We start from the raw sequence: 228,083 nt of genomic DNA on the forward strand, positions 1-228,083 counted from the left end.
ACGTGGAGACCCTGGTCAATGTGTTGCCGATTCTGATCGAGGGCGCGCCGGCGTACGCCCGTACCGGCACCGGCACCTCGACCGGCACCAAGCTGTTCTGCGTCTCCGGCACGGTCGCCCGGCCCGGCGTCTACGAGCTGCCGTTCGGGGCGACGCTGCGGGAGCTGCTGGAGCTCGCGGGGCCGCCCGAGGCCCTGCGCGCGGTGCTGCTCGGCGGCGCGGCGGGCGGTTTCGTACGCCCCGACGAACTGGACGTCCCGCTCACCTTCGAGGGCACGCGCGCCGCGGGCACCACGCTCGGCTCGGGGGTCGTGCTGGTGCTGGACGAGGGCGTCGAGCTGCCCCGCATCCTGCTGCGCATCGCGGAGTTCTTCCGCGACGAGTCCTGCGGCCAGTGCGTCCCCTGCCGGGTCGGCACCGTACGGCAGGAGGAGGCGCTGCACCGGCTCAAGGACCGTACGGGCGCCGCCGCGGCCGGGGACATCGCGCTGCTGCGCGAGGTCGGCCAGGCCATGCGGGACGCCTCGATCTGCGGTCTGGGCCAGACCGCCTGGAACGCCGTGGAGTCCGCCATCGACCGCCTGGGAGCCTTCAAGTGACCGCGATACCGCTGCGACCCCCGCGCCGACTGGTCGACCTCACCCTGGACGGCGAGCCGGTCCGCGCCCCGGAGGGCAGCACCCTGCTGGACGCGTGCCGCGCCGCGGGCAAGGACGTCCCGACCCTGTGTCAGGGCGACACGCTCACCCCGAAGAACGCCTGCCGGGTGTGCGTGGTGGAGGTGGAAGGCGCCCGCACCCTCGCCCCCGCCTGCTCCCGCCGGGTGGAGCAGGGCATGGAGGTGCGCACGGACACCGAGCGGGCCCGGCACAGCCGTAAGGTCGTCCTGGAGCTGCTGGCCTCCTCCACCGACATGTCCACGACCCCGCGCGCCGCCGAGTGGATCGAGGAGTACGGGGCCGAGCCGGAACGCTTCGGCGCGGACGCCGCCCGGGTGGACGAGGAGCCGAAGGTCGACAACGACCTGTACGTCCGCGACTACGACAAATGCATCCTCTGCTACAAGTGCGTGGACGCCTGCGGTGAGCAGTGGCAGAACACCTTCGCCATCGCGGTCGCGGGCCGCGGCTTCGACGCCCGGATCTCCACCGAGCACGACGTGCCCCTCACCGACTCCGCGTGCGTCTACTGCGGCAACTGCATCGAGGTCTGCCCGACCGGCGCCCTGAGCTTCAAGACGGAGTTCGACATGCGGGAGGCCGGGACGTGGGACGAGGCGGCCCAGACGGAGACGACCACGGTGTGCGCCTACTGTGGTGTGGGCTGCAACCTCACCCTCCATGTGCAGGAGAATGAGATCGTGAAGGTCACCTCGCCGCACGACAATCCCGTCACCCACGGGAACCTGTGCATCAAGGGCCGTTTCGGGTACCAGCACGTACAGAACCACGCACAGAACCGGGACTGATCGACATGGGACGGGTCACCGAGCGACGCCGCGTCATCCGCATCCGGGACGGGGCGGTCAGCACCCGGCCGGACACCCTCGTGGCGGAGGAGCCGCTGGAGATCCGGCTGAACGGCAAACCACTGGCCATCACCATGCGCACTCCGGGCGACGACTTCGCCCTCGCCGCCGGATTCCTGGTGAGCGAGGGCGTCCTCGGGCGCGCGGACGAGCTGGCGAACATCGTCTACTGCGCGGGCGCCACCCAGGACGGTTCCAACACCTACAACGTGGTGGACGTGACGCTGGCCCCGGGCGTACCGGTCCCGGACATCACGCTGGAGCGCAATGTCTACACGACCTCGTCCTGCGGTCTGTGCGGCAAGGCCAGCCTGGACGCGGTCCGGACGACCGCGCGCTGGCCGCTGGCGGACGGCCTCGAGGACGCCGGGGGCTCCGCCGTCCGGCTCGACCCGGAGACGCTCTCCGTACTCCCTGACCGGCTCCGCGCGGCGCAGCGCGTCTTCGACCGGACCGGCGGTCTGCACGCGGCGGCGCTGTTCAGCCCGGACGGCGAGCTGCTGGACCTGCGGGAGGACGTGGGGCGGCACAACGCGGTGGACAAGCTGGTGGGACGGGCACTCCAGCAGGGCCTGCTGCCGCTGTCGGGATCGGTGCTGATGGTCTCGGGGCGCGCCTCCTTCGAACTGGCACAGAAGGCCGTGATGGCGGGGATCCCGGTGCTGGCGGCGGTGTCGGCGCCCTCCTCGCTGGCCGTGGATCTGGCGGCGGAGACGGGGCTGACCCTGGTCGGCTTCCTCCGCGGCACCTCGATGAACGTGTACGCGGGAGAGCAGCGGCTCGCCCTGCGGACAGCGGTCGGCGGGGCCTGAGGAGCGGTCCGCCCGCTGCACGGGTTGGCGGGCCGGCCGACGGGGAGCGCCCCCTGCGTCGGCCGGCCCCTACCGGGCCCGGTGGCTCCGTTGCCTTCACTCGAAAGTGTTCTTGACCGCTCGTTCTGGTTAGGTGCTACGGTTGGGTCATGGCCAGAACGAAGGAATTCGATCCGGAGGCCGCCCTGCAGTCGGCTCTCGAGCTGTTCTGGCAGCGCGGCTATGAAGCGACCTCGATGGCGGACCTCGTCGACTATCTCGGCATCGGCCGCGCCAGTATCTACGCGACCTTCGGCAGCAAGCACGAGCTGTACCTGAAGGCTATGGACCGCTATGCGGAGACGCGCGACCCGCCCCTGCTGGCCGAGCTGTCCCAGCCCGGCCCGGCGCTGCCCGCGGTGCGGGCGGTGGTGCGCCGTTTCGCCGAGGAGGCCGCCTCCCCGGAGATGCGGCTGGCCGGCTGCCTGGTGACCAACACGGCGGCCGAGCTGGCGCCGCACGACCCGGCGGCGGCCCGCCGGGTGGAGCTCAGCTGGGACCGCGTGGAGACCCCGCTGTACTCCGCACTGATACGGGCCCAGGCCCAGGGGGAGCTCCCCGAGGACCGCGATCCCCGCGCGCTGGCACGGATGCTGTTCGTGCTGCTGCAGGGGCTGCGGGTGGTCGGCAAGGCGTCGGACGACCCGGCCCGGGTGCGGGACGCGGCGGAGCAGGCGCTGGCACTGCTGGACTGATCTCTCACGATCACGGGAGTCACACAGAGCCCATTCGCATGCCCTCATATTAAAACGATCGGTCAAATATTGGGGGAGAGATGACCGTCACCGGCACCCCGTGCGACACCGATACCGACACCAACACAGACACAGCCACAGACGCAGCCACAGACCCCGCCATCACGACCCACCGTCGCCGGGCCTTCGCCCTGCTCGGCTCCGTCCAGATCACCCTGATCTTCACGCTCGCGGCGATCGCCGTGCCGCTGCCCGAGATCGGCCGGGCCTTCGGCCTGGAGCGGGCCGATCTGATTCTGCTCAGCGCCGCCTATGGGCTGACCTTCGCCGGACTGCTGCTCTTCGGCGGGCGCCTCTCCGACCGCTACGGCGGGCGGCGGACCCTCACCGCCGGGCTCATCCTCTTCGCCGCCGCCTCGGCCGCCGTCCCGTTCGCCCCCGGTATCGGGGCCCTGCTCGCGGCCCGGTTCGCCCAGGGCGCGGGGGCGGCCCTCATAGCGCCCGCCGCCATGACCGTGCTGCGCGCCGTCTTCCCCGCTCCCGCCGCCTACGGCAAGGCGATGGCGACCTGGGGCGGGCTCTCCGTGCTCGGCGCGACCGCGGGCAATCTGCTCTCCGGCGTCATAGCCGAGCTGCTGTCCTGGCGCTGGAGCTTCGCCGTACCGCCGGCGGTGGCCCTGGCCGCGCTCGTCCTCGCACCCCGGCTGCTGCCGGACACCCCGCCGGGACGGGGCCGGGCGCTCGATCTGCCGGGCGCGCTGCTGGCCACGGCCGGAATCACGCTCGCCAGCTACGGGCTCGTGGCCACAGACGCCCTGCCCTGGTCGTCGGCCGGGGTGCTGGCGCCCCTGCTCATCGGGGCCGCGCTGCTCATCGCGTTCTGGTACGCGGAGCGCCGGGCGGGCGATCCGCTGCTGCCGCCCCGCTTCCTGCTGGACCGGCGGCGGGCGCTCGCCCTCGCGGCCATCGCGTTCAGCGCCTGCGCGACCGCGACGACCTTTGTGACCCTCTCGCTCCATCTCCAGCAGGACCGTGACTGGTCGCCGCTGCGGACCTCGGCCGCCTTTGTGCCGTTCGCCATCGCCCTGCTCACCTCGGGCCGGGCGGCCGGGCCGCTGATAGCCCGCTTCGGCCCCCGCGTCGTCACCGCCGCCGGGCTGGCCACGGCCGGGGCCGGGCTGGTGCTGCTCGCCCTCACCGGACTCGACCCGCACACCCCGTACGCCTCCGCGCTGCTGCCGGGGCTGGTGCTCTTGCCGGCCGGTGCCGCCGCCTCCTTCGCCGGGGCCGCCGTGCTCACCACCCACGGGGTGCCGCATGAGCGCACCGGCCTCGCGGGCGGGGTGCTGAACACCGCGATGGAGCTCGGCCCGACCGTGGTCTTCGCCATCGTGCTCACCTTCGGCAGCGATGCCGTCTCCCTCGCCGCGACGGGGGCCGCGCTCGCCGTCGTCGCCGCCCTGAACCTCCACGTCCAGCGGAGCCGTCCGTCCCGCCCATCACGTCCCTCCTCTCTTACTCAAGGAGCCACGCAGTGAACCGCTTCACCGGAAAGACCGCCCTCGTCACCGGAGCGGGCACCGGTCTCGGCCGTGCCATCGCGCTCGCCTTCGCCGCGGAAGGCGCCTCCGTGGTGGCCGCGGGCCGCACCGAATCCACCCTGGCCGAGACGGTCCGCCTCGTCGAGGCCGCCCATGGCCGGGCCACCGCCGTGACCGCCGATGTGACCGACTCCGGGCAGCTTCGGGAGCTGGTGCACAACGCCGTCGCCCGCTTCGGCGGACTGGACATCGCCGTCAACAACGCCGGGATACTGCGCGGCAAGGGGCCCGTCGGCGAGGTCAGCGAGGAGGACTGGGAGGCGGTGCTGCGCACCAATGTCACCGGTGTCTGGCTGGCCATGAAGCACCAGATCGCGCACATGAAGGAGCACGGCGGCGGGGCCATCGTCAATGTCTCCTCCAACCTCGGCGCCCATCTGCGGGTATCGGGCCTCGGCACCTACAGCACCTCCAAGGCGGCGGTCGCCACGCTGACCCGGATCGCCGCGCTCGACCACATCCATCAGGGCGTCCGGATCAACGCGGTCAGCCCCGGCGCCTCCGACGGCCCCATGTCACTGCTGCCGGGTGAGACCGAGGCCGACCGCGCCGAGCGGGCGAAGAGCGAGACTCCGCTGGGCCGGGTCGCGGAGGCGGACGAGATCGCGGCGGCCGTGCTCTACCTCGCCTCACCGGCGGCGGGCGCCGTGGTCGGCACGGACCTCGTGGTGGACAGCGGCTCGTCGGCCTGACCGCCCCCGAGCGCCCGGCCGGACCCCGACCGGACCCCGACAGGAGCCCGGTCGGAGCCCGACACGAGCCCGGCCATGGGGCTGCCCCCACCCCAACCCCGGGGGCCTGCCGCATGGCCGGGGCCACCACCACACCCGGAAGCTGGTGAGACATGAACGCACCCACGAAGCGCCCTCGCTTACGCCTCGTCACGGCCGCCGCCGTCACCGCCGCCCTGCTCGGCGGTGCGGCCGCGGTCCCGGCCGCCGCCACCTCGTCCGCCACCGGCTCCGCCAACTCCGCCAACTCCGCCACCTCCGCCGACTCCACCCGACAGCGGCTCACCGAGGCCGAGTTGCGGCGCGCGGTGGCCCGGACGCTGGAGGAGGCCGGATTCATCGGCATCACCGTGGAGGTGCGCGACGGCCACCGCCGGATCCACGCCCGCGCGGGCGAGGCGGAGCGCGACACCGGCCGCCCCATGCCGTACGGGGCGCACTACCGGGCCGCGAGCGTCACCAAGTCCTTCGTGGCCACCGTCGTCCTCCAACTCGTCGCCGAGGGGCGGCTCTCGCTGAGCGACCCGGTGGACAAGTGGCTGCCGGGCGTGGTGAGCGGCAATGGCAACGACGGCCGCCGGATCACCGTCAGGAATCTGCTCCAGCACACCAGCGGCATCCACAACTACGCCTACAGCGACGACACCGGCGACTCGGCGGCGGACTTCGAGCGGACCCGGTTCGACCATGTCTCCCCCGAGCGGGTGGTCGCCGGGGCGATGAAGCACCGGCCCGACTTCCCGCCCGCCCCGGCCGACGACCCCGAGCCCGACTGGAACTACTCCAACCCCGGCTATGTCCTCGCCGGAATGATCGTCCAGAAGGTCACCGGACACGCGTGGCCGGAGGAGGTCCGCGACCGCATCATCCGCCCGCTGGGCCTGACCGGCACCTATGAGCCCGGGGACGAACCACGGATCAAGGCCCCGTACGCCCATACGTATCAGCGCTTCCCCGGCTCCGACGGCTGGACGGACACCACACTGCGGAACGTCTCCTGGGGCGGTGCGGCCGGTTCCCTCATCAGCACCGACCGCGATCTGGACCGGTTCTACACCGCCCTGCTGAGCGGCCGTCTGCTGCCCCCGGCGCAGCTGGCCGAGATGCGCCGGACCGTCCCCGTCGGGCCGGACTTCGAGGTGGCCTTCCCGCACGCCCAGTACGGGTTCGGGATGATACGCCAGCCGCTCAGCTGCGGCGGCTACCGCTGGGGCCACGGCGGCGACCTCGAAGGGGCCACGGTGCGCACCGGCTTCGCCGAGGGCGGGCGGCGCTCGGTGACCATCAGCTCCAGTGGCAAGACCGCCGATGACGAGCAGCTGCTCCGGGCCGAGAGGGCCATGCAGGGCCTCATCGACCGCGCTCTGTGCGAGGGGATCGGAGGCCGTAAGCTTTGACATCCATTGTCTGACACCCATTGGAGGGTTCGGAGAGTCACCGCCGCGAGGAGGGGGTCCATGCGGATCGGCGAGCTGTCCCGCCGCACCGGGGTGAGCGAACGGCTGCTGCGCTACTACGAACAGCAGGGCCTCCTCCGGCCCGAGCGGCTGCCCAGCGGCTATCGCGCGTACCGCGCGTCCGATGTGGCGGTGGTGCGGCGCATCCGCGCACTGCTGGCGGCCGGGCTGTCGACGGCGACCATCTCCCAGGTCCTGCCCTGTCTCCGCGACGACGGTGAGCACCTCGTGCCCACCTGCCCGGATCTGCTGGGCGAACTGCGCGCCGAGCGGGACCGGATGACCTCCGCCATCGAGGAGCTCGAGCTGTCCCGGTCGCTGCTGGACCGGGTCATCACGGCGGGTCAGACGGCCATGGGCTGACCGGGGCGGGGCGCCGTCCGGGGGCGGGCGCCGCCCCCCTCGCGCCCCGCCCTCACCTCAACTGGCGCAGTGTCACGAGGATATGACGCACGGTCCTTGTCCCGGGCGACCGCAGAACGAGACACTTTCAGCCGCAGTCATGTGTGAGACATGGGATGTCTTGATGTCCTGACGGCATGATGCCTCATGGTGTGATGCCCGAGGGCCTCGATGTCCAGATGCCGATGCCTCAACGAGGCAGTCTGAAGGGCAGGCCGTGACCATGGCGTCAGTTCTCCGCACACGTCCCCGCACCAGACCACCCCGCTCCCGCACCAGACCGTGGCGGCGCCGCGCCTCCGTGCTCCTCACCGCCGCGGCGCTGGCCCTGATCCCGCTTCCGGTACGGGCCGCGGACACGGATTCCTCCGCGTCCGCGGCCCGCGCCGACTCCGGCTTCGAACAACAGGTCCTCTTCAAATCCGCCCAGGAACAGGGCTACTCCTGCTTCCGGATCCCGGCGGTCGTCAAGGCCAAGGACGGCACCCTGCTCGCCTTCGCCGAGGGCCGGATCGACAACTGCGGCGACGCCGGGGACATCGATCTGGTCCTCAAGCGCTCCACCGACGGCGGCCGCACCTGGGGCCCGCTCCAGGTGGTCAATGACGGCGCCGGTGACACCCACGGCAACCCCGCGCCCATCGTGGACCAGCGCACCGGCCGCATCGTCCTCGCCAGCACCTACAACACCGGCCGCGACGACGCACAGAGCTGCGACATCCCCTGTGACCGCTCCCCGCACCTCCAGTACAGCGACGACAACGGCGCCACCTGGTCGGCCCCGCGCGATCTGAGCTCCTCGCTGATGCCGGCCCAGTGGAACTCCTGGTACGCCACCGGCCCCGTCCACGGCATCCAGCTCCAGCGCGGACACCACAAGGGCCGGCTGGTCTTCACCCTCAACACCGAGACCTTCAGCGGCGGCCGCATCACCGACAACCACGCCGCGCTCGCCTACAGCGACGACGGCGGCGACCGCTGGCGCATCGGCGCGGTGGACAGCTACCCGCTCGCCGAGGACGGCACCTTCCGCCAGAAACCGTCCGAGATGACTCTGGTGGAGCGAGCCGACGGCTCGATCTACGTCAACGGCCGGGAGCAGGACGGCACCGATCTCGGCCACCGCGACTACGCCATCAGCCGGGACGGCGGCCAGAGCTTCACCGCGCCCTTCCGCACCATCCCCGATCTGCCCACCCCCCAGGTGCAGGGCTCGGTCCTGCGGCTGCGCGACCCGGCCCGCGACGGCTACAGCCGACTGCTCTTCGCCGCCCCCGCCGACCCCGACCGCCGCCGCACCATGATGGTCCGCTCCTCCTGGGACGAGGCCCGCACCTGGGACGGCGTGGACCGCGGCAAGGTCGTCACCACCGACTGGTCCGGCTACTCCGACATGGTCGCGATCTCCCGGGACACGGTGGGGCTGTTGTACGAGGGCGGTGCGGTGGACGCCCGTGACGAGATCCGCTTCGCCCGCTTCACCGAGGACTGGCTGGGTTCCCGCCGGCCGCCCTCCCCCACCACCGACGACCGTGCGCCCGGCGCCCGGTCCGCGACCGTGCTCGGCGGCGCGGCGGGGCGCGACGACGGCCGCTTCGGCGACGCGCTGTCCTTCGACGGCACGGACGACGCCGTACGGGTCCCGTACCGGAACGCTCTGCCGCTGGGCACTCGCGACTTCACCGTGAGCCTGTGGTTCCGCTACTCGGCCGCCTCCGGGCAGCATCCGTTCCTGTGGATGGGCGGCATCGGCAACAAACAGCCGCAGGTCTGGCTGCGGGGTGAACCCGGGAGCAACCGGATCCGGGCGCTGATGACCACGGTCAACGGCTTCGCCACCTTCACCAGCGCCTCGGTGTCCACCGACGCCGCGTACAACGACGGGCAGTGGCACCACCTCGCCCTGGTCCGCGGCGGCGGACGGCTCTCCCTCACCGTGGACGGCGGCACCGCGGTCACCGCTCCCGACGCCCCGGGCACGGTGAGCCGCACCGCGCCCTTCGGCCTCCATCTCGGCCAGGCCGTGGACAGCCGCTCCTATATGACGGGCGATCTCGATGAGTTCCGGCTGTACGCCCGTGCGCTGTCCGACACCGAACTGCGCCGTGTCCGCGAGTTCAACGCGCCGCTCGACGGCCCCCACTCCGGCGCCCTGGTCCGCCTCCCCCTCGACCGCGTGCGGTCATCCGACAACTAGTCACCCCACCACTAGTCCGCCCACAACTAGGCGACACAGAACTCATTGCCCTCCGGGTCCTGGAGCACCACCGCGTAGTACTCCATCTCCGGCTCGTCCATGATCCGCAGAACCGTGGCTCCGGCCTCCTTCAGCCGGTCCACGGTCGCGGTGACGCGCTCGGTGCGGACCGCGAGGGGCACATCCCGCCCGCCGCCCACCTTCAGATCGAGATGCAGCCGGTTCTTGGTGACCTTGGACTCCGGAACCTGCTGGAACCACACCCTCGGACCCTGCCCCTCCGGATCCACGATGGACTCCGGGGTCTCCCCGGCCCCGGGGGGCAGCTCCTCCGCGGGCACCCCCATGTCCACCCAGTACTCCCGCCAGGTGGCCTGGCCGCCCGGCGGGGGCTCGGGCACATAGCCCAGGGCCTCGGACCAGAAGGCCACCATCCGGCCTGGCTCGGCACAGTCGATGGTCAGCTGAATCGTGAGCGTCGTCATGCCCGAAGCGTCCCAGAGGGGTCTGACAACGGGGCCCGGCGCGAGTGGTGTCGCCTGCGGCGGGCTGTTCCCCTCCCCGCCCCTTCCCACAACTGGGGCTCCGCCCCAGACCCCGGATGCCACGGGAAGGAACCACCGGCGTCCGACGGGCCTCGACACCTGGCGGCAGGCCACTCCGCTCCCTGACCCGGTCCCCCGGGGTCCAGGGGCGACGAAGCCCCTGCCACCCGGCAGAGCCCCCCAGGGGCCACCGACGGGCCTCGACGCCTGGTGGCGGGCCGCTCCGCCCCCCTGGCCCAGTCCCCCCCCTGGCCCAGTCCCCAGGGCCCAGGAGCGAAGCCCCTCCCACACGGCGGAGCCGCCCAGGGGCGCCCAACGGGCCTTGACGCCTGGCGGCGGGCTGCTCCGCTCCCTGGCCCAGACACCCGGGGTCCGGGGGCGGAGTCCTTGACAGCGGGGAGGGGCGGGGAGGGGACAGCATCGATATGCGGCTCCGCCGCGTGGTCCGCGGTGTGCGCCGCTAGGGTGTACGGCCGTGACCGAAGCCGACTTCCTCGACTCCACTCGGGCGTCCTACGACGCCATGGCCCTCGACTACGACGAGCGTTTCCGCGATGAACTGGCGGCCCAGACGCTGGAACGGGCGGTGTTCGCCGGGTTCGCCGAGCTGGTACGGGATGCCGGGGGCGGACCGGTGGCCGATGTGGGCAGCGGACCGGGCCGGGTGACCGCGCATCTCCACGGTCTGGGGCTGTCCGTGTACGGGATAGACCTGTCGCCGCGGATGGTGGAGCTGGCCCGGCGGGAGCATCCCGGGCTGCGGTTCGAGGAGGGGTCGATGCTGGCCCTGGACATACCGGACGGCACCCTCGCCGCCGTGGTGGCGTGGTACTCCACGATCCACATTCCGCAGGAGCGGCTGCCGGATGTGTTCGCCGAGTTCCACCGGGTGCTGGCGCCGGGTGGATACGCGCTGGTGGGCTTCCAGGTGGGTGATGAGCAACGGGTCTATACGGAGGCGTTCGGCCATGAGGTGTCGCTGACCTTCCGCCGCTGGCAGCCGGACCGGATCGCCGAGTTGCTGGCCGGAGCCGGACTGCCCGTACGCGCCCGGACCTTCCGGGAACCGGAGCGCTGGGAGCCCACCCCGCAGGCGTCCCTCATCGCCCGCAAGCCGCTGCCGCCTGCCGACGACCAGCCCGCGGGGAATCAGCCCGCCGGGAACCCGGCCGTCGGGAACCCGGGCGCCGCAAGCTGACGTCAGACGCGGGTCAGCGCGGCGTCGTCCGCGCTGTCCGCCTCGGCCCGGCCCACGGACCGGGTCTCGGCTCCCGTCACCGCCGCCTCCGGCGCCCGCGCCGCGAAGCGGCGGGCCAGCACCGCGCAGACCATCAGTTGCATCTGGTGGAAGAGCATCAACGGCAGCACAGCCAGGCTCGCCTGGGCGCCGAAGAGCACGCTCGCCATCGGCAGCCCGGCGGCCAGGCTCTTCTTCGACCCCGCGAACACGATCGTGATCCGGTCCTCGCGGACGAAGCCCAGCTTCCGCGAGCCGTACGAGGTGAGCGTGAGCATCACCGTGAGCAGGACCGCCTCGACGCCGAGCAGGATCGCCAGCCGCGCCGGGGTCACCTGGTGCCAGATGCCCCGGACCATGCCCTCGCTGAACGCCGCATAGACCACGAGCAGCACCGAGCCCCGGTCGACCAGCCGCAGCACCGCCCGGTGGCGCGAGATGAAGCCGCCGATCCAGCGGCGCAGCAGCTGCCCGGCGAGGAAGGGGGCCAGCAACTGAAGGCCGATCTTGATCATCGAGTCGGCCGAGAAGCCGCCTCCGCTGCCGCTGCCGCCCAGCAACAGCGCGACCAGCACCGGGGTGACCACCACGCCGAGCAGGCTGGAGAAGGAGCCCGCGCAGATCGCGGCGGCCACATTGCCCCGGGCGATCGAGGTGAAGGCGATGGAGGACTGGACCGTGGAGGGCACCAGGCACAGGAAGAGCAGCCCGGTGTAGAGGGGATGCGTCAGCACGTACGGCACCAGCCCGCGCGCGGCCAGGCCGAGGGCCGGGAAGATCACGAAGGTGCACACCAGCACGGTCAGATGGAGCCGCCAGTGGCGCACTCCGTCCAGCGCCTCACGGGTGGAGAGCCGGGCGCCGTAGAGGAAGAAGAGGAAGGCGACCGCGACCGTCGTGGCCCCGTCGGTGACGGTGGCGGCCCGGCCGCTGACCGGGAGCAGCACGGCGAGCGCCACGGTGCCGATGAGTCCGAGGATGAAACCGTCCAGGGGGAGCCAGGAGGGCAGGGCGGGAAGTGCGATCTTGCGGACGTGCGGGCGGTGCGGCATTCGTTCTCTTTCTCGCCTGGCGTGGACACGGGCGGGGCCCGTTCCATAGTGCTCCCGATCAAGGCCATCAGGAATCCCGTATACCGCTCTGACTGTCATCGCCTTCCGTGATGGCCTCGGCGTACAGTGGCCGCCATGTACGACCCCGCCCAGCTCAGGACGTTTCTCGCGGTGTCCCAGACCCTCAGCTTCACCCAGGCCGCCGACCGCCTCGGGGTGCGCCAGTCCACCGTGAGCCAGCAGGTGCGCAAGCTGGAGGCGGCCGTGGGGCGGCAGCTGTTCTCCCGTGACACCCACGGGGTGGAGCTGACCGAGGACGGCGAGGCGATGCTGGGGTTCGCCCGCTCCATCCTGGAGGCGAACGAGCGGGCGGCGAGCTGGTTCCGGGGGACCCGGCTGCGCGGCCGGCTGCGCTTCGGCGCCTCGGAGGACTTCGTGGTGACGCGGCTGCCGGAGATCCTGGAGGGGTTCCGCCGCGATCATCCCGAGGTGGATCTGGAGCTCACCGTCGAGCTGTCGGGCACGCTGCACGAGCGGCTGGAGGCGGGCAGGCTGGATCTGGTGCTGGCCAAGCGGTCCGAGGACCGACCGGGCGGGCAGTTGGTGTGGCGGGACCGGCTGGTGTGGATCGGCGCCGAGCGGCTGCGGCTGGATCCGGACCGTCCGCTCCCCCTGATCGTCTTCCCGCCGCCGGGGCTGACCCGGGCCCGCGCGCTGGATGTGCTGGAGCGACACGGCAGGTCATGGCGGATCGTGTGCACCAGTGGCAGTCTCAACGGCCTGGTCGCGGCGGCCCGCGCCGGGCTCGGGGTGATGGCCCACACCCATGGCCTGATCCCGCCGGGCCTGGCGCCGGTCCCCGAACGGGCGGGGCTGCCGGACCTCGGCCCGGTGGATTTCGTACTGTTGTACGGAAAGCATCGGCAGGAGGGCGCCTCGCACGCCGCCGCGGAGCGACTCGCCGCCGCGATCCTGGCGGGGCCTGTGCCACGATCGGAGAGATTTCGTGCAGAAGACCGTTACATATAAGCCACACACGCGGCGCATAGGGCCAGACTCCACGCAATCCGCCCTCGTCGGCGCCTGATTGATACCCTTTCACCTCACTGTCCGCCCGGCATTCCGTACGTTCCGGGCACAAAACACCTCTCCCGCATCGGGGGCCGGATCGGGTACGGTCGCGGCGCTGTGCCCAGCGGCTTCAAGGAGCAGGTATTGCGCGAGTTCACCGTCCCCCCGTTGGCGACGCCGCCTCAGGCCGGAGGACTGGCGGACGCCGTCTTCGACCATGCGGACTCCGACCCCCTCCGGGTTGCACTGGCGCGCAAAACGGCGGACGGCGGCTGGCAGAACGTGTCCGCGGGCCAGTTCCGGGACGAGGTGATGGCTCTCGCCAAGGGCCTGCTGGCCCGTGGTGTCCGGTTCGGCGACCGCGTCGCCATCATGTGCCCCACCCGCTATGAGTGGACGCTCTTCGACTTCGCGCTGTGGACCGTCGGCGCCCAGAGCGTCCCGCTGTACCCCACCTCCTCCGCCGAGCAGGTCTGCTGGATGCTGCATGACGCGGGGGTCTCCGCGTGCGTCGTGGAGCATGAGGACCATGCGATGACGGTCGGCTCGGTGGTCGGCCGGCTGCCGCATCTGAGGCAGCTGTGGCAGCTGGACGCGGGGGCGCTGGAGGAGTTGCTGGCGGCCGGGGAGTCCGTCGAGGACGATCTGGTGGAACGGCACCGGCTGGCCGTGACCCCCGAGCAGCCCGCGACCATCATCTACACCTCCGGCACCACCGGCCGCCCCAAGGGCTGTGTGATCACCCACGCCAATCTGATGGCGGAGTGCGACAACATCGTCGAGCGGTACGAGGAGGCCTTCCACTCCAAGCGGGGCGACGAGGCCGCCACCCTGCTCTTCCTCCCGCTCGCCCATGTCTTCGGCCGGATGGTGGAGGTCGCCTCCATCCGCGGCAAGGTCAAGCTCGGTCACCAGCCCAAGCTCTCGGCCGCCGCGCTGCTGCCCGATCTGAAGACGTTCCGGCCGACCTTCATCCTCGCGGTGCCGTACATCTTCGAGAAGGTGTTCGCGGCGGCGCGCCGCAAGGCCGAGGCGGACGGCAAGCTGGGGGTGTTCGAGAAGGCCGTGGACGTGGCGGTGCGGTACGCGGAGGCGCAGGAGGCCAAGGCGTTCGGCACCGGGCCGGGTCCGGGCGCCGCGCTGCGGGTGCAGCACCAGTTCTTCGAGAAGGCCGTCTACGGCAAGGTGCGCGCGGCGATGGGCGGCCGGGTGCGGCACGCGATGTCGGGCGGTTCCGGCATGGAGCGGCGGCTCGGCCTGTTCTTCGCGGGCGCGGGCGTCATCATCTACGAGGGTTACGGCCTCACCGAGTCCACCGCCGCCGCCACCGCCAACCCGCCCGAGCAGACCCGCTTCGGCACGGTCGGCGTGCCGATCCCCGGCACCACGGTGCACCTCGCCGACGACGGCGAGGTGTGGGTGCGCGGCGGCCAGATCTTCGAGGGCTACCTCGGCGATCCCAAGGCGACCGACGCGGTGCTGCGCGACGGCTGGCTCGCCACCGGCGACCTGGGCACGCTGGACGACGACGGCTATCTCACCATCACCGGGCGGAAGAAGGAGATCCTGGTGACCTCCAGCGGCAAGTCGGTCTCCCCGGCGGGCCTGGAGGAGCGGGTGCGGGCGCATCCGCTGGTGGCCCAGTGCATCGTGGTGGGCAATGACCGCCCGTATGTCGCGGCGCTGGTCACCCTCGACCCGGAGGCGGTCGCGCACTGGCTGACGATGCGCGGCAAACCGGAGCTGCCGCCGGGCGAGCTGGTCCGGGACCCCGATCTGGAGACCGAGATCCGGCGTGCGGTGGTCGCGGCGAACACCACCGTTTCCCAGGCGGAGTCGATTCGTACCTTCCGGATACTTGCCGCGCAGTTCTCCGAGGAGCATGGTCTGCTGACGCCGTCGCTGAAATTGAAGCGAAAGGCCATCGAACAGGCGTACGCCGTCGAGGTCGAGGCGCTGTACAACACCTGAGCCGCGAAGGGGGCACGAAATGATCGATGTCATTCTCCCCGAACTGCCCGAACGCGAACTGGCCCTGCGGTCCGAGGAGACACCCCAGCCCAGCGGCCCGAGGCTGGCCGGGCGAGTGGTCCTGGGCGGGCCGGTGGCCTTACCGGTCACGGCCGACCTCGTCGGACCGGATCCGGAGCTGCTGGACTTCCTCCGTACCGAGGCGGACAACGCCGTCTACCACCTGGTGCATCTGTCGGTGACCTGCGCCCGGGACGCGCCGGACCCCGCCCTGCACTCGGTCAATCTCGATATCGGCCTCACGGCGGAACCGGTGCGGCGGGGCACCGCGGTCTTCCAGCCGGTGGCCTGGTCCATGACCCCGCGCCAGCTCACCGCCGAGGTGACGTCATCGGCGCCGGCGGCCCACCTCGGCCCGCGGCTCGGATTCCAGGACGGTGGCGACACCGCCTTCGGCGAGCGGGTCTGCCTGGAGGCGCGGCGGGAGCTGCGCTCCGATCCGGGCTGGGAGATCCGGCACACCTCCGCGGTGCGCATCGGGGGCACGTACCGGCTGGCCATGGTGGTGCGGGCGCCGCGCGGGGCGGTGAGCCGGGCGGCGGTCGCGGTGGGAGCCACGGTGCGCGAGGGGCACACCCTGCACCGCTTCCGGGAGGAGCTCGAGGAACCGCTGCGGCTGGCCGCGCTTCAGTAGGGACGGAACGCAGGGACGGAACGCAGGGACGGAAGCGGGGGGGCACAGAGCGGTACGAGCACAGGCGAGGAGCGACGGAACACGGTGGACGGCCAGGACGGGGACGGGCATCCGGCGCTGACGACCGAGGAAACCGAGGAGTTGGCGCGGGTCTTCCCGCCCGGCCCGTCCGCCGTGGCGCTGCTGCGCAGGGCGGGCTTCCCCGCCGAGCACATACCGGCGGCCGCCACGACGGCCGGGGAGTTCTGGTCCGCGGTGGCCGGGGCGGTCGCCGCGGACCGGGTCGCGGACGGCAGGCTGCGCGTCCTGGCCGCCGCCTGCGTCTCCTATCCGCACAACGAGGTGTTCCGCGCCGCCTTACGGGCGCGGCCGGGCGGGGGCGGGGTCCGGCGGGTGCTGGTGACCGGCGCCGCCCCGGGCGGACAGGAATTAGCCGCGGTCCAGCGGGCGGCCCGTGGCGTCCTGACGGTGGACCGGTGCCCCGCCGCGGCCGCCACCGATCTGCGGCGGATCCTCACCGTACGCCCGGATGTGCTGCATCTGGTCTGCCGCCGTGCGGGGCGCACGCTGGTCTTCGAGGACGGCGACGGGCGGGCGCATCACACACCGGCCGCACACCTGGCCGAGCTGCTGACCGTCTACCGCCGGCTGACCGGCGCCCCGCTGCCCGGTGTGGTGCTGGACTGCCCCGAGGGCGCGCCGCTGGCCGCGCTCTTCGACGGGGCGGCCGAGGTGGTGGTCGCCCACCGCGGACCGCTGGACGGCGCGGCGTCCGCGGCCTTCGCGGGCGGGCTCTACGGTCTGCTGGGCGAGGCGCCCACGCTGGAGCGGGCGGCGCGGCGGGCGGCGGAGCGCCTCGGGCGGGACGGGGACGGCGTGGTGATCCTGCGCGGGCGCCCCTGGTGAACGGGAATGACGGGAGGCCGTTGATCGTTGGATCAGTTGGAAGGACGTAATCCACATCCGACGTAAGGATCGACTGCTCGTGAGCAAGGTCCCCTTCATCACGCTCAACAACGGCGTACGGATGCCGCAGCTCGGCTTCGGTGTCTGGCAGATCCCGGACGACGAGGCGCAGGTCGCGGTGCGCAACGCGCTGGACGCCGGGTACCGCAGTATCGACACGGCCGCGATATACGGGAACGAGGAGGGCACGGGGAAGGGACTCGCCGCGTCGGGCATCGCGCGCGAGGAGCTGTTCGTCACCACCAAGCTCCAGAACGCCGACCAGGGGTACGACTCGACCCTGCGCGCCTTCGACACCTCGCTGACCAAGCTGGGTCTGGAGTATGTGGATCTCTACCTGATCCACTGGCCGTTGCCCGGGGTCGACAAGTACGTGGACACCTGGAAGGCGTTCGAGAAGATCTACGCCGAGGGCCGCGCCAAGGCCATCGGCCTGTCCAACTTCCACTCCGCCCACACCCAGCGGCTGCTCTCCGGGACCTCGATCGTCCCGGTGATCGACCAGATCGAGCTGCACCCGCAGCTGCCGCAGGCTGAGCTGCGCGCCTTCAACGCCCGCCATGACATCGCCACCGAGGCGTGGTCCCCGCTCGGCCAGGGCAAGGGCCTGCTGGCGGACCCGAAGCTGGCGGCGATCGCCGAGAAGCACGGGAAGACCCCGGCCCAGGTGGTGCTGCGCTGGCATCTGGACCTCGGCAATGTGGTGATTCCCAAGTCCGTGACCCCGTCGCGGATCAAGGAGAACATCGACGTCTTCGACTTCCAGCTGGACTCCGAGGACCTGTCGGCGATCGACTCCCTCGACACCGGCAACCGTCTGGGCTTCGACCCCGAGACCTTCAACGGCTGAGACCAAGCGCTCCACCGGCTCCACCGTCCGCCCCGTCGCGCCCCTCGCGGCGGGGCGGACCCGTATCCACGGTGGAGCCATCCGTACCCACCGTCGCCCACCGAGCGAGGCACGTCCCCGGCAATTACGCTTGGCGCCCAGATGGGCACACAGCGTGACCACTTCCCTAGCCGAGGAGACCGAAGATGTCCCGCAGACGCCGTCACGGCCTTGAGCTGGCCGCCGGTTGCACCGTCGCGATAGCCGCCCTCTTCCTGGGGAGCGGCATACCCGCGGTGGCCGACCCCGGTGAACCCTCCCCCCGCCCCCGGAGGGAGGTGCCCCCCGAGATGCTGGCCTCGATGCAGCGCGATCTGGGCCTGACGGCCGATGAGGCGCGGATGCGGATATCCAACGAGTACCGGGCCGGAGAGGCAGAACCGGGGCTGCGCAAGAGCCTGGGCAGCTCCTACGGCGGCGCATGGGTGTCCGGCAACACCGCCGAACTCACCGTGGCCACCACCGACGAGGAGCAGAGCGCCACCATCACGGCCGGCGGCGCCAAGGCCGCCGTCGTCAAGCACAGCCTCAAGGCCCTCGTCGACGCCAAGCAGGCCCTGGACCGCGCCGCCTCCGAGCGCCCCCCGGCCGCCGATGTCGCCTCCGCCTGGTACGTGGACGTCAAGACCAACGGCGTCGTGGTGCAGTCGGCCGAGCCCACCGAGGCGGCCGCCTTCGTCGCCGCGAGCGGCGCGGACCGCGAGGTGGTACGGGTCGTGGAGTCGGCCGAGCGGCCGAGCCCGCTGTACGACCTGCGCGGCGGCGAGGCGTTCTACATCAACGACGCCGCCCGCTGCTCGATCGGCTTCTCGGTTACCAAGGCCGAGCAGAACGGCTTCGTCACCGCCGGCCACTGCGGCAGCCAGGGCGACACCACCGCCGGCTTCAACCGGGTGGCGCAGGGCACCTTCCAGGGCTCCAGCTTCCCCGGCAACGACTACGCATGGGTGGCCACCAACGCCGACTGGGCCCCGCAGCCGTGGGTGATCGGCCCCCAGGGCACCAACGTCACCGTCACCGGCTCCCAGGAAGCGCCGGTGGGCTCGTCCGTCTGCCGCTCCGGCTCGACGACCGGCTGGCACTGCGGCACCATCCAGCAGCACGACACCAGCGTGCAGTACCCCCAGGGCACGATCCGGGGGGTCACCCGCACCAATGTCTGCGCCGAGCCGGGCGACTCCGGCGGCTCGTTCATCTCGGGCAGCGAGGCGCAGGGCGTCACCTCCGGCGGCTCCGGCAACTGCACCGTCGGCGGCACGACGTACTACCAGCCGGTGAACCCGATCCTGACGACCTACGGGCTCACCCTCACCACCGGCTGACGCCGGGCGCCGGGGCCGCCGCGGTCGAGCGGACCGCGGCGGCCTCACGCGTGTCCGGCACACCTTGATGTGTTCGGAGCACCTTGACCAATCCGCACCCGTCCGGGCGACGAATGAGGTACGACACCTCCGTGTGCGCCGCATCGTTCCCGGAAGGACGGCCCGTGAGAGAACCCGTGTACATCGGCGGCCCCGCCGCGCGCGGACCGGACCTCGAAGAGTTGCTCCAGATGGTGGCCCGGGGGGACCAGAACGCGTTCGGCGCCCTCTACGACGCCGTCAGCGGGCCGGTCCTGGGGCTGACGCGCAGTCTGCTGCGCGACCCGGCCCAGGCCGAGGAGGTCACACAGGAGGTCCTGGTCGAGGTGTGGCGGTCCGCGGCGCGGTTCGAACCGGGCCGGGGCAGCGCCATGTCGTGGATCATGACGGTGGCGCACCGGCGCGCCGTGGACCGGGTGCGCTCGGCGCAGGCCGCCTCCGACCGCGAGGAGCGCGCCGCGCTGCTGTCCCGCACCCCGGCGTTCGACGAGGTGACCGAGCAGGTGGAGGCCAGGCTGGAGCGCGAGCAGGTGCGCCGGTGCATGCGGACGCTGACCGAGTTGCAGCGGCAGTCGGTGACGCTCGCCTACTACCGGGGCCGCTCCTACCGTGAGGTGGCGGAGTTGCTGTCGCTGCCGCTCGGGACCGTGAAGACCAGACTCCGGGACGGGCTCATCCGGCTCCGGGACTGCATGGGGGTCGGCGCATGACCAGAGCGGATCTGCACACCTTGACCGGGGCGTACGCGGTGAACGCCCTGTCGGGGCGGGAGTTGACCGATTTCGAGCGGCATCTGGCGGTCTGCGACGCCTGCCGTCAGGAGGTACGGGAGCTGCGGGAGACCGCCGCCAAGCTGGCGGTGGCCACGTCCCTGACCCCGCCCCCGACGATGAAGGACGATGTGCTGCGGCGGATCGCCACGGTCCGCCAGGAGCCGCCCCGGGTGGCGGCGCGGGAGGCCCGGGAGTCCCACGCGGGCCCCCGGCGGCGCACCGGGCGGCGGGCGACGAACTTCGCGCTGGCGGCCTGTGTGGCGGCGGCCGCCGTATGCGGCGGGGCCGCGGTGTGGCAGTACCGGCAGGCGTCCGACGCGCGTGACACGGCCCGCCGCTCCGAGCAGCGGGTGGCCCGGGCGGAGGAGCTGACCCAGGTGCTGGCCGCGCCCGACGCGCACAGCCGCAGCGGCCGGATGACGGACGGCTCGACCGGCACGGTGGTGGTCTCGCGCGGGCTGAACAAGGCGGTGTTCCTCGCCTCGGGGCTGCCCGAGCCGCCCGCCGGGCGGATCTACCAGCTGTGGTTCAGCGACGGCGGCACGATGCGCCCGGCCGGTCTGATGGACTCCTCGGGCCGGAGCACGGCGGCGGTCATGAGCGGCGCGGTCGGGAAGGCGTCGGCCATGGGGGTGACGGTCGAGCCCGCCGGAGGGTCGAAGGCCCCGACGAGCGATCCGCTGGTCCTGCTGACGTTCCCCTCGGCCTGAGCGGGCGGCATCGGACGCATCGGGTGACATCGAGCGGCATCGGGTGACACGGGGCGGGAAGCCGCCGGCCCGCGGGCCCGGGTGGGGTAAGGGAGAGGAATGAGCACGTCCCTCTCCGTCTTCACCTCCGATCTGCGGCTGTCCGACAACCCCGTGCTGCGCGGCGCGCTGTGCTCCGCCGAGCGGATCGTGCCGCTGTTCGTCGTGGACCGTGGCCTGGCCGGGACGGGGTTCGCGGTCCCCAACCGGGTGGCGTTCCTCGCGGACGCGCTGACCGATCTCGACGCGGGGCTGCGCGAGCGCGGCGGGCGGCTGGTGGTCCGCCGGGGGGAGGCGGTGGCGGAGATCCTGCGGGCGGCGCGGCAGGCGGACGCGGACGAGGTGCACATCGCGGGCGGGGTGAGCGGCTACGCCGCCCGCCGCGAGCGGCGGCTGCGCGGGGCGCTGGAGGCGGACGGGCGGCGGCTGCGGGTGCACGGCGCGGTGGTGACGGCGGTGGAGCCGGGCGAGGTGGCCCCGGCGGGCAAGGACCACTTCGCGGTCTTCACCCCGTACTTCCGCGCCTGGCGGCGGGCCGGGCAGCCGAAGCCGCTCACCGCGCCGCGCACGGTGGGCGTGGAGTCCGGGCTGCGCTCGGAGCCGGTGGCGGCGGTCACCTCGCTCGCCCCGGGCAGCCCCTCCCCCGGACTGCCCGAGGGCGGGGAGACGGCGGGCCGCCGCCGGATGCGCTCCTGGTGGCGGTCGGGCTTGGGGAGTTACGCCGACCGGCAGGACGATCTGGCGGGCGACGCCACCTCCCGGCTCTCCCCGTATCTGCACTTCGGCTGTCTGTCCCCGGTGGAGCTGGTGCACCGGGCGCGGGAGGCGGGCGGCGCGGGCGCCGACGCCTTCGTACGGCAGCTGGCCTGGCGGGACTTCCACCACCAGGTGCTGGCCGCCCGGCCGGACGCCTCGTACGCCGACTACCGCCCGCGGGGCGACCGGTGGCGCGAGGACGCGGCGGAGGTCGCGGCCTGGAAGGCGGGGCGCACCGGCTATCCGCTGGTGGACGCGGGGATGCGACAGCTGCGCCACGAGGGCTGGATGCACAACCGGGCGCGGCTGCTGGTGGCGAGCTTCCTCACCAAGACGCTCTACCAGGACTGGCGGATCGGCGCCCGGCACTTCCTGGAGCTGCTGGTGGACGGGGATGTGGCCAACAACCAGCTGAACTGGCAGTGGGCGGCGGGCACCGGCACCGACACCCGCCCCAACCGGGTCCTCAATCCGCTGGCGCAGGCCCGGCGGTTCGACCCGGACGGCGCGTATGTGCGGCGCTGGGTGCCGGAGCTGGCCGGGGTGACCGGCTCCGGCGTCCATACGCCCTGGCGGCTGCCGGAGGCCGAGCGGGACCGGCTGGACTACCCGGACCCGATCGTGGACCTCCAGGAGGGGCTGGCCCGCTTCCGGCGCGCCCGGGGATGACCTCGGGACCGTCGGCCGGTCTACGGCGTGTCCGACGGACCACGCGGCGGAGCCGCATATCGACGCTTTCCCCTCCCCGCCCCTTCCCGACACCTGCCGATATGCGGCTCCGCCGCGTGGGGGGCTCCGCCCCAGACCCCGGGGTCCAAGATCCGCCGGACGCCCCCCTAGTCGGCGCGGGCGCCGTGCTGCGGGGCGATCTCCTCGATCCGCCCGGCGAGCTCGAAGTCGAGCGCGGTCACCTTGCCGCCGACGCTGTGGGTGTTCACGGTGACGCCCACCTTGTTGTAGCCGAGGGTGAGGTCGGAGTGGTGGTCGAGCTCCTCTTGGATGGTGGCGATCTCCGCCACCAGCCCGGCCGCCTGCGGATGGCCCTTGAAGACATACGTCCGCGAGAGTTGGTCGTCCGCGAACGACCAGCCGGGAAGCTGCTCCAGACGTCCCTGGATCTCCTGGTCGGTGAGCGGCTCGACTGCCATGACACATCCCTTCGTCGCGGGTGACCGGTGGCCCTTCCACCCTGCCATGGGCACCGTCCGGTGTCGGCTACCTTCGGGTCATGACGACTGCCGCGCCGCCCCGGGTGGGCACACTGCTGCGCGAGTGGCGGGACCGCCGCCGGATCAGCCAGCTGGAGCTCGCGCTGCGCGCCGACTCCTCGGCCCGCCACATCAGCTTCATCGAGACCGGCCGGTCGCGGCCCAGCCAGGAGATGGTGCTCCGGCTCGCCGACCACCTCGACGTCCCCGTCCGTGAGCGCAACGCCCTGCTGATCGCCGCCGGCTACGCCCCGCACTATCCGGAGCGGTCGGTGGACGACCCGTCGATGAGCGCCCTGCGCGACTCCCTGGAGCGGCTGCTGACCGGCTATGAGCCGTATCCGGCGCTGGTGGTGGACGGCACCTATGAGGTGCTGGCGGCCAACCGGGGCATCGCGGCGCTCCTGGAGGGGGTGGCGGAGCATCTGCTGCGGCCCCCGCTGAACGCGATGCGCCTCACCCTCCACCCCGAGGGGCTCGCCCCGCGCATCCGCAACCTCCGCGAATGGCGTGGCCATCTGCTGGACCAGATGGACCGGCAGCTGGCGCTGATGCGCTCCTCGCCGCTGCGTGCGCTGTACGACGAGGTGGCGGCCTATCCGCTGTCCGAGACCGGCGGCCGGGAGACCGCGACCGCCGGTGACACCCCGCCCTTCGCGCTGCCGATGATGATCGAGCACGGCGGGCGGGTGCTGTCGTTCATCTCGACGATCGCGACCTTCAACACCCCCATGGACGTCACGGTCTCCGAGCTGGCCATCGAGACCTTCCTCCCGGCCGACCCGGAGACCGCCGCCGCCCTGGGCCGGTTCGGCCGGCCGTAGGGACGCGGTTCAGCCGGTCGTGGGGACCCGGTCCAGGAAGCCGAGGACGGAGCGGATCCGGCCGTCCTCGGCCAGGGTGATCACATCGGTCGCGGCGACCGGGGCGGAGCCGTCGGCCGTGGAGACCAGCTCCCAGGTGAAGCGGGCCATGTCGTGGTGGCCGTCCACGGCGCCGGTGAGCCGGAACTCATGGCCGGGGAACTGCTCCCGGGCCCCGGCGATGACGGCGGCCAGCTGCTCATGGCCGCGCACCTCCGCCAGCGGGTCGGTGTAGCCGCCGTCCTCGGTCCAGGCGGCGGCCACGGCCTTGGCGATGGCCTCGGGGCCGGTGGCGTTCCACGCCTCGAAGTAGCGGGCGACGGCGGTGTCGTACTGCGTCATCTGGTCACTCCTCCATGAAATCCCCTGGTGGGAACGGATCCCGGACCGGAGGGCGCCGGCCCGGAACCCGACGCCTCAACCCTGCCGCCGCCGTGCGCGGGGGTCGATTACCGCCGAGGTAATGGAGGCCGGGGTGGTTCAGGACCGCTGGGACTCCACGAGCGCGATGGCCTCCTCCTTGGTGGCCACCGCGGGCGGCGAGCCCTCCAGCGGCTTGCGCGCCGTCTCCTTCATCACGGCGGCGGCGATGATGCCGACGACCGCCGCGAGCATCGTGTAGTAGGCGGGCATCAGATCGTCCCCGGTGCCGCTGATCAGGCCCTCGGTCACCAGCGGCGTGGTGCCGCCGAAGAGCGAGACGGAGATGTTGAAGGCGATGGAGAGCGAGCCGTAGCGCACGTTCGTCGGGAAGAGCGCGGGGAGCGAGGCGGACATCACGCTCACATACGGCAGCAGACACAGCCCCAGGAGCAGCAGCCCGGCGAAGACCGGGACGATCCCGCCCTGCTTGATGAGCAGGAAGGAGGGCACGGCGAGCACCAGGAAGCCGACCGAACCGGCCATCAGCACGGGCTTGCGGCCGACGCGGTCGGAGAACCGGCCGACGAAGGTGATGGCCGCCATCAGCACCAGCATCACGATGATGATCGAGACCAGGGCGCTGGTGCTGCTGTAGTGGAGGGTGTCCGACAGATACGTCGGCATGTAGGACAGCAGCATGTAGTCGGTGATGTTGTACGCGGCGACCAACGCGATGCACAGCGCCATCGCACGCCACTGGGTGCGGAACACCTGCCAGAACGGCAGGCTTTCGCGCTCGGACGCGTTGGTGGAGCCCTCGTCCGCCAGCTTCTGGAACGCGGGGGTGTCATCCAGCTTCAGCCGCAGGTACAGACCGACCAGCCCGATCGGCGCGGCGACCAGGAACGGAATGCGCCAGCCCCAGGAATCCATCGAGGAGTCGGCGAGCGTCACGGTCAGGATGGTCACCAGTCCGGCCGCCGAGGTGTAGCCGATCAGCGTGCCGAACTCCAGAAAGCTGCCGTAGTAGCCACGGCGCTTGTCGGGCGCGTATTCGGCGATGAAGGTCGAGGCACCGCCGTATTCCCCGCCGGTGGAGAAACCCTGGAGCATACGGAACAGGATGAGCAGCGCGGGCGACCAGAAGCCGATGGCGGCATAGCCGGGGATGAGTCCGATGGCGAGCGTGCTGGACGCCATCATGATCATGGTGAAGGACAGCACCTTCTTACGGCCGATCCGGTCACCCAGCGGCCCGAAGAACAAACCTCCCACCGGACGGACCAGAAAGGCCACCGCGAAAGTCGCCAGGGAGGAGAGCACCTGGGCCGTGCCATTGCCGGACGGGAAGAAAACTTTGCCGATGGTGACCGCGAGATAGCTGTAGATCCCGAAGTCGAACCATTCCATGGCGTTTCCCAGCGCGGCGGCCTTCACCGCTTTCCGGACGGTCCTCTCCTCGGTGACCGTGATGTCGCTCCGACGCAGCGGAGGGTTCTTGCGTCGCTGGACGGCACGCCAGAGCAGGCGGTGCCGGGAGGGCGCGGACGCGGAGGCTTCGACATCGGATTGGACAGGCACAAGCAACTCTTTTCAGTGGACAGGCTTGTTGCGCATACCCGACGATCGCCGTGGCATGCCCGGCGTGTCGCAGACCACCCATGACGAGGCCCCGCAGCGCTCAAGGAACGTTCGACCCCGGCCCGAGCAGGGCCGGGCATCTTCAGGGAACCCGGCGGTTGCTTTACCGATTCTTGGCCTTCGCCAGACCTATCCGCGCAATCGCACAACCCGTCACACAGCGCCGAAAGGCGCCGAACTCAAGGGGACATCATGCTCTACGGCAATGCCCTCCGAAAGTCCGTCAGTTCCTCCCCCACCACTCCCCTCATCGGCATCTACGACATGTACTCGGCGTCCATCGCCGCACAGCACTACAACGGCTTCTTCGTATCCGGATTCGGGTTCGCCGCCTCGCATTACGGGCTTCCCGATATCGGCTTCATCGCCTGGCCCGACATGCTCGCCTTCGTGGAGCGGCTGCGGCTGGCCTTCCCCGCACACCATCTGCTCGTGGACATCGACGACGGCTATGTGGACCCCGAGGTCGCCTGCCATGTGGTGCAGCGGCTGGAGCGCACCGGGGCCTCCGGGGTGATCCTGGAGGACCAGCGGCGCCCGCGCCGCTGCGGCCACGCCGACGGCAAGCTGATCCTGCCGCTCGAGGAGTACCTCGAGAAGCTCCAGCTGGTGCTGAGCAGCAGGACGGACCTGGTGGTGGTGGCGCGTACGGACGCCACCGAGGAGTCCGAGATCCTGCGGCGGGCGGCCGCGCTGGCGGAGACCGACGCGGATGTCGTCCTCGTCGACGGGGTGCGCAGTGTGGAGTGGATCCGCAAGGTCCGTAAGGTCATCGGCGACAAGCCCCTGCTGTTCAATCAGATCGCGGGCGGGAAGTCGCCGCGGCTCTCGCTGTCCGAGCTGTCCGAACTCGGGGTGGATGTCGCCATCTACAGCACTCCGTGCCTGTTCGCCGCCCACGGCGCGATCGACGGGGCGCTGAGCGACCTCAAGACGGCGGACGGGCGGCTGCCGGACACCCGGGAGACCGGGGCCATCGGGGTCAAGGGCGCCACCGAGCTACTGGAGCGGAACATCAGCAGGCACCACGGGGACCGTCAGCCCGCCAGGGTCGGATGACGAGGGTCACGCACATGCCCTCGGCCTTCCTCGGCCCCGGCCCCGGCCGGCGCCGTAAGCCCCGCAAGGACATCCTCGCGATCCGTCCGTCCGCGGCGATGCTCCTCCTCGCGGCCACCGCGAGCGTGCTGTGCGCGGGCCCCGCGGCCCCCGCCAAGGCGACACCGCCGCCCGTGGGCACCCCGCACGACGAGGACAGCGAACCGGAGGAGGCCGCACCCTCCTCCGACCAGCACAACGGCCTCGTGGTCATCGACAACTCCGGCGCCGACTCCTGGCTGGAGGTCGACCGCACCCTCAACGCCCTGTTGCTGAGCCGTGGCACGGCGGGCAGCGACCACGACGGGGGCGGCGGCGCCATCGATGTCGTGGCACGCGGCATCCCCGGTGCGGATCGGGTGCTGCCGCAGATCGGCCACCCGCCGTGGCAGGCCGGAGGCGGTGATTGATATGAGGTGGAGGTCCTGGCCGCTGTCGTGGCCGGGCCGGCTCGGGAGGGCGGTGGACCCCTATGTCGCCGCCCTCCTCGGGACGGTCGCGCTGGCGGCGCTGCTGCCCGCGAGCGGGGCGGCGGCCACGGCCGTCGGCGATGCCGCGGACATCGCGATCGGGCTGCTCTTCTTCCTCTACGGTTCGCGGCTCTCCACCCGCGAGGCGCTGAACGGGCTGCGGCAGTGGCGGCTGCACCTGGTGGTGGGCGCGAGCACCTTCGTGCTCTTCCCGCTGCTGGGGCTGGCCGCGCGCGGCCTCGCCCCGTTCCTCCTCACCGACCAGCTCTACACCGGTCTGCTCTTCCTGTGTGTGGTGCCCTCGACCGTCCAGTCCTCGGTCGCCCTCACCTCCACCGCCCGGGGCAACGTCCCGGCCGCGATCTGCGCGGGGACGTACTCCAGCCTGCTCGGCATGATCGTCACCCCGCTGCTCGCGGCGTGGCTGATCGGCTCGGACGTCCGCTTCTCGGCCGATGGGCTGCTGGCCATCGCCACCCAGCTGCTGCTCCCCTTCCTCGCCGGGCAGGCGCTGCGCCGCTGGACCGCGCCGTTCATCGGGCGTCACAAGAAGGTGCTCGCCCTGCTGGACCGGGGCTCGATCCTGCTCGTGGTCTACACGGCGTTCAGCCGGGGCATGACGGAGGGCGTCTGGAACCAGATCACCCCGGCCCGGCTGTTCGCGCTGCTGGGTCTGGCCGCGGCCGTGCTGGGGCTGGCCCTCAGCACGACGTCGTTCGCCGCGCGGCGGCTGGGCTTCCGCCGGGAGGACCGCGTCACCATCGTCTTCTGCGGCTCCAACAAGTCCCTGGCCACGGGGTTGCCCATGGCCGCGGTGCTGTTCGGGGACGCGGCCGGGCCGGTGATCCTGCCGCTGATGCTCTTCCACCAGTTGCAGCTGATGGTGTGCGCGATCATCGCGGGCCGGTGGTCCCGGCGGGCGCCGGAGACCGTCTCGGCCCAGGGGGAGCGTGTCCAGATCTCGGAGGTGAGGGGGTAGACCGGAAGAGGGCGGCGGCTCAGGCGCAGCGGGCGATCACCACGATGGCGGCGTCGTCGTTGACGACCCCGCCGGTGTGCCGGAGCAGATCGGCGTGGAGATGGTCCACCAGCGACTGCGGGTCGCCGCCCCTCCAGACCGCGAGCCGTTCCCGGAGCGGATAGAAGGCGCCGCTCTCGTTCCGGGCCTCGACGACGCCGTCGGTGTGCAGCACCAGAAGGTCGCCGTGCTGGAAGCGGAACGTCTCGACCTGGTAGTCCCGTTCCTTCGGCACCTCCAGGCCCAGCGGCACCGCGGGCTCGCCCACGTCCAGCGTCGCGATCTCGCCCCTGTGCAGCAGCAGTGGTGGGGGGTGACCGCAGTTCACCATCCCGGCCACCGGGCCGTCGTCGTGGACGTCCAGCACCACGGCGGTCACAAAGGACTCCAGGTAATTCCGCTCGTCATCGGCGATATGGTGCCAGTTCCAGCACATGGCGCTGCCCATGTGGACGGCGATGCCCGGCAGTGAGAGATTGCGGTAGGCGGAGCCCCGGAAGGCCCCGATCAGCACGGCGGCGTCACCGATCGCGGCCAGCCCTTTTCCCCGTACGTCCCCGATGACCAGCCGGGTCGCCCTCTCGGTGCGGACGGCCGCGTACAGGTCACCGCCGATCTGTGCCTCCTCATCGGCCGCGAGATACAGCGAGGCGATCCTCAGCTCCCCGATTCGTTCGGGCAGCGGCCGCAGCAGGACCTCCTGCGCGGCCACGGCCACTGAGCGCACCTGACTCAGCCGGCGCCGGTGCCGGTCAGTGGCGTAGCGGAAGCTCGTCACCAGCCCCGAGATCACGATCAGGGCGATGATCTGCGCCTGGTGGTTGGCGGTCATCAGACCGCCGTGGAACGCACCGATGATGATCTGAGCCCCCACGGCGAGGGCTCCGACGACAGCGGTTCCGCCCGCGCCCGCGAAGGACGCGGTGATCGCGGGTGCCGCGATCAGGAAGGGGCCGAGGTGGACGGTGGGCGGCGTAGTGAGATCGGTCAGCGTGACCGCCAGGATGATCGCGAGCGGGACGACGAACAGCGCCCTGCTCGACCGCGTTTCCCCACCGATGCGGGTGAGGTCGGGCGAAACGCGCATACTTCCTGCTTACACCCGATACGGGCGCGGTGCGTTCACACGGTGCTGTCGGCTGTGACGGCGGGGGCGCCGTCACACCGGGAATCCCGCACGGTGCGCGCGGCATCGGGCGCCGTGGTCGGCTGCGGCTCGACGGGCGCCTCGGCCTCCGCCGGGGCCTGCGCCGCCGACGCCTCCGGGGCGGCCGGGGCCTCCGCCGCCGCGACCTCCACAGGGGCGGTCGCCGCCTCCTCCTCCGGCACCTGGGGCCCGTCCGCCTCCTCCAGCCAGCGCCGCAGCACCTGGTGCACCCGCTCGGCCCCGACCAGTTCCTCCCCCGCCGCCACCGGCGGGGTCAGCCCGGCCGGCCACAGCAGAAAGGGGTGCCCCTGCTCCCCGCCGAGCCCGCCGTGCGAGCCGATCTGCTCCTCGAAGGCGTGCACCGTGCCGCGCACCGGGTCGTAGGCGGAGTTGACCATGATGTCGGGGGTGTTCCGGAAGTGCGCGGTGCGCCGTACGGCGCTCTCGGCGCCGGGCCCGAAGACCGTGAGCGGGCTCGTCCCGAAGACCTCCCCGGTGTCCAGCCGGTGCTCGGCCCCGTCCGCACCCAGCACCACCGCGCCGTGCGCCTCGGACCGTACGAGCACGAAGCCCACGCCTGGGTGGTCGGCGAGCGTGCGCAGCAGCGCGGGGTGGCGGGCCTCGATCTGCTCACGGCTCGTCCGCCCCGGTACGTCGGGGAAGGAGATCAGGCCGAGATTCCCGGAGGCGAGCACGATGGGATCGGAGACGGCGGTGTCATGAGCACTGACGACACCGGCGGGGGCCTCCGGCCCGCCGCACCATCCGTCCCCGTCCACCCCGGGCTTCTCCGGCCGGCGCAGCGCCGCCCGCCCCGCCTCGCGCGCCTCCGCCCCGCTCGGGGTCCGCCCGGCCCGCCGCGAGACGGGCAGACCGCAACCGGCCCGCACCAGGTCCTCCAGCCTCAGCCCGTACGCCCCCGCGAAGGTCTCGCCGGGGCTCTGCCCGTGGTCGGACAGCAGCACGATGCGGTAGTCGCGCGGGGCGTGCTCGGCGACCTTGGCGATCAGCGCGATGGAGCGGTCGAGCCGGGCGAGCACCTGCCGGGCGTCCCGGCTGCGCGGCCCCGAGTGGTGGGCCACCTCGTCGTACGCCACGAGGTCGGCGTAGATCGCGGTACGGCCGGAGAGGATGTCCCCCATCACCGCCGTCACCACGACGTCCCGCTCCACGACGGTGGCGAACGCCCGGATGAACGGATACAGCCCGCCCCGCTTCACCCGGGGCGCCTCGCGGCGCAGCTTGGCGCGGGTGGACTGGCAGATCTCCCGGACCACCTCGGCGAGGAACGACCCGGCGGTGCGGGTGGCGTTGGCGGGGTCGGCGAAGTACGCGAAGTAGCCGGAGCGGGAGCGGTTGTGCTTACCGCGCCGCGCCGCGACCGAGAGGACCAGGGCCAGCTGATCGGCGCCGCCGGTGAAGAGGTTGCCCCGGCTGGCCCCGTCCACCGTGAGGAGTCCGTCGTGTCTCGCCCGGGCGGCGGCGCGGCGCTGGAGCACCGCCGCGCTGGTCGGCCGGTTGCTCACCATCACCTCCCCGGTCTTCTTCTCGTACCAGCGGAAGGCGGGCACGTCCTCGTTGGAGCCGTGCAGGATACCGAGTTGGCTGGCGCCGGTCTGGCTGGACCAGTCGGTGCGCCAGGGGGTGACCTTGTGGGTGCTCTGGAGCCAGCCCGCGACGGTGGGCATCACCGGTGGCCGGTTCTCGCGCTCCCGCAGCGCCTCCCGGAGCACCGCGTGCCCCACCCCGTCGAGTTGCAGGAACACCGTCCCCGGGGGCTCGTCGCTCCCCCCGTCCTCGCCGAGCCGCCGCCTGCGCCGCACGGCCAGCCGCGCCAGCCGCCGCCGGTAGGCGCCGTCGTCCCGCACGGTCAGGAAGGTGCTCGTGGCCGACGACGCGGCGGACATCACGGCCGCCACCACGACGGCGGTCTCCGGCTCGGCGGCGCCGCGCCCGTCCGGGTTCACGCTGAGGGCGATCAGCAGCATCGAGCCGTTGAGCACGAACACCAGGAGCCCCAGCACCAGCGCCGGCATCAGCAGCAACGCCCGTACGAGCAGCGGCCACACCAGCGCGCTGAGCACACCGAAGGCCCCGGCGCCACTGGCGGCCGTGACGGCGATCTGCGTCGCGCTGTCACCGTCACCTGACTTCAGGCGAAAGTCGGGGAGGATCCCGGCGAGCGCCAGCATCGTGAGCGTGGACACCGCCCACACCGCCGCCACCCGCAGCAGGGTTCCCCCCACGGTCTTCCATCGGGGCTTCTGCACGCCGCGCCCTCACTTCGCATCACCGGCCCGCACCATGCGCGCGAACCGGCCTCAAGCGTGGCACAGCGCCCCCGCGACCCGGCGGACGGCGGGTTACCGGGACGGATCGATTCCGCTTACGGCAGCCCATCAGCCCGCCAGGAGCGCGAAGCGCTCGGCGCTACGGGGGCCGGGAACCGGCCGGGCTACGGGGACCAGGAGTCGGCCGGATCGTCCAGCCAAACCCGCTGTCCGGCGGGGCCGGGCCCGACCGTCAGGCCGAAGCGGGTGTGGTCCGGCCTGCCATGGCCGACCCACCACCCGTACGCGGCCTCGACCTCGTCCCACAGCCGACGCACCCCCGCCTGCCAGACCCGCGCCTCCGCCTTCCCCTCGCGGAACACGACGCACGCCCAGGAAAGGTCGGTCAGCCCGTAGAGCCACACGGGCCGGGTGCCCTCGTGCGGGGCGGCCACGACCTGGACGCAATGCCGTACCCGGAGCCCCAGCGCGAAGGGGAGGGCGGAGTACGGCGGGGCGAGGAACTCCCCCTCGGGGACCCCGGTGGTGGACGCATCGGCGCCACCGCCCTCGTCCGTGACGTAACGGTCGTGCGGCGGCAGTGACAGCCGCTGGGCGCGCAGCTTCATGAACTCCACGGGCCCGGTGAAACGCCCCGACGCCGTCCCGTCCCGGCGCACCACCAGCCGGGCCACGGCGTCCGCGTGGGTGTAATGCGTGCCCCAGGGGACGACGATCAGGCCCCCGGGCCGCGTCTGCTCGATCCACGCCCCGGGGATCTCCCGGAGCCCGACGGTGGCCAGGACCCGGTCATACGGCGCGTTGCCCGCGCAGCCCTTCGCACCGTCACCGAGCACGACGTGCGGGTGCAGCCCGGCCGTGTCCAGCCGTGCGCCCGCGTGGCGCGAGACGGAAGGATCCACCTCAACCGTGGTGACCTTACGGCCGCCACAGCGATGCGCCAGCGCCCCGGCGGTCTCACCCGTGCCGGTGCCCACGTCGAGCACGGCCATGCCCTCGTCCACGGCCAGGTCCCGCAGCAAGGCGTAGACGACGGAGGGCATGGAGGAGGAACTGGTCGGCACCCGCCCCGGCCCGGGGCCGGTGTGCTCGCCGTCGTCCCACTGCGTCACGATGGGCGCATCGCTGTCGGCGGCGGCGAACCAGGCGTCCGCGTCCTCGGCCCTGTCGACGGCGACGGCCTCCTGTGCCCGCGTGTCGAACGGCCACATCAGCTCCGGCAGAAACGCGGCCCGGTCAACAGCGGCGAAGGTCGGCGCCCAGTCCTCCGCCATCACCCCCGCGCCGAGAAGCACCCGCCCCAACGCGGCCCGGCCGGGCCGGGCGATGCCCTCGAACGTCATGCGACCTTGGGCGGGTTCGGCACCCCGGGCCCACCGTCGGGCGTCGGCGGCGGATGCGGCCCGGGGTAGGGCTGACCAGGCAGCTTGTCACCGTTCCCGCCATCGTTTCGGACCCGGATGATCCTCGGCATCGACGCTCTCCCCTCCGCCAGCCGAGCGGCCCCACTCCGCTCGGGCCCCGCCTCCATCAGCATAGGGCGAGCCACTGGAAAGGCGCTTGAGCCCAGCCTCGGACCCACGGCCCCGTGAGAGACTCGGGCGATGATTATCGAACGTGCGTACGCACACATTGGCCCGGGGTCGCGTGAGGAGAAGGGGTGGCCCTGGTCCGTGCCGTGTGTGCGGGGGTTGCTGGCGGACGGGCTGCGGTTCACCGCACCCGTGACGTTTCTCGTCGGGGAGAACGGGTCGGGCAAGTCGACGCTGGTCGAGGGCCTCGCGGAGGGGTTCGGGCTGGACTCGTACGGCGGCTCGCACGATTGGCGTTACGCCAGCCACCGGCCCAAGTCGGCGCTGGGTGAGCGGATCCGCTTCGACGCGGCGCCGCGCGGGCGGCGGATGCTGGGCAGTTGGGCGGCGCGCAAGGGGTTCTTCCTGCGCGCCGAGACCGCGTTGGACGCGCTGGACCGGGAGGGTTTCGCCCCGCATTCGGTCAGCCACGGCGAGGGGTTTCTCGCGGCGTTCCGGGACAAGTTCCTCCAGCCCGGGCTGTACGTCATGGACGAGCCCGAGGCGGCGCTCTCCTTCGCCTCCTGCCTTGAACTCGTCGGCCATTTGGATGAGTTGGTGAAGAACGGCGGGCAGGTCATCTGCGCTACGCATTCGCCCCTGCTGACCGCGCTGCCCGGTGCGGACATCGTCGAGGTCGGCGAGCACGGGATGCGGCGGGTGGCCTGGAGCGAGTTGGCCCTGGTCGACCACTGGCGCCGGTATCTCGCGGATCCGCGGAGCTATCTGCGGCATGTCCTGGAGTGAGCGTCGGGGCCCTTTGTCGCTTGTCGTTGGTTGTCTGCGGCGCCGTTTCGCGCCTTCGGCGCATTTGAGCATGGGGGCGGCCGGTGGGGGGCGCGGGCCGCGTCGCCGGCCGCCGGGCCGGTGGGAGGTCGGGCCCGGTGGCGGCTTCCGCGGTCGGGAGCTCGGGCCGACGCCGGACAACCCCGCCGGGGGTGGGTACCCCTCTCGAGATTGCTTGACCTATTAGTTGCGCCAGATCAAACATTTTTGAGAGGGATACCCGGAGGGGCCACGCCCGCAGTCCGGATCGACCCCGACCCGCGAGCCCGGATGCCGCCACTCGCCCCACCCCCACCGGCCCGGCGGCCGGCGACGCGGCCCCCGCCCCGGCGCCCCCGACCCATGCTCAAATTGCGCCGAAGGCGCGAGACGGCGCCGCACCCAACCAAGCACCGCTAGAGGCGGATCCGGGCCCAGACCGTCTTGCCGACGACGCGTTCCCGGACGCCCCACGCCTCGGCGAGCGCGTCCACGATCGCCAGGCCGCGTCCGGACTCGTCGTCCGGTGTCGGCTCCGCCAGGGCGGGGAGCCCCTCGCGGGGGTCGGACACCTCGACCCCGACCATTTTCTCTGCGTCATATGCGATACGCACCTCGAAGTACCGCCCCGGCACGCGTCCATGACGCACGGCGTTGGTCGCCAGCTCGGAGACGACGAGCAGAACCAGGGCCGCCGCGCTCCGATCCAGGCCCCAGGCGCGGAGAGCGGCGTCGGCGGCGCGGCGGACGTGGGGGATCGACAGGGGGACGGGCGTAAACCTCTGCTTCCAGCCATGGAGCGGGTTTACGTCGTGACTTTCCGCGTTCATCCTCCCACTGTCAGTGCAGGCGGCTACCTTCACCAGTAACAGAGCGTCGACTGCGGCGACCGACAACTCTGGTCGAACGCAGGTTGATTGGCGTTGACCGATGTTGAGGGGGGTGGCCCGCGTGGCCCAGTCGAAGAAGAAGGACTCCGCTCCGCCGACCGTGCAGTACTTCGCCGCTGTCCTGCGGCTTCTGCGGGAACGGGCGGGGCTCACCCAGGACGAGTTGGGCGCGCTGATGAACTACACCGGGTCGGCGGTGAGCGCCGTGGAGACATGCGCCAAGCCGCCGACGGACGAGTTCATCGACGCGGCCGAGAAGGCACTGGACGCGGGCGGGTTGCTGCGTTCTGCGATCAAGTACTTGCGCCTTGAGCGGTATCCCGCTCACTTTCAGGGCTTCGTGCAGCTGGAGCAGGCCGCGCTCAGTGTCTCGTCGTACTGCACACAGCTGATCCATGGGCTTCTGCAAACTGAGGGCTACGCACGGGAGGTGCTCCTCTGTGCGTTCCCTCCACTCGATGCGGACGAGGTCGAGCAGCTAACCGAAGCGCGCATGGAGCGCAAGTCGTTGCTCGAGCGCAAGCCAATGGCGGTGATCAACGTCGTCCTTGAGGAGGCGGCACTGCGTCGGCAGATCGGCGGGGCGGAGGCCATGCACGCCCAGTACACGCACCTCGTCGAGTGCGCGAGCCGACCCAACGTTGTCATCCAGCTTATGCCGACGAGCCGGGCCGGGCATGCTGGCCTGCAAGGGCCAATGACTGTCATCGAGATGCCAGACGAGACCCCCGTGGCCTACTTGGAGGGCCACGGGAAGAGCATCCTGATGTCGAAGCCCGACGAGGTGGGCGTCTTGGCCCGGCGCTATGCCATGATCAGGTCCCAGGCCCTCGGGCCCGAGGAAACCGTAGGCATCATCGAGCAGTTGATGGGTGATCTATGAGCAGCCTTGTGTGGTTCAAAAGCAGCTACAGCGACTCCAGCGGCGGCGAGTGCATCGAGGTCGCCTACGACTGGCACAAGTCGAGCTACAGCGACAACACCGGCGGCCAGTGCGTCGAGGTCGCCACCACCCCCACCACCGTCCACATACGGGACTCCAAGAACCCCGACGGCCCCCACCTCCGCATACCCGCCACCGCCTGGGCGGACTTCCTGGCCTTCGCCGCCCGCTGAGCCGGATCGCCGAACCCGGCCGCCGTGGGTGTGGCTCTCCCACAAGCCCGGCACCAGGTAGCCGCCCCGCGCGTCGAGCACGGGACCGTCGCCGACCGGCGGCCGTGCGTCCGACGACGACCGGATGGCGCTGAACCGCCCGTCGGTCACCCGTCGGTGGATCGAGGCTAAGCCCGGCCGTGGGCCCTCTGTGCGCGGCGGGAGAGGGAGTCGATCACGACGGCCAGCAGCAGCACACCGCCGGTGATCATGAACTGGACGGCGGTCTGGATGTCCATGAGGGCCACTCCCGAGGCGATCGACTGGATGACCAGCACGCCCAGCAGGGCGGACCAGGTGTTGCCGCGGCCGCCGAAGAGACTGGTGCCGCCGATGACGGCCGCGGCGATGGCGTTCATCAGCAGGTCGGTGGAGACCGAGGTCTGGCTGACCGAATTGATCCGGGAGGCCAGGAAGAGGCCGCCGATGGCGGCCATCGTGCTCGACATCATGAACGCGGAGGTGCGCACCCAGGCCACGTTGATCCCGGCGCGGCGGGCCGCCTCGACGCCGCCGCCCAGGGCGAAGATCATCCGGCCGTAGGCCGTGCGGCGCAGGACGTGGTCGAGGATGACGAGGACGACCAAGAAGATCAGGAGCGCGAGCGGCAGGCCCTGGAACTGGTTGAGGACATACGCGGCGGCGAAGGCGAGCACCGCGAGCACGCCCGTGCGGATGGCGATCCAGACCGGGGCGCGGGTGGGCACTCCGGCGGCGCGGCGCCGCTTGACGTCGCGCCAGGCGATGAGGAAGTACCCGGCGGTGCCTGCCGCCGCCAGGGCGTAGGCGGCGGCCACGTCGGAGAAGTAGTAGTTGGTCAGCTGGGCGACCAGGCCCTGATCGTCGAGGTTGATGGTGCCGTAGGCGCCCATGATGGAGAGCATCAGGCCGTACCACCCCAGCAGTCCGGCGAGGGTGACCACGAACGCGGGGACGCCCACCACGGCCGTGAAGAAGCCGTGGACGAAGCCGACCGCCGTACCGCAGAGGGCGCCCAGGACGATGGCGGGTGGTTCGGGCATGCCGAAGTCGACGTTCAACACGGCGTACAGGGCGGAGGCCAGGCCGCTCACCGAGCCCACCGACAGATCGATCTCGCCGATCAGCAGCACGAAGATCACGCCGACCGCGATCATGCCGGTGCCGACGATGTCCACGCTGAGGTTGGAGAGGTTGCGCGGGGAGAGGAAGTGCGGGTTGAGGATCTGAAAGGTGATCCAGATCGCGAGCAGCCCGAGCAGGACCGGGACGGCGCCGAACGTACCGCCGCCCACTCGGCGCCCGAACACGTCGGTGAAGCGTTCCGCACCGTGGGCGCTGGAACCGCCGGGGATGCTCACAGCTCCCCCTCCCGCGCCACGCGCCGGGTGACCGCGTTGTCGGACGCGCCGGTGATGGAGGAGACGATCTGCTCCTGGGAGGTGGTGGTGACGTCGAAGAACCCGTTGTTGCGGCCCAGGCGCAGCACCGCGACCCAGTCCGCGACCGCCTTGACGTCGCCCAGGTTGTGGCTGATCAGCAGCACTCCGAGCCCGCGTTCACGGAGCCGTTCCACCAGGTCGAGGACCTGCGCGGTCTGCTCGATACCGAGGGCGGCGGTGGGCTCGTCCAGCATCACCAGGCTCGGCGCGCCGAGCAGCGCCCGGGAGATGGCGACGGTCTGCCGCTGGCCGCCGGAGAGGGACGCGACGGGCCTGCGGACGTCGGGGATGCGGATGGAGAGGGTGGCCAGCAGATCGCGGGTGCGGCGCTCCATCTCCACCTCGTCCAGGACGCCGATCCGGGTGATCTCGCGGCCGAGGAAGAGATTGCCGACCACGTCGAGGTTGTCGCAGAGCGCGAGGTCCTGGTAGACGGTGGCGATCCCCAGGTGCTGGGCGTCGTGCGGGCGGCCGATGTGGATGGGGCGGCCCTGCCATTCGAGGGTGCCGGTGTCGGCTGGTTCGACGCCCGCGATCACCTTGACCAGGGTGGACTTCCCCGCGCCGTTGTCGCCCACCAGGGCGATGACCTCACCGGCGTGGATCTCCAGCTCGACGTCCGTGAGCGCCCGCACCGCGCCGAAGCGCTTGAAGACGCCACTCAGCGACAGCAGGGGCGGGGCCGACGGTCGGGCCATCCGCGCCTCCCTTCATTCCGCGTCGTGCGGTGACCCGTCCGGGTCGATGAGCCCGGCCTTGCGGCAGTCATCCGCGTACTTCTTGCTGCATATCTGATCGACGCGATACAGACCGTCCTTGATGACGGTGCTCTTGATGTTGTGCACGGTCACGGCCACCGGCTCGAGCAGCACCGCGGGGATGCCACGGGTGGTGGAGTTGTTGACCCGGTGTGTCGCGATCCCGTCGAGCGATCTGCCGTGTCCCACCGCGATGGCCATCTCGGCGGCGGTGTAGGCCTCGGGCTTGAACGGCTTGTAGACGGTCATGTACTGCTCGCCCGCGAGGATCCGCTGAATGCCCGCGACCTCGGCGTCCTGACCGGTGACCGGGGGGATCGGATGGATCCGGGCCGCCTTGAGGGCGGTGATGACGCCCGAGGCCAGGCCGTCGTTGGCCGCGAGAACGCCGTCGATGCCATAGGGGCCCAGGGCGGCGATGGCGGCGGACATGTTGCGGTTGGCGTTCTCCGGGCGCCAGCCGACGGTCTCGTAGGACTTGGCGATCTTGACCTTGCCGCGGAGGACGGACCGCGCGCCCCGCTCGAACCAGCCCGCGTTGGGGTCGGTCGACGAGCCGTTCATCATGACGATCCGGCTGCTCCTGGCCTTCGGGCCGAGTGCCCTCAGCAGCGCCTCGCCCTGGAGCCTGCCGACGCTTCCGCCGTCGAAGGAGACATAGCCGGAGATGGGCCCCTCCGCGATGCGGTCGTAGGCGATGACCGGGACGTGGGCGCGGTGGGCCTGGACCACGGAGTGGCGGACGGCCTTGCCGTCCACCGCGTCCAGGATGAGCACATCGATGCCGTTGCTGATCATGGCTTCGATCTGGAAGCGCTGGGCGGCCGGATCGTGCTGGGCGCTGGAGTAGCTCACCGTGCAGCGCGGGCACAGCTGCTTGACCCGCTGCTGGATCAGGGGCCTGTCGAAGCGCTCGAAGCGGACGATCTCGTTCTCCGGGAGCAGCAGGCCGATCCGCAGCGGCCCGTGGTGGTGGGTCCCGGCCACGCTCATCCTCTCGCCGATCTGGGCCGCCTTGCCGCAGGCGGCGAGGGACACGGCCAGGACGAGGCCCACCGCGACGGCGACGGCCGCGCGGAGGCGGTCGCGCGTGCGGGAACGGCTCAACACCCGGCTCGGACGGGAACGGCTCATCGCCCGGCGCATGCGGGAACGGCTCATCGCCTCGCCCTCCTCCTTCTCGGCCCCCTCCTCCCCGTGGCCCCCTCGGCCTCGTCCCCCTCCGTCCGTTCCTCAGGTCCCGCATCGCTCGGGCCCTCCGGCAGCTCCGCCGGGGGCGAGGGCCCTTCCGGCGGTCCGCCCCCGGGCTCCTTCCGCGGCTCCTCCCGCGGGGCCGACAAGTTGATCTCGCCCCAGACCTGCTTGCCCCCGCTCAGCGGCACCGAGCCCCAGGTCTGCGACATCGCCTCGATCAGCAGCAGCCCCCGTCCGCCGGTGGCCTCCCAGTCCACGGTCCTCGGTTTGACGGGGGTACGCGGCGAGAGGTCGTTCACCGCGATCCGCAGCCGGTCCGCGGTCAGCGTCAGATTCAGCCGCACCTCGCCGCGGGTGTGCACCAGGGCGTTGGTGACCAGTTCGGAGGTGACCAGCAGGGCCACGTCCAGCTCGGCCTCCAGCCCCCAGTTGCGCAGGGTGCGCGCGGTGAAGCGGCGGGCGTGCATCACCGCGTCGGGCAGCCGCCACACCGTCCAGCTCGCCCGGGTGGGCCGCACCCGCATCCCGTCGTAGCGCAGCAACAGCAGCGCCACGTCGTCGTCCCGGCGGCTGTCCCCGCCGAGCAGCGCGTCCGCGACCCCGCCGGGGTCGGACGGATCGGCGCGGGCCAGCGCTTGGCGGGCCCGGCGCACCCCGTCTTCCAGGTCGAGCCGGGCGGACTCGACCAGACCATCCGTGACCAGCGCGATCAGAGTGCCGGAGGTCAGCCCGGCCGCGGTCATCGGGAACTCGGCGTCCGCGACCACGCCCAGCGGCGGGCCGCCCTCGACGTCGAGCTCCACGGTGGTGCCGTCCGGGTGGCGCAGCAGCGGCTGGATGTGTCCGGCCCGGACGAACCACGCCTCGCCCTCCTCCATGTCGAGGTCGGCGTAGCAGCAGGTCGCGAAGAGATCGGTCTCCATGCCGACGAGGAGGCGGTTGGCGTGCGCCACGACCACGTCGGGCGGGTGGCCCTCCACCGCGTAGGCCCGGATGGCGGTGCGCATCTGGCCCATGATCGTGGCGGCCGCGGCGCTGTGGCCCTGCACATCCCCGATGACCAGCGCCACATGGCCGTCCGGCAGCGGGATGACGTCGTACCAGTCGCCGCCCACCTCCAGCCCCATCGTCGCGGGCAGATAGCGGGTGACGGCCACCCCGCCGGGCAGCTCCGGCAGCTTCCGGGGCAGCAGGCTGCGCTGGAGCATGGTGGCCAGTTCGTGTTCGGCGTCCAGGGCGTGGGCGCGCACCAGGGCCTGCCCCACCAGACCGGCGGTCGCGGTCAGCAGCGAGCGCTCCTCCGGGCCGAACTCATGCCGCTCCTCCCAGCCGATCAGGCATACGCCGACGATCCGGCCGTCCGCCGGGAGCGGGAGGACGGCGAGGCCGCCGGGGCCGATACCGGCGAGCCCGGGTTCCAGATCGGCGCCCTCGGGCCAGAGGCTGACCTGCCCCTCCCGCAGCGCCTCCGCCAGCGTGGGCAGGGCATGGCTGGGCGGCTCGGGCCATTCGGAGCGCCAGGCGGCCCGCCACACCTCGGGCCAGGCGGCGGGTTCGGCGGGGGCGAGGACGCCGACCACCAGCTGATCGGCCTGGAGCTCGGCGACCGCGAGCCGCCCCGCCCCCAGCGGATCGCGCAGCGCGCCGACCACGGCCCGGCCCACATCCCGTACGGTGGTGGCCCCGGCCAGGGCGGCGGACAGCCGCTGCGCCAGGGACACCTCGTCGGCGGTGGGCCGCAGGTACGAGGTCTCCGCGATCACGCCGAGCATGCGCCGGGGCGTGCCGTCCGCCGCCGTCTCGACCCGGGCGCGCAGGCCCAGCCAGCGCAGTTCCCCGTTCGGCCGGCGGATCCGGAACTCCAGCTGTGCGGTGCCGGAGGTCAGCAGGTCGGGCTCCAGGACCGACATCAGGGCGGGGATGTCGTCCGGCACGGCGACCGCCAGCAGGGTCTCCACCCGCCCGTCGAAGTCCTCCCCGGGGATGCCGAAGAGGTCGAGCACCTGGGTGTCGGCGGTCATCCGCCCGCTGTCGAGGTGCAGCACGAACGAACCGACCCGCAGCCGGTCCAGGGTGAGGCCGGGCAGCTCGGGTCTCCGCTGGGTGAGCGCCCGCGGCCCGGCCGCCTCCACCCCGGCGGCCACGTGGTGGGCGTAGAGCTCGATGAAGCCGCGGCGGTCGGCGTCGATCCCGCCGGGCGCCTCGTCCACCACCACCAGACACCCCAGCCCCTTGCCGTCCCCGCCGAGCGGCAGCGCCCCCAGCGAGACGCCGGGCGTGGTGGGGGTCTCGGGCGTGGTGGGCCCGATGGGGCCGTAGGCGGCGAGTTCGGTGGGGGTCAGCCACAGGGGGCGCCCGGCGCGGAAGGCGTCGGCGACGGGCGAGCGCCCGGACACGGGGTAGCGAGCCGGCAGCGCGTACGACCGTCCGGCGCCGCGCACCGTCTCGGCCAACCGCAGCTCGGCACCCTCCGCGTCCAGCACATAGACAGCCACCAACGCGGTCCCCGTGAACGTCAGCACATGCCCGGTCACAGCCCGCCTGCACCGCCTCCGTGCGTGGACCGCCGGTCTCGTGGGCGTACCCGGACCCTTGATCGGCCTCCGCGCGGCGACCGGTCACGACCACCGGCGGGGCCTTCGCTGCCGCGCCCCCTCGAAAGGGATGGCGCCTCTCCTCAAATCATGGCACAGCGGGGTGAACCCGGCCATCTCCCTCCGGGGCGACGGTGCTCGGCCGCACTGGGTGTCCGGCGGGTCTTTCCCCTCCCCGCCCCTTCCCGCAGCGTCCATTTGCGGTTCCGCCGTGGGAAGGGGGGCGAAGCCCCGGGCCGGGGGTCTGGGGCAGAGCCCGGCCCGGGGACTGGGCGGCCCGGCGGTGCGGGAGACTGGGCGGCATGGTGCGGCTGCGAGTGGTCACGACGGACGACTGGCCGCTGTGGCGGGACGTCCGCCGGACCGCGCTGGCCGAGGCGCCGGACGCCTTCAAGTCCCGGCTCGCCGACTGGCACCGCGGCGGCGAGGAGCGGTGGCGCGCCCGGCTGGAGATGCCGGACGCCCATCACGTCGTGGCCCTGCTGGACGGCCGTGCGGTCGGGATGGCGGGCGGCATGCCCGGGGACGGGGACGGGCGGCCGCCGGAGCTGAGGTCGGTCTGGGTCAGCCCCGGGGCGCGCGGTCACGGCGTCGGCGGCCGGCTGATCGCGGCGGTCGAGACCTGGGCCCTGCGGACGGGCGCCACGGCGCTGCGGCTGGCGGTGATCCCGGGCAACGCACCGGCGATCGCCCTCTACGAGCGTCACGGTTTCGCCGCCACCCGGGAGCCGGGGGATCTGCTGGCCGACGGCGTGACCAGGGAACTGGTCATGGTGAAGGCGCTGCGGCGGAGTTGACCCGCCCAGCACGCCCCGCCACCACAGTCGTGAATTCCGTTCATTAATATGGACACGCCATCGAGTCTGCCCTACCTTGACTCTTGGTCTAGACCATGATCCAACAAGGGAACGGAACAGACCGGAGGTGGGTTGATATGCCCGCATTACGCATCAGACGCTTCCCCCGCGCCAGGGCCGCCCTGGCCGTTGCCGCGCTCCTCGGGGTCCTGTCGGCGGGGGTCGCGTCCGGGGGGACGGCCACGGCGAAGGAGGCCGCGGCGTCACCGACCGATGGATGGACGCAGACGTCGTTCACATACTCGATGCACAAGCCGTGGAACCTCGACCTGAGCGAGCGCTACAGCTACGACTCGAGCACGAAGACCCACACCATGTGGGTCAACTCCACCGATGAGCCGTTCGAAGAGGGCAGCGGCACCGATCCGCGCACCGAAATGCGGTGGAAGCAGGAGTACACCTCGGGACAGCGCATGTGGGACGCCGATGTGTATGTGCCGTCCGGGACCAACGGCGCCGACATCATGCAGATCCTGCGCGTCAAGCACCCCAGCGGAACCCCGGCCACCGACATCATGTTCCGGGTGTCCAGTGAGAACGGGGGAACGCTCAAGCGCTATACGGACACGGTCATCAAGTCCGGTATCTACAACAAGTGGTGGAACCTGAAGGTCGCCCACAACGCGAGCACCGGAAAGATCCAGGTCTACGCCGACGACAAGCTCGTGCTGACGGTCGACGACCGGGGACCGGCGACCCGCCACTTCAAGAACGGCGTCTACCACCACGGCAGCGGCCGGGCCGAGGCGCGGTTCCGCAACATCCACTATTGGGTCAAGTAGAGGAGTGGGACCGTGCCCAGGAAACACCGTGTGATCGCCGGGATGTCCGCCGCCTGCGGACTGCTGCTGGCGGCGTCGGGCGTCGCGCGCGCCGAGGTCGAACCGGGCGGCTGGTCGTCCGAGTCCCCGGGGTTCAAGGTGCAGGAGCGGGGATGCGGAGAGGTCGACAACCTCACCTTCGAGCTCACCTGCTCCACCGCGAGCGGGGACCAGCGGGCCGAGCGGCGCTATGACACCTACACCGGCGGGACCCACCAGTTCGAGGGCTACTTCCGGGTCACCAGCATGGGCGGCACCCGGATCAGCCTGAAGCAGACGTTCAACGACACCGAAGGCGACGCCGGTCCGTACTTCATGCTCGCGGTCGAGCGCGGCGGGCGGCTGTACGCCGTGCACGGCGGGGACACCCTGTCCAACGCGGGGACGGTCGGGGCCACGGTGCGCGTCAACACGGTGCACCAGGTGGGCAAGGAGCACCGTACGTACATCAACGGCTCGCTCAAGCACACCGTGGACAGCCCCGGCGGCAGCTTCTACGACAAGTTCGGGGCGTACCGCACCAGCAGCGGCAACGGCCCGGCCACCGTGGTCTGGAGCAATGTGAAGTTCTGGCGCAAGTGAACGGCTCGGTACGCGCCCTGGCGGCGGCGGTCCTCGTCGCCGCCGGGCTTTCCGGAATCAGCGGGTGCGCGGCGTCCACGGAACCGCCGGACGCCCCGGACACCCCCGGGGGAGCCCGGACCGGGACCGTGCTCAGCGTCACCCGGGTCTCCCCCGTCGACGCCGAGCTGAGCTGGCACGGAACGGCGCCGGGCGCCGCGGGGCGGATCGTGGAGTTCGCGACCGAACCCCGGGGGCCCTGGACGATCCTCGCCTACGCCCCGCTCGGTCAGACCACCTACCGGCACCCGGATCTGCTCCCGGAGACCCACTTCTACTACCGGGTGCGGCCGTACTTCGGACCCGCGTCCCGGCCGGTCGACGTCGCCCTGCCCAAGGGGGCGTTCACCAAGGCGGAGCAGCGCCAGGAGCACACCTGGGCGCCGCCGCGCACCATCCGGCGGGCAGGGGTGCGCACCAGCCCCGTCCGGCGGCCGTCGGCCACCCCGACCGATCTGCGCGCGACCGTCATGCACGCCAACGGCATCCAGTTCACCTGGACCGACCACGCCGAGGGCGAACGGGGCTATCTGCTGGAGGACCGCCCCCGGGGCGGCGGCTCCTTCCGTCCCGTCGCCGTGCTCGACCCGGACATCAACTCCTTCGGGCTGATCACCCTGCCGAACGAGAAGCGGGCCTCCTACCGGGTCCGCCCCTTCACCTACGGCGAACGGTCCAACATCGCCCGGATGACCACCGGCGCGCGGCCCGCCGGGCGCGGCTGAACGCCACCGCCTCAGTCCCCGGCGCTCCCGGCGCCCCGGGTGTCCACCGGGGACGGGGCGAGCACCTCCGGCAGCGGGGTGTGCCGGGCCCCGGCGATGAGGACGTCGAAGCCCCAGGCCAGCCGGTCCTGGGGGGACCCGGACAGCAGCCGTGTGCCGAGCGCGGCGATATGCGGATGGGTCCGCGGTGAGACGTCCCGCACCACCGTGGCGAGCGCCTGCCAGTCCGCCTCGCTCTGCGGGGTGTGGCCGGGGGCCCGGTGGGCGTGCTCGGCCGCGGTCGCGGTGGCGAACTGCAGCAGCAGATCGAGCAGCCACGCGGCCCGGTCGGGCTCGAGGCCGCCCTCGTCCAGCAGCGCCAGCAGCGCCTCCACCAGCTTCAGATAGTGCTTGCCGAAGGGGCGCGCCACCAGGGCGGACTGGGCGAGTCCTGGGTACTCGAACAGCACCGAGGTGTACGAGGTGAGGACGCGCACCAGCCGGTCGCTCCAGTCGCCGTCCGCCTTCGCCGGGCTCAGGTCGACGCCGCCGAGGAGCTCGTCCAGGACGGCCGCGTGCAGCTCGGCCATGTTGCGGACGTAGACGTAGAGCGACGCCGGCCCGGTGTCCAGCTCCTTGGCCAGGCGGCGCATCGTCACCCGCTCCAGGCCCTCGGCACGCATGAGGTCGACCGTGGTGGCGATGATGCCTTCCCGGGTCAGGGCCGGTTTCGCCGGACGTTCCCGGCGGCTCCGCGGGGCGGTGGGGTGCGCTGTCATGGCGCCATCGTACCGGGCTGACGAACGAATTCGTCACGAACGCGTTCGTCGCGAGCAGGTTCGTCACGAACGCGTTTGCCACGAACGCGTTCGTAGACCTACGCTCCTCCCATCCACGGCGCATCGGCGCCGAGCCAGGAGGCCCAGGGAGGCATCCATCGCCATGTCCACACAACGCCGTCAACGCGCTCAACGCCGTGTCGCCATCGTCGGAGCAGGGCCGGGAGGGCTGACGCTGGCGCGCGTCCTGCACGTCCACGGCATCCCCTCGACCGTCTACGAACTGGACGCGTCCGCGACCGCACGCGACCAGGGCGGCACGCTGGACCTGGACGAGGAGTCCGGCCAGCGGGCGCTGCTGCACGCCGGGCTGCTCGAGGAGTTCCGGCCGCTGAGCCGCCCCGAGGGCGGGGAGCTGCGCCTGCTCGGCAAGGACGCCGACCTCGGCTTCCACATCCCCCCGCCGCGGGACGGTGACGGCAACGACCGCCCCGAGATCGACCGCAGGGTGCTGAAGGAACTGCTGCTGGGGTCGCTGCCGGAGGGAACCGTCCGCTGGGGCCGGAAGGTTCGGGCGGTCGCCATCGGCGCGGCCGGACGGCCCACGCTCACCCTGGCCGACGGCACGACCGTCGCGGCGGATGTGCTGGTCGGCGCGGACGGGGCGTGGTCCAGGGTCCGGCCCCTGCTGTCCGACGCCGATCCGGTCTACACCGGCGTGTCATTCGTCGACGGCCTCCTGAACGACGTGGACACCCGGCACCCGGCCGTCGCCGAACTCGTGGGCCGGGGCTCGATGTTCGCCCTCGCGGACGAGAAGGGGCTGTTCGCCCAGCGCAACGGCGGTGGCCGGATCCGCGTCTACATCGCGGTCAAGGCGCCGGAGGAGTGGAGCCGTTCGGGCCTCGTCGACCAGGCGGACCCGGCGGCGACCAGGAAACGGCTGCTGGACCTCTTCCCCGACTGGGACGAGGGGCTGCGCGCGCTGATCGCCGACGGCGACGGCCCGCTCGTCCCCCGGCCCATCCACGCCCTGCCCACCGGCCACCGCTGGGACCGGGTGCCCGGCGTCACGCTCCTGGGCGACGCCGCCCATCTGATGTCCCCCTTCGCCGGGGCGGGCGCCAACCTCGCCATGCTCGACGGCGCGGAACTCGCCCTCGCCCTGGCCTCCCACGACGACCTGGAGACGGCCCTGAACGCCTACGAGACAGCCATGTTCCCGCGCGCCGAGGAGGCGGCCACGCAATCGGCCGACCACCTCGTCGACTTCTTCCAGCCGGACGCCCTGCGGATCCTGCGGGACGCCTTCACCACGTTGACCGCCGGAGGTGCGGACCGATGACCACGCCGACCGAATTCACCGAACTCACGGGGTCCACGGGACCTACGGGATCCCCCGGCTTCGCCGTCGAGCCGTACCCCGGTCTGCCCCTGACGGTGCGGGACGTGGGCGCGGGCCGCCCCGTGCTCGTCCTGCACGGCGGCGCCGGACCCGCAAGCGTGAGCGGAGTGGTGGACCACTTCGCCGCCACCTCCCGGGTGCTGGCGCCGACCCACCCGGGCTGGGAGGACACTCCGCGGCCCGAGTGGTTCGCGGGCGTGGACGACCTCGTCGAGACGTATCTGGATCTGCTGGACGACCGCGATCTGCGCGATGTCCTGGTCCTCGGCAGCTCCTTCGGCGGCTGGATCGCCGCGGAGATGGCCGTGCGTGACCGTGGCCGCCGCATCGGCGGGCTGGTCGTCATGGGCGCGTTCGGGCCGCGGCTCGAAGGGCACGAGGTGCGGTTCCCCACGGCCCCGCCCGGCCCGCCGCCCGGTGCGGGCTCCGGACCTGGTCAGGGTCCCGGGCCCGGGGAAGGCTCCGGCTCCTCCGCGCCGCGCCGGGGGCCCTCGCCCGCGGCACTCCAGGCGCTGGCCGCCTACGCCGGGCCGGCGAAGTCCGACCCGAAGCTGCTGCACCGGCTCGCCAGGGTGACGGTGCCCGCCCTCGCGGTGTGGGGCGAGAACGACACCGTCGTCCCGCCCGACTACGGCCGCGCGTACGCCGCCGCCATCCCCGGGGCGCGCTTCGAGCTGATCCCGGGCGCGGGCCACCTCCCCACCCGGGAGGCACCGGAGGCCACGTTCGCCGCGATCGACGCGTTCCTGGGCGCGGCCGGGCGGTAGCCGCCGGGGGTAGCCGCCGGGCGGTAACTGCCGAAACTCAGCTGGGGCGCCCCAGCTCCTTGCGGAAGAGCTCCAGCACATTGCCGCCGAGGATCCTCTCGATGTCCCCCTCGGGAAGGCCCCTCCGGACCAGCGCCTCGGTCACCAGAGGCAGTCCGCGGGGGCCTTCGAGACCGGGGACCACCAGCCGGGCGTACTCGACGTCCTCGCAGCAGGGCGGGGTGGTGTCCGCGCTGACCTCCTTGATGAAGTCCGGCCCCAGACCCACATGGCCGACGCCGATCACCTCGGCGATATGGACGATGTGATCGGCCAGCCGGTCCACCGTGCGGTCGGCCGGGGCGGTGGCCAGGAACTCGCCGAGGAAGTTGACGCACACCGTGCCGCCGGTGGCCGCGATCCCGCGCAGCTGCTCGTCGGTGAGGTTGCGATGGTGGTCCAGCAGCGCGCGGGCGGAGGAGTGGGTGGCCAGCACCGGGCGGGTGGCCAGCTCCAGCACATGGGCCACCCCGGAGGCGCCGAGATGGGAGACGTCGAAGAGGATGCCCAGGCGCTCCATCTCCTTCAGCGCCTGGACCCCGGCCTCGGTGAGCCGGCTTCCGGTGGCGTCCTCACCGCTTCCGTCGGCCAGGGCGGTACGGCCCCAGTGGGCGAGCGAGGCGATGCGCACCCCGAGGCGGTGGAGGGTCGGGAGCAGCTCCACGTTGGCGTCCAGCCCGGGGGCGCTCTCCAGTGCCAGCACCAGGGCGATCCGGCCGTCGGCGAGCGCGGCGTCGATGTCGTCGCCGTCCAGGCACAGCCGTACCTCGTCGGCGTTGCCCTCGGCGAGGGTGTGGGCGCACTCGATCATCCGCAGCGTCTCGCGCAGCGCGCCCTCGGGGCGGAACTGGTCGTCGATGAAGGCCGGGAGCACCTGGAGATCCACCCCGCCCTCGCGCAGCTGCGGCAGCCAGCGCTCCCGGAAGTAGCCCGCCCAGCGGTGCGGTGGACGGGCGGTGACGGCGATCAGCAGGTCGTTGTGGGCGTCGGCGACGACGGCGCGGCGGTGAAGTGCACGGCTCATACGGACGACGGTGGCCTTTCGTGAGACCGGGGACCCCGGAGGCCGGGGTTGGCGGCGGTCATCGTGGCGTACGGGCCGCCCGCCGGTCCACGGGTTTTCGTCTGGCGGACGGGGATCGGCCCACGGCGCGGGGTGCGTGGGCTGGTCGTGGACGGGTTGGTCCGCCCAGCCGCCGCGTAGGGGTGTCCGGCGGGCCACGCGGCGGAGCCGGATGCTTTCCCCTCCCCGCCCCTTCCCGTAACCAGAGGCTCCGCCCCTGGACCCCCGGGGCCCGGCCGCGCGGCGGAGCCGCATGCCGATACTGCGGGAAAGGGCGAAGCCCCGGCCCGAGGCCCGAGGCAGAGCCCCACCATCCAGCCCCTCCGGCACTTGAACAGCGAGGCCCGAGGCAGAGCCCCACCATCCAGCCCCTCCGGCACTTGAACAGCGAGGCCCGAGGCAGAGCCCCACCATCCAGCCCCCCGGCGCTTGAACAGCGAGGCCGGGGGCGGAGCCCCACCATCCAGCCCCCCGGCGTTTGAGGAGCGGGGGCTGGGGCGGAGCCCCAGTTGAGGGAAGGGGCGGGGAGGGGAACAGCCCGCCGCAGGCGTACGCGTACCGCCGGGCATCGCCCAAGACCGCATGCGGCACGCCCTCAGTTGAGGGCGATCAGCCCGATGGCCAGCCCCGCGCCGAGCAGCCCGACGGCCTGGGGCCGGGTGATCCGCTCCCGCAGGAACGTCAGCGCGAGCAGCACCGGCACCGCCGGATAGAGCGCGGACAGCACCACGGCGACGGACAGCAACTCCTGCCGGGTGGCGAGCAGATAGAGGATCGTCGCCAGGGTGCCGAGCGCGCCCGCAACCGCCGCCACGACGGCCGCCCGGCGGGGCAGCCGCAAGGAGGCGCCGGTCACCGGGAACAGCGCCAGGATGACGGCCACCGACACGGCCCGGCTGACCACCACCGGCCACCATCCGGCCGAGGCCGGTATCCGGGCGAGCGCGAAGAAGTGCAGCGCCAGGCCCACTCCGGCGACCAGCGCCATGACGACGGCCGGACTCAGCCGGTCGGCGCCCGGCCCGTGCCCGTGCCGCAGTGCGCGCGGCCCGCGCGGCTCATGCGACTCACGCGGCCCGCGCCACTCACACGGCTCACGCGACTCGCCGCGCGAGACCAGCCACAGCGCGGGCAGCCCCAGCGCGATCCCGGTGAGCGCCGGGGGCGAGGGGCGGTCGCCGAGGAGGGCGATACCCGCCAGCACCGGCAGGCCCACCGCCGTGACATCGCTGACCGGCACCACGACGCTCATCGGCCCCTGGTTCATCGACCAGTAGAGGCACGCCACGCCCACCCCGGTACCGAGGCCCGAGAGCGCGCCCCAGCCCAGGGCCGACGGCGGGGCGTCGGCGCCCTGGGTGAGCAGCACCGGGACCAGGCTGACCACCGTGCCGCCCACCTGGGCACAGGCCGCGACCGTCACTCCGTGCTGGTGACGGGAGACCAGGCCGCTCAGGAAGTGGGTGGTGCCGAAGCAGAGCGCCGAGGCGACGGCCAGCAGCTCACCCATGGTCCGTACGGGCCCCGTCCTCGGCCGCCGCGTGGGCCGCCGCCCGGTCCGCGGCCCCGACCGGGCACTCCACGCCGTCCGGGGTGCAGGCGGTCCGGTCGCACAGCCGGCACATCCGGTCGGCCGAGCCGCTGCCCTGGTAGAGCCCGTCGAGCAGCTTCGCCAGCAGTGCGCCGAGGTCGCGGACCTCCGTCTCGCCGAGGCCGTCCAGCACCCCGGTGAGCTGGGAGGTCCGCGAGGTCAGCAGCCGGTCCGCGGTCCGCCGGCCCTTGGTGGTGGGGTGGACCCCGGTCCAGTTGCCGATGCCGCGCCGCCGCTCGACCAGGGCGTCCCGCTCCAGCCCGTCGACCATGCGCACCGCCGCGGACTGGGTGAGCCCCACCCGGCGGCCGAGCTCGGTCACGCTCACCCCGGGGGTGGCGCGGAGCACGATCAGCGCGGCGGCCGCGCTCATGCTCAGGCGGGACGCGGCGGCCGGGGCGCCGAGCAGATCGTCCGTGATCGCCAGCGCCGTGGCCCCCAGCAGATTCGCTACGCGTTCCCTCTCATCATGCATGAGTCATGCATACCCGCATGGACTGGTTCCATGCGCCACCCGGCGGGGTGAGAGGATCGGGGCGGGACGGCCCGAGGGAGGAGGCGGGAGATGTCGGTGGAGATCACCTGGTGGGGGCATGCCACCGCGACCGTGCGGGACTCCGGTGTGCGGGTGCTGACCGACCCCCTCTTCGTACGGCGGCTGGCCCATCTGCGGCGCCGCCGGGGGGCCGTGCCACCGGCCGCCGCGGCGGTGGCGGACGTGGCGCTGGTCTCCCATCTGCACGCCGACCACCTGCACCCCGGCTCGCTGGCCAAGCTGCTGCCCGGCACCCGGCTGGTGGTGCCGCGCGGGGCCGGGCGGGCGGTGCCCGGGCTGCGGCGGGTGGTCGCGGCACGGGGGCTGCGGGTGACCGAGATGGCGCCGGGGGACGTGTGCGTGGTCGGCGAGGTGCGCATCCGGGCGGTACCGGCCGCGCACGACGGGCGGCGGCTGCCGTACGGGCCGAGCCGGGTGCCCGCGCTGGGGTATGTGCTGAGCGGCGAGTCGACCACGTACTTCGCGGGGGACACCGGGCTGTTCGACGGGATGGCGGAGACGGTGGGCGCCTGCGATGTGGCGCTGCTGCCGGTGGGCGGCTGGGGCCCGTACCTCGGCCCCGGCCATCTCGACGCGGGCCGCGCGGCCCAGGCGCTGGCGCGGCTGGGGGCGCGCTGCGCGGTGCCGGTGCACTACGGGACGTACTGGCCGATCGGGATGGACGCGATCCGTCCGCATGAATTCCACGCCCCGGGCGACGACTTCGTGCGCCACGCCGGGCGGCTGGCCCCCGACACGGTGGTGCACCGGCTGGTGCACGGGGAGTGCGTGCGGCTGGAGCCCGCCAGGTGATAGGGGATCTGGCGGATCTGGCGCGGAGCGTGCCGTCCGAGTCGACACAGCAGGCGGTGGGGTACCCCTCGCTGTACCTGCTGGTGGTGTTCGGGTCGCTGGTACCGGTGGTGCCCACCGGGGCGGTGGTCTCCTCGGCCGCGGTGGTCGCCATCCACCAGACCGCTCCCCCGCTGTCGCTGCTGGTGGTCTTCGGAGTGGCCTCGCTGGCGGCCTTCTCCGGGGACGTGACGCTGTACTGGCTCGGGCGGCGCGGGGTGCGCTCGAAGAACGGCTCACGGTGGCTGGAACGGATCCACGACCACGCGGCGCCGGAACGGCTGGACCAGGCACAGGCGCGACTGAACGAGCACGGGGTGGCGGTTCTGGTGCTGTCCCGGCTGATCCCGGCGGGGCGGATACCGGTGATGCTGGCCTGCCTGCTGGCGCGCTGGCCGCTGCGGAGGTTCGCCCGGGGCGCCGGGCCCGCGGCGCTGGCCTGGGCGGTGACGTATCAGCTGATCGGGATCCTGGGCGGCTCGCTCTTCCCCGAGCCGTGGGAGGGCGTGGCGGCGGCCGTGGTCCTGACGGTCGTGATCAGCACGACGCCCGCGCTGTGGCGGCGTCTGCGCCGCCGAACCGCCCGCGACGCGCAGAGCGAACCCACGGGCTGACACCCCGCCGCCCCGGCCCGGACCGCCGGAGCGGGCCGGACCGCCGCCCCGGGCGGGACCGGCGGCGCCCCTGCCGCACCGACCGCCCGGCGGACCTTTCCCCTCCCCGCCCCTTCCCGATACCAGGGGCTCCGCCCCTGGACCCCGTGACGTGGGGCCCGGGGGCCCCTGCCACGCGGCGGAGCCGCATGTCGATGCCGCGGGAAGGCACGGAACCCCGGCCCGAGGTCCCGGGCAGAACCCCAGCCCGGGGTCCGGGGCAGAACCCCGGCCCGGGGCCTGGGGCAGAACCCCAGCCCGGGATCTGAGGCAGAACCCCAGCCCGGGATCTGAGGCAGAACCCCAGCCCGGGGTCCGGGGCAGAACCCCGGCCCGGGGCCTGGGGCAGAACCCCAGCCCGGGGCCTGGGGCAGAACCCCGGCCCGAGGTCTGAGGCAGAACCCCGGCCCGGGATCCGGGGCAGAACCCCAGCCCGGGGTCCGGGGCAGAACCCCGGCCCGGGATCTGAGGCAGAACCCCGGCCCGAGGTCTGAGGCAGAACCCCGGCCCGGGGCCTGGGGCAGAACCTCGGCCCGGGGTCCGGGGCAGAGCCCCGGTTTCGGGAAGGGGCGGGGAGGGGAGCAGCTCGCCGCAGGCGTTACGAGCCGCCGGGCACACCCTGGGCGCGGCGTCCGGTGCGGGGTGGGCCCGGCGCCACGAGCCGGGGCGGCCGAGGCAGCCGGGTCAGCCGGAGCAGCCGGAGCGGCGGAACCTGGCGCACAGCGTGTCAGGCGTCCAGTCGCAGAACCTCGCGGAGCGCACGCGTCATCGCGGCTTCCGGGTCGGGGACCGAGCGCTCCGCCCGCCAGGCGACGAAGCCGTCGGGGCGGACCAGGACCGCTCCGTCGGGGGCGGTGCCGTGGAGTTCGGCCCAGTCCGTGCCCGGTTCGGGGGCGAGTTCGTGGTCCGGGCCTTCGCCCACGCGGTAGCAGTCCAGGGGGACGCCGAGGGCATCGGCGGCGCGGCGGCCGGCCTCGTGCCAGGCGGCGCCGCCCGGCCCGGTGAGCAGTACGCAGGTGCGCTCGTACAGGTCGAGGGTGGACAGCCGCACCCCGCAGCGGTGCACCCACATATGGGGTGCGCGGCTGCCGGGTTCGGCCGAGACCGTGAAGTGGTCGGGGACCGCGGGGGCGGCCGGGTCGGCGCCCGCGACCGCGCCCCGCACATAGCGGTAGCCCATGGCGACGGCCATGACATTGGACTGCGGGCCCTGGCCCTCGGTGGCCGGTGCCGAGTAGCCGGGGTGGCTGTGTTCGGCCGAACGGGTGGCGGCGCGGGCGCTGGTGGCCCGGGCGACCGGCCGCCGCTCCATACCGTAGGTCTCCAGCAGCGCGGGGCCCGCCCAGCCGCCCATGACGGCGGCGAGCTTCCACGCCAGGTTGTGGGCGTCCTGGATACCGGTGTTGGAGCCGAAGGCGCCGGTGGGCGACATCTCGTGCGCGGAGTCCCCGGCTAGGAAGACCCGGCCGTCGGAGTAGTGGTCCGCCACTCGCTCGGCCGCGTGCCAGGGCGCCTTCCCGGTGACCTCGACCTCCAGGTCGGGCATGCCGACGGCGGTGCGGATGTGCTGGGCGCAGCGCTCGTCGTCGAACGCCTCCAGCGGTTCGCCGCGCTCGGGGTGCCAGGGGGCGTGGAACACCCACTGCTCCTGGTTGTCGACGGGCAGCAGCGCCCCGTCGGCCTCGGGGTTGGTGAGGTAGCAGGCGATGAAGTGGCGGTCGCCGACCGCGTCCGCGAGCCGTTTGGCGCGGAAGGTGATGGACACGTTGTGGAACAGTTCACCGCGCCCGCTCTGCCCGATGCCGAGGGCCTCGCGCACCGGGCTGCGGGGCCCGTCGGCGGCGATGAGGTAGTCGGCGCGGACCGTGGAGCGCCGCTCGGACCTGCGGTCCAGGAGGGTGGCGGTGACGCCGTCCGCGTCCTGCTCGAAGGAGATCAGCTCGGTGGAGAACCGCAGTTCGCCACCGAGCCCCTGGGCCGCGTTCAGCAGCACAGGCTCCAGGTCGTTCTGGCTGCACAGGCACCATCCGGCGGGGCTGATCCGGGCGGCCTTGCCACCCGGGTCCATCTCCCGGAAGAGCCAGTTGCCCTCCGTATCGGTGAGGGACGGGGTCTGCAGGATTCCGTGGTTGTCGGCCAGGACGGACGCGGCCTCGCGGATCGCGGACTCCACTCCGGCGGTGCGGAACAGTTCCATCGTCCGGATGTTGTTCCCCCGTCCGCGCGGGTGGTGCGAGGTGCGCGGGTGTTTCTCGACCAGTAGATGACCGATCCCCAGTCGGCCCAGGAACAGTGAGGCGGACAGGCCCACGAGGGAGCCGCCCGCGATGAGGACGGGCACACGCTCAGCATTGTCGGCAAGACGGTTCATTTTACTGCTATGCCCGGTGTTTCCGGGCTACTCCGAGGCGCTGACCAGGCGTTCGCTCGGATGGCTCACATATCTCGCGCCATTGGTGGGAGCGCTCCACGATCGTCTAACGGGCGGGTGTCCTCGATGCCCGGAAGGACGCGTCCGCGAAATAAGGAGTGGAATATGAGCACCCTGTCCGACATTCCGGAGACCACGGTGCACCAATCGCCGACCACCGTGGAATCCGCTCTCACCGACACCAGATTGCGCGTCGTGTTGCTGGTGCAGGTCAACAGCGGTGCCGAGCAGCGCTTTCTGCGTGCCTACGATCAGCTGTCCCAGCAGGTGGCCGCGGTGCCCGGGCACATCAGCGACCAGCTGTGCCAGTCGATCGAGAACCCCTCGCAGTGGCTGATCACCAGCGAATGGGAAAGCGCTCCTCCGTTCCTCGCCTGGGTGGACTCCCCCGCGCACCGGGAGATGGTCAAGCCCTTCCACGGCTGTGTGGAGGACACCCGCTCACTGCGGTTCAGCATCCTGCGGGAGACCCTGACCGCCGGGTCCGCGCCGGTCGATGTCACCACCCGGGGCGTCGACGCCGCGCTGCGGGTCGGTGACGGGCTGGTCCGGCAGGCGCTCACCTTCACCGTGAAGCCGGGCAGCGAGGACACCGTCGCCAAGATCCTTGCCGATTACGCCTCGCCCGAGGCCTGGGTCGACGAGACCACCCGGCTCTCCCGTACCTCGGTGTTCATGAGCGGCAACCGGGTGGTGCGGGCCGTGGAGGTCAAGGGCGATCTGACCGCGGCGCTGCGCTTCGTGGCCCGGCAGCCGGAGATCAGGGCCGCCGAGGAGGCCCTCAATCCGTATCTGGAGGAGGACCGCAACCTCGACGACCCCAGCTCGGCACGGGAGTTCTTCGCCCGCGCCTCGCTGCCGGTGGTCCACCACATGACGGCCGGCGGGCCGCGCCCCGCCCAGGGCGTCCACCGGCACGCCCTGCGCTACCCGGTCAAGACCGGCTGCGGCCCGGCGGTGGCCAGTCTGCTGGCCCGGCAGGACGAGCTCGCGGTGAACAAGGAGATGATCGCGGATCAGTCCGCCAAGACCCTGCTGAGCAGCACCATCTTCCAGCGTGACGACATCGTGGTGCGGCTGGTGGACCTGGCCGTGCCGCTGGACCGGAACCCCGCCATGGCGGCCGGTGTGAGCGGCCGGCGGGCCGCCGCCGTACTGGGCCGCCTGCTGGACCTCGGGGCGGACGGGGCGGTGATCGACCTGTCCATGGACGACGGGCAGCGCCGCTTCCTCGCCGACTGCGACATGACCCCGATCACCGACCGCAAGTCGGCGGACCACTGACGACGTCTCTCCCCTTCGCACCTTTCCACCGCCGTGGCGCGGACCGCGCAACGCTACCTGGAGGAACTCATCATGACCACGCAGTCCCCTCTCGTCGTCGACCTCGCCGCGGTCGCCCCCAACCGCCGGCGCGGTGGCGATGTGCGCGCCATGCTCACACCGCCTCTGGTGGGTGCCACGAGCGGCTTCATGGGGATGGCCATCGTGGGGCCCGGTGAACGGGTCGCCGAGCACTACCACCCGTACTCCGAGGAGTTCGTGTACGTCGTCAGCGGCGACATGGAGGTGGACCTGGACGGCGAGGCGCATCCGCTCCACCCCGACCAGGCGATCCTGATCCCCATCAACATGCGGCACCGGTTCCGCAATGTGGGGAGCACCGAGGCCCGGATGGTCTTCCACCTCGGGCCCCTGGCGCCGCGCCCCGAGCTCGGTCACGTGGACACGGAGGCCGCCGAACCCGCCGAGGCGACGTCGTGACCCGACGGGTGGTGGTCACCGGGCTCGGTGTCGTCGCCCCCGGGGGTGTGGGCGTCCCGGCGTTCTGGGACATGCTCACCGCGGGCCGTACGGCCACCCGCAACATCACCCTCTTCGACGCGGAGCGGTTCCGCTCCCGGATCGCCGCCGAATGCGACTTCGACCCGCTGGCCCGCGGTCTGAGCTTCGAGCAGATCGAACGCTCCGACCGCTACGTGCAGTTCGCGCTGGTGGCGGCCCAGGAGGCGGTACGGGACTCCGGTCTCGACCTCCAGGCGCTCAACCCCTGGCGGATAGGGGTTTCGCTGGGCAGCGCCGTCGCCGCGTCCACCCGGCTGGAGCAGGACTACGTCAAGGTCAGCGACGCCGGTGAGCACTGGGACGTGGACCACCGCAAGGCGGGTCCGCACCTCCAGCACGCGTTCTCGCCGAGCGCGCTGTCCTCCGGGGTGGCGGAGCTGACCGGGGCGCAGGGCCCGGTGCAGTCCGTCTCCACCGGCTGCACCTCCGGTCTGGACGCGATCGGATACGCCTTCCAGGCGATCGAGGAGCGGCGGGCCGATGTGTGCGTCGCCGGGGCCGCGGACTCGCCGATCACCCCGCTGACCGTGGCCTGCTTCGACTCGATCAAGGCCACCTCGGCGAACAACGACAGCGCGGCCACCGCGTCCCGGCCGTTCGACGCCCACCGGGACGGTTTCGTCCTCGGCGAGGGCGCCGCCGTGCTGATCATGGAGGAGCTGGAGCACGCCCGGGCCCGCGGGGCCCGGGTCTACTGCGAGTTCCGCGGGTTCGCCACCTACGGCAACGCGTACCACATGACCGGTCTGACCCGTGAGGGTCTTGAGATGTCCGAGGCGATCGACCACGCGCTCGGCCACGCCCGCGTCAACAGTTCGGAGGTCGACTACGTCAACGCGCACGGCTCGGGCACCAAGCAGAACGACCGGCATGAGACGGCGGCCGTGAAGCGGTCCCTGGGCGAGCACGCGTACAAGACCCCCATGAGCTCGATCAAGTCCATGGTGGGCCATTCCCTGGGGGCGATCGGCGCCATCGAGGTGGTCGCCTGCGCCATGGCCCTCGCCCACGGCGTGGTGCCGCCGACGGCCAACTACGAGACCCCAGACCCCGAATGCGACCTCGACTATGTCCCGCGCACCGCCCGCGCCCTCCCGCTGCGCAATGTGCTGTCGGTCGGCAGCGGATTCGGCGGCTTCCAGTCCGCGGTGGTGCTGAGCCGGGCGGACGGGAGTGCGGCATGACATCGGCGAAGAGCACTCGGAACCGGGGCGCGGCCGTCACCGGCCTCGGTGTGATCGCCCCCAACGGAGTGGGCACCGACGCCTTCTGGAAGGCCACCCGGGAGGGGATCACCTTCCTGGACCGGATCTCCCGCGAGGGCAGTGAGCACTTCCCGGTCCGGATCGGCGGCCAGGTCCGCGGCTTCGACCCGGGCTCGATGATCGAGGAGCGGTTCCTCGTCCAGACCGACCGCTTCACCCACTTCGCGATGGCCTCGGCCGATCTCGCGCTGGACGACGCCAAGCTGCCGGTGGACGACATGTCGCCGTTCGCCGTGGGCGTGGTGACCGCCGCCGGGTCCGGCGGCGGTGAGTTCGGCCAGCGCGAGCTGCAGCAGCTGTACGGCAAGGGGCCACGCTATGTGGGCCCGTACCAGTCCATCGCGTGGTTCTACGCGGCCAGCACCGGCCAGGTCTCCATCCGCGGCGGGTTCAAGGGCCCCTGCGGGGTGGTGGCGAACGACGAGGCCGGCGGCCTGGACGCGCTCGCGCACGCCCGCCGGTCCATCCGGCGGGGGGCGGACGCGGTGGTGGCCGGCGCCTCCGAGGCGTCGCTGGCGCCGTACTCCATCGTCTGCATGCTCGGCTGGGACGAGCTGAGCCGGGCCCGCGACGCGGGCCGGGCCTATCTGCCGTTCACCGAGGACGCCTGTGGATTCGCGCCCGGGGAGGGCGGGGCGATGCTGGTCGTGGAGGAGGAGGGGGCCGCCAGGCGCCGCGGGGTGCGGATCCGGGGCTTCATCGCCGGCTACGGCTCGACCTTCACCGGGCCGTCCCGGTGGGAGCGGTCCCGGGAGGGGCTCGCCCAGGCCATCCGCGTGGCCCTGGAGGACGCGGAGTGCGCGCCGGAGGAGATCGACGTGGTCTTCGCCGACGCGCTCGGGGTGCCCGAGGCGGACCGCGCCGAGGCGCTGGCGATCGCCGACGCCCTCGGGCCGCACGGCACCCGGGTCCCGGTGACCGCGCCCAAGACCGGCTTCGGCCGGGCGCACTGCGCGGCTCCCACTCTGGACGTGGCGGCGGCGCTGCTCTCCATGGAGCACCGCGTGGTGCCTCCGACCCCGTACGTCACCGACGTCTGCCATGACCTCGACCTCGTCACCCGCAGCTCCCGCCCCGCCGAGCCGCGGACGGCGCTGGTGCTCAGCAGAGGACTCATGGGTTGCAACGCGGCGCTCGTGCTCCGCGGACCGGAAGGAGATTACTGATGTCCACTCAACTGTCCTACGGGGAACTGGCCACGCTGATGAAGCGGTGCGCCGGACTCACCGTCGACCCGGACATGATGCGGACCCGGCCGGACTCCACCTTCGAGGAGTACGGCCTGGACTCGCTCGGTCTGCTCGCCATCGTCGGCGAGCTGGAGAACCGGTACGGCACCCCGATCGAACCGGGGGCCGAGAGCTGCAAGACCCCCGGTGACTTCCTCGACGTCATCAACACCTCACTTACCCCAGGAGCATGAAGATGGCAGGCCACACCGACAACGAGGTCATGATCAAGGCGCCGTTCGACCTCGTCTGGAACATGACCAACGACCTGGAGAACTGGCCGCAGCTGTTCAGCGAGTACGCCTCGGTCGAGGTGCTCCAGCGGACCGGCGACACCACCACCTTCCGCCTGACCATGCACCCCGACGAGGACGGCAAGGTCTGGGCCTGGGTCTCCGAGCGGGAGACGGCCCGCGATGTGCGCACCGTCTGGGCGCGCCGCGTGGAGCCCGGCCCCTTCGCCTACATGAACATCCGCTGGGAGTACGAGGAGGAGTCCGAGGGCACCCGCATGCGCTGGACCCAGGACTTCGAGATGCGGCCCGACGCCCCGGTCGACGACCCCACGATGACGGAGCACATCAACCGCAACTCCCGTATCCAGATGGATCTGATCCGGGACAAGATCGAGCAGCGGGCCCGGGAGACGGTGGGGGCATGACCATGTACCGCACCATGATCGTCGCCAAGATGCAGCGGGACGCGGCGCCGCAGGTCGCCAAGATCTTCGCGGACTCCGACCGCGGCGAACTGCCCAAGCTGATCGGCGTCACCGGCCGCAGCCTCTTCCAGTTCGGCGATGTGTATCTGCATCTGATCGAGGCGGAGCGGCCGCCGGCCACGGAGGTCACCAAGTACTCCAAGCACCCGGAGTTCCGCGACGTCAGCGCCCGTCTCCAGCCGTATATGCAGGCGTACGACCCGGAGACCTGGCGCGAGCCCAAGGACGCCATGGCCCACGAGTTCTACCGCTGGGACCGCGACCACGGCTAGCGCACGCATCGCGCCGCACGGGGCCGCCGACGGAGCTCGTCTCCCGGCGGCCCTTTTCGTATGGCGTCTTTCGTACGGCCTTTTTCGTACGCCGTCGCGAGTGGGTTATGCACCGGGCGCGAAAATCTCACACTACTGGGCTCATCGGAATGTTGTCTGCCGAAAAGGTGAAAGGGCATCAGTCCATTCGCGCGGCAAATGAGTGATCATTGCGCTTATCTCCACCCAGAGGGCTTACAACCGAGCAGATCGCAGGCCGCGCCGAGTGGCAGGGGAAGCCCTCTTCGCTGACGGTGGACAAGACGCCGCTGCGATCCCTTTATCTGGCAAATAGTCAGTATCGCGACGGCGCCGGAAGGAATGGCTCATGCGATCTACTCGCGCACTCTTCACCGGGGCGGCGATTGCCGCCACCCTGACCCTTGGCGCCCCCGCCGCCGCGTTCGCCGCCGACGTCTCGGACCCGGGCGGTCACGGCGGGTACTCGAGCAGCCAGGAGTCCTCCGAGGAGGGCTACGGCCAGGGCGGCAGCTCCTGGAAGGACAAGGACGACCACGGCCGCGAGGAAGGCCGGGAAGACCACCGCAAGGAAGAAGAGCACGGCAAGGAGGAGATGAAGGGCAAGGACGAGGGCGGCGAGCGCGACTGGTCCTCCTCCCACGGCAAGGACGAGGACGACTGGTCCCACGGCAAGGACGAGGGCCGGGAGCACGAGTGGTCCGGCAAGAAGGACCACGACTGGTCCGGTGGCGACTGGAAGGACCACGAGAAGGGCGAGAAGCCGCGCGGTGGCGTCCACACCGGTGGTGGCGGCATGGCCACCACGGGCAGTGGCATGGCCGCCGGCTCGGTCCTGCTCCTCGGCGGCCTCGGCGCCGGCGCCTACGCCCTGCGTCGCCGCAAGCCGGCCGGCACCGCGATCTGAGCCTGACTCTTCGTATTCAGTACTGCCGTGGCACCTCCGCCGAGCGGTGGTGCCACGGCAGTTCCACGAGCGCTGTGAGAAAAGCGGCCGTGAGAAAGGCGCCTTGAGCTGAGGCGCCATGAGACAAGGCGCTGTAAGAAAGGCGAACACCCCTATGGGAAAGCCGGCCAAGCAGGGCGCTGCCGATGGCAACACCCGCATTCTCCGCTGGGCCGCCGCGTCGGCCCTCATCGGCGTATTCCTCATCTACAACTCCGTGGACGCCGCCTCCCAGAACACCCCGTCGGCCCGGCCCGCGGCCAGCGCCCCCGCGTCCATCTCCGAACCGGAGAGCGACACCTCCAACGAGGACGCGTACGCGGATTCCCCGGAGTCGACGGCCGCCCCCGAGTCCCGTCCGGGACCCGCGCTGCCGCGCTCCCCCGCCTCCCATCTGGACATCCCGTCGATCGGCGTGAGCGCGCCCTTCACCCCGCTGTCGCTGGACGCCGCGGGCGTGCTGGTCCCGCCTCCGGACACCGACCAGAACCTGGTGGGCTGGTACCAGGGCGGGCCCTCGCCCGGTGAGCGCGGCAACGCGATCGTGGCTGGGCATGTGGACACCAAGATCGGCCCGGCGGTGTTCTACACCCTCGGCCAGCTCAAGCCGAAGAGCAAGGTGGCCATCACCCGCGAGGACGGGATCGTGGCGACCTTCGTGGTCGACAAGGTCAAGACGTTCAAGAAGAACGCCTTCCCGGACAAGCAGGTCTACGGGGACACCCCGAACGCGCAGTTGCGGCTGATCACCTGCGGCGGGGCCTACGACCACACGGCCAAGGACTACACGGCCAATGTGGTGGTGTTCGCGCACCTCACCACGTACCGGTACAGCTGACGCGCCGACAGACACCGGACGAAGCCCCGCACACACCCGCGCACACCACGGTGCCCGCGTCGTCGAGGACGGATGACGCGGGCACCGTGGTGGCGTTTTCCCCTCCCCGCCCCTTCCACCCCGGGGTCTGGGGCGGGAGCCCCGCCTTCCAGCCCCTCCGGCGATTGAGGAGCGGGGTCTGGGGCGGAGCCCCAGTTTCGGGAAGGGGCGGGGAGGGGGACAGTCCGCCGTGGGCGTCAGGGGGTGCCGGGTGCCCCTACCGTGGAGTCGAACGCGTGCAGGGCGCCGTTGACGGGCCGGATGTCGGTCACGTTCAGACCGGCCTCCGTCATCCGCGCCACCATGCTCTCCTCGGTGTGCTTCCGGCCGCCCACATTGAGCAGCAGGAACAGGTCCATCGCCGTGGTGAAGGAGGACGGGCTGTTGTCGACGAGGTTCTCGATGACGACCACCCTGGCGCCGGGGCGCGCCGCCGCGACCACGTTGGCGAGCGTCCGGCGGGTGCTCTCGTCGTTCCATTCGAGGATGTTCTTGATGATGTAGAGGTCGGCCTCGACGGGGACCTCGCGGCGGCAGTCGCCGGGCACGAGCGTCGCCCGCGAGGCCAGCGCCCCGCCGTCCCGCAGCCGCGGGTCGGCGTTAGCCACCACCTGTGGCAGGTCCAGCAGCGCGCCGTGCAGCGCCGGGTGCTTCTCCAGCAGGCCGGCCAGCACATGCCCCTGGCCGCCGCCGATGTCCACCACTTCCTTGACCCCGTCGAGGTCGAGGAAGGCGGCGACGTCGGTGGCGGACTGCCGGCTGGAGGTGGTCATCGCGGCGTCGAACACCCGGGCCGACTCGGGCGCGTCCTCGTGGAGATAGGCGAAGAAGTCCTTGCCGTAGATCTCATTGACGACACAGCCGCCGGTGCGCACCGCCCGGTCCAGCAGCGGCCACGCCTCCCAGGTCCATGGCTCGGTGCACCACAGGGCGATATTGCGCAGGCTGCCCGCGGTGTCCTCGCGCAGCAGCCGGGACATCTCGGTGTGCCGGAAGCGGCCGTCCTCGGTCTCGGCGAAGATCTGACAGCAGGCCAGGGAGCGCAGCAGCCGGCGCAGCGGATCGGGTTCGACGTCCACGGCGGAGGCGAGCTCGCCGATGGAGGCGGGCCGGTCGCCGAGCGCGTCGGCGACGCGCAGCCGGACCGCGGCGCGCACCGAGGCCGCCCGTGCGGCGCCGAAGACGATTTCGCGCAGCCGCATGGGCGGCGGGAGCGCGGCGGGTGGGGGCTGTGCCGCGGCGGTTCTGTCGGTGTCGGTGTCGGTGTCCACAGTGGTCATGTCCCCGCCTCTCAGCACCGGCCCGTGGGCGCGGACAGCTCACACACGTTGTCGGTGAAGGTGTTGTCGGGGCCCTTGTCGCGGTCGGCGAGGTCGGCGGGCTTGTTGCCGCTCATCACGTTCCGGCTGATGGCGTTCTTGGCGTTGGGGGCGCCGACGACGCTGGTGAAGAGCACGATCCCGCCGGACATGGGCGAGGTGCCCACGTTGTCGTTCACCTGGTTGCCCGTCACCCGGGTGCCCTCGGTGCCGGTGAGCACGATGCCGGCGCCCTGGATGAAGGGGAGCCGGTCGGTGGCCTCGCAGTAGGCGTTGTTCTCGTAGACGGAGTTGTGGCGGACGTTCAGGTCCCCGGCGCGCGGGGTCGACTCGTCGCCGACGATGAACACCCCGGCGCAGTTGGCGGTGATGGTGTTCCCCTCGACCGAGAGGTCGCGCAGCCGGCGGACCACGACACCGGTCCGGTTGCCGCTGAGCTGGTTCCCGGCCACGAGGGTGCCCAGGGCGTCGGTGGCGCCGCCCTCGGCGTCGATGGTGTTGGCCAGGAAGATGCCGGACTGCTTGTTGCCGCGGGAGACGTTGTCGACGAAGGTGCCGCGGGTGGACATCTCCTGGCCCATGCCCTGCTGGCCGTTGTCCTCGGTGGTGGTGTTCCGTACGGTCATCCGGTCGGTGCCGGAGCCCCAGATGCCGTTCTTGGCGAAGCCGGTGACCTTCAGTGAGCCGATCCGGACATCCGTGACGGGGTCTTCGGCCGTCCCGGTGACGCAGATGCCGTGGCCGGCCTCGCCGCAGGCGTTGGCCGACGGCTTCGCGGCCGGGGAGAGCACGGTGGACTCGCCCGCGCCGACCAGGGTCAGCCGGTCGGTGGTGATCTGGATGTTCTCCCGGTAGGTGCCGGGCCGGATCTCGATGGTGTCGCCGGGCTCCGCGGCGTCCACTGCGGCCTGGATGGACTGGCCGGGCTGGACCACATGGCGGGTCGCGGCCTGGTCGGCGGGGGCGGCGTGGGCCGCGGGGAGCTGGGCGAGTTCGATGACGAGGACGGCCGTGAGGCCGGCGAGGTGGCGAAGTTTAGGTGTGCGCATGAAAAGGAAGTTAGGTGCGCTACGCACCACTCGCCACTTATGTCCCATCTATCACTTACGCCCCGCATTGCCCCACTTGGCCGCCTCGTGCGGCCTATTCGAGCACGCGGGACGCTCCGACCGGCAGATCCCACAGCTCCTCGCGCGGCCGCCCGGTGGCCTCCCAGGCCGCGCGGATCCGGTGCAGCGGCTCCAGCGGCGGCTCGGCCGAGAGCAGGAAGGTGGACCAGTGCATGGGCGCCAGGATCCGCGCCCCCAGGTCCAGCTGCGCCTGTACGGCCTCCTCCGGATCGGTGTGCACCCCGCCCAGCATCCAGCGCGGCTCGTACGCGCCGATGGGCAGCAGCGCGACATCGATGCCCGAGTAGCGGCGGCCGATCTGCCGGAACCAGTGGCCGTAGCCGGTGTCCCCGGCGAAGTACACCCGCTGTCCGTCGGGCGCGGTGATGACCCATCCGCCCCACAGCGAGCGGCAGGTGTCGGTGAGGGTGCGCTTGCTCCAGTGGTGGGCCGGGACGAAGTCGAAGCGGACCGGGCCGTCCTCGCCGGGCAGTTCGGCCGCCTCCCACCAGTCCAGCTCGGCCACCCGGGTGAATCCGCGCGCCCGGAACCAGCGGGCGAGCCCGGCGGGCACGAGGACCGGCGTCGCCCTCGGCAGCCGCTTGACCGTGGGCGCGTCCAGGTGGTCGTAGTGGTTGTGGCTGATGACGACCGCGTCGACGGGCGGCAGGTCCTCCCAGCGGACCCCCACCGGAGTGACCCGGGCCGGGGTGCCGAGGATCTTACGGGCCCAGACCGGGTCGGTGAGCACGGTGAGCCCGCCGATCCGCACCACCCAACTGGCGTGCCCGGCCCAGGTGAGCGCGGTCCGGCCGGGGCCGGTGAGCGGCAGCGGCCCCGGTTCGAAGGGCAGCTCGGGGATCTCGCGGAGCGTCTCCACCGGCGGTCTGAGCCGTCCCTCCCGGGCCAGCCGGGCCAGCGCCCGCACCCCCGGCAGCGGGGAGGTGAGCCGGTCGGCGAACGACGGCGGCCAGCTGCGGATCTCCCCCGGCGGACGCGGGGCGCCCGGCGCGGGGGCGCCCGGCGCGGGGGCGCCCGGCGCGGGGGCGCCCGGCGCGGGGGCGCCCGGCGCGGGGGCGCCCGGCGCGGGGGCGCCCGGCGCGGGGGCGCCCGGCGCGGGGGCGCCCGGCGCGGGGGCGCCCGGCGCGGCGCCGGGCGGTTCGAGGGCGGCCTGCTCGGGCGCGCCCGGCTCGGGGGCGGCCGGGGCCAGCCGGGGCCGGGCGGCGGCGCCGGGCCGGGCGCGGCGCCGCCCGGCCGGTTCCGCCGGTTCCGTCGGCTCGGCCGGTTCCGCCTGCTCGGCGTGGTCGGTCATGGCCTGGCTCCCTTCCGTATCTGGGCCGTATCCGGACCGTGTCCGGGCCATGGAGGTCGGTGGCCGGGGTCCGGGGCGGCTCAGGTCACCGGACTGCTTTCGATCAGGTCGCGGAAGGCCGCCTCGAAGGCGCCCAACGCCGTGGCCACATGGGGCAGTTCCAGCGGGTCCGGCGTCTGGAGCGCCCGTAGCCGCGACTCCTCCGCCGCGCCGAGCAGCGGCAGGGTCGCCAGCCGGAGCCGCAGGGTGTGCGGGGGGTCGCCGAAGCGGTGGCCCCCGGCCACGCTCCGGCCGATCCGCCGCACCAGCTCGCGCTCCAGCTCCACCGAGTCGGTGATGCCCCGGGCGGCGAGCACCCCGCGCAGCTCGTCGAGGTCGGCGTAGAGGTGCCGGCCGGTCTGCGGCGGGCGGGCCAGCGCCCCGACGGCGGTCAGCGCGCGGTAGGCGGCCGCGGCCACGGCCCCGTGCGCCCGCGCGGCGGCCGCCATCCGGTCCCGGACCGGCTCGGGCTCGTCGAGGGCGTACGCGGCGGCCGCCGCGACGGGCGCGGGCATCCCGGAGCGTACGGCGGTGAGCAGGGACAGCACCCGGCCGCGCAGCTCCGCCCCGCGCTCGGTGGCGGGGAACCGGGCGATCGCGGCGGGCCAGCCCGCCGGGGTGAAGGCGCCCGCCAGATCGGCGAGCACGATCACGTTCTCGGGGGACATCTCGGCCGGGCTGAGCAGCACCGTGCCCCGCGGATGGTGGACGGTGTCCCGCCAGGTCTCGTCGCTGACGATCAGCAGCCCCTCGGCCACCGCCGCCTCGCACACCTCGTGCAGCAGCTCGGGCGGGGCCACCGTGCCGGTCGGGTCGTCGGCCGCCGACAGCAGCAGGACCCGGGCCGCCCCGCCCTCGGCGCGGATCCTGCGGACGATCTCCAGCAGCGCGAACGGATCGGGCAGCCCACCGCATTCGGCCGGGACGGGCGCGTGGTGGGCGCGCCGGTCCACCAGCCGCACCAGCGGCGCGTACCAGGCGGCGCAGGGGCGGGGCAGCAGCACATCGCCGCCGGGGGCCGAGGCGAGCAGCGCCAGCAGCAGCGGCTCGGCGCCGGGGGCGACCACGACATGCTCCGGGTCGGTCCACAGCCCGCGCCGCGACCAGTAGCCGCAGGCCGCCGAGCGCAGCCCGGCCGAGCCGCCGACCGGCTCCGGCGCGGTGTGGCCGGCCGCCGCGACGAAGCTGTCGAGCAGCTCCGGGAGGACCGGCAGTCCGCCGTCGTCCCGGTCCGCCGGTGCCGGGGCGGTCCACTGCCGCTGCATTCCGTCCACACCTCCGCCCGTGTGCGGCGGGTCACCGCCCACGTATGTCCACCTTCGCAGATCTCCGGCGCCGTTTCGCGGAAGGGGCCCGGGGGACCCGGGCGCCATGACAGCGACGCCGGAACAACACGATGTGGTGGCCCTGCTCACCGCGGACCACCGCGTGGTGCACGACCTCTTCGAGGGGTACCGCACCACCACCGACCCGGAGCGGCGGCGGCAGCTGGTCGACCGGATGACGGTGGAGGTGGTGCGGCACTCCGTGGCCGAGGAGGTCCATCTGTACCCCACGGTCCGCAAGGCGCTGCCGAAGGGCGACCGGATCGCCGACGAGGAGATCGAGGAGCTGGCCGAGGCCGAGCGGATCCTGGCCGACCTGGACGCCGTGGACCCCCGGGACCGGCGGTTCGACCCGCTGGTCCGGGAGCTGATGGACGTGGTGTCCATGCATATCCGCGGCGAGGAGGACCTGGTCTTCCCCGAGCTGCGGGAGCGGCTCACCCCCGAGGAGCGGATGGCGCTGGGCCTGCGGGTCGGCGAGGCGGCGGCCGCGGTGCGAGGGGCGCCCCCGGTCAGCCCGGAAGGTCCCGGTCCTGGCCGGACGCTGGCCGATCGGGTCCGGGAGCAGCTGACCGGCCGAACGCGATGAGGTTCCGCTCCAGGCCGCGGCCGCGGGTGCGCACCACGGTCTCGGCGAGCTCCACCAGCTTGCGGTTGGTCCGCTGGGAGAGCCTGCGCAGCAGGTCGAACGCCTGGTCCGGGTCGCAGCCCAGGACGTACATGACGATTCCGCACGCCTGGTCCACCACCGGCCGGCTGCGCAGCGCCGTGTCCAGCTGGTCGACCTGGACCAGGGCGGCGCGGTAGAGCCGGTCGCGGGCCATGCTCTCGGTGGCCAGGTCGCCGAGCAGCCCGGTGGCGCCCTGGGCGGCCTTCCGCAGCGGCCCCGGGCGCAGCCCGTAGACCGAGACGGTCACGGTGAGCCCGTCGCAGGCGAACGGCAGGGCGGCGGAGGACCGCACCCCCGCGTCCAGCGCCCGGGCCCGGTAGCGCGGCCAGCGGTCGTCGTGGAGCAGATCGTCGGCGCCCGCCGGGCGGCCGGTGTCCAGCGCCGCGAGGATCGGGCCCTCCCCCACCCGCAGCTGGACCGACACCAGCGCGGACAGATCGGGGTGGGTGGCCGCCGTGGTCCGGTCGGCGTCCACGGCGCCGGGGGACTCCTCCGCGAGCACGGCGGTGGCGGTGGCTCCGCAGCTCTCGGGTGTTCCCGCGGCGGCCTGCTCCGCCAGTTCGGCCAGACCGCGCCCGAGGGAGGGTGCGTCGGTGGGGAAGGCCGCGCGGATGTGCGTACGGTCGGGCATCGCCGAGTTCGCTCCTTTCGCTCCAGTGCGATGTGCTGTCCGGCCCCGTCCTTCCGGGGCCCCGATTTTTTCGCCCCTCCACCCCCTTGAGTGGAAAACACCACCCATGCGGCCCCGCGAGTGCGGGCAGGCTACGGTGTGCCCATGCCAGACGCACAGGAGTTTGGTGCGGAGCTCTCAGACTTCCGCAGACGGGTGGATGAGTTGCGGACCGCGCGGGCGCTGCCCGCGCGGGAGCGGCCTTCCCTGCTGGACGCCGCTCTCTTCGAACTCCAGCATGTGGTGGACGTCCTGTGGCCACGGTACGAGGAACTGACGGCCGGCCCGTCCCGGAGCCCCGGCGGCGGCCGGGGCGACCCGCAGGAGCAGCAGCTGCTGCGGGCGCTGTTCCAGCGGCTGCCGATCGCCACGGTGCTGCTGGACCGCGATGCCGTGGTGCGGCGCATGAACTTCACCGCCACCCAGTTGTTCCACACCCGGGCCGGATACGCCACGGGTCGCCCGCTCACCGCCGCGCTGCGGCGCGACGGGCAGGCGGCGCTGCGCTCACAGGTCGCCGCGGTCGCGCGCGGCGAGGGCGACCGCAGTCTGACGGTGTGGCTGTCGCAGCCGCCGATCCACGGTGAGGTGCGGGTGACCCTGACCGCGCTGCGGCCGCCGGGCGAGCCCCATCCGGCGGTGCTGGCGGCGTTCCAGCCCGGGGTGGCCGGCCCGGCGGCGGAGGAAGGGGCGGCCGGGGCGTGGGCCCAGGAGTCCCGGCCGGATCTGGGCGAGGTGTCCCGCCATGCCGAGCTGCTGGACCTGGTGGACGACATGACGGCGGCGCTGCTGAGGGCGGCGCCGGCCGGGGACGGCCCGGAGGCGGCGCTGACCGCGGCCGCGGAGGTGCTGCACGGCCGGTTCGCGGACTGGGTGATCGCCGACCTGGCCCCGGAGAACGGTCCCGGCAACCCGCGCCGGGTGGTGGCGCTCGGCCCGCGGGACGCGGCGGGCGACCGTACGGCGCCCCTGGCGGAGCAGGACCCGGCCGACTGCCCGCTGGTGGTGGACGCGCTGTACGACGGGGCCTCCGCGCTGCGGGTGAGTCCGGTCGACGCCGACGCCTTCGGCCGGGACGCGACGGGCGCTCCGGTGCTGGTCCGGGAGGAGGTCACCTCGCTGCTGTGCATACCCCTGCGGGCCGGCGCGGGCCCGGTCCTGGGGGCGCTCACGCTCTTCCGTACCGGCGGGCGCGGCGCCTTCGAGATGGCGGAGGCGGGCGTGGCGGACCGGATCTCCCGCCATGTCGCCCTGGCCATGGCGCGCACGGCCGAGCGCGCCCCGGCCCCCGGGGCGTGATCCGCGTACGGCACCGGCTCAGGCGGCACGGGCACCGGCCTGCCTGCCCAGACGGGCGCAGGTGTCGCTGAGCAGGCGGGAGACCTGCATCTGGGAGATGCCGAGCCGGCCGGCGATCCGGCTCTGGGTCTCGTCGCAGAAGAACCTCAGGTAGAGGATCTTCCGCTCGCGCTCGGGGAGCCCGCGCAGACAGGGCTTGAGGGATTCGCGCTGAACGACCCGCTCGTAGGAGGGCTCGGTCGAGCCGAGGGTGTCCAGCAGGCCGAGGCCGTCGTCCGCGCCGCGCGGTTCCGCGTCCAGGGACAGCGGGGCGAAGCCGCCCCGGGCCGCCATGCCCGCGCGCACCTCCTCCTCGCTCAGGCCGGTGTGCGCGGCGATGTCGGCCACCTCCGGGGTGCGCGCGCCAGGTGAGCCGGTGAGCTCCCGGACGGCGTCGCGGACGTGGACGCGCAGCTCCTGGACCCGGCGCGGGACGTGCACACCCCACAGGTGGTCGCGGAAGTGCCGCTTGACCTCCCCGACCACGGTCGGGACGGCGTAGCTCTCGAAGGCCGAGCCACGGTCCGGGTCATAGCGCCTGACGGCCTTGACCAGGCCGACCATGGCGACCTGCCGCAGATCCTCGGTGGCCTCGCCGCGGTTGCGGAACTGGCCGGCGAGCCGCTCGGCCATGGGCATCCAGGCGCGTACGACGTCCTGGCGAAGGGCCTCCTTCGACGGCCCGTCCGGCAGGGTGGCGATCCGGCGGAACTCGGCGGAGGTGTCCGGGGCGTCGTCGTGCGGATGCCTGGGGTGTGCTCGGGGATGTGCTCGTACGGACGTCATACGCCGTATCTCCCTTGAGCTGTCGTCGGTCTCACCACGGAAGCAAAACCGGACGAAAAGGGTGATCCGGTGGTCACGCCTCTGGCGGCCGGGCCGCTCCCGTGGCGTGCCCCCGGTCCGAAGCACACAGAGCGCGTGCCCGTCCCGGGCCGGATCAAACGAGGTTTCCTTCCCTCAGCCCCGGTTACCCGTCGCATCTGCCGGAATCCGCGCTCGAGGAGGGCCCCATGACCGAGTACGGCTACTTCCTGGCCGCCGAAGAACACGGGCCCGCGGACCTGGTCGAGCAGGCCCGGATGGCGGAGCAGGCCGGTTTCAGTCATTTGTGGATCTCGGACCACTACCACCCGTGGAACGACGCCCAGGGCCAGAGCTCGTTCGTCTGGTCGGTGATCGGCGCCCTCGCGCAGGCCACCAGCCTGCCCGTACAGACCGCGGTGACCTGCCCCACCATCCGTATCCACCCCGCCATCGTGGCCCAGGCCGCCGCGACCAGCGCGGTGCTGCTGGAGGGCCGCTTCCGGCTGGGCGTGGGCAGCGGCGAGGCGCTGAACGAGCATGTGCTGGGCGACCGCTGGCCGCCCGCGCCGATCCGGCTGGAGATGCTGGAGGAGGCCGTGATGGTGATACGCCAGCTGTTCGAGGGGCGCCGCGTCACCCACCACGGCAAGCACTACACGGTGGAGAACGCCCGGCTGTACACCGTGCCCGAGGAGCCGGTGCCCATCGACATCGCGGCCTTCGGATCGGCCGCCGCCGCGCTGGCCGGACGGGTCGGCGACGGCTTCATCACCATGACCCCGGACGCGGAGCTGGTGGCGCGGTTCCGGCGCGGCAGCGGCGCCGGGGGCAACAGCAAAACGGCCAGCGGCGGGCTGAAGGTGGCTTACGGCCCCGATCCCGACGAGGCGCTGCGCACCGCCCACCGGCTGTGGCCGACCGAGGGGCTGCCCGGCGAGGTGCTGTCGACGCTGACCACCCCCGGCCAGTTCGAGCAGGCCGCCCGGCTCGTCACCCCCGAGCGGATCGCCGGGGAAGTGGTCTGCGGGGATGACGCGGAGGCGCATGTGGCCGCGCTGAACGCGTACGCGGCGGCCGGGTTCGACACCGTCTACGTCAATCAGATCGGCCCCGACCAGCGCGGCTTCTTCGACTTCTACCGCACGAAGGTGCTGCCGCAGGTGGCCGGTTGACAGCGATCGCCGAGCAGAGCGATCGCCGAGAGGAGCGATCGCCGAGAGGAGCGATGACCCACCATGACCATGAAAGTGGCCGACTACATCCTCGCCCGACTGTCGGAGTGGGGTGTCGAGCATGTGTTCGGCTACCCGGGGGACGGAATCAACGGCCTGCTCGCCGCATGGGGGCGGGCCGAGAACGAGCCCCGGTTCATCCAGGCCCGGCACGAGGAGATGGCCGCGTTCCAGGCCGTCGGCTACGCCAAGTTCAGCGGCCGCCTCGGCGTCTGCGCGGCGACCTCGGGCCCCGGCGCGATCCACCTGCTGAACGGGTTGTACGACGCCAAGATGGACCACGTCCCGGTGGTGGCCCTGGTCGGCCAGACCCACCGCAGCGCGATGGGCGGCTCGTACCAGCAGGAGGTGGATCTGCACAGCCTCTTCAAGGACGTGGCCTCCGACTTCCTGGAGACGGTCACCGTCCCCGAGCAGCTGCCCAACGTCCTGGACCGGGCCATCCGCACCGCCTACGCCCGCCGCGCCCCCACCGCCGTGATCATCCCGGCGGATGTGCAGGACCTCGACTACTCCGCGCCCACCCATGAGTTCAAGATGGTGCCCTCCAGCCTGGACCGCAGCGGCTGGTCCGCGGTGCCCTCCAACAGCGCGGTGGAGCGGGCCGCGGAAGTGCTGAACGCGGGCGAGCGGGTGGCGATCCTGGCCGGCCAGGGCGCCGCCGGGGCGCGCAAGGAGGTCCAGCAGGCCGCCGAGACCCTCGGCGCCGGAGTCGCCAAGGCGCTGCTCGGCCTCGATGTGCTCAGCGATGAACTGCCCTATGTCACCGGCTCCACCGGACTGCTGGGCACCCGGCCCTCGTACGAGCTGATGCGGGACTGCGACACCCTGCTGACCATCGGCTCCAGCTTTCCGTACAGCCAGTTCCTGCCGGAGTTCGGCAAGGCGCGCGGGGTCCAGATCGATCTCGATCCGCACATGATCGGGATGCGCTATCCGTACGAGGTCAATCTGGTCGGCGACGCCCGCGAGACCCTGCTGCGGCTGCTGCCGCTGCTGGAGCGCAAGGAGGCGCGGGACTGGCAGGAGGAGATCGTCGCGGGCGTACGGCGCTGGCGCGAGGTGATGGGCTCCCGCGCGGAGGTGTCCGCCGACCCGATCAACCCCGAGTACGTGGCCCACTGCCTGGACCCGCTGCTGCCCTCCGACACCATCGTCACCTGCGACTCCGGCTCCGTCGCCAACTGGTACGCCCGCCACTTGCGGATGCGCGGCGAGATGCGCGGCTCGCTGTCGGGCACGCTGGCCACGATGGGCTGCGGGGTGCCGTACGCGATCGGCGCCAAGTTCGCCCGTCCGGACCGGCCGGTGGTGGCGCTGGTCGGGGACGGCGCGATGCAGATGAACGGGCTGGCGGAGCTGATCACGGTGGCCAAGTACCGCCAGTTGTGGGAGGACCCCCGGCTGGTGATCGCCATCTGGAACAACCAGGACCTCAACCAGGTCACCTGGGAGATGCGCGCCATGGGCGGGGCGCCGCAGTTCCTGCCCTCGCAGGCGATCCCCGACGTCTCCTACGCCCGGTTCGCCGAATCGCTCGGCATGACCGGCATCCGGGTGGAGAAGCCCGAGCAGGTCGAGCGGGCCTGGAGGGAGGCGCTGAGCGCGGACGGCCCGGCGGTCGTGGAGTTCCTCACCGACCCGGACGTCCCCCCGATCCCGCCGCATGCCACCCGGGAGCAGATGGAGGCCACGGCCGAGTCGATCATCAAGGGCGACTCGGACCGGGCGGGCATGGTCCGGCAGGGCCTGAAGGCCAAGGTGCAGGAGTTCCTGCCGCACCGGAAGAAGACGTCGGACGACGCCTGACGCACCCGATGTTCCCGTTTCGACCCCGTCCGCGCTGGCTACCCGCCGCACCGGACGGATGGATACCCGGACCGGAACAGACCGGAAGGACGTGAGCAGCAATGAAGGTCGCCTTTCTCGTCGCCCCGGAAGGCGTGGAACAGGTCGAGCTGACCGACCCCTGGCAGGCGGTCCGGGACGCCGGGGGCACCCCCCGTCTGGTGTCCACCAAGCCCGGCCGCATCCAGGCGTTCGACCATCTCGACAAGGCGGACACCTTCGAGGTCGACCAGGTCGTGAAGGACGCCACGGTCGAGGAGTACGACGCCCTGGTGCTGCCCGGCGGGGTGGCCAACCCCGACTTCCTGCGCCTGGACAAGGCGGCCGTCGCCTTCGCCAAGGGCTTCTTCGACGCGGGCAAGCCGGTGGCCGCGATCTGCCACGCCCCCTGGACGCTGGTGGAGGCCGATGTCGTACGCGGCCGCACCCTCACCTCCTGGCCGAGTCTGCGCACCGACATCACCAACGCCGGCGGGACCTGGGTGGACGAGCAGGTCAAGGTCTGCACCGGCGGCCCCAACGCCCTGATCACCAGCCGTAAGCCGGATGACCTCAAGGCGTTCCGCGAGGCGTTCCTGGAGGAGTTCGCGAAGACGACGAAGGGATCGGCACGATGACGGAGGACCGCAAGGAGCGGCAGCGCGACATCTACCGCGCGCCCGACCCCGCCGAAGGACCGCTGACCACCGACCAGGGCGTGGCCGTCGACCACACCGACGACTCCCTCACCGTGGGCGAACGCGGCCCGACCCTGATGGAGGACTTCCACTTCCGCGAGAAGCTGACCCATTTCGACCATGAGCGCATCCCGGAGCGGGTGGTGCACGCGCGGGGCGCGGGCGCGTACGGCTACTTCGAGCCGTACGAGTCCTGCGCGGAGTTCACCCGCGCCGCCTTCCTCCAGGATCCGTCCGTGCGCACCCCGGTCTTCGTGCGGTTCTCCACCGTGCAGGGCCCGCGGGGCTCGGCGGACACGGTGCGGGACGTACGGGGCTTCGCGACGAAGTTCTACACCTCGGAGGGCAACTACGACCTGGTCGGCAACAACATGCCGGTCTTCTTCATCCAGGACGGGATCAAGTTCCCGGACTTCGTGCACGCGCTCAAGCCGGAGCCGCAGAACGAGATCCCGACCGGCGCCTCCGCCCATGACACCCTGTGGGACTTCGTCTCGCTCCAGCCCGAGACCATGCACATGATGATGTGGCTGATGTCGGACCGGGCGATTCCGCGCAGCTACCGGATGATGCAGGGCTTCGGGGTGCACACCTTCCGCTTCGTGGACGCCCAGGGCCGCGGCACCTTTGTGAAGTTCCACTGGAAGCCGAAACTGGGCGTCCACTCGCTGGTGTGGGACGAGGCGCAGGAGTGCCAGGGCCGCGACCCGGACTTCAACCGGCGCGATCTGTGGGACGCGATCGAGGCGGGTCAGTACCCCGAGTACGAGCTGGGGGTGCAGCTGATCCCGGAGGAGGACGAGTTCAACTTCGAGGTCGATCTGCTCGACGCCACGAAGATCATTCCGGAGGAGCAGGTGCCGGTGCGGCCGATCGGCCACATGGTCCTGAACCGCAACCCGGACAACTTCTTCGCGGAGACCGAGCAGGTGGCCTTCCACACCGCGAACGTGGTCCCCGGCATCGACTTCACCAATGACCCGCTGCTCCAGGCCCGTAACTTCTCGTACCTGGACACCCAGCTGATCCGGCTGGGCGGGCCCAACTTCTCCCAGCTCCCGGTCAACCAGCCGGTCACCCCCGCCCGGACCAACCAGCGGGACGGCTACCACCAGACCATGCTCCACAGGGGGACGAACTACTCCCCCAACTCGCTCGGCGGCGGCTGCCCGGCCCTCGCCGGAGCGGACGGCTACGCCTTCTCCCACTACGCGGAGCGGGTCGAGGGCCACAAGATCCGCGAGCGGAGCGAGTCCTTCAAGGACTTCTACAGCCAGGCCGCGCTGTTCTGGAACAGCATGAGCGACTGGGAGAGGCGCCATATCGTCGACGCCTTCCGCTTCGAACTGGGCAAGGTCGGCGCGGTGCACGTACGGGAGCGCACGGTCGAGCAACTGGCCCAGGTCGACTACGACCTTGCCTCGCAGGTCGCCCAGGGCATCGGCGTGGCGCTGCCGGAACCCGGCGCCAACAACCACAAACCCCAGGCCTCGCCCGCCCTGAGCTTCGAGAACCTCCAGGGCGACGGCTCGATCCGCACCCGCCAGATCGCGGTACTGGTCATGGACGGCGTGGACACCGGCCAGCTCACCCAGGCCCAGGAGGCCCTCACCGCCCAGGGCGCCATCGTCGAGGCCCTCGCCCCGCACGACGGCAAGGTCGTCGGCGCCGACGGCAACGGCTACGCCGTGGACCGCGCCCTCCCCACGGTCGCCTCCGTCCTCTACGACGCCGTCCTCCTCCCCGGCGGCCCCACCGGCACCCCCGGCCTGGCCTCCGACAGCGAGGCCATGCGCTTCGTCCGCGACGCCTACCGCCACGGCAAACCCATCGCGGCCCTGGGCTCCGGCGTCGGCATCCTCTCCTCCCTCGACCCGGAAGGCCTCCACATCGCCTCCGGCCACGGCCACGTCTGCACCGACCGAGGCGTCGTCACGGACACCACGACGGGCGCGGCGAGCGAGGAATTCACCCATGCCTTCACCGAAGCCATAGCCGCCCACCGCCACTGGGACCGGCCCAGGGTCCGCTGCTGAATTCCGCGGGGCGCGGTGGGCCGACATGCGGGTGGGGGGTGTGCGCGGAGTTCGCCTCCGCGCACACCCCCCACCCGTTCCGTTGCCCGTTCGGTTGGTACGTGTGCGGGTGCGGGTGCGAGAGTGCGCTTGCGCGCGGGAGCGGCGGGCGGCCCCGGTCACGTTCGGGCAACCCAGCCCCTCCGGCGTTATCCAGCCCCTCCGGCGCTTCTGGCGTTATCCAGCCCCTCCGGCGTTTGAGGAGCGGGGCCCGGGGCGGAGCCCCGGCGGGCGCGAGGGGGCGGAGCCTCCTCCTTACTGACTTCGGCGTTTTGGGGTCTGGATTTGCGTCGGGACCGGTGACGCGGTCTGTCCGGGCTGGTACGCCGGAGGCATGCGGTATCCGGACGGGGGCGGGCTGACCGCCGAGCAGCGCAGGCGCAGGGAAGAAGTACGGATGCGGGCCGTCGACCTCTTCGAGGAGGGCATGGAAGTCCCGTGGATTGCCCGGGAGTTACGGGTGAGTGAGAAGTCGGTCTATCGGTGGCGCCGCACCTGGAGGACGGGCGGGCGCGAGGCGCTGCGTTCCCAAGGCCCCTCTGGCTACAACTGTCGGCTTGGCCCCCGGCTGCAGGCCAAGCTCGCGATGTGGCTGGATGAGGGGCCGGCCGCGCATGGCTGGGCGGACGACCAGGTGTGGACCGCAGCAAGGGTGCGCACGCTGATCGGGCGGAAGTTCCACATCTCCTACAGCGTCTCCGGGGTGACCCGGCTGCTGCACCGGATGGGCTACAGCGTGCAGATGCCGGCCCGGCCCGCCACCGAACGTGACGAGGACGCGATCACCGCATGGCGGGAGGCGACCTGGCGGGAGGTAAAACCCTCCGGGCGGCGACCGGCGCGTTCATCTGCTTCGAGGACGAAGCGGGTGTGACCGGCCGGCCGCCCAAGGGCCGCACCTGGGGCCGGCGCGGCATCACCCCGAGGGTCAAGGCGTCCGGCCGCAGCCGGGGACGGCTCTCGGTGGCCGGGCTGCTGTGCTTCCGGCCGGGCCTGCCCACCCGTCTGTGCTACCGGCTGCGCCGGCATACCGGCCGCAAGGGCGAGCGTCGCTCGCTGGGCGAGAGCGACTACATCCGCCTGCTCGATGGCGCCCACCAATTGCTGAAGGCCCCACTGATCGTGGTGTGGGACCGGCTGAGCACCCACATTTCCAAGACCATGAAGGCACTCGTTGCCGAGCGGCACTGGCTGACAGTGGTTCTGCTGCCCGGGTATGCGCCCGACCTCAACCCGGTGGAGGGCCTTTGGGCACACATCAAGCGGAGCCTGGCCAACCTGGCCGCCCGCACCCTCAGCGAGTTGGAGACTCTGCTCCGCAGGCGGCTCAAGGCGCTGCAGTACCGGCACGGCATCCTCGGCGGATTCCTCGCCGGGACGGGGCTCGCTCTCGACAGACCGGACGGACCCTAATACTCCGAAGTCAGTAATCGGCGTGTGGGGCGGGCGTAGCGACGGTCTCGGTGTTCTCCAGGACAACTGCGAGGCCCTGGCCCACGCCGATGCAGAGTGCGGCGACACCGTAGCGTTCGCCTCGTTCCCGCAGGGCCTTGGCCAGGGTGCCGAGGATGCGACCCCCGGACGCGCCGAGGGGGTGGCCGATGGCGATCGCGCCGCCGTGGACGTTGACGATCGAGGGGTCGACCCGCCACGCGTCGATGCAGGCGAGCGACTGGACGGCGAAGGCTTCGTTGAGCTCGATGGCGCCGACCTGCTCCCAGCTGATACCTGCGCGTGCGAGGGCTCGGTTGGCGGCCTCTACGGGGGCGTAGCCGAACATCTGCGGCTCCAGGGCCGACGTGCCGCGGCCGGCGATCCGTGCGACCGGGTCCAGCCCTATGGCGAGAGCGGCCCGGTCTGAGCCGAGGAGCAGCGCGGAGGCGCCGTCGTTGAGTGGGCTGGCGTTGCCCGCGGTGATGGTGCCGTCCGTACGGAACACGGGTCGCAGGCCTCCCAGCACCTCGGCGGTGGTGGTTGAGCGGATGTTCTCATCCCGGGTGAGGCCGGTGCCGGGCACGGGACTGACCAGGTCGTCGTAGAAGCCGGATTCCCACGCCTGGTGCGCCAGTTCGTGGGAGCGTGAGGCGAACTCGTCCTGCCGTGCGCGGGAGATGCCGAGCTTTTCTCCCAGTTGCTCGTTCGCCTCACCCAGGCTGACGGTCCACTCGGCGGGCATCCGGTCGTTGACGAGCCGCCAGCCCAGGGTCGTCGAGACCGCGGTGACATCGCCCGCCGGGTACGGCCGGTCGGACTTGGGCAGCACCCACGGTGCGCGCGTCATCGATTCGACTCCGCCGGCCAGTACGATTTCGGCGTCGCCGGTCTCGATTTGCCGGCTGGCGACCATCGCCGCGTCGAGGCCGGATCCGCACAGTCGATTGACCGTCGTGCCGGGCACGCTTACGGGGAGTCCGGCCAGCAGCCCGGCCATCCGGCCCACATTGCGGTTTTCCTCGCCCGCGCCGTTGGCGTTGCCCCATACGACCTCGTCGATTCGGGCCCTGTCGAGTTCCGGCGCCTTGTCGAGTACCGCGGCGATCGCGTGTGCGGCGAGGTCGTCGGGGCGTACGCCGGCCAGTGCCCCGTTGAACCGTCCGAACGGTGTGCGAGCCGCAGCGTAGAGATATGTCATCGATCGTTCTTTCGTTCGCGGGCGGGTCTGCGAGGTCCTCCGCCGGTGACCTCAGTTGCCGTGCCCGTGATGTGCGAGGGGTCACTGGCGAAGGAAGAGCACGGCGTCGGCGGCGTCTTTGACCGTGCCTGTCCGGCCGAGCGGTACATCCTTGGGCCGCCGGTCGGTGTTGACCGGGCCCCGTGCCGTGCCGCTTCGTCGGCCGTGGCCTGCGCCGGGCCGGTGAGCCCGGCTCCGGCCTTCGCTGTAGTTCGTCGGGGTGGGTCTTTCGGGTCGGCGGAGATGGACAACCACGTGGGTGATCGCCGCGGGTAGCGGTAGCGCGCGTCGCGGCCGATGCCGATCCGTACTCCGAGTACGTAGCTGGTCACCGAGGCCAGGCGTGGAAGCCCTGTCCGGTCTTGCGGCCCAGTTGTCCCGCGGTGACCTTGTCACGTAGCAGTTGCGGTGGGGCGAACCGGTCTCCGAGGGTGCGATGCAGGTGGTCGGCGATGGCCAGACGCACATCGAGGCCGACGAGATCGGTGGAGCGCAGCGGTCCCATGGGATGGCCGTAGCCCAGTTCCATGGCGGTGTCGATGGCGTCGGCGTCGGCAACGCCCTCTTCCAGCATGCGGATCGCTTCCAGACCGAGCAGGACACCGAGGCGGCTGGTGGCGAACCCGGGCGAGTCGCGTACGAGCACGTCCTTCTTCCCGAGCGCTCCCACATACCCGAGCACCTGGTCGCGGACGGTGTCCGAGGTGGCCGGTGAGGTGACCACCTCGACCATCTTGGAGGCGGGAACGGGATTGAAGAAGTGCATGCCCAGGAAGCGTTCGGGGTGTTCAAGGGCGGCCGACAGTTCGCTCACCGACAGCGAACTGGTGTTGGTGGCGAGGACGGTCCGTGCGGAGACCACCTGCTCGACGGCGGTGAGCACGTCGGCCTTCAGGGCCGTGATCTCCGGTACCGCTTCCACCACGAGATCGGCTTCCTCGGGCAGCTCGGACACGTCGGGCACCAGGTCGAGCCTGCTGAGCACGTCGGCGGGATCGGCATTCGACTTGCCCCGCTGGACGGCCCGTTCGAGGCTGTCCGCGATGCGTGCGCGGGCGGTGTCGGCGGCCTGTGGCGAGCTCTCGACCACGGTCACGTGCGCGCCTGCGGCGGCGAAGACCTGGGCGATTCCTCCCCCCATCCGGCCGCCGCCGATCACTCCGATCCGGTGGGGTACCGCTGTCATCGGGTCTCCTTGGTCAGGAACCGGGCCATCCGGTCACGCTTGTCGTCCGTCTCGAACAACACCGCCTGCGCGAGGTCGTCCACGTAGGGGTGTCCGCCCGGGGAGTCCACGACGAGCTTCGTGAGTCGCAGGGCGGCAGCGGACGAGCGCGTCATGCGGTCCAGCAGCCCGTGGGCCCGCGTGTGCAGGTCAGCGGCCGGCACCACGTCGGCGACCAGGCCCAGGCGGTGGGCGCGCTCCGCGTCCAGGCGTATCCCGCCGAGCAGGACTTGTTTGGCGACGGAGGTACCGACGAGATCGGCCAGTCGCCAGCAGGCCCCGGCGGCGGCGATGATGCCAAGGCCCGGCTCGGGGTTGCCGAAGAGGGCCGTCTGTGAAGCGATGCGTATGTCGCAGGCGAAGGCGAGCTCCGCGCCACCGCCCAGCGCGTAGCCGTCGACAGCGGCGACGGTGGGCTGCTGAAGCCGGGCCAGGCGGTCGAAGAGGCGGCTGTTGATGCCCTGCAGGGCATCCTCCCGGCCTCGCCCGGCCAGTTCGGCGATGTCGGCACCGGCAGCGAAGACCCCGCCGGAACCGGTCAGCAGCAGGGGCTTCGGGCGTGCCTCCAGTTGCGTGCACACTTCGTGGAGTTCAGCGATCATCGCCGCGTTGATGGCGTTGCGGGCATCTGGCCGGTTCAGCGTGACGACGGTCCGGTCGTCACGTTCGTCGATGGTCACGGTGTTCACGGGACTCGCACCGTCTCCGGGCAGGGGACGGGGGCGGCCCGGGGTACTTGGCAGACGCCTGCCGCGGCTCGCGGGGTGCCGGTCGTGCGGAGGTACTCACTCACGGGGAACTCTTCCTGAGGGGTGGCATGTGCTCGGCTCGACTGGCTCTGCTCAGCCCTCCGCGACGCCGGGCCAGGACCAGACCGCCTCGCGCTTGTCCAGGACGGCCTTCGCCGCCTCTGCGGCATCCGGGTGAGCACCGAGCCGCAGCGTGTAGACCTGCTCGGCGGCGTACCCCGGCCGGACAGGCAGGTTCTCGGCCTCGTTGAGGGCCTGCTTGGCCAGCCGGAGGCCGAGCGGGCTCTTCGCGGCGATCCGGGCGGCCAGCTCCCGGGCCTCAGTAAGGATCGCGTCGGGCGCGGCGACGTGCTGGACCAGTCCGGTGCGGTATGCCTCGGCCGCGTCCACGGGGTCGCCGGTGAGGTACATGAGCCGGACCTGCCCCTGGGGCAGCAGCCGCATCAGGTGGGCGCCGCCGCCACAGCGGCCGGCGTTGATCTCGGGCAGTCCGATCCGCGCGTCATCGGCGGCGTAGCGGATGTCGCAGCAGGCGCCGAGGACCGCCCCGGCACCGACCGCGGCTCCGTTGATCACGGCGATGGTGGGGAGTGTGCAGTCGAGGATGGCCTCGTAGGCGGTCCGCGCCATCCGCTGCCGGAACTCGGCCGCGCTCTCGGAGGGAGAGACCGCCTCCACCGGTTGCTTGATGTCGGCCCCGGCGCTGAAGATCCGCACAGCGGACCGGAGGATGACCGCGTGTACGTCGGTCCGGGTCGACAGCTCACGGAAGACGGTGATGAGCGTCTCGTACATCCCGACGGTCACCGCGTTGACCGGAGCACGGTCGAGTACTACTTCAGCCACCTGACCGTGAATCTCCAGGCGGACGCCGTGCACGGTCGTTGGATTGTCTGCAGATGCTGTCATGTGACTGGACTCTACACAGAAGGAACTTACGATCCAAGTAAACTGGATACAGCTTTTGGAAGTCTTCTCACCGTCTGGAGGGAAGATCGGGTCCGCTAATGTGGGTTCTGTGTCCATGACTCCCGCTCCTTCTTCCGGTGAACGCCCGCATGACCTGGCCGGCGACACCATGACCCTCGCGTACGAGCACGTGCGCGACGCGATCCTCCGGGGCGAGCTGAGGCCCGGAACATGGATCTCCCAGGTGCGGCTGGCGGCGGACCTGCGCGTCAGCCGGACGCCGCTGCGCGAGGCGCTGCGGCGGCTGCAGACCGAAGGGCTGGTGCAACTGGACTTCAACCGCAGGATCCGGGTCGCTCCGCTGTCCATCCCGGACCTGGAGGCCTTGTACGCGATGCGGCTGGCTGTCGAACCGCTGGCGGTACTGCTGTCGGTGCCGCAGCTCACCGCGGAGGACGTCAGCGAGTTGGAAGCGGCGCTGACGGCCATGGAGACGGCGGCGTCGGACGGCGATGAGGAAAGGGCCACGGACCATCACTGCCGGTTCCACTTCCTGCTCCTGTCCCGCACGGAGGACCGGCTGCGGACACACGCGGAGTCGATGTGGGACCACTCGGTGCGCTATCTGCGCATCTACCACCACGAGCCCGACTACCGGCTGGCCCTCATCTCGATGGGACGGACCGGCCACCAGGAGATCCTGGGGGCGGCGCAGGCGCGGGACGGCCGGCAGGCCTCCCGGCTGGTCGCCGAGCATCTTGCACGCACGGCGCTGACCGTCCTCGCGTCCGTGGCGGGAGCCCACGACCCGAAGACGATCCGTGAGGCCCTGCGCTTCGTCCTCGACTCTGCCGGCTGACGACGTCCCAGAAAAGACAGGCGCAGTGCAGACTGCGTCAGCTTCTGGATACAGTTCATCGGATCTCCCGCGCCTCGGCGAGCCCGCTGAGAATGTCCGGAAGCCTGGCCTGGGCGTCGTCTCTGAGGTCCCGGTAGATGCTCGCGCCGTGCGTGTCGATCCCGACCGTCAGCGGCCCCAGCCGTTCGACCTCGACCCGCACGAGGCGGTAGTGCTCCACCATCTCGGTCCAGTGCACCGCTGTGACGCGTCTGATGGCGTCCGAGAGCAGCGTGCAGCCGCCGCCGAGGAAGGAGAGGTAGACGCAACCAATGTCGCGCATGGCCGCCGCCGACTCGTCGCCGAGACCGCCCTTGCCGCCGGCGAAGCGGATGCCGAGTCCGCGGATGAGTTCCGGCATCTCGGCGTTGAACCGCGTGCTCGTGGTGGGGTTGAGGTAGCGGAGCCTGTACTCGCCTCCGGCCTCTTCGCCCAGGCTGCCCACGTGGAACAGCGCGCGGCCCCGCAGGCCGAGGGGTGGCGCGATACCCTGGTGCAGCTCGCTCAGCAGGCGCCGGTAGGCCGGCAGTCCCGCGGAGATGACGATCTCCCCGGTCAACCGAACCAGGTCGCCGGCGCGCAGCTCCCGGACCAAGTGCTCGTCGGCGGGCAGCTCGATGTCCCGTATCTCGGCCATGGTCCTCACTCCGTCTCGGTGACGGTGCCGTCGTTGCTGATCCGTACCCGCGTGCGGCGATCGATCCAGCAGTTGAAGCACACGGCGACAGGTGTGAACCCGTGCCCGGAGGCGTAGTCGACGTGCACGGCCATGGCGGTGGTGGCGCCTCCAGTGCCCATCGGGCCGAAGCCGGTCTTGTTCACCGCTTCGAGCAGGCGTTTTTCCATGTCGGCGATGAGCGGTTCGGGATGGCTCTGGCCTATCGGCCGCACCACTGACTCCTTGGCCAGCTTGGTGGCGTAGTCGAAGGTGCCGCCGATGCCGACGCCCACGACCACGGGCGGACATGCCTGGGAGCCGGCCGTGAGGACGACCTTCATGATGTACTCCTCGATCTCGGCGATCGAGGGGAACGTGAAGATCTCCAGTGCGGCCCACCGTCCGGAGCCGAGCGCCTTGGGCGAGCAGATGATCTCTACGTCGTCGGCGCCGTCGACCAGGTCGAAGGTCACGATGGGCATGTCCTTGCCGGCGTGACCGCGCTCGTTGGTCAGCGGGTTGGTGACGTGTTTGAGGAGCGGCGGGTCGGACGCGGCCACGAGCTCGGCGAACCCGTCGCGGATCGCCCGCTTGACGTCGCCGTCGAACCTCGCCTGGGTCCCGACCCGGATCTGGTACGTCGGCACTCCGGAGTCACTGCAGAGGAAGTGCCCGCGTTCCTCGGCCGCGGTAGCGTTGGCCACCATCAGGTCCAGGGTGTTGCGCGCGACGGGGTTCGTCTCCCGGGTCCGGGCGCCCGCCAGGGCCTTCTTCGCGTCGGCGGGCACCGCCCGCAGCGACCGCGCGTACATCTGGGACGTGACGCTTTTCAGCACGTCATAGGTGATCGCCAAGGTTTCGTTCCTCCTGTGGCTCTGACAACGCCGACTCAACGAACCTAGCGCGGAAAATCGCAACAATCAAAAAGTTAGGTCATTGACTTTTGCCTGGTCGCTGCCTAGCGTCCTCGCCAGCGCCGCGACGGTGCGTCTCTCCGTCGCGAACTCTCAACGATGAGGAGCCAGCCGATGGCGACGGAAGCCACGCCGGATACCCGGCCGGAGAGCACTGGGCGCCCGCAGTCCGACGCGGTCTACCGGAAAATCAAGTGGCGCATCCTGCCGCTGCTCGTGGTGTGCTACGTGGTCGCGTTCATCGACCGTTCCAATATCGGGTTCGCGAAGCTCGAGTTCTCCGCGGACCTCGGATTCTCCGACGCGGTGTTCGGTCTCGGAGCGTCTCTGTTCTACCTGGGATACGTGCTGTTCGAGGTGCCGAGCAACCTGATGCTGCACAAGGTCGGGGCCCGCAAGACGTTCCTGCGGATCATGGTGCCGTGGGGCCTTGTGTCCGCGGTCACCGCCTTCATGGCGTCCCCGGGCCACTTCTACGCGGTGCGGTTCCTCCTCGGCGTCTTCGAAGCGGGCTTCTTCCCCGGGGTCCTGCTCTACCTGTCGTACTGGATCCCCTCGAAGCGGCGGGCGAGCACTAACGCGACGTTCCTGTCCGCGATGGCGATCTCGGGTATCGTCGGCGGCCCCGTATCCGGCGGGATCATGGACGCCATGGACGGCTTCGGGGGCATGGACGGCTGGCAGTGGGTCTTCCTGGTGGAGGGGTTGCCTGCCTGTCTGCTCGGCGTCGTGGTGTACTTCGTGCTCAGTGACGGCCCGGAGTCGGCGCGCTGGCTCAGCGCGGACGAACGCCGCCTCGTGGCCGACGAGGTCGAGGGCGACCGGCCCACCGGGGACAATGTCCCGCACTCCTACGGCGCCGCCCTGCGCAATGGGCGGTTCTGGGGTCTGGCCGCGCTCGGTTTCGGCATCATGACCAGTACGAGTGGCCTGTTCCTGTGGCTTCCCACGATCCTGAAGGACGCCGGCTCGCTCAGCGTGGTGCAGATCGGGCTGCTGAGCGCGGTGCCGTTCGCCGCGGCGGTCGTCGTCCAGTACCTCAACGCCCGCCATTCGGACCGGACCCAGGAGCGCCGCGTGCACGCCGGACTGCTCGCCCTGGTGGGAACCGTCGGCTGGCTTCTGCTGCCGCTGGTAGCGCGGCAGACCGGGCTCGCGCTCGTGGTCCTCACGCTGATCGCCGTGGGAACGATGGGAGCGATGGGACCCTTCTGGAGCATGCCGGCCGCGCTGCTCACGGGTACCGCGGCTGCGGGTGGTATCGCCACCATCACCGCCTTCGCGGGCATCGGCAACCTGATCACGCCCGCCGTCACCGGATGGCTGAGCAGCGCGACCGGCACTCAGGCGTACAACCAGCTGCTCTACGGGGTGGTTCTGGGAGTCGGCACGTTGCTGATGTTCCTCCTCATCCGTCCGGAGCGCACCGGGGCCAGGGCCTGACCCGCACGTGTCCCCGCCGTACGACCGGTTTGCAACAATGGCCGATATGGCTATCACCCCTCACGGCAACAGCGCCGGCGTTGCCCGATACAGTCAGTTGGCCACGATCTTCCGGCGGCGTATCGAGTCGGGTCACTGGGTCGTGGGGGAGCGCATTCCCACCGTTGTGGAGTTGGCGGAGGAGTGGAGTGTCGCGCCCGCCACGGTCCGGCAGGCGCTCGGACTGCTCGAAGAGGCCGGGCTGATCGAGCGGTACCGGGCCAAGGGAACGTTCGTCAGGCGGCGGCCGCAGCAGGATCTGTGGTGCGAGGTCCCCACCGACTGGAACGGCCTGTTGCTCTCCCCTCCCGGCATCGAGGTCGAACTGCTGTCGAGTGACGTCGCTGCCCAGCCGCCGTATGTCGAGCACGCCGACGGTACGTCGGCGCCGTCGTACCGGCACTGGCGGCGGCGCCACTCCCGCGACGGGCGTCCCTACTACCTGGGCGACGCCTACATCGCGGAGCGGTGGGCCGCGCGGATCACGGACGAACAGCTCGCCGAGAACACGACGCTGCGGATGCTCAAGGAGATGCCGGGCCTGCACCTGGCCACAGTGCATCAGACCCTCACGATCGTGATGGCCGACGTCGAACTCAGCAGCGACCTCGATGTCCCGCTGAACTCGCCGATCGCGCGGCTCCAGCGCACGGCGGTCGACGCGGAGGGGGTCGTGGTCTTCGTCGGGGACGGCATGTACCGAGGTGACGTGGTCCGACTGGACATCTCCGTCCACTCCTGACGCCGGGGCGACTTGCCGCCGGCGGGGACAACCTTTACCGTAAAAAGCTATAAAGCTGTATCAATGACTTAGGAGTGTTGGTGCGACTGTTCTGGTCCCCGAAGTCACCGTTCGTCCGCAAGGTCATGGTCGTACTGCACGAGACGGACCAAGTGGGCGACGTCGACACCGTGCGCACTCCGGTGCAGATGGCCGAGCCCAATCCCCAGGTGCTGGAGGCCAATCCGCTCAACAAGATCCCCACACTGCTGCTCGACGACGGGCGGGTCCTGCTGGATTCGCGGGTGATCTGCGAGTTCTTCGCCCGAAGGGCGAATGACACGGCGCTGTACCCGAACGACGACGCGGGCTACTTCGAGGCGACCTCGCTCCAGGCCCTCGGCGACGGCCTGCTCGACCTGCTCCTCGTGTGGCGCAACTGGCATCGCGACCGCGGGCTCGCCCATGACGCCGCCGACCCCTACCTCGACGCCTTCGGCCTGAAGGTCACCACGACGCTCGACCACCTGGAGTCCCGCGCCGGCGAACTCGGCGAGCGCTTCGACATCGGCCGGGTCTCGATCGCGATCGCCCTGGCGCACCTGGACTTCCGCTGGGGTGTCCTGGACTGGCGCGCTGGGCGGCCGAACCTCGCCGCATGGCACGCCGAGGTGTCCGACCGCCCGTCGATGCGCGCTACGCGGATCCTCGACGACTCCGCCACTCTCGCCGACGGGAGCGCGTCGTGACGGGCCCGCTGACGCACGTGCGCGTCCTCGACCTGAGCCGCATCATGGCAGGGCCGTGGGCCGGACAGGTGCTCGCCGACCTCGGCGCCGACGTCATCAAGGTCGAACGGCCCGGCACCGGCGACGACACCCGCTCCTGGGGACCGCCGTTCCTCGACACGGAATCCGGCTACTTCCTCTCCGTCAACCGAGGCAAGCGCTCGGTCACCGCGGACCTCGCCACCGACGAGGGACAGGAACTCGTCCGCAGGCTCGCCGCCACCAGCGACATCGTGCTGGAGAACTTCAAAGCCGGCACGCTCGACCGGTACGGACTGGGCTACGAGGACCTGCGGGCCGTCAAGCCCGACCTCATCTACTGCTCGATCACCGGCTTCGGCCAGACCGGCCCGCGCCGCGACCAGGCCGCCTACGACTTCATGATCCAGGCTATGGGCGGGCTGATGAGCGTCACCGGCGAACCCGACGGCCGCCCCGGAGGAGGCCCGCAGAAGGTCGGCATCCCGGTGGTGGACCTCTTCACCGGCATGTACGCGGCCACCGGGGTCCTGGCGGCCCTCGCCCACCGGGACCGCACCGGGGAGGGTGACCACATCGACCTCGCCATGCTCGATGTCCAGGTCGGCATCCTCGCCAACCAGGCGATGAACCACCTGATCTCCGGGGACGTGCCGGTCCGCCGCGGCAACCGTCACCCGAACATCCAGCCCCAGGACGTGTACCCCTGCCGGGACGGCCACCTCGTCGTCGCGGTCGGCAACGACGGCCAGTTCGTCCAGTTCTGCGAGGCACTCGGCAAGCCCGAACTCGCTACCGACCCCGACTACGCCACCAACAAGGCCCGCGTGCGCAACGTCGAAGCGCTCACCGCCCTCATCCGGGAGACGCTGGCCGGCGGCGATCTGGAGCACTGGCTGCACGAACTCGGCAGCCGTTCGGTGCCGTGCGGTCCCATCAACACCGTGCCGATGGCCTTCGCCGACGAGCAGGTGCGCCATCGCGGCATGGTCCGAAAACTGCCGCACCCGACCCTGGGTTCCGTTCCCCAGGTGGTCAGCCCTCTGCGCTTCCGCAACGCCGCGCTCGACTTCGTCATGGCCCCGCCGCTGCTGGGACAGCACAGCGCAGAGGCCACCGACGGTCTGACAGCTCGCAACCGCACCTGACGAACCGACCCCCCACCTCTGTGAACCATCGAGAAGCAGGAGAGCCCTTCGTGCCCCGCATCCCCCTGTTCGACCCCGACACGATGACTCCGGAGCAGGAGAGGGTCTACCGCGACATCGTGAACGGCCCTCGTGCCCGGCTGGTCGGACCGCTGCGAGCGGCGTTGCACCGGCCCGAACTCGCCGACCGCTGGCAGCGCTTCGGCGAGATACTGCGCTACGGCACCAGCCTGCCCGACTGCCTCAACGAACTGGCCATCCTGGTCGTGGCCCGGCACTGGACCGCCCAGCTCGAATGGTCGATCCACGCGGACGCCGCGCTGCGCGCGGGTCTGGAACCCGAGATCGTCGACGCCCTGCGCACCGGCGAGCCCCCGGTCTTCCACGACCAGGACGCCTACGACGTCCATGAGTTCGCCCGCCGGCTCCAGCAGACCGGGGATGTCGACGAAGAGGTGTACCAGCGGGTCTGGCGGCGCTGGGGGGAGGTGGGCGCCGTCGAACTCTCCTCTGTCGTCGGCTACTACACGCTCGTCGCCATGACCTTGAACGTCCACCGGATCCCGGCGCCCGGCGGCGAGCGCCCGCTGACGTCCTCCGGCGGGCCGGTGCGCCGGCTCGTGGAACTGCCCGAAGCCGTTCTCGGCGCGCCTGCCACGATGACACCGACGGCGGGCTGAACCATGTCCACCACCGCAAACACCGTCCCGGCGCGCCTGCCCAGGCGTGCCGCCCGCGACTTCCCGGCAGGCGCCTGGGACTGCCACTCCCATGTCTTCGGCCCCTTCGACCGGTTCCCACCCGGGCCGTCCACCTATCCCATTCCGGACGCACCTCCCGCGACGTACCTCGACATGCTCGACCGCACGGGCACCACACGCGGCATGCTCGTTCACCCGGCACCCTACGGAAACGACACCAGCGCGCTGGAACACGCCCTGGCACAGTCGCACGGCCGGGCCGTGGGCGTGGCCACGGCCACCGCCGACTGCCCCGCCGACGAGCTGGCACGCCTGCACTCCGCCGGTGTCCGGGCCCTGCGGTTCAACGACCGGATCGCCCCCTCCACCGGCGCGCGTTTCCCCGGCGCCATCGGAACCGAGGCCTTCCGCGCACTGGCACCGGCCATGCGCGAGCTGGGTATCCACGCGCAGATCTGGGCGGGGCTGGACGACTGCGTCCGGCTGGTGGACGAGTTCGCCGACACCGATGTACCGATCGTCCTGGACCATATGGCCCAGCCCGACGTGGCCGCCGGCCCCCACTCGGCAGCCTTCCGCGCCCTGCTCGACCGAGTGCGGGACGGCGCTGCCTGGGTGAAGCTGACCCTGTGCCGCGTGGGAGACCCCGCGCGCGGCTACGCGGATGCCCGCCCGTTCCACGACGCTCTCGTCGAGGCCGCGCCGACCCGGCTGCTGTGGGGCTCGGACTGGCCCTTCGTCCGGATGGGAGAATCCGCCCCCGACGTCGCCGACCTCGCCGACATCTTCTGCGACTGGGTGGACGACGTCGCGCTGCGCCAGAGGATCCTGGTGCACAACCCGCAGCGGCTGACGGACACCGGGCCCGCCGCATGAGACTGCTGTTCCTCGTCAGCCCGCCGGACCGGCTCGACCCCGCTCACGACTCCTCCATCGCGCTGATGAGAGCAGCCACCGCGCGCGGCCATCAGGCACTCATAGCCGAAATGCGCGAACTGTCCCTACGCGACGGCCACGTACTCGCCCGCGCCCACGCGGCCGACCTCCGTTCCGGCTCCCTGGGCCGCGGCCGGGCCGAGGTCCTGGACCTGGACGACGTCGGCCTCGTGCTCGTACGCACCGATCCCCCGGTGAACGACGACTACCTGCGGGCCACCTACCTCCTCGACTTCGCGCAACGCCGTGGCACCCCCGTGTGCAACAGTCCCGACGCACTGCGGAACACGAACGAGAAGCTCTTCGCGCTGCACTTTCCCGACCTCATCCCCGAGACCGTGGTGAGCGCCTCCGCGGCGGAGCTGGCCGACGCGGTGGCGCGATGGGGGCGCGCGGTCCTCAAGCCCACCGATGCCATGGGCGGACGTGGCGTACTACTGCTGGAACACGGACACCCGAACCTCGCCGGCCTGATCGAGGTCGGCACCGCGCGGGGACGGCGACAAGTGGTGCTGCAGCGTTTCGTCGACGACGGCACCCACAGTGACCGAAGAGTCCTTGTCGTCGACGGTGAACCGGTCGCCGCGCTCCGCCGAACAGCCAAGGCGCCCGACTTCCGCTGCAACATGGCCGTCGGGGCCTCAGCAGCCCCGGTACCCCTCTCGAAGACCGACCGCGCGATCTGCGCGACGCTCCGCCCCGAGCTGATCGGGCGCGGTATCGGCTTCGCTGGAATCGACCTCATCGGGGACCGGCTCATCGAAGTGAACATCACCAGTCCGACGGGACTGAGGGAAATCGACGGTGGCCCCATGGAAACGGCGGGGCGGGTGGCCGACGCCGTCCTGCGACGCCTGCTGGCCCACGCCCGGTGAGCCGTGCCCTTGCCGGAAATGTCATCCGTGCAGCTCACGCCGCATGTTGATATTCGTGGAGGATGCCGCCGAGGCGATCGTGTCGGCGTATGTCGAGGCGGGCTAACGTGTCCGGGTCGTCGATCGGCGGGGGCAAGGGGTGCAGCGGTCTGGCGTTTGCGATGCCCGGGTGTGGTCGGTGTCCGTTGTAGAAGGACTCGAACTCGCGCAGGGCGTGGAGGAGATGTCGCTGGTTCCAGATCAACGTCCGGTCCAGGAGCTCGCGGCGACAGGTCTGTATCCACCTTTCCGTGATCGAGTTCATTCTGGGCGTCTGGATGCCGCTGAGGACGACTTCGATCCCTGCGTCCTTGAGGACGGTATCGAATAGGACGTTGCCGGGTGAGGCGTTGGTGCCGGAGCGGTAGCCCTCGCGTGCGGCGGGGTCGATCGTGTGCTGAAGGCGGCCGTCGTGCCCGGCGGCCGGCCAGCCGGGTTCGTTCGGCGGGCGTTTGCGGCGGGGCGGGGTTGTGTCCTTGACCGGCGGATGGTCGGGGTCGACATCCGGTTCGGGTGTCCAGGCCCGGCGGCGCGCCCAGGTCTCGTAGTCGGTGGAGTCGATGGCCAGCACCCCGGTGAGGGGGAACTCTTCGGGGAGGGAGGCGTCCAGGAGACGCCCGGTGAGAGCGCTGAGGGTGATCGGTTCGTAGGGGCAGTCCTGGTGGGGGCATGGCGTGTGCTTGCCGTCCGCTGCCGGGTCACCGTCGGGAGCGGTTGGTGGGTGGGGGTGGTTGTGGGGGATGGCGAGGGTGCCGGTTTCGAGGGCGTGGCTGAGGCGGGTGTAAGCGTGCCAGAGCATCCGGTAGGTCGCCTGGCCGGTGAGTCCGAGGTCGCGGCGGGCGGTGTGGGGCAGCTCGGCGAGGGTGTGGAGGACCTTGGTGAGGTGCATCTCCTCCAGCCGCAGCGCGTGGACGGCCAGTCCGGTGAGCATGGCGCGGGCGGTGAACTCCCTGGGTGCGCCGGTGTGGTGGTGCAGCGTGGCTTCGACGGCGGGCAGGAGACCGCTGCCCTCGACCAGCAGGGTGGCTCGGCGCAGGGCCTGGGCAAGGGTTTAATCCAGCCCCTCCGGCGTTTGAGGAGCGGGGTCCGGGGCGGAGCCCCGGCGGGGGCGAGGGGGCGGAGCCCCCGCTTTCGGGAAGGGGCGGGGTGGGGAATCGCCTACGGCTCGCGCCCCAACAGGGCCAAGAGCCGAGCCTGCGCACCCGCCCCCGCCGGAGGCTCAACCGGCGCCGCGAACAACCCGCTCTCCTCCAAGTCCGCCACGTACGGCGCGACCTCCCGCACCGAAAAGTCCACCAGCGGCTTGGGAATGCGCTCATCCGCCCCAATGGCCCGGGCCAGATCCCACGCGTGCACCGCCGCGTCAGCCGTCATCTGCGCGCAGTAATGCGTCGCGGGGCTCTCCCCGTACGAGAGGTCGACCGTCCGGTCGAGCGCCCCCGGCTCGCGGAAGGCGTCCCGCGCCGCGGTCGCCACCACGTCCCACGTGGCGACGGGGTCGTCACCGAGCAGATCGCCCTCCAGCGGATCGCTCTCGTCGCCGGCGCTCGCCCCCTCCCGGACCAGCGGCGGCACCCACATCTGCTCGACCGCGAGATGGTTCACCAGGTCGCGTACGGTCCACTCGGTGCAGGGCGTCGGGTCGTCCCACTGATCGGGCCGGATCGCGTGCACCCGTTCGGTGAAGAGGTCCAGCGCCTCGCCGTGCCTGGTCAGCAGCGGATTCTCCGCCATGGGCGATCACCCCGTGTGAGGAGGATGAGGGGGCTGAGGAGGCGCCCCGGGCCCGGGGGGCGTCGGAGGCGCGGCAGGCCCGCCAGGACCACCGGGTCCACCGGGTCCACCGGGTCCACCGGGTCCACCGGCAGGACCGGGAGGCCCGCCAGGACCGGCCGGACCACCGGGAGGCCCGGCAGGACCGCCAGAAGGACCGGGAGGAGCCACGGGCCCCGAAGGGGCAGAAGGCGCGGCAGGCGCCGAAGGCGCACCGGGCCGTCGCCCCGCCCCCTGCCCCGCCGCGTTCTTCAGCCACCCCGCCACCACCAGCAACAGCGCGAACACGACCAGCGCCGCCGCCCACCCCGGAAGCGCCAATGCGAACAGCAACACCAGGCACGCCGTCAGCGCACCCCCCGCGTAGAGCGCGGCCGCCGCCGCGCCCCCGTAGAGGCGGACCGCGCGCCGCCCGGACTGTTCACGCAGTTCCCGGCGGACCTCTTCGCGTACGGCTCGGGCGACCGGCTCCGCCAGGTCCCCGGCCGAGGGTATGCCCGGCTTCGGATAGGCCGATTTATCAGTCATGCGCCGCCGGGTACCCGTGCCCCACCCTCGCTAACAGTCCCCGAACGCGAGCGGACCACGGGTACGCGGGCACTTCCGCAGGGCATTTGCGCAGGGCACGGCGCCGGACCCGGCCCCTGATGTCCCGCGTCCGGCGCCGCTCCTCACTCCCTACGGGCCGCTCGGCCGGACGACGGGTCCCCGCCCCCACGAGCCCCAAACGTCGGCGTCGAACCTCACCCCCAATCGTCCCGACGACCTCGTGCCGATGCCGTCGTGTCGATGCCGTCGTCATGGGTACGCGTGGGGGACTCGAAATCTGGAGGGAGTACATGCGACTCGGACATCTCCAACCGCTCTATGACCGCCCGGGCCCGTGGGCCAGCGTCTATTTCGACACCACGCACCCGGACGAGTCCGCGGCCGAGGAGCAGGAACGCGCCGCCCGCGAGGCGAGCCGCCGGCTGGAAGGGCAGGGCGCCGACCAGGCCACCTGCCGTGCGGTGTACGAGAGGCTGGCCGCGCTGCCGCCCGGTGCGGGACCGGCCGGGTGGGCCGTCTTCGCCACGGCCGGTGAAGTGGTCCTCGACACCCCGCTGCCGGCCCCGCCGCCGATGAGCGAGCCCCCGTGGTGGTCGGCGCTTCCGCATGTGGGACCGCTGCTGGAGCTGACCGGCGAGGATCCGTCCTGCCTGGTGGCGTACATCGACCGCACCGGCGCGGACGTCGAGCTGCGCGACGCACACGGCGGCGACCGGGTCGGCTCGGTGGAGGGACGGCAGTGGCCGGTGCACCGGACCGCCACTGCCGACTGGTCGGAGCGCCACTTCCAGCTCAGGACGGAGAACACCTGGGAGCGGAACGCGGCCCTGATCGCCGATGAGCTGGGCGCCTGCCGGCGGGAGACCGGCGCGGATCTGGTCGTGCTGGCCGGGGATCCGCGCGAGCGGCGCGCGGTCCACGAGCAATTGCCCAAGGAGCTGCGCTCGGCGGCGGTGGAGACCTCGCGCGGGGGCCGCGCCCCCGGTTCCGCCCCGCCCGGCAGCCACGCCGCCCGGCTGCTGGACCAGGAGGTGGACGACGCACGCGCCCGGTACGCCCATGAGCGCGGCGAGGAGGCGCTGGAGCGGTTCCGGGCCGGCCGGATGCCCTCGGGCGGGCGCGTGGAGGCGGCCGAGGGGGTTCCGGCGCTGGTCGACGCGGCGCGTGAGCACCGCATAGGCTCGTTGCTGATACGTCCGGACGGGCCCGATCTGTACCGCGAGGTATGGGTGGGCACCGAACCCGACCAGCTGGCATTGCGCCGTACCGATGTCCAGTACCTGGGCGACACCCGGCCGGCCCCGGCCCGCGCCGACGACGCGCTGATCCGTTCGGTCGTGGCCACCGGCGCCGAAGCGCTGACGGTGGCACCGGCCGAGGCGGAGCCGAACGGCGACGACATCCCGGTGGGCGGTCTCGGCGCTCTGCTGCGCTGGCCGTACGAGGGCGGCGCGGATTGAACATCCCGGGAGCGGATCCGACCGTCCCGGGAGCCGATTGACACGTCCCGGGGATGACCGACCCGGGAGACACACCCGGACCCGCTGAGGAAGGGGACCGACATGCAGCGAGGCAGCGACCGGCTGAGCGTCCACAAGGACGACGAGATGAAGCATGAGCTCCAGGGACTGATCCGCTCCGGGCACCCGACCCGTGCCGAGGAGTGGCACGACCCGGAGCCGGCCGCCGACGACGACCCGGACGTCGCCCTGGGGCCGATCCCGGCGCGGGGGACGACCGGTGAGGCCGAGACGGTGCGGTTCGAGTTCGCCCGCCGGCTGGGACGTACGTCGTTCCCGGCGGATCGTGAGAGGCTGCTGCGCGTCCTGGAGGACCGGCACACACCGGACGGGCTGATCGCTCTGGCCGAGAAACTGCCCACGGACCGGACGTTCCACACGGTGCAGGAGGTGGTCTCGGCGCTGGGGCTGCACCCGAGCACATGAGGGATCGCTGCTCAGGGATCGCGGACGGCGCGCATCCGTCGCGCATACCCCCCGCCCCGGCTGGGTACTGCGGGCAGCACATCACCCAGGAAGGGGAGGTGGACAGGTGTCCCAGGACCCACCTCGCGACCCGACTCGCCCCGTGCGGGAGGTCATGACGCGGCCCGCGATCTGGGTGCGCCCCGACGCCTCGCTGGTGGAAGCCGCGCAGCTGATGCGCGCACAGGACATCGGCGATGTGCTGGTCGCCAGCGACGGGGAGGTACTCGGCGTCCTCACCGACCGCGACATCACCCTCCGCGCGGTCGCCGAGGGCGTCGACCCCCTCGCCGTCACCTGCAATGCCGTATGCACCCCGGACCCGGTGACGATCGGGCCGGACGAGGAGGTGGCCGAGGCCGCCGCGCTGATGCGGCGGCATGCGGTGGGGCGGCTCCCGGTGGTCGAGGCGGGGCGCGCGCTGGGCGTGATCAGCCGCGGCGATGTGGCGGAGCCGCCGATGTGACGGGACCGCCAATGTGACGGGACCGCCGATGTGACGGCGCCGCCGATGCGACGGACCGACTGCTCGCATATTGAGACGGTTCTTCTCGTGATGCGAGATGCCTTCTACGGTGGAGCCACCCGTGCACCGGTCCCGAAGGGGGAGTTCCGCCATGCCGAAGGACGCCGCCGTCTACACCCACGGCCACCATGAGTCGGTGCTGCGCTCGCACACCTGGCGCACCGCGGCCAACTCCGCCGCGTATCTCACCGGCCATCTCCGGCCCCATATGCGGATCCTGGACATCGGCTGCGGCCCCGGCACCATCACCGCCGACCTGGCGGAACTGGTCCCCCAGGGGCAGGTCACGGGCGTCGACGCCGAGGGCGCCATCCTGGAGCGGGCCCGCGCGGTGGCCGACGAGCGCGGGCTGACCAACGTCTCCTTCGCGGTCGCCGACGTCCACGCGCTGGACCACCCCGACGACTCCTTCTGCGTGGTCCACGCCCATCAGGTGCTGCAGCACGTCGGCGACCCGGTGGGGGCGCTGCGCGAGATGCGACGGGTGTGCGCGCCGGGCGGCATCGTGGCGGTGCGCGACTCCGACTACGCCACCATGACCTGGTACCCGTCCGTCCCCGGACTGGACGGCTGGCTGGACCTCTACCGCCGGGTCGCACGGGCCAACGGCGGTGAGCCGGACGCCGGTCGCAGGCTGCGCTCCTGGGCCCTGGAGGCGGGGTTCACCGACATCACCTCGACCGCCACGGCGTGGGCTTACGCCACCGAGGAGGAGCGGGCGTGGTGGAGCGGACTGTGGGCGGACCGCACGGTCGCCTCCTCCTACGCCCGGCTCGCGGTGGACGGCGGCCATGCCACGGAGGGGGAACTGCGGTCGATCGCGGAGGCGTGGCGGACGTGGGGCGCGGCCCCGGACGGTTGGTTCGCCGTCCTGCACGGTGAGATCCTCTGCCGCGTCTGAGCAGTTCAACTAGGCTCGCCCGCATGGATATTCTGGGGACTTCACTCCGCGTGTGCGTCGACGACCTGGACTCGGCGATCGCCGTCTACGAGAAGCTGACGGGAGCCGAGGCGGTGCGCTTCCAGCGCGGCCCCGTCGCGGTCGCGGCGGTCGGCTGCTTCTTCCTGATGAGCGGACCGGAGTCGGAGATGTCGATTCTCCGCAAGATCACGGCGACGATCGCGGTGAAGGACGTGGACGAGGCGATCGCCGATCTCACGGCGGTCGGCGGGCAGATCGTCGCCGGTCCGCTGCCCGCCCCCGTGGGACGCACCCTGGTGGCCCGCCACCCCGACGGCTCGATCTTCGAGTATGTCGACCGGAACCCGGCGTGACCCGCCCGTGAGCGCACCGTCCGGCAGACCCGTCACCCGTCAGGAGGGCGGTCCCGGATCCACGATGGCCTCCTCGTCGTCGACCTCCTCGTAGAGATCGTCCACATCCCGGAGCTCATCGCTCTTGATCCGGACCGCCTCCTCCTCGGCGGACAGCCCGCTGGTCGAGCCCTCCTGGGAGTAGACGTCCTGCTCACGCGGGACGCCGGGATCCGGCTCGTCGTACAGCGGCCCAGCCGGTTCCGCCACCGCGCCGACCGGCTCCCCCGCCTCCGGCTCCTCATCGGTCAACCGCTCGTCGAGCGACTCCCGCTCCCGCGTCTCCGCGCTCGTGGTGTCCCGGTACACGGCGATCGTCGGCTCGTCCCCGGCCACGGGCAACCGCTCAGGATCCTCGGCCCACTGCTGCTCGGGCGTCCCGTCCCGCAGATCGGGAATCCCCTCATCCTCCGGATCCGCCCCAGGATCATGCGGTGTCCTCACGGTACGCGGCTCCTTTCCACCGATACGCCATGCCGCCGTCCACGCCCGGGTGCCCGCCACGGGGCCGCGCTATGCGGGCCCGGACCCGCGATGACCCGCGATAGCTCGCGATGGCCCGCGATGGCCCGCGATGCGGACCGCAGAGCGCTTGCTGGGCGCCGGGTGCCTGCGGGCGCGACCCGGGCAGGCCGCCTGCGGGCCGTGGGTGCGCTAGGCGGGGCGCATGCGGAATTCGTAGTGGGCGGGGAGGGGGTGGTCGGCGTGGGTTCGGGCGCGGGCCTCCTCGGTGAGTGGGTCCTGGGTGCCGGTCGCCAGCCGTTCCACGATCGCGTACCAGGTGTCGCTCAACGCCTCGTCGCCCTCGCGCAGATCGCAGACCTCGAAGCCCTCGTCGAAGACGGCGCGGGCGGCCAGGGCGTCGCCCTGGGCCAGCAGGACCTGGGCGCGCAGCAGCCGGAAGCGGCCGCGGGCGCGGATTGCGGGGCGCAGGGCGTCGAGGACCGCTCGTGCGTCGTCGGCGCGGGCGGCCGCGAGCAGCGCGAGGATCGCCTCCCGGCCGAGCGCCGCCTCGGCCGTCTCCAGGGCGAGCGGGTCGAGCGGGTCGGTGGCGACGGGCGGCGCGGCCACTGAGACGGCCGCCCCCTGCCCAGCGCCCTCCCGCCGCGCCGCGCCCGTCCCCGCTCCCGCTCCCGTTCCCGCTCCCGCTCCCGCCGTTTCGGGCTCCGGGGGTGCCTCGGGCTCCGGGGCGGCGGCCGAGGTGAGGAGGAGCCGTACGGCGCGCAGCAGCCGTTCCGCCGCGCGCGCGGCATGGCCGGAGGCGGTGTCGGCGACGGCCAGACAGCGCAGCGTCCAGGGCGTCTCCGCGCACCGCAGCGACCGCTCCCAGCTGCGCTCGGCCTGGGCGCGGTCGCCCGCGTGCCACTGGGCGACGCCAAGGTGGTACTCGGCGGCGGCGGTCGAAGGCGCCGCTTCGAGGAGGTCGCGCCAGGCGGGCGCGACCACGGAGGCGCCGGGGTCGGCCCGGGAGGGGCCCGGCTCCCAGTCGGGCAGGGCGCCGGTACGCAGCAACCGGCGCCACGGCTCCTGCTCCTCCCCCAGCGTGTCCGGGTCGAACGGCGTCCCGGGCAGCTGGAATCCGCCGCGCTCGATCTCCAGCGCGCCCCAGCCGGAGCCGGTCGCGAGGCGCTCCGCCGGTTCCGCGTCGGCGTACGGGCGCCAGGCGGCGTAGGCCGCGTCGACCTCGTCGCGCGGCAGCGCCGCCTCCAGCCGGGCCTCGGTCTCGCGGCGGGCGGCGCCCCAGTCCGCGCCGTGGACGGCCGCCGGGTCGGCGGTCAGCGGGCCGTACGCCTCCAGCCAGGCGAACTCCTCCCCGGCCTCCAGCGGGATGTGCTCGAGCTGGGTGCGGGCGAGCCCGGCCTGGATCTCGGCGTAGCCGCCGGTGCCGGGCTCGGTCAGCCACTGCTGCCAGCGCCGTCCGCCGGGGCCCGCGCCCCAGACGAAGAGCTTGCGGCCGCGCAGCAGATCGGTCGAGGTCTGGACGAGGCCGCCGCCGTCGGCGTCGAGCGAGGCGATCCAGCGGCGGGCGCCGTCGGGCACCTCGTAGAAGTAGTCGGCGGGGTAGTCGCCGCGCAGCGGATAGGTGCGGTCGGCGCCGTCCCACTCCGGGACCGGCACCTTGCCGAGGGTGCGGGCGTAGCCGAAGTGCCAGGCGTCGTCGGCGGGGGCGAGGACTCGGGTGTGCTCGTCCTCGGGGACGGCGATGTTCGACCACCAGTAGACGGGGGCGGGGAGGTGGTGGGGGTTGCGGATCCTGACGCCGACGTAGAGGAACGCGGAGTCGGCGGGCAGCCACAGATCCACCTGGAAGGGCAGGTCGCGCAGCCGCTCCCACTCCCACAGCCGCACCATCGCGCCCCCTTCGGCGGCGTCGGGGGCGGGGACGCGGGCGGCGTGCAGGGGTGAGCAGGACAGGGTGGTGTGGCCGGTGGCTCCGATGTTCCATTCGATCCCGCCGGAGAACCAGGCGCCGTTGAGGGCGAAGTCGGCGGGCTGGAGCACCGGGTTCCGGTACAGCAGCTCACGGCCGGCCGGCTTGTGGACCAGTGAGTGGACCCGGCCGCCGAGCCCGGGCAGCACCGTGGCCCGCAGCCGGCCGTTCTCCAGGACGATGGCATCGAGCGCGGCGGGGGCGCGGTCGCGGCCGTAGCCGTCGCGCAGCCGCACCGGCAGCACCGACCGCAGTGGTGCGTAGGCGACCTGACGGGCCATGTCGGTGGGGAGGGTGGTCCGGGTGCGGTCGTCCACGCGGTGCACTTCGTCGAGGGGGCGCAGCGCGGGCAGGGGGTTGTCGGGCCCCACGGGGGCGGTGGGAAGGGTCAGGGTGGTACGTCGCACGCTCGTGGCCACGGGCTGCCTCGTTCCGACTGCCTTGGGTCACCTCGGTGCGGCGACCGTCCGGTGACCATGGAACAACGCGGACGGGCCCGCTGAACAGAGCGGCATCGGACCGATCATGGTGACCCGTCAGCCGCACCAGCCGCCCGGCACCCCGGCACCGTCGGGCGGCACCCCGCACCGACCCCCGGCGCCCGGCACCGTCAGCCAGGGTCGGTCCGCTGGTTCAGCATGTCGCTGGTCATGGCCCAGCGCTCGTGGTCGCGCCAGGCGCCCTCGATGTAGAGGAAGTCGGGGGAGAATCCCTCCAGCCGGAAGCCATGGCGCTTCACCAGCCCGATCGACGCCTTGTTGCCCGGCTGGATGTTGACCTCGACGCGGTGCAGCCCCAACGGCCCGAAGGCATGGCGCAGTACGAGCCCGAGCCCCTCGGACATATAGCCCTGCCCGGCGGCGGGCGGAAAGGCGCCGTAGCCGATCGAGCCGCACTGGAAGGCGCCGCGCACGATGTTGTTGATGTTGATGAATCCGGCCATGTCACCGGTCTCCCGGGCATGGACCAGGAAGCCCTCGCGGTCCTCCCGCTCCAGCTGGGCGATGTAGTGCTGAAAGGCCGGCTCGGTGGTGGGGAGGGTGAGCCAGGGCCGGTGGAACGGCATGCTCTCCCGGGCGCGCCTGGTGAACTCCGCGGCGTCCTCGCGGCGGGTGTGGCGGATGGCGGCCCGGGTTCCCTCGGCGACGTACCGGACGTCAGGCATGCGGCAATGATGTCAGCAGCGCCATGGCCGCCGCATAGCCGGAGCTCCCGGCTATGACCCCGTCCACGGGGATGTCGGTCATCGCCCACGGGCCGACCGGCACGGCGGAGAGCCCGGTGCCGACATAGTTGACCGCCGGGTCCCGGGACAGGCCGGTGCCCAGGCCCTTGAGATAGGCCTCCTTGCGGGTCCAGCAGCGGGCGAAGGCGGCGGGCCGGTCGGCGGGCGCCAGCGCGTTCAGTTCGGCGCGCTCCTTGGGGTGCAGGCTCTCGGCGACCTGCTCGACCACCGAGGCGGGCTGCAGCTTCTCCACGTCCACCCCGACCGGGGAGCCCGCGAAGGCGAAGAGCACCAGATCACCGGCGTGCGACATATTGAAGTGCAGCGGAGTGCCGGACACGGCGGGCCGGCCGTGCGGCCCACCGCAGCCGGGGCAGTCCTCGCGGGTGAACGGCACATCGGCCGGGGCCATGCCCAGATAGGCGCCGAGCAGCTCCCGCAGGCCCAGATGGGCCGCCGTATAGCGCTCGCGGTCCTCCGCCCGCAGGAACTTCGAGGCCCGCTCCCGCTCCTCGGCGTCCAGGATCGTGCCGGGCGCGCCCGCGTCCATGGCCGCGGTGTACCGGGAGACGCTGAGCAGCCAGGTCTCGGGCTCGCCGCCCTGCGGCCAGGCGCCGGCGACGGCGGTGGGCAGCGGATCACGACCGACGATGCGCGGGGCCGGTGGGGGTGTCAACTCGCTCCTCCAGTGGAGTTCGGAACCGCTGACTTCAGCAGCTCCAGGGTGGGCACATCGGATCTGATCAGCCCGAAGGTCTGGATGTACAGCGACAATTCGGCCTCCAGGGCGCGGATCATCGTATCGGCGCGGCGGAAGCCATGGCCCTCGCCCTCGAAGGTGAGATAGGCGTGCGGGACGCCGCGCCCGGAGACCGCCTCCAGGAACCGCTCGCACTGCTCGGGCGGGCAGATGGTGTCGTCCAGCCCCTGGAGCAGTACGAAGGGCGAGCCGACGCGGTCGGCGCGGTGCAGCGGGGAGCGCTCGCGGTAGCGGTCGGCCACCTCATCGAGGGGGCCCACCAGCGATTCGGTGTAGCGCGACTCGAAGTCATGGGTGCCGCCGGTGGCCCAGGAGACCAGGTCGAGGATGGGGTAGCTGACGGTGGCGCACGCGTAGAGGTCCGTGGCGGTGAGGGAGGCCGCCGCCGTCCAGCCACCCGCGCTGCCGCCGCGGATCGCGAGCCGGGCCCGGTCGGCGATGCCCTCGTCGGCGAGCGCCCCGGCGACGGCGGCGCAGTCCTGGACGTCGACCACGCCCCACTGCTCACGCAGCCGCTCGCGGTAGGCGCGGCCATAGCCCGTGGAGCCCCCGTAGTTGACCTCGGCGACGCCGATGCCGCGCGAGGTGAAATAGGCGATCTCCAGGTCGAGCACGAGCGGGGCACGGCCGGTGGGCCCGCCGTGGGCCCAGATCACATACGGCGGAAGCTCACCATCCGGTGCGGTGTGGCCGGGATGGTGCGGTGGGTAGAGCTGGGCGTGGATCTCCCCGCCGTCCGGTCCGGTGAAGGTGCGGGCCTCCGGCCGGGGGTAGTACGCGGGGTCCACGGGGTCGCTGTGGGCGCTGCCGATGACCCTGGAGCGACCGGTGCACACGTCCAGCTCCACCACCTCATGGCCGCTGTGCGGGCTCGCCGCGACGCCGACCACGCGGGTGCCGTTGACGGCCAGCGTCGGCTCCCACTCGGTCCAGGGGCCGGGCACATCGGCCAGGTCGCCGGTCCGTGGGTCGAGGATGCCGAGGGCCGCCGCGCCCCGGCCGTGCAGCACCGCGATCAGCCCGCCGGTCAGCGGGGCGAACCAGCGGTGGCCCAGCTTCCACAGCGGCCCGCCGAACTCCTCCTCGCGGGGGCACAGCTCCACCGGCCGCCCGGCCATGGCCCGTTCCCCCGCCGCCTCCGGCGGCTGGAGACGGTGCAGATTCCACCAGCCGGTGCGGTCGGTGGCCGCCAGCAGCGCGCCGTCCTCGGCCCACTCGATCTGGGCGACCGACTCCTCCGGCCCGCCCAGCACCGCCCGGGCGCCGGTGAAGGAGCCGTCCTGCGCGACATCGGCCAGCATCACCTCCGTGCCGTCCCAGGGCATCCGGGGGTGGTCCCAGACGATCCAGGCGGCCCGCCGGCCGTCGGGCGAGAGCCGGGGCCCGGAGAGGAAGCGATGGCCGTCGTCGGTCAGCTCGCGCACCGCCGCACGGTCCTCGGCGGCCGAACCGTCCAGCGGTACGGCGGCGATGACCCGCCGCACATCGGTCGGCCCCGCACCGGTGAACTCCTCCAGCACACACCACACCTCGCCGCGCTCCGGGAGGAGCACCGGATCGGCCCAGCGCAGCCCCTCCCCCACCGCCGACAGCGGGGTCAGCGGGCGGGGCGCGGCCCCGGCCCCGGCGTCCGGCTCATGGACGTACAACCGCTGGTCGGCGAAGTGGACGAAGACCACCAGCGGGCCGCCGCTCGCGCGGTCCACCGCGGCCCAGGGCATTCCGCCGTACCCCATCACCTTGCTGCGCACATTCCACGGCGGGGCGAGCACCGGGACCTCGGCGCCGTCGGTGCGCCGCCGGATCAGGGCGCGGCGGCCGCCCTCGCCGGGGCGCGGCGCGGTCCACCACACCTCCTCGCCGACCGTGCCCACATACTCCGGATGGCCGTCGTGGGAGGCGACGAGTTCGGCGTCGACCGGCGAGTGCCAGTCGCCGTACGGGGCCATGACGGCCGTCTGCTGCTGCACCGTGTTCCTCACGCCCTCTGCAGGAAGTGGTCGAGCACGCGGACGCCGAAGTGCAGGGCCTCCACCGGCACCCGCTCGTCCACGGCGTGGTAGAGCGCCTGGTAGTCGAAGCCCTCGGGCAGGCGCAGCGGCGAGAAGCCGTATCCGGCGATGCCGAGCCGGGAGAACTGCTTGGCGTCGGTGCCGCCCGACATGCAGTACGGCACGGCGCGGGCGCCCGGGTCGAAGTGCTCCACGGCGGCGCGCATCGCCCGGTACGTGGGGGTGTCGATCGGCGCCTCCAGCGGGCGCTCCCGGTGGTGGAACTCCCACTCCACATCCGGGCCGGTGAGCCGGTCGAGGGTGTCGTGGAACTCCTCCTCGCCACCGGGCAGCATCCGCCCGTCCACATAGGCGGTCGCGCTGCCCGGGATCACATTGACCTTGTAACCGGCCTCGAGCACCGTGGGGTTGGCGCTGTTGCGCACGGTGGGCTCGATCAGGGCGGCGGCGGGGCCCAGCTTGGCCAGCAGGGCGTCGACGTCGAAGTCCGGGGCGTCCACCTCGGCCGCGACGCCCTGGAGCGCGGCCAGTTCGGTGAGCGCGGACTTCACCGTGGGCGTCAGCCGGACCGGCCAGCTGTGCTCACCGATCCGGGCGACGGCGGCGGCCAGCCGGCTGACCGCGTTGTCCCGGTTGACCTTGGAGCCGTGTCCGGCGCGGCCGTGCGCGGTGAGCTTCAGCCAGGCCGTGCCGCGCTCCCCCGCCGCGATGGGGTAGATCCGCATCCCGGACCCGGCGTGGAAGGTGAAGGCTCCGGACTCGCTGATGCCCTCGGTGCAGCCCTCGAAGAGCTCGGCGTGACGGTCGGCGAGGAAACCGGCGCCCCAGGCGGCGCTGTCCTCCTCGTCGGCGGTGAAGGCCAGCACGATGTCCCGGCGCGGCCGCACCCCCGTCCGCGCCCAGGCCCGGACGACGGCGAGCACCATCGCGTCCATGTCCTTCATGTCGATGGCGCCCCGGCCCCAGACGACCCCGTCGCGCACCTCCCCGGAGAAGGGGTGCACGGTCCAGTCGGCGGGCTCGGCCGGGACCACGTCCAGATGGCCGTGGACCAGCAGCGCGGGCGCGGACGGATCGGTGCCCTCGATCCGGGCGACGACATTGGTGCGCCCCGGCGACCGCTCCAGCAGGGTGGGCTCGATCTCCACATCGCCGAGCATCTCCGCCACATACTCGGCGGCCGGGCGCTCCGAGCAGTCACCGCCGCCGCGGTTGGTGGTGTCGATCCTGATCAGATCGGAGGTGAACCGCACCACCTCCTCCAGCGCCTGGGCGTCGATCGCCCCAGCGCGGTCCGCGTCAGCCATATTGCTCCTCCACCGCGGCCGAGACGACCGTCGTGACGGCCTTGAAGCAGCGGATCCCCTCGTACATGGTCGGTGAGGTGTACGCCACGCGCCGCTCGCCGCTGCGCTCCACGCCTGGCACGACGCTCGCCGCCCCCACCAGATGCTCGGCGTCGAATTCCAGCTCCAGCGTGAACGGCCCGCCGCGGGCGGGCTCATGGCGCACCGCCAGCACCGCCGCCTCCCGGGCCGCCTCCCGGATGTCCGCGGCCGTGCGGGCGGGGGTGCGGCACACCGCCGCATAGCGCGAGACATAGTCCTTGACCGCGACGCACCGGGCGTCGGGCACATAGTCCTTGGCGTCCTCGCAGGTCTTGTCGTCCCCGGTGATCAGCACCACCGGCACCCCGTACTCGGCGACCACCAGTGCGTTGAGCCGGCCTTCGCTCGCCCGCGCGCCGTTCACCCATACGCCGGTGATGGAGTTGGCCAGGTAGGTGTGGGCGAGGACGCCCTCGGTGCCCGCGCCGGTGTGATAGCCGACGAACGCCACCCCGTCCACATCACCGTGCTGCACGCCCTCGACCATGCTCAGGGTCTTGTGCCGCCCGGTGAGCATCTGCGCGCGGTCGTCCAGCTCCTCCAGCAGCAGATTGCGCATGCTCCAATGCGCCTCGTTGATGAGCACCTCGTCCGCACCGCCGTCGAGGAACCCGGCGACGGCCGCGCTCACATCGGAGGTGAACAGACGGCGGCAGCGCTCCCACTGCGGCGTGCCGGGCAGCACATCAGCCGGCCAGGTCACGCCGGTGGCGCCCTCCATGTCGGCGCTGATGAGGATCTTCATGTCTCGTCACGTTACGCGCCGCGCCCGACCCGAACCACCCCTGTGGATAACTGGTCCAGTCCACCGTTCCCGCCTGCGGCGCGCGGGGTCCGCCCGCCACGTCGGACTACGCCCGCGAGACCACGAACCAGCGGGCCGGCAGCTCGACCCGGGAGCCGTCCGGCCACTGCTCCGTTTGGGCCAGCGCCGTCGGCCCGTCGGCCAGGATCTCAAGACCGGCCTCCGCCAGCACCTCCGGAACCTCCTTGTCCGCCGCGTCGGCCGGCCGCAGCCCGTGGTCGAAGACCCGGCGCAGCTTCGGCGGCGGACCGCCCGGGCTCGCCGCCAGCTCCCCCAGCACGGCCTTGGACCGGGCCGTCAGCTCCACCACGAACCCCCGCCCGCGCCGCCCCAGCAGCGTGGCCACCGCCTCCGCGACCGGACGCCGGTCGGCGGCGTCGCTCTGGTGGATGACGGCCCGCATGTACACATTGGCGTCGCCGAGCCGCCGGGCCACGTCCGCCACCGCGGCCGCGTCCGTCAGGCTCAGCCGCCGGTACTCCGCGGCACCCTCCGGGTCGGCGCGCCGTGCGTGCTCCACCGCGGCCCGGGACAGGTCGACGCCCAGCGCCCGTCCGAAACGGGCGGCCAGATAGCGGGTCTGGGTGCCGTTGCCGCAGCCCAGGTCGACGATCGGCAGCGAGGTGTCGGCGTGCGGGGCGAGCAGGTCCAGATGCGGGGCGGCGCTCAGCGAGGGGTCCGCGTCCCAGATGGCGTCCCCCGGGACGTCCGAGGTCTCCCGCCAGTAGCTCTCCCACGCCTGCCGGTAGCGCTCCGAGACGCTCATCGCCGCTCCCCTGGGTGTGTCAACGCCTGCTCGGCCGGATGTGCCAACGCCTGCTCGAACCACACCGTTTTACCGCGCCCCGTGCGGCTCGTCCCCCACTCGCGCGCCAATTTGCTGATCACCCGCAGCCCGCGCCCGCTCTCGTCGTCGCGGTCCGCGCTCAGCAGCGCCGGCAGTTCGTGGTCGTCGTCGGTGACCTCGCACAGCAGGGCGTCGGTGCGCACCAGGCGCAGCCGCACATGGTGGGTGTGGGCGTGCCGTATCGCGTTGGTCACCGCCTCGCTCACCAGGAGCTCGGCGGTCTCCACGGCCTCCGGCAGCCCCCACCGCAGCAGCCGCTCTCGGACGAGCCGGCGCGCCCGCCCGACCTCGCCGGGGTCCAGCGCGAGCCGCCACTGGGCGACGTCCTCGGCCGGTACGCCGTTCAGCCGGGCCATCAGCAGCGCCACGTCGTCCTTACGGCCGCCACGGCCGTCCGTGTCACGGGAGGCGGCGGCCAGCGCCCGGATGATGGTGTCGCAGGCGGCGTCCATGGACGCCGCCGGATGCGCCGCGGACTCGCACAGCGCGGCGATCCCGGCGCCGATGTCCTGGCCCCGCACCTCGACCAGGCCGTCCGTGCACAGCACCAGCCGGTCGCCGGGCGCCACCCGCACCGTCACCGTCTCGAAGGGCACCCCGCCCACGCCGATCGGCGCCCCGGTGGGCAGGTCCAGCAGCTCGCTGCGGCCGTCCCGGGCCCGCACCAGCACGGGCGGGATATGGCCCGCGTTGGAGACCACCAGCTCGGAGGTGACGGGGTCGTAGACGGCGTACAGACAGGTGGCCAGATAGTGCTCACCGAGCCGCTGGGCCAGATCGTCGAGGTTGCGCAGCAGCTGGGCGGGCGGCAGATCGAGCGCGGCCATGGTCTGCACGGCGGTGCGCAACTGCCCCATCATCGCCGCCGAGGTGAGCCCGTGCCCCATGACGTCGCCGACCACCAGCGCGGTGCGCGACCCGGGCAGCTTGATGGTGTCGAACCAGTCTCCGCCGACCCGGCCCAGCCGGGTCCCGGGCAGATAGCGGGTGGCGGTGTCGCAGCCCGCCATGCGCGGCGTCACCTGGGGCAGCATGCTGTCCTGGAGCGTCTCGGCGACGTTCTCCTGGTAGGTGTACATCCGGGCGTTGTCGAGCACGAGCCCGGCGCGGGCGGCCAGTTCGGCGCCGGTCGTACGGTCCATGTCGTCGAACGGCTCCCGCCCCGGGCGCCGCAGCAGCACCATGAAGCCCAGCACCACATCGCGCGCCTTGAGCGGCACGATCAGGATCGACCGGCCGTTGATCAGGGGTCTGAGGTCGCGCTTCTCGAACTGCCCGGCGATCCGGTCGCCCACCTCGGCGCTGATGTGCGGGATCAGCACCGGCTCGCCCGTGACCATGCACTGGAAGAACGGGGTGTGCTCGGGGAACGCGATGCTCTCCCCGACCGGCACGGTGTCGTCCCAGCGGCCCGGTTCGTCGTTGTGCTCGACCCAGACGCGGTGCCAGACGGTGGTGATGTCGGGCGGGCCGTCGGGGAACCCCTCGCCCGCCAGGACCTGGGCGCGCAGATGGGTGCCGGCGAAGTCCGCGAAGCGCGGGACGGCGGCGCTGGTCACCTCGCGGATGGTGCGGGCGAGGTCGAGGGAGGTGCCGATGCGGCCGCTGACCTCGTTGAGGAACTCCAGCCGCTCACGGACCGCCGCGTACTCCAGGTCCACCTCGTCGGGGTCCGGCGAACGCTCGGGGGCGTGCGCCCGATCCAGTGCGCCGTCCGCCGCGATCGCGCTCCGGCGTACGGCCTCCTGGCGCGCCCGGCGCTCGCGGTAGCGGGGCATCCCCCAGTCCGGCGTCACCGGGACGCGCTCGTGGTGGCTGATCTCCAGTACCGGATAGCCCAGTTCCAGTACCTGGGCGACGATCCGGCCGGCCGTGGCCGGGCCCATGTTGGGCAGAATGTCCGGCAGCCGGCCGGCCAGCCGCTCGGCGCCGGGGAACTCGGTGTGCAGCGCGAATCCCGGCCCGATCCGCTCGTCGCGCCCCAGCGCGTCGCCGCCCACCCCCTGGGCGTCCGCCGCCAGCACCAACAGCCGTTCCGGCCCCGGGCCCACCAGCGGATACGCCCACCACAGGACGTCCACCCGGCCATGGCCCGGCTCCGCCATACGGGCCCGCCCGGCGGTGGGGTAGTACACCGCGCCGAGCCGCGAGTCGTCGAGCTCCGGGCCGCCCGCCGCGTCGGTTCGCACCTCGGCGCCGCGTAACGCCCCCGAGACCGGCATCAGGTCGACGGCGGGACGGCCGACGGCCTGTTGCCGCGTGGCTCCGAAGAGCCTGCGCGCCCCCGAACTCCAGTGCGTGACCCGCCCCTCGGCGTCGATGACGACGACCGCGAGCGGCATCCTCCCGTGGACACCCCTGCGCTGCTCCGGCACCACGGGCGGCTCGCCCTGGCCGTCGTCACAGCGCGACGTGCCGTACTCCATAGGCGGAAGACTCCTTCGCACGCAAGATCTGCGACAGCGCTACCCACGGTACGGCTGTTGCGGGCGACCGCGGGAGGCAATACCCGAATAGGTGTCATGTGCGGGTACGTGCGAGGGAGTCGCCTCCGGGGGCACCACGGCGCGCCTCCCGGCGGAGCCGGGCCCTGTCCGGTGGATCTTTCCCCTCCCCGCCCCTTCCCGATACCAGGGGCTCCGACCCTGGACCCCGGGGGCGGAGCCCCACCACGCGGCCGAGCCGCATATCGACGCTGCGGGAAGGGCCGAAGCCCCGCCCCGGAGTCACGGGCGAAGCCCCAGCCCGAGGCCACCGGCGCACCCCCAACCCGAAGTCACAGGCGCACCCCAACCCGAGGCCACCGACGAAGCCCCAGTTTCGGGGTCTGGGGCGGAGCCCCGGCTCGGGGTCTGGGGCGAAGCCACAGTTTCGGGAAGGGGCGGGGAGGGGAACAGCTCGCCGCAGGCGTCACGATCCGCCGGACGACCCGCCGGGCACCGCCTAGTCCTCATAACCCAGTTGGAGATCGCGCTCCGTACGGCCGCCGCCCGCGATCTGGAGGACCGTCGCCACCGGTGGGTAGCCGGCCGCGATGACCGTGTACTCGCCCGCCGACAGGTCGATGAAGCGGAACGCGCCTTCGGGGCCCGTGGTCGCCGTGTCGACCACGTTGCCCGCCGCGTCCAGCAGCGTGACCCGGGCGTCCTCCACCACCCGGCCGCCGGTGGCCCGTACGACCCCGCGCAGGACCGCGCCACCGGCCAGTTCGATGTCCTGCCGGGTCTCGCGGGCGGCCTGGACGGTGACGGGGAGGGCGGCGGGGCGGAACGCGGGGGCGCTGGCGGCGAGGGTGTACTCGCCCGCCACCAACTCGTCCATCACATAGCCCCCTTCGCGACCGCTGCGAGTGGCCGCGACGACCTCGCCGCGCACATCGGTCAGGGTGACGGTCGCCTCCCTTACCGGCGTGCCGTCCGCCGTAAGGACGGCACCGGCGAGCCGGCCCGCGCCGCCGAGCACCACGTCCAGTTCGACCGGCCGGTCCCCGACGGTGACGCTGACCGCCCGGGGCTGGTGGCCGCCGGCCGCCGCGATCAGGACGTACGACCCGGCGCCGGGTGTGCTCAGCGCGTACCGCCCGTCCTCCCCGGTGGCACCGCGCCCGATCTGGCGTCCGCCGACGTCGATGAGGGTCAGGGCCGCCCGTGGGACCGAGGTGCCGTCGTGGTGCTGGACCGTGCCGCAGACCGGGACGCCCGCGGTGGGCGGCGGTGTGGTGGGCGAGGAGGCCACGGCGTGCCGGGGCCGGGCGCCCGTGCGCGCGGCCGGCACCACGGGGTCGTGCAGATCTTGCGGGTCTTGCTGGACGGCATAGTCGGTGTGGGACACCAGAGGTTTCTCCTTCAGGAGGAAGGCGAGCAGGAAGCCCAGGACGAGCACCGGCACGAGATAGAGGAAGATCCGCGGTATGGCGTGGGCGTACGCCGCGATGTAGCCGTCACGCAGGGCGCCCGGCATGGCGTGCACCATCTGCGGGGTGACCGAGTCGGGGTCGGGCAGACCGGTTCCGTCGCCGCCGCTCCCGTACGCCGCCCCGGAGGGCAGGTCGACCTGGAGGCGGTCGGTGAGCCGGTTGGCGAAGAGCGTGCCGAAGACGGCCGCGCCGACGCTGCCGCCGATCTGCCGGAAGTAGTTGTTGGCGCTGGTGGCCGAGCCGAGGTCGGCCGCGGGCACGGAGTTCTGCACGGCGAGGATGAGTACCGGCAGGACGAGCCCGAGGCCGAGCCCGAGGACACCCATCCACAGGCTGTAGTCCTGGCGGGAGGTGCCCTCCTCCAGCCGGGAGAGCAGCCACATGCCGGCGATGGAGATCAGCCCGCCGACGACGGGGAAGACCTTGTAGCGGCCGGTGGTGCTGATGAGGTGTCCGGAGACGATTGAGGCCAGCACCATGCCGCCCATCATGGGCACCATCAGCAGCCCCGACTCGGTGGCCGAGACGCCGTCGACCATCTGGAGGAAGGTCGGCAGATAGCTGGCGGCGCCGAAGAGGGCGACGCCGATGACGGCGCCGATCAGCCCGCTGACGCAGAAGACCGAGTCGCGGAACAGCCGCATGGGGATGATGGGTTCGGGGACGACGCACTCCACGACGACGAAGAGGATCGCCGAACCCGCCGCCCCCAGGGCGAGCCCGAGGATGACGCGGGAGCCCCACGCGTACTCCGTGCCGCCCCAACTCGTCAGCAGCACCGCGCAGGTGGAGAACAGGGACAGGAACAGCGCGCCCAGGTAGTCGAAGCGGGCCCGCCGCGGCGGCTCCGGCACCTTGAGGACGGCGGCCACGACGGCGAGGGTGAGCAGCCCGAAGGGGACGTTGACGTAGAAGCACCAGCGCCAGGAGGCATGGTCGGTGAAGAACCCGCCGAGCAGCGGCCCGGCCACCGAGGCGAGACCGAACGCGGCGCCGATGAGCCCCATATAGCGGCCACGTTCCCGCGGGGGAACAATATCGGCCATGATCGCTTGGACACCGATCATCAGACCGCCGGCGCCCACGCCCTGCACCGCCCGGAAGGCGATCAGCTCCTCCATCGTGCGTGACCAGCCCGCGAGCCCGGATCCGGCGATGAAGACGACGATCGCGAAGACGAAGACGCTCTTACGGCCGATGAGATCGCCCAGCTTGCCGTAGAGCGGTAGGACGACGGTGACCGCGAGGAGGTAGGAGGTGACGGTCCAGGACATCTTGCCCAGGCCGTGGAGTTCGCCGACCACCTCGGGGAGTGCGGTGGCGACGATGGTCTGGTCGAGCGCCGCGAGCAGCAGCGCGAGCATCAGCCCGAAGAAGACCATCCGCACCCGGGCCGGGCTGAGCGGGGCGGGCGCCGGGGCGGCGCCGTCCGCCGGGCGCGGCGCCGCTCCCGCCCCGGCGCCGCCGGCTTCGGTTCCGTCGTCGGTGGCGTGGGCGGGAGGGCCCGCCGGTTCGTATCCGCCGTGCTCGTGGCTCTCTCGCCGCTTCGGCACGGTGGCGCCGGTGGTCCCGGTGGTGCCGCCCACGTCCTTCTCCCCTCGTCACGTCTGCGCCGCCCATTTCTCGCATCACGCGCAACGGGGGGCAAACAGCGACGAATCGCCGACGAGGGGCCGCGGACGGCATTCGCCCCGGTGAGAGTGTGTACGGGGGTATGCGGGACTGCGGAGAAAACCACCCGAACCGGTGAGTGTGACGTTCGGTCCGGGAGACGGGGCCGGGGACGGGAGGGGCCAGGGACGGGATCAGGACGCCATGGGCGCCATAAGTGGCGCCATAGGCGCTATTCGGCCGTCTCGGTGGCGAGCTTGGCCAGCAGTTCGTCGTAGATCCGGGCCAGCCCCTTGGGGGCGAAGGTCCGCTCGAAGAAGCCGCCGATACCGGTCGCGCCGATCCAGGTCGAGGTGACGACGACCCGCGACTTCCCCTCACCCGCCGGGGTGACGGTCCAGGTGGTGACCATCGAGGAGTTGCGGTCCTTCTCGACCAGCCGGCCGTCGGACGGCTCGGAGACCTCCAGCAGACAGTCGCGCACCCGCTTGCTGGTGGCCTGGAGCTTCCAGTGCACGACGGTGCCCTCGCCGTCGCCGCCCTCGCGCACCTCGTACTCGCTGAACTGCTGCGGGAGGAGCCGGGGGCGGGTGTCGCGGTAGTCGGCGATTGCGTCGAACACATCCTCGGGCTTACCCGTGACGATCCGCTCCGTGGTGGCCTCGACCTGCCCCATCGCATTTCCTTCCGCCCTCGACGTGGCGCCTTCAGCCCATGACGCCCTGACAGGCGCAAGCCAACCACCTCAGGGGCACCGGCCCAAATCCGGGGTTGACTAAAACCAATCAAACATGTGTTCTATTGTGGTAACGAGCGAGACCCGGAGGTGCCTTCGATGCGCTGGGACAACCTGACCCGAGACGACACGGCGGCCACCCCGGCCCTCTTCGCCGCGGACGCGGTCACCACCCGTACCTTCGACACCCCGGAGTTCCGCGGGATCACCTTCCACGAGATCCGGGCGCGCTCGATCATCAACCGGGTGCCCGGGGCCTCCCGGATGCCGTTCGAGTGGACGGTGAACCCGTACCGCGGCTGCTCCCACGCCTGCGTCTACTGCTTCGCGCGCAAGACCCACAGCTATCTCGACCTGGACACCGGGATCGGCTTCGACTCCCAGATCGTGGTGAAGACCAACGCGCCGGACCTGCTCCGCCGCGAGCTGGCCTCCCGCCGCTGGACCGGTGAGCACATCGCCATGGGCACCAACGTGGACTGCTACCAGCGCGCCGAGGGCCGCTACCGGCTCATGCCCGGCATCCTTACGGCGCTCACGGAGCGCGCCAACCCCTTCTCGATCCTCACCAAGGGCACCCTGATCCTGCGCGATCTGGAGCTGCTGCGGCGGGCGTCACACGTCACCGACATAGGCGTCTCGGTCTCGGTCGGCTTCACCGACGGCGAGCTGTGGCGCACCGTCGAACCGGGCACGCCCTCGCCCGAGCGGCGCCTGGACGCCGTAAGGGCGCTGTCCTCCCACGGGATCCCGTGCGGTGTGCTGATGGCCCCGGTGATCCCCTTCCTCAGTGACTCCCCCGAGCAACTGCGGGCCACCGTAAGGGCGATAGCCGAGGCCGGTGCCAGCTCCGTGACGCCTCTGGTGCTCCATCTGCGCCCGGGCGCCCGTGAGTGGTTCACCGCCTGGCTCACCCACCACCACCCCCGGCTGCTGCGGCGGTACGACGCGCTGTACGAGGGCGGGTCCTACGCCCCGAAGTGGTACCAGCGGCGGATCACCGGGATGGTGCACGACTTCGCCACCGAGTACGGCATCGGCCCGTACGCGTCGGGCGCCCACCGCAATGTGTCCGGGAAGCCGGGCGCCCGGACCGAAGAGGAGCCGGACGCCCGGGCCGACTCACCACCGGCCCAGCTGTCACTGCTCTGACGTCGCCGCCCTCTGACGTCACCGCTCTGACGTCACCGCTCTGAAAACCCGCCGCCCCCGCTTCCCCTCACGGCACCCGCGCCTCACCCACCTTCTCCGCCCCGCCGCCCTGGCCCGCCGGCTCCGGCGCGCCCCCGCCCGTGACGGCGCCCTCCCCGGTGATCCGGGCCAGCGCGGCGGCGGCCGCCGCGCTGAGGCGTATGTGCTGGGCGGCGGCGGTCAGGGCGGGGATGGCGCGCTCGTCGCCGATCGCGCCCAGGCCCTCCACGCAGGCGCGGGCGATCGCCCAGTGCCGGTCGCGGGCCGCCAACTGCCGTTCCAGGGCGGCCACCAGGGCCGGTACGGACTCGGGGGCTCGCAGCTCCACCAGCAGCCGGATGGGGTGCAGGGAGTACGCGGTGCGCAGCGGGTTCGTGGCCAGGGCGGCGGCGGCCCGCGCGGTGCGCGGATCGCCGAGCCGGGCCAGCACCCGGGCGGCGGTCGCACAGCGGGCCGGCTCGCGGTAGTTGAGCAGGAGGACAAGGGTTTCGAAGGCCCGGCGGTCCTTGGCGCTGCCGAGCACGAAGGCTGCCGTCTCCCGGGCCCACAGCGGCTGCTCCGGCGCGACGAGGATGCGGGCCAGCTGTTCACGCGCGGCGGGGGTGCCCTGGCGCACGAGCGCGAGCAGCGAGGCATGGGCCGCGGTTTCCTGGGGGGTTGAGAGCGAGGCCCGTACCCGCTCCGTCAGCGTCCGGAATTCATCGTCCATACGAGGTCTCCCCTCCCCGGTGGGCCGTGTTCCGGCACGGCCTCACTTTGAGCTCTGGCATCTTGGTTACCCGCGAGTTAATATGGCGACACGAGCAGCACCCCTGCTCCGGCGGCCTGGTGACGCAGCCGCCTTGTGTGACGTCGGTTCGGCAGTTCCAGAACAGCAGTTGAGGCATGGCCCCGGGACAGGGCCGGCCGCGTGTCTCCCACGGGCAGTTTCCTCCGTGCGGCGCTGTCCGTAAGGGAGCGTGCAAGCCCTTCCATCGGGGATTTGTGTCAGCCGCGTCAGCCCCCCGCGCATGCGTGGCGTGAACGGCAGCAGTGGCATGGCACGAGCTCCCCTCAGTCGTCACTTCATCCCCGCATCCGGGGAACACCCTCTGGAGTCCGCGATGGACCGTCTCCCACACACCGGCGTCAGCACTACGTCCCCCTCTGATCTCTCCCCCTCCCGGGCCCCGCTCACTACTGTCGCCGTCGTCGGGCTCGGCACGATGGGCACCGGCATCGCCGAGATCCTGGCCCGGGCGGGCCGCGAAGTGATCGGTGTCGACATCAACGAAAGCGCCTGCCGCCGGGCCGTCACCGCGCTCGAAGTCGCCACCGCCCGCGCCGTGCACCGCGAGCGGATCAGCGAACGGGAGCGGGCCGGGATCCTCGACCGCTTCCGCATCTCCACCGATCTGCGCGCCGCCGCCGGCGCGGAGCTGGTGATCGAGGTGGTGCCGGAGGACTACGACACCAAGCACGAGGTCTTCGCCGAGCTGGACACCGTGGTCAGCCCCACCGCGATCCTCGCGACCGGCACCAACGCGCTGTCGGTGACCCGGCTGGCCGCCGAGTCCGCCCATCCGGAGCGGGTCCTGGGCCTGCACTTCTTCAATCCGGCGCCCGCGATGAAGCTCGTCGAGATCGTCTCCAGCGTGCTGACCGCCCCGGCGGCCGTCGAGGCGGTCACCGCGCTCGCCCTCGATCTGGGCAAGGAGCCGGTGGCGCTCGGCGACCGGCCCGGGTTCGTCGCCGACGGACTGCTGTTCGGCTACCTCAACCAGGCCGCCGCGATGTACGAGGCGAAGTACGCGGCGCGGGAGGACATCGACGCCGCCATGAAGCTCGGCTGCGGGCTGCCGATGGGTCCGCTGACGCTGCTCGACCTGATCGGCGTCGACACCGCCCGCACCGTCCTGGAGGCCATGTACGCCGCCTCAGGCGACCGGCTGCACGCGCCCGCGCCCATCCTGGGGCAGCTCGCCCAGGCCGGTCTCACCGGCCGTAAGGCGGGCCGCGGCTTCTACACGTACGAGGCGCCGGGCAGCGGCACCATCGTCCCCGACGCCGCGACGGCCGAGGTGGGGCACTCCACGGAAGGGGCGCGCCCCGTGCGCGCCGTCGGCGTCGCCGGCTCGGGCACGATGGCCTCCGGGATCGCCGAGGTCTTCGCAAAGGCGGGCCTGGAAGTGGTGCTGGCCGGACGGACCCTGGACAAGGCCGCGGCGGCCAAGGCCCGCATAGGGAAATCCCTGAAAAGGTCAGTGTCCAAGGGGCGGATGACCGAGCAGGCCCGGGAGCAGGCGCTGGCGCGGATCACCCCGGCCGACGCGCTCGACGCGTTCGCCGACGTGGACCTGGCCGTGGAGGCGGTGGCCGAGGACCTGGTGGTCAAGCAGGAGCTGTTCCGGGTGCTGGACAAGGTCTGCAAACCGGGCGCGGTGCTGGCCACGACCACCTCCTCGCTGCCGGTCGTCGCCTGCGCGCGGGCGACCTCGCGCCCGCAGGACGTGGTGGGCCTGCACTTCTTCAACCCGGCGCCCGCGATGAAGCTGGTCGAGGTGGTGCACACCGTGCTGACCGCGGACGATGTGCGCGCGACCGCGCACGCCGTGTGCGCGGCGGTGCGCAAACACCCGGTGGACTGCGGCGACCGGGCAGGATTCATCGTGAACGCCCTGCTGTTCCCGTACCTCAACAACGCCGTGAAGATGGTCCAGGAGCACTACGCCACCCCGGACGCCATCGACGCCGCGATGAAACTGGGCGGCGGCTATCCGATGGGCCCCTTCGAACTGCTCGACGTCGTGGGGCTCGACGTGTCGCTGGCCATCGAGCAGGTGCTGCACCGGGAGTTCCGCGAGCCGGGCCTGGCGCCGGCGCCGCTGCTGGAGCATCTGGTGGCCGCCGGATGCCTCGGCCGCAAGACCGGGCGCGGCTTCCGCGAGTATGCCAAAGCCTGAGTACGCCTCCGAGTGGGGCGGACCGTCTGACTCCGGTACCCGGTGGGGCGGGCTGCTGGAGCCATCAGTCGGTCTGCCCCCGCACCGGCACTCACAAGCGTGTTACGTTCCCCACATGTCCCAGCCCGTGAAGGCCACGCGTACGGAGCGTACGAAGCGAACCCCCTCATCCGGTGGCGGTGAGAGCGCGGGAAGCCGCCGCGCCGCGGCTCAGCGTCTGTCCATGCGCCGCAAACTCGCGGCCGCGGCGATGGAGTTGTTCGCGACGCAGGGGTACGAGGCGACGACCGTCGACGAGATCGCGGCCAGGGCGGGGGTGGCCCGGCGCACCTTCTTCCGGCACTTCCGCTCCAAGGAAGAGGCGATCTTCCCGGACCACGACGACACGCTGGTGCGGGCGGCGGCGGTGCTGGACGCGGCGCCTCCGCATGAGAACCCCCTGGACACCGTGTGCCGCGGGATCAAAGAGGTCATGCGGATGTACGCGGCCTCACCGGGCGTCTCCGTGGAGCGCTACCGGCTGACCCGTGAGGTACCGGCGCTGCGGGAGCGGGAGATCGCCTCGGTGGCCCGCTACGAGCGGCTGTTCACCCGCTATCTGCTGGGCCACTTCGACGAGGGCGCCCACCACGACGGCGACGACGATCCGCTGCTGGCCGAGGTCGCCGCGTCGGCCGTGGTCACGGCCCACAACCATGTGCTGCGGCGCTGGCTGCGGGCGGGCGGCCAAGGCGATGTGGAGTCCCAGCTGGACCACGCGTTCGCGATCGTCCGCGAAACGTTCGGGAGCGGTATCGGGGGGCGCCCCGCCGTGGCCGGCGGGCGCCCCGCGGCGGCGGTCTCGGCGAAGGAGGAGGACGAGGTGATGGTGATGGTGGCGCGGACGGACGCGCCGCTGACGGAGGTCATGCGAACGATCAAGGAAGCGCTGCAGCGGTAGCGCTGCGGTTTGCCGGGTCCGCCGGTTTTGGTCTCGCCCCCGGGCTTGGTGAACCCCGTCCCGGGCTGGGGCTGCCCGCCCATGCGGATGGTTCGGCACCGCCGGACTGCGCCATCGGGCATCCCGCCGTCGCGGCGGAGACGAGGGGCGGCATCCGCCCCCGCAGGCAGGCCCCGTGCGCCGTCGCGGTCGGCAGGGGAGGCGGGATCTGGCCTCCCGGCAGGTAGGTCCCGAGGGGGGCGGGGTCCGCCCCCCACAGGCGGGCCCCGCCCTGGCCGCGCCGGGCCCCCCCGGGGGGCGGCACGGCGCGGGCGCCTTAGCCGGTCTTCGTCAGCTTTGCCGCGTAGCCGCCGTTCTTCGGGACGTCCACCTTGAGCCGTGAGGCCGCCGTGACCTCCTGGGTCTCGGTGACGACCTTTCCGTCCGGGCCGTCCTTCCACACCTCGATCCGCCAGCCGCCCTTGCCGAGGAAGCTCAGCGGTTCGTCCAGCGTGCGCGCTGCGCCCGAGGTGATCGCGCCCAGGTACCAGGTGTCGCCGGAGCGGCGGGCCAGGACGGCGCGGTCGCCGGGGTCGCCGTCGACCAGCTTTGTCTCGTCCCACACCGTGGGCACCTGGTTCAGGAACTTCAGCTCCAGCGGCCTGCTCTCGTAGGACTCGACGCTGTCGGCGAAGTGCTGCACCCCGGACTCGTAGACGACGGAGAGCGCGAGTTCGGCCGCGTCACTCGTGGGCCGGACGCCGGTGAAGGTCACCGGCGTGAAGTCCATGGGCCCGATGAGGTTCCGGGTGAAGGGCAGGGTCGTGTAGTGCGCCGCCGGGAAGGGCTGGCGGCCCGGCTTGGGGCGGGTGCCCTCGGCACCCTTGACCGCCTCGGTGCTCATCAGCTGCGGCCAGGTCCGCTCCTGGCCGCGCGGGATCGTGGCGCCGTGGAAGTTCAGCATCAGCTTGTGCCGGGCGCTGTCCTTGAAGACCGCGTCGTACCAGCGCATCCGGTCCTGGCCGTCCGACTCCAGGAAGTCGATCTTCAGCCCGGCGACTCCCCAGGACTTCCACAGCGGGAACAGCCGGTCCCGCTCGCTCTGCGCGTCGATGGTCTGCCAGCGGGCCCACAGCCAGACGCCGACGCCCTTCTCCTTGGCGTACGCGGTCAGCTCGGGCACCCAGGAGTCGCTCCAGCCGGAGTCCACCAGGATGTACTCCCAGCCCTCGCGCGCCGCGAAGTCCACGAACTTCTTCTGGGCGTCCAGGCTGGTCGGGCTCTGCCCGTCCGACCACCAGGACCAGGCCGCCTTGCCCGGTTTGATCCATGAGGTGTCGGCGACCTTGGAGGGGGCGGCCAGATCGGTCGGCAGATCGCTCTCGGTGACGGTGGCGAGGTCTCCGATGACCATGGTCCGCCAGGGGGTGGTCAGCCCGGGGCCGCTGACCTCGGCGGGGTCGGGGAGGGTGAGCTTGAAGCGGTCGGTGGCTGAGTCGAGGGTGAGCCGGGAGCCGCCGTAGGAGCTGTTGAGGTCCGCCTCCTCGATCAGCATCCAGCTGGAGCCGATGTGGAAGAGCGACGGATAGCCGTAGTCGCCCGCCTCGGCGTCGGCCACCGTGCCGTGGTCATGGGCGGACTCGTAGTCCTGGCGGCCGTTGTCGTACGGCAGGAGGAAGGAGTCGGCGGACGGCGGGACGGCGTACTCGGTGCTCTCGCCGAGCACGGTGACCGTCCCCTTGTCCGGCAGCACATAGCGGTAGGCCAGCCCGTCGGCGGAGACCCGGATGACGACCTTCAGCGTCCGCCCGTCCTTGCGGAAGGTGAAGGTGGACTCGGCGGCGTCGGAGGTGTGGTGGGTGCGGCGACCGGTGGTGGTCGGGTAGGTCTCGTGGACCTTGCGGTCGCTGCGCCCCGCGAACCGCAAGCCCTTGCTGAAATCGGTCTCGGCGGTGCGGATGCCCAGGCTCGACGGCCGCAGCACGGTGGTGGAGCCATGGCGCGCGGCCAGTGTCAGCGCGCCCTCGTTGTTCAGCTTGAGCTCGCCGCTGACCTGCCCCTTTCCGGTCAGCCGCCAGTCCTGCGCACGACCGTCCGATGCCGCCGCCGCCCGGAGCGGCACCAGCACGGCGGCCGCGCAGGCGAGGGCGGCCACGGCTCTGGTGACCTTTGATCGTGCCGTTCGCATCGTTCCTCCTCGTTCACCGCATCCTCGACACGGCGCTCGATACATCAGAGCAATCGGGTGCCTTGACGCATCATCAGCCCGTTTCTACGCTCCCGTCTAGCCAAATCATCGGAGCAATCTGATCGCTTCGGGGACGGGAGAAGATCGGGATGCCAGTCAGCAGACGTGGATTCCTGGGCCGGGTGGCGGCGGGCGCGGCCGCGAGCACGGCCGTCGGTGCGGCCCTCCCCGAGCAGGAGGCGGCCGCACAGCCACAGCATTCGGTGACCCTGCGGGGCATGCGCACCGACCAGGAGTGGGAACGCTTTCTCAGCGGTCAGGATCTGCTCTGGAAGCGCTTGCCGAGAACGTGGTACGAGGGGCCGTTCCTCGGCAATGGCCTGCTCGGCTCGATGATCTACCAGGAGCCCGGGGAGAACGCGCTGCGCTTCACGGTCCACCACAGCGAGGTGCAGGACCACCGGCCCACCGAGGGCGGCAGCGACTGGGGCGTGGCACGGCTCCCGGTGGGCAATCTGCTGCTGCGCCCGGTCGGCGCCATCACCGGGGTCGACCTGCGGCTGGATCTGTGGAACGCCGAGCTGCGCGGCACGGTCACCACGGACAAGGGGAAGCTGAAGCTCCGTGCGCTGGTGCACAACGACCGCACCATGCTGCTGGCCACCGTCGAGGCGAGCGCCGGCGAGGAGGGGTTCCGCTGGGAGTTCAAGCCCTCACCGGCGGTCAGCCCGCGCATCGTCCGCGAGGATCCGCCGAAGGGCTTCGAGCCCAACCCGGCCCCGGTCAGCCGCACCGAGGACGGGCTGGGCGTCACCGTCCAGTCGCTGGTGGCGGGCGGGCAGACGGTGAGCGCGTACAAGCAGCGCGGCAGCGGCCGGGAGCGCACGTACTACCTGGCCGTGGCGCACTCCTTTCCGGGTACGGACGCGGAGGGCCGGGCGCGGACCACCGTGCGCAAGGCGTCCGCGCTGCCGGTCTCCAGCCTGCGGCGCACCCACTACGAGTGGTGGCACCGCTTCTACCGCAAGAGCTTCATCTCGGTGCCCGACGGGATGCTCCAGAGCTTCTACTGGATCCAGCTCTACAAGCTGGCCTGCGCCGCCCGTGAGCACGCCCCCGTCATGGCCACCACCGGCCCGTGGGTGGAGCCGACCCCGTGGCCCGGGGTGTGGTGGAACCTCAACGTCCAGCTGGAGTACTGGCCGGTGCACGGCTCCAACCACCTTGAGCTGGACGCGATTCCGCGCACCCTCGCCGAGAACACCGATGTGCTCATCGGCGGCCTCAAGCCCGAGTACCGTGCCGACTCGGCAGGGCTGCGCCGCTCCACGGACGCGCAGTGCGAGGACAACGGCACGGTGCCGGTGCCGGGTGTCGGGGACTCCCCCGAGGTGGGCAATCTGCCCTGGGCGCTGCACAACGTCTGGCTGAGCTACCGGCACACCATGGACCGGGGCCTGCTGGAGGATGTGCTCTATCCGCTGCTGCGCCGCTCCACCAACTACTACCTCCACTTCCTCACCCAGCAGCCGGACGGCAGGCTGCATCTGCCGAAGACCTTCTCCCCCGAATACGGCGCGGCCCCGGACTGCAACTACGACCTGGCGCTGCTGCGCTGGTCCTGCCAGACCCTGCTGACCACGGTCGAGCTGCTGGACAAGGACGATCCGCTGGTGCCCAAGTGGCGCGAGGTGCTGGAGAAGCTGGTCGACTATCCGGTGGACGAGAACGGCTTCATGGTCGGCACCGGCGTCCCCTTCGCCAAGTCCCACCGCCACTACTCCCATATGCTCTCGGTCTACCCGCTCTACCTGGTCAACTGGGACCAGAAGGAGCACCGGGACCTGATCGCCCGCTCGCTGGAGCACTGGATCAGCTTCGAGGGCGCGCTGCGCGGCTACAGCTTCTCGGGCGCGGCCTCGATCTCCACGCAGATGGGGCGCGGCGATGACGCGCTGAAGTATCTGCGGGAGCTGGTGGCGCGGTTCATCCAGCCCAATACCCACTACTACGAGGCGGGTCCGGTGATCGAGACCCCGCTGTCGGGCGCACAGGCGATCCACGACATGCTCTGCCAGAGCTGGGGCGGGACCATCCGCTTCTTCCCCGGGGTGCCGGGCGAGTGGCAGGACGTCACGCTGCACGACTTCCGTACCCAGGGCGCGTTCCTGGTCAGCGGGGTGCGTACGGGCGGGACGACGCGCTGGGTGCGGGTGCGCAGCCTGGCCGGGGAGCCCTGCCGCGTCCGCCACTCGATCGGCGGCCGGGTCGCGGTCGCCGGAGTGGGCGGCCCCGCGCCGAAGTGGCGTGACCTGGGGAACGGTGAGGTCGAGCTGGAGCTGGGCCGGGAGGACGAGGCCGTGATCCACCCGGCCGGCGCCCGGCCGGACTTCCTGATCGCCCCGGTGAAGGTCACGACACCGGCCGAGCCCTGGGGCCTGCCGGAGCTGCCGGAGGCGGGCGCGATCACCCAGGTCGATCTGACCGGGCACTTCGACAACGACGCCATCACCACCGAGATGTACTACGGGGACGGCGACTTCGACGGTACGGGCCGCACCTATCCGATGGCGCAGCTGCCGCAGACCGGGCAGACCGAGGACGACGGGGTCACCTTCGCGTTCGCCAACGGCAGCGAGGGCTCCAACAACAATGTCATCGCCGCAGGTCAGAAGGTCACGGTCGCGGCGGGCGGCTATACAAAGCTGCATGTGCTGGGCGCGGGCGACACCGGGAACGTGTCCGTCCCCGCCGAAGCCGCGTACGCCGACGGCTCCACGGGCAAGCTGACCATCCAGCTGACGGCCTGGATGTCGGGTCCGGCGTACGGGGAGACGGAGGCGGTGCGGACGAGTCAGATCCACACCCGCACCGGCCCGTTGGGCACCAAGGCCGCGATCTTCCACCAGGTGGTGGAGCTGGACCCGGGCAAGGAGCTGTCGGCGATCACCCTGGGCGCCCCCTCGGGCACCGCACGGGCGCACATCTTCGCCCTCTCGCTGGAGAAGGACGACTGACGAGTCCCGCAGCACGGGATCCACACCGCGACGGCCGCCCCGCTTGGGGCGGCCGTTGTTGCTCATGTGTGCACTGGAGATGACAACTGAGGGAAATTGTTGGCACCCAGTGTCTTGCGAGGTGGCACAGAGTGCCATACGGTGATGATGTCCGGGCGGCCGGCGCACTGCCAACCATCGTGCGTCGGCTGTCCCCGCAAACCGCCTTGCGCGCCCGGACAACGCCTGCGTCACCAGGCACCCGGCGCCACCCGCGCCACATCGAGCACCACCTCCGCCGAACCGACGGCACCGCATCAACAACACCCGTCACGAGCCCAGCGTTCCCTCAGGCGTCCCCCCATGGACGCTTCGCCGGAGGCACCGATGAACGAGATACTTGACGCGATCCTGGCGTCGGACACAGCACCCGAGGAGTTCGCGGCACTGCGCGTCCCCGAGTCGTACCGCGCGGTGACCGTGCGCAAGGACGAGGCCGAGATGTTCGCGGGCCTCACCACCCGGGAGAAGGACCCCCGCAAGTCATTGCACGTGGACGAGGTGCCGGTGCCCGAGCTGGGCCCCGGAGAGGCGCTCGTCGCCGTGATGGCCAGCTCGGTCAACTACAACTCCGTGTGGACCTCGATCTTCGAGCCGCTGCCGACCTTCGGCTTCCTGGAGCGGTACGGCAAGCTCTCCCCCCTGGCCAAGCGGCACGACCTGCCGTACCACATCATCGGCTCCGACCTCGCGGGCGTCGTGCTGCGCACCGGCCCCGGCGTGAACTCCTGGAAGCCGGGCGCCGAGGTCGTCGCGCACTGTCTGTCGGTCGAGCTGGAGAGCGCCGACGGCCACAACGACACCATGCTCGACCCCGAGCAGCGCATCTGGGGCTTCGAGACCAACTTCGGCGGGCTCGCCGAGATCGCGCTGGTCAAGTCCAACCAGCTGATGCCCAAGCCAACCCATCTGAGCTGGGAGGAGGCGGCCGCCCCGGGCCTGGTCAACTCCACCGCGTACCGGCAGCTGGTCTCCCGCAACGGCGCCGGGATGAAGCAGGGCGACAACGTCCTGATCTGGGGCGCGAGCGGCGGGCTCGGCTCCTACGCCACCCAGTTCGCGCTGGCCGGCGGGGCCAACCCGGTCTGCGTGGTCTCCTCGCCGCAGAAGGCCGAGATCTGCCGGCGGATGGGCGCCGAGGCGATCATCGACCGCACCGCCGAGGACTACAAGTTCTGGAAGGACGACGGCACCCAGGACCCGCGCGAGTGGAAGCGGTTCGGCAAGAAGATCCGCGAACTGACCGGCGGCGAGGACGTGGACATCGTCTTCGAGCACCCGGGCCGGGAGACCTTCGGCGCGTCCGTCTATGTCACCCGTAAGGGCGGCACGATCGTCACCTGCGCCTCGACCTCCGGCTACACCCACGAGTACGACAACCGCTACCTGTGGATGTCGCTGAAGCGGATCCTCGGCTCGCACTTCGCCAACTACCGCGAGGCGTGGGAGGCCAACCGCCTGATCGCCAAGGGCAAGATCCACCCGACGCTGTCCAAGACGTACCGGCTGGAGGACACCGGCCAGGCCACGTACGACGTCCACCACAACCTCCACCAGGGCAAGGTCGGAGTGTTGTGCCTGGCCCCCGAGGAGGGCATGGGCGTGCGCGACCAGGCGATGCGCGAGCGGCACATCGACGCCATCAATCTGTTCCGCGACGACCGGGGCGTCTGATGAGTGGCACACCCCGCCCCAAGGACCGCCCCTGGCTGATGCGCACCTACGCCGGGCACTCCACCGCCGAGGCGTCCAACGAGCTGTACCGGCGCAACCTGGCCAAGGGCCAGACCGGGCTCTCGGTCGCCTTCGACCTGCCCACCCAGACCGGCTACGACCCGGACCACATCCTCGCCCGTGGCGAGGTGGGCCGGGTCGGGGTCCCGGTCTCGCACCTGGGTGACATGCGGCGGCTGTTCCAGGAGATCCCCCTGGAGCGGATGAACACCTCCATGACGATCAACGCGACGGCGATGTGGCTGCTGGCGCTGTACCAGGTCGTCGCGGAGGAGCACGGCGCCGATATCGGCAAGCTCCAGGGGACGACGCAGAACGACATCGTCAAGGAGTACCTGTCGCGGGGGACGCATGTCTTCCCGCCGGGCCCGAGCCTGCGGCTGACCACCGACATGATCGCGTACACGGTCAACCACATCCCCAAGTGGAACCCGATCAACATCTGCAGCTACCACCTCCAGGAGGCCGGGGCCACTCCGGTGCAGGAGATCGCCTTCGCGATGTCCACGGCGGTCGCCGTACTGGACGCGGTGTTCGCCTCCGGGCAGGTTCCCGAGGACCGTAAGGGCGACGTGGTGGCCCGGATCTCCTTCTTCGTGAACGCGGGCGTCCGCTTCATCGAGGAGATGTGCAAGATGCGCGCCTTCGGCCGCATCTGGGACCGGATCACCCGCGAGCGGTACGGCATCGAGAACCCCAAGCACCGCCGGTTCCGCTACGGCGTCCAGGTGAACTCGCTCGGCCTGACCGAGGCCCAGCCGGAGAACAACATCCAGCGCATCGTCCTGGAGATGCTGGCGGTCACCCTCTCCAAGGACGCCCGCGCCCGCGCCGTCCAGCTCCCGGCCTGGAACGAGGCGCTGGGCCTGCCCCGCCCCTGGGACCAGCAGTGGTCGCTGCGCATCCAGCAGGTCCTCGCCCATGAGAGCGATCTGCTGGAGTACGACGACGTCTTCGAGGGCTCCCACGTGATCGAGTCCAAGGTCGCCGCGCTGGTGGAGGAGGCCGAGGCCGAGATCGAGCGGATCCAGGAGATGGGCGGCGCGATGGCCGCCGTCGAGTCCGGCTATCTCAAGGCGCGGCTGGTGGCCTCCCACTCCGAGCGCCGGGCGCGGATCGAGGCCGGCGAGGAGAAGATCGTCGGCGTCAACTGCTACGAGTCCACCGAGCCCAATCCGCTCACCGCCGACCTCGACACCGCGATCATGACGGTGGACCCGGAGAACGAGGCACGGGTGGTCTCGGCCCTGCACACCTGGCGCGAGCAGCGCGACGAGGTACCCGCCCAGGATGCCCTCGGTGCCCTCCGTAAGGCCGCCGTGGGGACCGACAACCTGATGGAGGCCACCCTGCGCTGTGCCCGCGCGGGCGTGACCACCGGGGAGTGGGCCTGGGCGCTGCGCGATGTCTTCGGCGAGTACCGCGCCCCCACCGGGGTGGGCGGCGCGCCCCTGGCCGTCGCCCCGGAGGCGGGCTCCCTGCTGGCCTCGGTCCGCGAGAAGGTCGGGAAGACCGCGGCCGACCTCGGCGGCGGAAGGCTGCGGCTGCTGGTCGGCAAGCCCGGGCTGGACGGGCACAGCAACGGCGCCGAGCAGATCGCGGTACGGGCCAGGGACGCCGGTTTCGAGGTGGTCTACCAGGGGATCCGGCTCACCCCGGAGCAGATCGTCTCGGCGGCCGTGGCCGAGGACGTGCACTGCGTCGGGCTGTCCATCCTGTCCGGGTCGCACGCCGAGCTGGTGCCGGACGTCCTGGAGCGGATGCGCACCGCGGGCGCCCAGGACATTCCCGTCATCGTCGGCGGGATCATCCCGTCCTCGGACGCGGCCGCCCTGCGCGCTGCGGGTGTCGCCGCCGTTTTCACCCCCAAGGACTTCGGTATCACGGAGATCATCGGCCGTATCGTCGATGAGATCCGCGCCGCGAACACGCTTCCCCCTCTGGAGGTTCTCGTATGACCGCCCCCGCCGATGCCGCCGGCGCCAGCCGCCTTCGTCCGCGCCGCTCGTGCCTCGCCGTCCCCGGCTCCAATCCGCGCTTCCTGGAGAAGGCCCAGGGGCTCCCGGCCGACCAGGTCTTCCTGGACCTGGAGGACGCCTGCGCCCCGCTGGCCAAGGAGGACGCCCGGCACACCATCGTCAAGGCGCTGAACGAGGGCGACTGGACCGGTAAGACCCGGGTGGTGCGGGTGAACGACTGGACCACCCACTGGACGTACCGGGACGTCATCACGGTGGTGGAGGGCGCGGGCCCGAACCTGGACTGCATCATGCTGCCCAAGGTGCAGGACGCTGAAGCGATCATCGCGCTGGACCTGCTGCTCACCCAGATCGAGAAGACGATGGGCTTCGAGATCGGGCGGATCGGCATCGAGGCGCAGATCGAGAACGCCAAGGGCCTGGTCAACGTCGACGAGATCGCCGGAGCCTCGCCGCGTCTGGAGACCATCGTCTTCGGCCCGGCCGACTTCATGGCGTCCATCAACATGAAGTCGCTGGTCGTGGGCGAGCAGCCGCCCGGCTATCCGGCGGACGCCTATCACTACATCCTGATGCGGATCCTGATGGCGGCCCGCATGCATGACCTCCAGGCGATCGACGGCCCGTACCTGCAGATCCGGAACGTGGACGGCTTCCGCGAGGTGGCCGGGCGCGCGGCCGCCCTCGGCTACGACGGCAAGTGGGTGCTGCACCCCGGCCAGGTGGAGGCGGCCAATGAGGTCTTCTCGCCGGCGCAGGAGGACTACGACCACGCCGAGCTGATCCTCGACGCCTATGACTACTGCACCTCGGCGGAGGGCGGTATGAAGGGCTCGGCGATGCTCGGCGACGAGATGATCGACGAGGCCAGCCGCAAGATGGCCCTGGTCGTCGCGGGCAAGGGCCGCGCCGCCGGAATGAGCCGTACGTCCACCTTCCAGCCCCCGGAGGCGTGAGCCATGCAGTTCGGCCGTACCTACGAGGAGTTCACGGTGGGTGACGTCTACCGGCACTGGCCGGGGAAGACGGTCACCGAGTACGACGACCACCTCTTCTGTCTGCTCACCATGAACCACCACCCGCTGCACATGGACAGCAACTACGCCGAGAAGACGACCGATTTCGGCAAGAACGTGGTGGTCGGTAACTACATCTACTCACTGCTGCTGGGCATGTCCGTCCCCGATGTCTCCGGAAAGGCCATCGCCAATCTGGAGGTCGAGTCACTGCGGCATGTGGCGCCCACCTTCCACGGCGACACCATCTACGGCGAGACCACGGTCCTGGACAAGACGCCGTCGAAGTCCAAAACCGACCGGGGCATCGTGTATGTGGAGACCAAGGGCTACAAGCAGGACTCCACTCTGGTCTGTGTCTTCCGGCGCAAGGTGATGGTGCCGACCGCCGCATACATCAAGGAGCGGGGCGGCGAGCAGCCGGGCCGCCCGGAGCTGGGAGGGCAGTGATATGAGCCGCCTCGCGCAGACGGAGGGCCTGACCGACATCCAGCGGGAGATCCTCTCCACGGTCAGGGATTTTGTCGACAAGGAGATCCTGCCGGTCGCGACCGAGCTGGAACATCGTGATGAATATCCGACGGCGATCGTCGAGGGCCTGAAGGAGCTCGGCGTCTTCGGGCTGATGATCCCGGAGGAATACGGCGGCCTGGGCGAGTCACTGCTCACCTACGCGCTGTGCGTGGAGGAGATCGCCCGCGGCTGGATGAGCGTCTCGGGCATCATCAACACCCACTTCATCGTGGCGTACATGCTCAAGCAGCACGGCACCGAGGAGCAGAAGGAGTATTTCCTTCCCAAGATGGCGCTCGGCGAGATCCGGGGCGCCTTCTCGATGTCCGAGCCGGGGCTGGGCTCGGACGTGTCGGCCATCAGCAGCAAGGCGGTGCGGGACGGTGACGAGTACGTCCTGAACGGGCAGAAGATGTGGCTGACCAACGGCGGCAGCTCCACCCTGGTGGCGGTCCTGTGCCGGACCGGCGAAACCCAGGAGGGGGTCGCGCCGCACAAGGCGATGACCACCTTCCTGGTCGAGAAGGAGCCCGGCTTCGGGGAGGTCCGGCCCGGTCTGACCATCCCCGGCAAGATCGAGAAGATGGGCTACAAGGGGGTCGACACCACCGAGCTCATCATGGACGGACTGCGCATTCCGGCCGATCGGGTGCTCGGCGGGGCGCCGAACCGAGGTTTTTACCAAATGATGGACGGAGTCGAGGTCGGCCGGGTGAATGTCGCCGCCCGCGGCTGTGGTGTGGCGCGGCGCGCTTTCGAGCTGGGCGTTGCATACGCACAGCAGCGGCATACCTTCGGTAAGCCGATCGCCCAGCACCAGGCCATCCAGTTCAAACTGGCCGAAATGGGAACAAAGGTCGAGGCGGCGCATGCGATGATGGTCAATGCGGCCCGCAAGAAGGATTCGGGCGCGCGCAACGACCTCGAGGCGGGAATGGCGAAGTACCTGGCGTCCGAGTACTGCAAAGAGGTCGTGGAGGACGCCTTCCGCATCCACGGCGGGTACGGCTTCTCCAAGGAATACGAGATCGAGCGGCTCTACCGAGAGGCACCGATGCTTCTCATCGGCGAAGGGACCGCCGAGATTCAGAAAATGATTATTGGACGGAGGCTTCTGGAGGAATACCGAACCCAAGACTGAACGTCCCTTTTGGGGTGGTATCCGAGAGAAGAAGGTCACACCGCGCCAAGGGTCTTCGGTCACTGACAAGCCACCGACGGGCCCTGGCGCTTGCCCAGTTACCGCTCGCAACCGATACCATCCCGTAAAGCCGCCGTCCCCAGTCTTGCGTCGCGGCATCCTCCGCTACGAAGGTCATCCATGCCCCACAGCCAATCCTCTGCACAACGCGGCCGCGTCCGCCTCGCGCGCGGAGCGTCGCCGTGGCTCCTCCCGACCGTCGCCACCGCGGCGGTCAGTCTTGCTCGGTCCCGCCGCTCCGGACGCTGGACGGCGGTCGCCGTGCCCGCCACCGCGCTCGCGGCGGGCATGCTGTGGTTCTTCCGCGACCCCGAGAGAGAGATCACGCAGGGCCGTGTGATCTCCCCGGCCGACGGCGTGGTGCAGAGCATCATGCCGTGGAAGGACGGGCGCACCCGCGTCGCCATCTTCATGAGCCCGCTCAACGTCCACGTCAACCGCGCTCCGCTGGCCGGTACGGTGACCTCCGTGGAGCACATCCCCGGTGGCTTCGTTCCCGCGTTCAACAAGGAGAGCGAGAACAACGAGCGGGTCGTCTGGCACTTCGACACCGAGCTGGGCGACATCGAGATGGTCCAGATCGCCGGCGCCGTCGCCCGGCGTATCGTGCCTTATGTGCCACAGGGCACGAAGGTCGAACAGGGTGAGCGGATCGGTCTCATCCGCTTCGGCTCGCGGGTCGACGTATACCTCCCCGAAGGCGTCGACGTCGCGGTCGAGGTCGGCCAGGCCACCACCGCGGGGGTGACTCGCCTTGACCGTGATTGATCCCGATACGCAGGCCGCCTGGGTCCCCGAGGCCGAGGTGGACGCGACCTGCGTCGACGAGACGGACGACATGCCGCTGTCGACACGACTGTCGATAGCCGACACGCTGACCCTGGGCAACGCCACATGTGGCTTCCTGGCGGTCTACTTCACCACCACCGGCGTCCTCATCCCGCACCTCACGGGCAGCGAGGACGGCGGGATGACCCGGCACAGCGCCGCCTCCGCGGTGATGCTGATGCTGCTCGCCTCCGTCTTCGACCTCTTCGACGGGCTCGTCGCGCGGAAGCTGCGCAGCTCGGCGATGGGCGCGGAGCTGGACAACCTCTCCGACCTGATCAGCTTCGGGCTGGCCCCCGCGTACTTCGTCCTCGTCTGGGGGATGGTGTCCGACGACGCGTATCAGCGGGTCTCGGTGGTGGGCGCGATCGTGGTGCTGCTGGCGGTGGTGCTGCGGCTTGCCAGATTCTCCTGCGTCACGTTGCGTGACGGCGTCTTCCAGGGCATGCCGAGCCCCTTCGGCGCCCTGACGGTCGTCTCGGTGGTCCTGCTGGGACTGCCGTTCGTGCCGACGCTGCTCGCGATCGTGGGCGTCGCGTGGCTGATGGTGAGCCGGGTGGAGTACCCCAAGCCGCGCGGCCGCCTCGCCGTGGCCATGCTCGGCTGGATCGTCACCAGTATGGCCCTGCTGGCCGCCTGGGCCTTCGAGGCCCCCGGCGGTGAGCTCCTCCTCCAGTCGGCCTGCGCCCTACAGGTCGTCATGGGCGCGGTGATCCCCCTCTTCGCCACGGCCCGCCGGGTGAACGCGTTCCGCGACAACCGCCGCGAAGCAAGGGCAGCCCAACTGCCGTAGCGGCCTTCGGCCGCACCTGCCGGATGGGGTGGGCCCGAGCGTTGCGCTCGGGCCCACCCCATTGGCGTTCCCGGGGCCGCGGCGGCCCCGGGAGGCCTCCGACCGGCCCGGGTGGCGCTGCCGGGGGCTTGTTCCCCACCCCGCCCCTTCCCGAATCCGGTGGCAAGCCCCCGGCCCCCCACCACCGGGGCTCCGCCCCAAACCCCGCAGCGCTACGCCCCCCGCCAGGGCTGCGCCCCCGACACTCGCCGCGATGCCCGAGACCCTGCGGGGCGAGGGCCAGGACCGGTGCCCCCAAGCCCCTGCGGGCCTGGTCCTGGGCCCGGAGCCCCCAGGCCCAGGCCCAGGACCAGGGGCCTCAGCCGCGGCCCCCGACCCACGGAGCGAGAGCCGGGGCACAGCCCCGCTGGGGGCTGGGACGGAGCCCCGGCGGGGTCCGGCGACGCAGGCCCGCGGGTATCGGAGCACAGCCCCGCAGGATCCGGGACACAGCCCCACGGGGCCGGGACGCAGCCCTGCGCGGGGGCCGGGGCACAGCCCCACGGGGCCGGGACACAGCCCTGCGCGGGGGCCGGGGCACAGCCCCACGGGGGCCGGGACACAGCCCTGCGCGGGGGCCGGGGCACAGCCCCACGGGGGCCGGGCACAGCCCCACGGGATCCGGGGCACAGCCCTGCGGGCCGGGGCACAGCCCTGCGCGGGGGCCGGGGCACAGCCCCACGGGATCCGGGGCACAGCCCTGCGGGCCGGGGCACAGCCCTGCGCGGGGGCCGGGGCACAGCCCCACGGGGGCCGGGCACAGCCCTGCGGGCCGGGGCACAGCCCCACGGGATCCGGGGCACAGCCCTGCGGGGGCCGGGGGGCCTGCCCCCGGGTTCGGGAAGGGGCGGGGTGGGGAACAAGACCCCCGACCAGCGACCCAACAGCAGAGCCCAGCCCACCGAACCAGAGCAGGGGCACAGCCCCCGCCAGCCCCGTCGGGCGCGGGGCGCAACCCCGCACGGGTCCGGGGCGCGGCCCCGGTGGGGGCCGAGGGTCCGCCACCGGGTTCAGACCATGGTGGCGAGCCGGTGGGTTAGGGGAGAAAGTCCGCCGCCAGGCGTTCTGCGGTGCGTTCCAGGAGGGGGCCCGCTTCGGCGATGCAGCGGGCCGGGTCCGGCTCCAGGTCGGTGAGGGCGTAGGCGCGGCGGATGCCCGCGTTGCCCAGGGCCACGGGGGGCAGGGACAGGCGGCCGCAGACCGCGACCACCTCGATGCCCCGCGCGCGGGCCGCCGCCGCGACGCCCGCCGGGGCCTTGCCGTGGAGGGTCTGCTCGTCCAGCGAGCCCTCCCCCGTGATCACCAGGTCCGTGCCCTCCAGCGCGGCGGGGAAGCCGAGGACGTCGAGCATCACCTCGATGCCGGGGCGGAAGGTCGCGCGCAGGCCGACGAGGGCGCCGAAGCCGATGCCGCCCGCCGCGCCCGCGCCGGGCGCGAGGGCGTACTCGGTGGCCGACGCCCCGACCGCGCGTTCCAGGACGCGTACGTAGTGGGCGAGGGCGGCGTCCAGGGCCGCCACATCGTCCTCGCCCGCGCCCTTCTGCGGGCCGTAGACCGCCGCCGCGCCCTTCGGCCCGGTCAGCGGGTTGTCGACGTCGCTGGCCAGGACGGTTTCGGTTTCGGCGAGGCGCGGGTCGAGGCCGGACAGATCCGCCGTCGCGAGGTCGCGCAGCGGGCCCCCGCCCGGTGCGACGGGGGTGCCGTCCTCCCGCAGGAAGCGCGCGCCGAGCGCGCTGAGCATCCCCGCGCCGCCGTCCGTCGTGGCGCTGCCGCCCACGCCGAAGACGATCGTGCGGGCGCCCGCGTCCAGCGCGGCGCGCAGCAGTTCCCCGCTGCCGTACGTGGTCGCGGTGAGCGGCGCGAAGACCCCCTTCGGCAGATGGCGCAGCCCGGACGCCTCGGCCATCTCCACCACGGCCGTGGTCCCGCGCAGCGCGTACGCCGCCGTCACCGGTGCGCCCAGCGGCCCGGTGACCCGCGCCTCGCGCCGTTCGAAACCGGCCGCGACCGCCGCGTCCACCGTGCCGTCCCCGCCGTCGGCGACTGGCAGCGCCGCGATCCGCAGGCCCTCGCCGTCCCGGGGCGCGCCGCGCCGCAGGCCCGCCGTGACGCGCTCGGCGACCTCCACCGCCGTGAGCGAGCCCTTGAACTTGTCAGCGGCGATCAGCACGCGCTTCGAGGGTGTCGCCTGCCCCTGCGCCCATGTCCTGGTACCTGTCCCGCCCTCTGCCCTCGCAGCGTCCTTCACCTTGGTAACCCCTCGCATTCGCACAGGCGGTCGCGCCGCAGTGACCTTATCCGGCACGGACCCGCCGGTACACCCACCTCAGACGGGTTGCCAACTGCTGATTCGGTTGTTGGTCGCGGTTGGCCAGGGTGTCGCTCGATGGGATGAACGGGGTCGCATCTTGGGGTGTTGGGGGTATGGGGAATGCATGATCGGTGGTGGCGGATTCGTTCGATGCGGCGAAGGGGGTGGCTGGTGGCGCGCAAGCGGGGGAGGGAGCGTGAGCTGCGTGTGATCGCTGCCCCGTTCACGGTGGCCGCTCCGTGCGGGGCGCGAATCCGGGACCGGCCGAAGGATCTGACAGCGGGGGATGTGAAGGTCCTGACGCTGGTCGGCGAGCATCTGGGCCACCACCAGCGGGCCGATCTCGCCGCACGCGTCCGGACGGGGAACGTTCCGGCGCGGCAGACCGGGCGGGCGGGGCGTGCGGGGCGGAAGAAGCAGCTGACGGCGGTGTCCTCGTCGCGGTGGGCGGGCGCGATGACCCGGGTGTCGGAAGACCAGTACCAGCTGTCGATGCGCTGCCTGATCGATGAACGGGCCGGTCTGCGCTGCCGCATCCGGAAGATCGAGCAGCGGCTGGCGGTGGCGTGCGGGCACAGGCAGGGCCGGGTGCGCGGGTATGCCGACCGGGCTGAGCGCTGGCAGAAGCAGCGGCACCTGAGCAAGCTCCAAGCCCGGCTGGCGGTGGTGGAGCAGCAGATCGACCAGGGGCGACCGTCGGTCACGGTGGGCGGGCGTCGGCAGGCCAGGGCCCGTCACCGCCTCGCGGAGACCGGCCTGACCGAGGCCGACTGGCGGAAGCGGTGGGATGCTGCCCGCATGTTCCTGACCGCCGACGGCGAGTCCGGGGCCCCGCACGGCAACTACAGCATCACCGTCGACCCCGCTGACGGCTCGCTCACGCTGGTGCTGCCAGAGCCCTTGCGGTATCTGTCCAACGCCCCACGCGGCCGCTACCGGCTCTCCTGTACGGTCACCTTCCACCACCGCCGCCCGGAGTGGCTGGACCGGGTCAGCGCCCACCGGGCCGTGCGCTACGACATCGTCTATGACCCCGCCCGCGACCGCTGGTACCTGGACGCGTCCTGGTCCACCAGCACCACCGCACCCCCGAGCCCGGAAGAAATCCGGGCGTCCGGCGCGAGGCTGCTCGCCGTCGACCTCAACACCGACCACCTCGCCACCATCGTCCTCGACCCACACGGCAACCCCATCAGCGAACCCCACACGATCCCGCTGGAGCTGACCGGCCCCACCACCACACGGGACGGACGTCAGCGAGCGGCCATCACCCGCCTCATCGCCCTCGCCCACGAGCACGACTGCGCCGCCATCGTGATCGAGAACCTGGGCTTCTCCGACGCCCGCACCACCGGCCGGGAGACCATGGGACGCGGCCGCCGGGGCAAGGCCTTCCGCCGCACCGTGGCCCAGATCCCCACCGCACGCTTCCGCGAACGACTGCGCTCCATGGCCTGTCACCAGGGCCTGGCCGTCATCGCCGTCGACCCCGCATACACCTCGATCTGGGGCGAGAGGTACTGGAAGAGCCCGCTCCAGCAGCAGACCAAGACCACCGTCACCCGGCACCACAGTGCCGCTGTGGCGATCGGACGGCGTGGCCTGGGACACAGGATCCGGCGTCGGCCAGGTGTGACCGCACCCGACCAGAGGATCGGGCAACGGAGAGCTACCGGCCAGACCGCATCCCTGCCCAGGCCCCGCGGGACCACGAGCCCACCCAGGACAGCGGGCACGCCCCACCAGGGCAGCAAGACCCGACCGCGCCGAAGTGACCAACTCGTGCCGCTCCCCGACCTCGAAGACCGTTCGCGAGGTCACCAGGCCCCAAACAGCCTGGTCTGTGGCGAGATTACCGACACTGGCCAACTCCCATAGGAACGGTACACCTGACCCATGGCCCTCAGCGGGAGCGCACTCGCGGACCGGATCCTCGGTGGCTGGCTCGGCCGGATCGCCGGGAACATGCTCGGCAAACCCGTCGAGAACGGCGACCATTGGACTCGCGACCGCATCGACCGGTATCTGCGCCGCGCCGACGCCCTCCCGCTGACCGACTACCTCCCCGCCCTGGAGCCGCCGCCCGATCCAGTGGAGTTCGAGCTGCGCCCCGAGTGGCAGAGTTGCGTGCGCGGCCGGATCCACGGCAGTTGCCGCGACGACGACGTGGACTACTCCGTCCTCGGTCTGCACCTGCTGGAGACCCACGGCCCCTGCTTCAGCACCGAGCAGGTCGGCGAGGTGTGGCTGCTGCGGCTGCCGTATCTACAGACCTTCACCGCCGAGCGGGCCGCCTACCGCAATCTCACGGCGGGGGTGAAGCCGCCGCTCACCGCGACCCTCGACAACCCCTACCAGGAGTGGATCGGCGCCCTTATCCGCGCCGATGTCCACGGCTGGGTCAACCCCGGCGATCCGCGGCGCGCCGCCGCGATGGCCCGCCGCGACGCCGTCCTCTCCCACACGGGCAACGGGGTGTACGGGGCGATGTGGGCGGCCGCGCTGATCGCGGCCGCGTTCACGGCGGACGGTCCGCGCGCCGCCGTCGACAGCGCCCTGGACCGGATCCCGCCACGCTGCCGCCTGGCCCGTACGGTGCGCCGGATCGCGTCCCTGCACGACGCGGGCGTGGCGTGGGCAGACGCGCTCGCCCAGCTGGAGCTGGAGACCGCCGGACTGCCCTGGATCCATGTGGTCCCCAACGCCGCCGTCCTCACGGCCGGACTGCTCTACGGCGCGGGCGACTTCACGACGACGATCGCCCTGACGGTACGCGGCGGCCTGGACACCGACTCCAACGGCGCCACGGCCGGATCGGTCGCGGGGGTGCTGTGCGGCGCGGCGGCCATCCCGCCGCAGTGGACCGAGCCGCTGGAGGACCGGGTGCGCAGCGCCGTCTTCGGCTTCGACGGGGCCCGCATCAGCGACCTCGCGGCGCGTACGCACCGGCTGGCGGTGTCGGGGTAGGGGTTTCGGGTCGGGGGTTTTCGGGTCAGGGGGTTTCGGTCCGCTCGACGACGGTACGGGCCGGATCGGCGATGCGGTCCAGCCACTCCCGCAGGAGGCCGCGTTCGGGCGCGGTCAGCGCGTCCGTCCGGGGCAGGGCGGCGCGCAGCGTGACGGCGGCCGCGACGGGCCCGGAGTCGGCGGCGGCGGGCGCGTCCGTGGTGATCGCCGCGATGGCCGCCTCGCGGGCCGTACGGGACAGCTCCGGATCGCGGCGGTCCTCGGGCGTGGCGATGAGCGTGAACGTCGTACCGCAGCCCGCCGCGTGGACCAGCGCCGCGGCGCGCTCCTCGGGGATCGCGAGCCGCCCCGCCTCGGCGATGCGCCGGATGAGCCGGGCGAGCATCTCGAAGGCGGTGACGGCGGCCGGTGAGGACACCCCGGGGCGGTGCCCGCCGTACATCAGCGAGTACAGCGCCGGGTTGGCCAGGCCGAGTCCGATGTGCTGATCCCAGCCGGCGCGCAGGTCCCCGACGGGGTCATCGGTGGGTTCCTCGGCGGCCTTGCTGTTCACGTACTCCGTGAAGCCGTACGCGACGACCGCGTCGAGCAGGCCCTGTTTGTCGCCGAAGAGCCGGTAGATGGTCGGCGGCTGCACTCCGGCCGCGGAGCTCACCGCCCGGGTCGAGACCGCGTCGGGCCCGCCGTCGGACAGCAGCCGGGCGGCGGCCGCGACGATGCGGTCGCGATTCCCATCGCGGTCTCGGTTTGCCTCGTGGTTCGCGTCCGGCGCGATGACGTCCTCCCTCTCCATGCTTCCAACGATAACAGGATACCGTTAGCGACCCTTCGTACCGGTGATACGTTGACGGCGTTAGCGCTGGAAACAGGCAGAGGAGATCGCCGTGATCATCGTTACCGGAGCCAATGGCCAGCTCGGCCGGATGGTCGCCGAACGGCTGCTGGAAGCCGTCCCCGCCGAGGAGATCGGCGTCAGCGTGCGCGACGTGGAGGCGGCGCGGGACCTCGGCGCGCGGGGCGTGCGCGTCCGCCGGGGCGACTTCGCCGACCCGGACACCCTCCCCCACGCCTTCGAGGGCGCCTCGAAGGTCCTGATCGTCTCGACGGGCACCACGGGCGAGGCGGCCGTCCGAGGCCACCGCGCGGCCGTCGCGGCCGCGACGGCGGCAGGCGCCAAGCGGATCCTCTACACGAGCCACATGGGCGCGAGCCCGTCCTCCCGGTTCGTCCCGATGCCCGACCACGCCGCCACCGAGGAGGCGCTGCGGCAGTCCGGTGCCCCCTTCACCTCGCTGCGCAACGGCTTCTACATCTCATCGGCCGTGGAGCTGGTCAGGGGCGCACTGGAGACGGGCGTCCTGGCCGTACCCGAGGACGGGCCGGTCGCCTGGACCGCCCACGCCGACCTCGCCGACGCGGCGGTCCTCGCCCTCACCGGCGAGGTTCTGGACGGCCTGAGCCCCGCGCTCACCGGTCCCGAGGTGGTCGACATGGCCGGAATCGCGGAGATCCTCACGCGGCTGACGGGCCGCCCGATCCGCCGAGTGGTCGTCTCCGACGACGAGTACCGGGCGCGGTTGGTCACCCATGGCGTGCCCGAGCCGTCGGCCGACCTGCTCGTCGGCCTCTTCGCCGCCAGCCGCGAGGGCGACTTCGCGCCCGTTGACCCCACGCTTGCCGATCTTCTCGGTCGACCCCTTGTGCGCGTGGAGGACTACCTGAAGTCGGCGCTCACGACGCGTCGGTGACGTACCGAGGGTGAGCGCACGCGGACGTCAGCGGTCGGCGGTGTCCCATTCGCTGCCCAGCCAGCCGCTGTGGCTTTCGAGGAGTGCGACGAGGGAGGCGGTCACTCGGTCGTCCCACCAGTCCGCCGCGACCTCGAGCTCGAAGGCGCCGCCGGGGCCGCTGTGGAAGTCGAGGACGATCCGGCGGTCGGCGCGCCACTTCGTACGGCGCGGGGTGCGGGCGACGTCGCCGCCACCGATGATGCTGCCGATCGCGATGGCCACCTGGACGGGAGAGATCAGCCACCATATGAACCACCAGAAGGCCCGCCCCTTCAGTCCGACGGCGGGCGGCGCGCCGTTCTGCCGGACGGTCCAGCGGGTGCGGATCCTGCCGCCCCTCATGGCCGGTTCGCGGGTGATACGGGCGAGGGATTCACCGGCGGCGCCCAGTACGTCGTACGTGGCCGGACCGCCCTTGACCGCCGACGCGGTGACCACCTGCGCGAACACCCGCCCGCGGTAGGGGTCGGCCCAGAGGGTGAACACGCGGGTGCCGTCCTTGCGGGCCGCGCGGTATGCCTTCAGATCGCCGCCGGGCGGGTCGCGGCGTTCGGGGAAGGCGAGGGGACCAAAGGCGCGGTCGAGTTGGGGGGCGGTGTCGGAGGTCCGTATCTGCCAGGTGAGGCTCACGTCCTGCGGCGGCTGCTCGTTCCCGCTCAGGGTTTGCCCGCTCAGCCAGAGAAACCGTCCCATCCCCGTACTCTCCCCGTTTGCCGTGCCTGACCTGTCCTGACCGGTGCCGGGTCGGACTCTACCCGTCCGGTTGCCGGCACTCGCCACCGCCGGCAACGCGTGCGTACGCTCGCCGCATGAGCAGCGAGACAACGCACCGGCCGCTGGTGGCGATCCTGAGCGGGGCGGGTATCTCCACCGACTCCGGGATCCCCGACTACCGCGGCCCGCAGGGGTTGTGGCGGCGGGACCCCGAGGCCGAGAAGCTCGTGACGTACGAGTACTACATGACCGACCCCGAGATCCGGCGCCGCTCCTGGGAGATGCGGCGCGACAGCGAGGCGCTGCGCGCCCGGCCCAACGGGGCGCACGAGGCCGTCGCCCGGCTGGAGCGCTCGGGTGTGCCGGTGCGGGTGATCACCCAGAACGTGGACGGGCTGCACCAGATCGCCGGTATGCCCGCGCGCAAGGTGCTGGAATTGCACGGCACCGCGCGGGCCGTGCGGTGCACCCACTGCGAGGCGCGGTCCGGGATGGACGAGGCGCTGGATCGGGTCGCGGCGGGTGAGGCGGACCCGGCGTGCCGGGAGTGCGGCGGGATCCTGAAGTCGGCCACGGTGATGTTCGGGGAGAGCCTCGATCCGGAGGTGCTGACGGAAGCGGTCGCGGTGGCGCAGGCGTGCGAGATCTTCATCGCGGTGGGTAGCAGCCTCCAGGTTCAGCCCGCGGCCTCGCTCGCCGGGCTGGCCGCCGAGCATGGGGCCCGGCTGATCATCGTCAATGCGGAGCCGACGCCGTACGACGAGCTCGCGGACGAGGTTGTTCGTGAGCCCATCAGTGTGGCGCTGCCCGCGCTGCTGGATCGCATCGCGGTGGGTGACGGGGGCTGATCGCCCCCGCCCCGCATCAGAAATCGCCACCGTCCCGCGTCAGAAATCGCCCCCGCCCGGCGTCAGAAGAGGCCGGGCAGTTCCTGCCGGGCCTCGAACTCCAGCAGCCGCCGCTTGCGGTCCAGGCCGCCGCCGTAGCCGGTGAGGCTGCCGGACGAGCCCACGACGCGGTGGCAGGGGACGATGATGCCGACCGGGTTCTTGCCGTTGGCCAGGCCCACCGCGCGGGAGGCGGTCGGCTGTCCGATGCGGTCGGCCAGTCGGCCGTACGACCAGGTCTCGCCGTATGGAATGGCCCGCAGCTCGGCCCAGACGCGGCGCTGGAAGGGCGTGCCGTCCAGGTGCAGCGGCAGGTCGAAGTCGGTCAGCTCGCCCGCGAAGTAGGCCGTGAGCTGGCGGATGGTTTCGGCGAAGGGGGTGTCGGCTGGGTCGCCGGGACCGCCGAAGGTTTCCTCGGGTGGGCGGTGGCGCTGCTCGACCATGTAGAGGCCGGAGAGGTCGGTGCCGGTGGCCACGAGGGTCAGGGGGCCGTAGGGGCTGTCGATGGTGGTGTGGGTGCGGGTCATGGTGTTCCTCGGTGGGGTGGTCTGGGTGATGCGGAGTGGTGTGGTGCGGGTTGGGCGGCTTGGCGGTGTGCGGGGCCGCCGTTTCGTTGCCGAGTGCGGCTCGGTGGCCGTTTGTGCCCACCCGTTCCTCCCCCAGCTACCGCTGGGAGGTGCCCCCGGTTATGCCGCTGGTAGGCGGTTGATGGCGTGGGCCGCGTCCGTGGCCCATAGGTACTGGACGGCGTAGGCGCGCCAGGGGCGCCAGTGGGTCGAGTGGCGGGTGAGGGCGCCGGGCGTGGCAGGCAGGCCCAGTTCGGTGGCGGCGCGGCGCACTCCGAGGTCGGTGGGGAGGAAGGCGTCCGGGTCGCCGAGGGCGCGCATCGCGATCACCTCGACGGTCCAGGGGCCGAGCCCCGGCAGCGCGCCGAGGCTCGCGCGGGCCTCGTCCCAGTCGCTGCCGACGCCGAGCGCGACCCGGCCCTCGGCGAGCGCGCCGATCAGCCCGGTGAGGGTGGCGCGGCGGGTGCGGGGCATGGCCAGCTGCTCGGGGTCGAGCCCGGCGAGGGCCTGGACGGACGGGAAGAGGTGGGTCAGGCCGCCCGCCGGGTCCTCCACGGGCTCGCCGTGCGCCGTGACCAGGCGCCCGGCGTGGGTGCGGGCGGCCGCCGTGGACACCTGCTGGCCGAGCACCGCGCGCACCGCGAACTCGTCCGCGTCCACCGCGCGCGGCACCCGCCGCCCCGGGGCCTTGTCGACCAGCGGGGCCAGCTGGAGGTCCGTACGGAGCAGGTCGTCCACGGCGGCGGGGTCCGCGTCGAGGTCCAGCAGCCGCCGGCAGCGGCTGATCGCACCGGCCAGGTCGCGCAGGTCGGCGAGGGAGAGCTGGCAGGCGATGTGGTCCGGCCGGGGGCTGAGGGTGACCACCCCGGGCCCGTACGGCAGCCGCAGGGTGCGCCGGTACGCGCCGTCGCGCCACTCCTCGACGCCGGGGACGGCGGTGGCGGCGAGGTGGCCGAAGAGGTTGTCGGGGCACAGCGGCGCCCGGAACGGCAGCCGCAGCGTGAGCACGCCCGGCACGCTGGTCCGCGGCCCCCGGCCGGCCCGCTGCCGCAGCTCGGTCGGGGAGAGCGCGAAGATCTCGCGTACGGTCTCGTTGAACGCGCGGACACTGGCGAACCCGGCCGCGAAGGCGATGTCCGCCATCGGCAGGGCGCTCGTCTCGATCAGCAGCCGCGCGGTCTGCGCCCGCTGGGCCCTGGCGAGCGCGAGCGGGCCCGCGCCGAGCTCGGCGAGCAGCTGCCGCTCGATCTGCCGGGTGCTGTATCCCAGCCGGGCGGCGAGACCGGGCACCCCGTCCCGGTCCACCACGCCGTCGGCGATCAGCCGCATGGCGCGGGCCACCAGATCCGCCCGCTCGTTCCACTGCGGCGAGCCGGGGCTGGCGTCCGGGCGGCACCGCTTGCAGGCCCGGAACCCGGCCTGCTGGGCGGCCGCGGCGCTGGGGTAGAACCGCATGTTCTCGGGCTTGGGCCCGACGACCGGGCAGCTCGGCCGGCAGTAGATCCCGGTGGTCACGACGGCGATGAAGAACCACCCGTCGAAGCGGGCGTCCTTCGCCTGTGCGGCGCGGAGGCACCGGTCGGTGTCGGTGTGCATGGGTCCAGCATCCGCCAGCGGGGCGGGGGCAGGCTCGCGGGAATCCGACATCGACGTCGCGGCGCAAGGGGCGGGGCCCTGGGCGCGGGCGGGAGCCCGGCGCGAGGGCGAGGCCCGGGCAAGGGCAGGGGCCCGGGACGAGGGCGCGGCCCCGGGGCAAGGGCAGGGGCCCGGGACGAGGGCGCGGCCCCGGGGCAAGGGCGCAGCCGCTGGGCGAGGCGGGGGGTTCGGCCCGTGTGCCGGTCCGCCATGCCGGGACGATGGCCGCGTCCCGCCGCCCGCCCACGGCCCCCTGGCTGGACCGATCCACCCGCCCCACGAGGGATGTTGTGGCGAACGGGGAGACCAGCGGCTTGTGAATCGGCAATCATGGGTGTGTGACGGACTACGCCGAGTTCCCGCTTGCCGATGGCACCCCCGTACGTCTGGAGCTGGCCCCCGTGGCCTCCTCCTCCGCCTCCGCGCCCGCGAACGGCACGGGCGAAGGCGGTAAGGGGCGTGGGCTGCCCGAGGGGATCGGGGGTGTGACACCGGTGGCGCGGGCGCCGAGGGGCGCGGCGGCGCTGGCCGGAGAGGGGTTGCAGGCCATCCTGCGGCCGCTGGGGCCGCTGCTGCAGGAGGTGCACACGGCGGTGAGCGCCGCGCCGAATCCGCCCGACGAGATCCAGGTGCAGTTCGGGGTGCAGATCGGGCAGGATCTCAAGCTCGGGATCGTCGGCGTCAACGGCCAGGCGAGCCTGACCATTTCGGCCACCTGGCAGCTGCCCGGTCCGCGTACGAGCTGACCGATGGACTGGTTTCGCCCCGCCCCGGCCGCTGGGCAGCGCCCTGCCACGGTCTCGGTACTGAGCCAGGCCGATCACGAGGCAGTCGGCTCCGGCGTACTGCTCCCCCGTGACCGCTTTCTGACGTGTGCGCACGTCGTCAACTGCGCGCTCGGCAAGGAGGACACGACCTGCGCCGAGCGCCCCACTGCGGCGTCCCTGAAGGTGCTGGTGCACGGCCCGGACGGGAACGCGCACGCGGGCACGGCGCGGCTGGCGGTGTGGATACCGCCCGGCGCGACGAACGGTGTCGAATGGGACGGCGACCTCGCCGTGCTGGAGCTCGTCGAGCCGCTGCCCCGTGAGGTGCTGCCGCCGCGCTGGCGGGCCATGGCGGAGGGGCAGTCCGTCCGCGCCTGGCACGGCAGCGGGCTGGCCGCGACCATCGCCACCGCACGCGTGACCTCGTGCGACGGCCGGATCGGCTATGTGGACGGCACGTCGATGACCGGTGTCGCCATCGACCACGGCTACAGCGGAGGACCGTTGTGGTCGGGTGAGGCGGACGCGGTGGTCGGTCTGGTGGCGGCCGCCCTCACGCCCCCGCACCACCCGGTGAACGGCGCCCCGCTCGCGTACTCCCCGCGGCATGTCGCCCGCCGCAGCTGGGGCATCCCGTGGCAGCGGATCCGGGCCGAGCTGGCCGGTGTCGGCGCCCAGCACGTCCTCGACGAGCCGGAGACCGGACCGGAGGCCGAACCGGAGACCGAACCGGCCCGCCAGGCCGCCGATCCCGTCCACCGCGCCCTCGCCGCGCTCCTCGGTCGGGCGCTCGCGGACCCGGCCCGGCGGGCCGACTTCGCGCGCACGGTCGCCGGGCGGTGCGGCCACCACCACCGGGCGGACGGATCCGCCCCTTCGGTCGACGAGTTCGCGCGGCTGCTCACCACCGACGGGCGCGCGCTGCCCGCCCTGGCCGAGGTACTGCACCCCGTCGACCCGCACGCGGTCGGCGAACTGCTCGCGGTGGGGCGGATGTCGGGCGTGGCACGGCTGCTCTCCCCCGGTGAGCTCGGCGAGTTGCTGACCCAGCTGGGCACGGTGCCCGCGGCCACGGCGGCCCGTCTGCCCTCCGTCGTACGGGCCGCGCTGCCGCTCGCCGAACTGCCCGGCGCGCTGCTGGCCGGGGCCGACTGGGACAGCCCGGACGCCACCCTGCGCACGGCCCGTATCAGGGCGCTGGTCGAGTACCTGGAGGGCCTGCGCGGGGACAGCCGTCCGGTCCCGGACGGCACCTCGGGCGTTCCCGGGCTGCTCCGCGTGGTCGTCTACGTGGCCGCCCTGTGCCCGCCCGCGCCCGGGGACGCGCTGCGCCGCTGGAGCACGGCGGTCGCCACCCGCCTCGGGATCCACGAGGCCGCCCTGGAGGAGCGCCGGGCGGACGCCCACGAGTGGGCACTGAGGCAGCACGCGCCCGCGGTGGCGCCCCGGGTTCTCGTACGGCTCACCGCGCACGCCGACCGCGACGGCGCGCACCTCTACCGGCTGCGGATGTGGTGCAACGAGGGCGCCGGGCCGCGGCGCGTCTGCGACGGCGGCGACCGGCTCCGCGGCGCGGCACAGGCGGCCGAGGACATCCTCACCGTCATCGAGCCCCTGCACCGCGCCCTCCCGGTGGGCACCCGCCCGGTGATCGAACTCATCGTGGACCGTGAGGCGTTGGAGATCCCGGTGGACCAGTGGGAGTGGCCGGGTCCGGCCGGTCTGGTGCCGGGGATGCTGGGCGCGGAGTACCCGCTGGTCGTCAACTGCCCGGAGCTGATGCAGCGGGCCGGTGAACGCTTCAAGGCGGCGCTGCGCCACCGCCAGCGGCTGCTTGACGACGGCGGGGCCGTGCACATCGACCGCTCGACGGGAGGGAAGAATGGGGTGTACGCACTGCTCATGGACCAACTGGACGCGGCGCAGGCCACCGTGGACGGCGTCCCGGCCGACGTCCGCGTCGATCTCGTGCAGGTGTGCCTGGCGATGGGCGTCCCGGTCGTGCTCTGGGACCGGGGCCAGGACCAGGACGGCGAGTCCGGCTCCCACGCCGTACGCACCATCGCGGGCACTCCGCCGCGCCGCCTCCCCGAGACGGTGCGCGCCTACCGCGCCAAGACCCTCGGCTGCCCGCAGACCTTCCTGGGACGGCCGGTGCTGGCCTGGTCCGACGCCGACCATGAACTGCCGCGGCTCGAATTGGCCGATCCCACGGAGCCGTCATGAACGTCAACGACAGTGATACGGAGGTCTCATGACGGCGCGGAACAGCGGCGGCGGGGACGACGACGAGGAATTGGCCGCCTCGCTGGACGACCTCGCCCTCCCTCCGGAGCGCATGGCGCCCCCGGAGGAGGAGTTCTCCATCGAGTACCGGCAGGACGCTCGGACGTCCCCGTCCCCCGTCCCGCGACCGCCTGAAGAACGTGCCCCGGCCCCGCCCGCCGCCTGGCGGCTCTTCCGCGGGGACGGGGTGACCCGGAGGCTGCCGCTGCCGTCCGCCCCGCCCTGGCGGCGCTTCGGGACCGGAAGGGCCGGCGGGCGCGGCGGCGGCCATCCGCCGTATTTGGTCTCTCCGCACCACGCCGACGTCGTGAACGCGGCGCTCCATCTGCGCCGCCCGCTGCTGGTGACCGGCCAGCCCGGGACGGGCAAATCGTCGCTGGCCCAGGCGGTCGCGCGGGAACTGGACCTCGGCGAGGTGCTGCGGTGGTCCGTCAACAGCCGCTCCACCGTGCAGGAAGCGCTCTACCGCTACGACGCGGTCGGCCGGCTGCGCGAGACGACCATGAGCAGGGACCGCGGCCGTCCCGAGCCGGACATCGGGTCCTTTATGCGGCTCGGCCCGCTGGGCACCGCGCTGGTGCCGGGCGAACGCCCCCGGGTGCTGCTCGTCGACGAGCTCGACAAGGGCGATGTGGATCTGCCGAACGATCTGCTGACGATCTTCGAGGAGGGCGAGTTCGAGATCCCCGAGCTGTCCCGGCTCTCCGACGAACAGCCCGAAGTCCGCGTTCCGACGCTGCGGATCGACGAGCAGGCGATCGTGGTGCGGGGCCGGGTGATGTGCGACGAGTTCCCCGTCGTCGTCATCACCAGCAACGGTGAGCGCGACTTCCCGCCCGCCTTTCTGCGCCGCTGCGTACGGCTGGAGCTGCCACCGCCGGACGAGGAGCGGCTGCGCGCGATCGTCACCGCGCACCTCGGCGAGGACGCGCTGCGCGAGGTGGACGATCTGCTGCAGGCGTTCCTGCGGCGGCGCGCACCGGGCGAGCTGGCCACCGACCAGTTGCTGAACGCGGTCTTCCTGCGCTCGGGAGGCGTGGACCTGGACGCGGACGGGCTGCTGGACGCCGTGCTGCACCGGCTGAGCGGGACGGTGTAGGCGGATGACCGGGGACGCCGGCCGACTCGGTGAGGATCTGCGCGCGCTGCTCGCGGTCCTCGCGGACAGCGGCGTCCCGCTCGCGCAGGAGGAGCTGCTGGACGCGCTGTGGCTGGCCCGGCGGCTGCCCGCCGGGGCGGACGACGCGCCGGTGCGGCGTGCCCTGGCCCGGCAGCCCGCCCTGGCGGAGGCCGGGGCTCCGGCGGACGAGGACGCGGACGCCGTGGACACGGACGGGGACTACCTCCTCGCGCCGCCCACCGGGCCGGTGCTCGGCCGCGCCGGCCCCGGCCCGGCGGCCCCCTGGCTCACCGCGTCACCGCCCGCATCGCTGCCGTCGGACCTCCCGTCCCTCCCGTCGGGCGACCGCGCGATGGCCGGGCTGCACGCCGTCCCCGGCCACGCCGCCGACGCCGACCGCACTGCCGACGGCCCGCCCGGCGCGCTGGCGCTGCGCGTCCCGGAGGGCAAGGCGCTCCGTGCCGAGCTGCGGATCGGCCGGGCGCTGCGCCCGCTCAAACAGCACCGTCCGAGCCTCTCCAGGCACGAGCTGGACGTGGAGGCGACGGTGACGGCCCTCGCCGAGACCGGTCTGCCGGACGTCGCCCTGCGCCCGGCGCGCGAGCGCTGGCTGGATCTGGCGCTCGTCATCGACGACGGCATGTCGATGCTGCTGTGGCAGCGGCTGGCAGCGGAGATCCGCGTGATGATGGAGCGGCTCGGCGCCTTCCGGCTCGTCCGGACGTACGGACTGCACTCCCGCGGCCCCGCCACCCCGTCCGAGCTGAGCGGCCGCCCCTTCGACCCGTCGGCGACGGCTCTGGCGTCCCGGACGCTGGCCGACCCGTCCGGCCATACGCTCGTGCTCGTGCTGAGCGACGGCATGGGGCCCGCCTGGCGGGACGGCCGTAAGCACGAAGCGGTGCTGCGGTGGGCCCGTTGCGGCCCCACGGCCATCCTGCACGCCCTGCCGCGGCGGATGTGGGACGGCTCCGGCATCCGGGCGCAGCGGTGGCAGGTGACGACCCGGCAGAGCGGCGCGCCGAACACCGAATGGACGATCACCGACCCCGTGCTGCCGGCCGGTCTGGCCGCCTTCGACGGCATTCCGGTGCCGGTCATCGAGCCGGAGCCCGGCTCGATGACCGCCTGGGCCCGGCTCGTCGCCGCCCCGGGCGGCAGCGCGCTGATGTCCCTTCTGAGCCGCCCCGAGGCGGCGCGCGGGGACGGGGCGCCGCGCGCCGACGGCCTCGGAGAGGTCCAGCGCTTCCGCGACGCCGCCTCGCCGGAGGCCTACCGCCTCGCCGCGCATCTCGCCGCCGTCGCCCCCGTGTCCGTACCGGTCATGCGGCTGGTGCAGGCCGCGGTCCCCTGGCAGGCGGACACCGCCCACCTCGCCGAGGTCTTCCTGGGCGGGCTGCTGCGGCCCGCCCAGGCCGGACCGCACGAGGAACCGCTGCCGCCGCAGCACCGTGCGTTCGACTTCACCCGGACCGCGAGAGACGCCCTGCTGGACGCCGTTCCGACCGCGGAGCTCATGGACACCGGGCGGCTCATCGGGCACCGGCTGGGCCAACTGGCGGGCCGTGCGCCGGACTTCCCCGCCTGGCTCCGCCATCCCGGCGGCCCGGACGGCCTTCCCGCCGGGGCGCGGGCCTTCGCCGAGGTGGGGCCACGTCTGGCGGCGCGCTTCGGGGCCCCGGCGCTTCCGCCTCCGAGCCCGCCCAGGGCGCCCGAGCCCGCCGCGCCCGCCGCGCCTCCCGCGTCGCCGAAGCCGGTGCCGGTGCCGGTGCCCGTGCCCGTGCCGGAACGGGCACCGGAGACGGAGGCCGAGTTGCCCTGGGCCCAGGGGGCGACATACGCCTGTTCCTCCTGCGAGGAGCCGGTGGAGCCTTACGACCGCTACTGCGGGTCCTGTGGACACGACCTCGCGCACGGCCGTCTCACGTGGTCGGGCAGCTACCCGCAGTCGATCGGTCCGTACCAGATCTACGGCAACATCGGCATGGGCCCGGAACTGGACTACGACCTCTATCTCGGCCGTGCCCCTTATGAGTTGTTCCATGTCGCGGTACGCACCCTACGGCGCGGGGCCCCGGAGGAGGCCCTGGTCGGGCTGCGCATGGAAGCGGAGGCGCTGCGGCGGATGGGCGGGATGTTCGCCCCGTCACTCATGGACCGGGGCCTTCACCACGATCCGCCGTGGACGGCCCAGGAGATCATCCGCGGTTCCGACGGCTCGCTGCCGGTGCGTCTGTCCGCTCTGTTGAACCGGACGCCCAGCAGCGCCGTGCCCGCGCTGGACGCGCGCACCGCCGACCTCATCGGCCTGCGTCTCGCGGAGGGGGTGAGCATGTGCTCCAGCAAGGACATCACGCTCGGGAGCCTCACGGCACACACCGTGCTCGTCGTCGACCGGACGGTGAAGCTGGTCGGCTGGACCACGGCCACGATCGATGGCCGCTACCAGCCGCTGGCCTTCGCCAGGGAGGCGAACGTCCTCGCGTTGGGCGAGATCCTTCAGGCCCTGCGGGGCGGGCGTGCGACCGCCGCGGACGCGCTCATCGCGGCCTGCCTCGATCCCGATCCGGAAGCCCGTCCGACGGCGGAGCAGGTCGCGCAGGCCCTCGCCCGGCAGATGGCCGACCCCGAAGGCGGGACCGTGTCGGCGCCGGTGCCGCAAGCGGGCTCGCCCTCCCCGCTGATCACGGCACCGGCTCCCGAGGCCCCACGCCCCCGCCCCACCAGGCGCTCCCGGCTGACTTCCCTCTTCCGGCGCGGCGAACGGGCCGCCGAGGCCGAACGGCAACGCGAGTCCGAGCTGATCCGGACGCCCCTGCCGGCCGCCCACCGCATCGCGGTGATCAGCCGCCCGGTCGGGGCCGGCAGAACCACCACGACCGTCGCGCTGGGCTCGATCCTCGCGAGCCGGCGCGACGACAAGGTCATCGCGGTCGACGTGACTCCCGGTGGGGACGCCTTCGAGCGTCACGTACCGCGCGAGAGCGCGGCGACCATCCGCGACCTGGCCCTCAGCAGCCCGCATCTCGACGGCTACGTCACCATCCGGCGCTTCACCTCGCAGGCCCCCTCCGGGCTGGAGATCCTCGCCGGGAGCACCTCGCCCCAGATCGACGACGAGGCCTATCGCCGGGCCATCGACGTCCTCGGCAGGGGGTACTCGATCATCCTCTCCGACTCGGACACCAGCGCGCTCGATGACACCGTGCACGGCGTCCTCGACCTCGCCGACCAGCTGATCGTCGTCACGACGCCCGCCGTGGAACGCATCAGGCGTGCGGGCACGACCATGGCCCGGCTCGCCGCTCAAGGCCACTCCGAGCTCGTCCGGCGCGCCATCACGGTGCTGAATCAGCCCCACGAAACCCCCGAGCCGCCCAGGTCGCGGGTCGAGGAACTCATGGCGTACTACCAGACCCTCTGCCGCGGTGTGGTCACGGTCCCCCACGATCCGTATCTGGCCTCCGGCGGCGCGATCGACTTCAGCCGGCTGTACCCCGGAACGCTCGACGCCTACACCCGTCTGGCCGCGCTCGTCGCGGAGGGCTTCGCTCCGTCGCCGCCCGGCCGATGAGACCTGCCGCACAGGCCCCGGGGCGCGGCTCGGAGCATGTCCCGGACGCCCTATCGTGTATGCCATGTCTTCCGCCCCCGGCTCCGGTTCCGGCTCCAGCGAACTGATCCGCATCGTCTCCCGTTCCTCCCCCATGGCCCTCGCCCAGGTCGAACGGGTCCGTACCGAGCTTGCCGCGCTGCGGCCGGGGATCCGTACGGAGGTCGTACCGGTCACCACCTCCGGCGACCGGTGGATGGGCGATCTGTCGAAGCTGGGCGGGAAGGGCGCGTTCACCAAGGAGGTGGACGCCGCGCTGCTGGCGGGTGAGGCGGATCTCGCGGTGCACTGCATCAAGGACGTGCCCGCCGACCGTCCGCTGCCCGCGGGCACGGTCTTCGCCGCGTACCTCAAGCGGGACGACATCCGCGACGCCGTGATCCACCCCGACGGGCTGACCCTCGACGAGATGCCCGCGGGGACCCGGATCGGCACTTCCTCGGTCCGCCGCGTCGCCCAGCTGGCGATCACCCACCCGCAGCTGGAGTGCGTGCCGATGCGCGGCAACGCCAACCGCCGGCTGGAGAAGCTGGCGGCGGGCGACTGCGACGCGCTGCTGCTGGCCGTCTCGGGTCTGGAGCGGATCGGCCGTACGGACCGGATCAGCGAGATCCTGCCGGTGGACGCCATGTGCCCGCCGATCGGGGCCGGGGTGCTGGGGCTCCAGTGCCGGGAGGACGACACCGAGACGATCGAGGCCGTGGCCGGGCTCGGCGACGCCGACGTCTGGAAGGAAATCACCGCGGAGCGCATGCTGCTGCATGTGCTCCAGGGCCACTGCAACTCCCCCATCGCGGGCTACGCCAGGGCCGAGCGCGACGGCCGCCTCTCGCTGCGCGCCCGGGTCTTCAGCCCCGACGGCAAGACGGTCCTGGACGCCCACGAATGGGCGGGCCCCCTGGACCCGGCCACCCTGGGAACGTCGGTCGCGGTGGCGCTGCTCCGGCAGGGCGCCCGCGAGGTCATCGACACCATCCCGCACTGAGGCCGCACCGAGGGGCACTGGGGCGGCATCCCGCACCAAGGCCGCCGCTGCCCCTCCTGGGCCATGGGCCCTACCGCGCCCGTAGCCTCCGCCATACCGCATGCGCCGCGTGGTGGCCCGACATGCCGTGGACGCCGGGCCCCGGTGGGGTGGCGGAGGAGCAGAGGTAGACCGCCGGGTGGGCGGTGGCGTACGGGACGCGGGCGAGCTTGGGGCGTATGACGGCCTGGAGGCCCTCGAAGGCGCCGCAGGCGATGTCGCCGTCGATGTAGTTGGCGTTGCGGGCGGCGAGTTCGGGCGGTCCGGCCACCGCGCGGGCCAGGACGAGATCGCGGAAGCCGGGGGCGAAGCGCTCGATTTGACGCTCGATCACCTCCGTGGCGTCGCCCTTCCAGCCGCTGGGCACATGGCCGTAGGCCCAGAAGGTGTGCTTGCCCTCCGGGGCGCGGGAGGGGTCCAGGAGGCTGGGCTGGGCGGTGATCAGGAACGGGACGGAGGGGTCGCGGCCCTCGACGGCGGCCCGCAGCGCGGCGCCGATCTCGCCCGAGGTGGGGCCGACATGGACGGTGCCCGCGCGGCGGGCGTCGGGCGCGGTCCAGGGGACCGGGCCGGACAGCGCGTAGTCGATTTTGAAGGCGCCGGCCCCGTAGCGGTAGCGGCGGTAGGCGTTGCCGAGACCTGCGATACGGGCCAGGGCGCGCGGCGAGGTGTCGAAGATGTAGGCACGGGCGGGCGGCAGTTCGTCGAGCCGCTTGACCTCGGTGGAGACGTGGATCGTCCCGCCGTGTGCGCGCAAGTACGCCCCCAGCGCGTCCACGATCGACTGGGAGCCGCCGCGCGGGATCGGCCAGCCGACCTCATGGGCCGCGACGGCGAACATCAGGGCGGGGCCGCCGGTGGCCGGTGCGCTGGTGGGCGCGATGGCGTGCCCGGCCAGCCCGGTGAACAGGGCGCGCGCCTTCTCGTCGCGGAAGCGGAGCGGACCGGCGAGCAGCGAGACCGGCTGGAGCGCGTGCAGCCCGAAGCGGGCCCAGGTGATCGGGTCACGGGGCACCCCGTCCCAGTGGGCGCGCAGCAGATCGGGGGCGAGGGTGGCCCAGCGGCCGAGGTAGGGGGCCAGCAGCCGGCGGTAGGTGCCGGCGTCGCGGGGGCCGAGCGACCTGGCGGTCTCGCCGACCGAGCGGGCCAGCACCGCGGCCGTGCCGTCCGGGAAGGGGTGGGCCAGCGGCAGCTCGGGGTGGAGCCACTCCAGGCCGTACCGGGCCAGCGGCATCCGCTCGAAGGCCGGGGAGCCGATGGCGAGTGGGTGCACGGCGGAGCAGGGGTCGTGCCGGAAGCCGGGGAGGGTCAGCTCTTCGGTGCGTGAGCCCCCGCCGATGGTGTCGGCGGCCTCGAAGATCTCCACCGCGCAGCCGCGGCGGGCGAGTTCGACGGCCGCGGTCAGCCCGTTCGGTCCGGCACCCACTACGACCGCGTCGAGCATGGACGGCACGTCGGCTCCCCCTCGTCCTCGAGGTATCGGTGGAACGATCAGCCGGCGTCGGCCAGCAGGCCCAGGATATGCCGAACGGCCGCCTCGTCCCTGGCCGCCGTGAAAGGAAGGGCGTTGCCCCCGCTGATCCGGAACGGCTTGCCGCCGAGCGTGCTGTGCGCGCCGCCCGCCTCGTCGACCAGCAGCAGACCGGCGGCGTGGTCCCAGGCGTTCTCCCAGGTGAAGGCGACGGCGTCGAGCAGCCCCCGGGCCACGTTCAGATACTCCAGACCCGCCGAACCGCAGGGGCGCACCTCGGCCCCCGGCGCCCGCAGGCCGGACAGGGTGCGCTTCTCCGCGTCGGTGGTGAAGTCGTAGTGGGATATGGCGACGTGGAGGGCCCCGCCGGGCTCCGGGGAGCCGCTGTGGATCGGCTCGCCGTTCAGCAGCGCGCCCCCGCCACGGCGGGCGATGGCCATCAGGTCGAGCACCGGGGCGTACGTCCAGGACGCGAGGAGCTCTTCCCGGTGGGCGAGGGTGACCAGCGTCGAGAAGCCGGGGTCGCCGTGGACGAACTGCCGGGTGCCGTCGACCGGGTCGACGATCCAGACGGGCGCGTCGCCGCCGAGGGCGGTGAGCACGGCCGGGTCGGCGTGCACCGCCTCCTCGCCCACCACCACGGAGCCGGGCAGCAGCTTGGTGAGGGCGTCGGTCAGCTGCTCCTCGGCCAGCCGGTCGGCGGTGGTGACCAGGTCGTGCGGGCCCCGCTTCTCGACGATCTCATGGGCGGCGAGCTGCCGGAAGCGCGGCATGACCTCTTCGGCGACCGCCGCGCGGACCGCCTTCTCCACCGCGCCGAGATCACCGGCGAGAAATTCATCGATCATGCGTTCATCGAATCATGTCTCTGCGACAGCGGGTGGCACGGCGACCGCGGGAAGGTGTCATCGAGGTGAAGGGATGGACCCCCGCGAAAGGCGCGGATCCGCTTTTTGACCGCCATACCAGCTCACCCCGTCGATATGCGGGGACGGGCGCGGGGTCACGGCACGCGTTCCGCGGACTGGTCGGGGGCCGGTTCGGGGCTGGGCTCCGCCGGGCGGTGGGCCCGGGAGCCGGTGGTGAGCAGGCCGAGCGTCACGATGGCGAGCCCGCACCCGGCCATGATCGCCCAGCCCAGATGGCTGGCCGCGGGGAACCCGGAGCTGAAGGGGCCGTGCACCCGGGCGGTGGAGACCGAGCCGAGGACGGCGACGCCGAGGGCCGCCCCCACCTGGCGGCCGGTGGAGGTGACCGCGGCGGCCACCCCCGCCTGGGAGCGCGGCATCCCGGAGACGGCCGAGTAGGTCAGCGGGGCGTCGAGCATGCCGAAGCCGATGCCGAACGCCACATAGGCGATGACGAGGTACCAGACCGGGGTGTCCGCCCGTACCTGGGTCAGCAGCAGTCCGCACGCCGCCGTACCGGCCCCGGCGATCACCATGGGGACGCGCGGGCCGCGGGCGCCGACGATACGGCCCGCGAGCGGCGAGGAGACCAGGGTCATGGCCGCCATCGGCAGCGTGAGCAGCCCGGTGTGCAGCGGGGAGAATTCCTTGACGTCCTGGAGGTACAGGGCGTTGAGGAAGAGGAACCCGGCGAGCGCGGCGAAGCCGCACACCGCCGAGGCGATGGCGCCGCTGAAGGAGGGGCTGCGGAAGAAGCGGACGTCCAGCAGCGGTTCGGCACGGCGGAGTTCATAGCGGATGAGAGAGACGGCGGCGGCCACGGCGACCGTGAAGCAGCCGACGATCGGCGCCGAGCCCCAGCCCTTGACCGGGCCCTCGATGATGCCGAACGTGAGCGTCGCCAGCAGCGCGATCACCAGCAGTTGCCCCACCGGATCGAGCCTGCGCGGCCGAGGGGCCTTGGATTCGGGGACGAACAGCGCGGTGAGGGCCAGGGCGAGGGCGGCGACCGGGAGGTTGACCCAGAAGACGGCCTGCCAGCCGGTGGAGTCCACCAGCGCACCGCCGACGACGGGCCCCAGCGCGATGCTCACACCCGCGACCGCCCCCCACATCCCGATCGCCCTGGCCCGCTCCTCGAGGTCGGTGAAGGTGTTGGCGATGATCGAGACCGCGACCGGGTTGAGCATGGCGCCGCCCATGGCCTGCACCATCCGGAAGGCGATCAGCGAACCGGTGTCGGAGGCCAGCCCGCACAGCAGCGACCCCAGGCTGAACAGCAGCAGCCCGGTCTGGAACGTTCTGCGCCTGCCGAACCGGTCGGCCATCGAGCCGGAGAGCATCAGCAGGCTGGCGAGCACCACGGTGTAGGCGTCCACCGTCCACTGGAGCCCCGAGGGGGTGGCGTCCAGATCCTCCTGGATGGACGGCAGGGCGAGGTTCACGATGGTGGTGTCGAGGCCCACCATGAACAGGCTGATGCAGCAGATCCCCAGGATCAGCCACTTTCTCGTGGCGCCGGCCATGGTTCGCCTCCCGATCGGGGCGGGTCGTGCCCCCGGCGCACGGACCGCTGCGACCTCCGCATCGCACGGCGCGCCCGCCGGGGGTGTCCTCGCCTGGTTCCGGACTACGCCTTGCGGCCGGTGATCACGACGGTGTCCGCGCCGAGGGGCATCCGTCCGGCGGGCTCGATGCCCACCGCGCGGAACCACTCCTCGTACTCGGCGCCCGTGTAGACCATGCCCTCGCCGGAGGCGATGGTGTGGAAGTACGCGGACAGCAGCGCCGCCCGCTCGGGTCCGGTGCCGTCGTCGTCCTGGCGCGGGGTGACCACGTAGACCGCGCCGCCGGGAGGGAGCGCGCGGGCGGCCTTGGCGAGGAGTTCCTGGACCCGCTCGGGGGACCAGATCTCCAGGAAGTGGGCGAAGAGCACTCCGTCGCAGCCGGTCGGGAACTCGTCGTGGAAGGCGTCGAGGCTCACCGCCCGCACCCGGTCGGCCAGCCCCAGCTTCTCGATCTCCTCGTTGGCGGCCGCCGCGATGGAGGGCAGATCTCCGATGGTGATGCGCAGATCCGGCCGGCGGGCGGCGAAGTTGGAGGCGTTGATGGCCGTTCCGCCGCCGATGTCCAGGAGGTGGGTGCACTCGGAGAGGTCGAGCTTCTCTCCCAGTTCGGCGCCCACGAGCCTGCTCACCGAGGACATCATGGTGTGGAATGTGGCTTCCAGTTCGGGATTCTCGGCGAGCCGCCCGTAGAGGGTGGACGCCGTTCCCGGAATCTCCCGCCGCAGACCGACGTTGGTGTCTTCCTTGAGGGATTCACAGAACCAGGCCATCGCCCGGTAGATACCGTCTTGTTCCCAGGGAATGTTGGAGGCGGGCGCCTCGTCGAAGTTGGCCGTCAGCGGCTTCGAGAGAGGGGTGATGTGGTATCCGTCGCCCTTCTTGTCCAAAAGCCCGAATACCGTACAGCCGAGAAGGAGAATGCGGGTGGGCTGCTCCTTGAGGCCCAGCCGGGTGGCTATCTCACCCACGGCCAGGCCGGGCTCCTTCTCCGCCAGCGCGAAGAGCCCTAACTGGAATGCCGCGCTCAGGAACTGAAACCGATAGTGGGCCTTGTAGAGTCCCCGGAGCTCCACATCTATCGGTACCTCGGTTTGTGTCATGCCCAACCCTTCTGTGACAAGGAGTCGTTCGGCCGACCGGACATCAGAGCACAAAAACCGAGGTGATTGTAACCATGTTCGAAGGTTTTCGGGGGTCCGCTTTTTGCTCTCCGTGGCCGCCCGCCGATAGTCGACGGGCGGCCACGGAAACGGAATTCACCCCTCCTTGAGAAAAGGGCCATGCCTTGCCGGTGCGCGGCAGAGCCGGTGCGGCGATCAGCCGGTGAGCGCGGGGATGACGCGCTCGCCGTACGCGTCGAGCGTGCGCTCCTTCGCGTCATGCATCGCGTAGACCGCGAACTGGCCGACCCCCAGTTCGCGCAGCCGCTCCAGCTTCTCGATATGCGCCTCGGCCGGGCCCAGCAGACAGAACCGGTCCACGATCTCGTCGGGCACGAACGCCGTGTCCGGGTTGCCGGCCCGGCCGTGGTGGGCGTAGTCGTACCCCTGCCGCTCCTTGATGTACGCGGTCAGGGACTCGGGCACGGCGCCGGAGTGCTCCCCGTAGCGGCCGACCAGGTCGGCCACGTGGTTGCCGACCATGCCGCCGAACCAGCGGCACTGCTCACGGGCGTGGTCCAGATCGTCCCCGACATACGCGGGGGCGGCCACGCAGATGGTGACCGCGTCCGGATCGCGCCCGGCCTCGGCCGCCGCGGAGCGCACCGCCTTGACCATCCACTCCGTCAGGAACGGGTCGGCGAGCTGGAGGATGAAGCCGTCGGCCTTCCGCCCGGCCAGCGCGAGCGCCTTGGGGCCGTACGCCGCCATCCACACCGGCAGCCTGCTGTCCTCGATCCAGGGGATCCGCATCGGGCTGCCGTCCACGACGGCCTCCCGGCCCTCCGCGAGATCGCGGATGGCGTCGATGGCGTCCTCGAGGCGGGCGAGGGTGTTGGGCCTGCGCCCCGCCACCCGCAGCGCGGAGTCGCCACGGCCGATCCCGCAGACGGTGCGGTTGCCGTACATCTCGTTGAGCGTGGCGAAGGTGGAGGCCGTCACCTCCCAGGTGCGGGTACCCGGATTGGTGACCATGGGGCCGACGATCAGCCGCTCGGTACGGGCCAGGATCTGGCTGTAGATGACGAACGGCTCCTGCCACAGCACGGCGGAGTCGAACGTCCAGCCGTAGCCGAAGCCATTGCGCTCGGCGCGGCGCATCAGCTCGACGACGGCCGACGCGGGTGGATCGGTCTGCAGCACGAGTCCGAAGTCCATGCTCGCTCCCTGGGTCAGCTCAGGTACTGACAGGTGTCGCGGATGAGGAACTGGCCGTGCCCGGCACGTCCGGTGTACTCCCGCCGGTCGATGACGGGCACCCCGCGCGAGAGCACGGTCTCGACCTGCCCGGTGATCTGCTTGCCCTCGTACGCCGAGTAGTCGACGTCCATGTGGTGGGTCTCGGCGGACAGGGTCTGCCGCGCCTCCGGGTCGTAGACGACGATGTCGGCGTCGGCCCCGGGCGCGATGGTGCCCTTGCGCGGGTAGAGGCCGAACATCCTGGCCGGGGTGGCGCAGGCGATCTCGATCCAGCGGCGGCGGGAGATATGGCCGTCCACCACGGCCTGGTGGAGCAGGTCCATCCGGTGCTCCACGCCCGGCATACCGTTGGGGATCTTGGAGAAGTCGCCCCGGCCCAGCTCCTTCTGCCCGGTGAAGCAGAACGGGCAGTGGTCGGTGGAGACCACCTGGAGGTCGTTGGTCCGCAGCCCCCGCCACAGCGCGGCCTGGTGCTCGACGGGCCGCAGCGGAGTGGAGCAGACGTACTTGGCGCCCTCGAAGTCCGGTTCGGCGAGGTTGTCCGTGGACAGGAACAGATACTGCGGACAGGTCTCGCCGAAAACCGGAAGCCCCAGGTCACGGGCGCGGGTCAGCTCCGCGACGGCCTCCTCGGCCGATACGTGGACCACGTACAGCGGGGCGCCTGCCACCCGGGCGAGCTGGATGGCGCGATGGGTCGCCTCCGACTCCAGCAGCGCCTTACGGACCTCACCGTGGTAGCGGGGATCGGTCCTGCCCTCGGCCAGCGCCTGCTCCACCAGGACGTCGATGGCGATGCCGTTCTCGGCGTGCATCATGATCAGCCCGCCGTTGCCGGAGGCGCGCTGCATGGCCCGCAGGATCTGCCCGTCGTCGCTGTAGAAGACCCCCGGATAGGCCATGAACAGCTTGAAGCTGCTCACGCCCTCCCCCACCAGGAGATCCATCTCCTTGAGGGTGCTCTCGTTCACATCGGAGAGGATCATGTGGAAGCCGTAGTCGATGGCGCAGTTGCCGCGCGCCTTGAGGTGCCAGGCGTCCAGCCCCTCGCGCAGGGCGTGGCCCACCGTCTGGATGGCGAAGTCCACGATGGTGGTGGTGCCGCCCCAGGCCGCCGCCCGGGTGCCGGTCTCGAAGGTGTCGGAGGCGAACGTGCCGCCGAACGGCATCTCCATATGGGTGTGCCCGTCGACCCCGCCCGGGATGACGTACTTGCCGGTGGCGTCGATCGTACGGTCGGCGGTCCAGCCCTGGGCCCACTCGCCGCCGGGCGCGGCGAGTGCGGCGACCTTGCCGTCCTCGATCAGCACATCGGCCGGGGTCTCCTCGGCGGCGGTGACGACCAGCCCGCCGCGGATCACGGTACGGGTCATCAGCTCGCGCTCCTTCCGGACCAGGTGGTCTCCAGGGCGGACTTGAGGGCGGCCTCGAGGATCTCCGCGCCCTCCTCGGCCTCGGCGACGGTGAGGCTGAGCGGCGGGGCGATCCGCAGCACGCTGCTGTTGTGCCCGCCGCCCTTGCCGATGAGCAGCCCGCCCTCCCGGGCGGCCTCCAGCACGGCGGACGCGCCCTCCGGGGACGGTTCGCCGGTGCCCGGGTCCACCAGCTCGATGCCGATCATCAGCCCCCGGCCGCGGACCTCGCGCACACCGTCCAGACCGGCGCAGGCGGCGCGCAGCCGCTCGATCAGCAGTCCGCCGACCCGGCGGGCGTTGCCCTGGAGATCGTGTTCGACCAGGTGGTTGAGGTTGGCCAGACCGGCGGCCATGGTGATGGGGCTGCCGCCGAAGGTGGAGATGGAGTTGGCGCCCAGGCAGTTCATGACCTCGGCGCGGGCGACGACACCGCCGATCGACATGCCGTTGCCGATGCCCTTGGCGAAGGTGAGGATGTCGGGCGGCCCGGAGCCGTCGTGCGCCTGCCAGCCCCAGAAGTGGTCGCCGCTGCGGCCCCAGCCGGTCTGCACCTCATCGGTGATCCACAGGATGCCGTGCCGGTCGAGCACCTCGCGGAAGGCGGCGAACAGCCCGTCGGGCGGGGAGGTGAAGCCGCCGACGCCCTGGATCGGCTCGGCGATCAGCGCGGCGACATTGCCGTGCGCCTGGCCGAGTACGTCCTCCAGGTCGGCCACGCACGCCTTGATGAACTCGCCGTCCGACAGCCCGGCGAACGGTCCCCGGGTGCGCACCGCGCCGTGTACGTACAGCGTCTGCAGCGGGGACAGGCTGGTCGGCGACCAGCCGCGGTTGCCGGTGATGCCGACGGCCGAGAAGGAGCGGCCGTGGTAGCTGTTGCGCATCGCCAGGATCTGGTTGGAGCGGCGGTACGTCGTGGCGAGCAGCAGGGCCGTGTCGTTGGCCTCGGTGCCGGAGGTGGTGAAGAAGACCCGCGCGTCCGGGATGCCGGACAGCGCGGCGACCCGCTCGGCCAGGTCGACCATGGGCCGGTCGAGGTAGAGCGTGGAGGTGTGCAGGATCCGGCCGGCCTGCTCGCTGATCGCCTTGGTGACCTCGGGGAGGGCATGGGCGGTCATCGTGGTGAGGATGCCGCCGAAGAAGTCGAGGTAGCGGTTGCCCTCGGCGTCCCAGACATGGCGTCCCTCGCCGTGGGTGATCTCGATGGGGCGCTGGTAGTAGACGGCGAGCCAGTCGGGGAGTACGGCCTGGTGGCGGGCGTGGAGGGTGGCGTGGGGACCGCTCTTGGCGTCGTTGATGTCGCTGCTCACGGCTGCACCAGCCCCTCGTAGGCGTCGGGCCGCCGGTCCCGGTAGAACGCCCACTGCTGGCGCACCTCGTCGATCAGGCCGAAGTCGAGGTCGCGGACGATCAGCTCCTCCTCCTTGTCACTGGCCACATCGCCGACGAACTGGCCGCGCGGATCGACGAAGTAGCTGGTGCCGTAGAAGTCGTTGTCGCCGTACTCCTCGGTGCCGACGCGGTTGATCGCGGCGATGAAGTACTCGTTGGCGACGGCGGCGGCGGGCTGCTCCAGCTGCCAGAGGTAGGCCGACAGGCCACGGGAGGTGGCCGAGGGGTTGTAGACCAGCTGTGCCCCGGCCAGGCCCAGCTCGCGCCAGCCCTCGGGGAAGTGGCGGTCGTAGCAGATGTACACCCCGACCTTGCCCACGGCGGTGTCGAACACCGGCCAGCCCACGTTTCCCGGCTTGAAGTAGTACTTCTCCCAGAACCCCTTGACCTGCGGGATGTGGTGCTTGCGGTACTTGCCGAGATAGCTGCCGTCCGCGTCGATCACGGCGGCCGTGTTGTAGTAGAAGCCGGATTGCTCGAGCTCGAAGACGGGGACGACGATCACCATCCCGGTCTCCCGGGCCAGCTCCCGCATCCGCCGCACGGTCGGCCCGTCCGGCACCGCCTCCGCCCACCGGTAGTGTTCCGCCTCCTGCACCTGGCAGAAGTACGGCGCGTTGAACACCTCCTGGAAGCCGATCACCTTGGCGCCCTGAGCGGCCGCCTGCCGGGCGTATTCCTCATGCTTCGCGATCATCGATTCGGTATCGCCGGTCCAGGTGGCCTGGACGAGAGCGGCACGTACGAGGTTGGCCATGATCAGCTCCTCAACCTGTGTCTACGCACGTAGAATCCGGGCTGTGAAGAACGTAAGAGCGCACTGACCACTCTGGCAATACCGCCGCCGTTACTCAACGAAGACGATCACGTTTCGTGTTTTATCGGGTCTGGGATTCGGGTGGCAGCGGGGCGCGGGGTGGGTCGCTCGGGCTTCTCGGCTCGGTCGGGTGCGGGTTTCGTCTCGCGCCTTCGGCGCATTTTGAGCAGCGGGGCAGCGGGGTGGGGGGCGCGGAGCCGCCGCCGGGCGCCGGGCCGGTGGGTGCGGGCGCCGGTGGCGGCGTCTGTGCCCGGGAGCTGGGGCCGATGCCGGACTGACGGCTCCTCCGGGTATCCCTCGAAAAAACGCTTGATCTGAAGCAACTAATTGGTCAAGCGTTTTCGAGAGGGGTACCCCAACCCCTCCCGCTGTCCGGTACTGCCCCCAGCCCTCGACCGGGGAAGCCGCCCCGGCTGCCACGCCCACCGGCCCGGCGCCCGGCGATGGCGCCGCGCCCCACCACCCCCGCCCCCGCTGCTCAAATGCGCCGGAGGCGCGAGACGAAACCCGCACCCGACCGAGCCGGCCAGGCAGAACGACCCCCGCCCTCACGCGAGCGTCACGCGAGGCCGGGGACGCCCGGCAGGCGCGCGGTGCGGAGGGCGTGGGCCAGATCGTGGTGGGTGCTGGAGGAGACCTCGGCGGCCGCGTCGAGCAGCAGGGGCACCAGCGTGGCGGGGTCCTCGGCCCCCGCTCGTGCCGCGTCCTCCGGTGTACGGGCCCGTACGAGCGCTTCCAGCAGGAACGCGGCCCTGCTCGGGGCGCCCGCCGCGAGGAGCGCCTTCGCGGTGTGGGCCACCTCGGGGACGGGGCGCGAGACGCTCTGCCGTAGCAGCACCTCGCCGTCGGCCGCGCGGTCCGCCGCGACCAGCGCCTCGGCGGCCGCTGCGAGCTGTGCGGGCGGCAGGCACGCCGTCTCCCACAGCAGCGTGGACACATCGGCTCCGAGTCCGGCTCGCTCCAGTTCCTCCGCGAGCACCGGCAGCCGCGCGGCGGGCCAGACGGCGGCCTCGTACAGCACGACATGGGCCTCGCCTGAGCGGCCCTCCGCCCGGAGTCGGCCCAGCCGCGCGACCGCCTCCTGGGCGGCACGCCGCGCCGCCGCGCGCTCCGCCGCCTCGCGGGCAAGCCGCCGCCCGTCGTCCGCCACCCTGTCCCGCCTACGACGCTTGCCACCGTCCTCGCCCTCGTACGCACCTGCGAACCGCGCCCCACGCGGGGTCGCACGGGCCTCGGCTCCGCTCTCCGCCGAGGGAGGCGCGGGCGAGACCGGCCCCTGCACCACTACGGCGCCGTCGTCCCCGGCCCCGGCGAACCGCGCCCCGCGCGGCCGCGGAGCCGCTTCCGCCTCCTCCACCCCCGCGAACCGCGCCCCGCGCGGCCGAGGTCGCGCGGGGGCAGGAGCATCCTGGGCGGTGACGGGGCCGGGGGACGCCACCGAGGGCTGGCCGGGCTCGTCGCCCCCGGTGACTGCCGATTCGCGACCGGGCCCGGCCGACGCCCTGTCGTTCGTAGCCTGTCCAAGGGACGCGGCGCCAGGTCCGGCCGCCTCCGCGGTGCCACCGCCCTCCCGCGCGACGCGCCCGAGCGACACGACGCCAGGACCGGTGGCCACCCCCGCACCGCCGCCCTCTCCCGCGGCACGCCCGAGCGACACGACGCCAGGACCGGTGGCCACCCCCGCACCGCCGCCCTCCCGCGCGGCGTACCCAAGTGGCGCGACGCCGGGGCCGGTGGCCGCCCCTGCCGTGCCGCCGCCCTCCCCTTCGTACGCCACCGCGAATCCCCCCGCCCCCTGCGGGTGCTCTCCCCGACCGGCCCCGCCCGTCGCGGGCGGGGCCGCACCCGCGAGCGGGCCCCGTGGCGTGGGCTGCGCTGGACGGGACACACCCGGAAGCGCTGCCAGGCGGGCGTGTAGTTCTTCCGTGCGGGCGGTGGCGCGCTGATAGTCGTCGTGGGCCCAGGCCAGGTCCGCGGCGAGGCGGTGCCGGGCGGCCGGGTCCTCGGCGGTGTACAGGGCCGACCGGAGGTCGGCCGCGCGTTGGGCGGCGCCGTGGCGTTGGCGGAGCATGCCGTCCACGCGGTCCCGGAGGGCCTCGCGGCTGCCGGGCCCGGCGTCGTGGGCAGCGACCGAGGCACGGTAGAGGGCCGCGGCGCGGGACGCCGCCTCCTGGGCGGCCCCGGGGCCGTGCTGGGCGGAGAGGTCCTGCAGCAGGGACTGGACGAGGTCCCACGGCGGCACCTCATGCCCGTCGAGACAGGCCCGCAGCCCGTCCGGGTCGCGCAGGGCGAAGACGCCGTACCAGCCCGCCCCCGCGTCCAGCCGTCTCGTCAGCCCCCGCAGATATGTCGCGAACTCCTCGACCTCGGCCGGGAGTTGCCCGCTCGCCATGGCCACCCCTCCCCCTCGGACGATGGACGATGCACAACCCGAGGCCACGCATTCGACACCCTGCGTGTTACGGGACCGGTTACGGCTGTGCTACGGGCGCTTTTCCGACTCCGCACACAACAGTCAAACTTGCAAGTTTGACTGTCGATTTCCTATGCTTCGGCCATGGCCCCGCATGATCAAACGCCCATCGCGGCCGACCCACGGCCGGAGGAGCTCCTCGCCGTCGACCTCGCCGGTGTCGTCACCCAGCTGATGCGCCGTTTGCGGGCGGCCTCCTCGCAGGGGGCGCTCACCCCCTCCCAGCGCGCCGTGCTCAGCCGGCTCTACAACGAAGGGCCGACCACCACCGCCGCGCTGGCCCGCGCCGAGCTGGTCCGGCCGCAGTCGATGCGCATGATCCTGGCGGCGCTGGAGGAGCAGGACCTGGTGGAGCGGGCCCCGCATCCGACCGACGGACGGCAGGTGGTCTTCTCGAGCACCGAACGGGGGCGGCAGGCGGTCGCCTCCGTACGGCAGGCCAAGCAGAGCTGGCTGCTGGAGGCGATCGACACCCGCCTCGACGCCGATGAGCGCCGCACCCTCGCCGAAGCCACCGACCTGCTCAGGCGACTGGTCCAGGAATGACCGAGACCGCGGGAAAGCCCGCCATACCGGCGGCCGGGACGGCGGGTGAGGGCCACGCCCCCGCCGATCCCTTCGGCCCCCGGCTGATGGCCCCGCTGCTCATCGGCTCGGTCCTCAACCCCGTCAACTCCACGATGATCGCCACCGGCCTGGTCGCGATCGGCCATGACTTCGGGGTCGGGGCCGCCCGGACGGCCTGGCTGGTGGCCTCCCTCTACCTCGCCAGCGCCGTGGCGCAGCCCGCGATGGGGCGGCTCGCGGACCTGCTCGGTCCGCGCCGGGTCTTCCTCTCCGGGCTGCTCGTGGTGTGCGCCGCCGGGCTGGTGGGCGCGCTGGCGCCCGCGTTCGGCTGGCTGATCGCCTCGCGGGTGCTGCTCGGCATCGGTACGTCCGCGGCGTACCCGGCGGCGATGGCACTGCTGCGCGCCCAGTCCTTCGCCACCGGCCGGGAGACGCCGCGTCCCGTGCTCGGCCGGCTCTCGCTCGCCGCGCTCGGCAGCGCGGCGGTCGGTCCGGTGCTGGGCGGGGTGCTCACCGCGACGGCCGGATGGCGGGCGATCTTCGCGGTCAATGTGCCGCTGGCCCTGATCGGCATCACGCTCGCGCTGCTCTGGCTACCCAGGACCCGTATCACGAGCCCGGAGAACGGCACGGACACCGGGGCCCGGACGGCGGGCGCGGCATTCGATCCGCTCGGGATCACGCTGTTCGCCGCCACCCTCACCACTCTCATGATCTTCCTGATGGACCTGGCGCGGCCCAACTGGGCGCTGCTGCCCGTCGTCCTGGTGCTCGCGGCCGTCCTGACCTGGTGGCAGCTGCGCCGCCCCCGCCCCTTCATCGATCTGCGGATGATCGGCCGCAACCGCTCCCTCGCCCTCACCTACCTCCGGCACGGTACGGCGTACCTGGTCATCTACATGGTCATGTACGGATACGCGCAGTGGCTGGAGGAGGGGCACGGCTACTCCGCCTCCCGCGCGGGCCTGATCATGCTGCCCATGTCGGGCGCGGCCGCCGTGTGCTCACTGCTCGGCGCCCGTACGAAGGGCATCTACGCACCGCTCGTCCTCGCGGCCGTCCTGCTCGCCGCCGGGAGCGGGGTGCTGCTGCTCGCCGACGAGTCCACCCCGCTGGTCGCGCTGCTGCTGGCCGCGGTCCTCTTCGGGCTGCCGCAGGGGCTGTCCTCGACCGGCAACCAGGCCGCCGTCTACACCCAGGCCCCGCCGACGAGCGTCGGCGCGGCGGCCGGGCTCCAGCGCACCTCGCAGTACCTGGGCGCGATCACCGCCGCCGGGCTGATCGGGCTCTTCTACGGGCAGCGGGCGACCGCCATCGGGCTGCACGGCATCGCCATGGTGGCGGGTGCGCTCAGCCTCGTGGTGCTGGTGCTGACCGCCACCGACCGGGCCCTGCGCGGCCGCGCCCGTACCCGCACCTGACCACCACCTTCCGTTCCCTCGTACGCCCCGCAGACCCGCCCCAGGAGGCACCGTGCCCGCCACCACGCTCGACCCGAACACCGCCCTGGTCCTCGTCGACCTCCAGAAGGGCATCACCGGACTGCCCACCGTCCACCCCACCGCCGAGGTCGTCGAGCGCGGCGCCCGGCTGGCCGCCGCCTTCCGCGAGCGCGGGCTGCCCGTCGTCCTGGTCCGGGTGGTGGCCGGGGCCCCGGGCCGCACCGAGGCGCAGCGGGGCGGGGGCGGCGGGGAGTTCCCGGCCGACTTCGCCGACCTCGCGCCGGAACTCGGCCGCGAGGACGGCGACATCGTGGTCACCAAGCACACCTGGGGCGCCTTCCATGGCACCGACCTCGACCTGCAGCTGCGCCGCCGCGGGGTGACCCAGGTGGTGCTCGGCGGCATCGCCACCAGCATCGGGGTGGAGTCCACGGCCCGGGCGGCGTACGCGCACGGGTACCACGTGACCCTCGCGACCGACGCCGTGACCGACATGGACGCCGAGGCGCACCGCAACAGCGTCGAGAAGATCTTCCCCCGGCTCGGGGAGACGGACTCCACGGACGCGATCATCGGCCTGCTCGGCTGACGGACGGCTGACGGACGGCTGACGGACAGGAATACAGCGGCGGGCTCCGGAACCGGAGCCCGCCGTACGTACCTGGTCAGCGTCAGCGCTTCGGGCTCACCACCATCGCCGAGCCGCCGCCCCGCCGTTCCGTCTCGGCCGCCGCCAGCCACCGTCCGCCGGACAGCCGCTGCACGCCGGTGGCCGCCCCGATCTCGGGGTTCTGCTTGAAGGAGTGGCCGAGCGCCTCGAGCTTGGCGCGCTCCGGGCCGTTCCACAGTCCCGGTTCCAGCTCCGTCTGGGCGGCGTTGCGCTGGCTGGCGCGCGGTGCGGCGATCGCGTCGACCAGCGGCATGCCCCGGTCGAGATGGTTCAGCAGGGTCTGCAGCACGGTGGTGATGATGGTCGCCCCGCCCGGGGAGCCCAGCGCCAGCACCGGCTTGTGGCCGTCCAGCACGATCGTCGGCGACATGGACGAGCGCGGCCGCTTCCCCGGGCCCGGCAGGTTCGGGTCGTGGACGGCGGGGTCGGCGGGCGCGAAGGAGAAGTCGGTCAGCTCGTTGTTGAGCAGGAAGCCACGGCCGGGGACGGTGATCCCGCTGCCGCCGGTCTGCTCGATGGTGAGGGTGTAGGCCACGACATTGCCCCACTTGTCGGCGACCGTGAGATGCGTGGTGTTCTCGCCCTCGTACGTGGTCGGGGCGGCGTGGCCCCGGGTGTCGCAGGAGCCCGGCCCGGACGGGTTGTTCGGGTCACCGGGCGGTACGGGGCTCTTGAGCACCGCGTCGTCCTTGATCAGGCAGGCCCGGGAGTCGGCGAACCGCTGCGAGGTGAGCCCGTTGGTGGGGACGTCCTCGGCGGCGGGGTCGCCGACCCAGCGGCCCCGGTCGGCGAAGGCTATCCGGCTGGCCTCGATATAGCGGTGCAGGTAGTCGACGTCGCTGAGCTTGGAGAGGTCGGTCTTCTCCAGGATGTTGAGCGCCTCGGCGACGCTCGTGCCGCCGGAGGACGAGGGCGCCATGCCGTACACGTCCAGACCGCGGTAGTCGGTCCGGGTCGGGGCCTGCCGCTTCGTTCCGTAGGACCGCAGATCCTCGTCGGTCAGATCGCCCGCGCGCACGACGCGCTGCGCCTTCGGGTCGACGGGCGGCTTGCGCACGGTGTCGACGATGTCGCGGCCCAGCTCGCCCTTGTAGATGGCGCCGACGCCCTTCTTGGCCAGCAGCGCGTACGTACGGGCGAGGTCGGGGTTGCGGAACGTCGAGCCGACCGCCGGGGGCTCGCCACCGGGCAGGAAGAGCTTGGCGGTGGCCGGGAAGTCCTTGAAACGGGCCTGGTTGTCGGCGGTCTGCTGACGGAAGGTGGAGTCGACGGTGAACCCGTCGCGGGCCAGCCGCTCGGCGGGCCTCAGCACCTGCCCCAGCGAACGGGTGCCCCAGTCCTTCAGGGCGTCGTTCCAAGTGGCGGGGGTGCCGGGGGTGCCGACGCTCAACCCGCTGGTGACGGCGTCGGCGAACGGCAGCGGTTTGCCGTCTTTGCCGAGGAAGAGCTTCTGGTCCGCGCTGCGGGGCGCGGTCTCGCGGCCGTCGAGCGTGTAGACCTTGTGCCGCTTGGCGTTGTAGTAGACGAAGTATCCGCCGCCGCCGACACCCGCCGAGTACGGCTCGGTGACCCCGAGCGCGGCGGCGGTCGCCACCGCCGCGTCCACCGCGTTGCCCCCGTGCCGCAGTACGTCGATCCCGGCCGCCGAGGCGTCGGGGTCCACGCTGGAGACCGCGCCGCCGTAGCCGACGGCCACGGGCGTCTTGGCCGGAGCGCCCTTGTCTGCGCTCTCGTGCCCGGCGGCACCGGCCGGGACGACGCCCAGCACCGCGACCATTCCGGCGGCGGCCGCGAGCGCGGGCAACCGGCGCCGGACGGCCACCGCGGTCGCCGGGGCGGACCCGGCGGATGCGGCGGATGCGGTGGTGGTGGACCTGGTTGACGATGCGGCTGGTCGTGCGGCGTGCCCCATCCGTGACCTCCAAGCGAAACGACAGGGGCCGGAGCCTACCCGCGAGCCACGCACCCCCAACAGGGGTGGATCGGTCCCCCATCCGTTCATGTGTCCGTTTCGGTGTTCGTTCATCCGTACGCTCGAACGTGTACCCGGTCGGCCGCTACGATGCGCGGCCATGACAGACACCCTGCAGGACCTGATCGCCTCCGCGGCCGCCCTGATCGTGGGCCTGGCCGCCGGCTGGGCCGTGCACTCCGCGTTCGCGCGCCGCAAGCGCGCCCGCGAGCAGCGCTTCTTCGGTCTGCCGGACGGTTCGGAATGTGTGATGGTCACCCATCGGGACAGCACCTCGGCCCACTGGAGCATCCCCCGCCATGACGCGCTGGCGCTGCTCGGGCTGGCGTCGGTCGTGGAGAACTGCGGGGCGCACGCCGAGGTCGCCCCGCACGACACGGGGCTGCAGGGCTTCGGGGCGCGCACCGAATTCTGCGTCGGCGATCCGACCGCGCACCGCAGGCTCGCCGCCCATATGGCCAATCTACTGCCGGGCGTCACCGTGCACGCGGGGGACGACACCGGCACGGACCGGGGGACGTTCACCATCGCCGGCACCCACTACCGCCCGGACCCGGGCGCGGTCGAGCATGTACTGCTGGCCCGGCTGACGGCGGGCGACGACAGCCGCCCGGTCTTCCTCGCCGCCGGTCAGCGGCCGGTCACCCACCGCGCCGCCGTCCGCCACCTCGTCCGCAACCGCGCCCGGCTGGCCCGGAAGTACGGCGCGCAGGGCTCCTTCTGCCTGCTGCTGAAGGTGGTCAACTCGCAGGCGTACGGCCCGGATCTGGTCGAGGTGGTCGCGGATGTGACCAAGCCCGCGACCACCTCGGTCGGCCCCCGCGCCGCCGCGAAGGACGACTGAGCCGGCCAAGGGCAGCTGAGTCAGCCGCGGACCCGGGCGAACAGCCGCGCCCCGCCCATCAGGCACAGCGCCGCCAGGGCCAGGGTGACGGCCGCCCCGACGGCGACCGTGGTGTTGGCGTAGTGCCCCAGGAACACCTGGCGCACCGCGTCGACCGTGTAGCGGAACGGCACGGCGCGCGAGGCGCCCGCGAGCCACCCCGGGGCCAGCGTCATCGGCAGCAGCAGCCCGGAGAGCAGCATCAGCGGCATGCCCGCCGTATTGGCGATGGCGGCGAACTCCGGGGGCGTACGGACGTTCATGGCCAGCCCGTAGGAAAGCGCGGACAGGGCCGCCGCGAGCACGGCCACGAACAGCAGCCCGAGCAGCACACCGAGGAGCGGCGCACGCAGCCCGAAGGCCAGCCCGAGCAGCACCAGCAGGACGGACTGGGCCACCAGCTGGACGACATCGCGCAGGGTACGGCCGAGCAGCAGCGCCAGCGGGCTGACCGGGGTGACCCGCATCCGGTCCAGAACACCGAGGTTACGGTCCATCAGCAGCCCGAGCCCAACGTAGGACCCGCCGAGCAGGGCGAGTTGGACGAGCACACCGGGGACCAGCGTCTGCCAGGACGATCCGCTGACGCCCATGTCGAGTTCGGTCAGCAATGGGCCGAAGAGGGCGAGGAAGAGCAGCGGCTGAAGCATTCCGAAGAAGAGATTGGTCTTCGAGCGAAGCGTTGAGCGCAGACAGCGGCCGAAGACGATGCCGGTGTGGGCGAGAAGAGTCATAAGAGGCCCTTGGGTGGGTCGGAACGTTCTCGATGGCGCTAGACGGCGAGGGGTTGCTCGGCCGTGCTCCGGCCGGTGATGGCCAGGAAGGCGTCCTGAAGACTGGCGGCCGGATCCCCCGCATAGCGGCTCTTGAGCTCGGCGGACGCCCCCTCGGCGACGATCCGCCCGGCGTCCACGACCACGATCCGGTCGGCGAGCGCGTCGGCCTCGTCCAGGTAGTGGGTGGTGAGGAAGACCGTCGTGCCGTGCTCGGCACGGACGCGCCGCACCAGGTCCCACAGCTCGGCCCGGCTCCCCGGGTCGAGACCGGTCGTGGGCTCGTCGAGGAATAGCACCTCCGGCCGGTTGACCAGGCCCAGCGCGATCTCCACCCGGCGGCGCTGGCCGCCGGACAGGGCGGCGGTCGGGCGATCCATGAGCCCCGACAGGCCGAGTTCACCGGCGAGTTCCTCGGCACGCCCGGCCGCCGCGCTCTTGGACATCAGATGCAGCCGCCCCTGGGTGACCAGTTCCTCGCGTACGGAGCATCCGGGGTCCAGGCCGCCGGACTGGGCCACGTAGCCGATCCGCCGGCGCACGCCCGCCGGGTCGCGGAGCAGATCGCGCCCGGCGATCTCGGCCTCGCCCCCGCTGGGCGGCAGCAGGGTGGTGAGCATGCGCAGGGTGGTGGTCTTACCGGCCCCGTTGGGGCCCAGGAAGCCGAGGATCTCGCCGCGGCCGACGGTCAGATCGATCCCGCGGACGGCGTGCACGGGGCCGCTGCCCAGCGAGAACGTCCGAGTGAGGCCGCGAACGCGGATGACGGATGAGGACATGCCCCGATCAGAGCACAACGTACCCCAAAGTTGCAATCGACTAAAAGCTTAGAGTCGAGTTCAAGTTTGCAGCGGGCTACACTTGCGCCCATGAGCGAAGGACTGCGGGAGAAGCACAAGCGCCGTACGCGCCGGAGGATCGCGGACGTGGCCACCGGCTTGTTCCTGGAGCGCGGCTTCGACCGGGTCACGGTCGCCGAGGTCGCCGAGGCCGCGGAGGTGTCCGTCAACACGGTCTACAACTACTTCCCGGCCAAGGAGGACCTGGTCCTGCCGCCCGACCAGGCGTCCCCGCGGCGGCTCGCCGACATCGTGCGCGAGCGCCCGCCCGGCGGGTCCGCCGCCCAGGCGGTGCTGGACCGGCTGCGCGAGGAGGTGGAGCGGCGCGACCGCTCGCTGGGGCTGACGGAGGGCTTCGGCCCGTTCTTCGCCATGATGCGGGCCGCCCCCACGCTGCTGGCCCGCCTGGAGGAGCTCGGCCACCGGATGAACGACGAACTGGCCGCCGTGCTCGCCGAGGAGACCGGCGCGGCGCCGGAGGATCCGCTGCCGCGCGTGGTGGCCGCCCAGATCAGCGGCTATCACTCACTGATCTTCGGCGAGATCGGACGGCGTGTCACGGCGGGCGAGCCCCCCGACGCCATCGCCAAGGCCGTGACGGAACTCCTCGACGCCATCGAGGAGATGCTCGGCGCGCCGATGCTCGGCTACGCCGTACGGGAGGGGCCACCTTCCCCGCTCCTTCCCGCTACCAGGGGCTCCACCCCTGGACCCCGGCCCTCAAGCGCCTGACGGGCTTGATTTGCGTTCGGCAGTGCCGTCCGCCCGTGGCGCCCAGCCCGAACGCGTCCGCACCCTTCCCCGCCCAGCGGCCGCCGCCCGGGGCGTCGACCACGTCAGCAGATGCGACCGTCGTCCATCCCTGGGCCCCGGGGGCCGGGGCGGAGCCCCCCACGCGGCGGAGCCGCATATCGACAGGTGCCGGGAAGGGGCGGGAGAGGAACAGCCCACCGCAGGCGTCGCGATCCGTCGGACACCCCCTGAGCACGGGGCCCTGGGCCCAGCCCGGGGCCAGGGCCGGACCCGAGGGCGGAGTTCGCCCCGGGGAGGGATGTCGGCCCGGCGCCGGGGCTCGCCGCAAGGCCAAAGCCCGGCGGACGGCGGGGGCTTCCGCACCAGCGGAATCGGGCGGGGCCGGACCCTGGCGGATCCGGCCCCCGGATAGCGCCCCGGGCCGGGGTGGCCCCGGCGGCCGACCTCGGCCCTTTATCGTTACCCATGCGTAACTTACCGCGCCATTACCGCCGGTAAACACCCGAGTTACCGTCAGGTCACAAGCACCGGTGCTCCCCTGCCCCCACGGCATCCCCCACCAGGAGCCATCGTGACCCCTGCCCGAAAAGCCCTTCGCCCGACGACCGCCGCCGCCCTCTCCGTCACCGTCATGGCCGGTGCGGCCTTCGGCCTCGCCCCCTCCACCGCCGCCGCGGCACCGGCCCCGACCGCCACCGCAGCCGCATCCACCGCCGCCTCCTCCGGCGTCTCCATCCGCTTCGTCGACATCCCCGGCGACGGGGGCGTCAACCTGGCCGCCAACGTCGTGGCCCCCGCGAACGCCGACGCCTCACGCCGCCTCCCCCTCGTCGTCCTGCCCACCAGCTGGTCCCTGCCCCAGGTCGAATATCTCGCCCAGGCCAAGAAGCTCGCCGAAACCGGCTATGTGGTGCTCACCTACAACACCCGCGGCTTCTGGCAGTCCGGCGGGAAGATCGAGACGGCCGGGCCGCCCGATATCGCCGACGCGTCCAAGGTCATCGACTGGGCGCTCGCCAACACCCCCACCGACCCCGACCACATCGGCATGGCCGGGCTCTCCTACGGCGCCGGGATCAGCCTGCTCGCGGCCGGTGCCGACGCGCGGATCAAGGCCGTGGTGGCGATGAGCGGCTGGGCGGACCTGGTCGGCTCGATCTACAGCGGCCGCACCCAGCACGCCCAGGCCGCCGGGCTGCTCGCCGGGGCCGGGACGCTGACCGGCCGGCCCAGCGAGGAGTTCCGGCAGATCCTCGACGACTTCTTCTCCTCCAACCTCGCCAAGGAGAAGGACCTGATCGCCTGGGGCAAGAAGCGCTCGGCCGCCACCCACCTCGACCGGATCAACGCCAATGGCGCGGCCATCATGCTGGGCAACTCCTGGGGCGACTCGATCTTCCCGCCCAACAGCTACGCCGACTTCTTCGAGAAGCTGACCGGCCCCAAGCGGCTGGAGCTGCGGCCCGGCGACCACGCCACCGCCGAGCTCACCGGGCTGCTCGGACTGCCCAACACCACCTGGACCCACGCCCGGCAGTGGCTCGACCACTACCTCAAGGGCGAGCGCAACGGCATCGACAGCGAGCAGCCGGTGCAGCTGACGTCCCGTACGGCCGACGGTGACGGTGACGGTGACGGTGACGGTGACGGCTACGAGGGCTACCCCAGCTGGTCGGCCGTCCCCTCCGAGCAGCGCCGCGTCCCGCTCGCCGCCACCGAGAAGGTCACCGCCAACCACGACTCCGGCGCCAACGCCGGGACCGTGCTGCTCGGCGGCGTCCTCGACCAGTTCCTGAAGCTCCCGCCGCTCGCCTCGATCCCGCTGCTGCCCCGGTCCTACGCGGCCGTCTGGCAGACCGGGGCCTACGCCGACGAACAGCGCGTCCGCGGCACCGCGAAGCTCCACACCACCGTGACCAGTGACCGCTCCGACGGTACGGCGGTGGCGTATCTGTACGACGTGGGCCCGCTGGGCGTCGGCAAGCTCATCACCCACGCCCCGTTCACCTTCCACGACCGCACCCCGGGCACGTCCTTCGGAGTGGACCTGGAGCTGTTCTCCACCGCGTACGACGTCCCGGCGGGTCACCGGCTGGCGCTGGTGATGGACACCGTCGACCCGCTCTACATCGAGCACAACCCCGACGGCGCCCATCTCACCTTCTCGTCCCCGGACGCCGACCCGTCCCACCTCACGGTCCCGGTCCGCGACTGAGGCGGTGTCCGGCGGACCTCGCGGCTGAGACACCCTCCGGCCGCCCCGGCTCAGCCGCGGGTGTCCCCCGGCATCGGGGCGGCCGGTTCCGCGGCGGCGACCTCGACCTGACGGGTCTTCACACTGCGCCGCTCCCGCTTGGCCACCCAGTTGGCGAACCACGACAGCAGCATGCACATCCCGATGTAGATCGGTGAGATCACCATGACCACCGGGATGAACGGCAGGTCGTAGTCGAGATTGGACGCGATCAGCTTTCCGGCGTGCAGAAACTCCTCATAGGTGATGAGGAAGCCGAGCGAGGTGTCCTTCAGGGCCACCACCAGCTGGCTGATGATGGCCGGGAGCATCGCCCGCACCCCCTGCGGCACCAGCACGGACATCATGACCTGGGTCTTCCGCAGGCCGAGCGAGTACGCCGCCTCGCGCTGGCCGCGGTCCACCGAGTTCACCCCGGCCCGGAACACCTCGGCCAGCACCGAGCCGTTGTAGAGCGTCAGCCCGGTGACCAGGGCGGGCAGCGGCTGGACCCGAAGCGCCACGAAGACGAAGAAGATCATGACCAGTACGGGCATCGCCCGGAAGAACTCCACCACCAGTGTGGCCACCCAGCGCAGCGGGCGGTGCTCGGAGAGCCGTCCGGCGGCGAGCACCCCGCCGAGGGCCAGCGAGAGGACCGCGGCCATGCCGAACGCCTTGAGCGTGCCCGCGAGCCCGTTCAGCAGCAGCTCCTGGATGCCCTTGTACTCGAACGGCATCCACTTGCGGTAGGCGAACTGGCCGGTGTGGATGAGGAGATAGACGATCCAGCCGAGCAGGGCCAGCAGCACGGCCGTCCCGGCCAGCGCGTACGTCCGGTGCCGCCGCCGGGTGTGGGGCCCGGGGACGTCGTAGAGGGCGCTGGTGGTCGAGGGCGCGGTCATCGCGGCACTCCCCAGCGCCGCTCCAACAGGGCGAAGATCGCGCTGATGGCGAGCGTGATGATCAGGTATCCGGCGGCGATCCAGACGAAGGACCAGATGATGCTGTAGCCCCGCTCGTTGAGGGGCTTGTAGGTGCCGAGCAGTTCGGTGACGCTGAACGACCCGGCGATGGCCGAGTTCTTGGCGAGCGCGATCAGGGTCGAGCCGATGGGCGGGATGACCGTGCGGAACGCCTGCGGCAGCACCACCGCGCTCAGCGTCTGGTCGAACGTCATGCCCAGACTGCGGGCCGCCTCGCCCTGCCCCACCGGCACCGTGTTGATGCCCGCTCGCACCGCCTCGCAGATGAAGGCCGAGGTGTAGCAGCCGAGCGCGATCACCGCGAAGACCGTGAACGGCAGCACCAGGCCGAAGCGCGGCAGCCCCAGCATGACCGCGAAGAACAGCAGCGTCAGCGGGGTGTTGCGGAGCACCGACACCCAGACGGTGCCGAACGCGCGCAGCGAGGCGACCGGTGCCACCCGGAAGGCGGCCATGAGGATGCCGAGCGCGAGGGCGAGCAGCGAGGCGTAGACGGTCAGCTGCACGGTGCCGAGGAAGCCCTTGCCGTAGAGCGAGAAGTTCTGGGTGAGCACGTCCATGGGATGGCCTTCAGCCGGTGCGGTAGCGGTCGATGGGCGGCGGCTTGGGGGCGGGCACGCCCGAGAGGCCGAGGGTCGCGTCGTACGCCTTCTTCCAGTCGCCGTTGCGCTCGTGGAAGAGGATCGCGTCGTCCAGCGCGAAGCGCAGCGCGTTGTCCCGCTTGGGCACTCCGATGCCGTACGGCTCCTTGGAGAAGGGCCGCCCCACCACCTTCAGCTCCTCGGGGGCCTTGGCCGCGTAGCCGAGCAGGATGGTGTTGTCGGTGGTCACCGCGTCCACCTGGAAGCTGAGCAGGTTGTCCACGCACACCGAGTAGGTGTCGTACGCGACCGCGTGGGCCTTGGGGTAGTCGGCCTGGATGCGCTGCAGCGGGGTGGAACCGGCCACCGAGCAGACGGTCCTGCCCGCGAGGTCTCCGGGGCCGTGGATGTCGTCCTCGTCGGTGCGCACCAGCAGCGACTGACCGGCCATGAAGTACGGCCCGGCGAAGCCGACCAGCCGTTTGCGCAGCGGATTGATGGTGTAGGTGCCGACGTAGTAGTCGATCTGGCCGCTCTGGAGGGCGGTCTCGCGGTTGGCGGAGGCGATGGTCTGGTAGCGGATGGTGCCCGGGGCGAAGCCGAGGGAGGCGGACATCATGCGGGCGATCTCGATGTCGAAGCCCGAGTAGTAGCCGGTGGCCGGGTCCCGTTCGCCGAGATAGGGCTGGTCCTCCTTGACCCCCACGGTGAGATGGCCGCGGCGCTCGGCCCGGCGCCAGGTGGGCGAGGAGGGCAGCCGGAACTCGGTGTCCACCTTGTAGGTGGGCAGCTTCTCGGCCCGGGGACCCTTGGCGGGCGGGCTGCCCTCCTTGCCGCAGCCGGACACCAGCAGCACGACCAGGACCGTGGTCACGGCCGTGGTGAGGGCGGCGGTCGCACGGCGCAGACGCCTCATGTCCGTCATCACCCGGCTCAGTGCTTGAGGATCTTGGACAGGAAGTCCCGGGCGCGCTCGCTCTCCGGGGACCGGAAGAACTCCTCCGGCGTACGGTCCTCGACGATCCCGCCGTCGGCCATGAAGACCACCCGGTTCGCGGCGGAGCGGGCGAAGCCCATCTCATGGGTGACCACGACCATCGTCATCCCCTCCTGGGCGAGCTGGCGCATCACCTCCAGCACCTCGTTGATCATCTCGGGGTCGAGGGCGGAGGTCGGCTCGTCGAAGAGCATCACCTTCGGGTCCATCGCCAGCGCGCGGGCGATGGCCACCCGCTGCTGCTGGCCGCCGGAGAGCTGGGCGGGGAACTTCGCGGCCTGATCGGCGAGTCCGACCCGGTCCAGCAACTCCTGGGCGCGCCGCTCGGCGTCCTGCTTGGCGCGGCGGCGGACCTTGGTCTGACCGAGCATCACATTGGCCAGCACGGTGCGGTGGGCGAAGAGGTTGAACGACTGGAAGACCATGCCGACCTCGGCCCGCAGCCGCGCCAGCTCCTTGCCCTCCTCGGGCAGCGGACGGCCGTCGACCACGATGGAGCCGGACTGGACGGTCTCCAGCCGGTTGATGGTCCGGATCAGGGTGGACTTGCCGCCGCCGGAGGGGCCGATGATCACGACGACCTCGCCGCGCCCGACGGTGAGCTCGATGTCCCGCAGTACGTGCAGCGCGCCGAAGTGCTTGTTGACGGCGCGCAGCTCGATCAACGGCTCACCGACGGCCATACCCGGCCCCACCCGCCTTCCACTGTGTCCCGGTCAGCGCAAGCTATCCGGACAACTACGGAGCTTTGGGTACGGACACGCATTGGTGGGCGGATACCGCCCGACAGGGTCTACGGGGGTACGGGGTGTCCTGACGCCTGCGGCGGGCTGTCCCCTACCCGCCCCTTCCCGTAACCATGGGCTCCGCCCCTGGACCCCGGCACCGGCGAGCTGATCGCGGCCAGCACGCAGACGCAGCAGCTGGGCGGGCGATCGCCCGCCCGCCCCCGGGCCGTCCAGCCGGGGGCTGGGACGGAGCCCCGGGGTCTGGGGCAGAGCCCGGCACGAGGTCAGGGGCGAAGCCCGGCACGGGCACTGGGGCGGAGGCCCCGGGTCTGGGACGGAGGCCCGGCGCGGGGTCTGGGACGGAGGCCCGGCGCGGGGTCTGGGACGGAGCCCCGGGTTCGGGGGCTGGGGCGAAGCCCCGGGAACGGGGGCTGGGGCGAAGCCCCGGGTTCGGGAAGGGGCGGGGTGGGGAGCAGCTCGCCGCAGGCGTCACCGCCCCTAGGCCTCGGCGACTTCCGCGTAGCGCTGGCAGAGTTCGGGGGCGCCGTCGGCGGCCCATTGCTGACCGGCCTCCACGACGTCGACCTCGCGGCCGGAGGCGAGCCTGACGACGGGTCGGCCGTTGGGCCACACCTGCCAGACGGCCCCGGGGACGGTGCGGACGATGACCGTGCCCAGGTAGAGACCGGCGTCGTTACCGAGCCAGGGCAGCTCGTCCGGGTCGTCGCGCCAGCGCGGCGCCATCTGGTCCAGCGCCTCCAGGGAGGCCGTGGAGTCATCGAGCCCGATGCCCGCGTCGGAGGCCCGCGCGCGCAGGAGTTCGCATTCGGAGAGCAGTTGGGCGACGCCCTGGGGGTCCTCCTCCTGGGCACCCATCAGGGCCGCGCCCGAGGCGGGGCCACGCCGCTTGCGCCAGTTGCCCAAGAAGGAGATGTTCATACCGCTCAGCGTGGCATCCAGACCACCGGCGCACCACAGGGCGCGCGGTATGAGCTGTGACCCGATGCTTGTCTTGACGACACCCACCTGCCTCCATACGTTCTCCGGGCACCTGTCGAATCGCCGGTCGGGTTGGTTGCGAGAGGGGACACATATGCGCGTCGCGAGACCGTGGACAACCGCCGGGATCGTCGCGGGAGGTGTCACCCTCGCACTGCTCGCACCACCACCCTCCTCCGCCGCACCGGCCAGCGCACCGGCCGCCGCACCGGCCGACGTGCCGACCCACAAGCCGCTCCCTTTGGAGCGGCTTTTCGACAACCGGGCGGTCAGCGATGACACCCGCCCGGGTGACGCCGACTTCGACGGCGCGGGTGCCTCGCTCTCCGCGCAGGATCTGCGGGCCGCCGGCTGGACGCCGGGGCGCGATATCGCCCTGGACGCGGCGCGGCTGACCTGGCCGCGGAGCGCGGGGGCACGGCCGGACAATGTGATCGCCGACGGCCAGGCGGTGCGGCTGCGCGGCCGGGGCGAGGCGTTGACCTTCCTGGTGGCGAGCAGTTCGCCGAGCGGGCCCGGCGCCGGGGCCGGCGGTGTCGGAGCGGTGCGCTACCGCGACGGGTCGAGCCATCCGTACACGCTGAGCGCGCCGGACTGGCGGGCGGGCCCCGCCGCCACCAAGGCCGTGGGCCTCCCCCATCTCAACACCGCCGCCGGGCAGCGGCAGGAGACGGCCCGGCTGTACGCGGTGACGGTGCCGTTGCAGCGCGGCCACGAGGTCGCGTCGGTGGTGCTGCCGACGGACCCGGGCCCGGCGGCCGATCTCCATGTCTTCGCCGCGTCGCTGCGGCAGCCCGCGTACGGCTGGACCGGGAGCTGGGCGGCGAGCACCGCCGGGTACACCAAGGTCGGGCCGTGGACCGATCAGACGCTGCGGCTGGTGGTGCACACCAGCGCGGGCGGGCCGAGGGCCCGGGTGCGGCTGGAGAACACCTTCGCCGCGTCCCCCGTGGAGATCGGGCATGTGACGGTCGCGCTCCAGGCGAGCGGCGCGGCGGCGCAGGGGTCACCGGTGCCGCTGACGTTCGGCGGGCGGCCGGGGACCTCGATCCCCGCGGGCGCGCAGGTGTTCAGCGATCCGGTGGACTTCCCGGTCCCGGCGGACGCCAATCTGCTGGTGAGCTTCCATCTGCCGGGTCCGGTCGCGGCGGTGCCGGTGCACGGCCAGGCCACCCAGCGGTCGTATCTGAGCGCGGCGGGCAGCGGTGACCGGACCGCGGAGCCGGGGGCCGGGTCCTACACCGGCACCCTCACCACCTGGCCGTTCCTGACCGGGGTCGATGTGCGGGGCGGGCCGGGTTCGGTGGTGGCGCTCGGCGACTCGATCACCGACGGCACCAAGTCCACCAATGACGCCAACCGCCGCTGGCCCGATGTGCTCGCGCGGCGGCTGCGCGGTCAGTCCGAGGTCCCGGCGTACGGGGTGCTCAACGCGGGCATCTCCGCCAACCGCGTGGTGGCCGACCGCTATCCGGGCGAGGGCGTCTCCACGGACACCGGCGGGGTCAGCACCCAGCACCGGCTGGAGCGGGATGTGCTCGCCCAGACCGGGGCCCGTACGGTCGTCGTCTTCCAGGGCATCAACGATCTGCGGTGGGGCAGTTCGGCCGAGGAGCTGATCGCGGGTCTGCGGTCGGTCGCGGCGCGGATGCGGGAGCGCGGGCTGCGGGTGGTCGGGGCGACCATCGCCCCGTGCGAGGGCGAGTCGCTGTGCACGGCGGACGCGGACGCGCGGCGCTCGGCCGTCAACGCCTTCATCCGGGACAGCGGCGGGGCGTTCGACGCCGTGCTGGACTTCGACGCGGTGGTACGGGACCCCGAGCACCCGGCGCGGATCCTGCCCGCCTACGACAGCGGGGACCATCTGCACCCGGGCGACGCGGGGCTGCGGGCGATGGCGGAGTCGATCGACCTGCGGAAGCTGGCCGGGTAGGGGGCGCCCCAGAGCCGGCCGGGTAGGGGGAGCCCCGGGGGCCCGGGGTGGCTCCCCTCCTCGCCAGGGCCTCCCGCCGCCGGGTCACACCTCCAGGTCGACGACGACCGGGGCGTGGTCGGAGGCGCCCTTGCCCTTGCGCTCCTCGCGGTCCACATACGCGTCGCCGACCGCCTTGGCGAACGTCTCGTTCCCGTAGACCAGGTCGATGCGCATGCCGCGGTTCTTGGGGAAGCCCAGCTCGCGGTAGTCCCAGTAGGTGAAGGGGCGGTCGTACTTCAGCGGCCGGGGCACCACGTCCGAAAGACCCGATTCGCGCAGCGCCGCCAGGGCCTCCCGCTCCAGGTCGGTCACATGGGTCAGGCCGTCGAAGGCGGAGCGGTCCCAGACGTCCTCGTCGGTCGGCGCCACATTGAAGTCGCCGAGGACCGCGAAGGGGCGCTCACCGGCCGCGTCCCCGGCGAGGGTCGTGCGCAGCGCCTCCAGCCAGCGCAGCTTGTAGTCGTAGTGGGGGTGGCCGATCTCCCGGCCGTTGGGCACATAGACCGACCAGAGGCGGACCGGGCCGCAGGTGGCGCCTATCGCCCGCGGCTCCTGACCGCCGTCGTAGTCCGGGCCGCCGGGGAGGCCCACGGTGACGTCCGCGAGCCCGGCCTTGGAGAGCAGCGCCACTCCGTTCCACCGGCCGGTGGCGTTGACCGCGGCCTCGTAGCCGAGCTCACGCAGCGGCTCGTACGGAAAGGCGGACTCGGCGCACTTGGTCTCCTGGACGCACAGGACGTCCGTGCCGCTGCTCTCCAGCCAGGCCAGCAGCCGGGGCAGCCGGGCGGTGATCGAATTGACGTTCCAGGTCGCGATGCGCATAGGGCACAACCTACATCCCGGCTCTGACAGCCGGCCCGGCCCTCAGAGGGTGAGGGATTCGCCCGGGGTCAGCCGCAGATGCTCGGCGCCTTCCGTGCCGGGGCCCTCGGGTCCGAGCATCCGGCCGTAGACCGTGTGCGCGACGTCGGACAGCAGGGCGTCGTGGATGTCGACGGCCCGGCGCGGGCCGACCGCGCGGACGTAGTCGAGGATCTCGGCGAACTTGTTCCAGGGGGCGTGCACCGGCAGCATCAGCGTGTCCACCCGCCGCCCGGCGGGCACGGTAAGGGCGTCGCCGGGGTGGAAGAGCACGCCGTCCAGCAGATAGCCCACATTGGTGATCCGCGGGATGTCGGGGTGGATGACGGCGTGCAGCTGGCCGTGGACCTCGATGTCGAATCCCACCGCGTTGAAGCTGTCGCCCTCCCCGATGGTGTTCACCCGCCCGGGGAACGCCGCGGAGATGTGGTGGGAGACGCTGCGGAGCGTCCAGATCTGGGCGGCGGGGTTGGCGTCGAGCGCCGTGCGCAGCCGCTCCTCGTCGAAGTGGTCGAAGTGCTCGTGGGTGACCAGGATCGCGTCCGCGCCGACCGCGGCGTCCGCCTCGCTGAAGGCCCCGGGGTCGATGACGAGCGTCTGCCCGTCCTTCTCGATCCGGACGCAGGCATGGCCCTTCTTGGTGAGCTTCATGGAGATCATTGTGCTACCGCGGGCCCTGTTGACCGCACTAGCCTTCCGGGCTCGTCTCCTCGCGGATGATCCGCTGGGCCACGGCGAAGGCGGAGTTCGCCGTCGGCACCCCGCAGTAGACGCCGGTGTGCAGCAGCACCTCCTTGATCTCGGTGGGGGTGAGCCCGTTGCGCAGCGCGGCCCGGGTGTGGAAGGCGAGTTCGTCGAGGTGGCCGCGGGCGGCGAGGGCGGTGAGGGTGACCACGCTGCGGATCCGCCGGTCGATTCCGGGCCGGGTCCACACCTCGCCCCACGCGTAGCGGGTGATGAAGTCCTGGAAGTCGCCGGTGAACTCGTCCGCCAGGGACTGCGCGCGGTCCACATGGGCGTCGCCGAGCACCTCGCGGCGCACCTTGATGCCCTGGTCGTACGCGTCGGCGCGGGCGTCCAGCAGCGGTTCGGGCACGTTGTGGCCGTACTCAACGACCTCGGCGCCGGGCGGCATGGGCGAGAGCACGGGTTTGGGCGGGGGCGCGGGGATCGCGGTCATCCCGGTCGGGTGGTCCGGGCTCTGCCAGGAGCTGGAGAAGTGGCGCACCAGCAGATCGGTGACGGCCATCGGCTGCTCGACGGGGGTGAGATGGGAGGCGCCGGGGACCAGCGCGAGCCGTGCGTCGGCTATCCCGGCGACCAGGACGCGGGCGTCGGCGGCCGGGGTGACCTGGTCGTCGGCACCGGCCACCACGAGGGTGGGGACGCCGATCCGGCTGAGCTCGGCGCGGATGTCAAAGGCGGCGAGGGCCTCGCAGGCGGCGATGTAGCAGCCGGGGTCGGTGGTGCGGACCATCTGGACGGCCCACTCGACGATGGCGGGCTGGGCGGCGGCGAAGCCGGGGGTGAACCAGCGTTCGGGGGTGGCGCGGGCGATCGGGTCGAGGCCGTTGGTGCGGACCACGACGCCGCGCTGCCGGAAGGAGTCGGCGGTGCCGAAGCGCGGGGAGGCGGAGACGAGGGCGAGTGAGCCCACTCTATGGGGATGTCGCAGGGCGAGTTCGGCGCCGATGGCCCCGCCGATCGAGCAGCCCGCGTAGCCGAAGCGCTCGACGCCGAGCTGGTCGAGGGTGGCCAGCAGCCGGGCGGCCAGCTCGGCCACGGAGGGGGCCGGATGGGCGGGGGCGCCGCCGTGGCCGGGGAGGTCGAAGCGGAGGACGCGCCAGTGGCGGGAGAGCTCGGGTATCTGGCGGTCCCACATATGCCAGGTGGTGCCCAGCGACGGTCCGAGGACGAGCACGGGCCCGTCCTCGGGGCCGTCGGTCCGGTACTGAAGTGTCTTCGTCTCGCTCACCCGAAAACGGTATCCGACACGGGTGACGGGGTTTTCGGGCGCGATGCACCCAGGATGTGAAGGCCTTACGGCGTGACCGTGGAGACCACGTAAACCTTCGGATGCGCGGGGTTATCGAACTTGACCGTGATCCTCAGCTTGGGTTGCGGATCTTTCTGCTTGATGACCATCCCCGCCCAGTCGTGACCGGGCGCTCCGACCTGCCAACCGACCTTCTTCGCCTGCCCCTTGGTGATGGTCACCTCGCCCTTGTCCAGGGCGGAGCGGCGGGTGCCGAGCTTGGTCAGGAAGGAGTCCAGGCCGTTGCCGGACGTGACGAACTGCACGTACAGCGAGCTGACCTTCCAGGAGTTGGTCTCGTAGAAGGCGACCTTCTTGGAGTAGGGCGGCACCGGCACGTCGTATATGCGCCGCTGCACCCGGGTCGGGTAGCCCGCGCTGAGGCCCTTGGCCGACGCCGCCTCCGCCTTGTCCTCACCGCCGTTGCGGCTCTGGAGGGCGGAGATCACCAGATAACCCGCCGGGATCGCGATCAGCAGGAAGACGACCACGGCCTTGAGCCAGCGGCGGGGCGGACGGCCGCCACCGGGCATGGGGCCGCCGGACGTGGGGCCGCCCGGTGTGGGGCCGCCCGGTGTGGGCCCGCCGGGGCGCATACCGTCGGCCGGGGGCATCGCGGCGCCGGGCCGCTGGTCGGCGGCGGTCATTCGCGGCCTGCCTGGCTGCGCGGCGCCAGCCGCAGCGGGGAGGAGGACCCGGCGCGCTCGTACCGCTCGACGCGGCGGCGGTTGGCGCGGCGGAAGCGGCGGGCGACCAGCCGGGCGAGGTCGGCGGCGCCGACCATCCCGGCCTCGGGGCCCAGCTGCGCCTTGACGATCCGGGCCTCCGGCCGGTAGCCGCGGCCGGTGAGGGTGCGCCGGAAGGCGTTCCTGGCGGGGTCGATCAGCAGGTCGTCGGCGGCGCTGACGCCGCCGCCGATGACGAAGCAGGAGGGGTCGAGGGCGGCGGCGAGATTGGCGATGCCGACGCCGAGCCACTGGCCGATGTCCTGGAGCAGTTCGACGCACATGGCGTCGCCCTGGCGGGCCAGCTCGGTGATCAGCGGCCCGGTGATCTCCTGGATGTTGCCGCCGACCCGGTCGTTGATCCCGTACGCCACCGGCGATTCGGCGGCGGCCAGTTCACGGGCCTCGCGGACCAGGGCGTTGCCGGAGCTGTACTGCTCCCAGCAGCCGCGGTTGCCGCACGGGCAGCGGTGGCCGGCCGGCACGACCTGCATATGGCCGAACTCCCCGGCGACCCCGTACTTGCCGCGCTTGACCTGGCCGTCCTCCAGGATCGCGCCGCCGATCCCGGTGCCGAGGGTGATCATGACGAGATGGTCCTCGTCGCGTCCGGCGCCGAACCGCCACTCCGCCCACGCGGCGGCGTTGGCGTCGTTGTCGACCAGGACCGGGACGGCGAGCCGCTCGGCGAGCCGGTCGCGCAGCGGTTCGTTGCGCCAGGACAGGTGCGGGGCGAACAGCACGCGGTTGCGGTCGGCGTCCACCCAGCCCGCGGCGCCGATGCCCACGGCGTGCACATCGTGCCGGTCGGAGAGGTCGAGCACCAGCTCGGTGATGGTGTCCTCGACGACCTTGGGGCTCTTGGACTTGTCCGGCGTCTCGGTGCGCAGCTTCTCGAGGATGTTGCCGTCGGCGTCGACGACCCCGGCCATCACCTTGGTGCCGCCGATGTCGATGCCGACCGTGGGCACCCGGGGCGCGCTGAGGTGCGAGCGGCGCTCACGGGTGCCGACGGTCCGCAGCACGGTGGCCCGGGCCGAGCCCCGGTGCACTCGTTCGCGGTAGATGCTCATCGGCCGGCCCCCTCGCCGGTGTGGGGGGTGCGGTCGCTGCGGGTACGTGCTCGCAAGAGTTCGTCGTCCCTGCGGGGGTCTCGGGAGGCCGCGGGGCCTCGGGTGCGTCGGTCGTGGCGGGTGTGGCCCGCCGTGCGATTGTGCCTCACCCGCGCCTCATGCCGCATGGTGAGCCTACGGCGCGTGGCCCCCGGGAAGCACCGGAACACGGCCGACGACCCGGCCGCGCGGCCCTTGGCGGCCCCGCTCAGCCCATGGCGGCCCCGCTCAGCCCTTGGCGACCTCTCTCAGCCCTTGGCGACCCCCTCAGCCCTTGGCGACCCCTCCCGACAGATCGGGGGCGGGGGTGCGGGCCAGCTCATGGCTGAGCTGCTCCAGCTCGCTGCCGCCCGCCATCTGCCGGGTGAGTTCCTCCAGCGCGATCCCGTCCTTGGCGTGGCTGCCCGCCATGGCGCCGCGCTTGAGCAGCACGAAGCGGTCGCCGACGAGATAGGCGTGGTGCGGGTTGTGGGTGATGAGGACCACGCCGAGGCCGGCGTCCCGGGCGGCCGCGACGTACTTGAGCACGACGCCGGACTGCTTGACGCCCAGCGCCGCCGTGGGCTCGTCCAGGATGAGCACCTTCGCGCCGAAGTGGACGGCGCGGGCGATGGCCACGCACTGGCGCTGACCGCCGGACAGGGTGCCGATGGGCTGGTCGACATCGCGCAGATCGATGCCCATGCGCAGCAGTTCGCGGTGGGTCGTGGTACGCATCGCCTCCACGTCGAGGCGGCGGAGCGGTCCGCGGCCCTTGTGGATCTCCGAGCCCAGGAAGAAGTTCCGCCACACCGGCATCAGCGGGACCACGGCCAGGTCCTGGTAGACGGTGGCGATCCCGCGGTCGAGGGCCTCGCGCGGGGAGCCCAGCCGGGTCTCCTCCCCCTCGATGGCGAGGGTGCCGCCGTCGTGCTGGTGCAGCCCCGCGACGATCTTGATGAGGGTGGACTTGCCCGCGCCGTTGTCCCCGAGGACGCAGGTGATCTCCCCGGCGTGCACCTCGAGGGAGACGCCCTCCAGGGCCTTGACGTTGCCGTAGTACTTGCTGATGTCGCTGAGCGCGATCAGGGCGGCCCGGGACGCCTGAGATGCCTGAGATGCCTTGGATATCCGGGACGCACTCATTTGCTCTCCTCCGCCCGCTTGCGGACCCACCAGTTGAGCAGCGTGGCGAGCAGCAGCATCGCCCCGAGGAAGAACTTGAACCAGTCGGCGCCCCACTGCGCGTAGACGATGCCCTTGTTGGTCATGCCGAAGATGAACGCGCCGACGGCGGCGCCGACCGCCGAGCCGTAGCCGCCGGTCAGCAGACAGCCGCCGATGACCGCCGCGATGATGTAGAGCAGCTCATTGCCCACGCCCTCGCCGGACTGGACCACGTCGTAGTTGAACAGCAGATGCTGGCCGGAGATCCAGGCGGCCAGCGCGACGCCCAGATAGAGGCCGATCTTGGTGCGCTCCACGGGCACGCCGACCGCGCGGGCCGCCTCCTTGGCGCCGCCCACCGCGAAGATCCAGTTCCCGGCGCGGGTGCGCAGCAGGATCCAGGTGGCGAGCGCGATCAGGGCGAACCACCACAGGACGGTGATCTGCACTTCGACGTCCCCGATGGTCAGATGCGAGGCGAAGACCTTCTGGGCGGAGGGGAAGCCCTCCATGTCGGAGATGCTCTTGGTGGAGACGGTGTCGCTGATCAGCTTGGTGAAGCCGAGATTGCAGCCCTGGAGGATCAGGAAGGTGCCGAGGGTGATGATGAAGCTCGGCAGATTGGTGCGGACCAGCAGATAGCCGTTGAAGAAGCCGATCGCGAGGGTGGCCAGCAGGGACACCCCGACGCCGACCCACACGTTCGCCGTCATCTGGTACGAGAACATCGAGGAGATCAGCGCCGAGCTGGTCACCAGGACCCCGGTCGACAGATCGAACTCCCCGCCGATCATCAGCAGCGCCACCGGCACCGCCATGATCCCGATGGTCGAGGAGGCGTACAGCACGGTGCTGAAGCTGGACCACTGCAGGAACGCGTCGGCGACGGCCGAGAAGAAGACGAAGACGGCGACGGCGCCGACGACCGCGCCCAGCTCCGGACGGCCCACCAGCCGGCGCGGCAGCGAGCCGCGCACCGGCCGCGGGCTGGAGAGCGTCTCCTCGGCGGGCGGTGCCTCCGCGCTCATCGGGTCCCCCGCTTCGTGTACGACGCGAGCTCGGCGGCGTCGTCCTTGGTGATGATCTGCGGACCGGTGAGCACCGGCTTGCCGCCACCGAGCACATCGGCGTTGTAGCGGTTGAGCCACAGCAGATCCACGGCCTCATAGCCCTGGAGATACGGCTGCTGGTCCACGGCGAAGCCCAGCTTGCCGCTCTGGAGCGAGGCGGCCACCTTGGCGTTGAGGTCGAAGGTGTCGATCTCGGCCTTGCTGCCCGCCTGGTCGGCGGCCTTGGCGGCGGTGTCCGCGAAGGGCGCGCCGAGGGTCAGCACGGTGTCGATGCCCTTGTCCGACTGGAGCTTGGCCTCGATCGAGGACTGCACATCGGGCATGTTGGTGCCCTCGACGTAGATCTTCTCCATCTTGCCGTCGAAGGTCTTGGCCGCGCCGTCGCAGCGCTGCTCGAGGCCGACGTTGCCCTGCTCGTGGATCACGCACAGCGCCTTCTTCTGGCCCCGCTTGCCGAGCTCGTCGCCGACGGCCTCGCCCGCGATGGTCTCGTCCTGGCCGACGTGGGTGAGCGCGCCGAACGCCTTGGACACCTCGGCGCCGGAGTTGACGGTGATCACCGGTATCCCGGCCTTGCGGGCCTTCTTCACCACGGACTTCATGGCGTCGGGCTTGGCGAGGGTGACGATCAGGCCGTCGACCTTCTGGTCGATGTAGGACTGGACCAGCTGGGCCTGCTCCTTGCCCTCCTCGTTGTGGGCGTAGAGGAACTTGATGTTGTCCTTGACCGCGGCCTGCTTGGCGCCGCTCTGCACGATGTCCCAGAAGGTGTCCCCGTCTCCGGAGTGGGTGACCATCGCGAAGGTCCACTTCGGGGTGTTGACCGCCGCCCGTCCCCCGGCGGCCGCCTCCCGGGCGGCCCGCTCCTCGGCCCGCTTGCCGCCCGTATCGCTGCAGCCCGCCAACGCCGTACCCAGCACCGCCGCGAGCACGGCGGCGGTCATCGCGCGTGCCCCTCTCCGCACCGTCGCCACGAAGACCCGCCCTTCTCACTGTCTGTTCGTCCCGTTGTCACCTTCGCGGCCGGGCACCGCATGATCGGTCCCGGCCGCCGCCCAAGTATCCGTCACCGGTCGTCGCCGGGGCTGCCGGGGTGGGCGGGGCCCGGCGCCCGTACGGCTTGAGGACTTGTAGCCGGGGACGCGGGACACGTCAAGGACAAAGGGTGCGGCACAAGGCGCGAGGCAGCGCTCAGGGGCGTACGAGCAGCTGGAACTCGAAGGCGTAGCGCGAGGCCCGGTAGGTGTGCGAGCCGAACTCCACGGCCCGGCCGGTGTCGTCGAAGGTCGTGCGCTCCATGGTCAGCAGCGGCGCACCCGCCGGCTCCCCGAGCTGCTCCCCCTCCTCGGCGGTGGCCGCGCGGGCGCCCACCGCCTGGCGGGCGCTGTGCAGGGTGATCCCGGCCGCGCGCATCAGCCGGTAGAGCCCGGTGTCCTCCAGCTCGGCGCTGTCCAGCTTGAGCAGGCCCACCGGGAGGTGGTTGCGCAGATGGGCCATGGGCTCGCCGTGCGCCAGCCGCAGCCGCTCGATCAGCACCACCTCTTCGCCCTCGGCGACGCCGAGGGCGGCGGCGACCTGGGCGGTCGCGGGCTCGGTGGTGTTCCGCAGCACCTGGGTGGCGGGGCGCTGGCCGGCCGCCTCCAGGTCGTCGTAGAGGCTGCTCAGCTCAAGCGGGCGCTTGACCTGGCTGTGCACGACCTGCGTGCCCACGCCCCGGCGGCGCACCAGCAGCCCCTTGTCGACCAGCGACGAGATGGCCTGCCGGACGGTGGGGCGGGACAGCCCGAGCCGCCCGGCCAGCTCGATCTCATTGCCCAGCAGGCTCCCGGGCGCCAGCCGCCCCTGCTCGATCGCCGCCTCGAGCTGCTGGGACAGCTGGAAGTACAGCGGGACCGGACTGCTGCGATCGACGCTGAGCTGGAGCGTCTCCGCCCCGCCCGAAGCGTCTTCTTCCTCCATAGCCACGCGCCGAGGGTATCCGGATGAGCACATGACGGGAAGTCGTGAAGTTCTGTTGTCAGGACAAAGTACGCACAGGTGATCAGTCGGAACCGACAACGCTGTCAGCTGTCACGGCCACTGCCGCCCGCCGCCGTCCGCCCCCAGCCAGCACCGGGAGCCGTGCCCCGGCCCGACGGGGGCTTCGCCGCGTGGGGGGGGAAGCCTCGGTATGCGGCTCCGCCGCGCGGTCCGTCGGACGCCCCCTAGCCGCCGCCCGCCGGCGTCACGCGCCCGCCTGTTCGCGCAGCCGGGCCGCGGACCGGGCCAGCCGTATCGCGCCGACCACCGGCAGGGTGAGCGCTATCAGCAGAGAGGCCACGAACGCGGGGGCGCTGATTCCGTCGAACGCCAGGGAGAGCGCCACCGCCAGCACCGGCACCGTCAACAGGGGCGACAGGACGAACAGTGTGGCCTGCCGCTTCTCGCGCCGGGCCCATGGCGCGGACCGCCACAGCCGGACGAGCGCGCCGAGGGCGGCGACCAGCCCCAGGGGTATGCCCACGCCCGGGACCAGGCACAGCGGTACGGGCAGCACGGCGAGGCCGAGCGTCACCCAGGTGGCACCGGCGTCCTCCGGCTCCGGCGGAATGCTGCCGGACTCCTCGGCCAGCGCGTCCGCCGCGATCTCCTCCGGGGTTCCGATCCAGTCGAGCACCTGCCGCACCCGCTCATCTCCGATCGCGCCATCACCGATCGCGCAATCGCCGTCCCCGGCGGCGTCCCCGGCGGCGTCCTCGGCGGGGTCGTCCGCGAGCGCCGCCGCGATCTCCTCGCGCAGATCCTCCAGCAGTTCCTCCCGCCACGCGGCGGGAAGCGCCGCGGTCCGCCGCTCGACCGAGGACAGAAAGGTCCGCACGAGGGGGTGGCTGAGGGGGCTGCTCATGTCGTCTCTCCGGGGGCGAGGAAACGGTCACCGGTCCAGGGCATTACAACCGGCATCCGTCAGCGTGTAGCACCCGCACGAGGGCCGCGCCCGGATTCGCGCAAATGCGCATCCCGCTGTGTGCGACAGGCTAACGGGCCAGGCTAATAGGCCGCCGCTTCCCCCGCGCCACGGGTCATGACCCGGTCCAGTTCGGTCCCGGTGAGCCCGTCGGGCAGCGGGGCGGTGTCGGGGCGGGCGCGCAGACCGTCCAGGACGAGCGCGGCGACACGGCGGGCGGCGCGCCCCCAGGCGTCGGACGGGAGTTGGGCATGGGCGAGCATCGCGCCGGTGACGACGAGGTCGGCGGCGGTGGCGTCGGGGCGGATCGAGCCGTCGCCGACACCCCGCTTCAGGACGGCGGCCAGCGACCGGGAGATCCGCGAACCGAGGGGGTCGGCCTCGTCCGTCAAGAGCGGGCCTGGCGCGCCGAGCAGCGGCAGGGCGAGATGGTGCCGTTCGGCGAGCAGCCCGTGCAGGAAACCGGCCAGCGCGTCCAGCGGCGGTGCCGCGCTGTCCTCGGCCTCCTGGGCGAGGGCGGCCACGAGCTCGTAGGAGCGGTGCACGACGGCCGCGTACAGCTCCTCGCGGTCGGCGAAGTTCCGGTACAGCGTGGCGATGCCGACCCCGGCCTCGCGCGCCACCACGTCCAGCGGCACGGCGGGCCCGTCACGGAGCAGGACCCGCTCGGCCGCGTCGAGGAGGGCGGCACGGTTGGCGACGGCGTCCGAGCGGCGGCGCACGGGCTGGGCGGGACTCATGAGGCCATCTTCCCGCTCCGGGCCCGGCGGAAGCGCGACGGACGCGAGAGTCGTACGGGGATGCCCAGATTTTCAGCCGCCCTGTCGCCTCCGTGTCCGCCGACGCGTCACCGCGGCATCATCGCTTCATCCACTCATCCTCGTACTTCTTGTACGTACCGTCGTGGGTGGCCAGATGGACCCACTGATCGACGTACTCCTTGAACTGGGAGTCGCCGCGCGGCAGTACGTACGCCTTCTCGGAGAAGGAGAACGGCTCGTCGGGGTGGACCGCGCACAGCTCGGGGTGGATGGCGGACTGATAGCGGGTCTCGCTGGCGTCCGTCATCATCACATCGGCACGGCCCGCGATGATCTCGTCGAAGATCGTGGTGTTGTCCGGATGGACGGTGAGGGTGGCCTGTTTGATATGGGCTCGGGCGAACTGCTCATTGGTGCCGCCCGGGTTGACCACGACCCGTACGCCGGGCTGGTCGATCTCCTCCAGCGTCCGGTACTTGTCCTTGTCCTCGCAGCGCACGATCGGCGTCTTGCCGTCGGTGAGGTACGGCTCGCTGAAGGACGCCTTACGGGCGCGGGCCAGGGTCACCGACACCCCGCCCATGCCCACGTCGCAGCGCCCGGCGGCGAGGTCGTCCACGAGGGTGGCCCAGGTGGTGGGCACGTACTTCGGTTTGGCGTCCAGGCTCTCGGCGAGGTCCCCGGCCATCTTGATGTCGATACCGGTGTAGGCCCCGGACTTGGGGTCGCGATGGCTGAAGGGCCGGTAGTCGCCCGTGGTGCACACCCGCAGCACCCCGCGCTCGGGGACCCGGTCCAGCAGGGTGCCGCGCTGCTGCCGGGCGCGGTCGGCGGCGTTCGCCCGCGCCGACTCGGCCTGTGCGGTGGGTTGCGAGGTGGAGCCGACGGCCAGCGCCGAACCGGCGGCGGTGGCGGCGAGCACGGCGGCGAGGGCGGACAGCGTGACGGTACGTCTCACGGCACCTCCTGGGCGCGGGCGGGCGGCCGCTGGTGACGCCTGCGGCGGGCTGCGGAAAGCATCGATACGCGGCTCCGCCGCGTGGCCCGCCGGACACCCCGTAGGAGCCGCGTGATCAACAGCGCTCAGGGTGGCAGAAGTCCCGGCCCACGGGAAGCCGTTGACCACCGGATGGGATACGCGGGAGTCGTGTACCGCCGTCAGTAAGGCTCGTGCGGCGAGTCCAGCGGGGGCGCCACATCCGCGAGGCGGGCCAGCAGTTCGGCGGCGCGCTTGCCCACGGTGTCCCGGTCGCCCTCGGACAGCGCCGAGCCCATTCCGCACGCGACGGCCCCGGCCGCGACCCAGTCCGGGGCCTCGGCCAGGGTCACCCCGCCGGTGGGGACCACGGCGGCCTGTGGCAGCGCGGCCCGTACGTCGCTGACCCATCTGGGCCCGTAGGCGGAGGCGGGGAAGAGCTTCAGGGCGTCCGCGCCCAGCTCCATCGCGCGGACCGCCTCGGTGGGCGTGGCCACGCCGGGGAAGACCGGCAGACCATAGCGGTGGCCGGTGCGGATGACCTCGGGGTCCAGACTCGGCGAGACGAGGAAGCGGGCGCCCGCGTCCACCGCCATCCGGGCCGAGGCGCCATCGAGCACCGTGCCCGCGCCGATCACCGCGTCGTCGCCGACCTCCCGGATCAGGGTGGTGACCGCCTCCAGGGCGAAGGGCGTGGTCAGCGAGATCTCCAGGCTGGTGATACCGGCGGAGAGCAGGCTGTCCGCCGTGGCGTGGGCGTGGTCGTAGCTGTCGCTACGGACGATGGCGAGGACGCGCTGCGCGAGCGCGGCCCGGGTGATCTCCCAGCGGTACACGGCGGTCGCCGCCTTTCCTTTCCCAAGTGCTGCTGGCGATGCCGCTCCGGATTGCCTCCGGGATATGCGGCGGTTTCGGTGTGCGGTGGACGATACGCGGTGCTGTGTGCGCTTGGTGGATCGGTATCTGGGTTGTCCGTCTTACCGGTGCTGCTCTGTGTTGTTGTGACGTGCGCGGCCCCGCCCTCTCCGGGCGGGCCGTGGGTGCCGCGGCCGGTTCAGCGGTATACCGCGTCCCCGCCCTTGGACAGCTCGGCGAGCGCCCGGTCCCGCGCGGCGGCGGTGGGCAGCCCGTCCGTATCGGTGGCGGCCTGGACGACCAGGGCGGCCACGCACGCCGCCTCGGCGAGCGCCTGGTCCTCGTGCAGCCCGCGCAGCCGCGCCGACAGATAGCCGGCCGCGAAGCCGTCACCGGCGCCGATCGGGTCGACGACCGGCACCGCGTGGGGCGACTGGTCCCAGCCGCCGTCCGCGGTGAGGACGGTCGAGGAGTGGTCGGCGCGCTTGATCACGACCTCGGCGGCCCCGCCGCGCAGCAGCTCCCGCGCGGCCTCGTCGGCGGGTTGGGCGGTGAGCAGCTCCAACTCCTCCTCGCCCGCGAGGACGATGTCGGCGTCGCGCAGCAACGGGCCCGCCGTCTGCGCCCACTGCGCCGCGCCGCCCAGCTTGTGCCGTACGTTCGGATCGAAGGACACCTTGGCCCCGGCCGCACGGGCCAGCTCCACCAGGCGGCGGCTCGCGGCCGCCGCGGTCGGCGAGAGCATCGGCGTGATCCCGGACAGATGCAGCAGTTGGGTGCCTTCGAGTGCCTCGGGGCGTATCTGCTCGGGCGTCAGCCGGGAGGCGGCCGAGCCCATGCGGTAGTACTGCACATCGATGGCGCGGTACGCATGGCTGTCCCGCATCAGCAGCCCGGTGGGCGCGTGGTCGTCCACGATCGCGTGGGCGACGTCCACACAGTCGGCGCGCAGCTCGCGCAGCACCGCCTCCCCCGCGGGATCGGCGCCGACCCGGCCGAGCCAGCGCACACCGTGGCCGAGCCGGGCGAGACCCACGGCCACATTGGATTCGGCTCCCGCCACCGACCTGCGGAAATGCACGGCCCGGTCCAGCGGAACCCCGGGCTCGGCGAGCAGGAGAAGCATTGCCTCCCCGCACGTGACCACTTCCGGACCCTTCGCCACCATGCCTCCCCGCGCGTCCGCTGCTAACCGAGACGGTATCGGGAAGCAACGACAATGGCCCGCGCGGGGTTCCCGGGACCTGCGGCCGATACGGGACGGCGTCGGGCGCGGAGGGCGGGCCCAGGGCAGAACGGGAGCGAGGGCGGGAGCGAGGGTGGGGGCGGGCGGACGGTTGGACAGAGCACCGCGGCCGCTGCCCGGTGGGGGCAGCGGCCGCGGTTGCGGGGGGTGGCGGTCTTCGGGGGCCGCGTCAGCAGCCGCGGTCCACCAGGTCGAACGAGGCGTAGTGGTCCGCGGTGTAGTAGTCCTCGTCCGTCTGCTTACCGGTGACGATGCGCCGGGCGCCACGGTCGTCGGAGCCCGGGGTGATCACGGTGTACTCGTGGTAGTAGCCGGAGGACTGGGACGGAAGGACGCCTTCACGGTTCTGGAAGACGGTGCCGTCCTGCGGGAACGGGTAGGGGCCGCCCTTTTCGATCAGGTCCAGGGTGTCATGGGCCTGGGAGGGCAGATCCGAGTAGCAGATGTCGCCAACGGCGGCGATGACCTGCGACGACGCAACGGTCTGCGATGCCGCCGGGGTGACGGCGGTGGCCGCGGTGGCCGCGCCGCCGATGAGCAGCGTCGAGACGAGGGCACCGAGGGCACCGATGCGGGCGATCCGTGGGGGGATTGTCATAGACATAGCATGACGCGCGTAGACGCTGTCGTGTCAATGCCAAGTGACGGCCGTTCTCCGGGAGTTCACAAGAACTGCGCGAAGCGTCAGAAGAGGTAACGGAAACGTAACCTCTTGCCTCTGAGGCAAACTTTTTGCCTCAGAGGTCAAGGCTGGCTATACCGGAGATATGAACCCGCTCCCCCACGGGCTCGCCGAGTGGCCCACGGGCGGACCGGCCGACGGTGACCCCGGCGGACCGTCCGCCGAGCTGCCCACCGTCGCTCCCCGCCTGCGTGACCTGCGGCGACGCAGCGGTCTGACGCTCGAGGCCGCCGCCCATCGGGTCGGGCTCTCCCCCGCGCATCTGTCCCGGCTGGAGACGGGCCGCCGCCAGCCCTCGCTCCCGATGCTGCTGACCCTGGCCCGTACCTACGGAACAACGGTATCCGACCTGCTGGGCGAGGTGCCCGCGGAGCGGGACCCGGTCGTACGGGCCGACCGCATGGAGGCGCAGGAGGCGGGCGGCTGGACCTACTGGCAGGCCGGCGGGTCCGGCCGGGCCATGCAGGCGCTGCGGCTGCACGTACCGGAGCGCTCCGCCGCCCAGGAGGACCTGGTGCGGGTCCACCCCGGCGAGGAGTGGCTCTACGTCCTGGGGGGCCGGCTGCGGCTGACGCTCGGCGAGACCGTGCACGCCCTCTCCGCGGGCGACGCGGCCCACTTCGACTCGCTCACCCCGCACCGCATCGCCGCCGCCTCGCCCGGGGGCGTGGATCTGCTCTTCGTCCACACGCTGCTGCAGAGCGGCGCGGCCGAGCTGTGCCTCGGCGACGCCGTTCGCCGAGGAAGGCCCGGTACGCCATGAAGGACGGGAACGACATGAGTGCGGCCAAGCCGATCGATGCGGCCGCTGCGACCGATGCCCCGATGACCCCCGCGACACCGGCCCGGTCCGGCCCGAACGAGGAGGACCGGGCGCCGATGACCTTCACCGTGCGGGTCTTCATCTACCTCGTGGGCGTCCACTTCATCGCCGCTTTTCTCTTCTTCCTCTTCTACGTGGCGGGCGCGAAATAAGCCTGGGCCCGAGGGCCGGGCCGTCACCCCGCGTGGGTGGAGAACATCCCGCCCGTCGGCCCCTGCTTGTCGCCGCCCTGCGCCTTCTTCAGGGCGTTCGCCAGGCCCTCGATGGTGAGCGACTGGAGGATCACCCGCCCGTTGCCCTCCAGCGTGGCCAGCGACAGCCCCTCACCGCCGAAGACCGCGTTCATCAGCCCCTGGCGGTTGAGCCCGCCGATGCGCTGCACGCCGTACTGGATGCCCTCCTCGAAGGCCACGATGCAGCCCGTGTCGACCTCGATCCGGCCGCCGAAATCGGCCGGGTTGAGATCGATGAAGTTGCCCGCGCCGCAGATGATCACGGTGCCGTGCCCGGCGAACTTCTCCAGGATGAACCCCTCGCCGCCGCTGCGCCCGGTCTTCCCGCCCTGGAAGGCGATCCCGAACTCCACGGTGGACTCGGCCGCCACGAAGGCGTCCTTCTCCGCGAACCACGCCCGCGCCCCGTCCAGCTCCAGCGCCCGCATCTCGCCGGGCAGCACCCCCGCGAAGCCGACGGTGCCCTCGCCACCGGTGGCGGTGAAGTACTGGAACGCCAGCGACTCCCCCGCCAGCGCCCGCTGCCCCACCTGCATCGCGGTGCCCATGGCCTGGCGCAGCATCCCGCCCATGCCACCGCCCGCGCCGCTCCCACCGCTGCCCCCGGCGGCCTGACCGCCGCCCCCGGCGGGCCCGGACAGCCGAGTCTCCATCGTCACGTTCGACGTCTTGAACAGGAACTTTCCGGCCTCGCAGTAGACGGTCTGCCCCGGGTGGAGGGTGCAGACCGCCATCTGCATGGCGTTGCCGACGATCTCTTGCCGCAGGGTCACAGCCGATCTCCTCGAGGGTCGCGTCAGGTGGTGTCAAGTGGTGCCAGGTGCCGTCATAACCGGACATCCGGGTCAACGTCCGACCCGGACCACCAGGTTCCGTGAGCTTGGCACAATGCCAGTCGTGGTCCGGCCCCGGGTCGACGCCGAAGGGAGCAGGGAACATGGCGATGAGCACGAGCGCCGCGACGACCGCCCGCACGATGTGGGCCCTCTACGAGCCGATCCACGCGGTCGCGTACTTCGCCCCGGAAGCCCGGGCCGCGTACGCGGACGCCGGGCTCCGCGGCTTCTGGCGCGGCTACTTCGCGGGCCGTGCCGCGCCTCTCGGGCCGGTCGGACCGGAGCCCGTCGTGGCGTCCTTCTTCACCTTCGCCCCCGCGATGGTGGCCCGAGCCCTGCCCGACGTCTGGTCCCTGGCCGCCCCCGAGCGCGCCCTGGAACTCCGCCGCGCGGGCGCCGCGGCCGCCCTCACCCGGCTGCTCGCCGGGTACGAGCGCGAGGTGGAGCGCGCCACCGAGGCTCTGGTCCCCCGCGCCGCGGGTCTGGACGGCTCCGGCCGGGTGCTGGCCGCCGCGAACGGCGCCCTGGACTTTCCCGACAAACCGGTCGAGCGGCTGTGGCATGCGGCGACCCTGCTGCGCGAGCACCGCGGCGACGGCCATGTCGCGGCCCTCGTCGCCGCCGGTCTCGACGGCTGCGAAGCCCTCGTCCTCCGCTCCGCCGTGGACGTCCCCCGCGCCGAACTCCAGCCCCACCGCGGCTGGACCGACCAGGAGTGGGACGCCGCCGCCCAGCGCCTGACCGACCGCGGCCTACTTACGCCGGACGCCACCGCGACGGAGGCCGGACACGATCTCCTCCGCACGGCCGAGACCGCCACGGACCAGGCGGCGGAACGCCCGTGGCGCCCCCTGACCCCCGAGCAGGCGACAACCCTGGTCCGCCTCCTCACCCCCCTCACCACCGCCTGCGCCACCGCCCTCCGCTTCCCCAACCCGATCGGGCTCCCGAAGCCGACGGGGTGAGCGGTCCTGCCAGGGCGGCACGACAGGGGCGTCCGGGTAGCCGGAAGCTCATAGTCGGCGGTCAGCTTCTCCCGTGACGCGGTGCCACCGTTCTTCGGGCCCACGTCCACGCCCGCCCAACGGTCAGGCCGCGCCGCCCTGCATCGGGGCCCAGAACTCCTCGAACGACATCGTGCCGTCGCCGTCCGCGTCGAGTACGTCGATGAATCGTTGCGCCTGCTCGTCGGTGAGGTGCTCGCCACGCAGCTCGGCGACGACCTGCTGGTATTCCTTGGCGGTTATCTGCCCGTCGGCATCGAGGTCGTACGCATCGAAGACCTTGCGCGCGGCCGCCTTCATGTCCACCACGTGAGTTCGCCCTTCCTCGCTGGATGTTGTGCGATGTTACTGCGCATTGATCGCCTGCAGCACGCCGAAGCGGGACGCGACGCCGGGGTGCCTGCCGGCCAAGTGCGCGGCCCTGATCGGTCCGGGTGACGTGATCGGCTACGACGGCGAGTGGCGCACGGTGAGTCCGTGCCCCACGGAGCCCAGAGCGGCACCCCCCGGGCGCCGCACACGAGAGAGCCCCGGAGACCCCACGACGGGCTCCGGAGCTCTCATTGTCCCAAGAGGCTAGTTGACTGGACGTAAGCGGAACCGCCGCGCTGCGGGGTCCCGGTTCCTAAGCTGGTGGGAAACCGGGACCCGCCGGGTCATCGGGCGGCGATGGCCGGCCGGAACTGGATCGGAGCCGGAGTGGTGCGTCCAGAGAGGGGCCCGCGGAGTGAGCGCTGAGGCAGCTGCCATCAATCTCGGGCGGACGGTCGCGACCCGTGTCGTGCGGTTATGGCTCGAACCGCGCCGGCGCGAGCAGGAGAGCCGGATGGAGATGTCCGCGCTGGTCCGGCGGCGGGTTCCGGGGCTGCGGGCGCAGCGGGGTGTGGAGCGGCAGTTCGAGCAGATCGCGGACGCGGTGGCGGCGCGGCTGGAGCCCATGTGCGGGCATGAGTTCCGCGGTCTGGAGGAGGGCGGGCGGCAGGCGGCGCTCGACGCCGTGACGGCGGCCTTCGGCCGTGCGGACCTGTCCGACGAGGCGATCCTCGGGTCCGATGCCAACCCCGCCGAGCTGGCCCGCCGGGTGCGGGCCTCCGCTCCCCCGCCCGCCGGGCTGGGCGAGGCGGCCACGCACTTCTACGAGCTGGTGCTGGCCGAGTGCTGCGACTGCTATGTGCGGATCCTGCAGCGGCTCCCGGTCTTCACCGAGCGCGGGATCGCCGAACTGCTGGGGCGGGTCGGCGAGCTCGGCCCCGAGCTGAGCCGGGTGCTGGAGCGGCTCCCGGTCAGATCGCTGTACGCGCCGCAGGGGGCGGATCAGGACGCCGCCTTCCGCAGGGAGTACCTGGAGTTCCTCAGCCGGACCCTGGACGAGGTGGAGCTGTTCAGCTTCACGGCCGGTCAGGCCCCGCGCACCAAGTTGTCCGTCGCGTACATCAGTCTGCGGGTCAGCACGGACGAGGAGGGGCGGGCGGCGCGGAGGGCGTCGGGCGGACCCGACCACCGGTTGCGGACGGGCATCGGGTCGTGGGGCGGCGCGGAGCACGAGCTCTCGGCGAGCGTACGGGTGGAGGCGGCGTTGAAGGAGTCGCCGCGGGTGCTGTTGCGCGGCGAGGCGGGTTCTGGCAAGACGACTCTGCTCAACTGGCTGGCCGTCACGGCGGCGCGCGGCGCGTTCGGCGGGGATCTGGCCGACTGGAACGGACTTGTCCCCGTCCTGGTCAAACTGCGGCGTTACGCCTCCCGCGAGCTGCCGCGCCCGGAGGAGCTGCTGGACGCCACGGCGGGGCCGCTGACCGGCCATATGCCCCGGGCGTGGGTGGACCGCGCGTTCCAGGCGGGGCGGGTGCTGCTGCTCGTCGACGGGGTGGACGAACTCGTCGCGACGGAGCGGCGCGGGGTCAGGGAGTGGCTCCGGCTGCTGCTCAGCGCCTACCCGGACACCCGCACGGTGGTGACCTCCCGCCCGACCGCCGCGCGCGGCGACTGGCTGCGCGCGGAGGGGTTCGCCCCGGTGGGGCTGGAGCGGATGACCCCCGCGGATCTGCGGGCGTTCGTCCAGCAGTGGCACCAGGCGGTGGGCGCCCAGGCCTGCGAGTTGCCGTGCGCCCCGGAGGAACTGCCGCACTACGAGCGGGCGTTGCTGACCGCTCTCCAGGACCGCCCGCATTTGCGGGCGCTCGCCGCGAGCCCCCTGCTGGCGGCCCTGCTGTGCGCACTACACCTGGGACGGCGCCGACGGCTGCCACGCAACCGTATGGAGCTGTACCGCATCGCGCTGGAGCTGCTGGTGCAGCGCCGCGACGCGGAGCGCGGGGTGCCCAGCGCGCTGGATGTGCAGCTCAGCCTGACGGACAAGCTGTGCCTGCTGCGGGATCTGGCGTGGCGGCTGTCGGACAACAACCGCAGTGAGATCGCCACGGAGAAGGCCCTCGCCCACGTCACGGCCAAGGTGGCGTCGATGCGTCACCTGGACGACGGGGGCGAAGAGGTCCTGGATCATCTGGTGTCGCGTTCGGGGGTGCTGCGCGTCCCCGCGGAGGACCGGATCGACTTTCTGCACCGCAGCTTCCAGGAGTACCTGGCGGCCGAGGAAGCGGCGGAGGAGGACCGCATCGGCAATCTCATCGAGCGGTCCCATCTGGACACCTGGCGCGAGACCATCATCATGGCCGCCGGACACGCCAACCGCAGCCAGCGGCAGGAGCTGATCACCGGCATTCTGGAGCGCGCCGAGGCCGAGCGCCGCCATGCGCGCGGGCTGCGGCTGCTGGCGGCGTCCTGCCTGGAGACGATGGAGTCGGTGCCTTCCGAACTCACCGAACGGCTGGACGGCGCTCTGGGGTCGCTGGTGCCGCCGAGACGCCGTAAGGACGTCGTATCGCTGGCCGTGGTGGGGGATCCGGTGCTGCGTCGGCTGCCGCGTTCACTGGGCGGTCTGAGCGGGACGGCCGCCAGGACCTCCGTGCGCACCGCCGCGCTCATCGGCGGCGGGAGGGCGCTCGATCTGCTGGCCGCTTACGCGGAGTCCGGGCATCCCGAAGCGGAGAAGGAACTCGCCGACGTCTGGGAGTATTTCGACCCGGAAGAGTACGCCCGGCGCGTGCTCGCCAAGTGTTCCCTGGAGGACGTCACACTGACGCTTTCCCATCCCAGCCAGTGGACCCCGGCCAGGGAGCTGCGGTCGACGCGGAAGATATGGATCAACCATCCGCTCACCGAGGGTCTCGCACCCCTCGCGGATTTCCCGGAACTCTCCTGGCTGTCGATCTCACGGCTGAGGAACCATAACGATCTCAGCCCCCTCACCGCTCATCCCCGGCTCACCGTCCTCTCGATCGTCGGAAACATCGCCCTCGAGGACGCCTCCCCGCTGGAAACCCTCACCCACCTCGAGGAATTGCAGCTCACCCATTGGGCCTCCCTCCCGCCCATCGCCGATATCCCGCTTCCGGAGAAGCTGACCTCGCTCGGCCTGGGCGCCCTCCCCCACAACCCCGACCTGAGTTTCCTCCGCCAGCTGCGGCCGGTGCGGAAACTGAACCTGGAGGGTTCGGGGAGTCCGCTGCACCTCGCAGACCTTTCCGCGGCGAGCGGCCTGCGGTGGCTGCGGCTGAGCGGCTTCGATCTGTCCGAGGGCTTCCCCGTCCTGTCCGCGTCCGTACGCGTTCAGGAACTGAATTTCTACCGCTGCGCTTTTCCGGCCGACATCGGCGCTTTGAACGGTATCGACTCTCTGCGCTCCGTTTTCTTCGGCGAGTGCCACGGGCCGTACCCAGGCCCCCTGGACCTCTCATCCCTGGCCGGCCGCACGGCCCCGACGCAGCTCACCGTCGAGGTGGGCAGCACACAGACCGTCACCGGGACCGAACACCTCGACCCCGGCATCCGAGTCCGCTACCGGTGAGGGGAGACAACGCTCAGGCGCCGCCCAGCTCCGTGTGGCGCGCGGCCAGCCGCTGCGCGCCGTGCTCGGTCAGCGAGCCGTGCAGCCGTAGGCGGGCCACGCCGCCGTCCGGATGGATGTCGATCCGGACGTGGGTCACCGGCGGGGCCGCGTCCAGGAGGAAGCGGTGGACCGTATCGGGCTGGAGGCGGGTGCGGGGCAGGAGTTCGGTCCAGGCCGGGGCCGTGTGGTCGGCCGGGTCCGCGCCGGTTGTCGCGTCGAGGCCGTACAGCGCCGCCCAGCCCGGTGCGTTGCCCTTGTAGCAGCCGGTGTCGATCTCCACGGCGCGGATGGACCCCTGGGCGGCGAGGCGGTAGCGGACCCAGTCGTGGCCCGTGTCGCGGCGGCGGCGGGTCTCCCAGCCCTCGTCCATCCGTGTGGAGCGGCCCGGCCCGATGGAGTTGGCGGGCGGGGAGTAGAAGCGGTCGGAGGCGTCCTCGGCCGCTCCGCCGTGCTCCAGCGCCACCAGGTCGAAGGTGCCGAGGGCGGTGAGCCACGCCGGGTCGGGGGCGGCCTCGCCGTGGACGCGGAGGCGGGCGATGCCCCCGTCGGGGTGCTGCTTGAGGCGGAGGTGGGTGAAGCGGCGGCGGACGGAGACGGGGAAGCCGTTGGCCGCGTGGCCGCCGATCCGCGTACGGGGGACGAGCTCGGTCCATACGATGTCGTCGGCCAGGAGCTCCTCGGGGGACGGGGTGCCGTCCACCGCCGTGGCCTCGACGCTCACCGCGCGCGGGTAGTTGCCGCGGAAGTGGGCGGTGTCGACGACGATGCCGTGGACGGCCCCGGGCGCGCCGAGGCGGATCAGGGCCCAGTCGTGGTCGTCCTCGGCCGGATGCGGGGTGTCGGCCGAGGCCCCGCGCCGCCGCCGGGTCTCCCAGCCGTCCATGACCTTGCCCTTGTGGCCGAAGGCCTCGGGGTCGAAGCGCGGCGCTTCGGGCCTCAGCAGGTTCTCGCGCTCGGCGAAGAACTCGTCGTTGGCGGCGATCACGCTTCCGCCGAGCCGCCGGTCGGCCAGGTCCACGAGGTGGGTGAAGGGGAGGTCGGCGGTCCGGTAGTCGGCGTACGGGTCGCCACCGCCGTACGGGGCGGCGTCGCCGGTGAAGCGGGGGGTCGGCGCGGTCATGTGCGGGGCTGCCTTTCCATCGGCGCGGTCATGGGCGGGACGGACCTTCCGGCGGCGTTGGTCATGGGCGGGACGGACCTTCCGGCGGCGTGGTCATGGGCAGGACGGCCTTTCCAGGAGTCGGCCGGTGGGTTCGGCCGGCGTGCCGTGGTCGGCGATCTTCCGGCCGCGCAGCCATGTGGACCGTACGACGCCGTACAGCGTTCTGCCCGCGTAGGCGGTGACCTGGTTGCGGTGGTGGAGGGTGACGGGGTCGACGGTGAAGGTCTCGTCGGGGGCGAGGACCGCGAAGTCGGCGTCGCGCCCCGGCTCGATGGCGCCCTTACGGTCGAGACGGACGAGCGCGGCGGGGCCGGTGGACATCCAGCGGGCCACGTCGTGGAGGGTGTGGCCGCGCCGCCGGGCCGCCGTCCAGACGGCCGGGAGCCCGAGCTGGAGCGAGGAGATGCCGCCCCAGGCCTGCCCGAAGTCGCCGACCTTGAGCTCGGCCGAGCAGGGCGAGTGGTCGGAGACGACGCAGTCGATCTCCCCGGCCGCCAGGCCCGCCCACAGCGCGTCCTGGTTGGCGGCCTCCCTGATCGGCGGACAGCATTTGAACTCCGTGGCGCCGTCGGGGACTTCCTCGGCGGTGAGGGTCAGGAAGTGCGGGCAGGTCTCCACGGTGATCCGGACGCCCTCGCGCCGTGCGTCGGCGATCAGCGGCAGCGCGTCGGCGGACGAGAGGTGCAGGACGTGGACGCGGGCGTCCAGCTCGCGGGCGAGGGCGATGAGGCCCGCGATGGCCTCGTTCTCGGCGGCGCTCGGGCGGGAGGCGAGGAAGTCGGCGTAGCGCGGGCCGGTGGGCGGCGGGGCGCCGTCGATGAGGCGGGCGTCCTCGGCGTGGACGATCAGCAGTCCGCCGAAGCCCGCGATCTCGCGGAGGGCGGTCCGGAGCTGGTCGGGGGCGAGTGGCGGGAATTCGTCCACGCCGGAGGGGAGCAGGAACGCCTTGAAGCCGAGAACGCCCGCGTCGTGCAGCGGCCGCAGCTCCGGGGCGTTCCCGGGCACGGCGCCGCCCCAGAACCCGATGTCGACATGGGCCGACCGCCGGGCGACGGCCTGTTTGACCTCCAGGGCGGGGACGGTGGTGGTCGGCGGGACGCTGTTGAGCGGCATGTCGACGAGGGTGGTGACGCCACCGGCCGCGGCGGCGCGGGTGGCGGAGCCGAACCCCTCCCATGCGGTGCGGCCGGGGTCGTTGACGTGGACGTGGGTGTCGACGAGGCCGGGGAGCAGGACGTCGTCCCCGAGGTCTTCGAGTCGCGCCCCGGGCGGTACGGCGGTGTCGTACGGCAGGACGGCGCTGATCCTCCCCTCGGCGACGGACACGGCGACGGATGCCGCGCGCGGACCATCCGGGGTCATGACGCGGCGTGAGCGCAGCACCAGCTCCGGTTCGGGCTCCGGTTCCGAACGCGCTTCCGGATCCAGGTCGAACACCGTCACCAACCTTTCGCGATATCGAATGCGTTTTTCATCGGGTGCGGCAAGTCTTCACTCCGCCGCCGGGCGGGCCAAGACCCCACCCGTCGTGACCTGCGATGTGATCAGCGTCTGGGCCATCGCGCCGCCGACCCTGGCCTTCGCGGACCTCAGGCCGTAGACACCCCCGGCGATGGCCAGTCCGAAGCACCAGGAGAACGGGGCGACGTCCGAGAAGAACTTGACCAGTGCGAGCACCGCGGAGACCGCGGCCGCGGGCACGAAGGCGATGACGGCCTCGGGGTTGAAGCCCCGGCGGTAGTAGTACGCCCCCGCCTGGTCCGCGCTGAACAGGGCGTCGACATCGATCCGGCCGCGCCGCACCAGGTAGTAGTCGACCAGCAGGATCGCGACGAGCGGGCCGAGGAAGGCGCCGAGGCCGCCCAGGAAGTACTGGATGACGACGGGGCTGGAGTACAGCTTCCACGGCATCACGACGATCGCGAGCACCGCCGTGACCATGCCGCCGCGCCGGAAGTCCAGGTGCTTGGGGGCGAGGTTGGCGAAGTCGTACGCCGGTGAGACGAAGTTCGCCACGACGTTGATCCCGATCGTGGCGATCATGAAGGACAGCGCGCCGACCACCGTGACCACCGGGTTGTCGATCCGCGCGATGACATGGACCGGATCGGCGACCGCGGTGCCGAAGACCGAGATCGTGCCCGCCGTCATCAGCACGGAGACGACGGCGAAGGCGGTGAAGTTCACCGGCAGCCCCAGCAGATTGCCGCGCCGGTACGAGCGGTGATCCGGGGTGAAGCGGGCGAAGTCGGCGTAGTTGAGCACCAGGGTGAGGAAGGTGGCCACGGTCAGGCTGACCGCGATCACGCTCTGGTGCAGCTGTTCGCCACCGCTCAGCCCGGTCAGGCTGCGGGTGAGCGAGATGTCGCCGCCCGCCTTGACCACCAGCCATACGGCGAGCACGAGCATGACCAGCCAGACCACCGGGCCGGTGGCGAAGTCCTGCACCTTGCGGATGAACTCCATGCCCCGGGTCAGCAGCACCGCCTGGAGCAGCCACATCACCAGGAACGCGATCCAGCCCAGGGTCGACAGGCCCAGGATGGAGTTGTGGTCGTACTCCGCGAGCCCCGGCGCGAGCTGGACGCCGAGCAGGATGAGCGCCTCCGACGCCAGCCAGGTCTGGATGCCGTACCAGGCGACCGCCATCACGGCCCGGAGCAGCGCCGGGATATTGGCGCCGTACACCCCCCAGCTGGCCCGCGCCAGAACCGGGAAGGGCACTCCGGTGCGGTGGCCCGCGTGGCCCATGCGGTTCATGAGCCAGTGGACGATGGTGATGCCGGCGAGCAGGGACAGGAACACCTCCCAGGTGGGCAGCCCGAGGACGAACAGGCTCGCCGCGAAGGCGTAGTTGCTGATCGCGTGGGTGTCCGACATCCACAGGGCGAAGATGCTGTACGTCCCCCAGGTGCGCTCCTTCGCGGGCGCGAGGTCCTCGTTGTACAGACGGGGGTCGGGCGAACGGGGTGCTGTCATGGTGCCCTCCGAGGGGGTGGTGCCGTTCCTGCCGTTGCTGCCGTTGCTGCCGTTGATGCCCTTGAAGCCGCCGGTTCACCGGATGTCGGGCCGACGCCCGCTCAGGGGCCAGCCGGTGATGGTCTTGGGCCGGGGCGGGGCGAAGGCCCGCGCCTTGCTGGTGGAGAGGCCGAGTCCGACGAGCGCCTCGGCGAACTTCACGGCGGCGGCGACCCCGTCGACGACGGGCAGACCGCCCAGCGCCTTCGAGACCCGCTCCCGCAGCCCGGCCATGCCCCCACAGCCCAGGCAGATCACCTCGGCGCCGTCCCGCTCCACCACCTCCCGCGCGGTCGCCACGATGACCTCGACGGTCCGCTCCCGGTCCGCCTCCAGCTCCAGTACGCCCAGACCGGTGCCGCGCACACCCGCGCAGCGGGCCAGCAGGCCGGCCGTGAGCAGCCGGTCCCGGATCTGCGGCACGGCCCGGTCGAGGGTGGTGACGACGCCGTAGGAATGGCCGAGCATCATGGCCATCTGGGCTGCGGACTCGGCGATGTCGAGGACCGGGACGTCGAGCAGCTCCTGCGCGCCCTCCCGCCCCGGCTCGCCGAACCCGGCCATGACCAGCGCGTCGAAGGGTTCGTCGAACGTCGTCAGCCGGTCCAGTACGGCGGCGGCGCTCAGATACCCCTCGAAGTGGCCCTCGATCGACTCGGGACCCCACAGTGGTTCGGTGGCCACGATGGTGGTGCCGGGGCTCGCGACGGCCTCGGCGAGGTCCCGGATGCCGGCGGTCATGGCGGCGGTGGTGTTCGGATTCAGCACAAGGATGCGCATAGCACTCCCGCGACGACTCTCTGTTTCCATAAGATGGAATTTCCTTTTCGGGATGCAGAAATTAGTCAGGGTGGTCATCGTCGTCAATGGATCGGACAGAGATCGTTGACAAGCGGCTACGGGAGGTCGCCGCGGGCGGGTAGGCTGCCCGTGGCCGGTCGGCCGCGGCGTCCGACGCGTGTGCGAGGCCGGCGCCGCCCACTGTGAAGGGAAGCCGACGTGCCGTCCGCCGAGTCCAAGACCACCGCCACCGCCGGCGGTGTCCAGTCCCTGGAGCGCGCCTTCGATCTGCTGGAGCGGATGGCCGACGCCGGGGGCGAGGTCGGACTGAGCGAGCTCTCCACCAGCAGCGGCCTTCCCCTGCCCACCATCCACCGGCTCATGCGCACGCTGGTGGCCTGCGGCTACGTCCGCCAGCAGCCCAACCGCCGCTATGCCCTCGGGCCCCGGCTGATCCGGCTCGGCGAGAGCTCGTCCCGGCTGCTGGGCACCTGGGCGCGGCCGTATCTGGCGCGGCTGGTGGAGGAGACCGGCGAGACCGCGAACATGGCGCTGCTGGACGGCGATGAGGTGGTGTACGTCGCGCAGGTGCCCTCGCGCCACTCGATGCGGATGTTCACCGAGGTCGGGCGGCGGGTGCTGCCCCACACCACGGGCGTCGGCAAGGTGCTGCTGGCGGACACGCCCCCCGAGGAGGTGCGCGCCCTCCTGGCCCGCACCGGCATGCCCGCGGTCACCGAGAAGACGATCACCACGCCGGACGGGTTCCTCGACGCGCTGCGGCAGGTCCACGAGCACGGCTACGCGGTGGACGACAACGAGCAGGAGATGGGCGTGCGCTGCCTCGCCGTCTCGGTGCCCGACTCCCCCGCCCCGGCGGCCATCTCCATCTCGGGCCCGGCGGGCCGGGTGACCGACGAGGCCACGAAGCGGATCGTGCCGATCCTCAAGGAGGTCGCGGCCGAGCTGTCGGGGGCCCTGGCCAGCACGGGATCCGCCTGACGGCGGAGGGGACGGCGGGCGCACCGCTACGGGGTGCCCGGCGGGGAGGGGAGCAGCCCGCCACGGACGGGCCCGCCGGACCGCCGGGGTCAGCCTTGCCCGTTGCCCGGTCGCTCAGTCTCTCCCTATGCCCGTCTGTGGCACATTGCCGAACTGGTCGATCGCCGCGCGGACGCCCGTCAGGGCGGGGCTCAGTGCGCTGACCGAGCCCAGGGCACCCGCGATGAGGAGCAGCGAGCGGCGGAGCCGGTGCAGCTCCGGGGCGCCGGTGCGGGCCATGGCGTCGAGCGCGGCCAGTTCGTCGTCCGCGATCGCCCGGTCGGGTAATTCCGCCGGGTGGGCGGCCAGATCGCGCCTGAGCCGGGCGACGGCACGGCGTAGTTCGGCCGCCCTCGGATCGTCCTCGGTGCCCGCCACTCGCCTGGCTTCCACGACTGCGGCGCCCTCCACTGACAAGGCGCCGGGTTCACCCCAGAGCCTCGCGCCTTCGTTGGCCAACACTGCCCTTCTCCCCCTCGCGCCCTCTCGCACGAGCCTGCCCCCTCTCCCGCATGACCGCCCCAGCCCTCCACACCTCGCGTGGATTCGGACACAAGGGGCCGCGGATCAGTTAACGCCACTCAGTGCACGACGCGCTATACGGAGAGCGAAAATCAGACCGGCTGGGATGAAGCCCCCGCACGGCCCCGATGTGCGGTAAGCAGGGCCCATGGAACGTACGACGGAGGACTCCGCGCAGGTCGCCGGGATCGTACTGGCGGCCGGGGGCGGCCGGCGGCTGGGCGGGCGGCCCAAGGCCCTTTTGACTCATCGGGGGCGGCCGTTGGTGGAGCGCGCCGCGCACGCGCTGCGGGAGGGCGGCTGCGCCCCGGTGCACATCGTGCTGGGCGCCGCGGCCGGGACGGTACGGGCGCGGGCCCGGCTGGACGGGTGCGTCCTGGTGGACAACCCCGGCTGGGAGGAGGGCATGGGCTCTTCGCTGCGGGCCGGGCTCGCCTCACTGGCCGGTACGGGCGCGGAAGCGGCGCTGGTCGCGCTGGTGGACCAGCCGGGGATCGGCGCCGAGGCGGTGGCCCGGGTGGTGGCCGCGTACCGCTCGCCGTCCACCCTGGCGGCCGCCGCGTACGGCGGGGAGCGGGGGCATCCGGTGCTGTTCGGCGCGGACCGGTGGGCGGACATCGCGGCGAGTGCGGTGGGCGACCGGGGGGCACGCGCCTATCTGCGGGCGCATCGGTCCGCGATCACGCTCGTCGACTGCTCGGATATCGCCCGTACGGACGATATCGACACCCCCGGGGACTTGACGCTGTTGGAGTGAGGGGCGCCGACGGACGAGGCCGCGGTTCAACAGAAGATTGAACTTCCACCATGAGAAACTTATTATCCACAAAACAGAGGTACCGCGAGCGTCCAGCCGAGACTCGCCCAAGGAGTGACCGCCCATGTCCGCACCAGCGCCGTCCCCGCTGGCCATCGTCGACGCCGAACCGCTGGAGCGTCAGGGAGAGGTGCTGACCGACGCGGCCCTGGCCTTCCTGGCCGAGCTCCACCACCGCTTCACCCCGCGCCGGGACGAGCTGCTCGCGCGCCGCGCCGAGCGCCGCGCCGAGATCGCCCGCACCAGCACCCTGGACTTCCTCCCGGAGACCGCCCACATCCGGGACGACCCGGACTGGCGCGTCGCCCCGGCCCCGCCCGCGCTCGAGGACCGCCGGGTGGAGATCACCGGCCCCACCGACCGCAAGATGACCATCAACGCCCTCAACTCCGGCGCCAAGGTCTGGCTCGCGGACTTCGAGGACGCCTCCGCCCCGACATGGGCGAATGTGATCGGCGGCCAGCTGAATCTGATCGACGCCTATGAGCGCCGGATCGACTTCACCTCCCCCGAGGGCAAGAGCTACGCGCTGCGGCCCGACGACGCGCTGGCCACCGTCGTCACCCGGCCGCGCGGCTGGCACCTCGACGAGCGCCATCTGCGCTCCGCCGACGGCCGCCCCGTCCCCGGCGCCCTCGTGGACTTCGGGCTGTACTTCTTCCACAACGCCCGCCGGCTGCTCACGAAGGGCAAGGGGCCGTACTTCTACCTCCCCAAGACCGAGTCCCACCTCGAGGCCCGCCTCTGGAACGACGTCTTCGTCTTCGCGCAGGACCACCTCTCCGTTCCGCAAGGGACGATCCGCGCCACCGTTCTGATCGAGACGATCACGGCGGCGTACGAGATGGACGAGATCCTCTACGAGCTCCGCGACCACGCCTCCGGGCTCAACGCGGGCCGCTGGGACTACCTCTTCTCGATCGTGAAGAACTTCCGCGACGGCGGCCCCGGGTTCGTCCTGCCCGACCGCAACGCGGTCACGATGACGGCCCCGTTCATGCGCGCCTACACCGAACTGCTCGTCCGCACCTGCCACAAGCGCGGCGCGCACGCGATCGGCGGCATGGCGGCCTTCATCCCCTCGCGGCGCGACCCCGAGGTCAACGCCGTCGCGTTCGACAAGGTCAAGGCCGACAAGGACCGTGAGGCCGGTGACGGCTTCGACGGCTCCTGGGTCGCCCACCCCGATCTGGTCCCGGTGGCCCGCGCCTCCTTCGACGCGGTCCTCGGCGACCGGCCGCACCAGAAGGAGCGGCTGCGCGAGGACGTCCAGGTCACCGCGGCCGAGCTGATCGACATCGGCTCGCTCGACGCCACCCCCACCCACCAGGGGCTGCGCAACGCCGTACAGGTCGGCATCCGCTACATCGAGGCGTGGCTGGGCGGCCTCGGCGCCGTCGCGATCTTCAACCTGATGGAGGACGCGGCCACCGCGGAGATCTCCCGCTCCCAGATCTGGCAGTGGGTCAACGCGGGGATCGTCTTCGAGGACGGCGAGAAGGCCACCGCCGATCGCGTCCGTAAGGTCGCCGCCGAGGAGCTGGCGGCGATCCGCGAGGAGGTCGGCGAGGACGCCTTCGCCGCGGGCAGGTGGAGCCAGGCGCACGATCTGCTGCTGAAGGTCGCGCTGGACGAGAACTACACGGAGTTCCTGACGCTGCCCGCGTACGAACTGCTGGACTGACGCGGTCCGTTCACCCGGAGGAAGGGCCCCGGACCGCCGCCGACGCGGTGTCCGGGGCCCCGGCCGTCCCTACGGCGTGTAGAGCTGGGCGCGCGGCACGATCTGCTGGGGCACGCCGGGGCTGGACCACAGCAGCTTCATATGGGCCTCACCGGTCTGCTCGGTGTACTCGATCCGGATGGCGTGCTTCGTTCCGGCGCGCAGCGCGACGGTCGCCTTGTCGACCTGTGGACCGTGCGGGGTGGTGCTGTCGATGACCAGACGGCCGTCGATCCACACCCGCGCGGTGTCGTCGGAGACGGTCGAGAGCGTGTAGGTCTCGCTGTGCCGGGGCTGGAGGTAGCCGGTCCAGCGGACGCCGAAGTGGTCGGCGGGGACGTCGGCGGCCGGGGAGCCGGCGAACCGCCAGGTGTGGTTGACGGCCGGGTCGGTCCGGGTGACGGCCGGCGGCCCGGTGAAGGTCTCGTTGGCGAAGACCTCCTCCCGCAGCCCCTGGCCCCGCCCCTGGGGCGCGGCCGGGGCCGGTTTCACCGTCAGCTCGATCACCGAGGCGATGTCGTCGACCGGCGCACCGGAGGGGGTGAGGTCGAAACCGTCGCCCGCCTTCGCCACCTCGACCCGCTGTCCGCTGCCCAGCACCCGGGCGCCGACCACCGTGAACGGCGCCTTCGCGGTGAGGTGGAGCGGCTGACCGGCGGCGGGCCAGGAGGTGACGGACGCGTACAGCCGGTTGCCCGACCGGCTGACCGCGCCCCAGGACGGCTCGTCCACCAGCCCGGTGGCCCCGGCCCCGTACACCGCGCGGCCCTGGCCGGAGGTCCGCAGCCAGGAGCCGATCTCGCGCAGCCGGTCCACGGAGGGCTGGGGCACGCGGCCCAGTTTGTCGGGGCCGACGTTCAGCAGGTAGTTGCCGCCACGGCTCGCGATGTCGAGGAGGTTGCGGGTGAGGGTGGTGGGCGACTTCCAGTCCTGGTCGTACTTGGCGAAGCCCCAGTGGCCGTTGAGGGTCATACAGCTCTCCCACAGCTGCCCGTCCACGGGCGCGTCCGGGATCTCCTGCTCGGGCGTTCCGTAGTCGCCGTCGACCACGCGCCGCTTGCCGACCCGGTTGTTGGTGATCAGATCGGGGTCGAGTCCGTGCAGATACGACTGGAGCCGCTCACCGTCCTGGGCGGACCAGCGGTTGGTGGGGTTGTCCGCGTCCCACTCCCCGTCGAACCAGAGCAGCGCCGGGTGGTAGCTGTCGACCAGCTCCTTGAGCTGGGCGTACATCCGCTTCTCATAGCGCGGGAAGGTGGCGGGGTCGGCGAAGTCGGGGTCGTGCCAGTCCCAGATCGAGTAGTAGAAGCCGAGTTTGATCCCGGCGGCGTCCGCGGCCGACTTCAACTCGGCCAGGATGTCGCGCCGTTGGTCGAAGGAGGAGTGGTCGCGCAGATTCCAGGTGTTCTGCTCGGTCGGCCACATCGCATAGCCGTCGTGGTGCTTGGAGGTGATGACGATATAGCGCTGCCCGGCGTCCTTGGCCGCCTTGACGATGGCCTTGGCGTCGAAGGACGAGGGATTGAAGTCCTGGGCGGCGTCCTCGTACTCGCTCATCGGGATCTGGCAGTTCCGCTTGATCCACTCCGCGTCACGGCAGACGGTCCCGTCGGCCCGCCGGTATTCGCCCTCCAGCTGGGAGTAGGCGCCGAAGTGGATGAACATCCCGAAGCGGTCCTGCCGCCACCAGTCGGTGCGGGCGGAGGTGAACGGATCGTCGGTCGCGTAGTCGGTCCCGGGCCCGGGCTCCCGCGCCGTCGTGGGCGCCGCGGTGGCGGCGGAAGGGCCGCTGAGGACCGTCGCCAGCACCATGCCGAGCAGAAGGCTGAGCGCTCGGAGGGGCATGACGGCCCGTCGTCTGGACGTACGCATGGCGGCTCCTGTGCTCGTGGGGTGGTCGGACAGGAGGGCTGGCCAGCCGCGTACGGGAACCTAGAACCGGAAAGATGGGATGTCAACGGGGCCCGAACGCCCTGACGGGCCGCTGGTGACGCCCGTAAGGCGGCCACACCAGCGACCCATCCGATGTATCGGCTGCGGCGTTCAGTCTTCTTCCGCGATACGGGCCAGGCGACGCGCCTCGGTGCGCGCCTCCCGCGCGATCTGGTCCTCGTCCACCGTGAGCAGCCGGCCCGACTCCACCACCGGTGCGCCGTTCACCAGGGACAGGGTCACCGGGGCCGGGGCGCCGAGCACGAGGGCCGCGACCGGGTCGGCGATGGACGAGTGGCCGAGGCCGTCCAGCTTCCACAGCACCAGGTCGGCCAGTTTGCCCGGCTCCAGCGAGCCGATCTCCTCCTGGCGGCCGAGCACCCGCGCACCGCCGTGGGTGCCGAGGCGCAGCGCCTGACGGACGTTCAGCGCCTTCTCGCGGTGGCCGCCGAGCCGGTTGATCAGCAGCGCGTTGCGCAGTTCGGTGTGGAGCTCACCGGATTCGTTGGAGGCGGTGCCGTCCACGCCGAGGCCGACCGGTACGCCCGCCGCGAGCAGATCGGGGACGCGGGCGATCCCGGCGGCGAGCCGGGCGTTGGACGAGGGGCAGTGGGCCACTCCGGTGCCGGTCCGGGCGAACGCCTGGATGTCGGTGTCGCTCATATGGACGCAGTGGGCCATCCACACGTCCTCGCCCAGCCAGCCGGTGGATTCGAAGTAGTCGGTCGGCCCCATCCCGAACCGCTCGTGGCAGAACTTCTCCTCCTCCACCGTCTCGGAGCCGTGGGTGTGCAGCCGTACGCCCTTGCGGCGGGCCAGCGTCGCGGACTCGCGGAGCAGTTCGGTGGTGACGGAGAAGGGCGAGCAGGGCGCCACCGCGATCCGCAGCATGGCGTCGGACGCCGGGTCGTGGTGGGTGTCGATGGCCGCCTCGGTGGCGGCCAGGGCGTCCTCCAGGGACTCCACGGCGAAGTCCGGTGGCAGTCCGCCGTCGGAGGTGCCGAGGTCCATGGAGCCGCGGGCGGCGGTGAACCGCACCCCCAGTTCGCGCGCCGCGCGGATCTCGGCGCCCAGCAGATCGCCGCTGCCGCGCGGGAAGACGTAGTGGTGGTCCATGGCGGTGGTGACCCCGCCGCGCACCATCATCGCGAGCGAGCCGCGGGCCGCCGCGTGGACCATCGGCTCGTCGATCCGCGCCCAGACGGGGTAGAGCGCGACCAGCCAGTCGAAGAGGTTGCTGTCCTGGGCGAGGCCGCGGGTGAGCCACTGGTAGAAGTGGTGATGGGTGTTGACCAGGCCCGGGGTCACCAGATGCCCCGTGCCGTCGACCCGGCGGACGACGCCCTCCAGCCCCTCCGGCGCCGGCCCCTCGCCCACCGACTCGATGCGGTGGCCGGCCACGACGACATGGCCGGAGGCGTACTCGGTGTCGTGGGCGTCCACGGTGGCGACGGCGCAGTTCTCGATGACGATGCGGTTCACGGAGCGTGGCCCTCCCGTCGTATCGGTCGGTGGGGATCTGTCGGGCGAGCGGTCAGTCGGTGGGGATCCGGGGCTCGGCGCCGTCCCGCAACACGGTGGCCTCGATGAGTCCGTACGGCCGGTCGGCGGCGAAGTAGACCTCGTTGTCGTTGGTGAGGCCGAAAGGTTCCAGATCGACCAGGAAATGATGCTTGTTGGGCAGCGAGAGGCGTATCTCGTCGATCTCGGGGCGGTGCTCGATCACCCGCGCACCCATCTCATAGAGCGTCTGCTGGAGCGAGAGCGAGTAGGTCTCGGCGAACGCGCTCAGCAGATGGCCGCGCGCCTCGGCGTGGCCGCGGTCCCAGTCCGGCGTCGGCCGGGTGTCCTCGCTCCAGCCGTAGCGCCAGCGGGCGTGCACATCGGTGGCGAGGATCCGGTCGCGCGTCTCCGGGAGCGTGGTGTACCGGTCCTTCACATAGCCCCAGAACTCGGAGTCCGTGGTGTTCAGGACGGTGAGGCCGGTGAGCCCGGAGACCACTTCCCAGCGCTCGCCGTCGAAGGTGATCTGGGCGGTGCGGACCTCCTGGCCGCGGCGGACGAAGGAGTGCTCGGCGCTCCCGGCCGTCCCGATCCGCTCCCAGGCGTACTCCTCGACGCGGACGCGGGCGCGGTGGATGGGCTCCTGGCTGGTGACGAAGTGGCGGGCCAGCCGGATGCCGAACTCCTCGGCCGTGTCGATGCCGTGCTCCTTGGCGAAGGCGTACACGGTGTTCTTGGTGGTGTCGGTCGGCAGGACGTTGGCGTTGCCGCCGGAGAGGTGGACTTCGTCCATTTCCCCGGCGAGCGCCACCGAGACATTGAGGTCCTTCAGGTGGTGCACGGCGCCGTCGCGCACCACCCGGACGACGCGGGTTTCGGCTTTGCCGTAACTGTTCGGGCCGAGCGTGGGCATCGGTGCTAGCTCCCTCGGTAGACGGAGTAGCCGAACGGGGTGAGCAGCAGCGGTACGTGGTAGTGCTCACCCGGCTCGACGGCGAAGGCGACCGTGACCTCGGGGAAGAAGGCGTGGGTCAGATACGGCCCGGTCTCGAAGCGCAGCCGTGCGTGGGTGGTGCCCTCGGGGAGCGCGGGCAGGTCCCGACAGCGCCCGTCGGCGTCGGTGAGCGAGTCTGCGTGCGCCGTCCACTCCGCGCCGGGCCCGGAGCGGACGGACAGCTCGACGACCACGCCCACGGCGGGGCGGCCGATGCTGGTGTCCAGGATGTGGGTGGACACCGAGGTGGCGCCGCTCGCCATCACCGCTCTCCTTCCGCCGGTGTTTCCGTCAGCGTTTCCGCCAGCCGATTCAGCCGGATGCGATTGATCTTTCCCAGTTCGGTGCGGACGATGTCACGCTCGGTGTGGGCGTCGTGGTGGATCCGCTCGCGCAGCGCGGCCAGCATCTCCTCGCCGGTGCGGCCGGTGGCGCAGATCAGGAAGACATGGCCGTGGCGCTCCTGGTACGCGAGGTTCAGCTCCAGCAGCTCCGCGCGCTCCGCGTCCCGTACCCCGCGCTGCTCCCGCGCCGAGGCGGGGTCGCCCGGTGCCGGCCGTCCGATGGGCGGATGCGCGGCCATCGCCTCGGCCAGGTCGGCGGCGGTCAGCCCGGCCATGGCCGCGTCGGCGGCGTCGAGCAGCTCCCCGACCGTGGCGTACGGCCGCCCGGCCGCCACCGCCGCGCCCCAGGCCCGGCTGGCGCACACCTCGCGCAGCAGCGCGGCGGCGTCCCGGTCGTCCACCGCGTTGAACCGGGTCAGCCCCGGCGGTGCACTGGAAGTCACTCTCGCAAGCTAGGAGGCTTCCGCGCCGAACGTCAACAGTTTGTTGAAAACTCTGGGTGGCGGGAGCGCGCGGCCGGTACGCGAGGGGGCTCGCGAACGGGGCGCGGTCAGTCCCCGCTCTTCTCGCGATTGAGGTAGTTGTAGACGGTGAAGCGACTCACCCCGAGGGCCCCGGCGACCGTCTCGACCCCATGGCGCACCGTGAACGCGCCGCGCTGCTCGAGCTGGCGGACCACGGACTGCTTGGTCTTGCGGTCCAGGGCCGAGAGCGGTACGCCGTGGCGGCGCTGGAGGTCGGCGAGGATGCGGTCGAGCGAGTCCGCCAGATGCGGCAGCCTTACGGCGACCACCGGACGGCCCTCCCAGGAGAGCACCACATCGTCGCCCCGGGCCCGGTCCGGGGCGATCATCTCGCCGCCCATGGCGTCGACGAGCGGCTTCACCGCGGCGGCGAAGGGGTGGTCGGGCGGTACGCTCACGCCTCGGCCTCCCCGAGGACGCTGACCTGGAGCGAGATCCGGGTGGCACCGGCTTCGAGGGAGCCGCGCAGCAGCCGGTCGACGGCCTCCAGCACCGCCTCCGCCCCGCCCTCGGCGGTGTTGCCGAAGGGGCCGACGTCCACGGCGTCCAGCGGGGCGGCCTGGACGGTCTCGCGGGCGGTCACGGCGTGCGGCGGCACCTCGTCGAGGTCGAACGGTTCGGTGGTGAACTCAACCCTCAATCTCACGCCGCCAACCTACTGCGTCCTCTAACACGGCGCCCCCGCTACGGGGGACAGAACGCCCAAGTCCCTCCCCGCGGCCGCCCGCTTCGGGGAGCATGGACCGATACCGCATCCGCCTTCCGCCCACGGAGCGCCCCGATGACAGACAACGTGCCGGTGCGTTGTCCCGCGTGCCGTCGCGAGCAGTCGTTCACGCCGCCCGCCTTCCCCTGTGCGTGCGGCGCCCCGGTCACCCTTCCCGTCCTCCGCGACGGCAGCCCGGAGGAGCTCGGCCACCGCACCTGGGAGAACCTCTGGGTGGCGGTGAACTGCCCGTCCTGCGGCCGCCAGGGCCACTGGCCGCAGCCGGAGCTCGGCTGCGACTGCGGCGCGGTGGTCCGCGTGCCCGTCGCCGCCGCGCCGCCCCCGGTCGGCCCGGGCGCGGTGGCCGGGCCCGGCGGCCCGGCGGTGCGGCGCCCGGCCTTCCGGCCGGTCACGATCCGTACCGCGCGGGACGCGGTCACCGCCGCCGCGCAGTATCTGAAGTGGCTCGGCTTCCACGGCCTGCGGGCCCCGGAGGACCGGGCCGTCTCCGGGGTGGACCTCTACGGGACGGGTGTGGTCGCCCAGGTCGATCCGACCACCGGCCCCACCGGGCTGCGGGACATCGAGTGCCTGTGGCTGAACGGGCTCCACAAGTCGGCGATGAGCGTCTTCTTCTCGCTCGCGGGCTATGCGCGGGAGGCGCGGGCGCGCGCCGACGCGCTGCATCTGCCGCTGTTCATCATGGATCTCACCGGCACCCCGCAACCCGTCAACGACCCCGCGGACGTGCTGATCCGGATGGGCCCGCCGGACGGCTGACCCGGTCGGCCCTTGCGCTCATGACCGGGGAACGCTTCCTTTGAGGGACCGCTGATGTACCGCCGCGGGACCGCCCTCCACCGTTCACCCGTCCCATCCGCTCGACCGGCCGGAGGCCGAACGATGGCTGTTCCGTGGTACCCGAGGTCATGGGCCGCTCTCGCCGCCGCCCTGACCCTGCTCCTGGTGACCGGATGCGGGGGCGACGATGTGCCCCCGCCCACGGCGGAGAGCTCCTCGCCCGCGCCCGGGCCGCCGTCCGGCACGCCCGCACAGCCGACCGGCAGCGCGGGACCCGATGGTGGGGGGAGCGTGGAGGAGGACATCCAGGCGGCGGTCTCCGTCACCAACACCTACTGGCAGACCCACTGGTCCCAGCTGTTCACCGGTGACTACAGCCCGCCCCGGGTCACGGGGGCCTACGACGGCGACACCCCCGGCACTCCGGTGTGCGGCGACGCGCCCCTCCCGGACGACAACGCCGTGTACTGCCCGGACGGCGACTACATAGCGTGGGACATGGATCTGATGCGCTGGGGTCACGCGCGGGGCGACGCCTGGGTATATCTGGTGATCGCCCATGAGTGGGGCCACGCGGTCCAGAACCGGCTGGACGCGGGGTTGGTGGATCTGGCGCGGGAGCTCCAGGCCGACTGCCTGGCCGGGGCGGTCCTCTTCGGCGCCGCGCAGGACGGGACGCTCACCTTCGAGGACGGCGACACCGAGGAGCTGGCGGACGCCCTGACCGCGCTCGCCGACCGGACCCCGTGGACCGATGTCTCCGACCACGGCGACGCCTCCCAGCGGGTCTCCTACTTCAGCCGCGGCGCGCGATCCGGGGTCAAGTCCTGTCTGCCGAACGGCATTCAGTGACCGGAGGCCGGTGGCCTGTGGCGTTCCCGGCTCGGGGGTGTGGGCCCCTGCTGTGGTAGAGGGGCCCGCATCTCATCAGCTGGGCGCGGCCTGGGGCTCGGCCCGCTCGGCAAGCGTTTCCGATCTGGCCGGATCGGCCTCGGACCGGGTCTCGGGCAGCAGTTCCCGGGCGGCCGTCTCACGCAGCTCGACCTTGCGGACCTTGCCGCTGACGGTCATCGGGAAGGCGTCCATGAGCCGCAGGTAGCGGGGGACCTTGTAGTGGGCGAGGCGGCCCCGGCAGAAGCGGGCGAGCTCGTCGCGGGTGAGGGTCCTGGCGCCCTCGCGCAGGATGACGCAGGCCAGGATCTCCTCGCCGTACTTCTCGTCCGGTACGCCGACGACCTGCACATCCGCCACCTTGGGGTGGGTGTGCAGAAACTCCTCGATCTCCCGCGGATAGACGTTCTCCCCACCGCGGACGATCATGTCCTTGATCCGGCCGACGATCTGGACGTAGCCCTCGTCGTCCATCACCGCGAGGTCGCCGGTGTGCATCCAGCGTGCCGAGTCGATCGCCTCGGCGGTCCGCTCGGGCTCCTGCCAGTAGCCGAGCATCACCGAGTAGCCACGGGTGCACAGCTCGCCTCGGGTGCCGTGGGGCACGGTCGCCCCGGTCACCGGGTCGACGATCTTGACCTCGACATGCGGCAGCACCCGGCCGACCGTGGCGGTGCGGCGCAGGAGGTCGTCATCGGGCCGGGTCTGGGTGGAGACCGGTGAGGTCTCGGTCATGCCGTAGCAGATGGACACCTCCGCCATGTGCATCTCGTCGACCACCCGCCGCATCACCTCCACCGGGCACGGCGATCCGGCCATGATCCCGGTGCGCAGCGAGGTGAGGTCGAAGGTGGCGAAGTCCGGCAGGGCCAGCTCTGCGATGAACATGGTGGGGACGCCGTACAGCGAGGTGCAGCGCTCCCGTTCGACGGCGGAGAGGGTGGCGACGGGGTCGAAGGTGGGGGCGGGGATGACCACGCAGGCGCCGTGGGTGGTGGCCGCGAGGTTGCCCATCACCATGCCGAAGCAGTGGTAGAAGGGCACCGGCACGCAGATCCGGTCCTGGGCGGTGTAGCGGACCGTCTCCCCCACGAAGTAGCCGTTGTTGAGGATGCTGTGGTGGGAGAGGGTGGCGCCCTTGGGGAAGCCGGTGGTGCCGGAGGTGTACTGGATGTTGACCGCGTCGTCGCAGCCGATCCGGGCCTCGCGCTCGGCCAGCCGCCCGGGGGCGACCTCGGCCCCGGCGCGCACCAGCATGTCCCAGGTCCGGTGGCCGATGTAGATGACATCGCGCAGCGCGGTGCAGGCCGAGCGCACCTGCTCGACCATCCGGCGGTAGTCGCTGGTCTTGTGCTCGGTGGAGGAGACCAGGACGGAGATGCCCGCCTGCTGGAGCACGTACCGCAGCTCGTGGACGCGGTATGCGGGGTTGATATTGACCATGATGGCGCCGATGCGGGCGGTCGCGTACTGCAACAGCACCCATTCGGGGCAGTTGACGGCCCAGATGCCGACCCGGTCGCCCTTGGCGACCCCCTTGGCCATCAGCCCGAGCGCTACCTCCTCCACCGACCGGCCGAACTCGGCATAGGTCCAGCGGCGGCCGGAGGGGATGTCGACGAGCGCGTCGCGCTCGCCGTACAGCTCGACGGCGCGGGACAGGTTGGCGCCGATGGTGTCGCCGAGCAGCGGCAGGTCACCGACTCCACTGGCGTAGGAGAGCCCGGCTGGGCTTGGTGGGTCGGACGTCAGGTCGGTCATGGCAGCTCCTTGGTGTCACGGCCACGGACGTTTTCACGTTCGTGAGGGTGGGTCATCATATGAGCGTCAGTCATCAGATTTCCTCATGAAACTCGATACCGCCGCCCTGTGCCGTGCGTTCACGCAGCTCGATCCGGCGAATCTTCCCGGAAACCGTCTTGGGCAGGTCGGCGAACTCCAATCGGCGGATCCGCTTGTACGGCGCGAGCACCGCCCGCGAGTGCGCGAACAGCGCCTTTGCCGTGTCCGGGCCGGGCTCCCAGCCCTCCGCGAGGACGACGTACGCCTTCGGCACGGCGAGCCGCAGCGGGTCGGGGGCCGGGACGACGGCGGCCTCGGCGACCGCCTCGTGCTCCAGCAGCGCGCTCTCCAGCTCGAACGGCGAGATCTTGTAGTCGGACGCCTTGAAGACGTCGTCGGCGCGGCCGATGTAGGTGATGTAGCCGTCGGCGTCGCGCGAACCGATGTCCCCGGTGCGGTAGTAGCCGCCCGCCGTGGCCTCGGCGGTGCGCTCCTCGTCGCCCTCGTAGCCGGTCATCAGGCCGACCGGGCGGCCCTCGGAGCCGGTGAGGTCGAGGCTGATCTCGCCCTCCTCCCCGGGCCGGCCGGTGACCGGATCGAGCAGGACGACCCGGAACCCGGGAGTGGGCCGTCCCATCGAACCCGGCTTGAGCGGCTGTCCGGGGGTGTTGGCCACCTGAACGGCGGTCTCGGTCTGACCGAAGCCGTCCCGGATGGTCACCCCCCAGGCGCGCCGCACATGCTCGATGACCTCGGGGTTCAGCGGCTCGCCCGCGGCGACGGCCTCCCGGGGCGGGGTGCGCAGCTGGGTGAGGTCGGCCTGGATGAGCATCCGCCAGACGGTGGGCGGGGCGCAGAAGGTGGTGATCCCGCAGCGGTCCATCTCGGCCATCAGCCGCGCGGCGTCGAACCGGGTGTAGTTGTGGACGAAGACGGTGGCCTCGGCGTTCCAGGGGGCGAAGAGATTGGACCAGGCGTGCTTGGCCCATCCGGGCGAGGAGATGTTGAGGTGGACGTCGCCCGGCTCGACCCCGATCCAGTACATCGTGGACAGATGTCCGATGGGGTAGGAAATGTGGGTGTGTTCGACCAGCTTGGGGCGGGCGGTGGTGCCGGAGGTGAAGTACAGCATCAGGGGGTCGGTGGCGAGGGTGGGCCCGTCGGGGGTGAAGGGCTCGTGGTCCCCGACGCCGTCCGCCGTGATGGCGGCGGTCCCGGCGTCCTCGTAGGCCAGCCAGCCCTCGGGCGCGCCGCCGACCGCGATCCGGGTGTAGTCCCCGGCCACGTCCGCGAACTTGCCGGTGTCCCCGGCCCGCACGATCACATGCCGCGCCCGGCCGCGCTCGATGCGGTCGGCCAGGTCGAGCGGCCCGAGCAGCGGGGTGGCGGGGATGACGACGGCGCGCAGCTTCATCGCGGCCAGCGCGGTCTCCCACAGCTCGGCCTGGTTGCCGAGCATGACCACGATGCGGTCACCGGCCCGCACGCCCCGCTCGCGCAGCCAGTTCGCGGCCCGGTCGGAGCGGCGGCGCAGCTCCTCGAAGGTCAGGCGGATCTCGCTGCCGTCCTCCTCGACGATGTGCAGGGCGGTACGGTCGCCGCCGCGCCCGGCGATTCCGTCGAACCAGTCCAGCGCCCAGTTGAACCGCTCCGGGCGGGGCCAGCTGAACCCCTCGTACGCCGCCGCGTAGTCCTCCCGGTGACCGAGCAGGAAGTCCCGTGCCGCGCGGAAGTCCTGGGCCGGATTCATTGCTGTCACTTGTCCTCCTGAAGGGCGTACCGCTCGCTAGCATCGTGCGACGGGTGATCTGAGTCTCACTACCCCCGGACGGGGGTGGCGCTGGATGCGGGAGGTGGCCGTGGCGGGATCGGACGGGGCGGGATCGGACAGGGCCGCCGACATGCGAAGCGCGCTCCAGCGGATGCGCCGACGCGGCGGACTGCCCGTCGCGTTCGGCGGGCTCTTCTCGGGCGCACGGCAGTTCCGGATCTCGGAACTCACCGGCACCACGACCAACTCCCTGCGGGGCCTGGCCATCACACCCGGCAACGGCCTGGGCGGCAAGGTCCTCACCATGTCCCGGCCGATCTCGGTGGCGGACTACCCCACCTCGCGGGCGATCAGCCATGAATACGACGCGGCGGTGGGCGCGGAGGGGTTGCGCTCGATGCTCGCGGTGCCGGTGGTGGTGCGCGGGCAGGTGCGCGGGGTGCTGTACGGCGCGCTGCGCCAGCCGCTGGTGCTCGGCGACCGGGCGCTGGGCTCGGCCGTGGAGGCGGCCCGCGAACTGGAACGGGCGCTGGAGCACGAACTGGTGCAGGAGCTGGCGGCGCGGGACGAGGCGCAGCGGCTGCTGGCCGAGGCGCGGCAGCGGCGGCTGCGGGGGCAGCCGCGGTGGGCGCCGCCGACGGAGGAGACCGATCCGGCGGTATGGGAGGAGGTGCGCGAGGCCCATGGCGATCTGCGGGCCCTGGCGCACCGGGTGCCCGACCCCCAGCTGCGGGCGGAGATACTCACCGCCTGTGGCCGGCTGGCCAGGGCCTCCTCGGGGCACGGCCGGGAGCGGGAGCGCCCGGGCGGGGTGGAGCTGTCGCCGCGCGAGGTGGACGTACTGGCGTGTGTCGCGTCGGGGGCGACGAATTCGGCGGCGGCGGAGCGGCTGGGGCTGCGGCCGGAGACGGTCAAGAGCTATCTGCGGTCCTCGATGCGGAAGTTGGGGGCCCGCACCCGTCTCCACGCGGTGGTCGAGGCCCGCCGGGCGGGGCTTCTGCCGTAGCGCGCGTAGCGCGCCGGGCGCTGAGGTTCTTGGGTCGGCTGGGTCTTCTTGGGTCGGGTGGGTCTTCTTGAGTCGGCTGGGTCTTCTTGAGTCGGCTGGGTCTACTCAGGTCGGCCGGGTGCGGCTTTCGTCTCGCGCCTTCGGCGCGATTGAGCAGCGGGGCAGGAGGCGGGAGCGCGGCCCCGTCGCCGGGCACCGGGTCGGCGGGGGCGGGCGCCGGTGGCGGCTTCCGTGCCCTGGCGGTCAAGGCCCCTCCGGACCGCGGACCGGTGGATCCCAGGGCGGCTCTCCGGGTGCCCCTCGAAAAAACACTTGATCTGGAGCAACTATCGCGTCAAGCAGCCCGCCGCGACCCCTAGGGCGCACCACGGTCATATAGGGCGATATCCTGCACTGAGGTCAGTGCTCGCGACAGGAAGGTGAGGACCCTCTATGTCCGAGCGCCGCCGCACCCCGCGTCCCACGAAGCGCCGCCCCTGGCGGCGCCCCGCCGGGGCGGACCGGGCCGACGCCACACCCCGCCCCGCCCCGGGCTCGCCGCGCGGCGAGCCGCCCGCCGCGGCCGACGGGGCCCCGCCCGAGGTGGACGAGCGCAGTGTGGTGGACGCCACCGTGTACCGCGACGGCCGCCGGGTCGGCACCCCCGGCTCCCTCGCCGCCACCTACCGGCGGCTGCGCGCGGAGACGGGCGCCATGGCGTGGATCGGGCTGTACCGGCCGAGCGAGGCTGAGCTGCTCTCGCTCGCCGAGGAGTTCGATCTGCACAAACTGGCCATCGAGGACGCGATGGAGGCCCATCAGCGCCCCAAGCTGGAGCGCTACGGCGAGACCCTCTTCGTGGTGCTGCGCGCCGCCCGCTACCTCGACGCGCCCGAGGAGGTGGACTTCGGCGAGCTGCACGTCTTCGTGGGCCCCGACTTCGTCATCACCGTCCGGCACGGCGCCGCCCCGGACCTGTCCGCGGTGCGCGCCCGGATGGAGTCCACCCCCGAACTGCTGGCGCTGGGCCCCGAGGCCGTGCTGTACGCGATCCTCGACGCGGCCGTGGACGGCTACGCCCCCGTCGTGGCGGGGGTGCAGAACGACATCGACGAGATCGAGACCGAGGTCTTCCGCGGCGACCCCGAGGTCTCGCGGCGCATCTATGAGCTCTCCCGCGAAATGGTGGAGTTCCAGCGCGCCACCCGGCCGCTGGTCGGGATGTTGCACGGGCTGATGGCGGGTTTCGACAAGTACGGCACCGATGAGGAGCTCCAGCGCTATCTGCGGGACGTGGCCGACCACGTCACCCACACCAGCGAGCGCGTGGACGGCTTCCGCTCCGCCCTCACCGACATCCTCGCGGTCAACGCCACCCTGGTGACCCAGCAGCAGAACGCCGAGATGCGGGCGCTGGCCGAGGCGGGCTTCGAGCAGAACGAGGAGGTCAAGAAGATCTCCGCCTGGGCGGCCATCCTGTTCGCCCCCACCCTGGTCGGCACCATCTACGGGATGAACTTCACCCATATGCCCGAGCTGCACTGGGTGCTGGGCTACCCGTTCGCGATCCTGCTGATGGCGGTGGTCTGCGTCAGCCTGTACCTCATCTTCAAGCGCCGCGGCTGGCTCTGACGGCGTAACACCTCTCCGGTCGGCCCGGCGGTTCTAGGGAAACCCTCGATGAACCGCTGATTCAGCCGTTTTCCGTAGCCCCTCCATGCCGTTTGTGCTTCGATGCCGTGCGGCACGGCACCGGCGGGCGAGCGACGGGAGTGGGCGTATGGACCGGCGAGGGTTCCTCAGGGGCGCGGCCGCACTGTCCACCGCGGGGCTGGTCACCGCCGTCGGCGGCACCGCGACGGCCACCGCCGCACCGCCCCGGCCGACCGCCGCCCAGGACTGGCTGTCGGCCATCGCCGACGCCACTCCGGTCCAGCGGCTGACCCTGCCCGGAACCCACGACTCCGGCGCCCGCTTCGGCGGTCCGTGGACGGAGTGCCAGAACACCACCATCGCCGACCAGCTGGCCAGTGGCATCCGCTTTCTGGACATCCGCTGCCGCGCCTTCGAGAACGCCTTCCCCATCCACCACGGCGCCTTCTACCAGAACCTCAACTTCGACGACGTGCTCGGCGCCTGCCGCTCCTTCCTCTCCGCGCATCCGTCGGAGACCGTGCTGATGCGGGTCAAGCAGGAGTACTCGGAGGAGAGCGCCGCGGAGTTCCGCCGGATCTTCGACACTTATCTGGACGACAAGGGCTGGCGCTCGCTGTTCCGCCTGGACAACACCCTCCCCGCCCTGGGCCAGGCCCGGGGCAGGGTGGTGCTGCTCGCCGACTCGGACAACATGCCGGGGGTGCGGTACGGCGACGTCGCGCTCTTCGACATCCAGGACGACTACATGGCGGAGCCGATCGGCAAGTACCCGAAGATCGAGGCGCAGTTCCGCAAGGCGGCGGCCCAGCCCGGCAAGCTCTTCATCAACTACGTCTCCACCGCCGCCCTGCTGCCGCCCCGCTCCAACGCTGACCGGCTGAACCCCCGGGTGAAGTCGTTCCTGGAGGGCGCCGAGGCACAGGTCTTGACCGGGCTCGGGATCGTTCCGATGGACTTCCCGAACACCACGTCCGGCCTGGTCGACGCCCTCGTCCGGCACAATCCGGCGGGCTGACCGCGGGGCGTCAGCGGCCGTGGGTCCGGCGGAAGACGCTGACCGCCGGGTCCGCGTAGCGCACCAGCTCCAGCGCCTGCTCCGGGAACCACTCCCCCGCCTCGGGGTTGACGGTCCCGCGCACCGGGTCCAGGGGCCCGTCGGTGCCGCGCAGGCAGCGCCCGTCCGACTCGCCCGGCGTCTTCACCCACAGCGCGGCGTCCAGCAGCGCCTCACCGGTGCTGGTGGTGGGGCGCCGGCCGAGGCCCCGGCCCGGCGGGTTGCACCATGACTGGACGTCGTTGTGCCGGTGGTGCGCGGCCCTCGGGGTCCAGGGGCCCTGGCCGTTGCGGCTGGTGTCGGTGACGTAGTGCTTCATCCGGGCCGGGTCGTCCGGTACGTGGTGGCGCAGCCAGCGGCGGGCGTGCCGCCGCGACCAGCTCTGCTCGGCGCAGTCCTCGGGGTCCCCGCCCTCGTCGGCGTAGGCGAGGCAGGAGGAGACCAGCCGGCCGTACCAGGCGCTGTCCTGGTCGGTCTGGTAGTGGGAGACATTGAGGGCGAAGCCGGTGGCGCGGTCGATCCCGGCCTTGATCAGCCGGGGCACGATGCTGCTGACGGAGTGCCAGCCGGAGTGGCCCGCGTCCAGGTACACCGACGCGTTGCCGAGCGCGCTGAGGACGTCGACCGCGTAGTTGATCTCGGAGTAGCGGGCGGCGGTCTCCGAGTCCTCGACCACGGGGGTGTCCAGGTCACCGGTGTCGTTCGCGTCCTCGGGGGTCACGGGGTCGGGCGTGGGCAGCGGGGGCAGCTCGGGCAGGGTGCTGGGCTGCTCGGCGGAGGGCTCGGGGTCGGGGCTCTGGGACGCGGCGGGCTCGGGTCCGGCGGCTTCCAGGTCCTCCCGGGGCATGGGTGCCAGGAGCTCGGAGGCGTCGGGGCGCGAGTCGGCGGACTGCGAGTCGGCAGACTGCGAGTCGGTGGACTTCGGGTCCGTGGACTGCGCGGCCTCCTGGCCGGTGCCGGAGGCGGCCGACGCGGCGGGCGGGGCCGTGGAGGCGTCGGGGTCGGGCAGCGGCGGCAGTTCGGTGGGCGATGCCTCGACGGCGGGCGGCTCCTCCGCGGCGGTCTGCTCCTCGATGGCCGTCTGCTCCTCTACGGCCGTCTGCCCGGGCTGCTGCGACTCGACGGCGGTCTCCTCGGCGTTCGAGGCGTCGGCGCAGTCGGAGGGCAGCAGCGCCAGCGAATCGGGTTCGAGGACGATCATCACCTTACGGTCGCCGATGCCCGCGGCGACGGCGTCGATCCACGCCTGGTACGCGGCGAGGCCGTCGGCTCCCCCGCTCGAGTAGCTGCCGCAGTCCCGGCCCGGGATGTTGTAGAGGGCGAGGACCGGCAGCCTCTCCTGCCAGCCCGCGCTGCGGGTCGTCCGGCGGACCAGCCGCGTGACCTGCTCCGGGGTCTCGTCCCCGTACCAGACCGCGTGCGGTGTCCGCACCATGGCGAGGAGCCCGGCGGAGTCACGGAAGTCGCCCCGCCAGGCGAGCCGGGCCACCTGGCGGTAGGAGTCCCGGTCGGGGGGCGGGGCGTAGAGGCGGGCCACGCGCGGGGACTCGTCGTCGTCCTCCGACACGGCCGCGCTCACCACGGGGCTGATCAACAGGGGCAGGGTGGCCGCGGCCACGACGGCCGTCGACACGGTGAGGATCTTGCGTCTCTTACGCACGTGCGCACTCCAGGGGGGCGGCAGGACCAAGGTCGGTTTCTGACTCTCACTCAGAAACCGGCACCCGGCAAATGCACCCCCCGCCAGATGGCGGAGGGTTTTTCCCGCTCAGGAGTGGCCTTATGTCAGACGATCCTTCTGTGATCTGATGCGATTTCAGGCGACCGAGCCGATCCGGTCCGAGGGCGCCCGGGTGTCGTGGTGGATCGGGGTCCGGGCACCCGTCAGCGGCGTGCCGCTGCCGCCCCGCCGATTCGCGACGATCTCGCCCGCGATGGACAGCGCGGTCTCCTCGGGCGTACGGGCGCCGAGGTCCAGCCCGATCGGGGAGCGCAGCCCGGCCAGCTCCGGCTCGCCCACACCGGCCTCGCGCAGCCGCCGCAGCCGGTCCCGGTGGGTGCGGGCGGAGCCCATCGCGCCGACGTACGCCACGGGCAGCCGCAGCGCCCGCTCCAGCAGCGGGACGTCGAACTTCGGGTCGTGGGTGAGCACGCACAGCACCGTACGGCCGTCCACCTCGGTCCGGTCGAGATAGCGGTGCGGCCAGTCGACCACCACCTCGTCGGCGTCCGGGAAGCGTCGCTCGGTCGCGAAGACCGGACGGGCGTCGCAGACCGTGACGTGGTAGTTCAGGAACTTCCCGATCCGCACCAGCGCGCTCGCGAAGTCCACCGCCCCGAAAACGATCATGCGCGGCGACGGCACGCTGGACTCGGCGAGCAGCGTGACGGGCCGCCCGCAGCGGCTCCCCTCGGCGCCGATCTCCACGGTCGCGGTGCGCCCGGCGTCCAGCAGGGCACGGGCCTCCGCGGCGGCCGTACGGTCCAGTTCCGGGTGGCCGCCCAGGGTGCCGTCCCAGCCGCCGTCCGGGCCGACGAGCAGGGCGCGGCCCAGCAGCTCGGGCGGGCCGTCCACGATCCGGGCCAGCGCGGTCGTCCGGCCCTCGGCGGCGGCGGACGCGGCCTCGGCGAACACCGGGCGCAGCTCGCGGTCGCCCGCCCGGACCGGGCTGACCAGGACATCGA

203 protein-coding genes (2 of these 203 only partly in view) are annotated in these 228,083 nt (G+C 72.0%); 102 read left to right on the forward strand and 101 right to left on the reverse strand.

The features are described 5' to 3' along the window. The 9 genes from LIV37_RS12815 to LIV37_RS12855 all read left to right on the forward strand — a co-directional run. Positions 1-599 carry the final stretch of an NADH-ubiquinone oxidoreductase-F iron-sulfur binding region domain-containing protein gene (locus LIV37_RS12815; protein ID WP_020867540.1) on the forward strand. 1,240 nt of this gene lie to the left of the window's left edge, so only the last 599 of its 1,839 coding nucleotides appear in the window; its start codon lies beyond the left edge, outside the window; its stop codon occupies positions 597-599. After that, positions 596-1,468: a 2Fe-2S iron-sulfur cluster-binding protein gene (locus LIV37_RS12820; protein ID WP_020867541.1), complete on the forward strand. Its 873-nt coding sequence runs from the start codon at positions 596-598 to the stop codon at positions 1,466-1,468. The genes LIV37_RS12815 and LIV37_RS12820 overlap by 4 nt, the downstream gene beginning before the upstream one ends. A gap of 5 nt (positions 1,469-1,473) precedes the next feature. Next, complete coding sequence (fdhD, locus tag LIV37_RS12825) at positions 1,474-2,340, forward strand: formate dehydrogenase accessory sulfurtransferase FdhD (protein WP_020867542.1); 867 nt, start codon at positions 1,474-1,476, stop codon at positions 2,338-2,340. A gap of 149 nt (positions 2,341-2,489) precedes the next feature. Then, positions 2,490-3,074, forward strand: a complete 585-nt coding sequence (locus tag LIV37_RS12830) for a TetR/AcrR family transcriptional regulator (protein ID WP_020867543.1) — start codon at positions 2,490-2,492, stop codon at positions 3,072-3,074. An 80-nt stretch (positions 3,075-3,154) separates the two neighbouring features. Beyond that, positions 3,155-4,612: an MFS transporter gene (locus LIV37_RS12835; protein ID WP_020867544.1), complete on the forward strand. Its 1,458-nt coding sequence runs from the start codon at positions 3,155-3,157 to the stop codon at positions 4,610-4,612. After that, complete coding sequence (locus LIV37_RS12840) at positions 4,609-5,367, forward strand: SDR family NAD(P)-dependent oxidoreductase (protein WP_020867545.1); 759 nt, start codon at positions 4,609-4,611, stop codon at positions 5,365-5,367. The genes LIV37_RS12835 and LIV37_RS12840 overlap by 4 nt, the downstream gene beginning before the upstream one ends. A 152-nt stretch (positions 5,368-5,519) precedes the next feature. Beyond that, positions 5,520-6,803: a serine hydrolase domain-containing protein gene (locus LIV37_RS12845; protein WP_020867546.1), complete on the forward strand. Its 1,284-nt coding sequence runs from the start codon at positions 5,520-5,522 to the stop codon at positions 6,801-6,803. A gap of 60 nt (positions 6,804-6,863) precedes the next feature. Then, positions 6,864-7,226 carry a MerR family transcriptional regulator gene (locus LIV37_RS12850; RefSeq protein ID WP_020867547.1) on the forward strand — a complete coding sequence of 121 codons (363 nt, stop codon included), beginning with the start codon at positions 6,864-6,866 and terminating at the stop codon, positions 7,224-7,226. Between the two features lie 262 nt (positions 7,227-7,488). Further along, on the forward strand, positions 7,489-9,462 hold the full coding sequence (locus LIV37_RS12855; protein ID WP_243146348.1) for a sialidase family protein: 1,974 nt from the start codon (positions 7,489-7,491) through the stop codon (positions 9,460-9,462). Positions 9,463-9,488: 26 nt separating this feature from the next. Here the strand turns inward: LIV37_RS12855 and LIV37_RS12860 are convergent, their stop codons facing one another. Beyond that, the gene (locus LIV37_RS12860; protein ID WP_020867549.1) at positions 9,489-9,947 is read right to left on the reverse strand and encodes a VOC family protein; all 459 of its coding nucleotides are present in this window, start codon (positions 9,945-9,947) and stop codon (positions 9,489-9,491) included. 535 nt (positions 9,948-10,482) lie between these two features. Here LIV37_RS12860 and LIV37_RS12865 point away from each other — a divergent pair. Continuing rightward, positions 10,483-11,205: a class I SAM-dependent DNA methyltransferase gene (locus LIV37_RS12865; protein ID WP_020867550.1), complete on the forward strand. Its 723-nt coding sequence runs from the start codon at positions 10,483-10,485 to the stop codon at positions 11,203-11,205. A 2-nt stretch (positions 11,206-11,207) separates the two neighbouring features. Here LIV37_RS12865 and LIV37_RS12870 read toward each other — a convergent pair whose 3' ends face one another. Then, positions 11,208-12,296 carry a bile acid:sodium symporter family protein gene (locus LIV37_RS12870; RefSeq protein ID WP_020867551.1) on the reverse strand — a complete coding sequence of 363 codons (1,089 nt, stop codon included), beginning with the start codon at positions 12,294-12,296 and terminating at the stop codon, positions 11,208-11,210. A gap of 135 nt (positions 12,297-12,431) precedes the next feature. Between LIV37_RS12870 and LIV37_RS12875 the strand changes: the two genes are divergently transcribed. From LIV37_RS12875 to LIV37_RS12915, 9 genes are all read left to right on the forward strand, one after another. After that, the gene (locus LIV37_RS12875; RefSeq protein WP_020867552.1) at positions 12,432-13,325 is read left to right on the forward strand and encodes a LysR substrate-binding domain-containing protein; all 894 of its coding nucleotides are present in this window, start codon (positions 12,432-12,434) and stop codon (positions 13,323-13,325) included. A gap of 186 nt (positions 13,326-13,511) precedes the next feature. Then, positions 13,512-15,338: an AMP-dependent synthetase/ligase gene (locus LIV37_RS12880; RefSeq protein WP_020867553.1), complete on the forward strand. Its 1,827-nt coding sequence runs from the start codon at positions 13,512-13,514 to the stop codon at positions 15,336-15,338. A 19-nt stretch (positions 15,339-15,357) separates the two neighbouring features. After that, positions 15,358-16,032 carry a hypothetical protein gene (locus LIV37_RS12885; protein WP_020867554.1) on the forward strand — a complete coding sequence of 225 codons (675 nt, stop codon included), beginning with the start codon at positions 15,358-15,360 and terminating at the stop codon, positions 16,030-16,032. A gap of 84 nt (positions 16,033-16,116) precedes the next feature. Further along, positions 16,117-16,938 (forward strand): effector-associated domain EAD1-containing protein, encoded by an 822-nt coding sequence (locus tag LIV37_RS12890; protein WP_020867555.1) that lies wholly within the window; start codon positions 16,117-16,119, stop codon positions 16,936-16,938. A gap of 79 nt (positions 16,939-17,017) precedes the next feature. Beyond that, positions 17,018-17,848 carry an aldo/keto reductase gene (locus LIV37_RS12895; RefSeq protein ID WP_020867556.1) on the forward strand — a complete coding sequence of 277 codons (831 nt, stop codon included), beginning with the start codon at positions 17,018-17,020 and terminating at the stop codon, positions 17,846-17,848. Between the two features lie 185 nt (positions 17,849-18,033). Next, positions 18,034-19,209 carry a S1 family peptidase gene (locus tag LIV37_RS12900; protein WP_020867557.1) on the forward strand — a complete coding sequence of 392 codons (1,176 nt, stop codon included), beginning with the start codon at positions 18,034-18,036 and terminating at the stop codon, positions 19,207-19,209. A 164-nt stretch (positions 19,210-19,373) separates the two neighbouring features. Further along, complete coding sequence (locus LIV37_RS12905; RefSeq protein ID WP_044568962.1) at positions 19,374-19,958, forward strand: sigma-70 family RNA polymerase sigma factor; 585 nt, start codon at positions 19,374-19,376, stop codon at positions 19,956-19,958. Continuing rightward, on the forward strand, positions 19,955-20,731 hold the full coding sequence (locus tag LIV37_RS12910; RefSeq protein WP_020867559.1) for an anti-sigma factor: 777 nt from the start codon (positions 19,955-19,957) through the stop codon (positions 20,729-20,731). Before LIV37_RS12905 ends, LIV37_RS12910 begins: the two co-directional genes overlap by 4 nt. A 99-nt stretch (positions 20,732-20,830) precedes the next feature. Next, positions 20,831-22,195, forward strand: coding sequence for a cryptochrome/photolyase family protein (locus LIV37_RS12915; protein ID WP_020867560.1), 1,365 nt, complete (start codon positions 20,831-20,833; stop codon positions 22,193-22,195). Positions 22,196-22,362: 167 nt separating this feature from the next. On the opposite strand, the gene LIV37_RS12920 is transcribed toward LIV37_RS12915, so the two are convergent. Then, complete coding sequence (locus LIV37_RS12920) at positions 22,363-22,674, reverse strand: 4a-hydroxytetrahydrobiopterin dehydratase (protein WP_020867561.1); 312 nt, start codon at positions 22,672-22,674, stop codon at positions 22,363-22,365. Between the two features lie 80 nt (positions 22,675-22,754). On the opposite strand from LIV37_RS12920, the gene LIV37_RS12925 reads away from it, so the two are divergent. Further along, on the forward strand, positions 22,755-23,558 hold the full coding sequence (locus tag LIV37_RS12925) for a helix-turn-helix domain-containing protein (protein ID WP_121825530.1): 804 nt from the start codon (positions 22,755-22,757) through the stop codon (positions 23,556-23,558). 9 nt (positions 23,559-23,567) lie between these two features. Here the strand turns inward: LIV37_RS12925 and LIV37_RS12930 are convergent, their stop codons facing one another. Continuing rightward, the gene (locus LIV37_RS12930) at positions 23,568-23,939 is read right to left on the reverse strand and encodes a nuclear transport factor 2 family protein (protein WP_020867563.1); all 372 of its coding nucleotides are present in this window, start codon (positions 23,937-23,939) and stop codon (positions 23,568-23,570) included. Between the two features lie 138 nt (positions 23,940-24,077). Beyond that, entirely contained in the window at positions 24,078-25,541 is a 1,464-nt protein-coding gene (proP, locus tag LIV37_RS12935; protein WP_020867564.1) for a glycine betaine/L-proline transporter ProP, read from the reverse strand. Between the two features lie 252 nt (positions 25,542-25,793). Between proP and LIV37_RS12940 the strand changes: the two genes are divergently transcribed. From LIV37_RS12940 to LIV37_RS12950, 3 genes are read left to right on the forward strand one after another with little or no spacing between them, the layout of a single operon-like run. Next, a complete protein-coding gene (locus LIV37_RS12940) occupies positions 25,794-26,660 on the forward strand; it encodes an isocitrate lyase/PEP mutase family protein (protein WP_020867565.1) in 867 nt (288 codons plus the stop codon). A 14-nt stretch (positions 26,661-26,674) separates the two neighbouring features. Continuing rightward, positions 26,675-27,109, forward strand: a complete 435-nt coding sequence (locus tag LIV37_RS12945) for a hypothetical protein (protein ID WP_020867566.1) — start codon at positions 26,675-26,677, stop codon at positions 27,107-27,109. A 1-nt stretch (position 27,110) separates the two neighbouring features. Next, a complete protein-coding gene (locus LIV37_RS12950) occupies positions 27,111-28,148 on the forward strand; it encodes a bile acid:sodium symporter family protein (protein WP_167525887.1) in 1,038 nt (345 codons plus the stop codon). A gap of 19 nt (positions 28,149-28,167) precedes the next feature. Here the strand turns inward: LIV37_RS12950 and LIV37_RS12955 are convergent, their stop codons facing one another. From LIV37_RS12955 to LIV37_RS12965, 3 genes are all read right to left on the reverse strand, one after another. Then, on the reverse strand, positions 28,168-29,274 hold the full coding sequence (locus LIV37_RS12955; RefSeq protein WP_020867568.1) for a PP2C family protein-serine/threonine phosphatase: 1,107 nt from the start codon (positions 29,272-29,274) through the stop codon (positions 28,168-28,170). Between the two features lie 35 nt (positions 29,275-29,309). Next, the gene (locus tag LIV37_RS12960; RefSeq protein WP_020867569.1) at positions 29,310-31,604 is read right to left on the reverse strand and encodes a phage holin family protein; all 2,295 of its coding nucleotides are present in this window, start codon (positions 31,602-31,604) and stop codon (positions 29,310-29,312) included. Between the two features lie 185 nt (positions 31,605-31,789). After that, a complete protein-coding gene (locus LIV37_RS12965) occupies positions 31,790-32,968 on the reverse strand; it encodes a methyltransferase domain-containing protein (RefSeq protein WP_020867570.1) in 1,179 nt (392 codons plus the stop codon). A gap of 261 nt (positions 32,969-33,229) precedes the next feature. Here LIV37_RS12965 and LIV37_RS12970 point away from each other — a divergent pair, with 261 nt between their 5' ends. Further along, the gene (locus LIV37_RS12970; RefSeq protein WP_121825528.1) at positions 33,230-33,943 is read left to right on the forward strand and encodes an AAA family ATPase; all 714 of its coding nucleotides are present in this window, start codon (positions 33,230-33,232) and stop codon (positions 33,941-33,943) included. Positions 33,944-34,377: 434 nt separating this feature from the next. On the opposite strand, the gene LIV37_RS12975 is transcribed toward LIV37_RS12970, so the two are convergent. After that, complete coding sequence (locus LIV37_RS12975) at positions 34,378-34,791, reverse strand: ATP-binding protein (protein ID WP_020867572.1); 414 nt, start codon at positions 34,789-34,791, stop codon at positions 34,378-34,380. Positions 34,792-34,912: 121 nt separating this feature from the next. On the opposite strand from LIV37_RS12975, the gene LIV37_RS12980 reads away from it, so the two are divergent. Beyond that, the gene (locus LIV37_RS12980) at positions 34,913-35,734 is read left to right on the forward strand and encodes a helix-turn-helix domain-containing protein (RefSeq protein ID WP_086886516.1); all 822 of its coding nucleotides are present in this window, start codon (positions 34,913-34,915) and stop codon (positions 35,732-35,734) included. After that, positions 35,731-35,967, forward strand: coding sequence for a DUF397 domain-containing protein (locus tag LIV37_RS12985; protein WP_121825527.1), 237 nt, complete (start codon positions 35,731-35,733; stop codon positions 35,965-35,967). Before LIV37_RS12980 ends, LIV37_RS12985 begins: the two co-directional genes overlap by 4 nt. Positions 35,968-36,134: 167 nt before the next feature. On the opposite strand, the gene LIV37_RS12990 is transcribed toward LIV37_RS12985, so the two are convergent. From LIV37_RS12990 to LIV37_RS13005, 4 genes are read right to left on the reverse strand one after another with little or no spacing between them, the layout of a single operon-like run. Next, positions 36,135-37,346: a sugar ABC transporter permease gene (locus LIV37_RS12990; RefSeq protein WP_020867575.1), complete on the reverse strand. Its 1,212-nt coding sequence runs from the start codon at positions 37,344-37,346 to the stop codon at positions 36,135-36,137. After that, positions 37,343-38,125: an ATP-binding cassette domain-containing protein gene (locus LIV37_RS12995; RefSeq protein WP_020867576.1), complete on the reverse strand. Its 783-nt coding sequence runs from the start codon at positions 38,123-38,125 to the stop codon at positions 37,343-37,345. Before LIV37_RS12995 ends, LIV37_RS12990 begins: the two co-directional genes overlap by 4 nt. 12 nt (positions 38,126-38,137) lie before the next feature. Further along, complete coding sequence (locus LIV37_RS13000) at positions 38,138-39,346, reverse strand: sugar ABC transporter substrate-binding protein (protein WP_243146347.1); 1,209 nt, start codon at positions 39,344-39,346, stop codon at positions 38,138-38,140. Beyond that, positions 39,343-41,913: a SpoIIE family protein phosphatase gene (locus LIV37_RS13005; RefSeq protein WP_020867578.1), complete on the reverse strand. Its 2,571-nt coding sequence runs from the start codon at positions 41,911-41,913 to the stop codon at positions 39,343-39,345. The genes LIV37_RS13000 and LIV37_RS13005 overlap by 4 nt, the downstream gene beginning before the upstream one ends. Before the next feature lie 362 nt (positions 41,914-42,275). Between LIV37_RS13005 and LIV37_RS13010 the strand changes: the two genes are divergently transcribed. From LIV37_RS13010 to LIV37_RS13025, 4 genes are all read left to right on the forward strand, one after another. Continuing rightward, positions 42,276-42,770, forward strand: a complete 495-nt coding sequence (locus LIV37_RS13010; RefSeq protein ID WP_020867579.1) for a GNAT family N-acetyltransferase — start codon at positions 42,276-42,278, stop codon at positions 42,768-42,770. 137 nt (positions 42,771-42,907) lie between these two features. Next, entirely contained in the window at positions 42,908-43,612 is a 705-nt protein-coding gene (locus tag LIV37_RS13015; protein WP_020867580.1) for a hypothetical protein, read from the forward strand. Between the two features lie 12 nt (positions 43,613-43,624). Beyond that, positions 43,625-44,233, forward strand: coding sequence for a hypothetical protein (locus tag LIV37_RS13020; RefSeq protein ID WP_202979643.1), 609 nt, complete (start codon positions 43,625-43,627; stop codon positions 44,231-44,233). After that, positions 44,230-44,997 (forward strand): fibronectin type III domain-containing protein, encoded by a 768-nt coding sequence (locus tag LIV37_RS13025; RefSeq protein WP_020867582.1) that lies wholly within the window; start codon positions 44,230-44,232, stop codon positions 44,995-44,997. The genes LIV37_RS13020 and LIV37_RS13025 overlap by 4 nt, the downstream gene beginning before the upstream one ends. An 11-nt stretch (positions 44,998-45,008) precedes the next feature. On the opposite strand, the gene LIV37_RS13030 is transcribed toward LIV37_RS13025, so the two are convergent. Then, entirely contained in the window at positions 45,009-45,755 is a 747-nt protein-coding gene (locus LIV37_RS13030; protein WP_020867583.1) for a TetR/AcrR family transcriptional regulator, read from the reverse strand. A gap of 163 nt (positions 45,756-45,918) precedes the next feature. Here LIV37_RS13030 and LIV37_RS13035 point away from each other — a divergent pair, with 163 nt between their 5' ends. Further along, positions 45,919-47,100, forward strand: a complete 1,182-nt coding sequence (locus LIV37_RS13035; protein ID WP_020867584.1) for an FAD-dependent oxidoreductase — start codon at positions 45,919-45,921, stop codon at positions 47,098-47,100. Further along, positions 47,097-47,927 (forward strand): alpha/beta fold hydrolase, encoded by an 831-nt coding sequence (locus tag LIV37_RS13040; protein ID WP_020867585.1) that lies wholly within the window; start codon positions 47,097-47,099, stop codon positions 47,925-47,927. Before LIV37_RS13035 ends, LIV37_RS13040 begins: the two co-directional genes overlap by 4 nt. Before the next feature lie 37 nt (positions 47,928-47,964). Here LIV37_RS13040 and LIV37_RS13045 read toward each other — a convergent pair whose 3' ends face one another. The 3 genes from LIV37_RS13045 to LIV37_RS13055 form a co-directional block, all read right to left on the reverse strand. Continuing rightward, positions 47,965-48,990, reverse strand: coding sequence for a dipeptidase (locus tag LIV37_RS13045; protein ID WP_020867586.1), 1,026 nt, complete (start codon positions 48,988-48,990; stop codon positions 47,965-47,967). Between the two features lie 634 nt (positions 48,991-49,624). After that, positions 49,625-50,539, reverse strand: coding sequence for a DMT family transporter (locus LIV37_RS13050; RefSeq protein ID WP_020867587.1), 915 nt, complete (start codon positions 50,537-50,539; stop codon positions 49,625-49,627). Continuing rightward, a complete protein-coding gene (locus LIV37_RS13055; protein ID WP_020867588.1) occupies positions 50,532-51,095 on the reverse strand; it encodes a MarR family winged helix-turn-helix transcriptional regulator in 564 nt (187 codons plus the stop codon). The genes LIV37_RS13050 and LIV37_RS13055 overlap by 8 nt, the downstream gene beginning before the upstream one ends. A 90-nt stretch (positions 51,096-51,185) precedes the next feature. Between LIV37_RS13055 and LIV37_RS13060 the strand changes: the two genes are divergently transcribed. Continuing rightward, positions 51,186-51,968 carry an MBL fold metallo-hydrolase gene (locus LIV37_RS13060; RefSeq protein ID WP_020867589.1) on the forward strand — a complete coding sequence of 261 codons (783 nt, stop codon included), beginning with the start codon at positions 51,186-51,188 and terminating at the stop codon, positions 51,966-51,968. Then, positions 51,968-52,621, forward strand: coding sequence for a DedA family protein (locus LIV37_RS13065; protein ID WP_373920772.1), 654 nt, complete (start codon positions 51,968-51,970; stop codon positions 52,619-52,621). Before LIV37_RS13060 ends, LIV37_RS13065 begins: the two co-directional genes overlap by 1 nt. Before the next feature lie 766 nt (positions 52,622-53,387). Here LIV37_RS13065 and LIV37_RS13070 read toward each other — a convergent pair. Beyond that, positions 53,388-55,031 carry an FAD-dependent oxidoreductase gene (locus tag LIV37_RS13070; protein WP_121825526.1) on the reverse strand — a complete coding sequence of 548 codons (1,644 nt, stop codon included), beginning with the start codon at positions 55,029-55,031 and terminating at the stop codon, positions 53,388-53,390. Positions 55,032-55,196: 165 nt separating this feature from the next. Here LIV37_RS13070 and LIV37_RS13075 point away from each other — a divergent pair, with 165 nt between their 5' ends. The 9 genes from LIV37_RS13075 (at position 55,197) to LIV37_RS13115 (ending at position 62,225) form a co-directional block, all read left to right on the forward strand. After that, positions 55,197-56,375: a SchA/CurD-like domain-containing protein gene (locus LIV37_RS13075; protein ID WP_020867592.1), complete on the forward strand. Its 1,179-nt coding sequence runs from the start codon at positions 55,197-55,199 to the stop codon at positions 56,373-56,375. 72 nt (positions 56,376-56,447) lie between these two features. After that, a complete protein-coding gene (locus LIV37_RS13080; RefSeq protein ID WP_086881086.1) occupies positions 56,448-56,855 on the forward strand; it encodes a cupin domain-containing protein in 408 nt (135 codons plus the stop codon). Continuing rightward, positions 56,852-58,120: a beta-ketoacyl-[acyl-carrier-protein] synthase family protein gene (locus tag LIV37_RS13085; protein WP_020867594.1), complete on the forward strand. Its 1,269-nt coding sequence runs from the start codon at positions 56,852-56,854 to the stop codon at positions 58,118-58,120. The genes LIV37_RS13080 and LIV37_RS13085 overlap by 4 nt, the downstream gene beginning before the upstream one ends. Beyond that, positions 58,117-59,367, forward strand: a complete 1,251-nt coding sequence (locus LIV37_RS13090) for a ketosynthase chain-length factor (RefSeq protein WP_020867595.1) — start codon at positions 58,117-58,119, stop codon at positions 59,365-59,367. The genes LIV37_RS13085 and LIV37_RS13090 overlap by 4 nt, the downstream gene beginning before the upstream one ends. Further along, positions 59,367-59,624 carry an acyl carrier protein gene (locus tag LIV37_RS13095; RefSeq protein ID WP_020867596.1) on the forward strand — a complete coding sequence of 86 codons (258 nt, stop codon included), beginning with the start codon at positions 59,367-59,369 and terminating at the stop codon, positions 59,622-59,624. Before LIV37_RS13090 ends, LIV37_RS13095 begins: the two co-directional genes overlap by 1 nt. A 2-nt stretch (positions 59,625-59,626) precedes the next feature. Continuing rightward, a complete protein-coding gene (locus LIV37_RS13100; protein ID WP_121825525.1) occupies positions 59,627-60,091 on the forward strand; it encodes an SRPBCC family protein in 465 nt (154 codons plus the stop codon). Positions 60,092-60,093: 2 nt separating this feature from the next. Then, positions 60,094-60,423, forward strand: a complete 330-nt coding sequence (locus LIV37_RS13105; protein WP_044581229.1) for a TcmI family type II polyketide cyclase — start codon at positions 60,094-60,096, stop codon at positions 60,421-60,423. Positions 60,424-60,790: 367 nt separating this feature from the next. Beyond that, complete coding sequence (locus LIV37_RS13110) at positions 60,791-61,348, forward strand: hypothetical protein (protein WP_020867599.1); 558 nt, start codon at positions 60,791-60,793, stop codon at positions 61,346-61,348. 154 nt (positions 61,349-61,502) lie between these two features. Then, complete coding sequence (locus LIV37_RS13115; protein WP_020867600.1) at positions 61,503-62,225, forward strand: class F sortase; 723 nt, start codon at positions 61,503-61,505, stop codon at positions 62,223-62,225. Positions 62,226-62,461: 236 nt separating this feature from the next. Here LIV37_RS13115 and LIV37_RS13120 read toward each other — a convergent pair whose 3' ends face one another. The 4 genes from LIV37_RS13120 to LIV37_RS13135 all read right to left on the reverse strand — a co-directional run bounded on the left by LIV37_RS13120 (position 62,462) and on the right by LIV37_RS13135 (position 67,308). After that, complete coding sequence (locus LIV37_RS13120) at positions 62,462-63,544, reverse strand: methyltransferase (RefSeq protein ID WP_020867601.1); 1,083 nt, start codon at positions 63,542-63,544, stop codon at positions 62,462-62,464. 11 nt (positions 63,545-63,555) lie between these two features. Further along, on the reverse strand, positions 63,556-64,632 hold the full coding sequence (locus tag LIV37_RS13125) for a right-handed parallel beta-helix repeat-containing protein (protein WP_020867602.1): 1,077 nt from the start codon (positions 64,630-64,632) through the stop codon (positions 63,556-63,558). A 94-nt stretch (positions 64,633-64,726) separates the two neighbouring features. Continuing rightward, a complete protein-coding gene (locus LIV37_RS13130; RefSeq protein WP_243146346.1) occupies positions 64,727-66,004 on the reverse strand; it encodes an MBL fold metallo-hydrolase in 1,278 nt (425 codons plus the stop codon). Between the two features lie 80 nt (positions 66,005-66,084). Continuing rightward, positions 66,085-67,308: an aminotransferase class I/II-fold pyridoxal phosphate-dependent enzyme gene (locus LIV37_RS13135; RefSeq protein WP_020867604.1), complete on the reverse strand. Its 1,224-nt coding sequence runs from the start codon at positions 67,306-67,308 to the stop codon at positions 66,085-66,087. A 106-nt stretch (positions 67,309-67,414) separates the two neighbouring features. Here LIV37_RS13135 and LIV37_RS13140 point away from each other — a divergent pair, with 106 nt between their 5' ends. Next, on the forward strand, positions 67,415-67,957 hold the full coding sequence (locus tag LIV37_RS13140; RefSeq protein ID WP_121825524.1) for a hemerythrin domain-containing protein: 543 nt from the start codon (positions 67,415-67,417) through the stop codon (positions 67,955-67,957). On the opposite strand, the gene LIV37_RS13145 is transcribed toward LIV37_RS13140, so the two are convergent. Next, positions 67,881-68,669: an ANTAR domain-containing response regulator gene (locus tag LIV37_RS13145; RefSeq protein WP_020867606.1), complete on the reverse strand. Its 789-nt coding sequence runs from the start codon at positions 68,667-68,669 to the stop codon at positions 67,881-67,883. The two genes, LIV37_RS13140 and LIV37_RS13145, sit on opposite strands and share 77 nt — an antisense overlap. A 144-nt stretch (positions 68,670-68,813) precedes the next feature. Here LIV37_RS13145 and LIV37_RS13150 point away from each other — a divergent pair, with 144 nt between their 5' ends. Next, a complete protein-coding gene (locus tag LIV37_RS13150; protein WP_121825523.1) occupies positions 68,814-70,007 on the forward strand; it encodes a PAS domain-containing protein in 1,194 nt (397 codons plus the stop codon). An 18-nt stretch (positions 70,008-70,025) separates the two neighbouring features. Here the strand turns inward: LIV37_RS13150 and LIV37_RS13155 are convergent, their stop codons facing one another. Continuing rightward, positions 70,026-70,832, reverse strand: a complete 807-nt coding sequence (locus LIV37_RS13155; RefSeq protein ID WP_020867608.1) for a SigB/SigF/SigG family RNA polymerase sigma factor — start codon at positions 70,830-70,832, stop codon at positions 70,026-70,028. A 227-nt stretch (positions 70,833-71,059) separates the two neighbouring features. Here LIV37_RS13155 and LIV37_RS13160 point away from each other — a divergent pair, with 227 nt between their 5' ends. The 5 genes from LIV37_RS13160 to LIV37_RS52570 all read left to right on the forward strand — a co-directional run bounded on the left by LIV37_RS13160 (position 71,060) and on the right by LIV37_RS52570 (position 78,098). Next, positions 71,060-72,025 (forward strand): TIGR03557 family F420-dependent LLM class oxidoreductase, encoded by a 966-nt coding sequence (locus LIV37_RS13160; RefSeq protein ID WP_020867609.1) that lies wholly within the window; start codon positions 71,060-71,062, stop codon positions 72,023-72,025. Positions 72,026-72,088: 63 nt separating this feature from the next. Then, complete coding sequence (locus LIV37_RS13165) at positions 72,089-73,894, forward strand: thiamine pyrophosphate-requiring protein (protein ID WP_020867610.1); 1,806 nt, start codon at positions 72,089-72,091, stop codon at positions 73,892-73,894. A gap of 101 nt (positions 73,895-73,995) precedes the next feature. After that, positions 73,996-74,550, forward strand: coding sequence for a type 1 glutamine amidotransferase domain-containing protein (locus tag LIV37_RS13170; protein ID WP_020867611.1), 555 nt, complete (start codon positions 73,996-73,998; stop codon positions 74,548-74,550). Then, the gene (locus tag LIV37_RS13175) at positions 74,547-76,646 is read left to right on the forward strand and encodes a catalase (RefSeq protein ID WP_020867612.1); all 2,100 of its coding nucleotides are present in this window, start codon (positions 74,547-74,549) and stop codon (positions 76,644-76,646) included. The genes LIV37_RS13170 and LIV37_RS13175 overlap by 4 nt, the downstream gene beginning before the upstream one ends. Positions 76,647-77,019: 373 nt before the next feature. Beyond that, positions 77,020-78,098 (forward strand): IS630 family transposase gene (locus tag LIV37_RS52570; protein ID WP_420834370.1). Its coding sequence is split into 2 segments (ribosomal slippage): positions 77,020-77,500 and positions 77,500-78,098, totalling 1,080 coding nucleotides; the frame shifts between segments, so codons are not numbered across the junction. 10 nt (positions 78,099-78,108) lie between these two features. Here the strand turns inward: LIV37_RS52570 and LIV37_RS13190 are convergent. From LIV37_RS13190 to LIV37_RS13205, 4 genes are all read right to left on the reverse strand, one after another. Further along, positions 78,109-79,317 carry a thiolase family protein gene (locus LIV37_RS13190; RefSeq protein ID WP_020867615.1) on the reverse strand — a complete coding sequence of 403 codons (1,209 nt, stop codon included), beginning with the start codon at positions 79,315-79,317 and terminating at the stop codon, positions 78,109-78,111. Between the two features lie 367 nt (positions 79,318-79,684). After that, positions 79,685-80,542 (reverse strand): 3-hydroxyacyl-CoA dehydrogenase family protein, encoded by an 858-nt coding sequence (locus LIV37_RS13195; protein WP_020867616.1) that lies wholly within the window; start codon positions 80,540-80,542, stop codon positions 79,685-79,687. After that, a complete protein-coding gene (locus LIV37_RS13200) occupies positions 80,539-81,270 on the reverse strand; it encodes an enoyl-CoA hydratase/isomerase family protein (RefSeq protein WP_020867617.1) in 732 nt (243 codons plus the stop codon). The genes LIV37_RS13195 and LIV37_RS13200 overlap by 4 nt, the downstream gene beginning before the upstream one ends. Positions 81,271-81,423: 153 nt before the next feature. Continuing rightward, positions 81,424-82,176 (reverse strand): enoyl-CoA hydratase-related protein, encoded by a 753-nt coding sequence (locus LIV37_RS13205; RefSeq protein WP_201724422.1) that lies wholly within the window; start codon positions 82,174-82,176, stop codon positions 81,424-81,426. Between the two features lie 178 nt (positions 82,177-82,354). On the opposite strand from LIV37_RS13205, the gene LIV37_RS13210 reads away from it, so the two are divergent. Continuing rightward, positions 82,355-83,098, forward strand: a complete 744-nt coding sequence (locus tag LIV37_RS13210) for a GntR family transcriptional regulator (RefSeq protein WP_020867619.1) — start codon at positions 82,355-82,357, stop codon at positions 83,096-83,098. Positions 83,099-83,153: 55 nt separating this feature from the next. On the opposite strand, the gene LIV37_RS13215 is transcribed toward LIV37_RS13210, so the two are convergent. Further along, positions 83,154-83,774, reverse strand: coding sequence for a fumarate hydratase C-terminal domain-containing protein (locus LIV37_RS13215; RefSeq protein WP_020867620.1), 621 nt, complete (start codon positions 83,772-83,774; stop codon positions 83,154-83,156). 5 nt (positions 83,775-83,779) lie between these two features. Continuing rightward, positions 83,780-84,649 carry a fumarate hydratase gene (locus LIV37_RS13220; RefSeq protein ID WP_020867621.1) on the reverse strand — a complete coding sequence of 290 codons (870 nt, stop codon included), beginning with the start codon at positions 84,647-84,649 and terminating at the stop codon, positions 83,780-83,782. Between the two features lie 174 nt (positions 84,650-84,823). Between LIV37_RS13220 and LIV37_RS13225 the strand changes: the two genes are divergently transcribed. The 7 genes from LIV37_RS13225 to gshB all read left to right on the forward strand — a co-directional run bounded on the left by LIV37_RS13225 (position 84,824) and on the right by gshB (position 91,339). Then, the gene (locus LIV37_RS13225) at positions 84,824-86,152 is read left to right on the forward strand and encodes an MFS transporter (RefSeq protein WP_020867622.1); all 1,329 of its coding nucleotides are present in this window, start codon (positions 84,824-84,826) and stop codon (positions 86,150-86,152) included. A 46-nt stretch (positions 86,153-86,198) separates the two neighbouring features. After that, positions 86,199-86,933, forward strand: coding sequence for a GntR family transcriptional regulator (locus LIV37_RS13230; protein WP_202979642.1), 735 nt, complete (start codon positions 86,199-86,201; stop codon positions 86,931-86,933). Positions 86,934-87,013: 80 nt separating this feature from the next. Next, on the forward strand, positions 87,014-87,661 hold the full coding sequence (locus tag LIV37_RS13235; protein WP_055555029.1) for a glutathione S-transferase family protein: 648 nt from the start codon (positions 87,014-87,016) through the stop codon (positions 87,659-87,661). Beyond that, complete coding sequence (locus LIV37_RS13240; protein ID WP_020867625.1) at positions 87,658-88,827, forward strand: CaiB/BaiF CoA transferase family protein; 1,170 nt, start codon at positions 87,658-87,660, stop codon at positions 88,825-88,827. Before LIV37_RS13235 ends, LIV37_RS13240 begins: the two co-directional genes overlap by 4 nt. 50 nt (positions 88,828-88,877) lie before the next feature. After that, complete coding sequence (locus LIV37_RS13245; protein ID WP_020867626.1) at positions 88,878-89,507, forward strand: carboxymuconolactone decarboxylase family protein; 630 nt, start codon at positions 88,878-88,880, stop codon at positions 89,505-89,507. A 3-nt stretch (positions 89,508-89,510) separates the two neighbouring features. Next, on the forward strand, positions 89,511-90,404 hold the full coding sequence (locus tag LIV37_RS13250; RefSeq protein ID WP_020867627.1) for an amidohydrolase family protein: 894 nt from the start codon (positions 89,511-89,513) through the stop codon (positions 90,402-90,404). Beyond that, positions 90,401-91,339 carry a glutathione synthase gene (gshB, locus tag LIV37_RS13255; protein ID WP_020867628.1) on the forward strand — a complete coding sequence of 313 codons (939 nt, stop codon included), beginning with the start codon at positions 90,401-90,403 and terminating at the stop codon, positions 91,337-91,339. Before LIV37_RS13250 ends, gshB begins: the two co-directional genes overlap by 4 nt. A gap of 34 nt (positions 91,340-91,373) precedes the next feature. On the opposite strand, the gene LIV37_RS13260 is transcribed toward gshB, so the two are convergent. From LIV37_RS13260 to LIV37_RS52575, 3 genes are all read right to left on the reverse strand, one after another. Beyond that, a complete protein-coding gene (locus LIV37_RS13260; protein ID WP_020867629.1) occupies positions 91,374-92,309 on the reverse strand; it encodes an integrase core domain-containing protein in 936 nt (311 codons plus the stop codon). A gap of 227 nt (positions 92,310-92,536) precedes the next feature. Then, positions 92,537-93,112 carry a TIGR03086 family metal-binding protein gene (locus LIV37_RS13265; protein WP_020867630.1) on the reverse strand — a complete coding sequence of 192 codons (576 nt, stop codon included), beginning with the start codon at positions 93,110-93,112 and terminating at the stop codon, positions 92,537-92,539. 6 nt (positions 93,113-93,118) lie between these two features. Continuing rightward, complete coding sequence (locus LIV37_RS52575) at positions 93,119-93,679, reverse strand: phage holin family protein (RefSeq protein WP_121825519.1); 561 nt, start codon at positions 93,677-93,679, stop codon at positions 93,119-93,121. Between the two features lie 311 nt (positions 93,680-93,990). On the opposite strand from LIV37_RS52575, the gene LIV37_RS13270 reads away from it, so the two are divergent. From LIV37_RS13270 to LIV37_RS13290, 5 genes are all read left to right on the forward strand, one after another. Continuing rightward, positions 93,991-95,160, forward strand: a complete 1,170-nt coding sequence (locus LIV37_RS13270) for a baeRF2 domain-containing protein (RefSeq protein WP_020867631.1) — start codon at positions 93,991-93,993, stop codon at positions 95,158-95,160. Positions 95,161-95,262: 102 nt separating this feature from the next. After that, entirely contained in the window at positions 95,263-95,646 is a 384-nt protein-coding gene (locus LIV37_RS13275; RefSeq protein WP_020867632.1) for a DUF2795 domain-containing protein, read from the forward strand. Positions 95,647-95,800: 154 nt separating this feature from the next. Then, complete coding sequence (locus LIV37_RS13280; protein WP_121826070.1) at positions 95,801-96,151, forward strand: CBS domain-containing protein; 351 nt, start codon at positions 95,801-95,803, stop codon at positions 96,149-96,151. Between the two features lie 151 nt (positions 96,152-96,302). Continuing rightward, positions 96,303-97,112 (forward strand): class I SAM-dependent methyltransferase, encoded by an 810-nt coding sequence (locus tag LIV37_RS13285; protein WP_020867634.1) that lies wholly within the window; start codon positions 96,303-96,305, stop codon positions 97,110-97,112. Positions 97,113-97,135: 23 nt separating this feature from the next. Continuing rightward, complete coding sequence (locus LIV37_RS13290; RefSeq protein ID WP_037962492.1) at positions 97,136-97,486, forward strand: VOC family protein; 351 nt, start codon at positions 97,136-97,138, stop codon at positions 97,484-97,486. Between the two features lie 39 nt (positions 97,487-97,525). On the opposite strand, the gene LIV37_RS13295 is transcribed toward LIV37_RS13290, so the two are convergent. The 11 genes from LIV37_RS13295 to LIV37_RS13345 all read right to left on the reverse strand — a co-directional run bounded on the left by LIV37_RS13295 (position 97,526) and on the right by LIV37_RS13345 (position 113,196). Continuing rightward, positions 97,526-97,969 (reverse strand): hypothetical protein, encoded by a 444-nt coding sequence (locus LIV37_RS13295; protein ID WP_020867636.1) that lies wholly within the window; start codon positions 97,967-97,969, stop codon positions 97,526-97,528. 210 nt (positions 97,970-98,179) lie between these two features. Continuing rightward, the gene (locus LIV37_RS13300) at positions 98,180-100,375 is read right to left on the reverse strand and encodes a DUF5107 domain-containing protein (RefSeq protein WP_121825518.1); all 2,196 of its coding nucleotides are present in this window, start codon (positions 100,373-100,375) and stop codon (positions 98,180-98,182) included. A gap of 191 nt (positions 100,376-100,566) precedes the next feature. Beyond that, the gene (locus LIV37_RS13305) at positions 100,567-101,121 is read right to left on the reverse strand and encodes a GNAT family N-acetyltransferase (protein WP_020867638.1); all 555 of its coding nucleotides are present in this window, start codon (positions 101,119-101,121) and stop codon (positions 100,567-100,569) included. Then, positions 101,114-101,857 carry a 4'-phosphopantetheinyl transferase family protein gene (locus tag LIV37_RS13310; RefSeq protein ID WP_020867639.1) on the reverse strand — a complete coding sequence of 248 codons (744 nt, stop codon included), beginning with the start codon at positions 101,855-101,857 and terminating at the stop codon, positions 101,114-101,116. The genes LIV37_RS13305 and LIV37_RS13310 overlap by 8 nt, the downstream gene beginning before the upstream one ends. After that, complete coding sequence (locus tag LIV37_RS13315; protein ID WP_121826069.1) at positions 101,854-103,890, reverse strand: S9 family peptidase; 2,037 nt, start codon at positions 103,888-103,890, stop codon at positions 101,854-101,856. The genes LIV37_RS13310 and LIV37_RS13315 overlap by 4 nt, the downstream gene beginning before the upstream one ends. A gap of 29 nt (positions 103,891-103,919) precedes the next feature. Next, positions 103,920-105,260: a M20/M25/M40 family metallo-hydrolase gene (locus LIV37_RS13320; protein ID WP_020867641.1), complete on the reverse strand. Its 1,341-nt coding sequence runs from the start codon at positions 105,258-105,260 to the stop codon at positions 103,920-103,922. After that, entirely contained in the window at positions 105,253-106,086 is an 834-nt protein-coding gene (locus LIV37_RS13325; protein WP_020867642.1) for a M55 family metallopeptidase, read from the reverse strand. The genes LIV37_RS13320 and LIV37_RS13325 overlap by 8 nt, the downstream gene beginning before the upstream one ends. A gap of 106 nt (positions 106,087-106,192) precedes the next feature. After that, a complete protein-coding gene (locus tag LIV37_RS13330) occupies positions 106,193-106,912 on the reverse strand; it encodes a class I SAM-dependent methyltransferase (RefSeq protein WP_020867643.1) in 720 nt (239 codons plus the stop codon). Further along, positions 106,909-109,419: a SpoIIE family protein phosphatase gene (locus LIV37_RS13335; RefSeq protein ID WP_020867644.1), complete on the reverse strand. Its 2,511-nt coding sequence runs from the start codon at positions 109,417-109,419 to the stop codon at positions 106,909-106,911. Before LIV37_RS13335 ends, LIV37_RS13330 begins: the two co-directional genes overlap by 4 nt. Before the next feature lie 517 nt (positions 109,420-109,936). Then, the gene (locus tag LIV37_RS13340) at positions 109,937-112,291 is read right to left on the reverse strand and encodes an MFS transporter (protein WP_373920773.1); all 2,355 of its coding nucleotides are present in this window, start codon (positions 112,289-112,291) and stop codon (positions 109,937-109,939) included. A 461-nt stretch (positions 112,292-112,752) separates the two neighbouring features. Then, entirely contained in the window at positions 112,753-113,196 is a 444-nt protein-coding gene (locus LIV37_RS13345) for an SRPBCC family protein (RefSeq protein WP_020867646.1), read from the reverse strand. Positions 113,197-113,355: 159 nt separating this feature from the next. On the opposite strand from LIV37_RS13345, the gene LIV37_RS13350 reads away from it, so the two are divergent. Next, the gene (locus LIV37_RS13350) at positions 113,356-114,408 is read left to right on the forward strand and encodes an Rv2578c family radical SAM protein (protein ID WP_020867647.1); all 1,053 of its coding nucleotides are present in this window, start codon (positions 113,356-113,358) and stop codon (positions 114,406-114,408) included. Positions 114,409-114,475: 67 nt separating this feature from the next. On the opposite strand, the gene LIV37_RS13355 is transcribed toward LIV37_RS13350, so the two are convergent. Continuing rightward, entirely contained in the window at positions 114,476-115,156 is a 681-nt protein-coding gene (locus tag LIV37_RS13355) for a HEAT repeat domain-containing protein (protein WP_020867648.1), read from the reverse strand. 394 nt (positions 115,157-115,550) lie between these two features. Here LIV37_RS13355 and LIV37_RS13360 point away from each other — a divergent pair, with 394 nt between their 5' ends. Next, on the forward strand, positions 115,551-117,389 hold the full coding sequence (locus LIV37_RS13360; RefSeq protein WP_020867649.1) for a 3-hydroxyacyl-CoA dehydrogenase family protein: 1,839 nt from the start codon (positions 115,551-115,553) through the stop codon (positions 117,387-117,389). A gap of 115 nt (positions 117,390-117,504) precedes the next feature. Beyond that, positions 117,505-118,329 carry a TetR family transcriptional regulator gene (locus LIV37_RS13365; RefSeq protein WP_121825517.1) on the forward strand — a complete coding sequence of 275 codons (825 nt, stop codon included), beginning with the start codon at positions 117,505-117,507 and terminating at the stop codon, positions 118,327-118,329. A gap of 316 nt (positions 118,330-118,645) precedes the next feature. Here the strand turns inward: LIV37_RS13365 and LIV37_RS13370 are convergent, their stop codons facing one another. Next, positions 118,646-120,496 (reverse strand): glycoside hydrolase family 97 protein, encoded by a 1,851-nt coding sequence (locus tag LIV37_RS13370; protein WP_121825516.1) that lies wholly within the window; start codon positions 120,494-120,496, stop codon positions 118,646-118,648. Positions 120,497-120,645: 149 nt separating this feature from the next. Here LIV37_RS13370 and LIV37_RS13375 point away from each other — a divergent pair, with 149 nt between their 5' ends. From LIV37_RS13375 to pssA, 8 genes are all read left to right on the forward strand, one after another. Then, positions 120,646-123,513, forward strand: a complete 2,868-nt coding sequence (locus tag LIV37_RS13375; protein ID WP_121825515.1) for a glycosyl hydrolase family 95 catalytic domain-containing protein — start codon at positions 120,646-120,648, stop codon at positions 123,511-123,513. A 366-nt stretch (positions 123,514-123,879) separates the two neighbouring features. Next, the gene (ccrA, locus tag LIV37_RS13380; protein ID WP_020867653.1) at positions 123,880-125,226 is read left to right on the forward strand and encodes a crotonyl-CoA carboxylase/reductase; all 1,347 of its coding nucleotides are present in this window, start codon (positions 123,880-123,882) and stop codon (positions 125,224-125,226) included. After that, positions 125,226-127,244 (forward strand): protein meaA, encoded by a 2,019-nt coding sequence (locus tag LIV37_RS13385; protein WP_121825514.1) that lies wholly within the window; start codon positions 125,226-125,228, stop codon positions 127,242-127,244. The genes ccrA and LIV37_RS13385 overlap by 1 nt, the downstream gene beginning before the upstream one ends. Further along, a complete protein-coding gene (locus LIV37_RS13390; protein ID WP_020867655.1) occupies positions 127,241-128,221 on the forward strand; it encodes an HpcH/HpaI aldolase/citrate lyase family protein in 981 nt (326 codons plus the stop codon). The genes LIV37_RS13385 and LIV37_RS13390 overlap by 4 nt, the downstream gene beginning before the upstream one ends. A gap of 3 nt (positions 128,222-128,224) precedes the next feature. Beyond that, positions 128,225-128,731: a MaoC family dehydratase gene (locus LIV37_RS13395; RefSeq protein WP_020867656.1), complete on the forward strand. Its 507-nt coding sequence runs from the start codon at positions 128,225-128,227 to the stop codon at positions 128,729-128,731. A 1-nt stretch (position 128,732) separates the two neighbouring features. After that, positions 128,733-129,935, forward strand: a complete 1,203-nt coding sequence (locus LIV37_RS13400; protein WP_020867657.1) for an acyl-CoA dehydrogenase family protein — start codon at positions 128,733-128,735, stop codon at positions 129,933-129,935. Between the two features lie 180 nt (positions 129,936-130,115). Further along, positions 130,116-130,763: a phosphatidylserine decarboxylase gene (locus LIV37_RS13405; RefSeq protein ID WP_044569051.1), complete on the forward strand. Its 648-nt coding sequence runs from the start codon at positions 130,116-130,118 to the stop codon at positions 130,761-130,763. Continuing rightward, positions 130,750-131,616: a CDP-diacylglycerol--serine O-phosphatidyltransferase gene (pssA, locus tag LIV37_RS13410; RefSeq protein ID WP_185057963.1), complete on the forward strand. Its 867-nt coding sequence runs from the start codon at positions 130,750-130,752 to the stop codon at positions 131,614-131,616. Before LIV37_RS13405 ends, pssA begins: the two co-directional genes overlap by 14 nt. A 1,075-nt stretch (positions 131,617-132,691) precedes the next feature. On the opposite strand, the gene LIV37_RS13415 is transcribed toward pssA, so the two are convergent. Then, a complete protein-coding gene (locus tag LIV37_RS13415; protein ID WP_020867660.1) occupies positions 132,692-133,825 on the reverse strand; it encodes a glycerate kinase in 1,134 nt (377 codons plus the stop codon). Positions 133,826-134,173: 348 nt separating this feature from the next. On the opposite strand from LIV37_RS13415, the gene LIV37_RS13420 reads away from it, so the two are divergent. Further along, a complete protein-coding gene (locus tag LIV37_RS13420) occupies positions 134,174-135,844 on the forward strand; it encodes a hypothetical protein (protein ID WP_243146345.1) in 1,671 nt (556 codons plus the stop codon). An 18-nt stretch (positions 135,845-135,862) separates the two neighbouring features. Then, positions 135,863-136,933 (forward strand): ADP-ribosylglycohydrolase family protein, encoded by a 1,071-nt coding sequence (locus LIV37_RS13425; RefSeq protein ID WP_020867662.1) that lies wholly within the window; start codon positions 135,863-135,865, stop codon positions 136,931-136,933. A gap of 25 nt (positions 136,934-136,958) precedes the next feature. Here the strand turns inward: LIV37_RS13425 and LIV37_RS13430 are convergent, their stop codons facing one another. Next, complete coding sequence (locus LIV37_RS13430; RefSeq protein ID WP_020867663.1) at positions 136,959-137,726, reverse strand: TetR/AcrR family transcriptional regulator; 768 nt, start codon at positions 137,724-137,726, stop codon at positions 136,959-136,961. A gap of 91 nt (positions 137,727-137,817) precedes the next feature. Between LIV37_RS13430 and LIV37_RS13435 the strand changes: the two genes are divergently transcribed. Next, positions 137,818-138,681, forward strand: a complete 864-nt coding sequence (locus LIV37_RS13435; RefSeq protein ID WP_020867664.1) for an NAD(P)H-binding protein — start codon at positions 137,818-137,820, stop codon at positions 138,679-138,681. Positions 138,682-138,708: 27 nt separating this feature from the next. Here the strand turns inward: LIV37_RS13435 and LIV37_RS13440 are convergent, their stop codons facing one another. Continuing rightward, the gene (locus tag LIV37_RS13440) at positions 138,709-139,416 is read right to left on the reverse strand and encodes a hypothetical protein (protein WP_020867665.1); all 708 of its coding nucleotides are present in this window, start codon (positions 139,414-139,416) and stop codon (positions 138,709-138,711) included. A gap of 116 nt (positions 139,417-139,532) precedes the next feature. Between LIV37_RS13440 and LIV37_RS13445 the strand changes: the two genes are divergently transcribed. Next, a complete protein-coding gene (locus LIV37_RS13445) occupies positions 139,533-140,285 on the forward strand; it encodes an SIR2 family NAD-dependent protein deacylase (protein WP_121825512.1) in 753 nt (250 codons plus the stop codon). Between the two features lie 62 nt (positions 140,286-140,347). On the opposite strand, the gene LIV37_RS13450 is transcribed toward LIV37_RS13445, so the two are convergent. Both LIV37_RS13450 and LIV37_RS13455 read right to left on the reverse strand, forming a co-directional pair. After that, positions 140,348-140,851: a methylated-DNA--[protein]-cysteine S-methyltransferase gene (locus LIV37_RS13450; protein WP_020867667.1), complete on the reverse strand. Its 504-nt coding sequence runs from the start codon at positions 140,849-140,851 to the stop codon at positions 140,348-140,350. 159 nt (positions 140,852-141,010) lie between these two features. Continuing rightward, complete coding sequence (locus tag LIV37_RS13455) at positions 141,011-142,486, reverse strand: DNA-3-methyladenine glycosylase 2 family protein (protein ID WP_020867668.1); 1,476 nt, start codon at positions 142,484-142,486, stop codon at positions 141,011-141,013. 377 nt (positions 142,487-142,863) lie between these two features. Here LIV37_RS13455 and LIV37_RS13460 point away from each other — a divergent pair, with 377 nt between their 5' ends. The 5 genes from LIV37_RS13460 to hemC all read left to right on the forward strand — a co-directional run bounded on the left by LIV37_RS13460 (position 142,864) and on the right by hemC (position 151,296). Continuing rightward, entirely contained in the window at positions 142,864-143,271 is a 408-nt protein-coding gene (locus LIV37_RS13460; RefSeq protein ID WP_020867669.1) for a CU044_2847 family protein, read from the forward strand. 3 nt (positions 143,272-143,274) lie between these two features. Then, on the forward strand, positions 143,275-145,518 hold the full coding sequence (locus tag LIV37_RS13465) for a VMAP-C domain-containing protein (protein ID WP_020867670.1): 2,244 nt from the start codon (positions 143,275-143,277) through the stop codon (positions 145,516-145,518). A gap of 28 nt (positions 145,519-145,546) precedes the next feature. After that, positions 145,547-146,677 carry an AAA family ATPase gene (locus LIV37_RS13470; RefSeq protein WP_020867671.1) on the forward strand — a complete coding sequence of 377 codons (1,131 nt, stop codon included), beginning with the start codon at positions 145,547-145,549 and terminating at the stop codon, positions 146,675-146,677. Between the two features lie 4 nt (positions 146,678-146,681). Then, positions 146,682-150,272, forward strand: a complete 3,591-nt coding sequence (locus LIV37_RS13475) for an SAV_2336 N-terminal domain-related protein (protein WP_121825511.1) — start codon at positions 146,682-146,684, stop codon at positions 150,270-150,272. Positions 150,273-150,336: 64 nt separating this feature from the next. After that, positions 150,337-151,296: a hydroxymethylbilane synthase gene (gene hemC / locus LIV37_RS13480; RefSeq protein WP_020867672.1), complete on the forward strand. Its 960-nt coding sequence runs from the start codon at positions 150,337-150,339 to the stop codon at positions 151,294-151,296. Between the two features lie 70 nt (positions 151,297-151,366). Here hemC and LIV37_RS13485 read toward each other — a convergent pair whose 3' ends face one another. The 9 genes from LIV37_RS13485 to LIV37_RS13525 form a co-directional block, all read right to left on the reverse strand. Then, positions 151,367-152,779 (reverse strand): phytoene desaturase family protein, encoded by a 1,413-nt coding sequence (locus LIV37_RS13485; RefSeq protein WP_020867673.1) that lies wholly within the window; start codon positions 152,777-152,779, stop codon positions 151,367-151,369. Between the two features lie 47 nt (positions 152,780-152,826). Then, on the reverse strand, positions 152,827-153,654 hold the full coding sequence (locus LIV37_RS13490; RefSeq protein WP_020867674.1) for an inositol monophosphatase family protein: 828 nt from the start codon (positions 153,652-153,654) through the stop codon (positions 152,827-152,829). Between the two features lie 155 nt (positions 153,655-153,809). Beyond that, positions 153,810-155,240, reverse strand: coding sequence for an MFS transporter (locus LIV37_RS13495; protein WP_020867675.1), 1,431 nt, complete (start codon positions 155,238-155,240; stop codon positions 153,810-153,812). A 104-nt stretch (positions 155,241-155,344) separates the two neighbouring features. After that, complete coding sequence (locus LIV37_RS13500; protein WP_121825509.1) at positions 155,345-156,382, reverse strand: methyltransferase; 1,038 nt, start codon at positions 156,380-156,382, stop codon at positions 155,345-155,347. Between the two features lie 216 nt (positions 156,383-156,598). Continuing rightward, a complete protein-coding gene (locus LIV37_RS13505) occupies positions 156,599-157,600 on the reverse strand; it encodes a TIGR03842 family LLM class F420-dependent oxidoreductase (RefSeq protein WP_020867677.1) in 1,002 nt (333 codons plus the stop codon). A 14-nt stretch (positions 157,601-157,614) separates the two neighbouring features. After that, positions 157,615-159,018: a dihydropyrimidinase gene (hydA, locus tag LIV37_RS13510; protein WP_121825508.1), complete on the reverse strand. Its 1,404-nt coding sequence runs from the start codon at positions 159,016-159,018 to the stop codon at positions 157,615-157,617. Continuing rightward, entirely contained in the window at positions 159,015-160,367 is a 1,353-nt protein-coding gene (locus LIV37_RS13515) for an aspartate aminotransferase family protein (RefSeq protein ID WP_020867679.1), read from the reverse strand. The genes hydA and LIV37_RS13515 overlap by 4 nt, the downstream gene beginning before the upstream one ends. After that, on the reverse strand, positions 160,364-161,206 hold the full coding sequence (locus LIV37_RS13520) for a nitrilase-related carbon-nitrogen hydrolase (protein WP_020867680.1): 843 nt from the start codon (positions 161,204-161,206) through the stop codon (positions 160,364-160,366). Before LIV37_RS13520 ends, LIV37_RS13515 begins: the two co-directional genes overlap by 4 nt. Before the next feature lie 619 nt (positions 161,207-161,825). Then, on the reverse strand, positions 161,826-163,658 hold the full coding sequence (locus LIV37_RS13525) for a hypothetical protein (RefSeq protein ID WP_121825507.1): 1,833 nt from the start codon (positions 163,656-163,658) through the stop codon (positions 161,826-161,828). A 165-nt stretch (positions 163,659-163,823) separates the two neighbouring features. On the opposite strand from LIV37_RS13525, the gene LIV37_RS13530 reads away from it, so the two are divergent. Genes LIV37_RS13530 through LIV37_RS13540 form a run of 3 tightly spaced genes read left to right on the forward strand, consistent with a single transcriptional unit; the run spans position 163,824 to position 166,337 of the window. After that, the gene (locus LIV37_RS13530; RefSeq protein ID WP_020867682.1) at positions 163,824-164,285 is read left to right on the forward strand and encodes a MarR family winged helix-turn-helix transcriptional regulator; all 462 of its coding nucleotides are present in this window, start codon (positions 163,824-163,826) and stop codon (positions 164,283-164,285) included. Then, positions 164,282-165,727, forward strand: coding sequence for an MFS transporter (locus LIV37_RS13535; RefSeq protein ID WP_020867683.1), 1,446 nt, complete (start codon positions 164,282-164,284; stop codon positions 165,725-165,727). Before LIV37_RS13530 ends, LIV37_RS13535 begins: the two co-directional genes overlap by 4 nt. Positions 165,728-165,779: 52 nt before the next feature. Further along, positions 165,780-166,337, forward strand: coding sequence for an isochorismatase family protein (locus LIV37_RS13540; protein WP_020867684.1), 558 nt, complete (start codon positions 165,780-165,782; stop codon positions 166,335-166,337). Positions 166,338-166,419: 82 nt separating this feature from the next. Here LIV37_RS13540 and ggt read toward each other — a convergent pair whose 3' ends face one another. Then, the gene (gene ggt / locus LIV37_RS13545) at positions 166,420-168,330 is read right to left on the reverse strand and encodes a gamma-glutamyltransferase (protein ID WP_121825506.1); all 1,911 of its coding nucleotides are present in this window, start codon (positions 168,328-168,330) and stop codon (positions 166,420-166,422) included. A gap of 160 nt (positions 168,331-168,490) precedes the next feature. Here ggt and LIV37_RS13550 point away from each other — a divergent pair, with 160 nt between their 5' ends. Beyond that, complete coding sequence (locus tag LIV37_RS13550; protein WP_020867686.1) at positions 168,491-169,234, forward strand: hypothetical protein; 744 nt, start codon at positions 168,491-168,493, stop codon at positions 169,232-169,234. Positions 169,235-169,254: 20 nt separating this feature from the next. On the opposite strand, the gene LIV37_RS13555 is transcribed toward LIV37_RS13550, so the two are convergent. After that, positions 169,255-170,007 (reverse strand): ABC transporter permease, encoded by a 753-nt coding sequence (locus LIV37_RS13555; RefSeq protein ID WP_020867687.1) that lies wholly within the window; start codon positions 170,005-170,007, stop codon positions 169,255-169,257. Between the two features lie 38 nt (positions 170,008-170,045). Then, positions 170,046-170,825, reverse strand: a complete 780-nt coding sequence (locus tag LIV37_RS13560; RefSeq protein WP_020867688.1) for an ABC transporter ATP-binding protein — start codon at positions 170,823-170,825, stop codon at positions 170,046-170,048. 90 nt (positions 170,826-170,915) lie between these two features. On the opposite strand from LIV37_RS13560, the gene LIV37_RS13565 reads away from it, so the two are divergent. After that, entirely contained in the window at positions 170,916-171,617 is a 702-nt protein-coding gene (locus LIV37_RS13565) for a TetR/AcrR family transcriptional regulator (RefSeq protein ID WP_020867689.1), read from the forward strand. Between the two features lie 592 nt (positions 171,618-172,209). Further along, positions 172,210-173,853, forward strand: a complete 1,644-nt coding sequence (locus LIV37_RS13570) for a CocE/NonD family hydrolase (protein ID WP_121825505.1) — start codon at positions 172,210-172,212, stop codon at positions 173,851-173,853. Positions 173,854-173,903: 50 nt separating this feature from the next. On the opposite strand, the gene LIV37_RS13575 is transcribed toward LIV37_RS13570, so the two are convergent. The 5 genes from LIV37_RS13575 to LIV37_RS13595 all read right to left on the reverse strand — a co-directional run bounded on the left by LIV37_RS13575 (position 173,904) and on the right by LIV37_RS13595 (position 178,102). Further along, a complete protein-coding gene (locus tag LIV37_RS13575) occupies positions 173,904-174,776 on the reverse strand; it encodes an amino acid ABC transporter permease (RefSeq protein WP_121825504.1) in 873 nt (290 codons plus the stop codon). Next, positions 174,773-175,417, reverse strand: a complete 645-nt coding sequence (locus tag LIV37_RS13580) for an amino acid ABC transporter permease (protein ID WP_020867693.1) — start codon at positions 175,415-175,417, stop codon at positions 174,773-174,775. The genes LIV37_RS13575 and LIV37_RS13580 overlap by 4 nt, the downstream gene beginning before the upstream one ends. Positions 175,418-175,427: 10 nt before the next feature. Continuing rightward, positions 175,428-176,363 carry a glutamate ABC transporter substrate-binding protein gene (locus LIV37_RS13585; RefSeq protein ID WP_020867694.1) on the reverse strand — a complete coding sequence of 312 codons (936 nt, stop codon included), beginning with the start codon at positions 176,361-176,363 and terminating at the stop codon, positions 175,428-175,430. Positions 176,364-176,371: 8 nt separating this feature from the next. Continuing rightward, positions 176,372-177,118 carry an amino acid ABC transporter ATP-binding protein gene (locus LIV37_RS13590; RefSeq protein ID WP_020867695.1) on the reverse strand — a complete coding sequence of 249 codons (747 nt, stop codon included), beginning with the start codon at positions 177,116-177,118 and terminating at the stop codon, positions 176,372-176,374. A 543-nt stretch (positions 177,119-177,661) separates the two neighbouring features. Further along, positions 177,662-178,102 (reverse strand): DUF6278 family protein, encoded by a 441-nt coding sequence (locus tag LIV37_RS13595; RefSeq protein ID WP_044581248.1) that lies wholly within the window; start codon positions 178,100-178,102, stop codon positions 177,662-177,664. 154 nt (positions 178,103-178,256) lie between these two features. On the opposite strand from LIV37_RS13595, the gene LIV37_RS13600 reads away from it, so the two are divergent. Beyond that, positions 178,257-180,095, forward strand: a complete 1,839-nt coding sequence (locus tag LIV37_RS13600) for an SGNH/GDSL hydrolase family protein (protein ID WP_020867697.1) — start codon at positions 178,257-178,259, stop codon at positions 180,093-180,095. Between the two features lie 84 nt (positions 180,096-180,179). Here LIV37_RS13600 and LIV37_RS13605 read toward each other — a convergent pair whose 3' ends face one another. The 15 genes from LIV37_RS13605 to LIV37_RS13675 all read right to left on the reverse strand — a co-directional run bounded on the left by LIV37_RS13605 (position 180,180) and on the right by LIV37_RS13675 (position 194,466). Continuing rightward, positions 180,180-180,959: an exodeoxyribonuclease III gene (locus tag LIV37_RS13605; protein ID WP_020867698.1), complete on the reverse strand. Its 780-nt coding sequence runs from the start codon at positions 180,957-180,959 to the stop codon at positions 180,180-180,182. 42 nt (positions 180,960-181,001) lie between these two features. Continuing rightward, a complete protein-coding gene (locus LIV37_RS13610; protein WP_121826065.1) occupies positions 181,002-181,649 on the reverse strand; it encodes an MBL fold metallo-hydrolase in 648 nt (215 codons plus the stop codon). Positions 181,650-181,686: 37 nt separating this feature from the next. Then, entirely contained in the window at positions 181,687-182,973 is a 1,287-nt protein-coding gene (gene pcaDC, locus LIV37_RS13615; protein WP_020867700.1) for a bifunctional 3-oxoadipate enol-lactonase/4-carboxymuconolactone decarboxylase PcaDC, read from the reverse strand. A 65-nt stretch (positions 182,974-183,038) separates the two neighbouring features. Beyond that, the gene (locus LIV37_RS13620) at positions 183,039-183,680 is read right to left on the reverse strand and encodes a hypothetical protein (RefSeq protein WP_020867701.1); all 642 of its coding nucleotides are present in this window, start codon (positions 183,678-183,680) and stop codon (positions 183,039-183,041) included. Further along, complete coding sequence (locus LIV37_RS13625; RefSeq protein WP_020867702.1) at positions 183,677-184,831, reverse strand: ROK family glucokinase; 1,155 nt, start codon at positions 184,829-184,831, stop codon at positions 183,677-183,679. The genes LIV37_RS13620 and LIV37_RS13625 overlap by 4 nt, the downstream gene beginning before the upstream one ends. 306 nt (positions 184,832-185,137) lie before the next feature. Further along, positions 185,138-185,995, reverse strand: a complete 858-nt coding sequence (locus LIV37_RS13630) for an ATP-binding cassette domain-containing protein (protein WP_020867703.1) — start codon at positions 185,993-185,995, stop codon at positions 185,138-185,140. Further along, positions 185,992-187,044: an ABC transporter permease gene (locus tag LIV37_RS13635; protein ID WP_020867704.1), complete on the reverse strand. Its 1,053-nt coding sequence runs from the start codon at positions 187,042-187,044 to the stop codon at positions 185,992-185,994. Before LIV37_RS13635 ends, LIV37_RS13630 begins: the two co-directional genes overlap by 4 nt. Continuing rightward, positions 187,041-188,030, reverse strand: coding sequence for a sugar ABC transporter substrate-binding protein (locus tag LIV37_RS13640; RefSeq protein WP_020867705.1), 990 nt, complete (start codon positions 188,028-188,030; stop codon positions 187,041-187,043). The genes LIV37_RS13635 and LIV37_RS13640 overlap by 4 nt, the downstream gene beginning before the upstream one ends. 247 nt (positions 188,031-188,277) lie before the next feature. Next, positions 188,278-189,045, reverse strand: coding sequence for a GntR family transcriptional regulator (locus tag LIV37_RS13645; RefSeq protein WP_020867706.1), 768 nt, complete (start codon positions 189,043-189,045; stop codon positions 188,278-188,280). A gap of 265 nt (positions 189,046-189,310) precedes the next feature. Further along, complete coding sequence (locus LIV37_RS13650) at positions 189,311-189,970, reverse strand: DUF1700 domain-containing protein (protein WP_020867707.1); 660 nt, start codon at positions 189,968-189,970, stop codon at positions 189,311-189,313. A gap of 143 nt (positions 189,971-190,113) precedes the next feature. Further along, positions 190,114-190,770, reverse strand: a complete 657-nt coding sequence (locus LIV37_RS13655; RefSeq protein ID WP_020867708.1) for a TetR/AcrR family transcriptional regulator — start codon at positions 190,768-190,770, stop codon at positions 190,114-190,116. A gap of 118 nt (positions 190,771-190,888) precedes the next feature. Continuing rightward, positions 190,889-191,749, reverse strand: a complete 861-nt coding sequence (locus tag LIV37_RS13660; RefSeq protein ID WP_020867709.1) for a transporter substrate-binding domain-containing protein — start codon at positions 191,747-191,749, stop codon at positions 190,889-190,891. Positions 191,750-191,949: 200 nt separating this feature from the next. After that, entirely contained in the window at positions 191,950-192,603 is a 654-nt protein-coding gene (locus LIV37_RS13665) for a bifunctional 4-hydroxy-2-oxoglutarate aldolase/2-dehydro-3-deoxy-phosphogluconate aldolase (RefSeq protein WP_020867710.1), read from the reverse strand. 218 nt (positions 192,604-192,821) lie between these two features. Next, positions 192,822-193,790, reverse strand: a complete 969-nt coding sequence (locus LIV37_RS13670) for a sugar kinase (protein WP_121825502.1) — start codon at positions 193,788-193,790, stop codon at positions 192,822-192,824. A gap of 247 nt (positions 193,791-194,037) precedes the next feature. Then, complete coding sequence (locus tag LIV37_RS13675) at positions 194,038-194,466, reverse strand: ribonuclease (protein WP_020867712.1); 429 nt, start codon at positions 194,464-194,466, stop codon at positions 194,038-194,040. A gap of 169 nt (positions 194,467-194,635) precedes the next feature. On the opposite strand from LIV37_RS13675, the gene LIV37_RS13680 reads away from it, so the two are divergent. Further along, complete coding sequence (locus LIV37_RS13680; RefSeq protein ID WP_020867713.1) at positions 194,636-195,313, forward strand: helix-turn-helix domain-containing protein; 678 nt, start codon at positions 194,636-194,638, stop codon at positions 195,311-195,313. Between the two features lie 14 nt (positions 195,314-195,327). Beyond that, positions 195,328-195,525 carry a DUF6126 family protein gene (locus LIV37_RS13685; RefSeq protein WP_243146344.1) on the forward strand — a complete coding sequence of 66 codons (198 nt, stop codon included), beginning with the start codon at positions 195,328-195,330 and terminating at the stop codon, positions 195,523-195,525. 23 nt (positions 195,526-195,548) lie between these two features. Here LIV37_RS13685 and LIV37_RS13690 read toward each other — a convergent pair whose 3' ends face one another. Beyond that, positions 195,549-196,379, reverse strand: coding sequence for an AIM24 family protein (locus LIV37_RS13690; protein ID WP_020867715.1), 831 nt, complete (start codon positions 196,377-196,379; stop codon positions 195,549-195,551). Between the two features lie 170 nt (positions 196,380-196,549). Here LIV37_RS13690 and LIV37_RS13695 point away from each other — a divergent pair, with 170 nt between their 5' ends. Then, the gene (locus LIV37_RS13695; RefSeq protein WP_020867716.1) at positions 196,550-197,407 is read left to right on the forward strand and encodes an SCO6745 family protein; all 858 of its coding nucleotides are present in this window, start codon (positions 196,550-196,552) and stop codon (positions 197,405-197,407) included. A gap of 123 nt (positions 197,408-197,530) precedes the next feature. Here LIV37_RS13695 and LIV37_RS13700 read toward each other — a convergent pair whose 3' ends face one another. Next, complete coding sequence (locus LIV37_RS13700; RefSeq protein ID WP_214663436.1) at positions 197,531-197,746, reverse strand: EF-hand domain-containing protein; 216 nt, start codon at positions 197,744-197,746, stop codon at positions 197,531-197,533. Between the two features lie 427 nt (positions 197,747-198,173). Here LIV37_RS13700 and LIV37_RS51750 point away from each other — a divergent pair, with 427 nt between their 5' ends. Beyond that, positions 198,174-201,350: an NACHT domain-containing protein gene (locus tag LIV37_RS51750; RefSeq protein WP_121825501.1), complete on the forward strand. Its 3,177-nt coding sequence runs from the start codon at positions 198,174-198,176 to the stop codon at positions 201,348-201,350. Positions 201,351-201,363: 13 nt separating this feature from the next. Here LIV37_RS51750 and alc read toward each other — a convergent pair whose 3' ends face one another. The 4 genes from alc to LIV37_RS13730 all read right to left on the reverse strand — a co-directional run bounded on the left by alc (position 201,364) and on the right by LIV37_RS13730 (position 206,352). Then, positions 201,364-202,512 carry an allantoicase gene (gene alc, locus LIV37_RS13715; protein ID WP_020867719.1) on the reverse strand — a complete coding sequence of 383 codons (1,149 nt, stop codon included), beginning with the start codon at positions 202,510-202,512 and terminating at the stop codon, positions 201,364-201,366. Positions 202,513-202,605: 93 nt separating this feature from the next. Next, on the reverse strand, positions 202,606-203,991 hold the full coding sequence (gene allB, locus LIV37_RS13720) for an allantoinase AllB (protein ID WP_274596685.1): 1,386 nt from the start codon (positions 203,989-203,991) through the stop codon (positions 202,606-202,608). Between the two features lie 54 nt (positions 203,992-204,045). After that, positions 204,046-205,533, reverse strand: a complete 1,488-nt coding sequence (locus LIV37_RS13725; RefSeq protein ID WP_020867721.1) for an NCS1 family nucleobase:cation symporter-1 — start codon at positions 205,531-205,533, stop codon at positions 204,046-204,048. Positions 205,534-205,608: 75 nt separating this feature from the next. Then, on the reverse strand, positions 205,609-206,352 hold the full coding sequence (locus tag LIV37_RS13730) for an aspartate/glutamate racemase family protein (RefSeq protein WP_020867722.1): 744 nt from the start codon (positions 206,350-206,352) through the stop codon (positions 205,609-205,611). A gap of 219 nt (positions 206,353-206,571) precedes the next feature. On the opposite strand from LIV37_RS13730, the gene LIV37_RS13735 reads away from it, so the two are divergent. Continuing rightward, positions 206,572-207,354, forward strand: coding sequence for an IclR family transcriptional regulator (locus tag LIV37_RS13735; RefSeq protein WP_020867723.1), 783 nt, complete (start codon positions 206,572-206,574; stop codon positions 207,352-207,354). A 114-nt stretch (positions 207,355-207,468) separates the two neighbouring features. On the opposite strand, the gene LIV37_RS13740 is transcribed toward LIV37_RS13735, so the two are convergent. Further along, positions 207,469-207,786, reverse strand: coding sequence for a DUF5955 family protein (locus tag LIV37_RS13740; protein ID WP_167525886.1), 318 nt, complete (start codon positions 207,784-207,786; stop codon positions 207,469-207,471). Between the two features lie 277 nt (positions 207,787-208,063). On the opposite strand from LIV37_RS13740, the gene LIV37_RS13745 reads away from it, so the two are divergent. Both LIV37_RS13745 and aceB read left to right on the forward strand, forming a co-directional pair. Further along, positions 208,064-208,672, forward strand: coding sequence for a nucleotidyltransferase family protein (locus LIV37_RS13745; RefSeq protein WP_020867725.1), 609 nt, complete (start codon positions 208,064-208,066; stop codon positions 208,670-208,672). A 124-nt stretch (positions 208,673-208,796) separates the two neighbouring features. Beyond that, positions 208,797-210,416: a malate synthase A gene (gene aceB / locus LIV37_RS13750; protein WP_020867726.1), complete on the forward strand. Its 1,620-nt coding sequence runs from the start codon at positions 208,797-208,799 to the stop codon at positions 210,414-210,416. Between the two features lie 69 nt (positions 210,417-210,485). On the opposite strand, the gene LIV37_RS13755 is transcribed toward aceB, so the two are convergent. From LIV37_RS13755 to LIV37_RS13785, 7 genes are all read right to left on the reverse strand, one after another. Further along, positions 210,486-212,327, reverse strand: a complete 1,842-nt coding sequence (locus tag LIV37_RS13755; RefSeq protein ID WP_121825500.1) for an alpha-L-fucosidase — start codon at positions 212,325-212,327, stop codon at positions 210,486-210,488. A gap of 171 nt (positions 212,328-212,498) precedes the next feature. After that, positions 212,499-213,869 carry an 8-oxoguanine deaminase gene (locus LIV37_RS13760; protein WP_020867728.1) on the reverse strand — a complete coding sequence of 457 codons (1,371 nt, stop codon included), beginning with the start codon at positions 213,867-213,869 and terminating at the stop codon, positions 212,499-212,501. A 52-nt stretch (positions 213,870-213,921) separates the two neighbouring features. After that, positions 213,922-214,803 carry a factor-independent urate hydroxylase gene (pucL, locus tag LIV37_RS13765; RefSeq protein ID WP_020867729.1) on the reverse strand — a complete coding sequence of 294 codons (882 nt, stop codon included), beginning with the start codon at positions 214,801-214,803 and terminating at the stop codon, positions 213,922-213,924. A gap of 5 nt (positions 214,804-214,808) precedes the next feature. Continuing rightward, entirely contained in the window at positions 214,809-215,147 is a 339-nt protein-coding gene (gene uraH / locus LIV37_RS13770) for a hydroxyisourate hydrolase (RefSeq protein WP_020867730.1), read from the reverse strand. Next, positions 215,147-215,671: a 2-oxo-4-hydroxy-4-carboxy-5-ureidoimidazoline decarboxylase gene (gene uraD, locus LIV37_RS13775; protein ID WP_020867731.1), complete on the reverse strand. Its 525-nt coding sequence runs from the start codon at positions 215,669-215,671 to the stop codon at positions 215,147-215,149. Before uraD ends, uraH begins: the two co-directional genes overlap by 1 nt. A 107-nt stretch (positions 215,672-215,778) precedes the next feature. Then, on the reverse strand, positions 215,779-216,150 hold the full coding sequence (locus LIV37_RS13780; protein WP_020867732.1) for a helix-turn-helix domain-containing protein: 372 nt from the start codon (positions 216,148-216,150) through the stop codon (positions 215,779-215,781). Further along, entirely contained in the window at positions 216,147-216,398 is a 252-nt protein-coding gene (locus tag LIV37_RS13785; RefSeq protein WP_121825499.1) for a hypothetical protein, read from the reverse strand. Before LIV37_RS13785 ends, LIV37_RS13780 begins: the two co-directional genes overlap by 4 nt. A gap of 135 nt (positions 216,399-216,533) precedes the next feature. On the opposite strand from LIV37_RS13785, the gene LIV37_RS13790 reads away from it, so the two are divergent. Continuing rightward, positions 216,534-217,238, forward strand: coding sequence for a hypothetical protein (locus LIV37_RS13790; protein WP_121825498.1), 705 nt, complete (start codon positions 216,534-216,536; stop codon positions 217,236-217,238). A 123-nt stretch (positions 217,239-217,361) separates the two neighbouring features. Next, complete coding sequence (locus LIV37_RS13795; RefSeq protein ID WP_121825497.1) at positions 217,362-218,111, forward strand: neutral zinc metallopeptidase; 750 nt, start codon at positions 217,362-217,364, stop codon at positions 218,109-218,111. Between the two features lie 75 nt (positions 218,112-218,186). On the opposite strand, the gene LIV37_RS13800 is transcribed toward LIV37_RS13795, so the two are convergent. Further along, the gene (locus LIV37_RS13800) at positions 218,187-219,911 is read right to left on the reverse strand and encodes an AMP-binding protein (RefSeq protein WP_020867736.1); all 1,725 of its coding nucleotides are present in this window, start codon (positions 219,909-219,911) and stop codon (positions 218,187-218,189) included. Between the two features lie 73 nt (positions 219,912-219,984). Further along, entirely contained in the window at positions 219,985-221,682 is a 1,698-nt protein-coding gene (locus tag LIV37_RS13805; RefSeq protein WP_020867737.1) for an AMP-binding protein, read from the reverse strand. Positions 221,683-221,833: 151 nt separating this feature from the next. On the opposite strand from LIV37_RS13805, the gene LIV37_RS13810 reads away from it, so the two are divergent. The 3 genes from LIV37_RS13810 to LIV37_RS13820 all read left to right on the forward strand — a co-directional run bounded on the left by LIV37_RS13810 (position 221,834) and on the right by LIV37_RS13820 (position 225,359). Then, entirely contained in the window at positions 221,834-222,709 is an 876-nt protein-coding gene (locus LIV37_RS13810) for a helix-turn-helix transcriptional regulator (RefSeq protein ID WP_243146343.1), read from the forward strand. A 432-nt stretch (positions 222,710-223,141) separates the two neighbouring features. Next, positions 223,142-224,320: a magnesium and cobalt transport protein CorA gene (locus LIV37_RS13815; protein ID WP_020867739.1), complete on the forward strand. Its 1,179-nt coding sequence runs from the start codon at positions 223,142-223,144 to the stop codon at positions 224,318-224,320. Positions 224,321-224,468: 148 nt separating this feature from the next. Further along, complete coding sequence (locus LIV37_RS13820) at positions 224,469-225,359, forward strand: phosphatidylinositol-specific phospholipase C (protein WP_020867740.1); 891 nt, start codon at positions 224,469-224,471, stop codon at positions 225,357-225,359. Positions 225,360-225,369: 10 nt separating this feature from the next. On the opposite strand, the gene LIV37_RS52050 is transcribed toward LIV37_RS13820, so the two are convergent. Then, entirely contained in the window at positions 225,370-227,058 is a 1,689-nt protein-coding gene (locus LIV37_RS52050) for a glycoside hydrolase family 6 protein (protein ID WP_020867741.1), read from the reverse strand. Positions 227,059-227,214: 156 nt separating this feature from the next. Further along, on the reverse strand, positions 227,215-228,083 hold the 3' portion of the coding sequence (locus LIV37_RS13835; RefSeq protein WP_020867742.1) for an XdhC family protein. The gene runs 283 nt beyond the window's last position; only the last 869 of its 1,152 coding nucleotides appear in the window; its start codon lies beyond the right edge, outside the window; it ends in the stop codon at positions 227,215-227,217.

It is taken from the genome of Streptomyces rapamycinicus NRRL 5491 (assembly GCF_024298965.1).
GTDB lineage: Bacteria > Actinomycetota > Actinomycetes > Streptomycetales > Streptomycetaceae > Streptomyces > Streptomyces rapamycinicus.

Excerpts from the sequence above, each read along its gene's own strand:
- fdhD (WP_020867542.1), top strand. The coding sequence starts at position 1,474 with ATGGGACGGGTCACCGAGCGACGCCGCGTCATCCGCATCCGGGACGGG.
- LIV37_RS12830 (WP_020867543.1), top strand. The coding sequence starts at position 2,490 with ATGGCCAGAACGAAGGAATTCGATCCGGAGGCCGCCCTGCAGTCGGCT.
- LIV37_RS12835 (WP_020867544.1), top strand. The coding sequence starts at position 3,155 with ATGACCGTCACCGGCACCCCGTGCGACACCGATACCGACACCAACACA.
- LIV37_RS12845 (WP_020867546.1), top strand. The coding sequence starts at position 5,520 with ATGAACGCACCCACGAAGCGCCCTCGCTTACGCCTCGTCACGGCCGCC.
- LIV37_RS12850 (WP_020867547.1), top strand. The coding sequence starts at position 6,864 with ATGCGGATCGGCGAGCTGTCCCGCCGCACCGGGGTGAGCGAACGGCTG.
- LIV37_RS12855 (WP_243146348.1), top strand. The coding sequence starts at position 7,489 with ATGGCGTCAGTTCTCCGCACACGTCCCCGCACCAGACCACCCCGCTCC.
- LIV37_RS12860 (WP_020867549.1), bottom strand. The coding sequence starts at position 9,947 with ATGACGACGCTCACGATTCAGCTGACCATCGACTGTGCCGAGCCAGGC.
- LIV37_RS12870 (WP_020867551.1), bottom strand. The coding sequence starts at position 12,296 with ATGCCGCACCGCCCGCACGTCCGCAAGATCGCACTTCCCGCCCTGCCC.
- LIV37_RS12875 (WP_020867552.1), top strand. The coding sequence starts at position 12,432 with ATGTACGACCCCGCCCAGCTCAGGACGTTTCTCGCGGTGTCCCAGACC.
- LIV37_RS12885 (WP_020867554.1), top strand. The coding sequence starts at position 15,358 with ATGATCGATGTCATTCTCCCCGAACTGCCCGAACGCGAACTGGCCCTG.
- LIV37_RS12900 (WP_020867557.1), top strand. The coding sequence starts at position 18,034 with ATGTCCCGCAGACGCCGTCACGGCCTTGAGCTGGCCGCCGGTTGCACC.
- LIV37_RS12910 (WP_020867559.1), top strand. The coding sequence starts at position 19,955 with ATGACCAGAGCGGATCTGCACACCTTGACCGGGGCGTACGCGGTGAAC.
- LIV37_RS12915 (WP_020867560.1), top strand. The coding sequence starts at position 20,831 with ATGAGCACGTCCCTCTCCGTCTTCACCTCCGATCTGCGGCTGTCCGAC.
- LIV37_RS12920 (WP_020867561.1), bottom strand. The coding sequence starts at position 22,674 with ATGGCAGTCGAGCCGCTCACCGACCAGGAGATCCAGGGACGTCTGGAG.
- LIV37_RS12925 (WP_121825530.1), top strand. The coding sequence starts at position 22,755 with ATGACGACTGCCGCGCCGCCCCGGGTGGGCACACTGCTGCGCGAGTGG.
- LIV37_RS12930 (WP_020867563.1), bottom strand. The coding sequence starts at position 23,939 with ATGACGCAGTACGACACCGCCGTCGCCCGCTACTTCGAGGCGTGGAAC.
- LIV37_RS12940 (WP_020867565.1), top strand. The coding sequence starts at position 25,794 with ATGCTCTACGGCAATGCCCTCCGAAAGTCCGTCAGTTCCTCCCCCACC.
- LIV37_RS12945 (WP_020867566.1), top strand. The coding sequence starts at position 26,675 with ATGCCCTCGGCCTTCCTCGGCCCCGGCCCCGGCCGGCGCCGTAAGCCC.
- LIV37_RS12950 (WP_167525887.1), top strand. The coding sequence starts at position 27,111 with ATGAGGTGGAGGTCCTGGCCGCTGTCGTGGCCGGGCCGGCTCGGGAGG.
- LIV37_RS12955 (WP_020867568.1), bottom strand. The coding sequence starts at position 29,274 with ATGCGCGTTTCGCCCGACCTCACCCGCATCGGTGGGGAAACGCGGTCG.
- LIV37_RS12965 (WP_020867570.1), bottom strand. The coding sequence starts at position 32,968 with ATGACGTTCGAGGGCATCGCCCGGCCCGGCCGGGCCGCGTTGGGGCGG.
- LIV37_RS12970 (WP_121825528.1), top strand. The coding sequence starts at position 33,230 with ATGATTATCGAACGTGCGTACGCACACATTGGCCCGGGGTCGCGTGAG.
- LIV37_RS12975 (WP_020867572.1), bottom strand. The coding sequence starts at position 34,791 with ATGAACGCGGAAAGTCACGACGTAAACCCGCTCCATGGCTGGAAGCAG.
- LIV37_RS12985 (WP_121825527.1), top strand. The coding sequence starts at position 35,731 with ATGAGCAGCCTTGTGTGGTTCAAAAGCAGCTACAGCGACTCCAGCGGC.
- LIV37_RS12995 (WP_020867576.1), bottom strand. The coding sequence starts at position 38,125 with ATGGCCCGACCGTCGGCCCCGCCCCTGCTGTCGCTGAGTGGCGTCTTC.
- LIV37_RS13000 (WP_243146347.1), bottom strand. The coding sequence starts at position 39,346 with ATGAGCCGTTCCCGCATGCGCCGGGCGATGAGCCGTTCCCGTCCGAGC.
- LIV37_RS13010 (WP_020867579.1), top strand. The coding sequence starts at position 42,276 with ATGGTGCGGCTGCGAGTGGTCACGACGGACGACTGGCCGCTGTGGCGG.
- LIV37_RS13015 (WP_020867580.1), top strand. The coding sequence starts at position 42,908 with ATGCCCGCATTACGCATCAGACGCTTCCCCCGCGCCAGGGCCGCCCTG.
- LIV37_RS13030 (WP_020867583.1), bottom strand. The coding sequence starts at position 45,755 with ATGACAGCGCACCCCACCGCCCCGCGGAGCCGCCGGGAACGTCCGGCG.
- LIV37_RS13035 (WP_020867584.1), top strand. The coding sequence starts at position 45,919 with ATGTCCACACAACGCCGTCAACGCGCTCAACGCCGTGTCGCCATCGTC.
- LIV37_RS13040 (WP_020867585.1), top strand. The coding sequence starts at position 47,097 with ATGACCACGCCGACCGAATTCACCGAACTCACGGGGTCCACGGGACCT.
- LIV37_RS13045 (WP_020867586.1), bottom strand. The coding sequence starts at position 48,990 with ATGAGCCGTGCACTTCACCGCCGCGCCGTCGTCGCCGACGCCCACAAC.
- LIV37_RS13050 (WP_020867587.1), bottom strand. The coding sequence starts at position 50,539 with ATGGGTGAGCTGCTGGCCGTCGCCTCGGCGCTCTGCTTCGGCACCACC.
- LIV37_RS13055 (WP_020867588.1), bottom strand. The coding sequence starts at position 51,095 with ATGCATGATGAGAGGGAACGCGTAGCGAATCTGCTGGGGGCCACGGCG.
- LIV37_RS13060 (WP_020867589.1), top strand. The coding sequence starts at position 51,186 with ATGTCGGTGGAGATCACCTGGTGGGGGCATGCCACCGCGACCGTGCGG.
- LIV37_RS13070 (WP_121825526.1), bottom strand. The coding sequence starts at position 55,031 with ATGAACCGTCTTGCCGACAATGCTGAGCGTGTGCCCGTCCTCATCGCG.
- LIV37_RS13075 (WP_020867592.1), top strand. The coding sequence starts at position 55,197 with ATGAGCACCCTGTCCGACATTCCGGAGACCACGGTGCACCAATCGCCG.
- LIV37_RS13080 (WP_086881086.1), top strand. The coding sequence starts at position 56,448 with ATGACCACGCAGTCCCCTCTCGTCGTCGACCTCGCCGCGGTCGCCCCC.
- LIV37_RS13090 (WP_020867595.1), top strand. The coding sequence starts at position 58,117 with ATGACATCGGCGAAGAGCACTCGGAACCGGGGCGCGGCCGTCACCGGC.
- LIV37_RS13095 (WP_020867596.1), top strand. The coding sequence starts at position 59,367 with ATGTCCACTCAACTGTCCTACGGGGAACTGGCCACGCTGATGAAGCGG.
- LIV37_RS13100 (WP_121825525.1), top strand. The coding sequence starts at position 59,627 with ATGGCAGGCCACACCGACAACGAGGTCATGATCAAGGCGCCGTTCGAC.
- LIV37_RS13105 (WP_044581229.1), top strand. The coding sequence starts at position 60,094 with ATGTACCGCACCATGATCGTCGCCAAGATGCAGCGGGACGCGGCGCCG.
- LIV37_RS13110 (WP_020867599.1), top strand. The coding sequence starts at position 60,791 with ATGCGATCTACTCGCGCACTCTTCACCGGGGCGGCGATTGCCGCCACC.
- LIV37_RS13115 (WP_020867600.1), top strand. The coding sequence starts at position 61,503 with ATGGGAAAGCCGGCCAAGCAGGGCGCTGCCGATGGCAACACCCGCATT.
- LIV37_RS13120 (WP_020867601.1), bottom strand. The coding sequence starts at position 63,544 with ATGACCACTGTGGACACCGACACCGACACCGACAGAACCGCCGCGGCA.
- LIV37_RS13125 (WP_020867602.1), bottom strand. The coding sequence starts at position 64,632 with ATGCGCACACCTAAACTTCGCCACCTCGCCGGCCTCACGGCCGTCCTC.
- LIV37_RS13130 (WP_243146346.1), bottom strand. The coding sequence starts at position 66,004 with ATGACCGACCACGCCGAGCAGGCGGAACCGGCCGAGCCGACGGAACCG.
- LIV37_RS13135 (WP_020867604.1), bottom strand. The coding sequence starts at position 67,308 with ATGCAGCGGCAGTGGACCGCCCCGGCACCGGCGGACCGGGACGACGGC.
- LIV37_RS13140 (WP_121825524.1), top strand. The coding sequence starts at position 67,415 with ATGACAGCGACGCCGGAACAACACGATGTGGTGGCCCTGCTCACCGCG.
- LIV37_RS13145 (WP_020867606.1), bottom strand. The coding sequence starts at position 68,669 with ATGCCCGACCGTACGCACATCCGCGCGGCCTTCCCCACCGACGCACCC.
- LIV37_RS13150 (WP_121825523.1), top strand. The coding sequence starts at position 68,814 with ATGCCAGACGCACAGGAGTTTGGTGCGGAGCTCTCAGACTTCCGCAGA.
- LIV37_RS13155 (WP_020867608.1), bottom strand. The coding sequence starts at position 70,832 with ATGACGTCCGTACGAGCACATCCCCGAGCACACCCCAGGCATCCGCAC.
- LIV37_RS13160 (WP_020867609.1), top strand. The coding sequence starts at position 71,060 with ATGACCGAGTACGGCTACTTCCTGGCCGCCGAAGAACACGGGCCCGCG.
- LIV37_RS13165 (WP_020867610.1), top strand. The coding sequence starts at position 72,089 with ATGACCATGAAAGTGGCCGACTACATCCTCGCCCGACTGTCGGAGTGG.
- LIV37_RS13170 (WP_020867611.1), top strand. The coding sequence starts at position 73,996 with ATGAAGGTCGCCTTTCTCGTCGCCCCGGAAGGCGTGGAACAGGTCGAG.
- LIV37_RS13175 (WP_020867612.1), top strand. The coding sequence starts at position 74,547 with ATGACGGAGGACCGCAAGGAGCGGCAGCGCGACATCTACCGCGCGCCC.
- LIV37_RS13190 (WP_020867615.1), bottom strand. The coding sequence starts at position 79,317 with ATGACATATCTCTACGCTGCGGCTCGCACACCGTTCGGACGGTTCAAC.
- LIV37_RS13195 (WP_020867616.1), bottom strand. The coding sequence starts at position 80,542 with ATGACAGCGGTACCCCACCGGATCGGAGTGATCGGCGGCGGCCGGATG.
- LIV37_RS13210 (WP_020867619.1), top strand. The coding sequence starts at position 82,355 with ATGACTCCCGCTCCTTCTTCCGGTGAACGCCCGCATGACCTGGCCGGC.
- LIV37_RS13215 (WP_020867620.1), bottom strand. The coding sequence starts at position 83,774 with ATGGCCGAGATACGGGACATCGAGCTGCCCGCCGACGAGCACTTGGTC.
- LIV37_RS13225 (WP_020867622.1), top strand. The coding sequence starts at position 84,824 with ATGGCGACGGAAGCCACGCCGGATACCCGGCCGGAGAGCACTGGGCGC.
- LIV37_RS13230 (WP_202979642.1), top strand. The coding sequence starts at position 86,199 with ATGGCTATCACCCCTCACGGCAACAGCGCCGGCGTTGCCCGATACAGT.
- LIV37_RS13250 (WP_020867627.1), top strand. The coding sequence starts at position 89,511 with ATGTCCACCACCGCAAACACCGTCCCGGCGCGCCTGCCCAGGCGTGCC.
- gshB (WP_020867628.1), top strand. The coding sequence starts at position 90,401 with ATGAGACTGCTGTTCCTCGTCAGCCCGCCGGACCGGCTCGACCCCGCT.
- LIV37_RS13260 (WP_020867629.1), bottom strand. The coding sequence starts at position 92,309 with ATGCTCACCGGACTGGCCGTCCACGCGCTGCGGCTGGAGGAGATGCAC.
- LIV37_RS13265 (WP_020867630.1), bottom strand. The coding sequence starts at position 93,112 with ATGGCGGAGAATCCGCTGCTGACCAGGCACGGCGAGGCGCTGGACCTC.
- LIV37_RS52575 (WP_121825519.1), bottom strand. The coding sequence starts at position 93,679 with ATGACTGATAAATCGGCCTATCCGAAGCCGGGCATACCCTCGGCCGGG.
- LIV37_RS13270 (WP_020867631.1), top strand. The coding sequence starts at position 93,991 with ATGCGACTCGGACATCTCCAACCGCTCTATGACCGCCCGGGCCCGTGG.
- LIV37_RS13275 (WP_020867632.1), top strand. The coding sequence starts at position 95,263 with ATGCAGCGAGGCAGCGACCGGCTGAGCGTCCACAAGGACGACGAGATG.
- LIV37_RS13280 (WP_121826070.1), top strand. The coding sequence starts at position 95,801 with ATGACGCGGCCCGCGATCTGGGTGCGCCCCGACGCCTCGCTGGTGGAA.
- LIV37_RS13285 (WP_020867634.1), top strand. The coding sequence starts at position 96,303 with ATGCCGAAGGACGCCGCCGTCTACACCCACGGCCACCATGAGTCGGTG.
- LIV37_RS13290 (WP_037962492.1), top strand. The coding sequence starts at position 97,136 with ATGGATATTCTGGGGACTTCACTCCGCGTGTGCGTCGACGACCTGGAC.
- LIV37_RS13305 (WP_020867638.1), bottom strand. The coding sequence starts at position 101,121 with ATGCCTGACGTCCGGTACGTCGCCGAGGGAACCCGGGCCGCCATCCGC.
- LIV37_RS13315 (WP_121826069.1), bottom strand. The coding sequence starts at position 103,890 with ATGGCCCCGTACGGCGACTGGCACTCGCCGGTCGACGCCGAACTCGTC.
- LIV37_RS13320 (WP_020867641.1), bottom strand. The coding sequence starts at position 105,260 with ATGGCTGACGCGGACCGCGCTGGGGCGATCGACGCCCAGGCGCTGGAG.
- LIV37_RS13325 (WP_020867642.1), bottom strand. The coding sequence starts at position 106,086 with ATGAAGATCCTCATCAGCGCCGACATGGAGGGCGCCACCGGCGTGACC.
- LIV37_RS13330 (WP_020867643.1), bottom strand. The coding sequence starts at position 106,912 with ATGAGCGTCTCGGAGCGCTACCGGCAGGCGTGGGAGAGCTACTGGCGG.
- LIV37_RS13335 (WP_020867644.1), bottom strand. The coding sequence starts at position 109,419 with ATGGAGTACGGCACGTCGCGCTGTGACGACGGCCAGGGCGAGCCGCCC.
- LIV37_RS13340 (WP_373920773.1), bottom strand. The coding sequence starts at position 112,291 with ATGGTCTTCTTCGGGCTGATGCTCGCGCTGCTGCTCGCGGCGCTCGAC.
- LIV37_RS13345 (WP_020867646.1), bottom strand. The coding sequence starts at position 113,196 with ATGGGGCAGGTCGAGGCCACCACGGAGCGGATCGTCACGGGTAAGCCC.
- LIV37_RS13350 (WP_020867647.1), top strand. The coding sequence starts at position 113,356 with ATGCGCTGGGACAACCTGACCCGAGACGACACGGCGGCCACCCCGGCC.
- LIV37_RS13355 (WP_020867648.1), bottom strand. The coding sequence starts at position 115,156 with ATGGACGATGAATTCCGGACGCTGACGGAGCGGGTACGGGCCTCGCTC.
- LIV37_RS13360 (WP_020867649.1), top strand. The coding sequence starts at position 115,551 with ATGGACCGTCTCCCACACACCGGCGTCAGCACTACGTCCCCCTCTGAT.
- LIV37_RS13365 (WP_121825517.1), top strand. The coding sequence starts at position 117,505 with ATGTCCCAGCCCGTGAAGGCCACGCGTACGGAGCGTACGAAGCGAACC.
- LIV37_RS13370 (WP_121825516.1), bottom strand. The coding sequence starts at position 120,496 with ATGCGAACGGCACGATCAAAGGTCACCAGAGCCGTGGCCGCCCTCGCC.
- LIV37_RS13375 (WP_121825515.1), top strand. The coding sequence starts at position 120,646 with ATGCCAGTCAGCAGACGTGGATTCCTGGGCCGGGTGGCGGCGGGCGCG.
- ccrA (WP_020867653.1), top strand. The coding sequence starts at position 123,880 with ATGAACGAGATACTTGACGCGATCCTGGCGTCGGACACAGCACCCGAG.
- LIV37_RS13385 (WP_121825514.1), top strand. The coding sequence starts at position 125,226 with ATGAGTGGCACACCCCGCCCCAAGGACCGCCCCTGGCTGATGCGCACC.
- LIV37_RS13390 (WP_020867655.1), top strand. The coding sequence starts at position 127,241 with ATGACCGCCCCCGCCGATGCCGCCGGCGCCAGCCGCCTTCGTCCGCGC.
- LIV37_RS13395 (WP_020867656.1), top strand. The coding sequence starts at position 128,225 with ATGCAGTTCGGCCGTACCTACGAGGAGTTCACGGTGGGTGACGTCTAC.
- LIV37_RS13400 (WP_020867657.1), top strand. The coding sequence starts at position 128,733 with ATGAGCCGCCTCGCGCAGACGGAGGGCCTGACCGACATCCAGCGGGAG.
- LIV37_RS13405 (WP_044569051.1), top strand. The coding sequence starts at position 130,116 with ATGCCCCACAGCCAATCCTCTGCACAACGCGGCCGCGTCCGCCTCGCG.
- LIV37_RS13425 (WP_020867662.1), top strand. The coding sequence starts at position 135,863 with ATGGCCCTCAGCGGGAGCGCACTCGCGGACCGGATCCTCGGTGGCTGG.
- LIV37_RS13430 (WP_020867663.1), bottom strand. The coding sequence starts at position 137,726 with ATGGAGAGGGAGGACGTCATCGCGCCGGACGCGAACCACGAGGCAAAC.
- LIV37_RS13440 (WP_020867665.1), bottom strand. The coding sequence starts at position 139,416 with ATGGGACGGTTTCTCTGGCTGAGCGGGCAAACCCTGAGCGGGAACGAG.
- LIV37_RS13445 (WP_121825512.1), top strand. The coding sequence starts at position 139,533 with ATGAGCAGCGAGACAACGCACCGGCCGCTGGTGGCGATCCTGAGCGGG.
- LIV37_RS13450 (WP_020867667.1), bottom strand. The coding sequence starts at position 140,851 with ATGACCCGCACCCACACCACCATCGACAGCCCCTACGGCCCCCTGACC.
- LIV37_RS13455 (WP_020867668.1), bottom strand. The coding sequence starts at position 142,486 with ATGCACACCGACACCGACCGGTGCCTCCGCGCCGCACAGGCGAAGGAC.
- LIV37_RS13465 (WP_020867670.1), top strand. The coding sequence starts at position 143,275 with ATGGACTGGTTTCGCCCCGCCCCGGCCGCTGGGCAGCGCCCTGCCACG.
- LIV37_RS13470 (WP_020867671.1), top strand. The coding sequence starts at position 145,547 with ATGACGGCGCGGAACAGCGGCGGCGGGGACGACGACGAGGAATTGGCC.
- LIV37_RS13475 (WP_121825511.1), top strand. The coding sequence starts at position 146,682 with ATGACCGGGGACGCCGGCCGACTCGGTGAGGATCTGCGCGCGCTGCTC.
- hemC (WP_020867672.1), top strand. The coding sequence starts at position 150,337 with ATGTCTTCCGCCCCCGGCTCCGGTTCCGGCTCCAGCGAACTGATCCGC.
- LIV37_RS13485 (WP_020867673.1), bottom strand. The coding sequence starts at position 152,779 with ATGCTCGACGCGGTCGTAGTGGGTGCCGGACCGAACGGGCTGACCGCG.
- LIV37_RS13490 (WP_020867674.1), bottom strand. The coding sequence starts at position 153,654 with ATGATCGATGAATTTCTCGCCGGTGATCTCGGCGCGGTGGAGAAGGCG.
- LIV37_RS13495 (WP_020867675.1), bottom strand. The coding sequence starts at position 155,240 with ATGGCCGGCGCCACGAGAAAGTGGCTGATCCTGGGGATCTGCTGCATC.
- LIV37_RS13500 (WP_121825509.1), bottom strand. The coding sequence starts at position 156,382 with ATGACACAAACCGAGGTACCGATAGATGTGGAGCTCCGGGGACTCTAC.
- LIV37_RS13505 (WP_020867677.1), bottom strand. The coding sequence starts at position 157,600 with ATGGACTTCGGACTCGTGCTGCAGACCGATCCACCCGCGTCGGCCGTC.
- LIV37_RS13520 (WP_020867680.1), bottom strand. The coding sequence starts at position 161,206 with ATGGCCAACCTCGTACGTGCCGCTCTCGTCCAGGCCACCTGGACCGGC.
- LIV37_RS13525 (WP_121825507.1), bottom strand. The coding sequence starts at position 163,658 with ATGGCGAGCGGGCAACTCCCGGCCGAGGTCGAGGAGTTCGCGACATAT.
- LIV37_RS13530 (WP_020867682.1), top strand. The coding sequence starts at position 163,824 with ATGGCCCCGCATGATCAAACGCCCATCGCGGCCGACCCACGGCCGGAG.
- LIV37_RS13535 (WP_020867683.1), top strand. The coding sequence starts at position 164,282 with ATGACCGAGACCGCGGGAAAGCCCGCCATACCGGCGGCCGGGACGGCG.
- ggt (WP_121825506.1), bottom strand. The coding sequence starts at position 168,330 with ATGGGGCACGCCGCACGACCAGCCGCATCGTCAACCAGGTCCACCACC.
- LIV37_RS13550 (WP_020867686.1), top strand. The coding sequence starts at position 168,491 with ATGACAGACACCCTGCAGGACCTGATCGCCTCCGCGGCCGCCCTGATC.
- LIV37_RS13555 (WP_020867687.1), bottom strand. The coding sequence starts at position 170,007 with ATGACTCTTCTCGCCCACACCGGCATCGTCTTCGGCCGCTGTCTGCGC.
- LIV37_RS13560 (WP_020867688.1), bottom strand. The coding sequence starts at position 170,825 with ATGTCCTCATCCGTCATCCGCGTTCGCGGCCTCACTCGGACGTTCTCG.
- LIV37_RS13565 (WP_020867689.1), top strand. The coding sequence starts at position 170,916 with ATGAGCGAAGGACTGCGGGAGAAGCACAAGCGCCGTACGCGCCGGAGG.
- LIV37_RS13575 (WP_121825504.1), bottom strand. The coding sequence starts at position 174,776 with ATGACCGCGCCCTCGACCACCAGCGCCCTCTACGACGTCCCCGGGCCC.
- LIV37_RS13580 (WP_020867693.1), bottom strand. The coding sequence starts at position 175,417 with ATGGACGTGCTCACCCAGAACTTCTCGCTCTACGGCAAGGGCTTCCTC.
- LIV37_RS13585 (WP_020867694.1), bottom strand. The coding sequence starts at position 176,363 with ATGACGGACATGAGGCGTCTGCGCCGTGCGACCGCCGCCCTCACCACG.
- LIV37_RS13590 (WP_020867695.1), bottom strand. The coding sequence starts at position 177,118 with ATGGCCGTCGGTGAGCCGTTGATCGAGCTGCGCGCCGTCAACAAGCAC.
- LIV37_RS13595 (WP_044581248.1), bottom strand. The coding sequence starts at position 178,102 with ATGAACATCTCCTTCTTGGGCAACTGGCGCAAGCGGCGTGGCCCCGCC.
- LIV37_RS13600 (WP_020867697.1), top strand. The coding sequence starts at position 178,257 with ATGCGCGTCGCGAGACCGTGGACAACCGCCGGGATCGTCGCGGGAGGT.
- LIV37_RS13605 (WP_020867698.1), bottom strand. The coding sequence starts at position 180,959 with ATGCGCATCGCGACCTGGAACGTCAATTCGATCACCGCCCGGCTGCCC.
- LIV37_RS13610 (WP_121826065.1), bottom strand. The coding sequence starts at position 181,649 with ATGAAGCTCACCAAGAAGGGCCATGCCTGCGTCCGGATCGAGAAGGAC.
- LIV37_RS13620 (WP_020867701.1), bottom strand. The coding sequence starts at position 183,680 with ATGACCGCCGCCGACCAGCGGCCCGGCGCCGCGATGCCCCCGGCCGAC.
- LIV37_RS13625 (WP_020867702.1), bottom strand. The coding sequence starts at position 184,831 with ATGAGCATCTACCGCGAACGAGTGCACCGGGGCTCGGCCCGGGCCACC.
- LIV37_RS13630 (WP_020867703.1), bottom strand. The coding sequence starts at position 185,995 with ATGAGTGCGTCCCGGATATCCAAGGCATCTCAGGCATCTCAGGCGTCC.
- LIV37_RS13635 (WP_020867704.1), bottom strand. The coding sequence starts at position 187,044 with ATGAGCGCGGAGGCACCGCCCGCCGAGGAGACGCTCTCCAGCCCGCGG.
- LIV37_RS13640 (WP_020867705.1), bottom strand. The coding sequence starts at position 188,030 with ATGACCGCCGCCGTGCTCGCGGCGGTGCTGGGTACGGCGTTGGCGGGC.
- LIV37_RS13645 (WP_020867706.1), bottom strand. The coding sequence starts at position 189,045 with ATGGAGGAAGAAGACGCTTCGGGCGGGGCGGAGACGCTCCAGCTCAGC.
- LIV37_RS13650 (WP_020867707.1), bottom strand. The coding sequence starts at position 189,970 with ATGAGCAGCCCCCTCAGCCACCCCCTCGTGCGGACCTTTCTGTCCTCG.
- LIV37_RS13655 (WP_020867708.1), bottom strand. The coding sequence starts at position 190,770 with ATGAGTCCCGCCCAGCCCGTGCGCCGCCGCTCGGACGCCGTCGCCAAC.
- LIV37_RS13670 (WP_121825502.1), bottom strand. The coding sequence starts at position 193,790 with ATGGTGGCGAAGGGTCCGGAAGTGGTCACGTGCGGGGAGGCAATGCTT.
- LIV37_RS13675 (WP_020867712.1), bottom strand. The coding sequence starts at position 194,466 with ATGACAATCCCCCCACGGATCGCCCGCATCGGTGCCCTCGGTGCCCTC.
- LIV37_RS13680 (WP_020867713.1), top strand. The coding sequence starts at position 194,636 with ATGAACCCGCTCCCCCACGGGCTCGCCGAGTGGCCCACGGGCGGACCG.
- LIV37_RS13685 (WP_243146344.1), top strand. The coding sequence starts at position 195,328 with ATGAGTGCGGCCAAGCCGATCGATGCGGCCGCTGCGACCGATGCCCCG.
- LIV37_RS13695 (WP_020867716.1), top strand. The coding sequence starts at position 196,550 with ATGAGCACGAGCGCCGCGACGACCGCCCGCACGATGTGGGCCCTCTAC.
- LIV37_RS13700 (WP_214663436.1), bottom strand. The coding sequence starts at position 197,746 with ATGAAGGCGGCCGCGCGCAAGGTCTTCGATGCGTACGACCTCGATGCC.
- alc (WP_020867719.1), bottom strand. The coding sequence starts at position 202,512 with ATGACCGCGCCGACCCCCCGCTTCACCGGCGACGCCGCCCCGTACGGC.
- LIV37_RS13725 (WP_020867721.1), bottom strand. The coding sequence starts at position 205,533 with ATGACAGCACCCCGTTCGCCCGACCCCCGTCTGTACAACGAGGACCTC.
- LIV37_RS13730 (WP_020867722.1), bottom strand. The coding sequence starts at position 206,352 with ATGCGCATCCTTGTGCTGAATCCGAACACCACCGCCGCCATGACCGCC.
- LIV37_RS13745 (WP_020867725.1), top strand. The coding sequence starts at position 208,064 with ATGGAACGTACGACGGAGGACTCCGCGCAGGTCGCCGGGATCGTACTG.
- aceB (WP_020867726.1), top strand. The coding sequence starts at position 208,797 with ATGTCCGCACCAGCGCCGTCCCCGCTGGCCATCGTCGACGCCGAACCG.
- LIV37_RS13755 (WP_121825500.1), bottom strand. The coding sequence starts at position 212,327 with ATGCGTACGTCCAGACGACGGGCCGTCATGCCCCTCCGAGCGCTCAGC.
- pucL (WP_020867729.1), bottom strand. The coding sequence starts at position 214,803 with ATGCCCACGCTCGGCCCGAACAGTTACGGCAAAGCCGAAACCCGCGTC.
- uraH (WP_020867730.1), bottom strand. The coding sequence starts at position 215,147 with ATGGCGAGCGGCGCCACCTCGGTGTCCACCCACATCCTGGACACCAGC.
- LIV37_RS13790 (WP_121825498.1), top strand. The coding sequence starts at position 216,534 with ATGACAGACAACGTGCCGGTGCGTTGTCCCGCGTGCCGTCGCGAGCAG.
- LIV37_RS13795 (WP_121825497.1), top strand. The coding sequence starts at position 217,362 with ATGGCTGTTCCGTGGTACCCGAGGTCATGGGCCGCTCTCGCCGCCGCC.
- LIV37_RS13800 (WP_020867736.1), bottom strand. The coding sequence starts at position 219,911 with ATGACCGACCTGACGTCCGACCCACCAAGCCCAGCCGGGCTCTCCTAC.
- LIV37_RS13805 (WP_020867737.1), bottom strand. The coding sequence starts at position 221,682 with ATGAATCCGGCCCAGGACTTCCGCGCGGCACGGGACTTCCTGCTCGGT.
- LIV37_RS13810 (WP_243146343.1), top strand. The coding sequence starts at position 221,834 with ATGCGAAGCGCGCTCCAGCGGATGCGCCGACGCGGCGGACTGCCCGTC.
- LIV37_RS13815 (WP_020867739.1), top strand. The coding sequence starts at position 223,142 with ATGTCCGAGCGCCGCCGCACCCCGCGTCCCACGAAGCGCCGCCCCTGG.
- LIV37_RS13820 (WP_020867740.1), top strand. The coding sequence starts at position 224,469 with ATGGACCGGCGAGGGTTCCTCAGGGGCGCGGCCGCACTGTCCACCGCG.